This window comes from Cupriavidus oxalaticus (assembly GCF_016894385.1).
GTDB classification, from domain to species: Bacteria; Pseudomonadota; Gammaproteobacteria; order Burkholderiales; family Burkholderiaceae; genus Cupriavidus; species Cupriavidus oxalaticus.
On record NZ_CP069812.1, the window covers coordinates 57,672 to 279,939 of the forward strand.

Consider the following 222,268-nt stretch of genomic DNA (forward strand, 5'->3'; position numbering starts at 1 on the left):
CCGATCACCACTTCCCATTGCATGGCGGTATTCCTGTTCGGTTCTTTCGTTCTGTCTGTTGCGGCGGGGCGGCGGGCCGCCCCGGGTTCGGTCTGTCTGGCTGCGGGCCCTCGGTGCGCCTCAGGGGTCGGGGCTGGCAAGCCAGGAATCGAGTTGCGCGAGCGCCGCGGCGCGCGCCACCGCGTCGCCGCCGACGGTCACCGCGCGCGCCTTGCGCACGCCGCCGCTGTTGCTGCCAGCAGGCACGTCGCGGCGGACGTGCAGCTCGCTGGTGCCGTCAAAGCCGTGATGGGCGCCGGGGTAGATCTCCAGCCGGAAGCGCGCGTTGGGCTGTCGCGCCAGCACGGCGGACTGCAGCATGGCGCAGCGCGTGGCGGGCGTCCAGTCGTCGGCGCCGCCGATCATCAGCAGCACGGGCGCGCGCAGCCGGTAATCGTGCTGGCGTACCGCGCGCTTGCAGCCTGGGTAGAACGCGACGGCGCGCTCCACCTGCGGCGTGCCGGCTGGCCACGGACGGCTGGCGTCGACGGTGGCCAGCACCGCCTGCGCGCCGTTGGACCAGCCCAGCAGCACGATGCGCGCGGGGTCGACGCCCGGCTGGCTGCCCAGCCAGCGCAATGCGGCCAGCGCATCGGCGCGCCGCGTGCGGTCGTCGACGCCGCGGTTGTCGATCGGCTCGGTGCAGGTGCCGTGAGGCTTGCCGCGGGCGCTGAAGCTGTCCGGCATCAGCACGGCATAGCCGCGCGCGGTCAGCCACTCGGCGTATTCGCGGTAGCGTTGCTGCAGCAGCGCCGAGGCGTCGGTGCCGCCGCCGGTGGCCATGGAATCTTGCGGGGACAGCAGGCCGCCGCAGCCATGCAGCGCCACCACCACCGGCAGCGCGCGCGTGGTGGTGCCTTCGCGCGGCACGAACCAGTAGGCGGTCAGCGCCGGCGTGGCGGCGTCGCCGCGCAGCAGCACGCGCTGCGCGGGCACCGGGGCCGGGCTGGTGGCTGCCGTTGCCGGCGCGCCGCCCTGGCGCGTCACCGTGCCGGGCGCCAGCGCGCCGGCCGGCGACAGCAGCGGCGGCTGCACCAGCGCTGGCGCCGGCTGGCTGGGTGTATGCGCCGCGGCGCCGCCCGACCACGCAACCAGTCCGAGCGCCAGCACCGCGGCCGCAGTGCGGCGCGCGGCGCGGATGGCGCCGGCGGCGCTGCGGGATTGGGGCCGGAAGGCGGGCGGGCGCGGCATGGCAGCAGCGGTATCAGCGCGTGGCGGCGCAGCCGCCGCTGCCGGGCTCGAACATCACGGGCCAGGCCTGTTCATAGATGCCGGGCGTGCAACGCTGCTGGCAGTTGGCATGCGCCAGCGTGACGCGGCGCGGGTCCTGCCAGACCATCAGCTTGCAGCCGCTGCCGTCGTTGGCGCGCAGCTCGATATGCGGCCTCTTCTGGACCTGGCGGAAGTCTGCCAGGTTGAAGGTGCACGAGCCGCGCCGGCCCACCCACAGCTTCCACGACAGCTGCTGCACGGTGTTGTCGGAGACGCGCAGCTGGGCGTCCTCGCGGAAGCCGTCTTCCTCGGTGCGGCGGCAGTCGCCGGCCAGGTCGATGTCGCGGCTGGCGATGGGCGTGGGCTTGCCGATGATCGGCAGCTGGATACAGCCCGCCACCAGCATGGCGAAGACCAGGGCGGCGAGCAGCCGGAGGAAGGACGGGTTCATGGTCAGGCCTTGGCGGGGCGGCGCAGGTGCCAGTCGGTCGCCTGCTGGAAGGCGTGCGCCGCCTGCAGCAGGCGCGCTTCGTCGAAGTAGTTGCCGATCAGCTGCAGGCCCACGGGCATGTTGCCATCGCCGAAGCCGCACGGCACGCTCATGCCGGGCAGGCCGGCCAGGCTGGTCGACAGCGTGAAGATATCGGCCAGGTACATCTGCACGGGGTCCGAGGTCTTCTCGCCCAGCTTCCATGCCACCGTCGGCGCCACCGGGCCCATGATCACGTCGCACTGGGCGAAGGCGCGCTGGAAGTCGTCGGCGATGATGCGGCGGATCTTCTGCGCCTGCAGGTAGTAGGCGTCGTAGTAGCCGTGCGAGAGCACATAGGTGCCCACCAGGATGCGGCGCTTGACCTCCGGGCCGAAGCCTTCGGCGCGGCTCTTCTTGTACATGTCGAGCAGGTCGCGGTACTCGGCGGCGCGGTGGCCGTAGCGCACGCCGTCGAAGCGCGACAGGTTCGACGAGGCCTCGGCCGGCGCGATCACGTAGTACACCGGGATCGACAGCTCGGTCTTGGGCAGCGACACCTCGACCAGCGTGGCGCCGAGCTTTTCATACTCGGCCAGCGCGGCGCGCACGGCCTGCTCGACGTCGGCCGACAGGCCCTTGCCGAAGTACTCCCTGGGCAGGCCGATGCGCAGGCCCGCCAGCGGGCGCTCGGCGCTGGCGCCGGCGCGCGGCTGGCCCAGCAGGCGGGTGTAGTCCTCGTCCACGCCGCCTTGCTCCGGCGGGATGCTGGTCGAGTCCTTCGGGTCGAAGCCGGCCATGGCGTTGAGCAGCAGCGCGCAGTCCTCGGCCGAGTGCGCCATCGGGCCGCCCTGGTCCAGCGACGAGGCGAAGGCGATCATGCCGTAGCGCGACACGCGGCCGTAGGTCGGCTTGATGCCGGTGATGCCCGAGAACGACGCCGGCTGGCGGATCGAGCCGCCGGTGTCGGTGCCGGTGGCGGCCGGCGCCAGGCCGGCGGCAACCGCCGCGGCCGAGCCGCCCGACGAGCCGCCGGGCACGCGGCTCGCGTCCCACGGGTTGCGCACCGGGCCGAAATGCGAGTTCTCGTTGGACGAGCCCATCGCGAATTCGTCCATGTTGGTCTTGCCCAGCGTGACCATGCCGGCGGCGGCCATGCGCTCGACCACGGTGGCGTCGAACGGGCTTTCATAGCTGGCCAGCATCTTCGAGCCGGCGGTGGCGCGCCAGCCGCGGGTGACGAACACGTCCTTGTGCGCGACCGGCACGCCGGTAAGCGGCGCGGCCTCGCCGCGCGCACGGCGCTCGTCGGCGGCGCGCGCCTGCGCCAGGGTGCGCTCGGGGTCGACGTGGATAAAGGCGTTGAGCGCGGCGGCCTGCTCGATGCGGGACAGGTATTCGCGCGCGAGCTCCTCGGCGGAGACGGTGCGCGCGGCCAGGGCGTCGGCGAGCTGGCGCAGGGAGGTCACGGAATCAGCGGAAAAGGGCATGACAGTCGGGTTGGCATTCGGGGTGGCGTACTGGCTGGGGCGGCCGGCGCGGCAAGATTCATCCACATCAACTTCGGCAACGCGCGCGGCCGGCGCTGGTCACTCGATGACCTTGGGCACCAGGTACAGCCCGTTCTCGGTGGCCGGGGCAGGGCGCTGGTAGTCGTCGCGGCGGTCGCTCTCGGTGACGGCGTCGTCGCGCAGGCGCTGCACCATGTCGCGTACGGCCGACAGCGGGTGCGCCAGCGGTTCGATGCCGGTGGTGTCGACCGCCTGCATCTGCTCGACCAGCGAGAAAAAGTTGTTCAGCTGCGCAAGCGTCTGTTCGGCCTCGGCATCGCTGGTTTCGATGCGGGCCAGGTGGGCGATGCGCTTGACGTCGGATAGGTCGAGGGCCATGGCGTGGTGGTTCGGATGCTCGGATGCGGAAGGTGCCGGCAGGGCCGGCGGCCGGCCGTGCGGCGGTGGCGCCGCGCGTTCCGGACAGGGCGGCTCCGGGCGCTGCAACGGCGCAACGGAGACGTCGGAATTACAGGGTTTTTCAGGCCGTAAACGCCCGAAGCTGCAGGAATTATAAGGTATCATTGCGAGTTACCGACCTTTGGCAACGCCTTCGTCACTTTGACGCAAGCCGGTCCCCGGCTGGCCCGCTGTGCTGGCGGCCGAAGGCGCCCGATGGGCAAACCTGGGTCCTCTGATTAGGCCTTTGCCACCGGCCACGACATGTCCGAATGCAGCGGGTCATGGCGCGCCGGTGCCTGCACATTTCCGTGCGCATTTTCGCGAACTTCTTCGCGAGGTCTAATCAAAGGCTCCCGTAAGGCCGGCCTGCCCGGCATGACGGCGGCAGTGCCGAACCCGACTCCAATCCAGCACCCCGGCCCGGGTTCCCCGCGCCGGAGCGTGGGCGGGCCGGGAAGCCGAGAACCATTCCGTATTCAACACCAAGTACTTCGTGGCCGGGCCGCCCGCAGCGCCGGCCGCTTCGCTTACCCGCGAACACCATCACAGACAGGATTCCTGATGTTCGGATTTCTCCGCAGCTACTTCTCCAACGACCTGGCGATCGACCTCGGCACCGCCAACACGCTGATCTACATGCGCGACAAGGGCATCGTGCTGGACGAGCCCTCGGTCGTCGCGATCCGCCAGGAAGGCGGTCCCAACGCCAAGAAGACGATCACGGCGGTGGGCAAGGAAGCCAAGCAGATGCTGGGCAAGGTGCCGGGCAACATCGAAGCGATCCGCCCGATGAAGGACGGCGTGATCGCCGACTTCACCGTCACCGAGCAGATGCTCAAGCAATTCATCAAGATGGTGCACGACAGCAAGCTGCTGCGCCCGAGCCCGCGCATCATCATCTGCGTGCCGTGCGGCTCGACCCAGGTCGAGCGCCGTGCCATCCGTGAATCCGCCCTGGGCGCCGGCGCCAGCCAGGTGTACCTGATCGAGGAGCCGATGTCGGCCGCGATCGGCGCCGGCCTGCCGGTGTCGGAGCCGTCGGGCTCGATGGTGGTGGACATCGGTGGCGGCACCACCGAGGTGGGCATCATCTCGCTGGGCGGCATGGTCTACAAGGGCTCGGTGCGCGTCGGCGGCGACAAGTTCGACGAAGCCATCGTCAACTACATCCGCCGCAACTACGGCATGCTGATCGGCGAGCAGACCGCCGAAGCGATCAAGAAGGAAATCGGCTCTGCCTTCCCGGGCTCCGAAGTCCGCGAGATGGAAGTCAAGGGCCGCAACCTGTCCGAGGGCATCCCGCGCGCCTTTACCGTTTCGTCCAACGAAATCCTGGAAGCCCTGACCGATCCGCTGAACCAGATCGTGTCGGCGGTGAAGATCGCGCTGGAACAGACCCCGCCGGAACTGGGCGCCGACATCGCCGAGCGCGGCATGATGCTGACCGGCGGCGGCGCGCTGCTGCGCGACCTGGATCGCCTGCTGGCCGAGGAGACCGGCCTGCCGGTGCTGGTCGCCGAAGACCCGCTGACCTGCGTGGTGCGCGGCTCCCGCATGGCGCTGGAGCGCATGGACAAGCTGGGCAGCATCTTCTCCTACGAGTAAGCACCAGGAACTGCACGTGGCGATGCGCGGCCTGCCGGATCGTGGGATCAGGGCGGTGTCGCGGCGCCGCATCGGCCGGGGGATCGCCCCGGCAACGCCCGCCGCCCTGCGGCGCCGTGCCCCGCCGGGCGCGGCACCGCGGGCGGCGCGGTGTTTGCGGCATTCGCATGCGTGCACCGGCCAGCGTTCGGGTAAATGAATTACTCTCCTCCGCCGCTCTTCAAGCAAGGCTCCTCGGCTGTCGCCAGGCTGGTGCTCTACGTAGGCATCGCGCTGGCGCTGCTGGTGGTCGACGCCCGTTTCAATGCGCTCAGCGTGGGCCGGCAGGTGGCCGCCACGGTGCTGATGCCGGTCGAGCGCCTGGTGCTGGTGCCGCGCGACGCGCTGCGCACCGCGTTCGACTACGCGCAGTCGTCGGCGATGCTCGCCTCCGAGAACCGCGAACTGCGCCACAACGCCGTGCAGCAGGCCGAGGCCTCGGTGCGCCAGGCGCAGCTGGAGGCCGAGAACAACCAGCTGCGCAAGCTGCTGGGGCTGGCGCAGCAATCGGCCACGCCGGTGACGGCGGCCGAGGTCCTCTATGACGCGCGCGACCCCTACAGCCAGCGCATCGTGATCGACAAGGGCAGCCAGCAGGGCCTGCGCGCCGGCTACCCGGTGATCGACGAGCGCGGTGTGGTGGGCCAGGTCACGCGCGTGTCGCCGTTCCAGTCCGAAGTGACGCTGCTGACCGACAAGGACCAGGCGATTCCCGTGCAGGTGGTGCGCAACGGCCTGCGCAGCGTGGCCTTCGGCGGCGCGCGCGCGGGCCAGCTGGACCTGCGTTTCATGGCCGCCGCCGCCGACCTGCAGCAGGGCGACCTGCTGGTGACGTCGGGGCTGGACGGCATCTATCCGCCGGGGCTGCCGGTGGCGAAGATTGTCCATATCGAGCGCAAGGCCGATACCGCGTTTTCGCGCGTCTACTGCGAGCCGGTGGCCGGCGTGCGCGCGCACCGGCAGCTGCTGGTGGTGCGCCATGACTCCGCCATCCCGCCGCGCGAGTCGGTCGAGGCCAAGCCCGCGGCGCCGGTCAAGGGCGCCAAGTCTGCCGCGGCACGCGCGGCCGCGGCCAGCGCCGCGGCGGCCAAGGCGCCACCCGCCAGGGAGGGAGCACGGTGACCAACCCACAATACCTGCTGCGGCCGGTCAATCCCGCCTTCATCGCGTTCAGCTTCGTGCTGGCGTTCCTGTTCAACCTGATGCCCTGGGGCGACACGCTGTGGATCCCCGACATGGTGGCGCTGGTGCTGGTGTTCTGGAACATCCACCAGCCGCGCAAGGTGGGCATGGGCGTGGCCTTTGCGCTGGGCCTGCTGATGGACGTGCACGATGCGCGCCTGCTGGGCGAGCATGCGCTGGCCTATACGCTGCTGGCCTACTTTGCCATCACCATCCACCGCCGCGTGCTGTGGTTCACGGTCTACACCCAGGCGCTGCATGTGCTGCCGCTGCTGTTTATCGCGCACGCGGTGCCGGTGCTGATCCGGCTGGCGATGGGCGCGCCGCTGCCGGGCTGGCCGCTGCTGCTCGCACCGGGGATCGAGGCGCTGCTGTGGCCGATGGCAACCAGCCTGCTGCTGGCGCCACAGCGCCGCTCGGTCGACATCGACGAGACGCGGCCGATCTGACGCCGGACCTGACGCCAGATTTGACGCCCGCCCATCCCTAACAGGCCACGCGCAGTACCATGACCGAAATCCGCAACGTCGAACTGGAAATCGGCCGCTTCCGCATCCGCGTGGCGGCCGCGGCCCTGTTCGCCGTGATCTGCTTTGGCCTGCTGTTCGCGCGCTTCCTGTGGCTGCAGTGGTACAAGCATGACCAGTACTCGGCCCAGGCCGAGGACAACCGCATCTCGGTGGCACCGATCGAGCCCAACCGCGGCATCATCATGGACCGCAACGGGATCGTGCTGGCGCGCAATTATTCGGCGTACACGCTGGAGATCACGCCGTCCAAGCTGACCGATACGCTGGACAACACCATCGAGGGCCTGTCGGGGCTGGTGGAGATCCAGCCGCGCGACCGGCGCCGCTTCAAGCGGCTGATGGAAGAGTCGCGCAGCTTTGAAAGCCTGCCGATCCGCAGCCAGCTGACCGATGCGGAAGTGGCGCGCTTCTCCGCGCAGCGCTTCCGCTTCCCCGGCGTGGACGTGCGCGCGCGCCTGTTCCGCCAGTACCCGATGGGCGAATCGGCCTCGCACGTGATCGGCTACCTCGGCCGCATCTCGCAGCGCGACCAGGCGCGCATCGAAGCCATGGACGAGGCCAACGACGCCGACAGCGCCAAGTACGATCCGCGCAAGGACGCCGACAACTACAAGGGCACCAACTACATCGGCAAGATCGGCCTGGAGCAGAGCTACGAGACCGAGCTGCACGGCCTGACCGGCTTCGAGGAAGTGGAGGTCAGCGCCGGCGGGCGCCCGATCCGCACGCTGTCGACCGCGCCCGCCACGCCGGGCAACAACCTGATCCTGTCGCTGGACATCCGCCTGCAGCAGCTGGCCGAGGCGCTCTATGGCGACCGCCGCGGCGCGCTGGTGGCGATCGAGCCGACCACCGGCGACATCCTGGCGTTCGTCTCCAAGCCGACCTTCGATCCCAACCTGTTCGTCGAGGGCATCGATACCAATACCTGGAACGAGCTGAACAACTCGCCGGACAAGCCGCTGCTGAACCGGCCGCTCCGGGGCACCTATCCGCCGGGCTCCACCTACAAGCCGTTCATGGCGCTGGCAGCGCTGACCACCGGCAAGCGCACCGCGGCGTGGGGCATGTCGGACCCGGGCTTCTTCACGCTGGGCAACCACACCTTCCGCGACGACAAGCCGGGCGGCCACGGCTGGGTCGACATGCACAGCTCGATCGTGCATTCGTGCGACACGTACTACTACGCGCTGGCGCGCGACATGGGCGTCAACGGCATCCACGACTTCATGAAGCCGCTGGGCTTCGGCCAGATCACCGGTATCGACATCGAGGGCGAAAGCCGCGGCATCCTGCCGTCGACCGACTGGAAGCGCAAGGCCTACCGCAAGCCCGAGCAGCAAAAGTGGTATGAGGGCGAGACCATTTCGCTGGGCATCGGCCAGGGCTACAACAGCTTCACCATCCTGCAGCTGGCGCAGGCCACCTCGGTGATCGTCAACAACGGCAAGGTGATGAAGCCTCACCTGGTCAAGGCGGTCGAGGATGCGGTTACGCGCAAGCGCACGCTGACGGTGCCCAAGGAAAGCTACACGATCCCGTTCAGGCAGGCCGATATCGACGTGATCAAGCGTGCCATGGTGGCGGTGACGCACTCCGGCACCGCGGCGCGCGTGTTCGCCGGCGCGGCGTACGAGTCGGCCGGCAAGACCGGCACGGCGCAGACCTACAGCCTGGCCAAGGGCGAGAAGTACAACCACCATGCGCTGGCCGAGCACAAGCGCGACCACTCGCTGTACACCGCGTTCGCGCCGGTTGACCAGCCGAAGATCGCGATCGCGCTGATCGTCGAGAACGCCGGCTTCGGCGCCGCGGTGGCCGCGCCGATCGCGCGCAAGCTGATGGACTATTACCTGACCGGCAAGTGGCCGGCCGACCTGGAGGCGATCGCGCCGCCGGCCGGCGAGCGCGTGGCCGGCCGTCCGCCGGTGGATACGCCGAGCGTGTTCACCACCGGCCAGACCGCCAGCATCGCCAGTGCCACGGTGATGTCCTCCGGCGCGGCGCCCGCGAGTGGCGCCGCTGCCAGCGCCGTGGCCGCGGCCTCCGGCGCGCAGCCGGCGACGCCGGAAGCCATCGCCGCCGCGCTGAACGCCGGGGCAATCGCGCCGGCCTCGGCCGTCGAGACACTGGACCAGCGCATGCTGCAGGCGCTGGGCCACAGCAAGCCCGCGCCGCAGCCGGCCTCCGCCCCAGAGGTGCAGCCCGCCAGGGCGCCCGCGCCCAAACCACGCGTCAAGCCCGTGTCCGCCAAGGTGGCCAGCGGTGCCGACGCCACCCGCTGAAGGAGACGCGCATGGATCGCCGCCGCGTCATGTCGCTGATCAAGACCGCGCTGACCGGTTTTGACAAACCGCTTTCGCTGATCGTCTTCCTGCTGTTCGCCACCGGCATCGTCGCGCTGTACTCGGCCGCCATCGACATGCCGGGCCGCGTCGAAGACCAGTTGCGCAACATCCTGCTGTCGTATGTCGTGATGTTCGTGATCGCCTACCTGCCCACGCAGACGCTGATGCGGGTGGCGGTGCCGATGTACACGATCGGCGTGGCGCTGCTGATCGCGGTGGCCATGTTCGGCCTGATCCGCAAGGGCGCGCGCCGCTGGCTCTATGTCGGCATGGTGATCCAGCCTTCCGAGATCATGAAGATCTCGATGCCGCTGATGCTGGCGTGGTACTTCCAGAAGCGCGAGGGCGTGATCAAGTGGTTCGACTTCGTGGTCGCGCTGGGGCTGTTGCTGATTCCGGTTGGCCTGATCGCCAAGCAGCCCGACCTTGGCACCGCGCTGCTGGTGATGGCGGCGGGCCTGTACGTGATCTACTTCGCCGGGCTGTCGTGGAAGCTGATCCTGCCGCCGATGGCGCTGGTGGCGGTGGCGATCACGCTGCTGATCACGTTCCAGACCGACATGTGCGCGCCGGGCGTGAACTGGCCGGTGCTGCACGACTACCAGCAGCACCGCGTGTGCACGCTGCTCGACCCGACCAGCGACCCGCTCGGCAAGGGCTTCCACACCATCCAGTCGATCATCGCGATCGGCTCGGGCGGGGTCGAGGGCAAGGGCTTCCTGAAGGGCACGCAGACCCACCTCGAATTCATCCCCGAAAAGCACACCGACTTCATCTTCGCGGTCTACTCCGAGGAATTCGGCCTGATCGGCAATGCGCTGCTGCTGGTGCTGTACCTGCTGCTGATCTTCCGCGGGCTGTTCATTGCCGCCAACGCGCCGACGCTGTTCTCGCGGCTGCTGGCGGGGTCGATCACGCTGATCTTCTTTACCTATGCGTTCGTCAACATGGGCATGGTGAGCGGCATCCTGCCGATCGTGGGCGTACCGCTGCCGCTGATGAGCTATGGCGGGACGGCGCTGGTGACGCTGGGGGCGGGGGTTGGCATCCTGCTGAGCATTTCGCGGCAGAAGCGGCTGATACAGACGTAGCGCAGGCGGCGTAGAACAGGGGGCGACGGCCCCTTTGCTAAACTGCCACCCAATTTTCCTCTACCGGTCCAAGCCCATGAACGCCCAAGACGTTGCCGCCTACCTGCAGAGCCATCCCGAATTCTTCGAAGAGCACGCCGAGCTGCTGGCCGCGGTGCAGTTGACCAGCCCGCACAGCCACCGCGCCGTGTCGCTGCAGGAACGCCAGATGGAAATCCTGCGCGAGAAGAACAAGGGCCTGGAGCTGCGCCTGGCCGACCTGGTGCGCCATGGCCACGAGAACGACCGCACCCAGCAGCGCCTGCACGACTGGCAGCTGCGGTTGCTGGCCGAAGCCGATTCGCACGCGCTGCCGTACGCCGTGCAGGACGGCCTGCAGCAGGTGTTCGACGTGCCGGCGGTGGCGCTCAGGCTGTGGAGCGTGTCGGAACAGTACGCCCATATGGAAGTCGCACAGGGCGCCAGCGAAGATATGCGCCTGTTTGCCGAGGGCCTGCGCGCGCCGTACTGCGGCGCCAACAGCGGCTTCGAGGCGGCAGCGCTGCTGGAGCGAGACGATATCGTGTCGCTGGCGATGGTGGCGCTGCGCGTGCCCGTGCGCGCGGCCGATGCCGGTGCCGATGTGCAGGGCACGGCGTTCGGCCTGCTGGTGCTGGGATCGCCGGACCCGCGCCGCTTCCATGAAGGCATGGGCACCGCCTACCTGGCGCAGATCGGCGAAGTCGCCGGCGCCGCGCTGAACCGCCTGCGCAACTGAGGCCGATGCCGTGAGCGCACGCCGGCCACCGCGCCAGGCCGCTCCCGCGCCGTCGGCGGATCTGCCGGCCGATCTGCCGGCAGATCCGCTGGTCGCACGCTATCTCGACTGGCTGCGCGGCAGCCGCAAGCTGGCCGACCATACGCTCGCCAGCTATGGCCGCGACCTGCGCGTGCTGCAGGCGCATGCCGCGCGCTACGCGCCCGGCGTGGCGCTGCTGGCGCTGCAGACCCACCATGTCCGCAACTTTGCCGCCCGGCTGCATGGCAGCGGGCTGGCCGGCACCAGCATCGCCCGCACGCTGTCGGCGTGGCGCGGCTTCTACCAGTGGGCGGCGCACCATGGCCATGGCGTCGCGGTCAATCCCGTCGACGGCGTGCGCGCACCGCGATCCGGCCATGCGCTGCCCAAGGCGCTGTCGGTCGAGCACGCGGTGGCGCTGGTCGCCCACACCGCCGGCACCGATGCCCAGGCCTTGCGCGACCATGCGGTGTATGAACTGTTCTATTCCAGCGGGCTGCGGCTGTCGGAGCTGGTGCAGCTGGACCTGCGCTATGCCGACGCTGACGGCTACCAGTCCAGCGGCTGGCTCGACCTGGCTGGCGCCGAGGTGACGGTGACCGGCAAGGGCGCGCGCCGGCGCACGGTGCCGGTCGGCAGCAAGGCCGTCGAGGCGCTGCGTGCCTGGATCGCGGTGCGCGACACGCTGCTGCGCCCCGGCGCGGCGCCCGACGACGCGCACGCATTGTTCCTGGGGCCACGCGGGCGGCGGCTGTCGACGCGCACGGTGCAGCTGCGGCTCAAGCAGCAGGCGCTGGGCGCCGGCGTGCCGGCCGACGTGCATCCGCATATGCTGCGGCATTCGTTCGCCACGCACGTGCTGCAGTCGTCGGGCGACCTGCGCGCGGTGCAGGAGATGCTGGGGCATGCCAGCATCTCGACCACGCAGATCTATACCGCGCTGGACTTCCAGCACCTGGCGCGCGTCTACGACAAGGCGCACCCGCGCGCGGGACGGCGCCCGGCGCCGCCGGACGAAGCGGACGCCGACGACGAAGCCGAAGGCTAGCTCACTCCCACTGCGCCAGCACCTCGCGGAAGCGCTCGATCTCCGGCATCAGCCAGCTGCGGAAGGCCTGCACCTTGGGCAGGTTCAGCGAGCCCGGCGCACACACGAAGTACAGCAGCCACGGACACGGGATGCTGACATCGAACAGCCGCACCACGCGTCCCGCCAGCAGGTCGTTGTAGGCCAGCGACGAGCGGATCAGCGCGATGCCCTGGCCTTCCGACGCGGCCTGCAGCAGCAGCGACGAATCCTCCATCAGCAGCCCCTTGCGCGGCTCGGGCCAGTCCAGCCCGGCGGCTTCGAACCATGGCTTCCACGGATCGCCCTCGCCGCGCAGCAGCGGCAGGCCGGCCATCTCCTCCGGCTTCTGCGGCAGCCGGCCGCCGTTGAAGCCGGGGCTGCACATCGGGAAGAAGACATCGTCGAGCAGCTTTTCCACATACAGGCCGGGATAGTCGCCGCTGCCCATGCGCAGCGCGATATCGACTTCCTCATGGGCAAAGCTGACCAGCGTGTTCGACGACAGCAGCTCGACGTCGAGCTCCGGATGCCGCTCGATAAAGCTGCCGATGCGCGGCGTCAGCCAGCGCGCGGCGAACGAGGGCATGGTGCTGATGGTCAGGCGCTTGTCGCGGTTGCCGGCCTGCAGCACGCGCGTGGCATCGGCGATCTGCAGCAGCGCGTCGCGCACGCGTTCCGCGTAGACGCGGCCCGCCGGGGTCAGCGCCACGCGCTTGCCGTGGCGCTCGAACAGCGGCAGGCCGAGCTCGTCTTCCAGCGCGCGGATCTGGTGGCTGACCGCGCCGTGGGTGACGAACAGCTCCGTTGCCGCGCGCGAAAAACTCTCGTGGCGCGCCGCCGCCTCGAATGCACGCAGGGCGGTCAGCGCCGGCAGGCGCGGCAGCTCGCGGTGCCAGCCGCGCGGCAGGTCCTTTTCCCAGGCACTTTTCCAGGCCATGACAGCCTCCGTCGAAATCGGGTGTATGTGAGATTGTCTAACAAGAACGCCCAAAATATATCGTTTTGATAGTGCCCGGACAATCACTAATATTCCTTCACCGGCCCCCCGCTGTCGCGTTTCCCTTTAGGGCAAATTCCACTGGATTTAACTGGCCTGGTCCCCTTGCCGGGCCAGTTTCGGCGGAATCGTTGCCATGGTGCGACAGTCCGGAGCGATTGCCTCCGGGCCGGATGAACGGAGAACCCTGATGAAAACCGTGCTCACAACGACCGTGTTCACCCTGAATCCTGGCGAAGTCACCGCGCTGTCGGTGCACACCGCCCAGCGCCTGCATGTCGAGAAAGCCAACGGCACCGACGTATGGCTGACGCGCGAACGCGATTCGGAGGACTACTGGCTGCGTTGTGGCGGCAGCCTGTTGCTCGGCGCCGGCGACGAGGTGGTGGTCAGCATCGACCCGCGCGCGCAGGAACCGGTACGCCTGGCGCTGATCGCCGAGGCGCGCCGTCCGGCGCTGGCGCTGGCCGATGTGCCGCACGTGGTGTACCGCAGCCTGCGCCGGCTGGTTCGAGGCACGGAATGGACGCCTAACCAGGACCAGGCCGCCGCATCCTGAAGCCGACGTGGAAGCGGACGGGGCTGCGTCTGCGTCACACCGGCGCCGCGCGCATCTGCGCCTGGCCTGGTCGCGTGACGCAAGCGACGACTCCCCGCCGCCGCGCGGCTGACGGGGTCAATGCAGGGCCGGCGCAAGCCGGCCCTTTTCGTTACACTCTCGCCATGCATCCGATTCAGATCATCGAACGCGGCCGCGAGGACTATCAGCCGTGTTTCGACGCGATGCGCGCCTTCACCGCCGCACGCTCCCCCGAGACACCCGACCAGATCTGGCTGGTCGAGCATCCGCCGGTCTACACGCAGGGCCAGGCGGGCGACCCCGCACACCTGCTGTCGCCTGACGACAACATCCCGGTGGTGCAGATCGATCGTGGCGGCCAGATCACCTATCACGGTCCGGGCCAGGTGGTGGCTTACCTGCTGCTCGATTTGCGCCGCCGCCACCTGATGGTGCGCGAGCTGGTCCACGGGATCGAGCAGGCAGTGCTGGACACGCTCGCGGCGTATAATCTCGCAGCCGAACGCAAGCCCGGCGCCCCCGGCATCTACCTGTCCGACGGACCGCACCAGGGCGCCAAGATTGCCGCGCTCGGCCTCAAGATCCGCAATGGCTGCAGCTACCACGGCGTCAGCCTCAACGTGCAGATGGACCTGTCGCCGTTCCTGCGCATCAATCCCTGCGGCTATGCCGGACTGGAAACGGTCGACATGGCTACCGCGGGCGCCACCTGCCCGGTGGCGGATGCCGATGGCGCCCCCATGCCCGTGACCGCGGCACGACAAACCGACATCGCACAGCGCCTGGCGGCTGCATTGTGCGAAGTGCTGGCAGCGCACGAATCCCGCGTGCTGGCGGCAGAAGCCGCCGACGTGAATGCCGACCCGGCCCTGGCCTCCTAGTCAAAAGCGAAATGCACGCTGAGCGCGTGCGGAGAAATGTATGAGCGACGCCCTGATCGCCACTTCCAGCGAAGCCCCGCAGTCCCCCGCGGAGGCGTACGACCCGACCCGCAAGCAGAAGTCGGCCGACAAGACCGCACGCATCCCCATCAAGATCGTGCCGGCCGAAAAGCTCAAGAAGCCGGACTGGATCCGCGTGAAGGCCGCCACCGGCAATTCGCGTTTCTATGAGATCAAGGACATTCTGCGCGCCAACAACCTGGTGACGGTGTGCGAGGAAGCCAGCTGCCCCAATATCGGCGAATGCTTCGGCAAGGGCACGGCCACCTTCATGATCATGGGCGACAAGTGCACGCGCCGCTGCCCGTTCTGCGACGTCGGCCACGGCCGCCCCGATCCGCTGGACGTGAACGAGCCCGGCAACCTGGCACGCACCATCTCCCAGCTCAAGCTGAACTACGTGGTGATCACCAGCGTCGACCGCGACGACCTGCGCGACGGCGGTGCCCAGCATTACGTGGATTGCATCTCGCAGACGCGCGAGCTGTCGCCCAACACCCGCATCGAAGTGCTGGTGCCCGACTTCCGCGGCCGCCTGGACAAGGCGCTGGACATCCTGCAGGCCTGCCCGCCGGACGTGATGAACCACAACATGGAAACCGTGCCGCGCCTGTACAAGCAGGCCCGCCCGGGCGCGGACTACGCGCACTCGCTCAAGCTGCTGCAGGAATTCAAGCGCCGCAACCCCGACGTGCCGACCAAGTCCGGCCTGATGGTCGGCCTGGGCGAGACCGACGAGGAAATCCTGGAAGTCATGCGCGACATGCGCGCGCACGACATCGACATGCTGACCATCGGCCAGTACCTGGCGCCGTCGAACCACCACCTGCCGGTGCTGCGCTACGTGCACCCGGACACGTTCAAGATGTTCGAGGAAGAGGCCTACAAGATGGGCTTCACCCACGCTGCCGTGGGCGCGATGGTGCGCAGCTCGTACCATGCCGACCAGCAGGCGCATCAGGCGGGGTTTGCCTGATCGGGCAGGACTGAGCGGAATCGCAAAACGGCCGGGAAATATCCCGGCCGTTTTGCTTTCCGGCTAGCATTGCCTCATCCGCATGAGGACGGACTAAACTAATGAGACTTAGTTTATCGAGGCCGCCATGCAGACCGTCAACATCCATGAAGCGAAGACCCACCTGTCGCGACTCGTTGAACAGGCCGCCAAGGGCGAGCCATTCGTGATCGCCAAGGCCGGCAAGCCGCTGGTCAAGGTCGTCGCGCTGAATGCTCCGGAGGCGAATGCCGTGAAGCGCTTGGGATTTCTTGCAGGGCAGGTCGCGGTGCCCGACGATTTTGACCGCATGGGCGCCGGCGACATCGAAAAGCTGTTTGGTGACGACGCATGAAGGTGCTGCTCGATACGCACCTTCTGCTATGGGCGGCGGGGCTGCCCGAGCGCTTGTCGCCCAAGGCCCGTTCACTGCTTGAAGCACCCGATGCGCAACTATTCTTCAGCGCCGCCAGCCTTTGGGAGATCGCGATCAAGCATAGCCTGGGCCGGGCGGATTTCCGGGTCGATGCCCGGCTGCTGCGGCGTGGCTTGCTGGATAACGGATACAGCGAATTGCCGGTGGCCAGTGCGCATGCGGTCGTCATTGACTGCCTGCCCGCCATCCACAGGGATCCGTTCGATCGCCTGCTGGTGGCCCAGGCGACGGCTGAAGGCATCACATTGCTGACATCCGATGCCTTGGTCGCGCAGTATCCCGGCCCGGTTCAGCTGGTCTGAGGAAACGGCTCGGTAGCGAGCCGGTAGCGCTTCGCTGTTTTTGCCTGAAAGCCTACACTGGTAAAAAGTGCGCTACCAGGAATCCCATGAGTCCCTGCACCATCCACCGCCTTGCCGAACAAGCGCTGCTCTACAGCGTGGCGCCCCCCGCATCGCTCGACGTCCAGCGCCGCATCTGGGCAATGGCATCCCGGGCGGAAGACTGGCGCGGGGTGGTCGACGTGGTGCCGGGCATGAACAATCTCACCGTGATCTTCGACGGCAGTGCCGATGTCGAGATGCTGGAGCGCAGCCTGAGGCAGGCCTGGGCCTCGGGCGAGGCGCGCAACACTACCGGCAAGGTGGTCGAGATCCCGGTGCGCTACGGCGGCGGGCATGGGCCGGACCTGGCCGATGTGGCCGCGCATACCGGGCTGTCGCCGCGTGAAGTGGCGTGCCGTCATGCCGCCGGCGAGTACGTTGTCTATTTCCTGGGTTTCCAGCCCGGCTTTGCCTATCTGGGCGGGCTGGTGCCGGAACTGGCCACGCCGCGCCGGCGCGAGCCGCGGCTGGCAGTGCCGGCCGGGTCGGTCGGCATCGGTGGCGAGCAGACCGGCATTTATCCGGCGGTGCTGCCGGGTGGCTGGCAGCTGATCGGCCACACCGATATCGCACTCTTCGTCGCGGATCGCGATCCGCCGTCCCTGTTGGCGCCCGGCGATACGGTGCGCTTTGTCGCCGAGGAAATCATCGCGTGATCGAAATCATAAGGCCTGGCGCGCTCGCCTCGGTGCAGGACCTGGGCCGCACCGGCTTTCGCCGTTTCGGCGTGGGCAGTTGCGGGGCGATGGACCGGCTGGCCGTGGCGGTCGGCAACCGGCTGCTGGGCAATGCGCCCGGGTGTGCCGCCATTGAATTCACGCTGGGCCGCGCCGCAGTGCGCTTCCATGCGGACATGCGCGTCGCGCTGGCCGGCGCCGAGTGCGGCGCCACGCTGGACGGCACGCCGGTATGGTCCTGGCATGCCTTCGACGCGCACGCGGGCGAAGTCCTGGTGCTGCCGCCGCCGCGCGGCGGTACGCATGCCTACCTGTGCGTGGCCGGCGGCATCGCCGTCGAGCCGGTGATGGGCTCGCGCAGTACCGACCTGAAGGCCGCCTTTGGCGGGCTGAACGGCCGCGCGCTGCAGGAGGGCGACTGCTTGCCGGTGGGACGCGCGGGGCTGCCGGCCGATGGCGACTGGATCGGCGTCCAGGCACCCGGGTGGGCGTTGCCGGCCGACGTCGACGGCAAGGCCACGCCGGTGCGCATGCTGCCGGGTCCGGAGTATGAGGATTTCGAGGCGGAATCGCAGCAGGCGCTGTGGCAGGCCGACTGGGTCGTTACGCCCAACAGCAACCGCATGGGCCTGCGCCTGAACGGCCCCGCGCTGGCGCGCCGCGCTGACCGAAGCGCCGACCTGCTTTCGCACGGCGTGGTGCCGGGCGTGATGCAGGTGCCGCCGGCGGGACAGCCGATCGCGCTGATGGCCGATGCGCAGACCACCGGCGGCTATCCCAAGATCGGCGTGGTGATCGGCGCCGACCTGTGGCGGCTGGCGCAGGTGCCGCTGGGCGCGGCCGTGCGCTTCGTGCCGGTGACGCTGGCAGAGGCCGCCGCCGCGCAGGCGGAGCTGGACCGCTACCTGCGCCAGATCGACCAGGCGCTGCAATGGCAGGGCGACGGCATGGCCATCGCCGCGCGCCGGCGCACGCTGAGCCGTGCGGCGGCCTGAGCCGGGCGCGCCCGGACCCATCGATAGCAGGCGGTACCGCGGCCTCCTCGCCGCACCGCCCGGGAGAACGGCAATGCAGATCGACCTGAACGCCGACCTCGGCGAAGGCTGCGGCAACGACGAGGCGCTGCTGGCGCTGATCAGTTCCGCCAACATTGCGTGCGGCTGGCACGCGGGCGACGCCGCCACCATGGTGCAGACAGTGAAATGGGCGCTGGCGCATGGGGTCGCCATCGGCGCGCACCCGAGCTATCCGGACCGCGAGAATTTCGGCCGTACCGAGATGCAGCGCGATCCCGAGGATGTCTATGCCGACGTGCTGTACCAGATCGGCGCGCTCGAGGCGATCGTGCGCGCGCAGGGCGGCGAGCTGCACCACGTCAAGCCGCACGGCGCGCTGTACAACCAGGCCGTGCGCGACCCGGCGCTGGCGCGTGCCATCGTGCGCGCGGTGCGGGATTTCGACGCCGACCTGGTGTTCTTCGGCCTGGCCGGCAGCCAGATGATCGATATCGCCAAAGAGGCCGGGCTGCGCGTCAAGCAGGAGGTGTTTGCCGACCGTGGCTACAACCCGGACGGCACGCTGGTCAGGCGCGGCACGCCCGGCGCGCTGCACGAGGACGAGGAAGTCGCGCTGAGCCAGACCCTGACCATGGTGCGCGAAAAACGCGTGCGCGCCATCGACGGCACCTGGGTGCCGATCCAGGCCGAGACCGTCTGCCTGCACGGCGACGGTGCCCATGCGCTGGCCTTTGCGCGCCGCATCCGGGAACGGCTAACCGCCGAGGGCATTGCCATCCGCGCCGGCAACTGACGGCGCCGCCCGCCATCACGCCGTCACGGTTCCTGCGCACCGGCCGCGGCCGACTCGCGCCGTGCCGCGGCTTTCTTCATGGCGTGGCGGCGCAGGCTGACCTGCTCGAAGCGCCAGATCACATAGCAGAACGCCAGGAACGGCCATAGCCACCCCAGCCACTGCGCCAGGCTGTTGAAGTGGATGAAGCGGCCCATGCGCCAGCCCTGTTCGGAAATCCATGCATAGGGATTCGACGGCAGCACGTTGGTCAGCACCACCAGCGCGAACAGCGCCACCATCGCCAGCACCGCGCGCAGCCAGCGCGGCAGGTACAGCAGCAGCACCAGTACCAGCGAGCTGGTCAGCAGCGCGAAACGGCCGCCTTCGGACAGCCAGTTGAAGGCGCTGTCGGCGGGGAACTGCAATTCGGCCGCGGCGGCCTTGATCAGCAGCGCGGCGGCCAGCAGGCCGGCCAGGATGCGCAGCATCGGCGCGTTGCGGCGCATCGCGATCGAGGCGAACAGGCCGGTGCCGATCCAGCTGCTGGCGGTCACCAGCGATTCCAGCAGCTGCTGGCTCTGCATGTCCTCGGGCCGCAGGCCGATGTGGACCTGCCACGCCTCCAGCCGCGGGAACAGCATCTGCAGCACCTGCATCGGCCAGGATTCGGGATCGGTCAGCCATTCGCGCACGATGCCGCCCATGCCGAACAGGTGCTCCTGCGGGAAGATCTGCGCGAACGGCCACAGCACCAGCAGGATGATGGCAAAGCTCGCATGCGGCTCGAACCAGGCGTGGCGCAGCCGCGTCAGCCGGCCGCCGTCGATCAGCGCATGCGTGAACGGCGCCACCACCGCGCCGCCCAGCAGCGCACCCAGCGCATTGGTGATCAGGTCGATGTTGGAAGAGATCCGGTTCGGCAGCCAGGTCTGGAAGGCCTCCATGCAGGCCGACAGCAGCGCGCCGGCGCACAGCGCCACCAGCGTCGCGCGTCCGCCCGACATGCGCGGATGCAGCGACAGCACGACCAGTGCCCCGAAGGGGACATAGCCGATGACATTGGTCAGCAGGTCGAAGTCGGTGATATAGCGCGGCTTCGGCGCGGTGACGAAGGCGAACGGCGAGATGCCGTTGTCGACCCAGCCGGAGAATGGGTAAAGGCTGGCATACACCACCAGCAGCGTGAAGCAAAGCAGCCCCACGCGGGCCAGTGGCGAATATTGCGGGCCGGAGGGTTCGGTCACGGTCAATACCGCCGCCGGTTGCGCGGCTGGCGCTGGGGACGGTGCGGAGGGCGGCGGGGTAGCCGGCTCCATGGCAAATCTCCTTGTCTGTCTTACTTTAGCGGCAGCGTGGCGGTCCAGTCGAGCAGCGCGGCGATGGCGGCGTCGCTGGCCTCGGCCAGCGCCTTGACCCCGCCGGCGCCGTCGGCGCTGGGCGCGGGACGGCGCACCTCGAAGGTCTGCTGGCCGAGCTGGCCGCGGTGGAACACGGTGGCGCGCAGCCGCACCACGCCCTGGCTGGTGGTGGCGCTGTCGAACACCTGCTCGAAGGCCAGCAGGTCGACCTTCAGCCCCGGCACGCTGGTGTCGCCGGACCAGGCCAGCCCGCCGCGCGCCGACACCGACTCGCGCAGGCGCTCGTCGAACAGGCGCGTCGGCGACATCACCCAGCGCTGCGTGGCATAGGGCTGCAGCCGCTGCGCCTGCGCGTAAAGCAGGCGGTAGTAGAGCGCATTGCCTTCGAGCCAGTCGGGCCCGTCGGTCTGCGATACGCGCAGCCTGGGCAGCGGCGCGGGCGCTGCGCTGGCAGCGTTGCCCGCCGTGCCGGCAATCGCGGCGGACGGCCCCAGGTCATACGTGACGGTCGGCGTGCCGCGCGACAGCGCGCAGCCGGACAGCACCAGCACGGCACCGGCCAGCGCCAGCAGCGTGGCGGCGGTGCGGGAGTGGAAGCGACGGCGCGAATTCCCGGTGGCAGGGTACACGGCGGGGCCTCGGCGGTTGTCGTTGTCTGGCATGGCGATGGGGCGTCGATATGTGATCAATGCGTCGTCGTTGCGTCGTCGTTGCATCAGGGCGCGCTGAAGCCTGGTTCCCCCGGCCCCGGCGCGGGCGCCGGCGCGCCGAACAGCACGCTGGTCGGGCTGTCGTTGAACTGGCCGGCGGCACGCTCGAAGCTGCGCGCGGTCTGGCGCGCATCGCGCGCAAGCCCGTTGAGCTGCGGCAGGGTCTCCTGGCTGAAGGTGCCGGCCGCGGTCTGCACCGACGCTGCCGCGCCCTGCAGGTCGCGCCCGACACTGTCGACCGTGCGCAGCACCGTGCCGTCGGGGCGGGCCAGCTCCTGCGTCAGGCGCCGCGTCGATTCCAGCGTGGCGTTGAGGTTCTCGGCCACGCGCGGCAGGCGGTTGGCGGCCGGCACCAGGGAATCCGACAGCTTCGAGAAGTCCTCGGCGGTCTTGCGCACCGAGCGGATCGCGGCCATCAGTTCATTGCGGTTGGCGGTCTGGAACATGTCGTTGAGCGAGGCCATCAGCGTCTCGGCCTGCGTCAGCAGTGAATCGCCGCGCTTTTCCAGCTCTTCGAAGAAGCCCGGGCGCATGGCGATGCGTGCCACCTCCTTGGGCGAGGTGTGCAGCGGCGGCGAGGATTCGGCGCCGGCATGCGCGGCAGTGTCGTCCAGCTGCACGTAGGCGATGCCGGTCACGCCCTGGAAGCCCAGCGTGGCGTAGGTGGTGCGCGTGATCGGCGTGTCCTGGTTGACGCTGATGCGCACGATGATCTGGCCCGGCACCTGCGGATCGAACTTGATCGACTCCACCTTGCCCACCGCCAGGCCGCGGTATTTGACGTCGGCCTGCGGCCCGAGTCCGTTGACGGTGGAGCGCGTGACCAGGTCGTACGGCACGCGCACGGCGTGGTCGCTGCTGAACCAGAACAGCGCGAACAGCACCAGCACGGCCAGGCCGATGGTGAACACGCCGGCAAGGAACGCGTATGACTTGTTTTCCATCATGCTTCTCCGGGGGGCGCCGCGGGCTGAGGGAACCGAGCGGCCTGCGGCAGCGCCAGCAGGGCGCGCTGGGCGCGTTCGCCCAGGAAATATTCGCGGATGAAGGGGTGGTCCACCTTTACCACGTCAGGGATCGGCGCGGCGGCGATGACCTTGTGGTCGGCCAGCACCGCGACGCGGTCGGACAGCGCCACCAGCGTGTCGAGGTCGTGCGTGATCATCACTACCGTGAGCCCCAGCTCGCGCCGAAGTTCCCGGATCAGCGCGACGTAGTCGTCCGAAGCCATCGGGTCGAGCCCGGCGGTGGGCTCGTCGAGGAACAGCAGTTCCGGCTCCAGCGCCAGCGCGCGTGCCAGCGCCACGCGCTTGATCATGCCGCCGGACAGGTCCGACGGCATCTTGTCCGCATCGCGCGCCGACAGGCCCACCAGCTGCAGCTTGAGCAGCGCCGCCCGGCAGATCAGGTTGTCCGGCAGCGCGCGCAGCTCGCGCAGCGGCAGTGCGATATTGTCGATCACCGACAGCGCCGAGAACAGCGCGCCGCGCTGGAACTGCAGCCCCCAGCGGTTGCGCAGCGCCTGCAGCTGCGCCGGGCGCAATTTGGCCGGGTCTTCGCCGAACACCTTGATGCAGCCCGAGGTCGGCCGCTCCAGCCCCACGATCTGGCGCAGCAGCACGGTCTTGCCGCTGCCCGAGCCGCCCACGATCGACAGCACCTCGCCGCGCCACACGTCCAGGTTGAGATGGTCGTGCACCACGGCCTTGCCGAAGCGCTTGACCAGCTCGCGCACCTCGATCACCGCGGTACGCCGCGCCGGCGCGGGCGATGCTGCCGGTTCCCGTTCCGGTTCCGTTGGCGCGCTCATATCCCCACGTCCTTGAACAGGATGGCAAACACCGCGTCGGCCAGGATCACGATGGTGATGGAGGTCACCACCGACGCGGTGGTGCCTTCGCCCAGGCTCTGCGTATTGGGTTTGATGCGCAGCCCGAAGTGGCACGCCGTCAGCGCGATCAGGATGCCGAACGCCACGCCCTTGCCCAGCCCCAGCCACAGGTTGGCCACCGGCACCGCGTCGGGCAGCTCGCGCAGGAAGAACGCGGCGCTGATGCCCAGTTGCATGCGCGCTGCCACCATGCCGCCGGCCAGCGCCATCACGTCGGTCCACGCCACCAGCAGCGGCATCGAGATGGCCAGTGCGATCACGCGCGGCATGATCAGCCGGAAGCCGTGCGAGATCCCCATCACGCGCATGGCATCGAGTTCCTCGGTGACGCGCATCACGCCGATCTGCGCGGTGATGGCCGAGCCGGACCGGCCCGCGATCAGGATCGCCGCCAGCACCGGCCCCAGTTCGCGGATCACCGCCATGCCGAGGATATTGACGATAAACGTGCTGGCGCCGAACACGCGCAGCTGGTTCGCCGACAGGTACGACAGCACGATGCCGATCAGGAACCCGACCAGCGCGGTGATGCCGAGCGCCTTGTAGCCGACGTTGTAGATATTGGCCGAGACCTCGCGCCAGGGGCCGCGCTGCGGCATGCGCGCGAAGCGCAGCAGGTCGAACGTCAGCTGGCCCAGCATGGTGATGCCGGTGGCCAGCTGCGCGCCGAACGACAGCACGTTGGCGCCGAACAGCGTAACCGGGTTGAAACGGTCCACCATGTGCTTCTTCCAGCCTTCGTCCTGCACCGCCGCGATGCGCTCGAACACACGACGCTGGCCCTCGCTGGCCTCGATCTGCGGCGGCATCTTGCCGTCCCACGCCTGCCACAGCAGCTGTCCGCCGATATGGTCCAGCCGCTGCACCTCGGCCAGCGACCATTGCGCGTGCTCCGGCGCCTGCGCCAGTTCATGCAGCTGCGCGCGCAGCTGGCGCGCCTGGTGGCAGCCGGCCAGCGCGAGCGCGGTCCAGTCGCCACGCAGCGCTACGCTGACGGTCCCGTCCCCGCGCGTGATATGGAAGTCTGGCGTCGTCTGGCGTTCCAAGGGCTAGCGATGTGATGGCCGAGTCCCGATTCTAAGCCACCCGCCCGGCTGGCGCGACCGCGGCCATTTCCGGGCAAGGGGCGCGCGGTGCAAGCGTCCCGCGCGGCTACAATGCGGCAGTCAGGCAGGCGCCGTGCCCGCCAGCCTTGCACCGCCTTTCTTGCACCGCCGATTGCCACCAGCTTCCCATGCCAGACGCCCCTGACACCTCTCTCACGCCCGCATCGGGCCCGTCCGCCCCCTGGCGCATCGACCCCGCCGCCCTGCGCGCCGCGCTGTCGCCGGCGCTGCGCGACTGGACGCTGGAACTGGTTGAAGAAACCGGCTCGACCAATGCCGACCTGACCGCCGCGTGCCGGCAGGTACCCTGGTCAGACGCCGGCTGGCTGCGCCTGGCCTACCGCCAGACCGCCGGGCGCGGGCGCCTGGGCAGGCCGTGGCAGGGGCAGGCGGGCATGACCTTCTCGGTGGCGCTGCCGTTCGCGCTGGCGCCGGCGCAACTCACCGGCCTGAGTCTGGCGGTGGGACTGGCACTGGCCGAGGCCCTCGGCGATGTCGATGCGCGCCTGGGCGCGCGCGTCGGCCTGAAATGGCCGAACGACCTGCAGATCGACGGGCGCAAGCTGGCCGGCATCCTGATCGAATCGGTGCCGGCCGGCCCCAACCGGATCTGGGCCGTCATCGGCATCGGCCTGAACCTGGTGCGCGATGCGCAGATGGAAGCCGCGCTGGGCCGCGAGCTCGCCGGCGTGGCCGAGGCCATGCCGGGCTTCGATGCCAGCCGCGACGCGGCGCGCCTGCTGGCCGCGGTGGTGGAGCGGCTGGCATCGATGCGCACCGCGTTCCTGGCCCATGGCTTCGGGCCGATGGCGCCGCGCTGGTCCGCCGCCGATGCCTACCGCGACCAGCCGGTGCGGCTGCTGCACGACGGCAAGGTGATCGCCGAAGGCATGGCGCGCGGCGTCGACGAGGCCGGCCAGCTGCTGCTGGAAACGCCGGCGGGGCTGGAGCGGGTCGCCAGCGGCGAGCTGTCGCTGCGCCCCGCGCCGGGGCAGGAGGATGGCGCATGAGCGTGCCGCAGCTGCTGATCGACATCGGCAACACGCGCCTCAAATGGGCGTGGTGCGAAGCCGGCGCGCCGCTGCCGGCGGGGGCGGGCCTGCCCACGCCGTGGCAGCACGGCGGCGCGGTCGCGCATGCCGATGACAATGCGTTGAAGACCCTGGCCGCCGGCCTGCGCGCGCTGCGCGGCAGCGGCCCGATGCCGGCGGTATGGATCACCAACGTCGCCGGCCCGGTGATTGCCGCCGCCGTCGATGCCGCGCTGGCCGACGCCTTCGGCGGCTGCGCGCCGGTGCAGTGGGTGCGCAGCACCGCGGCGCACGGCAACCTGGTCAACGGCTACCGCGAGCCCACGCAGCTGGGTGTCGACCGCTGGGTTGGCGCCATCGGCGCGCACCGCTGGCTGCCGCACGACACGCTGCTGGTGGTGACCGCAGGCACCGCGACCACGCTGGATATCGTGACGGTCGGGGCGGATGGCCGCGCGCGCTTCGAAGGCGGGCTGATCCTGCCCGGGCTGGCGCTGATGCTCGGCACGCTGGCGCGCAATACCGCGCAGCTGCCGGCGCTGGGGGTGGAGGAGGTGAAGGCGGTGAAGGAGGCCGGCACCGTGGCCGGCGCGCACCTGCGTTGGGCCGACAACACCCACGACGCCATCGCCGCCGGCTGCCTGGCGGCGCAGGCGGGCGCGATCGAACGCACCTGGCGCGCGCTGGGCGAACGCGGGCCGACGCGCTGCCTGCTGTCTGGCGGCGCACGCAGCGCGCTGGCCGGCGCGCTCGCGGTGCCCTTCGAGATGCACGATAATCTGGTGCTGCTCGGCCTGCATGCGATGGCGTCGGCCGGGGCCTGGCGGCCATCGCCTTAAACACACGCAACCCCGCACGCAATCCAGCACGCTCCCGCAGCCGTTCCAATGCCCGTCCCACGCGCTCTGCGCATCGCCCTGCTGTTGCTGCTGCTCGCCAACGCCTTGCTGGTGGCCGCGCTCGCCGGCCTGTTCGGCGCCAATCCGCTCGGGGGCTGGTTCGGCACGCCGCGCGAACCGCACCGGCTCGGGCAGCAGGTGCGCGCCGAGCGCCTGCAGTTGCTGCCGCCGGTACCTTCGACCGATGCCGCGCCGCGCGGCACCTTGCCGGTGGCTCGGCGCCAGGGCTGAGCGCGCGGCTCAGCCGGCCTGGCGCACCTTGGTCAGCAGCTTGGTGGTGGAGCGGTCGTGCAGGAAGGGGATGGCATAGGCCTGGCCGCCCCAGCTGCGCACCAGCCGGGTTTCTTCCAGCGTGTCGATGTCGTAGTCGCCGCCCTTGACGTAGATGTCGGGGCGCACCAGCCGGATCAGCTCGACCGGCGTCTGCTCGCGGAACATCGCCACCAGGTCGACTGATGCCAGCGCGGCCAGCAGCGCCATGCGGTCTGATTCATGGTTGAGCGGGCGGTCGTCGCCCTTGCCCAGCATCTTGACCGAGGCGTCGCTGTTGACGCCGACCACCAGGCTGGCGCCCAGCGCGCGCGCCTGCGCCAGGTAGGTGGCATGGCCGCGGTGCAGGATATCGAAGACGCCGTTGGTGAACACCAGCGGGCGCGGCAGCGCGGCGATGCGCGCGGCCAGCTCGGCGGGGTTGTCGGCGGGAGTCAGCTTGGATTCGAAGGCGGGTACGGACATGGGTCAGGGATCGGATGGTGGAGGCCGGCGCTGGCGGCGCCGGCACGCTTGCCGAATGGTACCCCGTCCGGTGAGGTTCGCCGCCGGTTCAGCGTTGCTTGCCCAGCCAGCGCCACCGCCGCGTCGGGCCAGATGTCAGGGAATGGCGGCGGGCGCCAACAAAAAACCTCGCCGCAGCGAGGTTTTTTACCGGGGTGGCAGCAAGCTGCCGGATCAGGCCTGTGCCGGCTGGGCGCCGCCGGAGCCGGGCAGGCGGGCGTTCAGTTCCTTGCGGTAGCGGTTCAGGTCCTGCACGCTTTCAAAGGTGCGCTCGAACAGCAGCGACATATTGTGCAGGATCCGTTCGATGACCTTCTTTTCCCAGCCTTCGTCGAAGCGGATCTGCTCGTCCAGCCATTTTTCCAGCCAGTCCGGGTCGGGCAGGCGCGACTGCACGGTGTCGTTGGGGAACAGCGCCTTGTTGACGTGCAGGTTGGTCGGGTGCAGCGGCTTTTCGGTGCGGCGCGCCGATGCCATCAGCACGCCGATCTTGGCGAACGCGGCGCGCGCGGTGTCGCCGAACTGGGCCAGGTATTTTTTCATGTAGCGCAGGTAGGCGCCGCCGTGGCGGGCTTCGTCCTGCGACAGGGTGCGGTAGATATGCTTGATCACCGGTTCCGAGTGCCATTCGGCGGCACGGCGGTACCAGTGGTTCAGGCGGATCTCGCCGCAAAAATGCAGCATCAGCGTTTCCAGCGGCGGCGCCGGGTCGAATTCGAAGCGCACCGCGTGCAGCTCTTCCTCGGTCGGCACCAGGTCCGGGCGGAAGCGGCGCAGGTACTCCATCAGCACCAGCGAGTGCTTCTGCTCTTCGAAGAACCAGATGCTCATGAACGCCGAAAAGTCGGAATCGTGGCGGTTGTCGCGCAGGAACATCTCGGTGGCGGGCAGGGCCGACCATTCCGTGATGGCGTTCATGCGGATGGTCTTGGCCTGGTCGTCCGTCAGCAGGCTGGCGTCGAAGGTGTCCCAGGGGATGTCCTTGTCCATGTGCCAGCGGACCGCTTCCAACGATTTGAACAGTTCGGGGTAGAGCATGGTAAGCCTTTGAAATTACGGCGAGATTCTACCAGATGCGAATTATTATCTTCCCCTTTTCTTGGGGCGGAGGGGGGCAATTGCAACGACTCTTGCCAGGGTTTGGCGCAGCCGGCTGCATATTGCGGGCGATCAGCGGCACGCCGGGCCGGCCAAGTGCCAGCAGCGTCGCCTGGCGCAAGGGCGCTCAGGGCGAGAGCGCGCCCTCGGGCGTGGCGGCGGGTGCCGTGCCCGGCACCACACCGTACAGGAACGCGGCCAGTTCGGCGGCCTGCGCTTGGGCGTCGCGCTCGCCCAGCGCCATCAGCGCCCGCGTGAACTCGGGCTCGAACAGCAGGTAGCTGGCGAAGGCGGCGCCGCGCGCCTCGGTACCGCCCAGCGGCGCCAGCAGCGCGCGCACGGTGCGCGGCAGCTGCTTCTGGTGCTCGGCGGCGAGCGCCTCGATCGGTTCGCTGGGAGAGATCGTCATCACCTGCACCGGGCGCCAGCCTTCCCGGTCGCCGGCGATCTCGGGCATGCGCGCCAGCAGCCGGTTGATATGCAGCAGCCGCTCCAGGTCGGCATTGAGCCCGTCCAGGAAGATGCTGGCCAGCGCCTGGCCACCCACCTGTGCCAGCGACGGGTAGCCGCCTGCGGGCACGGTGTCGAACCAGCCCGAGCGCTGGCGCGAGGCCGCGCCGATCGCCAGGATGCGCGACGCGCCCAGGTGGATCGCCGGCGACAGCGGCGACATCTGCCGCATGGTGCCGTCGCCGAACCACTCGTGATGGCCGTCGATCTCGAGCGGAACCGACGGGAACAGGAACGGTATCGATGCGGAGGCCAGCAGATGGTCCACCGTGATCGGCGCCGGCACCGCGATGCGCTGGCTGCGGTGCCACGGATGGATGCGGTGGTGCGACTGGTAGAAGGTGACGTGGCGGCCGGTGCTGTAGGACAGCGCGGTGACCGCGAACGCCTGCAGCGCGCCGCTGTCCAGGCTGGCCTGCACCCGCGCGGGATCGAACAGCTCGCCCAGCATGCTGCCCAGCGGCGTGTTGTCGAACAGCGCCCGCGGCGCCCGGCGCTGCGTGGCCCAGCCCAGCGCCAGCGTCGACAGCCAGCGCGCGCCCGACACGCCCACGCGCAGCACGTCGGTGCGGTACACGTCGTCGGCATGGATGCCGTGCCAAAGCGCGCCCAGGCTTTGCGTGGCGGCCTGGAAATCGCCGGCGTGGATGGCCAGCCCGGCACCGTTGATCGCGCCCGCCGAGGTGCCGGCGATGATGCCGAACGGCAGCCCGCCATGCGCCTTGCCGTGGCGCGCAGCGATGCGCGCCAGCCCGCACAGCACGCCGGCCTGGTAGGCGGCGCGCGCGCCGCCGCCCATCATGATCAGCGCGGTGGCGGCGGGATTGGGGCCGTTAGGGGTACCAAGGGCACCAGGGACGCCAGGGACGTTGTACGGGGCAGGCTGGTGTCCTGGCAGGGGATCGCGATGCATGGCGGGGGCGCGGCGTGGCGACAGGTCAGGCGGTGCGGCGATCCGTCATTCGTTGCCGCCGTTGCCGCCGCTGCCGCCGTTGTGGTTCTTGGCTGCGTCGTTGCCGTTGGGCGTGGCATTGGCCGTCTTGCCGGCAGCGGGCTTCCTTGCCGCGGGCGTCTTTGTCGCGGGCTTCTTCGCAGCAGACTTGGCTGCAGATTTGGCCGCCGACGTGGCACCGGACCTGGCCGTACTGGTGGCGCCGCCCTTTGCCGTAGCGCTCGCCCTGGCACCATTGCCGTTGCCAGCGGTCTTGCCTTGCGTGGCCTTGGCGGCGGGCGTGGCACCGGTGTCCGGCGCGGCGCCAGGCTGTGCCGGCATGCCACCGGCGCCGAAGGCGCCCATGTTGAACGGGGCGATGCTGGCCGCGGCGGCGCTGCTGGCGATCTGGTTGAACTGATGCTGCAGCAGGTCCCACCACACCGCGGCGTTGGGTGCGGCCTCGGGTGCGGCCTCGGGTGCGGCCTCGGGGGCCGCCTCGGTAGCCGCATCCCGCGCGGCCTCCGCCGACGGCTCGGGAGCCGGCTCGGGTTCGGCGCCGGCGCGCTGCGGCGGCGCTGCGCTGGGCGCGTTGGCGGCACGCGCCACGTTTTCCATTGCCGCCTGCATGGCGTCGGGCGAGAGCGCGTTGCCAAAGGTCTGCAGCGCCACCAGCGTGGCGCGCTGCACCTCCAGGCCCTGGATCGTGGTGCGCAGCAGGTTGGTGTTCAGCTGCAGCCAGCTCTCCACCGCCTTGAGGTCGGCGATGCGCTTGTCGATGTCATCCAGGTCCATCGGCGGCGTCATCGCCTGCAGCCCGGGCATCAGGCCCCCGGGCATGCCGGCGCCGCCGCCCCACAGCCGGCGCATGAAGTCGAAGCTGTTGGTGAAATCGGGAATCTGTCCGAACATGGTCGCGTGCTCCGTGTGCGGCGCAGCCCGCGCCCGGATGCGGGCCGCGCAGCTGCGTCGTCGTTACCTGAACTGTGGCGGCCGCTTCTGGCGCAGGCTCGCCATGCCTTCGTGCACGTCGGGGCCGGCAAAGCCCATGAATTCGAGCGCCAGCGAGGTATCGAAAGCGGGACCGGCCATGCGCAGCCAGTTGTTGAGGGCGTACTTGGTCCAGCGGATCGCCGTCTGCGACCCCGCCGCCAGCCGGTTGGCAACCTCGAAGGCGCGCGCCACCAGTTCGTCCTCTTCCACTGCCAGCGAGACCAGGCCGATCCGCTCGGCCTCTTCGCCGCTGACCGACTCGCACAGCATCAGATAGTACTTGGCCTTGGCCATTCCGCACAGCAGCGGCCACACGATCGCGGCATGGTCGCCTGCGGCCACGCCCAGCCGGGTGTGGCCGTCGACGATGCGCGCGGTCTTGGCCGCGATCGAGATATCGGCCAGCAGGCCTGCCACCAGCCCGGCACCGACCGCCGGGCCGTGCATCGCCGAGACCACCGGCTTGTCGCAGTTGATGACGTTGTAGACCAGGTCGCGCGCTTCGTGCCACACGCGCGTGCGGGTCTCGAAATCGTTGGCCATGTCTTCCACCAGCGCCAGGTCGCCGCCGGCGGAGAAGCCCTTGCCCTCGCCGCGGATCAGCGCCACGCGGATGTCGGGATCGGCGGAGACGTCGCGCCAGATCTCGGCCAGCTCGCGGTGCATGCTGGCGTCGGCTGTGGCCAGCTTCTGGTTGGCCGACTGCGCCGCGCCCATGATGATCTCGAGGATGGGGCCGTGGCGGCGCAGCGTCAGCGCGCGGTAGCGCGCATAGCGTTCGGAAAGTTCTGTGGAAGACGCGTCGTTGGGGGCAGTCATGGGTGGCCTGTCAGGTGAGTGGCGCGCAGTCGCGCCGGTTGCATCGTAGATTAACCAACCGATCGGTCGGTAAATTATATGCATATCCGGGCCATCACCGGCGGCGCCCCTGCCAACAGGCGCGGCCGGCTCAGGGTGCGGCCACCAGCTGGTCGATCGCCCCGAACACCGAATGCCCCTGCGCGTCGAACATCTCGATCTTGACCGCGTCGCCGAACTTCATGAACTCGGTGGCGGGCTTGCCGTCGTCGACGGTCTCGAGCATGCGCTTCTCGGCGATGCAGCAGTAGCCCTTCTTGCGGTCGACGTTGGAGATCGTGCCCGAACCGACGATGCTGCCGGCGCGCACATTGCGGGTCTTGCAGATATGCGCGATCAGCTGGCCGAAGTCGAACACCATGTCGGTGCCGCAGTCGGGCTGGCCGACCTTCTTGCTGTTCCAGTGTACCGTCATCGGCAGGTGCACCTTGCGCTCGCGCCAGGCCTCGCCCAGTTCGTCCGGCGTGACGGCGACGGGCGAGAAGGCGGTGGCCGGCTTGCTCTGGAAGAAGCCGAAGCCCTTGCCCAGTTCCGCCGGGATCAGGTTGCGCAGCGAGATATCGTTGACAAGCGTCAGCAGGCGGATGGCTTCGCCGGCCTGCTCGGGCGTGGCGCCCATCTTCACGTCGCCGGTGATGACCGCGACCTCGGCCTCGAAGTCGATGCCGAAGGCTTCGCTGGCGCACACGATGTCGTCCTGCGGGCCGAGGAAGTCGTCCGATCCGCCCTGGTACATCAGCGGGTCGGTCCAGAATTCGGGCGGCATTTCGGCGCCGCGCGCCTTGCGCACCAGCTCGACGTGATTGACGTAGGCCGAGCCATCGGCCCACTGGTAGGCGCGCGGCAGCGGCGCCATGCAGTCCCTGGGATTGAACGCGAACGGATGGCGCGCGCGGCCGGCGTTGAGCGCGTCGTACAGGTCCTGCAGCTGCGGCGCGTAGAAATTCCAGTCGTCCAGCACGGTCTGCAGCTTGCCGGCAATGTCGGTGGCGAAGTGGGCTTGCTTCAGGTCGCGCGACACGACCGCCAGCTGGCCGTCGCGCGAACCGTCCTTCAGGGTTGCGAGTTTCATGGGATGCGATGCGGTAGGGTTGCCCGTCGTTCCCGCGCAGGCGGGAACCCAGTGACTTTCAACACGGTGGATTCCCGCCTGCGCGGGAATGACATGCTGATTTGGCCGCTAGTCTACCGTGGCCGCCCTCGCTACCCTTCAGTCGACCGTGATGCCCTTGGCCTTGATCAGCTTGCCCCAGCGCTCGGCTTCGGCGCGCGCGTAGGCAGCGAATTCCTCGGGCGTGCTCGACACCGCCTCGACGCCGACACCCTCCAGCTTCTTCTGCACCTCGGGCGTCTTCAGCGCCTTGACCAGCTCGGCGTTCAGCCGCGTGACCACCGCCTTGGGCGTGCCTGCCGGCGCCACCATGCCTTGCCACGCGTAGGCCTCGAAGTTGCTCACGCCGCCTTCGGCCACGGTCGGCACGTCGGGCAGCACCGCCAGGCGCCTGGGCGTGGCCACGCCCAGCGCGCGCAGCTTGCCGGTGCTCACGTTCTGCTGGCCCGAGGCCAGGTCCAGGAACATCAGGTCGACCTGGCCGGCCAGCAGGTCCTGCACCGCCGGTGCGGCACCCTTGTACGGCACGTGTGTCATCTTGACCCTGGCCTGGTCCATGAACAGCTCCATGGCCAGATGGTGCGGGCTGCCGGCGCCGGGCGAGGCGAAATTGACCTTGCCGGGATTCTTCTGCGCGTACTCGATGGCTTCCTTCAGCGTGCGTGCCGGGAACCTGGGGTTGGCCACCAGCACCAGCGGGAAGCGCGCCAGCTGGCCGATATAGACGAAGTCCTTCTCGGGGTTGTACGGCAGCTTCTTGTACAGCGACGGATTGGCCGCCAGCGTGGCGGTGTCGGCGGTCAGCACGGTGTAGCCGTCGGGCTTGGCGTGGGCGACGGCATCGGCGCCGACGATGGTGGCCGCGCCCGGGCGGTTGTCGATCACCACCTGCTTGCCCAGCCCCGGTGTGATCGCCTGGGCCACGGTGCGCGCCACCACGTCGGTGCCGCCGCCGGCCGGGTAGGGCACGACCCAGCGCAGCGGCTGTGCGGGCCACGCTTCGGCGTGAGCGGGTGCGCTGGCGGTGAACATGGCGCCGGCAGCAGCCAGGGCGGCCAGCATGAGATGGGCATAACGACGCCCAAGGAAGGGACGCAGGGGGCGCATCGGTAGTCTCCGTGTTAAAAAGGGGCCCGGTTCGGCAGGCATCGACACGTGCGCCGCCGGGTCTGTTGCGAAGGAAGTCTACCGACGGCTTAAAAATTGGTAAATCGATTTCGCTATAGTAAATTTACCTACGAACTTGCCCGGATCCCCGGGCGTCGATCCCTGGTCCCAAATCCCCTGCTGCTGGTCCATGTCACGCATTGCTGAAAACGAAGAAGACGACGCCAAGCTGCGCTCCGGCATCCAGTCCATCGAAGTGGGCTTCAAGCTGCTCCAGGCCCTCGCGGCGTCGCCGCGCGCGATGATGCTGCGCGACCTCGCCGCCGCCGCCGGCATGAACCCGGCCAAGGCGCACCGCTACCTGGTCAGCTTCATGCGGCTGGGCGCGGTGGCGCAGGACCCGGTCAGCGGCCGCTACGACCTGGGCCCGTTCGCGCTGCAGCTGGGCCTGGCCGGGCTCAACCGGCTCGATCCGGTGAAGAAGGCGCGGCCGCTCCTGTCGCAGCTGCGCGACGAGATGGACCTGACCGCCGGCATCGCCGTGTGGGGCAACCATGGCCCCACCATCGTGCACTGGGAGGAATCCAGCCACCCCGTCACCGTGAGCCTGCGCCTGGGCGACGTGATGCCGATGCTCAACTCCGCCACTGGCCGGCTCTACGGCGCCTACCTGCCGCGCAAGCAGACCCTGCCGCTGATCGAGCGCGAGCTGGGCGCGCGCGGCAACGGTGCCGTGCCTGACATGCCGGCGTCGCTGGCCGAATACGACGCGATCTGCGTCGAAGTCCGCGAGCATGGCGCCGCGCGCACGCGCGGCGGCGTTCTGCCCGGCATCAATGCGTTCTCGATGCCGGTGTTCGATGCCAACGGCCACCTCGCCATGGGGTTAATCGTACTGGGCGCGCAGAGCCTGTTCGATGCAGAATGGGGCGGTACGATGGATCGTCGCATACGCGATATCGCCCAACAGCTCTCATCGGAACTCGGCTACCTTGGTGCCGCCCCCCCGGCCGGAGAAACCGGCCAGCCCTAGTCCTCGCGCCCGCCCGGGCGCGGATTCCCCCGTCTGGCGCCGCCGGCGCTGGGTGATCGTGGTTGCGCTGGTGGTGCTGGTGCACGTGCTGGCGGTGGTGGGATTCCTGCGCATGCCCGGGCCGCTGATCCCGCTGGACGTCAGCAACACCCCCACGCTGGAGGCGGTCCTGCTGCCGCCGCCCAAGCCACCGGCCCCGCCCAGGCCGCGTCCCGCGCCGCAGCCGCGTCCGAAGCCCGCGGCGCCGGTCCCGGCACCCCAGCCCGAGCCTGAACCGCCGGCCCCGCCTTTGGCGGCCAGCCCGCAAGGCCCGGCCGAGATGGCGACGGGTCCGGGCGGCACCGGAGCGGCGCCGGCACCTGCCGCGCCCGCGCCGGCGCCTTCCGGCGGTCCGCAGGGCGGCGTCGACGGCGTCGTCTACAGCGCGCCGCCGCCCGCCACGTTCCATTACGCAAGCTTTGTCAACGGCGTGCAGAACCCCGATGGCCAGATCCGCTGGGAGCACGACGGCCGCCGCTACCGGCTCGCGGTGGAAACGCGCGTGCTCTGGTTCCGCTTCGCGTTCCAGAGCAGCGGGGCGCTGTCCGAACAGGGACTGTTGCCGGAACGCTACGAAGAGCGCCGGCGCAACAAGGCCGAGTCATCGCGCTTTGACACCGCCGCCGGCACCGCCACGCTGCGCAACGGCGCGCAGTCGCCGTTCCCGCCCGGGGCCCAGGATCGCTTCAGCGTGTTCCTGCAACTGGTTGGCCTGGTGCGTGGCAATCCGCAACGCTATGTCACGCCCGGTGTGACGGAAACGTTCCAAGTGGCGGATACGCGCGATGTGGAACCGATGCAAGTGCAGTATGTTGGAGAGGAGGACGTCGACACGGGCAATGGTGTGGTGCGTGCAAAGCACTTCGTGCGGATGCCGCGCCGCGCCAATGACCGTCGCCGGGTCGAGCTGTGGCTCGCGCAATCGCTGGGCTGGATGCCGGTGCGGCTGCGGCAGACCGAGCCCGACGGCACCCAGATCGAGCTGGTGTACCGCGGCAACGGCGCGCAATAGCCACGGGCCGCCGCCCGGGTCGACCACCGGCAACCGGCCGGGCGAATGTCAACAATCGTTAAAAGACGTCTCGCCCGCGTCAACGCCGCCGCGTTTCGCGCATTCTTACTGACAGGAGCCCAGCCATGACTGTTGCCACGCCACCCGCCGAAACGCACCGCGTCCATGCCGACGGCGCCGAGCTTTACGTGCGCATCGACGGCACCGACGGACCGTGGGTAATCCTGGCCCATGCACTGGCCGCCAGCCATGCGCTGTGGGACCAGACCGCCACCCACCTGGCGTCGCGCTACCGCGTGGTGCGCCCCGACCTGCGCGGGCATGGCGGCAGCGACGCGCCGCTGGGACCCTACACCATGGCGCGGCTGGCCGACGACGTGATCGCGGTGATGGATGCGCTGGAAATCCCCCAGGCCCATTTCTGCGGCATTTCGGTCGGCGGCATGATCGGGCAGACCCTGGGGCTGCGCCATCCGGAGCGGCTGCTGTCGCTGGCGCTGGTCGCCACCAACAGCCAGACCCCGATGGAGGCGCACCCGATGTGGCACAACCGCATCGGCCAGGCCGAGGCGCATGGCATGGCCGGCATGGCCGACGCCACGCTGGAGCGCTGGCTGACGCCAGCCTTCCGCGCCGCCCATCCCGATGTGGTCGCGCGCATCCACGCCATGCTGGTGGCCACACCGGTGCGCGGCTACGTGGGCGTGGCCGAGGCGATCATGGCTTTCGATCTCGCCGGCGCGCTTTCCCGCATCCATTGTCCTACGCTGGTAGTAGCAGGAGAAAACGATCAGGGCGCGACCGTGGCGATGGCGCAGAGCATCGCGGCCGCCATCCGAGGCGCCCGGCTGGAAGTGATGCCGCAGGCGGCGCACCTGGTGCATGTGGAGCAGCCCGAACGCTTCCACGCGGCGCTGGACGCGTTCCTCGGCAATGCGGCGTGCGGCGGCCAGTGCGACGTTCCGTGACAGACAACACACTGATGCGCCAGGCTCAAGAAACTTGTTGCAAAGGACGATGCCCAATCTATGTAGGCAGCAAAGACGTGGCAACGCATTGACCTGCTTAACTCCTTGATTTCGCGCAGGTCACCCCAAGTTTGGAGGTAAAGCCGCGGCGCCCCCCTCACGGCAACATCGACGAGGCAAGAATCACAAGGGCATGCCGCCCAACCATGACGCCCAGGAGGTGTGCCATGCAAATGATCTACAACAGCGACAATTACTGCATCGTCGAGTTCGGTGCGGATGTCGAGCAAGCGCCGCTCGAGTTCGGCGGCTATGAAATCGTCGACAAGAACCTGAAGCGCGAGATTTTCCTCGGCGGGCAGCTGGCTGAAAGCTTCCGCGCGGACGTCAAGCGCCTGATCGAAAGCGAGCCGTCAGTGGAAGAAGTCGATGACTTCCTCGGCAAGTTCGACAACGTGATGACGCATCCGCTGGTGATGCACTGAGCGGCATTGCACGGCTGCCGGTCATGGCCGGCAGCACGCCATCGCGCCCGCCCTGGCGGGCGTTTTTGTTTTTCGTTGCTATCTGGCGGCCAGGTCCGGCATCCTTGTTCAGTACTGCTCCCACGGCAGCCCGTCGTGGCGCCAGCCGTTGAGTGTATTGCGGTGACGCTGCCCGTCCAGGTCGCCTTCGAACCCGTGCAGCACGTTATAGACGTTGGCAAAGCCCGCGCCCTCCAGCGCCCGTGCCGCCGCCGTCGAGCGGTTGCCGCTGCGGCAGATCAGCAGCACCGGCCGCGCCGAGACATGGCCGGCCAGCTTCTTTACCATCTGTACGAAATGCGGGTTGACCTCCCAGTCCGGCCCGTCGTTCCAGGGGACGTTGTGCGCGCCCTTGGGATGGCCCACGAACAGGTATTCCATCTCGCTGCGGCAGTCGATGAACAGCGTGTCGGGCGAATCGGCCAGCAGGGCCTGGGCGTCGGAGGGGGACAGGTGTTGCATGGTCGGCTGTGCGAGAGGCGCCGGAGGACCGGCGTGGTGACGGCTACGCCTCTCAGTGTAGGCGCCGACGGCCCCGGCAGGCAACCGTGGGGCGCCGCAAGGCCTTGATACACCTGATAAAATCGGTCCTCTTTGGCCAGCATCGGCCACAGCAGCGCCCGCCGCCGGTTCAACAATCGCGCGCCGGCCGCCTTTCCAGAGTTCCCCGCCATGAGTGCCCCTGAATCCCGCGCGGCCGCACCGCGCCCCTACACCCGGGCAGCCGAGTTGCCCCGGCTGCTGCAAGAACGCATCCTGATCCTGGATGGCGCCATGGGCACCATGATCCAGCGCTACAAGCTGACCGAGGCCGACTACCGCGGCGAGCGCTTCGCCGAACACACGGTGGACGTGAAGGGCAACAACGAACTGCTGCTGCTGACGCGCCCGCAGGTCATCAGCGAAATCCATGAGCAATACCTGGCCGCCGGCGCCGACCTGATCGAGACCAATACCTTCGGCGCCACGCGCGTGGCGCAGGAAGACTACAAGATGGCCGATCTCGCGTACGAGATGAACGTCGAGGCCGCGCGCCTGGCGCGCGCCGCCTGCGACAAGTACAGCACGCCCGACAAGCCGCGCTTTGTCGCCGGCGCCTTCGGCCCGACGCCCAAGACCGCCAGCATCTCGCCCGACGTGAACGACCCCGGCGCGCGCAACGTCACCTTCGAGGAACTGCGCCAGTCGTACTACGAGCAGGGCAAGGCGCTGCTCGAAGGCGGCGCCGACGTGTTCCTGGTCGAAACCATCTTCGATACGCTCAATGCCAAGGCCGCGCTGTTCGCCATCGACCAGCTGTTCGAGGACACCGGCGAACGTGTGCCGGTGATGATCTCGGGCACCGTGACCGATGCCTCGGGCCGGATCCTGTCGGGCCAGACCGTGGAAGCGTTCTGGAACAGCCTGCGCCACGCCAGGCCGGTCACCTTCGGGCTGAACTGCGCGTTGGGCGCCACGCTGATGCGCCCCTATATCGCCGAGCTGGCCAAGGTGTGCGATGCCGCGGTGTCGTGCTATCCGAACGCGGGTTTGCCGAACCCGATGAGCGACACGGGCTTCGACGAAACGCCGGAAGTCACCTCCGCGCTGGTCGACGAGTTCGCCGCTTCCGGGCTGGTGAACCTGGTGGGCGGCTGCTGCGGCACCACCCCCGAGCATATCGCCGCCATCGCCCAGCGCGTGGCCGACAAGAAACCCCGCACCTGGCCCGGCCAGTACCGCGACGCCGCCTGAGCCGGAGCCCGAGAACATGAGCGAGAACAAACTGCCCCCGCGCCCGATGCGCCTGTCCGGCCTCGAGCCCTTTACCATCGACGACGACACGCTGTTCGTCAACGTCGGCGAGCGCACCAACGTGACCGGCTCCAAGGCCTTCGCGCGGATGATCCTGAACGGCCAGTTCGACGAGGCGCTGGCGGTGGCCCGCCAGCAGGTCGAGAACGGCGCGCAGATCATCGACATCAATATGGACGAGGCCATGCTGGACTCGAAGGCCGCGATGGTTCGCTTCCTGAACCTGATCGCCTCCGAGCCGGACATCGCGCGCGTGCCGATCATGCTCGACTCGTCCAAGTGGGACGTGATCGAGGCCGGCCTGCAGTGCGTGCAGGGCAAGCCGGTGGTGAACTCGATCTCGCTGAAGGAAGGCGAGGAGCAGTTCCGCCATCACGCCGGGCTGATCCGCCGCTACGGCGCGGCCAGCGTGGTGATGGCCTTCGACGAGAAGGGCCAGGCCGATACCTTCGAACGCAAGACCGAGATCTGCAAGCGCAGCTACGACATCCTGGTCAACGAGGTCGGCTTCCCGCCCGAGGACATCATCTTCGACCCGAATATCTTCGCGGTCGCGACCGGCATCGAGGAGCACAACAACTACGCCGTGGACTTCATCGAAGCCACGCGCTGGATCAAGCAGAACCTGCCGTACGCCAAGGTGAGCGGCGGCGTGTCCAACGTGTCGTTCTCGTTCCGCGGCAACGACGTGGTGCGCGAGGCGATCCACACCGTGTTCCTGTACCACGCCATCGGCGCGGGCATGGACATGGGCATCGTCAACGCCGGCCAGCTCGGCGTGTATGACCAGCTCGATCCCGAGCTGCGCGAGCGCGTGGAAGACGTGGTGCTCAATCGCCGCGAGGATTCCACCGACCGCCTGCTGGAAATCGCCGACCGCTTCAAGGGCGGCGGCGCCAAGAAGGAAGAGAACCTGGCCTGGCGCGGCACGCCCGAGCAGCCGGTGCCCGTGGGCGAGCGCCTGGCGCACGCGCTGGTGCATGGCATCACCACCTTCATCGTCGAAGACACCGAGGAAGTCCGGCAGCAGGTCGCCGCGCGCGGCGGCCGTCCGATCGAGGTGATCGAGGGCCCGCTGATGGACGGCATGAACATCGTCGGCGACCTGTTCGGCGCCGGCAAGATGTTCCTGCCGCAGGTGGTCAAGAGCGCGCGCGTGATGAAGCAGGCGGTGGCGCACCTGCTGCCCTTCATCGAGGAAGAAAAGCGCCTGCTGGCCGAGGCCGGCGGCGATGTGCGCGCGCGCGGCAAGATCGTGATCGCCACCGTGAAGGGCGACGTGCACGACATCGGCAAGAACATCGTGTCGGTGGTGCTCCAGTGCAATAATTTCGAGGTCGTCAACATGGGCGTGATGGTCCCGTGCAACGAGATCCTGGCCAAGGCCAAGGTCGAAGGCGCGGACATCGTCGGCCTGTCCGGGCTGATCACGCCGTCGCTGGAAGAAATGGCCTACGTCGCGTCCGAGATGCAGCGCGACGACTATTTCCGCGTGAAGAAGATCCCGCTGCTGATCGGCGGCGCCACCACCTCGCGCGTGCATACCGCGGTCAAGATCGCGCCCAACTACGAAGGGCCGGTGGTGTACGTGCCGGACGCCTCGCGCTCGGTGAGCGTGGCGTCGAGCCTGCTGTCGGATGAAGGCGCGGCCAGGTACCTGGACGATCTGAAGACCGACTACGACCGCATCCGCACCCAGCACGCCAACAAGAAGGCCACGCCGATGGTGACGCTGGCGCAGGCGCGCGCCAACAAGACGCCGATCGACTGGAGCGGCTACGTGCCGCCGAAGCCGAAGTTCATCGGCCGCCGCGTGTTCCGCAACTACGACCTGGCCGAGCTGGCCAACTACATCGACTGGGGTCCGTTCTTCCAGACCTGGGACCTCGCCGGCAAATTCCCCGACATCCTCAACGACGAGATCGTCGGCGAGTCGGCGCGCAAGGTGTTCTCGGATGGCAAGGCGATGCTGTCGCGCCTGATCCAGGGCCGCTGGCTGACCGCCAACGGCGTGATCGCGCTGCTGCCGGCCAACACCGTCAACGACGACGATATCGAGATCTACACCGACGAGACCCGCAGCAAGGTCGCGCTGACCTGGCACAACGTGCGCCAGCAGAGCGAGCGCCCGGTGGTGGACGGCGTGCGCCGGCCTAACCGCTGCCTCGCGGACTTTGTCGCGCCCAAGGACAGCGGCATTGCCGACTACGTGGGCATGTTTGCCGTCACCGCGGGCCTCGGCGTCGACAAGAAGGAAGCCCAGTTCGAGGCCGACCACGACGACTACAGCGCGATCATGCTGAAGGCACTGGCCGACCGCTTCGCCGAAGCCTTTGCCGAATGCCTGCACGAGCGCGTGCGCAAGGACCTGTGGGGCTACGACGCGGCCGAGCAGCTCTCCAACGAGCAGCTGATCGCCGAGTCGTACCGCGGCATCCGCCCGGCGCCCGGCTACCCCGCCTGCCCCGAGCACACCGTCAAGGGCCCGATGTTCCAGTTCCTCGACGCGGCGGAGATCGGCATGGGCATCACCGAGTCGCTGGCGATGACGCCGGCCGCTTCGGTCAGCGGCTTCTACCTCGCGCACCCGGAGTCGACCTACTTCACCATCGGCAAGATCGGCCAGGACCAGTTGGACGACATGGTGGCGCGCCGGCACGAAGAACGCGCCACGCTGGAGCGCGCGCTCGCGCCCAACCTGTAACGGGGTGCGACGGCAGGGCGCCGGCCACCGCCGCGCGACCCTGCCGCCAGCCCGTTGATGTCACAGGGGATTTCCTCGCGCGATGGCTTCCCGGCCCGCTCGTGGCGTTGTATCCGGCGCCTCACAACTCCTTACAGAGCCTTTCAATCCCTCACAGACCGGCGCAGGTGCGCTCCCTAGACTGAGGGCTCGATTCACGCAAACACCAGCGCGTGAACACCGCGACGAATGTTTCGCCGCGGGGCATCCTGAAAGGAGTCTGTCCATGAAGAAACTGCTGCTCTCCCTGTCCGCCCTGTCGATCGCCGCCGCTTCCTCGCTGGCCATGGCCCAAGGTACTACGGGTGTGGGCGCCGGCGCGAAGGCCGACGTCGGCGCATCGGTGACCGCGCCCTCGCCCACTGCCGCCACGCAGGGGGCGTTGAATACGGCGGGCAGCGCCGCCACGGGTGCCACCACCGGCGCCACCAGCGCCGCCGAAAAGGGCCTGTCGACCGCGGGCGCTGCAACCGACAAGGGCGTGTCGGCAGCGGGCAGCGCGGCTGACAAGGGCCTGTCGACTGCCGGCGCGGCGGTCGAGAAGGGCGCGAGCACCTCGGCAGACGCCAAGGCCGAAGCCGGCAGCAAGGCCAAGGGCAAGCACTCCACCAAGTCGGCCAAGAAGTCCAAGACGGACGCGAGCGTCGGCGCGGGCGCCGAGGCGGGTGCCAAGGTGCAGTAAGCTCGCCGCCAGCCGGCACAGGCGCGCAGGCCTCGATGGCCTGACGCGCTGCAGCAAAGCGGGACGGACTCCAGGCCGTCCCGCTTTGCTTTTGTACGTCATGCCTCGCACCCTTGGCCCGCAGGCCGGTCCATGTGCGCTCTACGCGTTGTGGCCGCGCATCATGTCAGCCTGACACCGACAGCCCGCGCGCGCGGCCGGCACTACAATGACAGCAACGCAAGCGGTTCCGCCTGCACCCGACTGCACCGGGCAATGTGCCGGTCCGTTCAACCCCGTGGAGCCCCTCATGATCCGCGTCCTGATCGCCGACGATCACGAGATTGTGCGTGCCGGGCTGCGACAGTTCATTTCCGACGAGCCCGACATCCAGGTGACTGGCGAAGCCGGCAGCGGCGACGAAGTCATGGCGCAGCTGCGCGACGCCGAATTCGATGTGCTGGTCCTGGATATCTCGATGCCGGACCGCAACGGCATCGATGTGCTCAAGCTGATCCGGCAACGCAAGCCCGACCTGCCGGTGCTGATCCTGTCCACCTACCCGGAAGACCAGTACGCCATCAACCTGATCCGTGCCGGCGCTTCAGGCTACCTGACCAAGGAAAGCGCCCCCGACGATCTCGTCAAGGCCATCCGCACGGTGGCACAGGGGCGGCGCTATGTCAGCGCCACGGTGGCCGACCTGCTGATCGGCGGGCTCGACAAGCCGACCGAGCAGCCGGTGCACCAGATGCTGTCCGAGCGCGAGTTCCAGATCTTCTGCAAGCTCTCGCGCGGGCAGTCGGTGTCGGTGATCGCCGACGAATTGTTTCTCAGCGTCAAGACCGTCAGTACCTATCGTTCCCGCATCCTGGAGAAAATGGGCATGAAGACCAACGCTGACCTGACTTACTACGCCATCAAGAACGGCCTGGTCGAGTAGCGGCACGGCGCGGGCCGCATCGCGGCCTGCGCGGGATCGCACCGGACCGGGCCTGCCAACCAGAACATGTCGGAGCAGGCTTCGAACACTTCCTACCGGGCGCTGAGCATACTGCTGATCGAAGACTCGGCGGTCCTGCGGGGCATGCTGCTCGAATACCTGAAGGATTTCCCGTTTATCGAGAACGTGGACTGCGCCGACACGGAAGCCATGGCGCTGCGCCTGCTCGACGCCGGCAAGTACGACGTCGCCATCGTCGACCTGCAGCTGCGCCAGGGCAACGGCATCAATGTGCTGCGCGCCATGCAGCGCAAAGGCACGGACACCGTGCGCATCGTCTACACCAACCACGCCCAGGTGCAGATGTACCGAAGCCAGTGCGCCGCCGCGGGCGCCGATTATTTCTTCGACAAGTCGCTCGAGCTGGAGCAGGTGTTCCGCGTGATCGAGGAGCACGCGGCGACGGCGTCCTGATCCTCCAGCACAACTCCGGCAGCACCATTCACGCAGCACGCAGCACGCAGCACGCAGCACGCATCAGGCGCGCGCAGGCTCCTCGCCTTCCGGCTCCTCCGCCGGCGCCAGCACCGATGCGGTCAGCGGCACCTCGATGCGGATGCGCACGCCCGCGTGCGCCGACGAGTCGATCTGCATGCTGCCGCCGAGCGCGGTGACGCGCTGCTCCATGCCCAGCAGGCCGTGGTGGCCGGCGGTGCTGCCGGCGTCGAAGTCGGGCGGCAGGCCCTTGCCGTCGTCGCGCACGGTCAGCGTCAGCAGTTCGCCGCCGCATGCCAGGCAGACCTCGACGCGCCTGGCTTCCGAGTACTTGCTGGCGTTGGTCAGCGATTCCTGCACGATCCGGTACAGCGCGATCGCGGCTTCGTCGCGCAGTGCCGGCAGGTCCTCGGGCACGCTCACATTGGTTTCCCAGCCGTTGCGCGCGCCGACTTCCTCCACCAGCTGGTACACCGCGGCGCGCAGGCCGAGGTTGAGCAGCACGGTGGGGCGCAGGTCCTCGATCAGGCGGCGCTTGATCTGGATACCCTGGTCGACGTGCAGCATCACCCGCGTCAGGCGCTCGGCGCCTTGCGGATGCGCCTGCTGGATCTGGCGCCGCACCCAGTGCAGGTCGAGCTTGATGGCGGTCAGGATCGCACCCAGCTCGTCGTGCAGCTCGCGCGCCAGCCGGGTCTTCTCGTCTTCGGTGACGCGCTGGAGGTGGGCCGCCAGCGCCGACAGCTGGCGCGTGCGCGCGCGCACCTTGCGGTCCAGCTTGGCGCTTTCCTCTTCCAGCTGCGCGCGCACCGCCTCGGCCATGGACAGGCGCTTGGCGTGGCCCACGCCGACCGCCAGCAGCAGGATGATGTTGATCGCGGTCAGCAGGCCGATGCCATAGCGCGACAGCTGCACATCGTTCTCCGCGCCTTCCAGCCGGTGCGAGACCGAGCCCGCCTCGCGCGCCTGCAGCTGGTCGAGCCCGCGGCGCGCATTGTCCATGGTCTGCTTGCCGTAGTCGGTGCGGACCAGGTCCAGCGCCACTTCCAGGTCGCGCTTGCCGTAGACGAGCGTCAGCGCCATCTCGTTGAGCTTGCTGTGGATCAGCCTGGAGGTGTCGCCGAACATCTTCAGCCCCTCCGGGTCGTTGGCGTAGTCCGCGCGGATCTGCGCCATCAGCTCGGCAATGCGCGGCAGCCCCTTGTAGTAGGGCTCGAGATAGCTTTCCTTGCCGGTCAGCAGGAAGCCGCGCTGGCCGGCCTCCGCATTGACCAGTTCGCCGTTTAGCGCGGCCAGCTCGGTCTGCACGCGCTGCGAGCGGATCACGTCGGTGTAGCTCTCGCGCAGGCGGATATTGCCGGTTTCCGAGGCCACCAGCACCGCCAGCATCAACACGATGCCGCCCGCGAGCAACAGCGTATGAGGAAGAAATGACTGCTTGAACATGGGGGCATCTTTCCTGTAGTTGGGGCGCGCCGCTTGCCCGCGCAGCGCCAGGGAGCGCCCATGGAATCACATCGATCCGCAGGGGTCAACCTTGGTGCTGCGGGCGTGCCGCACCCGTACGGCCGTGTTGTAGGACTCGGCTGACAGCCGAATCGGCTCGCTGTCGGTATTGGCGCGGCGGCAGGCTTCCTACGATGAGGCTATGAGCTTGCACCTTGTGGCGCAAGTCTTCACTTGGGCCCCGGGCCAGTGCCGGCCCGGTCAGCCACCTTCGGGAGCCTAGCCATGCTGCACTATGCACTCGTATTTTTTGTCATCGCCCTGATCGCGGCGATCTTCGGCTTCGGCGGTATTGCTGCCGGCGCCGTGGAAATCGCCAAGATCCTGTTCTTCATCTTCCTGGTCGTGGCGCTGGTGGCCGCGGTGATGGGCCTGGTCCGCAGGCGATAGCGCCGGCCGCGCGCCGGCTCCTGTGCTGATCGCAACCTGAGGAGACCCCATGCTGACCCAGAACCCCAAAGTCCGGAAGGAACTGAACCACTTGTCCGACAGTGCCGATAGCGCCATCCGCCATATCAAGCACGCCGCGCGCGATTCGCGCGAGGCCGCCGCGCCGCTTTCCGGCGAGGTCAAGGGGCTGATCGCCCAGCTGGAGCACACCATCGAAGTGCTGGCGCGGGAAGGCTCGGCCGAAAGCCTGCGTGCCGGCCAGCGGCTGCGCGACCGTGCCAGCGAGATGGCGCACCGGCTGCGCGACCAGACCACCGACGGCATGATGCGCGCCCGCGAGCGGATGGACGGCGCGGTCGAACATTCGCGCCAGCGGGTCGTCGAATCGCCGCTCAAGGCCGTGGCGATCGCCGCAGCCATCGGTGCGGTGCTCGGCCTGCTGCTGGCCAATGGCCGCCACCACGAAGACGAGTAGGCCCGGCGGCAACGGGCCCGGCGCTGCCGGGCCCCTGAAAGCATTCCCCCCTTTCCGGCGCCCTCGTCCGGAAGCCCGGCAACCAGCGCGGTGCCGGGCGTCTTTTTTTGTGTGCGCCGCGCCTGCGGCGGCGCGCCCGGGGCTGCCTTGCCTGCGGGCTACACCCCCCACAGGACGTTGGTCCCTTCCCGCTGCGAGGCGCGCAGCATGTCCAGGAAGGGATAGGCGCGCTGCCCCAGGTGCAGCGGCTCTTCCTCGTCTTCATCGACTCCGGACTTGCCTTCCACGGCCGTGCCGGCGGGATGGTCGCGGCGCGCGTCGGTCACTGCCGCCTCCAGCTTCTGGATCGCGCGTGGCAGTTCTTCGACGGTGATCACCCCTCGTTCCCCGAGATGCTTGCCGATGATGCCCAGCAGCGTGATGGCCAGATCCTTCATCATGATCAGGTCTTGCGCAGCGTGGGATTTGAAGGTGATCAGCATGGTGTGGTTTCCTTTTCCGGACGTGCGGGGGACGGCGTTCCCGGGGACGGGCCGCCGCATGGATTGTGGCCCGGGGCCATCTTCGCGCATGATGTCAGCATAGCACCTGATAAAATTCCGCGTTCCCGATTCCAATGCCTGCTATGCGGCGCGGCGTACCTTTGCCGTCACATGCTGCTTCAGGGCGTTGGCGTCGCGTTCAAGCCGCTCGGACGAGCCGGCTGAACGCGACGCCTGAATACTTGCCCACAGGGCTTCCGACATCCATGCTGCCTGTTCAGACCTCCAATCTCGCCGCTGCGTTCACCGATGCCGTGCGTGCGCTCGCCCCGGCCGATGCCTCCCTGCCCGCCGTCACGTTCGAGCGGCCCAAGGCGGCCGCCCACGGCGACCTCGCCTGCAACGTCGCCATGCAGGTCGCGCGCGCGCTCAAGAGCAATCCGCGCGAGCTGGCGCAGCGCATCGTCGCCGCGGTGCAGGCCGATGCGCGCGCGCAGGGCCTGGTCGAGGCCATGGAGATCGCCGGTCCCGGCTTCATCAACCTGCGCCTGAGCGCGGCCGCCAAGGCCGACGTGCTGCGCGCGGTGCTGAGCGAGGGCGACCACTACGGCGCGCGCGAGCGCGGCGTGCACGGCCAGGTGCTGGTCGAGTTCGTCTCGGCCAACCCGACCGGCCCGCTGCACGTCGGGCACGGGCGCCAGGCGGCGCTGGGCGACGCCCTCGCCAACCTGCTGTCGTGGCAGGGCTTCCATGTCCACCGCGAGTTCTACTACAACGACGCCGGCGTGCAGATCCAGACCCTGGCGCTGTCGGTGCAGGCGCGCGCGCGCGGCCTGAAGCCGGGCGACGCCAGCTGGCCCGAGTCGGCCTACAACGGCGACTACATCGCCGACATCGCCGCCGACTTCCTCGCCGGCAAGACCGTCAGCGCCTCGGACGGCGAGCCGGTGACCGCGTCGGGCAACGTCGAGGACATCGACTCGATCCGCAAGTTCGCCGTGACCTACCTGCGCAACGAGCAGGACATCGACCTGCAGGCCTTCGGCGTCAAGTTCGACCGCTACTACCTGGAGTCGTCGCTGTACAGCGACGGCCGCGTGGAAGCCGCGGTGCAGTCGCTGGTCGCCCGGGGCAAGACCTACGAGAGCGAAGGCGCGCTGTGGCTGCGCACCACCGACGACGGCGACGACAAGGACCGCGTCATGAAGAAGACCGACGGCACCTACACGTATTTCGTGCCGGACGTGGCCTACCACACCACCAAGTGGGAGCGCGGCTTCACCAAGGTCATCAACGTGCAGGGCAGCGACCACCACGGCACCATCGCGCGTGTGCGCGCCGGCCTGCAGGGGCTGGACATGGGGATTCCCAAGGGCTATCCCGACTACGTGCTGCACAAGATGGTCACCGTGATGAAGAACGGCGAGGAGGTCAAGATCTCCAAGCGCGCCGGCTCGTACGTCACGGTGCGCGACCTGATCGAATGGTCCAACGGCGGTGATGAAAGCATTCGCGGCTGCCTGGAGCAGGGCGTGGCCGACTGGCCGGAGCACTTCACCCGCGGCCGCGACGCGGTGCGCTTCTTCCTGCTGTCGCGCAAGGCCGATACCGAGTTCGTGTTCGACGTCGACCTGGCGCTCAAGCAGAACGACGAGAACCCGGTGTACTACGTGCAGTACGCCCACGCCCGCATCTGCTCGATCTTCGAGTCGTGGGGCGGCGCCGAATGGGAAAGCCGCCTGGCCGAGCTGGCCGGCGCCGACCTGTCGGCCGTGACCGGCCCCGAGGCCAGCGCCCAGGCGCAGGCGCTGGGCCGCCGCCTGGCCGAGTTCCCGGACATGCTGTCGGCCGCCGCCTCGGAGCTGGCGCCGCATGCGGTCGCCTTCTACCTGCGCGACCTGGCCGGCGATTTCCACGCCTTCTACAATGCCGACCGCGTGCTGGTCGATGACGAGGCGGTCAAGCGCGCCCGGCTGGCGCTGCTGGCCGCGACGCGCCAGGTGCTGCGCAACGGCCTGGCGGTGATCGGCGTCTCGGCGCCGCGCCGCATGTAACCGATGGGCGCAAAGAAGGGCGCAAAGAAGGGCGTACAGGGCCGCCCGGCGGTGGCCCTATAATCCCGGCATCACCTAAGAGGACTTCATGCAACAGCAACGCAAGCGCGATGCGCGCAAGGCCCGCCGCAGCCAGCAGCGCGGCGGGACGTTCCTGGGCCTTGTGCTCGGGCTGATCGTCGGGCTGGCCATCGCCGTGGTGGTCGCCCTGTACATCACCAAGTCGCCGACGCCGTTCCAGCAGAAGAACGCGCCGCGGCCGAGCGAGCCGGGCAATGTCGCCAGCCAGCTGCCGCCGCCGGCGCAGCGCGCCGACCAGGGCCCGAGCGACCCGAACAAGCCGCTGTGGAGCAAGACGCCGGCCAAGCCGGTGGGCCAGGCGCCCGAGCCGGAGCCCAAGGCGGGCACCCAGCCGAGCCAGCAGAACGGGCACCAGAACGGCCAGCCGCCGGTGGCGGTCACCCGCCCGGCGGAGAAGCCTGTTGAAAAGCCGGTCGAAAAACCCGCCGACAAGCCGGTCGCCACCAAGCCGGCCGAGAAGCCGGTGTCCGACCCGATCGCCGAGATCGCCCAGGCCGACGCCAACAAGGTCGGCTACCTGCTGCAGGTGGGCGCGTTCCGCTCGGCCGACGACGCCGACCGCCAGAAGGCCAACCTGGCGATGCAGGGCTTCGAGGCCCGCATCACCGAGCGCGACGTCAACGGCGTCAAGATGTACCGCGTGCGCATGGGGCCGTACAACCGCATCGAAGACATGAACAAGACGCGCGAGCGGCTGCAGTCGCAGGGCTTCGAGGCGTCCGTGATCCGCTTCACCAAGCAGTAAGCCGGCGTATCCGCCACGAACGCCACCAGAACGGCGATAAATACGCCGTAACCAACGCAACACCCTTGTCACCACCGCGGCCGGCGCCCGGGCTGAACCGGACGCCGCCGCCGCGGTCATACGCTCATCGACCCAACCGCAAGGCCGCACCAAGATGAAGAAACTCGCCGCATTGTTCGCCATGTTCGCCGCCGTGGGCGGCCTGCTGATGTCCGCGCCGTCCCAGGCAGCCCCCACCGAGGGCAAGGAATACCACGTCCTGAAGGCACCGCAGCCGGTCACGCCGGGCAAGATCGAGGTCACCGAGTTCTTCTGGTACGGCTGCCCGCACTGCTTCGAATTCGAGCCCGACCTGGAGGCCTGGGTCAAGAAGCAGGGCGGCAACGTCGTGTTCAAGCGCGTGCCGGTCGCCTTCCGCGACGACCTGCTGCCGCACACCAAGATCTTCTATGCGCTCGAAGCCATCGGCAAGCTCGACGCCATGAACATGAAGGTCTTCAACGCCATCCACGTCGAGCGCAAGCGCCTGCTCGACAGCAACGAGATCGCCGACTTCATGGCCAAGAACGGTGTCGACCGCAAGGCGTTCCTGGACGCGTATAACTCGTTTACGGTGACCACCAACGCGCAGCGCGCCAACAAGATCGCCGACGCCTACAAGATCGACGGCGTGCCGACCGTGGTGGTGCAGGGCAAGTACGTGACCTCGCCGTCGATCACCGGCAACAAGCAGGGCGCGATCCAGACCATGGATTACCTGGTGGAGCAGGTGAAGGCGAAGAAGATGTAAATCCGACTGGCGGCCTTCCCTAAGCCGCCGGTTTTCTCCCCTCTCCCGCTCGCGGGAGAGGGAGCCCGCCAGTGGTATTGTCAGGGGATCCGCAACTTCTCTGCACCCCGACGATGCGTCCCCTCAAAGTCTTCCTCACCGGCGCCTCCAGCGGACTCGGCCAGGCTCTTGCGCGCGAATACGCGTCGCAGGGCGCCATCCTCGGGCTGGTGGCCCGGCGCGAAGATGCGCTGCGCGAATTCGTGGCGACGCTGCCCAACCCGGGCGCGGTGCGCGTCTACGGCGCCGATGTGCGCGATGCCGACGCGATGGCGCGCGCGGCGGAAGACTTTCTCGGCCATTTCGGCTGTCCGGACGTGGTGATCGCCAATGCCGGCGTCTCGGTCGGCACCGTCGCCAGCGAGCGCGAGGACCTCGACGCCTTCCGGCAGGTGATGGACACCAACTGGTTCGGCGTGCTGACCACGTTCCAGCCTTTCCTGCACGCGATGCAGCAGCGCGAGCCCGGCCCCGGCGGCCGGCGCGGCACGCTGGTCGGCATTGCCAGCGTCGCCGGCGTGCGCGGGCTGCCGGGTGCCGGTGCGTACAGCGCGTCGAAGTCCGCGGTGATCAAGCTGCTGGAGAGCCTGCGGCTGGAGCAGCGCCCGCTTGGCATCCGCGTGGTCACGATCGCGCCGGGCTATATCCGCACGCCGATGACCGCGAAGAACCCGTACCGGATGCCGTTCCTGACCGATGCCGACGTATTTGCGCGCAAGGCCGCGCGCGTGATCGCCGCCGGCCGGCGCTTCCGCGTGATCCCGTGGCAGATGGGCGTGGTGGCGGCGCTGATGCACGTGATGCCGCGCTGGCTGTACGACATGGTGGCGACCGGCGCGCCGCGCAAGCCGCGGCGCGGGGAAAGCAAGGAGCCCTGACCATGTGGACCGATGCCATTGGCCAGCAGCACGCCGCGGCAAGCGGCGAGGTGCGCATTGCCTCGCTGGTGCCATCGGTGACCGAGCTGCTGTTCGCGCTCGGGCTGGCGCCGCAGATGGTGGCGCGCACCGGCTTCTGCATCCACCCGGAACCGGCCGTGCGCGCGGTGCCCAAGGTCGGCGGCACCAAGGACGTCAGGGTGGCGCGGCTGCGCGAGCTGGCGCCCACGCATGTGGTAGTCAATATCGACGAGAACCGGCGCGAGACCGTCGACGAGATCCGCGCCTTCGTGCCCAACGTGATCGTCACGCATCCGTGCGCGCCGGAAGATAACCTGCCGCTGTACCGGCTGCTGGGCGGCATTTTTGGCCGTCATACCGAGGCCGAATCGCTGTGCGCGGCCTTGCAGGCCGAGCTGGATGCCATCCGCGCGCGTGCCTGGCCGGCGCGCCGCGTGCTTTACGCGATCTGGCAGGATCCCTGGATGACGGTGTCGCGCGACACCTATATCAGCCGCATGCTGGCGCTGGCCAACTGGCAGACCTGGCCGGGCGGCGCAGGCGCCGTGCAGGCGTGCGAGGGCGGCGACTGCAGCCGCCCCAACGCGCCCGGCGAGCGCTATCCCACCTTCCGCTGGAGCGATGCGCTGGTGCGCGAGCTCGACCTGGTGCTGCTGTCGACCGAGCCCTATCGCTTCACCGAAGACCACGCCGACGCGCTCGAGCGCCAGCTCGGCAAGCCGGTGCTGCTGGTCGACGGCGAGATGCTGTCGTGGTATGGCAGCCGCGCGGTGGCTGGCGTGCGCTACCTGGCGGCGCTGGCGGCCGCCAACTGACTTGCGCGATCAGGCGGCCCGGAAGCGGTACACGCCGTCGCCGTCCAGCTGCCGCACCAGCTCGCCGCGGTGCCACAGGCAGTGCAGGTGCGCCAGCGACTCGCCCATGGCGAAGGTCATCTGGTGGATGTCGAACTGGCGCTTGAAGATCACGCTGACGGTATCGTGCGCGCAGCACGGCTTCTCGCGGCAGGCCTCCAGCGTTTCGGCGAGACGGTCGGCGTGATGCTCACGCAGCTGCATGATGCGGGTATGCAGGTTGCGGAACGGGCGGCCGTGCGAGGGCAGGATCAGCACGTCCTGCGGCAGCGGCTCGTAGCGGGTGAGCGAATCCAGGTAGAGCTGCAGCGAATTGCCTTCCGGCTCCATGTCGAACACGCTGACATTGGTCGAGATGCGCGGCAGTACCATGTCGCCGGACACCAGCACGTTGGTCGCTTCGTTGTACAGTGCCACGTGCTCGGGCGAATGGCCGAAGCCGGTGATCACGCGCCAGCCCGAGGTGGCCGCATCGGTGCCGATCCGCACCGTGTCGCCTTCCATCAGCCGGCGATACTGCGCCGGCAGGTCGGGCACCAGCGACGGGTAGTAGGTCTTGCGCGCGCGCAGCTTTTCCTGGCTGTCGGGATCGGTCAGGCCATGCCGCGCGAAGTGCGCGGCGGCCGCGTCGCCGCCCGCGCTGGAACCGGCGCCGGTGCCGGTGCCCATCACGCGCGCGCTCATGTAGTCACCCAGGCTCATCCACAGCCGCGCGTCGAAGCGCTTGCACAGCCAGTGCGCCAGGCCGACGTGGTCGGGATGGCTGTGCGTCACCAGCACGCGCACCACCGGCAGCCCTTCCAGCTCGTTGGCGAAGATGGTTTCCCAATGCGCCTTGATGGTGTCGTTGGTGATGCCGCAGTCGATGATGGTCCAGCCGTCGCGCCCGTCCAGGCGGTCGCGCAGCAGCCACAGGTTGATATGGTCGAGCGCGAACGGCAGCGGCATGCGCAGCCAGTAGACGCCGGGGGCGACTTCCTGCCTGGTGCCGGGCTCGGGCATGGTGTCGCCGAACGGGTATTGGAGCTGGTGTTCGAGTGCGTTCATGAGGAGTCTCTGGTTCGAAGCCTTGTGCCGGGCGGGGGCAGGCAGGCTTTCTCGTTGCGGCGCGCGGGCGTAACGTTCCTGTTCGCGCCAGTTGCCAGTCGCCAGGGTTGACGCTAACGTAAACGTCAACTCTGGCGGTTCGTCTCCATCTTAAGCGAAAACTTGACTTCGCAACGAACGACCGTTCACTTTACTGGGCGCACCCATGGCAGTCACGCAATCTCCCGCCTCCGCAACCTACACCATCACCGACCTCGCCCGCGAGTTCGATGTCACGCCCCGCGCCATCCGCTTCTACGAAGACCAGGGCCTGCTGGCCCCCGAGCGCGAAGGCCCGGGCGGCCGCAAGCGGGTCTACAACAGCCGCGAGCGGACCCGGCTGAAGCTGACGCTGCGCGGCAAGCGGTTAGGGCTCACTCTCAATGAGATCCGTGAAATCCTGGATCTTTACGAGTCGCCGCGCGACACCGCCCCGCAACTCGAACGCTTCCTGCACGCGCTTGCCGCCCACCGCGGCGCACTGGAGCGGCAGATGGAAGATTTGCAGGCGCAACTTGCCGAGATCGACCAGCATGAGCGTCACTGCAGGGATCTGTTGGCCGCGCAGACCGGCGGCAAGCCCGTGGCACCGGAGGGCGGCGATGCGCCGGCCCGGAAGCGATCGGCCTGATGCATCACCTGGCACGGCTTCCGTGCCGATTCGGATTGACGTTTACGTAAACGTAAATAGAATACTCCAACACCTCCACACCGGAACCAAGCCATGACGTCTGCCAACGCCAGTGCCCTGCTCGCTGAACGCGCCGTACCCGCCGAACCCGAAGCGCTGTCCGCCGCGCGTGCCGATGCCATCGCCACCAGTTTCTCGCGCCAGGGGCTGATGACCAGCTTCGGCGCCACGCTGCAGCGGGTGGAGCGCGGGGAGGTCGAAATCGCGATGCCGTGGTCCGACGGCGTGACCCAGCAGCATGGTTTCTTCCACGGCGGCGTAGTCGGCGCGCTGGCCGACAGCGCCTGCGGCTATGCCGCGCTGTCGATGGTGGGCGAGGGCGAGGCGGGCCTGACCGCCGAATACAAGATCAACCTGCTGTCCCCCGCGCAAGGCGAACGCCTGGTCGCGGTGGGGCGGGTGCTGAAGCCCGGGCGCACGCTGATCGTGGCGCAGGGCGAGGTCTACGTAGAACAGCAGGGCCGCCGCAAGCAGGTGGCCACCATGCTGATGACGCTGTGCGTGGTCAAGACCCTGGACCACGTCTGAAGCACTGACACATACCGAATCCAACAGGAGACCGACATGACCGAACTGCCAGGCCTGAAATTCGATCTGGGCGAAGACATCGAGATGCTGCGCAACTCCGTGCGCGACTGGGCCCAGGCCGAACTTGCCCCGCGCGCCGGCGAGATCGACCGCACCGACCAGTTCCCGATGGACGCCTGGAAGAAGATGGGCGACCTCGGCGTGCTCGGCATCACGGTGGCCGAGGAATACGGCGGCGCCAACATGGGCTACCTGGCGCACATGATCGCAATGGAAGAGATCAGCCGCGCGTCGGCCTCGGTGGGCCTGTCGTACGGCGCGCACTCCAACCTGTGCGTGAACCAGATCCACCGCAACGGCACGCCGGCGCAGAAGGCGAAGTACCTGCCCAAGCTGGTGTCGGGCGAGTGGATCGGCGCGCTGGCGATGAGCGAGCCCAACGCCGGCTCCGACGTGGTCAGCATGAAGCTGCGCGCTCAGCTGAAGGGCGACCGCTACGTGCTCAACGGCACCAAGATGTGGATCACCAACGGCCCGGACTGCGACGTGCTGGTGGTGTACGCCAAGACCGAGCCCGAGCTGGGCGCGCGCGGCATGACCGCCTTTATCGTCGAGAAGGGCATGAAGGGCTTCTCGGTGGCGCAGAAGCTGGACAAGCTGGGCATGCGCGGCTCGCACACCGGCGAGCTGGTGTTCGAGGACGTGGAAGTGCCGGTGGAGAACATCCTGGGCGCCGAGAACGGCGGCGCCAGGGTGCTGATGAGCGGGCTGGACTACGAGCGCGCGGTGCTGTCGGGCGGCCCGGTCGGCATCATGCAGGCGTGCATGGACGTGGTCACGCCGTACATCCACGACCGCAAGCAGTTCGGCCAGAGCATCGGCGAGTTCCAGCTGATCCAGGGCAAGGTGGCGGACATGTACACCACGCTGCAGGCGGCGCGCAGCTACCTGTACACGGTCGGCAAGAACCTGGACGCGCTCGGCAGCGACCACGTGCGCCAGGTGCGCAAGGACTGCGCCGCGGTGATCCTGTACACGGCGGAAAAGGCCACCTGGATGGCGGGCGAGACCGTGCAGATCCTGGGCGGCAACGGCTATATCAACGAGTACCCGGCCGGGCGCCTGTGGCGCGACGCCAAGCTGTACGAGATCGGCGCCGGCACCTCGGAGATCCGCCGCATGCTGATCGGCCGCGAACTGTTCGCGGAAACGATGTAAGCGGCGTGCCCGGGGGCGCCGGAATCACCTCCGGCGCCCCCGGACATCCGGAGCGCTCCCCGGAACCCATTTACAATCTCACTACCCGTCGCAAGACCGTCACGCAGTCGCCCCCGTCGACCCATGTCCCACTTCCCCAAACTGCTCTCCTCGCAGATTGCCTTCGATGTGGCGAGAACGATGCTCGACGGGTTCGACAAGCATTACCGGCTGTTCCGCGAGGTCAGCCACCAGGCCAAGCTCAAGTTCGAGGCCGGCGACTGGCATGGGCTGCAGCAGATCCAGCGCGACCGCATCGCCTTCTACAACGAACGCGTGCGCGAATCGAGCGTCATCCTCGAAGACGAATATGACGCCGAGAACATCGACGACGAGATCTGGCAACAGATCAAGCTGCACTACATCGGGCTGTTGACCAACCACCACCAGCCCGAACTGGCCGAGACCTTCTTCAATTCGGTCTGCACGCGCATCCTGCACCGCTCGTACTTCAACAACGATTTCATCTTCGTGCGGCCGGCGATCTCGACCGAATACATCGAGAACGAGGAATCGCCGACGCGCCCGACCTTCCGCGCCTACTATCCGGGCAGCCGCGCGGGCATGGCGGCGTGCTTCGAGCGCATCGTGCACAACTTCCAGCTCGAGCACCCGTTCGAAGACCTGCGGCGCGACATCGGCTACGTGGTGCGCGCGATCGGCGAGCATTTCGGCGACTTCCGCACCGCGCCGAATTTCCAGATCCATACGCTGTCGTCGCTGTTCTTCCGCAACAAGTCGGCCTTCATCATCGGCCGGATCCTGAACGGCGACCGCACCTTCCCGCTGGCGATCCCGATCGTGCATGCCGCCTCGGGCAAGCTGATGCTGGATACCGTGCTGCTGAAGAAGGAACAGCTGCTGATCCTGTTCTCGTTCACGCACTCCTATTTCATGGTCGACATGGAGATCCCGTCGGCCTACGTGACCTTCCTGCGCGATATCATGCCGCGCAAGCCGCGCGCGGAGATCTACACGTCGCTGGGCTTGCAGAAGCAGGGCAAGAACCTGTTCTACCGCGATTTCCTGCATCACCTGCAGCATTCGTCGGACCAGTTCATCGTCGCGCCCGGCATCCGCGGCCTGGTGATGCTGGTGTTCACGCTGCCGTCGTACCCGTACGTGTTCAAGGTCATCAAGGACTTTTTCCCGGCGCCCAAGGAAACCACGCGCGAGCTGGTCAAGTCCAAGTACCAGCTGGTCAAGCAGCACGACCGCGTTGGCCGCATGGCCGATACGCTGGAATACTCCGACGTGGCCTTCCCGCTGTCGCGCTTCGACGATGCGCTGGTGCGCGAATTCCAGCAGCACGCGCCGTCGATGATCGAATACCAGCGCGGCAAGCAGGGCGAGGAGGAGATCGTGGTGCGCCACGTCTATATCGAACGCCGCATGACGCCGCTGAACATCTACCTGCAGGAAGGCTCCGACGAGCAGGTCGAGCACGGCGTGCTGGAATACGGCAACGCCATCAAGGAGCTGATGGCCGCCAACATCTTCCCGGGCGACATGCTGTACAAGAATTTCGGCGTCACGCGGCACGGGCGCGTGGTGTTCTACGACTACGACGAGATCGAGTACCTGACCGACTGCAATATCCGCCACGTGCCGCAGCCGCGCAACGAGGAGGAAGAGATGTCGGGCGAGGTCTGGTACACGGTGCGGCCGCACGATATTTTTCCCGAGACGTTCCGCACGTTCCTGCTGGGCGACACGCGCGTGCGCGCTGCGTTCCTGCGGCACCATGCGGATTTTTTCGACCCTGCCATGTGGCAGGGCCACAAGGACCGGCTGCTGGCCGGACATGTCCATGACTTTTTTGCCTATCACCCTACCGAGCGATTCATCAACCGCTACGGCGCTGCCTCCGAACTGTCTGCCGCCGACCCTGCAAGGAGAGTCGCATGAATGACGCCATCGCGCAGCTGTTCCGCAACAACCGCGAGTGGGTGGACCGCGTCAACGCGGAAGACCCGGCCTTCTTCACCCGCCTGGCCAACCAGCAGGCGCCGGAATACCTGTGGATCGGCTGCTCCGATTCGCGCGTGCCGGCCAACCAGATCCTGGGGCTGGCGCCGGGCGAGGTGTTCGTCCACCGCAATATCGCCAACGTGATCGCGCACAGCGACCTGAACGCGCTGTCGGTGATCCAGTTCGCCGTGGAAGTGCTCAAGGTGCGCCATATCACCGTGGTGGGCCACTACGGCTGCGGCGGCGTCAAGGTCGCGCTCAAGCGCGAGCGCATCGGCCTGGCCGACAACTGGCTGCGCCATGTGCGCGACGTGGCCGACAAGCACGAGGCCTACCTGGGCACGATCCTGCGCGAGGAAGATGCCCACACCCGCCTGTGCGAACTGAACGTGATCGAACAGGTCAGCAATATCTGCCAGACCACGGTGATCCAGGACGCCTGGGACCGTGGCCAGGCCGTCACGGTGCACGGCTGGATCTACGGCGTGTCCGACGGCCTGCTGCGCGACCTGGGCATGGCCGCCAGCAACAACGACGAGCTGCACGAGCAGCTGGCCGCGGCCTACCGCCAGTACGGCGATCCGCCGCAGGCATCGATCCGCTGACAGGCTGCCTTTCCGAACCCGCTTTCCCACATCCTCACAGACACCGATCCAGGAGACCCGACATGGAAGAGATCGTCATCGTTTCAGCCGCCCGCACGCCGATGGCTGCGTTCCAGGGCGAATTCGCCAGCGTGACCGCGCCCCAGCTCGGCGCCGTCGCCATCCGTGCGGCGGTAGAGCGCGCCGGCCTGAAGCCGGAGCAGGTGGAAGAAGTGGTGTTCGGCTGCGTGCTGCCCGCCGGCCAGGGCCAGGCGCCGGCGCGCCAGGCCGCGCTGGGCGCGGGCCTGCCGCTGGGCGTGGGCTGCACCACCGTCAACAAGATGTGCGGCTCGGGCATGCGCGCGGCGATGACCGTCTATGACGGCCTGATCGCCGGCTCGTTCGATATCGCGATCGCGGGCGGCATGGAAAGCATGACCAACGCGCCGTACCTGATCCCGAAGGGCCGCGGCGGCTACCGCATCGGCCACGGCATGATCTACGACCACATGATGCTGGACGGCCTGGAAGACGCGTATGACAAGGGCCGCGCCATGGGCACCTTCGGCGAGGACTGCGCCGCCAAGTACGGCTTCACGCGCCAGCAGCAGGACGAGTTCGCGATGGAAAGCGTGCGCCGCGCGCAGCAGGCCACCGAGAAGGGCGACTTCCGCTGGGAGATCGCGCCGGTGACGGTATCGGGCAAGGGCGGCGACACGGTGATCGACACCGACGAAGGCCCGCGCCGCATCAAGCTCGACAAGATCCCGTCGCTCAAGCCGGCCTTTGCCAAGGACGGCACCATCACCGCCGCATCGTCGTCGTCGATCAACGACGGCGCCTCGGCGCTGGTGATGATGCGCGCTTCCACCGCGAAAAAGCTGGGGCTGCAGCCGATCGCGCGCATGCTGGGCCACACCACGCACGCGCAGGCACCGGGCTGGTTCACCACCGCGCCGGTGGAGGCGATGGCCAAGCTGTACCGCAAGCTGGACTGGACCACCGACAGCGTCGACCTGTTCGAGATCAACGAGGCCTTTGCCGTGGTGCCGCTGGCGGCCATGCACGACCTGAAGATCCCGCGCGACAAGGTCAATATCCACGGCGGCGCGTGCGCGCTGGGGCATCCGATCGGGGCCTCGGGCGCGCGCATCATGACCACGCTGATCGGCGCGCTGCGCAAGACCGGCGGCAAGCGTGGCGTGGCGAGCCTGTGCATCGGTGGCGGCGAGGCGACGGCGGTGGGGATCGAGATTCTGTAATCCTTTCCCTCCCGCTTGTTTTCTCCCCTCTCCCGCTTGCGGGAGAGGGGCCGGGGGAGAGGGCCGGCGCAGGCAGACCGAATGCCTCACCTCGGGCCAGCGCCGGCCCTCTCCCCCAACCCCTCTCCCATAAATGGGAGAGGGGAGCAAAACCAGACAAAGGAGCCCAGCCTTGCCAACCGTCCTCATCCTCGGTGCCTCCCGCGGCATCGGCCTTGAATTTGTCCGCCAGTACCGCGCCGACGGCTGGCGCGTCATCGCGGCGGCACGCACGCCGCAAGGCGTGGGCGAATTGCAGGCGCTCGGCGCCGAAGCCCACCAGGTCGACCTCTCGGATCCCGGCGCGGTCGCCGGCCTGGGCTGGAAGCTCGACGGCGAAGCGCTCGACGTGGCGATCTACAACGCCGGCGTGCTGGGCCCGCGCACCGAAGGCGCGCAGCCGGTGACGCCGCAGGAGTTCGACCGGGTGATGCACGTCAACGTGCTCGGCCCGATGATGGCGCTGCCGCTGGTGCTGCCCTACGTCGAAGCCGGGCAGTCCGGCCACGGCGGCGTGCTGGCGGTGCTGTCCTCGCGCATGGGCAGCATCGGCGGCATGGAGCACAACGGCAGCTGGCTGTACCGCGTCAGCAAGGCCGGCGCCAACGCCGCGCTGCGCGCGGTGTCGCTCGACGCGCGCCATGCCACCTGCGTCGCGCTGCACCCCGGTTGGGTCAAGACCGACATGGGCGGCCAGGATGCCGACCTGACCGTGCAGCAGAGCGTCAAGGGCATGCGCCAGGTACTGGCCGGCGTCAAGCGGCGCGACAACGGCACCTTCCACAACTACGACGGCACGCCGATCCCCTGGTGATCGCGGCGCGCACGACCAACCAACCATCGACATGCTGCTGACCCCCGAACAGGAAATGATCCGCGACGCCGTGCGCCAGTTTGCGCAAGAGGTGATCGCACCGCAGGCCGCGCAGTGGGACCGCGACAAGACCTTCCCCAAGGACGTGCATCGCGAGCTGGCGGCACTGGGCGCGTATGGCGTGGCCGTGCCGGAAGAATACGGCGGCGCCGGCCTCGACTACCTGTCGCTCGCGCTGATCCTGGAAGAGATCGCGGCCGGCGACGGCGGCACTTCCACCGTCATCAGCGTCAACAACTGCCCGGTGTGCAGCATGCTGATGTCGTTCGCCAGCGAAGCGCAGAAGCAGCAATGGCTGGTGCCGCTGGCGCGCGGCGAGATGCTCGGCGCGTTCTGCCTGACCGAGCCGCACGTCGGCTCCGATGCCTCGGCGCTGCGCACCACCGCGGTCCGCGACGGCGACGGCTACGTGCTCAACGGCGTCAAGCAGTTCATCACCAGCGGCCAGAACGCCGACGTGGCGATCGTGCTGGCGGTGACCGACAAGGCCGCCGGCAAGCGCGGCATCAGCGCGTTTATCGTGCCGACCTCGACGCCGGGCTACGTGGTGGCGCGGCTGGAGGACAAGCTCGGCCAGCATTCGTCGGATACCGCGCAGATCCTGTTCGAGGACTGCCGCGTGCCGGCCGCCAACCTGCTGGGCGAAGAGGGCGGCGGCTACAAGATGGCGCTGTCCGGGCTGGAAGGCGGGCGCATCGGCATCGCCTCGCAAAGCATCGGCATGGCGCGCGCCGCGTTCGAAGCAGCGCTGGCGTATGCCAAGGAACGCGAGAGTTTCGGCCAGCCCCTGTTCCAGCACCAGGCGGTGCAGTTCCGGCTGGCCGAGATGGCCACGCGCATCGACGTGGCGCGCCAGATGGTGTGGCACGCCGCGGCGCTGCGCGACGCCGGCCGGCCGTGCCTGAAGGAAGCGGCGATGGCCAAGCTCTTTGCCAGCGAGATGGCCGAGCGGGTCTGCTCCGATGCGATCCAGGTGTTCGGCGGCTATGGCTATGTCAGCGATTTCCCGGTCGAGCGCATCTACCGCGACGTGCGCGTGTGCCAGATCTACGAGGGCACCAGCGATATCCAGAAGATCCTGATTGCGCGCGCGCTGGCCTGACCAGGGCCTAAACAGCGTACGATGATGCCATGTGCCGCCGGCGCCCCCGGCAACAGGCGGCACGACCGCCTGGACAACAAGGAAAAGAAGCCCGCATGACCGCAGTAACCCAAGGCCATTCCGGCCGCTTCGATTGCGTGATCTTCGACTGCGACGGCGTGCTCGTCGACAGCGAGCCCATCGTCAACCGCGTGCTCAACCAGATGCTGAACGAGCTCGGCATCGAGATCTCGCTGGAAGACTCCACGCGCCTGTTCCTCGGCCGCGCCGTGCGCGAGGAACTGGACATGATCGAACGCATGCGCGGCGCGCCGCTGCCCGAGAACTGGCTGTCGACGTGGCTGGCGCGCCGCAACGCCGTGCTCGAGGCCGAAGTGGCCGCCGTGGCGCACGTGCGCGACGCCATCGGCCAGATCGCCGCCACCGGCATGCCGGTGTGCGTGGCGTCGGGCGCCGACCGTGTCAAGGTCAAGCTGCAGCTGACCAGGACCGGACTGGTCGAGCTGTTCCAGCAGGATGAGCGCGAGCATATCTTCTCCGCCACCGAAGTGGCGCGCAGCAAGCCCGCCCCCGACGTGTACCTGCTGGCCGCGCGCACCATGGGCGTCGAGCCGGCGCGCTGCGCCGTGGTCGAAGACAGCCCCACCGGCGTCACCGCGGGCGTGGCCGCCGGCATGACGGTGTTCGGCTACGCCGCGCGCAACGACCCCGCGTCGCTGCGCGAAGCCGGTGCGCACACGCTCTTCACCGACATGCGCGAGCTGCCGGAGCTGGTGGGATGACAGCGCGCCGCCCGCCCAAGGCCGGACCGGCGCCGTGCCCGTGCGGTGGCGCGGACTATGCCGCGTGCTGCGGCCGCTTCCATCGCGGCGAGGCGTTGCCGCCCAATGCGGAGGCGCTGATGCGCTCGCGCTACAGCGCCTATGTGCTGAACGACACCGACTGGCTGCGCCAGACGTGGCATCCGTCTACCTGTCCGGCGGATCTTGTGCCGGACACTGCCACGCGCTGGCTCGGGCTGTCGGTGAAGGCGCACGCGCAGCAGGACGACACCCATGCCGAAGTGGAGTTCGTCGCGCGCTACAAGGTCGGCGGGCGCGCCTGGCGGCTGCATGAGCGCAGCCGCTTCGTGCACGAGCCGCGCGCGCCGGGCGAGACCCCGCGCTGGCTCTATGTGGATGGCGACATGATCGGGGAAGCGCCATGAGCATCGCCACATAGCCCGGCCTCCATCCCACGCATGCAGCGCAGGCTGGACGGATTCCCACCAAGACTCTAGCAACGAGACGATACGATGCCCACGCTGGAAACCAAACTGAACGCCCGCTCGGAATCGTTCAAGGCCAACGCCGACGCGATGCGGGAGCTGGTGGCCGACCTCAAGGCGAAGATCGCCAAGCTGGCGGAAGGCGGCGGCGAGGCCGCGCGCGACAAGCACCTGTCGCGCGGCAAGCTGCTGCCGCGCGACCGGGTGCAGATGCTGCTGGATCCGGGCACCCCGTTCCTGGAGCTGTCGCAGCTCGCCGCCTACGACATGTATGACGATGCCGCGCCGGGCGCCGGCATCATCACCGGCATCGGCCGCGTGGCCGGGCAGGAATGCGTGATCGTCTGCAACGACGCCACCGTCAAGGGCGGCACGTATTACCCGTTGACGGTCAAGAAGCATGTGCGCGCGCAGGAGATCGCCGAGCAGAACAACCTGCCGTGCATCTACCTGGTCGATTCCGGCGGCGCCAACCTGCCCAACCAGGACGACGTGTTCCCCGACCGCGACCACTTCGGCCGCATCTTCTACAACCAGGCCAACCTGTCCAAGCAGGGCATCCCGCAGATCGCGGTGGTGATGGGCTCGTGCACCGCGGGCGGCGCGTACGTGCCGGCAATGAGCGACGAGTCGATCATCGTCAAGAACCAGGGCACCATCTTCCTGGGCGGCCCGCCGCTGGTGAAGGCCGCCACCGGCGAGGAAGTCAGCGCCGAGGACCTGGGCGGCGCGGATGTGCATACGCGCCTGTCGGGCGTGGCCGACTACTTCGCGCAGAACGACCACCATGCGCTGAGCCTGGCGCGCAATATCGTGCAGCACCTGAACCGCCGCAAGCCGGACCAGATCCGCCTGCACGAGCCGGTCGAGCCGCTGTATCCGGTGGAAGAGCTGTACGGCGTGATCCCCACCGACACGCGCAAGCCGTATGACGTGCGCGAGGTGATCGCGCGCATCGTCGACGGCTCCGAGTTCGACGAGTTCAAGGCGCGCTACGGCACCACGCTGGTATGCGGCTTCGCGCGCATCTGGGGCTACCCGGTCGGCATCGTTGCCAACAACGGCATCCTGTTCTCCGAGTCGGCGCTCAAGGGCGCGCACTTTATCGAGCTGTGCTGCCAGCGCAAGATCCCGCTGGTGTTCCTGCAGAACATCACCGGCTTCATGGTGGGGCGCAAGTACGAGAACGAGGGCATCGCCCGCAACGGCGCCAAGATGGTGACGGCGGTGGCGACCGCGCAGGTGCCGAAGTTCACGGTGATCATCGGCGGCTCGTTCGGGGCCGGCAACTACGGCATGTGCGGGCGGGCGTATTCGCCGCGCTTCCTGTGGATGTGGCCGAACGCGCGCATCTCGGTGATGGGCGGCGAGCAGGCGGCGAGCGTGCTGGCGACGGTGCGCCGCGATGGGATCGAAGCGAAAGGCGGCAAGTGGAGCGCGGAAGAAGAGGATGCCTTCAAGCAGCCGATCCGCGACCAGTACGAGCACCAGGGCCACCCGTACTACGCCAGCGCGCGCTTGTGGGACGACGGCGTGATCGATCCCGCGCAGACGCGCACGGTGCTGGGGCTGGGCCTGTCGGCCAGCCTGAACGCGCCGATCGAGGACATGAAGTTCGGCGTGTTCCGCATGTAGCGCCGTCACGGCATCGGTTCTATCTTCTTCTTTATCGGTTTGTTTGGTTTCAGCGGCTTTATCGGTTTTCCTGGGCTTCCACTTCCATGCGTTGCGTGACCCGTCTGCTTTCCTGCCTTGCCACGGTGCTCGCCCTGCTGCCGGCCTTGCCGGCGCCGGCGCAGACGGGGGCCGGCACCGGGCAGGCCGCGCCGCGCATGCGCTTCACCGAGCAGGTGGTGATGCTGCCCAAGGCCGCGATCCCGTCGCGCATCGACCTGGAAGCCACGGTGTTCAAGCCGCCGGGAGAAGGGCCGTTCCCGCTGGTGGTGATCAACCACGGCAAGGCGCCGGGCCGCCCCTTCACGCAAGGGCGCGCGCGCTTCCCGGCGCAGAGCGCCGAGTTCCTGCGCCGCGGCTACGTGGTGGTGCTGCCGATGCGTCAGGGCTTCGCGCGCTCGGGCGGTGCCTACGTGGGCGGCAGCTGCGACATCGAGTCCAACGGCATGATGCAGGCCGACGACGTAGTCGCCACGCTCGACTACATGGCCACGCTGCCCTATATCGACATGGAGCGCATCGTGGTGATCGGGCAATCGCAAGGCGGGCTGACCACGATGGCCTTCAGCACCATCAGCTATCCCGGCGTGCGCGGCGTGGTCAACTTTGCCGGCGGGCTGCGCAACCTGAACTGCGCGGACTGGGAAGACCGGCTGGTCGACACCTTCGCCAGCTATGGCAGCGCGGCGCGCTATCCGTCGCTGTGGGTGTACGGCGACAACGACAGCTATTGGCCGGTGCCATTGCCCGGTCGCATGTTCAACGCATACAAGGCACAGGCCAGGGGCGAAGCGGCCAATGCGCGGCTGTTCGACGTGGGCGAGTTCGCCAACGACTCGCACCGGCTGTTCAGCGCGCGCGAAGGCATCCCGCTGTGGGTGCCCGAGGTCGCCGCCTTCTTCCACTCGCTCGGCCTGCCGTTCGAGACCGGCTCCTGAGCCGCAACCGCCAACCATTCAGACATCCGCCAACGGAGCGAACCATGGAATTCACCACCCTCACCGTCAATATCGCCAACCACGTCGCCACCGTGACGCTGAACCGGCCCGACGTGCGCAACGCCTTCAACGAGACCGTGATCGCCGAAGTCACCGGCGCCTTCCGCGCGCTCGGCGACATGGACGAGGTGCGCGCCATCGTGCTGGCCGGCAACGGCCCGGCCTTCTGCGCGGGCGCCGACCTGAACTGGATGAAGAAGATGGCCGGCTACTCCGACGACCAGAACCGCGCCGACGCACTGACGCTGGCGCAGATGCTGCATACGGTCTGGTCGTGCCCGCGCCCGGTGATCGCGCGCATCCAGGGCGACACCTACGCCGGCGGCATGGGCCTGGTCGCCGCGTGCGACATCGCCGTGGCCGCCGAGCACGCGCATTTCTGCCTGTCCGAGGCACGCCTGGGGCTGTTGCCCGCCACCATCAGCCCCTACGTGATCCGCGCCATGGGCGAGCAGGCGGCGCGCCGCTACTTCATCACCGCCGAACGCTTCGACTCGGCCGAGGCGCTGCGGCTGGGCTTCGTCCATGCGGTGGTGCCGGCCGAAGCGCTCGACGCCAAGGTGGCCGAGCTGGCGACCGCGCTGGTCGGCAACAGCCCCAATGCCGTGCGCGAAAGCAAGCGGCTGGTGCAGGATATTGCGGGGCAGGTGATCGATGACGACCTGCTGGCGGACACGGCGGACCGGATCGCGAAGATCCGCGCGTCGGAGGAAGGGAAGGAGGGCGTGCGGTCGTTCCTGGAAAAGCGGTCGCCGTCGTGGCGCCCGGCCTGAGGCTTTAATCCAACCGAGTGTTTGCTCCCCTCTCCCGCCAGGCGGGAGAGGGGAGCCACGTTGCAGCACACCGGAAGCTTGGAGCTCCGAAAAAAAGCTAGCCGGATTTTGCGTGAAGATCGCAGCACGCTAACCGCAAGACGAGTGCTTCATCCCGATAACATCCCCCAATTCCCGTCAAACCACCCCCAAATCAAAAAATCCGGCAACATTGCCAACCCCAAAGGGACATTCCTAACATGACCCTCCCGAACCCGTCCGCCAATATCGCGTCCCCGGCCCAGCCGGCAGCGCCAGGCACCCGGACGGTCAACAAAGGAGGGCTACCTTGGATCACCCGTCCCTTTTTCCCGGCGAGGCGCCGGCGCAGTCGCTAGGCCAGCGCAGCCGCAACGCGGTCTGGCACCCCTGCACCCGCCTGCGCCCCGATGACGACGCCCTGCCGCTGGCGATCGTGCGCGGCGAAGGCCCGTGGCTGTTCGATGCCGACGGCCGCCGCTATTTCGACGCCACCAGCTCCTGGTGGGTCAACCTGTTCGGCCACGCCAACCCGCGCATCAATGCCGCGCTGGCGAGCCAGCTGGAAACGCTCGAGCATGTGATGCTCGCCGGCTGCACGCATGCCCCCGCGGTGGAACTGGCCGAGCGCCTGTCCGCGCTCAGCGGTGGCGCGCTCGGCAATGTGTTCTACGCCTCGGATGGCGCCTCGGCGGTCGAGATCGCGCTGAAGATGAGCTTCCACTACTGGCGCAATACCGGGCTGCCGGCCAAGCGCGAGTTCGTCTGCCTGCGCAACGGCTACCACGGCGAGACCGTGGGCGCGCTGGCGGTGACCGACGTGGAAATCTTCCGCGACGCCTACGACGCGCTGATCCGCCGCGCGCACGTGGTGATGTCGCCCGACGCGCGCCAGGCCTTGCGCGGCGAATCGGCCGCCGACGTGGCCGCGCGCGCGCTGGCGGAGCTGGAAGCGCTGCTGCGCGAGCGCGCCGGCCAGATCGCCGCGCTGATCGTCGAGCCGCTGGTGCAGGGCGCCGCCGGCATGGCGATGCATGACCCGTCCTACCTCGACGGCGCGCGCGCGCTGTGCGATCGCTACCGGGTGCACCTGATCGCCGACGAGATCGCGGTCGGCTGCGGCCGCACCGGCACCTTCTTCGCGTGGGAACAGTCGCGGGGCACTGACGCGGCGCTGCCCGCGCATGCGTGGCCCGATTTCCTGTGCCTGTCCAAGGGCATCAGCGGCGGCTACCTGCCGCTGTCGCTGGTGCTGTCGCGCCCCGAAATCCAGCGCGCCTTCGTTGCCGACGAACTCGCGCGCAGCTTCCTGCATTCGCACTCGTACACCGGCAACCCGCTGGCCTGCCGCGCCGCGCTGGCCACGCTCGACCTGTTCGAGCAGGACAACGTGATCGAACAGAACCGCGAGCGCGCCCGCTGGCTCGCCGACGCGATGGCGCCGCTGGCTGCCGACGAGCGCCTGCAGCACGTGCGCCAGCGCGGCCTGGCCTGGGCCGCCGATGTGCGCGCCGATGTGGCAGGCGCCGATTTCTCCGCGCGCTTCCACCATGCCGCGCGGGCACGCGAACTGCTGGTTCGCCCGATCGGCAATACGTTGTACGTGCTGCCGCCCTATGTCTTCGATGCCGCCCAGGCGCACTGGCTGGGCCAGCAGCTGCTGGCCACGCTCGACGACGTCACCACCACCAGCGCGGAGGTCCGCCATGCTGCTTGAACAACTGAAACAGGCCGCCGCGCAGCGCCAACAGCTGGCCCTGACGCGCCGCCGCCGCATCGCCCACACCGCGTGCGCGCCGCACCAGGCCGTGGGTGCGGCCGATGCGCAGCCGCAGCCGCTGCTGACGTTCTGCAGCAACGATTACCTGGGGCTGGCCAACCATCCGAAGGTGATCGCCGCGCTGGCGGAAGGCGCGCACCGCTACGGCGCCGGCAGCGGCGCGTCGCACCTGGTCAGCGGCCATTCGCTGGCGCATGCGCAGCTTGAAGAAGAACTGGCACGCTGGTTCGCGCCGCATATCCCGCACGCGCAGACGCTGTACTTCTGCACCGGCTACATGGCCAACATGGCGGTGCTGACCGCGCTGGGCACGGCGGGCGCGACGCTGTTCTGCGAATCGCTCAACCACGCCTCGCTGATCGACGGCGCCCGGCTGGCGCGCGCCGACGTGCAGCGCTACCCGCATTGCGACACCGCCGCGCTGGAAGCGCTGCTGGCGGCCAGCACCAGCGAGCGCAAGCTGATCGTCACCGACAGTGTGTTCAGCATGGACGGCGACGTCGCGCCGCTGCGCGAGCTGCTGGCGCTGGCCGAGCGCTACGACGCCTGGATCATCGTCGACGACGCGCACGGCTTCGGCGTGCTCGGTGAGCAGGGCCACGGCGTGCTGGAAGCGCTGGGGCTGTCGTCCGAGCGCTTTATCTATATCGGCACGCTCGGCAAGGCCGCCGGCGTGGCGGGCGCGTTCGTCGCCGCGCATGAGGCCGTGATCGAGCACCTGGTCAACACCGCGCGGCCGTATATCTACACCACGGCCGCGCCGCCGGCGGTGGCGCATGCGTTGCTGGCCAGCCTGACGATCATCGAAGGCGAGGAAGGCCGGCAACGCCGTGCGCAACTGATGCGCTGCATTGCATTGCTGCGTGAAGGCCTGGCACGGCTGGCCGCCAGCGCCGGCTGGTCGCTGGGCGAGAGCCAGACGGCGATCCAGCCGCTGATCGTCGGCGACAACGCGGCGTCGCTGGCGCTGTCGGCGGCGCTGGAGGCCGGCGGCATCCGCGTCGGCGCGATCCGGCCGCCGACCGTGCCGGAAGGCACGGCGCGGCTGCGCATCACGCTGTGCGCCGCGCACGACGAGGCCGACGTGCAGCGGCTGCTCGACGCAATCAGCGGGGCGATCGCGTGCAAGGAGGCCGCATGACGGCGCCGCGCCACTTTGCCTGTTTCGTCACGGGCACCGATACCGGCGTCGGCAAGACCCACGCCAGCGCCACGCTGCTGCATGCGCTCAACGGCGCCGGCTATCGCAGCGCGGGCATGAAGCCCGTTGCCAGCGGCAGCGAATGGCGCGACGGCCACTGGCACAACGACGACGTGGCGCAGCTGCGTGCCGCCAGCTCGGTGACGGTGCCGCTCGGCCATACCTGCCCGTTCCTGCTGCGCACGCCGTGCTCGCCGCACCTGGCCGCGGCGCAGGAAGGGGTGCGCATCACGCGCGCGCCGATCCGCGATGCGTTCGATGCGCTGCGCCGCCAGGCCGACGCCGTGGTGGTGGAGGGCGTGGGCGGTTTCCACGTCCCGCTCGACGCCGGCGCGGTGCGCTGGAGCACCGCCGACCTGGCCGTGATGCTGGGCCTGCCGGTGGTGATGGTGGTCGGCATCCGCCTGGGCTGCCTCAACCACGCCGTGCTGAGCGCCGAAGCGATCCGTGCGCGCGGCCTGGTGCTGGCCGGCTGGATCGCCAACCGGGTCGACCCCGACATGCTCCTCGCCGACGAGAACATCGCCACGCTGCATGCGTCGCTGGACGCGCCCTGCCTGGGCGAACTGCCCTGGCAACTCGATCCCGCCGCGGCTGCCGCCGCGAATTGCCTGGACCTCGCGCCGCTGTTCGCCGCCACCGCCAGATCCCGGGCCGAGGCCGCCGGCCTCGCCGCCTGAACCACAATCCGACTGGAAAGAACATGACCCAAGCCCACACCGTTACCACCATCTCCGCCGAATCGCTGCGCCAGACCGCGCGCCAGCACGCATTGCCGGATGACGCCAAATGGCGCGTCGACGATGTTGCCGCGCTGTTCGCGTTGCCGTTCAACGACCTGCTGTTCCGCGCCCAGCAGGTGCATCGCGAGCACTTCGACGCCAACACCGTGCAGCTGTCGACGCTGCTGTCGATCAAGACCGGCGGCTGCGAGGAGGATTGCGGCTATTGCCCGCAAAGCGCGCACCACGACGCCGGCGTCAAGGCCGAGAAGCTGATGGCGCTGGACGAGGTGCTCGACGCCGCGCGCGCCGCCAAGGCCAACGGCGCCACGCGTTTCTGCATGGGCGCCGCCTGGCGCAGCCCCAAGGACCGCCACCTCGAGCCGGTGATGGACATGGTGCGCGAGGTCAAGGCGATGGGCCTGGAGACCTGCGTCACGCTGGGCATGCTCAAGGCCGAGCAGGCGCAGCAGCTCAAGGACGCCGGGCTGGACTACTACAACCACAACCTGGATACCTCGCCCGAGTTCTACGGCAAGATCATCACCACGCGCACCTACCAGGACCGCCTCGACACCATCGGCCACGTGCGCGACGCCGGCATCAACGTCTGCTGCGGCGGCATCGTCGGCATGGGCGAATCGCGCGAGGCGCGCGCCGGCCTGATCGCCCAGCTGGCCAATATGGACCCGTACCCGGAGTCGGTGCCCATCAACAACCTGGTCCAGGTCGAAGGCACGCCGCTGGCCGGCACCGAGGCGCTGGACCCGTTCGAGTTCGTCCGCACGATTGCGGTGGCCCGCATCACCATGCCCGGGGCCATGGTGCGCCTGTCGGCCGGCCGCGAGGCCATGGATGAAGCCTTGCAGGCGCTGTGCTTCATGGCCGGCGCCAATTCCATCTTCTACGGCGAAAAGCTGCTGACCACCGGCAACCCGCAGGCCGATCGCGATCGCGCGCTGCTGGCCCGCCTGGACATCCGTGCGGAGGGCTACGCGGGGTAGTTGCGAGGGGTACTTGCGTCGGATAACGACACCGGAATTAACCCATTGGACACCTCCCCGCCGTAAGATGCCGATAACGGCATAACAAGGAGGGAGCCATGTTCAGCAAGATCCTGATCGCCAACCGCGGCGAGATCGCCTGCCGTGTCGCCGCCACCTGCCGCCGGCTCGGCATCCGCACCGTCGCGGTGTACTCGGATGCCGATGCCGATGCCCGCCACGTCGCCTTCTGCGACGAAGCCGTCCATATCGGCGGCGCCGCCGCGCGCGACAGCTACCTGCGCGCCGACCACATCATCGAGATGGCCAAGGAGACCGGCGCCCAGGCGATCCACCCGGGCTACGGCTTCCTGTCCGAGAACGAAGCCTTCGCCGAGGCCTGCGCCGCGGCGGGGCTGGTCTTCATCGGCCCGCCGGCTTCGGCCATCCACGCGATGGGCAGCAAGAGCGCGGCCAAGCAGCTGATGGAGCGCGCTGCCGTACCGCTGGTGCCGGGCTACCACGGGGAGGACCAGGACCCGGCGCTGCTGCGCCGCGAGGCCGACCGCATCGGCTACCCGGTGCTGCTCAAGGCCAGCGCGGGCGGCGGCGGCAAGGGCATGCGCGTGGTCGAGTCGGGCGATGGCTTCGAGGCCGCGCTGGCCTCGGTCAAGCGCGAGGCCTCGGCGAGCTTCGGCGACGACAAGGTGCTGGTCGAGAAGTACCTGACCCGCCCGCGCCATATCGAGATCCAGGTGTTTGCCGATACGCACGGCAACTGCGTCTACCTGTTCGAGCGCGACTGCTCGGTGCAGCGCCGCCACCAGAAGGTGCTGGAAGAGGCGCCGGCACCCGGCATGACCGAGGAGCGCCGCCGCGCCATGGGCGAAGCGGCAGTCGCCGCGGCCAAGGCGGTTGGCTACGTTGGTGCCGGCACCGTCGAGTTCATCGCCAACCAGGATGGTTCCTTCTATTTCATGGAGATGAACACGCGCCTGCAGGTCGAGCATCCGGTCACCGAGATGATCACCGGGCAGGACCTGGTCGAATGGCAGCTGCGCGTGGCCGCCGGCGAGCCGCTGCCGCTGACGCAGGACCAGCTGCGCATCGACGGCCACGCGCTGGAAGCGCGCATCTACGCCGAGAACCCCGACAAGCAGTTCCTGCCGTCCACCGGCACGCTGCGCTTCCTGCGCACGCCGCCCGCGGTGCAGTTCATGCGCGGCGATGACGCCCACGGCCCGGCCGGCATCCGTATCGATGCCGGCGTGCGCGAGGGCGACACCATCAGCCCGTACTACGACCCGATGATCGCCAAGCTGATCGTCTGGGGCAAGGACCGTGATGAGGCGCTGGCGCGGATGCGCCAGGCGCTGGCCGCGTATCACGTGGTGGGCCTGTCGACCAACGTGGCCTTCCTGCAGCGGCTGGTGAAGTCGGAAGCGTTCCGCACCGCCGACCTCGATACCGGGCTGATCGAGCGCAACGAGAAGACCCTGTTCCCGCCGCCGGCTCCTGTCGGCATGGAAATCATTGCGCTGGCCGTCGCCGCGCTGCTGGATCGCGAGGCGCGCGAACTGCGCATCGACGCTGCCGATCCCCATTCGCCGTGGACCCACGGCGGCGCGTGGCGGCTCAACGGCGGCGTTTCGCGCCAGCTGCGCTTCGGCTACGGCGAGCAGGTGCTCGACGTGACGCTGAACACCAATGCGCGCGGCAGCACGCTGATCTACGCCGACCAGGCCGCGCCCTTCGCCAGCGCCTGCCAGGCCGACGACCTGCGCGTCAACCTCGGCACCCGCCGTGCGCATGGGCAGGTGCATAGCGATGGCGAGACCCTCCATGTCTTCTACGGCGGCCGGCATGTCGCGCTGGCGTGGCTCGACCCGCTGGCGCATGCCGGCGAAGCCGAAGGCGAGGGCGGCAAGCTGACCGCGCCGATGCCGGGCAAGGTCATCGCGGTGATGGTCGAAGCCGGCAGCACGGTAACGCGCGGCACGCCGCTGCTGGTGATGGAGGCGATGAAGATGGAGCACACCATCAGCGCGCCGGCCGACGGCGTGGTCAGCGAAGTGCTCTACGGGGTGGGCGAGCAGGTGGCCGAAGGGGCGCAACTGCTGGCGTTCGAGGGCAAGCAAGAGGGCAAGTAGGGGGCGCGTACGGTCCGGGTCCGGCCCGAAGGCTGACCCTGATCGCATTCCTCTGCCAAAATAGCCCTTTGGGGCATCCGTCTCACCCGTCGTTCCCGCGCAGGCGGGAACCCAGTGACTTTGTGCCTGAAGCGGGACAAAAAAGACGCTGGATTCCCGCCTGCGCGGGAATGACAGTCAACGCCCGCCCCGCAACATCCCCTGGAGACAAGATGAAGTTGCAGTTATACGTCCCCGACGGCCGCTATGAACCGTGGATCGACGGCTTTGCCGAGGCCCTGCCCGAAGCCGAATGCCTGACCTGGGAGGGCAGCCGCGGCGAGCCGGCCGACTACGCCGTGGTCTGGCGCCCGCCGGTGGAAATGCTGCGCGGCCGCACCGACCTGAAGGCGGTCTTCAACCTCGGCGCCGGCGTCGACGGCATCCTGCGGCTGCGCGACGAAGCGCCCGATGCCTTGCCCGCCGGCGTGCCGATCGTGCGCCTGGACGATGCCGGCATGGCCGCGCAGATGGCCGAGTACGTCACCGCCGCCGTGCTGCGCTATTTCCGCAAGCTCGACGCCTACGAGGCGCAGGAACGCGCCGGCAACTGGAAATTCCTCAAGCCGCATCGCCGCGCCGGCTTCACCATCGGCGTGATGGGCGTGGGCACGCTCGGCACGCATATCGCCCGCACGCTGGCCGGCTTCGGCTTCCCGGTGCGCGGCTGGAGCCGCACCGCGCGCGCGATCGAGGGCGTCAGCGGCTTCTATGGCGATGCGGGCCAGGCGCCGTTCCTGGACGGCCTGCGCGTGCTGGTCAATGTGCTGCCGCTGACACCGCAGACCGAGAACATCCTGAATGCCGGCCTGTTCGCGCGGCTGGCGCAGGGCGCCTATGTGATCAACGTGGCGCGCGGCCAGCACCTGGTCGAGGAAGACCTGCTGGCCGCGGTGCAGTCGGGCCAGCTCGCGGGCGCCACCCTCGACGTGTTCCGCACCGAGCCGCTGCCGGCGGATCATCCCTTCTGGCAGGAGCCGCGCATTACGGTGACGCCGCATATCTCGGCGCTGACGCTGCGCGAGGACAGCATCGCCCAGATCGCCGGCAAGATCCGCGCGCTGCGTTCGGGCCAGCCGATTGCCGGCGTGGTCGACCTGCAGCGCGGCTATTGAGCACGACGCCACGAGCGCCACGGCACCCCACAACGAATAACAGACAGGAGACGGCCATGACCATCCCGAACTACGTGAAGATCGTCGAAGTCGGCCCGCGCGACGGCCTGCAGAATGAAAAGGCCATGGTGCCGACCGACGTCAAGGTCGCGCTGGTCAACCAGCTGACCGACGCCGGCTTCGTCAATATCGAGGCCGCGTCGTTTGTCTCGCCCAAGTGGGTGCCGCAGATGGCCGACGGCGCGGATGTGATGTCCCGCATTCAGCGCCGGCCCGGCACGCTGTATTCGGTGCTGACGCCGAACATGAAAGGCTTCGAGGGCGCCATCGCCGCCGGCGCCGACGAGGTGGTGATCTTCGGCGCCGCCAGCGAGGCGTTTTCGCAGAAGAACATCAACTGCTCGATCGCCGAGTCGATCCAGCGCTTCGAGCCGGTTGCGGCCGCGGCGAAAGAGAAGGGCGTGCGCCTGCGCGGCAGCATCTCGTGCGCGCTGGGCTGCCCCTACCAGGGCGAGGTGCCGGTCAGCGCCGTGGTCGACGTGGTGCGCCGCATGCGCGAGCTGGGCTGCGACGAGATCGATATCGCCGACACCATCGGCGTGGGCACGCCGGTGCGCGTGCAGGAAGTGATGCGCGCCGCCTCGGCGGAGTTTGCGATCGACCGGCTCTCAGGCCATTTCCACGATACCTACGGCCAGGCGCTGTCCAACATCCTGGCCAGCCTGGAAGTCGGCATCGCGATCTTCCACGCTTCGGTCGCCGGTCTGGGCGGTTGCCCGTATGCGAAGGGCGCGACCGGCAACGTGGCCACCGAAGACGTGCTGTACATGCTGCACGGCATGGGCATCCATACCGGCATCGACCTGGAAGCGGTGGTGCGCACCGGCGACTACATCTCGCAGTCGATCGGCCGCGCCAACAGCTCGCGCGTGGGCCGGGCGCTGCTGACCAAATGGGCCGCCGCCAGCGATGCGGCGCCGGCCTGCGCCTGAGCTCAAGAGATTGGGAGAACGCATGACGGCAAGTAACGAAGCGCTGCCCGAATCCGCGCAGCGCGTGGCGGACCTGCTGGCCGGGCTCGGCCACGACCGCCCGGTGGTGATGCTGCCCGCCACCGGCAAGACCTCCGCCGAAGCCGCGGCGGGCCTGGGCTGCAGCGTGGCGGAGATCGCCAAGTCGATCATCTTCCGCCGCCTCGAGGACGATGCGCCGGTGCTGGTGATCGCCAGCGGCAGCAACCGCGTCGACGAGGCCAAGGTGGCCGCGCGCGTGGGCACGCTGGGCAAGGCAGATGCGCGCTTCGTGCGCGAGAAGACCGGCTATGCCATTGGCGGCGTCTGCCCGATCGGCCATGCGGTCGCGCCGGTGATGCTGCTCGACCAGGACCTGTTCCGCTACGACAGCCTGTGGGCTGCCGCCGGGCATCCGCATGCGGTGTTCAACCTGACGCCGCAGCAGCTGCAGCAGATGACCGGCGCGGAGGTCGCCGACGTGGCCGCCGGAGCGCCGGCATGAAGGCTGAACTGCGCCCCGGGCTGACCTTCAGCTGGCAATACACGGTGCCGCCCAAGGCCACCGTGCCGCGCCTGTACGACGATATCCCCGGCTGCCCGGAGATGCCCGACGTGCTGGCCACCGGTTACATGGTCGGCATCATGGAATGCGCCTGCCTGCAGATGCTGCGCGAGCACCTGGACTGGCCGCGCGAGCAGTCGCTCGGCACGCTGGTCAGCTTCTCGCACCTGGCGCCGACGCCGCCCGGCATGACCGTGACGGTCAAGGGCCAGCTGGTCGAGGTGGACGGACGCCGCCTGCGCTTTGAACTAAGCGCCTGGGATGGCGAGGACAAGATTTCCGAGGGCGTGCACGAGCGCCACCTGATCGACGCGGGCCGCTTCAACGAGAAGGTGGCGGCCAAGGCGGCGCGCCAGCACAAACATGCCTGAAGCGCGCGCGGCAGCCACGCTTGCGGCATTGGCCGCGGAGCTTGCCGCGCAGGCCGCCCGGCTGGAAACGCCGGTGCCCTCGCCATGCCGCAACGTCTGCCGCATGGACGCCGCCAGCGGCTATTGCGAGGGCTGCCTGCGCACCATCGAAGAGATCGCCGGCTGGTCGTCGGCCAGCGACGAAGACAAGCGCCGCATCTGGGCGCAACTGCCCCGGCGCGCCGCCTGGCTGGCGGGCGAGGAGACACCCCCTTGAGCGAAGCATCGATGCCTACGTTGCCCGCGTTGCCCGACACCATGCGCGTGTTCGAGCGCGGCTGGCTGTCTGCCAACAACATCCTGTTCGTCGATGGCGACGATACCGCGCTGGTCGACACCGGCTACGTCACGCATGCGCCCCAGACCGTGGCGCTGGTCGCGTCCGCGCTGCAGGACCGGCCGCTGGTGCGCATCCTCAACACCCACCTGCATTCAGACCATTGCGGCGGCAATGCCGCGCTGCAGGCGCGCTGGCAGCCGCGCACCGCGATTCCCGCGGCCGAAGCCGCGGCCGTGGCCGCGTGGGACACCGAGGCGCTCACTTACCGCGCCACCGGGCAGCAGTGCGACCGTTTCGAATTCGATAGCGTGCTGCACGATGGCGACACGGTGACGCTGGGCGGCATCGACTGGCAGGTCGTCGCCGCGCCAGGCCATGATCCGCACGCGGTGATGCTGTTCGCGCCGGTGCCGCGCATCCTGATTTCCGGCGATGCGTTGTGGGAGAACGGCTTCGGCGTGATCTTTCCCGAGCTGGACGGCGAGAGCGGCTTCACCGAGCAGGCGGCGGTGCTGGCGCGCATCGCTGAACTCGATGCACGGCTGGTGATTCCCGGCCACGGGCGCATATTTACCGACGTCGATGCCGCGCTCGAGCGCGCCACCGCGCGGCTGCGCCACCTCAGCGCCGATCCCGCGCGCAATGCCAGCCACGCGGTCAAGGTGCTGGTGAAGTTCAAGCTGCTGGAGCAGCAGCGGATGACGCAGGCGGAGCTGGCGCGGTGGATGGGGGAGGCGCCGTTGATGGTGCGGATACGCGACCGGTTCATGCCGGGGCAGGAGCTGGCTGGGATTTCCGCGCAGACGGTGCGGGCGCTGGTGGGAGCGGGGGCATTGGCGGTGGAGGGGGAATGGGTGGTGAACCGGGATTGATGTACTCACTATCCTGCCGGTTTGCTCCCCTCTCCCGCTTGCGGGAGAGGGGCAGGGGGTGAGGGCAGGCCCTCGCATACCACTAGCCGAACTTCGTCGACACACCCGGCCCTCACCCCAACCCTCTCCCGCAAGCGGGAGAGGGAGCACCCAACTGGCGGGCGCAGGCCAGCCTCAGAACGACGTCCTGAACCCCACCTTCACACTCCGCCCCGCCAGCGGCGCGATATCCCGCAGCATCGACGTCGCATTGCGCGCATCCTGGTTGGTCAGGTTATCCCCGCGCAGGTACACCAGCGTCTGCGTCCCGGCCGCCTTGAACTTGTAGGTCAGCGCCAGGCTCAGCAGCGTATAGGCATCGGTCGGGGTGTCGTTGCTCGGCACGCGCGTCTGTTTGGCCGCATACGTGACATCCACGCGCGCGCCCCACGGCCCCGCGCCATACACCAGCGCGCCGCCCAGCCGCAGCGGTGCCAGTCGTGGCAGCGGCTCGCCGGTGTCGCGGTTCTCGCCGCGCACGTAGTCGGCGCGCGCCTCGAAATCGAGCGTGTCGCTGCTGGTCAGCATCTTCTGCAGCAACCGCGTCTTGCCCTCGGCCTCGAAGCCGTAGAGCGTGGCCGGCACGCCCAGGTACTGGAACTCCGGCAGCGAATCGGGGCTGCCGGCTGCGACGACGTCGCCGGCCTCATCGCGCGCGCGGCCCGTGGCCGACAGCGCCAGGTAGTTGGCAAAGCGGCTGTAGTAGCCCGACACGCCCGCGCTGTGCGCGCCCGACTTGAAGCGCACGCCCAGGTCGATCGAGGTGGCGCGTTCCTTGTTGGCGTTGGGGTCGCCCACCTCCCATGAGCCGGTGGCCACGTGCGGGCCGTTGGCGTACAGCTCGTAGAAGGTCGGCGCGCGTTCCGTGTAGGACAGGTTGCTGGTCAGCGACCACGCCGGGTTGACCTTGTACAGCAGGCCGGCCGAGGCGCTGGTGGCGTTGAAGCTGCGGTTGGCGTCGGCAAAGCGGTCGTTGCCGTTGGCGCTGGCCTTGATGCTGCTGTGGTCGAGCCGGCCGCCGAAGTTGAGCTTGAGATCGCCCGATGCAGTCAGCGGCAACTCTTCGAACAGGAACAGCGCGGCGTTGTCGGTATTGGTGCTCGGCACGAAGGCTTCCTCGCCCAGCGCCGAGAAGTCGGTGTGCCCGAACTGGGTGCCGATCACACCCGCCATGTTGCCGATCCTGGCGTGCCTGGCCTCCAGGCGCGCATCCCAGCCGCGGTTCTTGAAGATCGTGCCGGTCTCACCGTCCTCGATCTCCTTGTGCTCGTAGTCGGTGTAGCTGAACTTGCCCTTGACCGATTCGAACCAGCCGCCGGTGCTGCCCGCCAGGTTGCGCGCCTCGCCTTCGAGCGCGAAGCGGTCCTGCTTCATCTTCAGCCGCACGTCGTCCTCGGCGGGCGTGCCGTAGTCATTGCGGTAGGCGCTGTAGTTGGCGCCGACAAAGCCATCGGCCCAGGTGTAGGAGCCGCCCAGCGAGCCGCCCTGCTGGTCGGCGCTGGTGTTGGGCAGGCGGCCGTAGGCCTCGCTTTCGCCCTCGGGCAGCGGCTCGGCGGCGCGCAGGCGGTCGCTGCGGGCGTAGCCGGGGATGCGCAGGTCGCTGGTCTTGCGCGCGAAGGCGTCGGCATGGACCGCGAACTGGCCGTTGCCGGCCTCGATCAGCGCGCTGGCATTGCGGGCCTGGTCGCCGCCGATGGTGCCGCTGGCATCCACGGCGCCGCCGACGCCTTCGATCGGCTCCTTGGGGATGCGGTTGTCGATCACGTTGACCACGCCGCCGATGGCATTGCCGCCGTACATCAGCGCCGCCGGGCCGCGCACCACCTCGATGCGCTCGGCCACCAGCGGGTCCAGTGCCACCGCGTGGTCATAGGACAGGGTCGAGGCGTCGACGGTGCTGCCGCCGTTCTGCAGCACCTTGATGCGGTCGCCATCCAGGCCGCGGATCACCGGGCGGCTGGCGTTGGGGCCGAAATACGTCGACGAGACGCCGGGCATCTTGTCGAGCGTCTCGCCCAGCGTGCTGGCCTGGCGCACGGCCAGCGCGTCGCCGCCCAGCGTCGAAACCGGCGCGACCATGTCGTTCAGTTCGCTGCCGAGCGGGTTGGCGGTGACGACGACTTCGCGCAGCGTGGCGGAAGCGGTGGCGGAGGTGGTTTCGGCGGTGGCCGCAGGCGTGGCGGTCTGCGCGTGCGCGGGCGCCGCCAGCGCGGCGAGGGACGCAGTCAGGGAAGCGGCAATGGCCGCGAGCGGGGTCAGGCGGAGGGCGCTGTATTTCTGGCAGTTCTGTTTGGACATGGCGCGCGTAACGAAGCAGTGGCAATCAGCCCCGGGCCGGGCACGGCTGCATGGCCCGGCATGGCGCGCGCCGTCCCGTATGGGACGGCCGCGCCAGGCGGGCGGCAGGCGTTCAGCTCAGGAAAATTCGAAAGCCGGGCGCGCGGCGATGGCCGCGTCCCGGATCAGGCGAGGGTGATGGCCGGCGCCGGTGGCGCGCGCGAATGGAAGGGGTGGGCGGCAGGCAGGTCGGGCCAGCGCCAGGCGAGGTTGGCCGGCTTGACCGGCTTGCCGAAGGCGAGCCGCGGCAGCGGCAGTTTGCCGCACAGCGTGTCGGCCACCGTGGCGCCGTCGAAGAGCACGCAGGAGTGGCCGCTGACGTTCTGTGCCAGCGGGTGGGAATCGGTATCGGCGTCGGTGCTGCCGTCGGCCGCAGCCAACGTGGCCGAGGTTGCGCTGGTCGCCGGCAGCCCGCCGTGCACGATGCGGTGGGTCAGCCCGGCATGCTGCGCCAGCAGCAGGCACAGCGCCAGCCACAGCGCGAGCCACAAGCCCGGGCCGTGTGTGCGCAGGCGGGCGAACCAGTCAGTGCGCATGGGGATGGTGCGGCGCGCCGCAGCCGCAATCGTCGCCATGGTCATGATCGTGCTCGTGGTCCTCGTCCAGCTCGTCGACCCACGCCGGGAACGGATCCGCGTAGTCCGCCCACGCCTGCGTGCCTGCCGCCATCTCGGCATCGTCCAGCAGGCAGGCATCGAGCCGCGCCGCCAGCGCGGCCGCGTCCAGGTCCACGCCGATCAGCACCAGTTCCTGGCGGCGGTCGCCAAACGGTGCCGGCGCGCCGTCGACCTGCATGTCGGCCTCGATCCCGGCGCGGTCCGCGTCATCGGTCGGCCATTCGGCCGGATCCAGCGCAGACCACCAGGCGCCGGCGCCGCCGTGGCGGCATACGCCGCCGGCCTGGTTCCAGTCGCCGGCGGTGTCCATGCGGCTGGCCAGCCAGAACAGGCCCTTGGAGCGCAGCACGCTGCCGTGTTCGCGCAGCCATTCGGTATGGATCAGGTCGGCAAAGCGCTGCGGGTGGAACGGGCGGCGGCGCCGGTACACCAGCGTCGACACGCCGCTGTCCGGCTGCGGCGCCATGCCCTGCAGGGCAGCCAGCCAGCCGGGCGCATCCGCGGCGGCGGCGAAGTCGAAGCGGCCGGTGCCGGACACGCGCTGCGGTGGCACGTTGCCGAAGCTGGCCTCGACGATCCCGGCGCGCGGGTTCAGCGCATGCAGCACCGCGCGCAGCCGCGCCAGTTCCTCGGCACTGGCGAGGTCGGTCTTGTTCAGCACGATGACGTCGCAGAACTCGACCTGCGCGGCCAGCACTTCCGCGACGGTGCGGTCGTCTTCCGGCCCCTGCGCCAGGCCGCGGTCGGCCAGGAAATCGGCGTCGTTGAGGTCGGCGAGGAAGGTGGCCGCGTCGACCACCGTCACCAGCGTGTCGGGCTGCAGCGCGGCCCCGGGGCCGGCGCCGTGCTCGGCCTCGAACAGGAAGCCCTCGGCGATGGCGAGCGGGTCGTCCCGGCCGTCGGCCTCGACCAGCAGCGCATCGAAGCGGCCTTGCGCGGCCAGCTTCGCGGCTTCGGCCATCAGCGTGCCGGCATCCGGCAGCACGGTGGCCTCGCAGCCGGGCGGCAGCGAGGCCAGCGTCTGGCCGTCCTGCGCGCCGCAGACCAGCACGGCCACACGCCCGCCGGCGCCTTGCGCGAGCAGGTGGTTCAGCAGCGTGGTCTTGCCGGCGCCGGTAAAGCCGGACAGCACGGTGACGGGCAGGCGATCAGCCATGGCAGGGGAGCGGAGAAGGTGACGAACCAGTGACGAACCGTTGGCGAACCGGTCGCCCATGCGGTGCGCTTCCGGTTATTGCAACAAAGTTGCGAATTTACCAGAAAGGCCACGCCGGTGACAGTCGGACGATTCTCATCATGGTAGGCCGTGGCCGCGCCACGACAAGTGCAGCGGCGCCAGGCGCCCGGCCACCAATGCAAACGGCCCGGATAAACCGGGCCGTCGTGTCGCGTCTGCGCCGGCCAGGCCGGCGTGCCCGGCCTGGTTGCCGAGCTTCAGTCCCCGAACAGCTTCTGGCGCAATTCGCGGCGCTGCTGCGCTTCCAGCGACAGCGTCGCGGTGGGCCGGGCCAGCAGGCGCGGCACGCCGATCGGCTCGCCGGTTTCCTCGCACCAGCCGTAGTCGCCGGACTCGATGCGCTGCAGCGACTGCTCGACCTTCTTCAGCAGCTTGCGCTCGCGGTCGCGCGTGCGCAGTTCCAGCGCATGCTCTTCCTCGATGGTGGCGCGGTCGGCCGGATCCGGCACGATGACCGTTTCGCGCAGGTGTTCCGTGGTCTGGTCAGCGTTCTTCAGGATTTCGTCACGCAGCTGCTCAAGGCGATTCTTGAAGAAGGCGAGCTGCGCCTCGTTCATGTAATCCTTGTCGCTCATCTTCAGGATTTCAGCTTCAGTCAGAAGTTTGTTGCTGCTCATGGTTGCTGCTGATTCTCTTGTTGAGGCGGCCGGCGGTGTCTGGGTCCGCTCGGATTCGCTGTCCGTGCGCTTGCGCGCCACGGTCGTTTCACTCTGGCTGGCTGCAGTCTTGCTGCTTCGCGGGCCTCCCTTCGTTGCGCCCGCTTCGGCGTTCGCCGTACTGCCGCGGGGAGCGGGCGCGGCCTTCACAGGCTGCGCCTTGAGCGTCTCTGCCGCTGCACTACCTGTCTTGCTGCGGCTTTCTTTCGTCTTCGTTGCGGCTGTCATGGGACACCTCTCTCTCGCGTCAGTCAGTGACGGCGCGTGCCGAGGCACCCCAAGCGGAAAGGCGGTCTCCGCACGAAGCACTGCGACCGCACCTGCCCGGCGGCCTGCCTCGTGATGACGACGACCGCCGCCCTGCGGCCCGCCTGTTCAGCGGACCATACCGGCGGCGGGAAAAAGGTGCGCCACCGGTATCAAATCCGGCCTATTGTACTTGAACAAATTTTTCGGAGATACGGGGGAAAGCCAGCCTGCACTTCGGTATTTCCCCGGTACCCCGAACGGGGGTGGCCGCGCGGCGGTGTCCGGAGGTAGGACCGCCCGTGCGGCGGCCCGTGCACTCAGGCCAGGCAGTTCTCCAGGCCCTTGAGGATGGCATCCCGGGGCAGGTCCACGCCGATAAACACCATCTTGGTGCCTGGCGTCTCGTCTTCCCACTTGGCGCCGATATCGCTGCCCATCAGCTGGTGGACGCCCTGGAACACCACTTTCCGGTCCACGCCCTCCATATATAGTACGCCCTTGTAGCGCAGCAGTTTTTCCCCGTACACCGCCAGGATCCCCGACAGGAATTCCTCCAGCTTGCCGTAGTGAAAGGGCTTGTCGCTGCGGAAGACGAACGACGCGATGCGGTCGGTGTGGTGGTGATGATGGTGGTGGTCGTGCCCGTGGCCATGGTGGTGGCCGTGATCGTGATCGTGGCCGCAGTCGGCGCCGCACTGCTCGCCGTGTTCGTGGTCATGATCGTGGTCGTGATCATGCTCGTCGGCGCGCAGGAATTCGGGATCGAGTTCCAGCTTCTCGTTCAGGTTGAAGCCGCGCAGGTCGAAGATGGTGTCGATCGGCGTCTCGCCGAAATTGGCCGCGCGGATCGGCGCGCGCGGGTTCATGTGCAGCAGGCGGTGACGCAGCTCGGCCACGTCGTCCTTGCTCACCAGGTCGGTCTTGGTGATGAAGATGGCGTCGGCAAAGCCCACCTGGCGCTGCGCCTCTTCCTGCTTGTCCAGCTGCGTGTGCGCGTGCTTGGCGTCGACCAGCGTGATCACCGCGTCGAGCAGGTAGCGCGAGGCGATTTCCTCGTCCATGAAGAAGGTCTGTGCCACCGGGCCCGGGTTGGCCACGCCGGTGGTCTCGATCACCACGCGGTCGAAGTCGATCTCGCCGGCGTCGCGGCGCGTCAGCAGCCCGGACAATGCCTGCACCAGGTCGCCGCGGATGGTGCAGCAGATGCAGCCGTTGCTCATCTGCACGATCTGCTCGCGGCCGTCCTGCACCAGGATCTCGTTGTCGATGTTTTCCTCGCCGAACTCATTCTCGATGACGGCGATCTTCATGCCGTGCGGCTCGTTCAGGATGCGCTTCAGCAAAGTGGTCTTGCCGCTGCCGAGGAAGCCGGTCAGGATCGTGACCGGGGTCAGTTTGGACATTGGTTGTTCTCCGGGAATTTGAGATAGCCGTTCAGCGCGCGGCGCCGCCCTGGCCATCCTGGCCGGCGGGCGTACGCTTGCCGCACTCGGCGCAGACGCCGTTCACGGTCAGTTCGACATGTTCGATGGCAAAGCCGCTGGGCACGCGTGGCGCGGCCGGCTGGGCCGGGGCGCTGGCATCGTCCAGGCAGAAGGTGCGGTCGCAGCGGGTGCAGTGGAAATGGCTGTGCTGGCGGTGTTCCTGCGCGCGCGCGGCCTCGTGCTCGACCAGGCTGAAGCGGAACACGCGGTCGTTGCCGGCCCGCTTCTGCGCCACGCCTTGCTCCACCAGCCAGTCCAGCACGCGGTACACGGTGACGCGGTCGATGGTCTCGCCCTGCTCGGGCAGGCGGTCGATCACGGCCTGGTGGGTCAGCGCTTCGTCGCTGCCGATCAGGCAGGCCAGGATGCACAGCCGCGGCTGCGTCACGCGCGCGCCCAGCTGGCGCAGGCGCTCGTGGGCGGCTTCGAGGATGGCGGGCGCCGGTGCCGCGGCCGGCCCGTCCGGGCTAATGCGGGTCATGGGCCGATTTAACCATAGGCCCACGGTTGATGCAATTCAGTTGCAATGGTCCATGGGCGCGCCCGGTCGTCGCGCGCGGCGCCGAAGGTGGGGGTTTGCGCCTATGATCGACAAGCGACCCAGAAGCGGAGACAAGCCATGCTGAACGACGCCAGCGCACTGCTGTTCCCCAATTTCGAACCCTTCCGGCACCGCATCGGCGAGGTCGAGATCGCTGGCGTACAGGGCGGCTCAGGCCCGCCGCTGCTGCTGTTGCACGGCCATCCGCAGAGTCACCTGATCTGGCACCGGGTGGCGCCGGCGCTGGCCGACCACTTCACCGTGATCGCCACCGACCTGCGCGGCTACGGCAGCAGTTCGGCGCCGCCGGGCAACGCCGGGCATGAGCGCTACAGCAAGCGCGCCATGGCGCAGGACCAGGTCGGGCTGATGGCGAAGTTCGGCTTCACGCGCTTTGCGCTGTGCGGCCACGATCGCGGTGCGCGCGTGGCGCACCGGCTCTGCGCCGACCACCCCGAAACCGTGAGCCGCGCCATGCTGCTCGACATCGCGCCCACGCTGGCCATGTACGAGCGCACCAGCATGGCCTTTGCCGCGGCCTACTGGCACTGGTTCTTCCTGATCCAGCCCGCGCCGTTCCCCGAGACGCTGATCAACGCCGAGCCCGAGTTCTACCTGCAGAAGCTGGTCGGCCTGCGCCAGGCCGGCCCGAGCCCGTTCGCCCCGGACGCGATGGCGGCCTACGTGGCGGCCATGCGCGACCCGGCGCGGGTGCATGCCATGTGCGAGGACTACCGCGCCGCCGCCACCATCGACCTGGAGCACGATCGCGCCGACCGCGAGGCCGGGCGCCGGCTGGCGCTGCCGCTGCGCGTGCTGTGGGGGGAACATGGCGTGGTGGCGCGCTGCTTCGAGCCGCTGGCGCTGTGGCAGGAGGTTGCCGCCGATGTCAGTGGTGTGGCCCTGCCGTGCGGGCATTACATCCCGGAGGAGGCCCAGGAACCGTTACTGGAGGAAATGCTCGGTTTTTTCCGGTAGACGCGCCCCGCGTTGGTGCGGGCCATGCGTGTTTGCGGCATCTCTGCCATATCTCCCTTGTATTGCGCCATATGCCGGACATTGCAGGCGGGTTAGCCCCTATACCTGCGCATTGTCTGCCGTTGCTAACATCATCCCCCTCCCATGCCGCCCCGTGCGGTGTGGGCTGCGGTGCCTGCCGGCATGGTCAGAGCGCGGCCACAGAGCTGCGCCAAGCGCGCCCCCGCATAGCGGTGGCCGGGCCGGCAGCAATGCAATAGCAGACGGGTATCAAAGGGAACCAGGAGAAGAGAGCATGAAACGAGTGGCAAAGATGGTTGCGGCCGCGCTGGCAGTCAGCGCAGTGGGTGTGGCGTCGGGCGCGTACGCCCAGGAGTTCCCGGGCAGCAAGCCGGTGTCGGCGGTGGTGCCGTTCGCCGCGGGCGGCCCGACCGACAAGGTCTCGCGCGAGCTGACCATGATCATGTCCAAGCACCTGGGCGCGACCATCGTCATCGAGAACCTCGGCGGCGCCGGCGGCACCATCGGTGCCAAGAAGGTGGCCCAGGCCAAGAACGACGGCCACACCGTGCTGATCCACCATATCGGCATGGCTACGGCCCCAGCGCTGTACCGCAACCTGGGCTTCGATCCGCTGAAGGACTTCGAGATGGTCGGTGAAATCGCCGACGTGCCGATGATCCTCGTGGGCAACAAATCGCTGCCGCCGAACAACTTCAAGGACCTTGTGCCGTACATCAAGGCCAACGCCAGCAAGCTGTCGATGGCCAACGCCGGACTCGGCTCGGCCTCGCACCTGTGCGGCCTGCTGTTCCAGAGCGCGATCCAGACCGAGCTGACCACCGTGCCGTACAAGGGCACGGCGCCGGCGCTGACCGACATCCTGGGCGGCCAGGTCAACCTGATGTGCGACCAGACCACCAATATCGCCGGCCAGCTCAAGGCGGGCGCGCTCAAGCCGTACGCGGCCATGCAGGCGCGCCGCGTGGAAGCGTTCAAGGACATCCCGACCGCGGGCGAGCAGGGCCTGCCGGGCGTGGAAGTCAAGATCTGGCACGCCATGTACGCCCCCAAGGGCACGCCCAAGCCGGTGATCGACAAGCTGTCTGCTGCGCTGCAGAAGGCCGTGGCCGACCCGGCCTTCCGCGCCAAGATGGCGGAACTGGGTGCCGAGGCCGTGCCGGCCCAGCGCGCCACGCCGGATTCGCTGCGCACCTTCCTGGGCGCCGAGATCAACAAGTGGACCCCGGTGATCAAGAAGGCCGGCGTCTATGCGGACTGACTCTGCGTGATGTGCGAGGCGCGCCGGCCCGGCCGGCGCGCGGCAAACCAGGGCCATGCGGCGACGCATGGCCTTTTGCTTTTGGCGGCCCGCCTGCCACGCCGCCCGGCTGGCATCCTATATTGGTCAGACCGCACGCGGCCCGGCCGACCTGCGTGGTCCGGCGCACGCAGGGCCTTGAAACCGGCCGGGGGCGTCGCCAACTACGGTCCTGACATATTCACGGAAGCCACCATGGAACAGTATCACGGCACCACCATCGTCAGCGTCCGCCGCGGCAACCAGGTCGCGCTCGGCGGTGATGGCCAGGTCACGCTCGGCAATATCGTGATGAAGGGCACCGCGCGCAAGGTGCGCCGCATCTACAACGGCAAGGTGCTGGTCGGGTTTGCCGGCAGCACGGCCGACGCATTCTCGCTGCTCGACCGCTTCGAGGCCAAGCTGGAAAAGTACCAGGGCAACCTGACCCGCGCCGCGGTCGACCTGGCCAAGGACTGGCGCTCGGACCGCGCGCTGCGCCGGCTCGAGGCCATGCTGATCACGGCCGACCGCGACACCACGCTGGTCATCACCGGCAACGGCGACGTGCTCGACCCCGAGGGCGGCATCGCCGCGATCGGCTCGGGCGGCGCGTATGCGCAGTCGGCCGCAAAGGCGCTGATGGAGAACACCGAGCTGGCGCCGAAGGACGTGGTCGAGAAAGCGCTGACCATTGCCGGCGAGCTCTGCATCTACACCAATACCAACTTCGTCATCGAGACGCTGGAATAAGCGAAGGCGGCAACGCGCGCGCCCTACTGAACGGATACCATGTCGCACACCATGACCCCGTCGGAAATCGTTTCCGAACTCGACAAGCACATCATCGGCCAGGACAAGGCCAAGAAGGCCGTGGCGGTGGCGCTGCGCAACCGCTGGCGCCGCCAGCAGGTGGCCGAGCCGCTGCGCCAGGAAATCACGCCCAAGAACATCCTGATGATCGGCCCGACCGGCGTCGGCAAGACCGAGATCGCGCGCCGCCTGGCCAAGCTGGCCGACGCGCCGTTCATCAAGATCGAAGCCACCAAGTTTACCGAGGTGGGCTATGTCGGCCGCGACGTCGACACCATCGTGCGCGACCTCGCCGAGATGGCGATCAAGCAGACGCGCGAGTCCGAGATGAAGAAGGTGCGCACCAAGGCCGAGGACGCGGCCGAGGACCGCCTGCTCGACGTGCTGCTGCCGCCGCCGCGCGATATCGGCTTCTCGCAGCCGGAAGAGAAGGATTCCAACACGCGCCAGGTGTTCCGCAAGAAGCTGCGCGAAGGCCAGCTCGACGACAAGGAAATCGAGCTGGAACTTGCCGCCGGCGTGCCGAGCATGGACATCATGGGGCCGCCGGGCATGGAAGACATGACCGAGCAGATCCGCTCGATGTTCGCCGGCCTGGGCCAGGGCAAGAAGGCGCGCCGCAAGATGAAGGTGAAGGAAGCCTTCAAGCTGCTGGTCGACGAAGAGGCCGCCAAGCTGGTCAATGACGAGGAGCTCAAGCACAAGGCCATCGCCAATGTGGAGCAGAACGGCATCGTGTTCCTGGACGAGATCGACAAGATCGCCAGCCGCAGCGATATCGGTGGCGGCGAGGTGTCGCGCCAGGGCGTGCAGCGCGACCTGCTGCCGCTGGTCGAGGGCACCACGGTGAACACCAAGTACGGCATGATCAAGACCGACCATATCCTGTTCATTGCGTCGGGCGCGTTCCACCTGTCCAAGCCGAGCGACCTGATCCCCGAGCTGCAGGGCCGCTTCCCGATCCGCGTGGAACTGGAGTCTCTGTCGGTGCAGGACTTCGAGGCCATCCTGACGCAGACCGATGCCAGCCTGACCAAGCAGTACCAGGCGCTGCTGAACACCGAGGAGGTCAACCTGGTGTTCGCGCCGGACGGCATCCGCCGCCTTGCCGAGATCGCGTTCTCGGTCAACGAGAAGGTCGAGAACATCGGTGCGCGCCGCCTGTACACGGTGATGGAGCGGCTGCTGGAAGACCTGTCCTTCCACGCCACCAAATCGTCGGGCGAGACCGTGACGATCGACGCGGCCTATGTCGACCAGCGCCTTGGCGACCTGGCCGGCAACGAAGACTTGTCGCGCTACGTGCTGTAAGCGGGCACGCAGGCCAGAGGAAAAGGGCGCACTTCGGTGCGCCCTTTTTCGTCCTATCGCGGCCGCAATGCGTTGTCAGTACGTATCCGCCTGCCACATCGCGGTAAGCATCGTAAGCATTGGTAAGCACGCTGGCCGCTCGAGCCGGGCAATGAGACCCTTGCGCACCTTGACGGTCGATTGACCGGTGCGGGAGCCACCGCATCCCACTCAACCCACTGGCAGGAGAAATCAATGGTCAACTACAAGACCCGCCGCGTGGTGCTCGCCACCGGAGGCGTGCTGGCCGCACTGGCCGCGGCCACGGCATTCCTTTGCATCCGTCCCGCTGTGCCATCCGTGCAGGCAGCCGAGGCCACGCAGGCCAAGGCGCGCGGCGCCGCCAGGGCCGCCGCCGCAACGCTGGCGCTCGATGCCGGGGCGCTGTTCTCGCTGTCGGACCGGCATGCGGGCGATGCCCTGCGCATCGTCGCGCAGGGCGACACGGCCGAGGCCAGCGAAGGGCTGGACTGGGAACACGTGCAATTGCGCCTGTAAGCCGCAACGGCAACGAACCCGAACCTACCGCGACACCGGCCGCTTCCCCAGCTTGCGCTGCAAGGTGCGCCGGTGCATGTTCAGCGCCCGCGCCGTGGCGGAGATATTGCCGCCATGCTCGGCCAGCACGCGCTGGATATGCTCCCACTCGAGCCGCGCCACCGACAGCGGCACCGGCTCTTCCAGCGCGGCCTGCGCCGCGTCTTCCGACACCCCCGCCATCAGCGCCGTCAGGATCGAATCGACATTGGCCGGCTTGGCCAGGTACTCGTCCGCGCCTTGCTTGACCGCCGCCACCGCGGTGGCGATGCTGGCATAGCCGGTCAGGATCAGGATGCGCGCCTCCGGCAGCGCCTGGCGCAGCGGCGCGACCAGCTGCAGGCCGGACTCGGCCGGCGCGGTGCTGCCGGCTTCGGGTGGCGGCTCCAGGTGCAGGTCGAGCGTGACGTAGGCAAAGTCGGTGCGGCCCGCCAGCGCGAGCGCGGTGCGGCCGTCATGGGCCACTTGCACGGCGTAGCCGCGGCGCATGAGCGCGCGTGCCAGCGTGCCGGCAAAGACTTCGTCGTCGTCGATGACGAGGAACGGCGTGCCCGCCGGTGCGGTGGCTTCGGGAACCGGTTGGAAGGTGTCGTCGGTCATGGTCTGGAGTGGCCGCGTGGGTTCAGGATGCGCTGCGCGCAGGCGGCGCCGACAGCGTTGACAGCGCGGGCAGCCGCAGCTCGGCCACGGTGCCGCCGCCCGACCGGTTGCGCCAGGCCAGTTCGCCGCCCATCTGGCGCGCGCCGCTCTGCGCCAGGTACAGGCCGATGCCCTGGCCGCCGTGCTGGCTGGCCACCGGCATTTCGCCGAGATGGCCGCGCAGTGCCTCGGGAATGCCGTCGCCATGGTCGGCGACGCGGAACGACAGCCACGGCGCCACGTGTCCCGGCTCCATGGCGATTTCCAGCTGCAGCGGCCGGCTGGAGCGGCCGGCATTCTGCTGGGCGCGCGCGGCGTTGTCGAGCAGGATGGTCAGGATCTGTCCGACGCGCGCGGTCTCCACCGGCTGCGCGCCGGCGCCCGGCGTGGCGCTTGCCTGCAGGCTGGCGTTGGGATGGCGCAGCTGCCAGCGCTCGGCAAAGGCCGGCAGCCAGGCGTCCAGGCGCTGCGGCGCGAGCGTGGCCGAGTCCTCGCGCAGCCGCGCCAGGGTGGTGCGGCACAGCGCCAGCTGCTGCTCGACGGTCTGCAGGTCGGGCAGGTAGCTGCGGATCGGCGTGGTGCCCAGCGCCGCGTCGGAGGCATCGGCGCGCAGCTCGCCGGCGATCACCGCCAGCGTCGCCAGCGGCGTGCCGATCTCATGCGCCACCGCGGCGGCCTGGCCGTTGAGGTCTTCCACGCGCGCCTCGCGCAGCAGCTGCTCGCGCGCCAGGTTCAGCTGCGCCTCGCGCTGGCGCAGCACGCCCGACAGGCGCGCGACGAACATCGCGATCATCACCGCGCTGACGACAAAGTTCAGCCACATGCCCGCCAGGTGGTAGTTCACCGCGTTGTCCGGGTTGTGCAGGTCCAGCGGCACGTATTCGAACAGCAGCACCGTGTAGCAGGCGAGCGCGTACACCGCCAGCGCGATCACCTGCCGCCACGGCAGGATGGCCGCGGCGATGGCCAGCCCGGGCAGGTAGAACGACACAAAGGGGTTGGTCGCACCGCCGGTGTAGAACAGGATCGCCGACAGCGCGGTCAGGTCCACCAGCAGCTGGCCCATCAGTTCGGCTTCGCCGGGTGCGCTGTTGCGCCGCCTGTGCTGGCGCAGGCGCAGGGCGGTGATCAGGTTGAACAGGGTCTGCAGCCCGAGCACCACCATCAGTGGCCCATACGGCAGGCGGATGCCGGCGATCGGGTCGCATGCCAGCAGCGTCAGCGCCTGTCCCGACAGCAGCGCCCAGCGCAGCCAGAACAGGCGGCGCAGCGTCACCTGGCCATGGCGCGGCGAACTGGCGGCCGGCAAGGGCGACAGGAAGGGCAGGTCAGGCAAGCGGGACGAGGAAGACACGGCTGCGGCGGTGATCATGGCGCGAGTGTATCAATGCGGCCGGAAGGTGCCGGGGCGTGCGACACCTTGCCGCATTGGCGGCGCGGTCCCGCGGCTGCCAGACTAGCCGGCTTTGGCCGCCGTCCGCATGCCCTGGCAGGCCTGCACGCGGCGCGCGGCGCCATGTTCTAATGTCTGCTTTCAGGAGAGACAACGATGCAAGCCAAATTCCGCGCGGCCACGCTGGCCGCATCGATTGCCGCACTCGCCTCGGCGCTGGCGTCCGGGGCCGCGCTGGCCCAGGTCGACGTCAGCAACGCCTGGGTGCGCGGCACGGTGCCGACGCAGGCCGCTTCGGGCGCGTTCATGGTGCTGCATGCGCACGAGAACGCGAAGCTGGTGGGCGTCTCGTCGCCGGTGGGCGACGCCGAGATTCACGAGATGAAGATGGAAAACAACGTGATGCGCATGCGGCAGATCAAGTCGCTGGACCTGCCCAGGATGCAGAACGTCGAGCTGAAGCCCGGCGGCTACCACGTGATGCTGATGGGCCTGAAGAGCCAGCTCAAGAAGGGCGATACCGTGCCCCTCACGCTGAAGATCGAGCAGGGCGGCAAGGTGACCGAGCAGAAGGTCAACGCCGAAGTGCGCGACATGGTGCCGGGCGGCAGCCACGCCGGCCATGCCAGCCACGGCGAACACAAGCACTGATCAGACGAGGTGGCCAGGCGCAGCCCTGGCCAACAGCCATCATGGCCAACAAGCAGCACGGCACGCGCCAGAAACTGGTGTTCCGCGGGGGCACGCCGTCCGCACCACCTACAAGGCGCCGTGACGCCCGACCACGGCCGCCGGTGCCCGGTGCCGCCAAGCCCGCGCGGCGGCGTCAGCCGCGCAAGCTGATCGGCTCTTCCGATTCCTGACTGGCCGCCGCCGCCAGCACGCGCTCGCGCAGCCAGGCGTGGGCCGGATCGGCCTCGGTGCGCTCGTGCCAGATCATGCTGAAGGTGAAGTCCTCCAGCGCGAACGGCGGATCGAAGATGGCGTAGCGCGAGTCTGCCTCCAGCGCCGACAGGCTGCGCCGCGCCGTGGTCAGCACCAGGTTGGTCCCGGCGATCAGCGCCGGTGCCACGCTCCAGTGCGGTACCACGCAGGCGATCTTGCGGCGCCCGCCGAGCCTGGCGACCGCAGCATCGATCGCGTCCATGCGTTCGCTGTGCGTGGCCACCAGCACATGCGAACGCGCCAGGTAGGCCACCTGGTCGAGCCGGCCCGTGTCCCGCACCGTGGCCGCATCCACCGCGCAGGCATAGCTTTCCCGGAACAACTCCGCCGACTGCACGCCTTCGGGCTGGTAGCTGAACACGCCCAGCGCCATGTCGATCTCGCCATCGGCCACCTGTGCGGTCATGCCCTCGCGGCTGGCCTGCGACACCACCAGGTCGATATTGGGTGCGGCCTTGCGCAGCGCGCGCAGCAGCCGCGGCAGCACCACCAGCGCACCGTAGTCGGACATGGCGAGGCGGAAGCTCCGGCGCGCGGTGGCGGGCTGGAAGCCGCTCGGCCCCAGCAGGATGCGCACCTGCGACAGCGCTTCGGCCAGCGGGCCGGACAGTTCATGGGCGCGGGCGCTCAGCACCAGGCCGCCCTTGCCGCGCACCAGGATGGGATCGTCGAGCAGCTGCCGCAGCCGTCCCAGCGCATGGCTGACCGCCGGCTGGCTCAGGTGCAGGCGCAGCGCGGCGCGTGAGATGTGGCGCTCGGCGAGCAGTGCTTCAAGCACCACCAGCAGGTTGAGGTCGATTCCGCGTAGGCTATTCATTCGGTGAATATTAAACGTATGAAAGCAGAATTGGGAATTCGCTTTGCGATATTTCAAACTGTCAGGCATCGCAGTTTGCCCTACGGAGCGTGACATGTCAGGCATCCAGTTGCCGAATTCCTTCCCGATTTCCTTGCTGTTGCCCCTTGCGACCGCCGTGCTGGCGGGCGCCGTGATCCCGTTCCAGGCAGGCGCCAACGCCACGCTGGGGCGTACGCTGGGACATCCGCTGGCGGCGACGCTGGTGTCGCTGCTGGTCAGCCTGGCGGCGCTGCTGCCTCTGCTGTGGCTGCTGCGCGTGCCGCTGCCCGCGGCATCGGTGCTGGCGCGCGCGCCGGCGTGGACCTGGATCGGCGGGGTGCTGGGCGTGTTCTATATCTCGGCCGCCCTGGTGATGGCGCCGAGGCTGGGCGCGGCCGGCTTTATCGCCGCGGTGGTGGCGGGGCAGGTGCTGGCCGCGCTGGCGGTCGACCAGTTCGGCCTGGCCGGATTTGCGGTGCGGGCCATGACGCCGGCGCGGCTGGCGGGCGCCGCGCTGATCGTGGCGGGGATGCTGGTGATGCAGTGGGGCAGCGCCGGCGCGTCGTCCGGCCCTGTGCCGGCGGTTCAGCCTTCGGCGGGCTCCGGCGCCTGACCGCCGCGCTGGCGCGCCGCCAGGCAGCCGGGACAGAGGCAGTGCTGGCCGGGCACGATGCGCCGCGCCGGCAGCAGCGGCTGGCTGGCGCACCAGCACTCGCGCAGCCCCGCCACGTAGCCGCACACGAAGCCGGCGCCGCATTGGCTGCAATGCTCGACGGGGCGAAGCTGGCCGGTCAGGACGGTGGCGGGATCGGTCATGGTGCGGGGGAACTGGTACGGCGCAGAGCAAGACAAACGGCAAAGGCCGCGGAAGAACGCTGCGCTGTTGCGCGAACGGAACGCCGGCGGGCCGCCGTGGTGCCCCGTGCGGCGCTTGCCGGGCGGATGGTCGGGCCTGCCCGGGCCGCGGGACTCGCGCCCCGCGCGGTTTCTTGTAAAATCGGCGCCTGCCATAGCCGGATGGCGCACTTTCGGGCGATCCCTGTTGCGCGCCCTGTTGCGTTTTCCCCCGGCTACGCGGCTGTTAGCCATCATACCTGTTGAATCTCACGGATGTCCCCCATGAACGCCGACAACCCCGGGCCTGCCGCGACTGCGGTGGCCGCCATTGCTCCCGCACTGAAAGCCGAGATCCTCGCCGAGGCGCTGCCGTATATCCGCAAGTTCCACGGCAAGACCATCGTGGTGAAGTACGGCGGCAATGCCATGACCGAAGAAAAGCTCAAGCACGGCTTCGCGCGCGACGTGATCCTGCTGAAGCTGGTCGGCATGAACCCGGTGGTGGTGCACGGCGGCGGCCCGCAGATCGATGAAGCGCTGAAGAAGGTCGGCAAGGTCGGCACCTTCGTGCAGGGCATGCGCGTCACCGACGAAGAGACCATGGAAGTGGTCGAGTGGGTGCTGGGCGGCGAAGTCCAGCAGGACATCGTGATGCTGATCAACCAGTACGGCGGCCAGGCCGTGGGCCTGACCGGCAAGGACGGCGGCCTGATCCGCGCCAAGCGCCTGCAGATGCCCGACCGCGAGAACCCGGGTGCCTTCATCGACATCGGCTACGTGGGCGACATCGAGGCGATCAACCCGGCGGTGGTCAAGGCGCTGCAGGACGATGCCTTCATCCCGGTGATCTCGCCGATCGGCTTCTCCGACGACGGCCAGGCCTACAACATCAACGCCGACGTGGTCGCCGGCAAGATGGCCGAGATCCTGAAGGCCGAGAAGCTGGTGATGATGACCAACATCCCCGGCGTGATGGACAAGAAGGGCAACCTGCTGACCGACCTGACCGCGCGCGAGATCGAAGAGCTGTTCGCCGACGGCACCATCTCGGGCGGCATGCTGCCGAAGATCTCGTCGGCGCTGGACGCGGCCAAGAGCGGCGTGCATTCGGTGCACATCGTCGACGGCCGCATCGAGCATTCGCTGCTGCTGGAAATCCTGACCGAGCAGGCGTTCGGCACCATGATCCGCTCGCACTGAGCGGCCCCGCCGGGGGGCGGGCCACGACCGGCCGCCCCGGCATCCCCATCATCTCCAGAGTCGCCCGGCGTGCCTGCCAGTCTTCCTCCTCCGCGCCGTGTCCGCGCTCGCCTGCGCCGCCGTCCCGCCGGGGACAACTCGGGGCGCATGGTCTGGCTGTTCGACCTCGACAACACGCTGCACGATGCCTCGCACGCGATCTTCCCGGCGATCAACCGGCTGATGACCGCCTACGTGGCGCGCGTGCTGGGCTGCGACGAGGCCACCGCCAGCCGCGTGCGGGTGGACTACTGGCAGCGCTACGGCGCGACGCTGCTCGGCATGATCCGGCACCATGGCGTCGATCCCGCCGACTTCCTGCGCGCGGCGCATGAATTCCCGGCGCTGGCCGGGATGGTGCGCGTGCAGCGCGGCCTGGCGGCACACCTGCGGCGCCTGCCGGGGCGCAAGCTCCTGGTTACCAATGCGCCGCAGGACTATGCGCGCGCGGTGCTGGACATCGCCGGCATCGGGCACTGCTTCGAGCGCGTGGTGGCGATCGAGCAGATGTGGGTGCATGGCCACCTGCGGCCCAAGCCGGACCGCCGCATGCTGCGGCGCCTGCTGGTGCAGGCGCGGGTCGCGCCGCATCGCGCGGTGCTGGTGGAAGATACCGTGTCGCATCTCAAGCGCTATGCCGGCACCGGCATCCGCACCGCCTGGGTGACCGGCTACCTGCGCACCATGGCGCCGTCGCGCCCGCATGACGTGCCTGGCGCGCCCACTTCGGCGCAAGACGACAGCAGCCGGCGCGATGCGGCGGTCCGCTCGACGCTCGAGGCGGAAGAAGACCGCCGCGCCGGCCACGCCGCGCAGGAGCACTCGGTCACGCTGGTGGCCGCGGAATCACAGGTTCCGCAGGCGCAGTCCGGCAACGTGCCGCGCGTGCGGGCCCGCGTGCCGAACCGGCCGGCCTATGTGGACATAAAAGTACAATCGATGCATCAACTCCAACGACGAATGCGGAGAAACGGGTCATGACGCAAAGCAACGGCGACCAGCCGGAGGCAGTCATTACAGGCGGGGCCGACGAGATGCACACACCCGCGGATACACCCGCGGACATTGCCGCGGCGCCTGCCGCGCCGGCGCGCAAGCGCCCGCGGCCGGGCGAGCGCCGCATCCAGATCCTGCAGACGCTGGCGACCATGCTCGAGCATCCGCGCGGGGAAAAGATCACCACCGCCGCGCTGGCCGCGCGCCTGAGCGTGTCCGAGGCGGCGCTGTACCGCCATTTCGCCAGCAAGGCGCAGATGTACGAGGGCCTGATCGGCTTTATCGAGCAGACCGTGTTCGGCCTGATCAACCAGATTGCGGACAAGGAAGAGCACGGCCTGCGCCAGGCGCAGGCGATCGTGCGCATGTTGCTGTCGTTTGCCGAGAAGAACCCGGGCATGACGCGCGTGCTGACCGGCGAGGCGCTGGTGGGCGAGCACGAGCGGCTGCAGGAACGCATCAACCAGGTGGTGGACCGCATCGAGGCCTCGCTGCGCCAGTGCCTGAAGGTGGCAGTGACGCAGGCCGAATTCCCCGCGGATGCCGATATTCCGGCGCGGGCGGCGCTGATCATGGCGACGGTGCAGGGCCAGTGGCACCGCTATGCCAAGAGCGGTTTCCGCAAGTCGCCATCGGACCATGCCGAGGCGCATCTGCGCGTGCTGCTGGGCTGAAACCGACACGCCGGGCCGATTGCTCTATAATTGCCCGGTCGCGCCGATTTGATGACTGGCTTGCGGGCGCGCGGCAGCCAAGGGACAGGGAACCACGGTCCTGGGCTGCCACTATAAATGCGGCTAAAGAGGTTGGGTCGGCGCCCCACGTCACTACGACGATGAACGCCGGCACGCGGAATCCCGCAAGGAATCCAGTGAATCCCGACTTGGCTGCGATGCTTCACACGCAAATGCCGGTCGGGTTTTTTTATGCCCGTTCGCCGCGGGCCCGGATTCCATGACTGATGTCGCCCTGCCGTCCGCCGCGCCCAGTGCGCCCAACGCGCTCTCCCTGCCGCCCGATTCGGTCGGCGTGGTCACGCCGCAGCGCATGCACTTTGCCGAGCCGCTGAAGCTGCGCAACGGCACGTCCCTCGCCGGCTACGACCTGATGGTCGAGACCTACGGCACGCTCAACGCGGCGCGCTCCAACGCGGTGCTGGTGTGCCACGCGCTCAATGCCTCGCACCATGTCGCCGGCGTCTACGCCGACAACCCGCGCGACCTGGGCTGGTGGGACAACATGGTGGGCCCGGGCAAGCCGCTCGACACCAACCGCTTCTTCGTCATCGGCGTGAACAACCTGGGCTCGTGCTTCGGCTCGACCGGGCCGATGAGCGTGAATCCCGCGACCGGCCAGCCTTATGGCGCGGCGTTCCCGGTGGTGACGGTGGAAGACTGGGTCAACGCGCAGGCGCGCGTGGCCGACGCGTTCGGCATCACGCAGTTCGCCGCGGTCATGGGTGGCAGCCTCGGCGGCATGCAGGCGCTGGCCTGGAGCCTGATGTATCCGGACCGCTTGCGCCACTGCATCGTGGTCGCGTCCACGCCCAAGCTGTCGGCGCAGAACATCGCCTTCAACGAGGTCGCACGCAGCGCCATCCTGTCGGACCCCGACTTCCACGGCGGCAACTACTACGCGCATGGCGTCAAGCCCAAGCGCGGCCTGCGCGTGGCGCGCATGATCGGCCATATCACCTACCTGTCGGACGAGGACATGGCGGAGAAGTTTGGCCGCGAGCTGAAGGCGGAGGACATCCGCTTCTCGTTCGATGTCGAGTTCCAGGTGGAGAGCTACCTGCGCTACCAGGGCGACAAGTTCGCCGAGTACTTCGACGCCAACACCTACCTGCTGATCACGCGCGCGCTGGACTACTTCGACCCGGCGCTGGCCCACGGCGGCGACCTGACCCGCGCCGTCGCGCAGACGCAGGCGAGCTTCCTGGTGGCCAGCTTCAGCACCGACTGGCGCTTCGCGCCGAACCGCAGCCGCGAGCTGGTCAAGGCGCTGCTGGACAACAAGCGCCCGGTCTCGTACGCCGAGATCGACGCGCCGCACGGCCACGATGCCTTCCTGCTCGACGACCCGCGCTACCACAACCTGATGCGCGCCTACTACGACCGCATCGCAGAGGAGATCGGCGCATGAACGCCCTGGCCAATCCCAATATCCTGGCGCTGCGCCCCGACTTCCGCGCGATCGCGCGCTGGATCGAACCCAACTCCACCGTGCTCGACCTGGGCTGCGGCGACGGCAGCCTGCTGCGCGTGCTGCAGGACGAGCTCGACGTGCAGGCCTACGGCATTGAGATCCGCGACGAGGGCGTGCTGGCGTGCGCGCAGAAGGGCGTGCATGTCATCCAGCAGAACCTGGAGGGCGGGCTCGCGCTGTTCGAGGACAAGAGCTTCGACACCGTGATCCTGTCGCAGACGCTGCAGACCATCCATAACACCGCGCAGGTGTTGCGCGACACGCTGCGGGTGGGGCGCGAGTGCATCGTGTCGTTCCCGAACTTCGGCTACTGGCCGCACCGGCTGTCGGTGTTCCGCGGGCGCATGCCGGTGTCGGAATCGTTGCCTTACCAGTGGTACAACACGCCCAACGTGCGCGTGCTGACCATCAGCGATTTCGAGGAGCTGGCGCCCACGGTTGGCCTGCGCGTGATTGACCGCGTGGTGATGCACGAGGGCATCACCGTGAACTGGGGCGTCAACTGGCGCGGCAGCCTGGCGGTGTACCGGGTCTGCGCGGCCTGACCTCGCACGGCGGGCGGCGGCTGGCCGCCTGACTTATTGCGGCAGGGCGCCGGCCTCATACTGCGCCGCATACTCACCCGACGGCGGAATCGGCTTGATCACGTCGATCAGCACGCCGTTGGGATCGGCGGTGATGAAATGCCGCTGGCCGAAGGCCTCGTCGCGCAGCGGCAGCAGGATCGGCAGCCCCGCTGCCTGCAGCCGGTCATGGACCGCATCCGGGTCTTCCACTTCAAAGTTCAACAGCAGCCCCTGGGCGCGCTGGCCGCGTGCCGGTGCGGGGATGGTTTCGTGGCTGCCGTCCAGCACGGCGAGGTTGACCGAGGGATCGTCGGCCAGTTGCAGGTGCACGTACCAGTCGCTGGTGAACAGGGGCACGAAGCCGAAGTGGCGCTGGTAGAACGCGGCGGTGCCGGCGACATCGCCGCTCATGATGACGGGGTAGTAGCTGGTGACTTTCACGGTACGGCTCCTCCTTGTTAAATACATACAGCCTGTATGTAAATTGATATTAAGATACAGGCTGCATGTATGCAAGGAGAAAACCGCGTGGCCCGATCCAATCGCGAACGTACCGAAGCTACCCGGCAGGCGTTGCTCGACGCGGCGCGTAGCCTGTTCGTCGAACGCGGCTACGGCGAGACCTCGACCCCCGACGTCTGCGCCGCGGCCGGCATCACGCGCGGGGCCCTGTACCACCACTTCGCCGACAAGCGCGACCTGTTCCGCCAGGTGCTCGCCGATGAAGCCGCTGCAGTCGCCGCCGATATCGAGGCAGCCACGCCCGCCGGCCTGGATCCCGCCGAAGCGCTGATGGCCGGCGCGCAGGCCTACCTGGACGCAATGACGGTGCCGGGCCGCACCCGGCTGCTGCTGGTCGAGGGGCCGGCCGCGCTGGGCCTGCGCGACACGCTCGCAATGGACGAGGCCAATGCCGCGCGCACGCTGCGCGAAGGGCTCGATGCCGCCGCTGTTGGCCGGCAGGGCGGGCAGGGCGAGGTGGCGCTGCCCGCGCTGGCGCCGCTGCTGTCGGCGGCATTCGATCGTGCCGCGCTGGAGATCGAGGCGGGTGCCGATCCCGTGCGAGTCCGCGAAGCCATGCTCTGGCTGCTGCGGCGGGCGTTGGGCAGGAACTGATCAGGCAGGCTGGTCGTGGGCGGTGGCGGCAAGGTGGTCGACAAAGGCACGCACCTTGGGCGGCACGTGCCGCGTCGGCGTGTACACCGCGTAGGCCGTGCCGATATAGGGCTCCAGGATGTCCCACTCCGGCAGCACCGTGACGACGCGGCCCTCATCCAGCGCGCTGCCCAGCGAGAAATCCGGCACCAGCCCGATGCCCGCGTCGCCTTCCACCATCGTCATGATTGCCAGGCTGTTGTTCAGCGTCAGCCGCGGCGGGATGCGCACCACCACGGCCTCGCCGCCGGCGTGGTGGCGCAGCGTCCAGCGCTCGCCGAAGTTGCCGTAGCCCAGGTACAGGCAGCGCGCCGCCGGCAGGTCGGCCGGCGCAGCGGGGGTGCCGTGCCGCGCCAGGTAGCGCGGCGAGGCCACCAGCCGGTAGCGCACCTCGCGCAACGGACGCGCCGCCAGGCCCGGCGACAGTTCGCGCGCGATGCGCACGGCCACGTCCAGGCCTTCCTCGACCAGGTCGACCATGCGGTCGGCCAGGGTCAGCTGCAGGTCCAGCCCCGGGTATTTCTGCAGCAGCGCCGGCAGGCGCGGCGCCAGCCAGGCCTGCCCGAACGAGACCGGCGCACTGACGCGCAGCACGCCATGGGGCGTGCCGCCGTGCTCGCCGGCCAGCGCGGTAACCTCGCGCGCGGCGGCGGTCATGCGCGCGCAGGCGGCGTAGACCGACTGGCCCAGCTCGGTCAGCGCGAAGGCGCGCGTGGTCCGCTGCAGCAGGCTGGCGCCAAGCGTCGCTTCCAGCCGCGACACGTGCCGGCTGACGCCCGATGGCGTCATGCCGAGATCCTGCGCCGCGGCGGAGAAGCTGCCGCATTCGACCACGCGGGCGAAGACGGCCATCGCATTGAGTGGTGTATCCGACATGCCCGGTCTCCAATCCTTGATCGCAGCTCAAATACTAATTGAGCTTCAGCGGGATTGTTGAGTGGATGGCATGGTGGAACAATGCCGCCATTGCATCCCCGGAGTGCTCCTCATGCCTTCCCCCCAATCCATGCCAGGCGGTGCCTGGCGCATGGTCGCGGCCATGGTGCTGTCAGGCACCATCGGCTGGTTTGTCGTCACCAGCGGGCAGCCGCCGCTTGACGTGGTGTTCTTCCGCTGCATCTTCGGCGGCGCCGCGCTGCTGGGCACGCTGACGCTGCAGCGCGGCTGGGTGCGCATGAGCCGCGTGCAGCTGGGCTGGCTGGCGCTGGGCGGCCTCACGCTGGTGCTCAACTGGCTGGCCCTGTTCTCGGCCTATGCCTACAGCGGCATCGCGATTGCCACGGTGGTCTATCACACCCAGCCATTCTTCCTGCTGCTGCTGACGTCGGCGATGCAGCGCGAGCCGTTCCCGTTTGCCAGGCTGCCGTGGCTGGTGCTGGCCTTTGCCGGCGTGATGCTGATCACCGGGCTTGAGCACGGTGCCACCGGCGCCGCGATGCTGGCCGGGATCGGCCTGGCGCTGCTGGCGGCACTGCTGTATGCGGTCACGACCATGGCCACGCGCCGGCTGCAGGCGATTCCGCCCGGGCAGATCGCGGGCCTGCAGATGGTGCTTGGTGTAGTGATGCTGGCACCGCTGGCGCATCCCGCTGTCGGCAGCTTCAACACCGGCACCTGGGCCGCGCTGCTGGCGCTGGGCCTGATCCATACCGGTGTCATGTACACCCTGCTGTACGGCGCTTTCCAGCGGCTGAGCGTGGTGTCGATCGCCACGCTGTCGTTCGTCTATCCGCTGGTGGCGATCACTATCGACGTAATGGTGTTCGGCGTCGTGCTCGGGCCGCTGCAGGTCGCGGGCATGCTGCTGGTGCTGCTGGGCGTGGTCGCCAACCAGCTTGGCTGGAGCCTGCCGTGGCGGCGCCGGGCCCAAGGCTGATGCGCCTTCTGGACCGCTTGCATGCGGGACCGGTTGACCAAACGCCTGACTACGGTTAGTGTAGGCAGCTATCGAACGACCGTTCTATTCGCGCCCTCGCCATGACTGCTACCGCTGCTGCCCTGTCCGCCACCGCTCCCGTCGCGCTGCATGCATTCGACGATGCCATCGCCCTGCAGGCCAGCGGCGAAAATCGTTTCCTGGGCCGCACCACGCCGGCCTACTGGAACATGATCGGCCCGTTCGGCGGCATCACCGCCGCCACGCTGCTGCAGGCGGCGCTGCTGCACCCGCAGCGGCTGGGCGATCCGATTGCGCTGTCGGTCAACTTTGCCGGCCCGATCGCCGAAGGCCCGTTCGAGATCGAGGCGCTGCCCGTGCGGACCAACCGCTCGACCCAGCACTGGAACCTGACGCTGCGCCAGGGCGATGCCGTGGCCACCACCGCCACCGCCGTGTTCGCGGTGCGGCGCGAGACCTGGGCCTGCGGCGAGGCGGTGATGCCCGAGGTGCCGGCCGCCGACACGCTGCCGGCGATGGGCGGCTTCGCGCCGGTGCGCTGGCTCAAGTCCTATGACATGCGCCCGGTGCGCGGCGCCAAGCCGACCGCCGAGGCCGGCACCGAGCACCCCGACAGCCTGACGCAGTTCTGGCTGCGCGACGCGCCGGCGCGCACGCCGGACTTTGCCGCGGTGGCGTCATGGGCGGACAGCTTCTACCCGCGCATCTTCCTCAAGCGCGCCGGCTTCGTGCCGGCCGGCACGGTGTCGATGACCACGTATTTCCACGCCGATGCGCCCACGCTGGCGGCGCTGGGCGACAGCCACGTGCTGGCCAGCGCGCAGGCGCAGGTGTTCCAGCAGGGGTACTTCGACCAGCGCGCGCAGCTGTGGAGCCCGGCTGGCCAGCTGCTGGCCAGCTCGCACCAGATCGTCTACTACAAGGAATAAGCTAGGAACAAGCAGGGCCGGGCTCAGGCGATCGCTTCACGCGCCTGGGCCTCGTAGCGGTGCACGGTGTTGCGCATCGCCCAGAGCAGCATCACGCCGGGCAGCGCCACCACCACGGTGCCGAGGTAGAACGGCGCCCAGCCCCAGGCCTCCACCATGTAGCCGGAGGTCGGCCCGACATAGACCCGCCCCACCGACGCCAGCGCCGACAGCAGCGCGTACTGCGTGGCCGAGAACGAGCGGTTGCACAGCGTCATCAGCAGCGCCACGAAGGCCGCGGTGCCCATGCCGCCGCACAGGTTTTCCACCGCGATGGTCGCGCCCATGGTCCACAGGTGCGGCGGCGTCACGGCGAGGATCCAGTAGCCCAGGTTCGATACCGCCTGCAGCACGCCGAACACCATCAGCGAACGGTACAGCCCCAGCCGCACCATCAGCGTGCCGCCGAACAGCGCGCCGACGATGGTGGCGGCCAGCCCCAGCGTCTTGTTGACGATGCCGACTTCGCCCGCCGAGAAACCCACGCCGCGGATCAGGAAGGTGGTCGACAGGCTGCCGGCAAAGGCGTCGCCCAGCTTGTACAGCACGATCAGCAGCAGCAGCCACCATGCGCCGGGCCGCGCGAAGAAATCGCGCAGCGGGCCGAGCACGGCTTCTTCCAGCGAGCGCGGCGCGCGCGCGGGCATGTCGGGCTCGGGCGCCCACAGCAGCGTGAGGATGCCCACGCTCATCAGCGCCGCCATCAGCAGGTAGGTCTGCTGCCAGCCGAGCACGCGGTCGGCCAGCCACAGCGCCAGGCCGCCGGAGACCAGCATCGCCAGCCGGTAGCCCAGCACCTTGACCGCCGCGCCGGCGCCGCGCTCGGGCGGGCGCAGCACGTCGGTGCTGTAGGCGTCGAAGACAATGTCCTGCGAGGCCGACAGGAAGGCCACCAGCGTGGCCAGTGCCGCCAGCGTCCACAAGGCCTCGCGCGGCGGGCAGAACGCCATCGCGGCGATGCCTGCAACCAGACCCAGCTGCGTCACCAGCAGCCAGCCGCGGCGCCGGCCCAGCAGCGGCGGCGTGTAGCGGTCCATCAGCGGCGCCCACAGGAACTTGAAGATATAGGCCTGGCCCACCAGCGAGAAGAAGCCGATGGTCTTGATATCGAGGCCCTCGACCGTCATCCAGGCCTGCAGCGTGCCGGAGGTCAGCGCCAGCGGCAGCCCGGAGGCAAAGCCCAGGGTCAGCATGGCGCCGATGCGGCGGTTGCGGAAGATATCGAGATAGGCCTGGAAAGTCATGGATACGCGGGGATGGAGCGCCGCGCGGCTGCGCGGGCGCCGTGTATTATTGCATCACCCGTTTGCCGCCCCGCCACTTCGATCCCTTACTGCGCCCGAGGAACCGCAAATGCTCCGCCCCCAGCAACGTGTCCAGCGTCCGATTCGTGTCCGGCTTGCCCGCGCGCTCGCGCTGGCGGCGGCGTTGCTGGCCGCGCCTGCCTTGCCTGCCCACGCCCAGGGGCAGGGCAGCGAGCCCGGCGGCATCAACATCCAGCGCGGCGGCTCGGCGGTGCGCAATATCGTGCCGGCCGAGGCGATCGAGCAGCAGGCCGCGCAGGAGTACGAGCAGCTCAAGCAGGAAGCCATCGCCAAGCGCGCGCTGGCGGGCGACGACAACCCGCAGCTCAGGCGGCTGCGCGCGATCGGCAAGCGGCTGCTGCCGCAGACCGTGCGCTGGAACGAGCGCGCGCGCAACTGGCCGTGGGAGATCAACCTGATCGGCTCGAAGCAGGTCAATGCGTTCTGCATGCCGGGCGGCAAGATTGCGATCTACACCGGCCTGCTCGACCAGCTCAAGCTGACCGACGACGAGGTCGCAATGGTGATGGGGCATGAGATCGCGCACGCGCTGCAGGAGCATGCGCGCGAGCGCGCCGCCAAGTCCGAGATCACCAACCTCGGCGCCAATGTGATTTCGCAGCTGTTCGGCTTCGGCAACCTGGGCAACATGGCGCTCGGCACCGGGGCGCACCTGCTGACGCTGCGCTTCTCGCGGGCCGACGAGACCGAGGCCGACCTGATCGGCATGGATGTCGCCGCGCGCGCCGGCTTCGATCCGCGCGCCGCGGTGTCGCTGTGGCAGAAGATGGGCAAGGTGTCGCAGTCGGGCACTGAATTCCTGTCGACGCACCCGTCCGGGCGCAGCCGCATTGCCGACCTGGAAAAGCACATGCCCGAGGTGCTGCCGCTCTACGCACGCGCGATCAATACCCCGCTCGACAGGCTGTCGCCGTACCGCGCCAATATGGCGGGACTGGGCGATGCGCCGGTCGACGCGGGCGACGAGGACAGAAGCAAGCCGCTGAAGCGCTAGGCGCTGCTTCCGGTGCCTGGTGCCGGTAATCAGGGCGGCTTGCCACCGGATCGAAGGACAATGCGACAACCGGAGGGGGACCCGCATGAGCCTGAACCGCATGAGTCCGTCGGAGCAACGGGCCGCCTATATGCTGATCTTCGCGGGCTGCGAGGCCGAGCCCGAGCGCTTCACCAGCGACCTGCCAATCAGCTCCGAAGTCTGGCTGCTGTATGCGTCGGGAGAATCGTTCGAGGTGCCGCGCGGGCTGTTGCTGACCCCGCACCACGCCGCGGGCATTGCTGCCCTGCGCACGGCGGTGCTGCGGCGCCTGCCGGCGCTGGCGGAGCCGGCATCGGCGGCGGCCGGCCAGCGCTTCCTGGCGGCCAATGAATCGCACCTGCTCGCGCAGATCGATTTCTTCGACATGCTCAGGCTGCTGCCGCTGACGGCATGGTGGCACCGGGAGGTACGGCTGCCGATGGCCGGCGTCAGCTGGTCAACTGCCGCGCGCCACGCGCTCGAGCGCAGCCTGACCGGCGATGCCTTCGTGCGCTGGCTGGGCGAGTCGGTGCTGGCCCATGTGTCCAGCGAGACAGCCATTGCGAGGTTCAATGACATCGGCTACACCGCTTCCCGGACGCGTTTCGGCGGCATCGCGGCGCCGGCCGGCCAGGCGCTGGGACGGCTGGTCAATGTCGCCGCGCAGTATGTTGCCCTGACCTTGCTGGGGCTGGATGACGACAGCTTCCCGCCCGGCGGCCTGACCCGGCGCATCGGGCAGGCGAGCCGGCAGGTGCTTGAAACGCTGTGGGCCTGCCTGCAGGACGACCATGCGGCGCCGCCGGATGCCGGCGCCGCGCGGGCAGCAGGCGCGGCCGAGGCCGCGGATGCGGCAAAGGTGGCGGCCGTGGCGCCGCTGTGGCGCATCTCGGTCAACCGGCCGGCAGAGCACGCGGTGTTTGCGTCGCGCAAGACCGTGAAGGCGGATGCGGCCATCCGCGTGTTCGATACCGGTGGGCAGGGCGTGCGCTGGGCGGTGATCGATTCCGGCATCGATGCGCGCCATCCGGCGTTCTTCGATCCCGCCAGGCTGGAGGGGCCGCTGCCGGTCCGCGATGGCCTGATCGCGCCGCGCCTGTCGCGCGTGGTCAGGACGCTGGATTTCACCCGCCTGTCGGCGATCACCAGCGGCCGCCTGCCGCCCATGCCCAAGGGCAAGCGCGGCCCCGGCGAGGCCGAGCTCAGGGAGCGCATCGCGGCGATCGCCGACGACCTCGCCAACGGCCGCATCATCGACTGGTCCGTGATCGAGCCGCTGCTGGAGATCAGCCAGGAAGACCCGGCGCAGTACGTGCCGCCGGGCGGCAGCCACGGCACGCATGTGGCCGGCATCATCGGCGCCGGCTGGCCATCGTCAGCGTACCTGGCGCGCCCGGAGCCCATGCCGCTGCCCCCCGAGCTTGCCCAAAGCGGCGATGTCAGCGGCATCTGCCCGCGCATCGAGCTGCTGGACCTGCGCATCTTCGATGCGCAGGGCAGGGGCGACGAGTTCGGCATCCTGGGCGCGCTGCAATATGTACGCTGGCTCAACCAGAGCCGCGACCGGCAATACGTGCACGGCGTCAATCTCAGCGTGGCGCTGCACCACGACGTGCGCAACTACGCCTGCGGCAGCACGCCGGTGTGCGTCGAGTGCGACCGCCTGGTGGCCAACGGCGTGATCGTGGTGGCGGCGGCTGGCAACTACGGCTACGACGAGCAATATGCGGCCGCCCACATGGGGGCGGGCTTTCGCGGCCAGACCATCACCGATCCTGGCAATGCGCGCGCCGTGATCACGGTGGGCGCGACCCATCGCACCGATCCCTACCGGTATGGCATCTCTTATTTCTCCAGCCACGGCCCCACCGGCGATGGCCGCATCAAGCCCGACCTCGTGGCACCCGGGGAGAAGATCACCTCCACCGTGCCCGGCGGCACGCTGGCGTCGATGGACGGCACCAGCATGGCGGCGCCGCATGTGTCCGGCGTGGCCGCGCTGCTGCTGTCGCGCAACAATGAGCTGATGGGCCAGCCCGAGACCGTCAAGGCCATCCTGTGCGACGCGGCCACCGATCTCGGGCGCGAGCGCGCCTTCCAGGGGGCCGGGCTGGTGGATGCGTTGCGGGCGCTGCAGCGCGTGTAGGCCGCGCCGGTTTCCGGCCAGCAAAAAAGCCGGCAGTGCCGGCTTTTTTGTTGTGTCCAGGAAGCAGCCGTATCAGGCCTGCAGCCCGGTGGCCTCGTCGGCGCCGACATGCACATTCATGCACTGCACCGCCGCGCCGGCCGCACCCTTGCCCAGGTTGTCCAGGCGCGCGACCAGGTTCAGGCGCTCGGGGCTGCCGAACACGAACAGGTCGACACGGTTGGTGTCGTTGTTGGCCTGCACGTCGAAGAAACCGTCGTCGAGGTTGTCGTTGCTGTTGTAGGGCAGCACGCGCACGAACTGCTCGCCTTCATAGTGCTTGCGGTAGATGTCGACGATCTGCTCCGGGCTCACCTTGCGCGCCAGGCGGTCCGCGAACACCGGCACCGTCACCGCCAGGCCCTTCAGGAAGTTGCCCACGATCGGGTTGAAGATCGGGTCCGACGACAGGCCGCCCTGCACGCGCATCTCGGGCAGGTGCTTGTGCTGCAGCCCCAGCGCGTACGGGCGCGGGCTGTGCAGCTTCGGGTTACCGCCGGCTTCGAAGTCGGCAATCATCTTCTTGCCGCCGCCGCTGTAGCCGGTCAGCGAGAACGCCGACACCGGGTAGTCGCGCGGCAGCACGCCGGCATCGACCAGCGGGCGCACCGCCAGCACGAAGGCGCTGGCGTGGCAGCCCGGCACCGCGATGCGCTTGCTCGCGCGGATCTTCTCGCGCTGGCCGCGCACCAGTTCCGGCAGGCCATAGGCCCAGTTGTCGGCGGTGCGGAACGCCGTGCTGGCGTCGATCACGCAGGTGTCCGGGTTGGTCACCAGCGATACCGCCTCGCGCGAGGCCACGTCGGGCAGGCACAGGAAGGCGACGTCGGCGGCATTCAGAAAGCGTGCTCGCTCGGCCGGATCCTTGCGCTTGTCATCGGCAATGCGCAGCAGTTCCACGTCGGAACGACCGGAAAGATAGTCAAGCAGCCGGAGACCGGTCGTGCCTTCCTGACCATCGACGAACACTTTGAAAACCATGGCGGACTCGCTCTGTGAAATGCGGGGGGCGCGTGAATGCGAAACATCTCCTGCCGGGCGCAGGAGCGAACCTGCATTGTAGCGGGGATGGGGGCCGGTCGCAGGGGTTTGTACCGATTGGATTCTTGCGGTTTGGCACAGTTCGCGGCTTGCGGGATTTAACCAAGTAGGTTAATTTTCATGGAGAAGGGGACGGCGCATTACCCGCTGTGGCGGGTGCGGGAGTTGATTGCTGGCGGGTTGGTCAACTTGACTACATCGGCCTTTGAGGGTGCGAGAAACATGTCACTTACTCGCGCCGACGTGCTCGACGTAGTGGCTGGACTGCAACCGGCTGACTTCTACAAGAGCATGACGACCTACACCGACCATACCGTTTGGCAGGATGTATATCGGCCGAGTACGCCGTATGGGTCAATTTATCTCAAGCTGACGGTTGTTGAAAAAGTCCTGATCGTGTCCTTCAAGGCCCGCTAGAGCCCCCTTTCCCGGAGAAGTGATCTATGCAATGCCCAGTCTGCGGTGGCGCCAAGCTCGAGAGGCGCCGTAAGGATTTCGTATACACATACCGGGGTGAGTCCACAGTTTTCGAAGCCGTGCTTGCCGATTGGTGCCCGAAGTGCGGGGAAGGAGTCCTGGATGCGGAAGAAGAAGAGCGGATCGGGCCACTTGCGCTTGCGTTCAACAAACAGGTCAATGCGTCGCTGATAGACCCGGCGTACATTACCGGGGTACGCAAGAAACTTCGCCTGGACCAGCGCGAGGCGGCCGAGATCTTTGGCGGCGGCGTCAATGCATTCTCGCGCTACGAGACGGGCAAAACCAAACCCCCGCTCGCGCTGGTCAAGCTGTTGAAACTGCTCGACCGCCACCCGGAACTGCTCGAAGAAGTCCGGGCGGCCTGACTACATAGCTCAGAGCGGATAGTCGTAATCGATCGACAGCGGCGCGTGGTCGCTGAACTTCTCGTCCTTGTAGATCGAGCAAAGCCGCGCCGTGTCGCCGATCTTCGGCGTTGCCAGGTGGTAATCGATGCGCCACCCCACATTCTTGGCGTAAGCCTGCCCGCGGTTGCTCCACCACGTGTACTGGTCCGGGCGAGGATCGAGCTTGCGGAACACATCGACGTAGCCATGGACGTCGAACAGCTCGCCGATCCAGGCTCGTTCTTCCGGCAGGAAGCCCGAGTTCTTCAGGTTGCCCTTCCAGTTCTTGATGTCGATTTCCTTGTGCGCAATGTTGACGTCGCCGCACAGCACGATCTCGCGCCCGCTGGCCTTCAGTTGCAGCAGGTGGGGCAGGAAGGCCTCCATGAAGCGGAACTTGGCCAGCTGGCGTTCCTCGCCGCTGGAACCGGAAGGCACGTACACCGAGATCACCGCCAGGTGCGGATACTGCACCTCCACATAACGGCCTTCGCCGTCGAACTCGGCGTTGCCGAAACCGGTGATGACCCGCTCAGGCTTGTGCCGAGTGTACAGGCCCACGCCGCTGTAGCCCTTCTTCTCTGCATAGTGGAAGAAGCCATGGTAGCCATGTGGCGCCAGGAACGCTTCGGTCATGTCTGCGGCCTGTGCCTTCAGTTCCTGCACGCAGACCATGTCCGCGTCTTGCTTGCCCATCCAGTCGAAAAAGCCCTTCTTGGACGCGGAGCGGATGCCGTTGAGGTTGGCGCTGATAATCCGTAACATTCGGGGAAATTTTGAATTCAGAGAGAAATGATGACGCAGCAGAACACGCCGGCCGCAGGGCCCCAGGGCACCGACCTGAGCCAGACCTTCATCCGCTTTGCGCTCGATGCCGGCGTCCTGTCGTTCGGCGAATTCGTCACCAAGGCCGGCCGCAAGTCGCCGTATTTCTTCAACGCGGGCCTGTTCAACCAGGGCGCGATGCTCGGCGAAGTGGCGCAATTCTATGCCAAAACCCTGCTGGCCTCCGGCGTGCAGTTCGACGTGCTGTTCGGGCCGGCCTACAAGGGCATCACGCTGGCTTCCGCCACCGCGGTCGCACTGGCGGGCATGGGGCGTGACGTCGGCTTCGCCTATAACCGCAAGGAAGCCAAGGACCACGGCGAAGGCGGTACGCTGGTCGGCGCCAAACTGCAGGGCAAGGTCGTCATCGTCGACGACGTCATTTCCGCCGGCACCTCGGTGCGCGAGTCGGTCAACCTGATCCGCGCCGCCGGCGCCGAGCCGGCCGCCGTGCTGATCGCGCTGGACCGCATGGAAAAGAGCGGCACCGCCGAGCAGGTCGGCACGCATTCGGCCGTGCAGGACGTACAGCGCGAATTTGGCATCCCCGTGATTGCGATCGCCAGCCTGAAGGACCTGCTGGCCTACCTCGACGCGTCGCAGGACCAGTCGCTGGCGGCTTCGCGCGAGGCCGTGTCGGCGTACCGGCAGCGTTACGGCGTCTGACGGCGTCTTGCGCCCGGGCGCGTGTGCGCCGGGCGCTGCAGCGATCCAGGGCAGGCAGGCGGACCATCCAATCGGCAGGGGGCGTGGCGTGGCGGCGAAAGAGCGGCAGGAACGGGCAGGGCGGCAACCGGCATCGGCGGCAGCGAAGGAAACGGCAAGGGAAACGGCAAGGGAAGCAGACAAGGCCGACGGCAACGGCGATTCACTGGCCGAACGCGGCGCGCAGGTGCGTCCGCGCAAGCCGGTGCGCCAGGACGCCAAGGCGCCGGACCGGCCCGCGCATGAAGCCTATGCCGTGCGCGCGCTGGTGTTGCAGGGCGGCGGCGCGCTTGGCGCCTATCAGGCCGGCGTGTACCAGGGCCTGGCCGAAGGCGGCATCTACCCGAACTGGGTCGCGGGCATTTCCATCGGCGCGCTCAATGCCGCGGTGATTGCCGGCAATCCGCCCGAGCGCCGCATCGAACAGCTGCGCGCGTTCTGGGAATACATCTGCGCGCAGCCATGGCTGCCCAGCCTGTCGCCCACCTGGCTGACCGACGGCGCCGAGAGCTGGCCCGAGCCGCTGCGCATCTGGTTCGATGCCCTGCATGCCACGCGCGCCATGGTCGAAGGCCAGCGCGGCTTCTTCCAGCCGCGCAGCTGGCCGGAGCTGCTGATGCGCTATGCCGATCCCGGCCGCGCCAGCTTCTACGACACCTCGCCGCTGAAGGCCACGCTGGAGCGCTTTGCCGACTTCGACCTGATCAACCATCGCCCTGACCTGATGCGGGTGTCGGTGGGCGCGGTCAATGTGCGCACGGGCAATTTTGCCTATTTCGACAACACCCGCGACAAGCTCTGCCCCGAGCATTTCATGGCCTCGGGCGCGCTGCCGCCGGGCTTTCCGGCGGTGGAGATCGATGGCGAGTACTACTGGGATGGCGGCCTGGTGTCCAACACCCCGCTGGCCGAGGTGCTGACCGCGCAGCCGCGGCGCGACGCGCTGATCTTCCAGGTTGACCTCTGGAGCGCGCGCGGCAAGCTGCCGCACGATCTGGTCGACGTCGCCGAGCGCGAGAAGGAAATCCGCTATTCCAGCCGCACCCGCGCCATTACGGACTACATGCGCGAGCAGCAGAACATGCGCCGCATGCTCAACGAGGTGATGGCGCTGGTGCCGCAATCCAGGCGCAACAGCGAATGGTACCGCCGCGCCGCCGAGCAGGCCTGCGACGCGCGCCGTAACGTGATCCAGCTGATCTATCGCGACAAATCGTTCGAAAACATGGCCAAGGACTACCAGTTCGGCCTGCTGACCATGAACGAGCACTGGACCAGCGGCCTGGACGATATCCGCCAGACGCTGCGCCATCCGCAATGGCTGGCGATGCCCAGCCGCGAGCAGCCGTTCGTCACGCACGACGTGCATCGCGGGAATGGTGGCTGAGGCGGCTGAGCGGGGCGCTCAGCCGTGTGCAGGGCGCTATTCGACCTTGACCTTCGCCAGTTCCGGCTTGGGCGGCGGGTAGGCGGGCTTCAGGTCCTCGAACACCCGCGTCAGGATCTCCGCCACCATCAGGTTGCGGTGCGTCTTGGAATCGGCCGGCACCACGTACCACGGGCATTCCGGCGTGCTGGTCGCCATGATCGCGGCCTCGTACGCGTCCATGTAGGCCTTCCAGTACTTGCGCTCGGCGAGGTCGGTGGTGTCGAACTTCCAGTGTTTTTCCGGGTCCGCCAGCCGCGCCTCCAGTCGCGCCTTCTGCTCGTCGCGCGAAATATGCAGGAAGCACTTGACGATGGTGGTGCCGGTCTCGGTCAGCATTGCCTCGAAGTCGCGGATCTGGCGGAAACGCCGTTCGGCTTCGGCATTGTCGATCCAGCCGTGCACGCGCGTGACCAGCACGTCTTCATAGTGGCTGCGGTTGAATACCACGATCTCGCCGGCCCTGGGCACCTGCAGGTGAATGCGCCACAGGTAGTCGCGCGCCAGTTCATTGGGCGTGGGCGCCTTGAAGCCGACCACGCGGATGCCGAGCGGATCGAAGCTGCGGAACACGCCGCGCACGGTACCGTCCTTGCCGCTGGTGTCCATGCCCTGCAGCACGACCAGCAGCTTGCGGCGGTGCTCGGCGTAGAAAATGTCCTGCTCTGCGTCCAGGCCCTCGCCCAGTTCGGCGATGAGGGCCAGGTCCTCGGCCTTGCTGCCGCGCGACAGCGGCTTGCTGCCGGGGGGGAAGTCGGCAAGGCGGAATCGCTTGCCCGTTGTGATGCGGAAATCGTCCAGCGGCATGGGCGCTCCATCGGTATGACCTGCAAGATCAGGGAATGGGCGCCCCGCCTGGGCCGGAACGGATGCGGGCGGTGTCGTGGGGCGCGCTGCCCCTATGGTCAGGCCGGCAGGGTCGCCAGGTCAATGGTGCCTTCGAACACCGTGGTCGCCGGGCCGGTCATGCGCACCGGTTCGGCGCCGCCGTCCCAGGCAATGCTCAGGCCGCCGCCGTGGGTATGCACCTTGACCGGCGAATCCAGCAGGCCGCGCCGGATGCCGGCGACCACCGCCGCGCAGGCGCCAGTGCCGCAGGCCAGCGTCTCGCCGGCGCCGCGCTCGTAGACGCGCAGGCGGATGGTATTGCGGTCCTGCACCTGCATGAAGCCGGCATTGACGCGGTTGGGGAAGGTGGCATGCCGCTCGATCACCGGGCCGTCCTGCAGCACGGGGAAGTTCTCGACGTCCTCGACCACCTGCACCGCGTGAGGGTTGCCCATCGACACGGCCGAGATCCATGCGGTGCGGCCGTTGACCTCCAGGCCGTAGGTTGTATCCACGCCTTCAGCCCGGGTCGGCAGGCCCTCGGCACGGAACGGCACCTGGGCCGGTTCCAGCTCGGGCGCGCCCATGTCGACGGTGACCTGGCCGTCGTCCTGCAGCGTCAGCGTGATCACGCCCTTCATCACCTCCACGCGCACCGAGCGCTTGTCGGTCATGCCCTTGTCGCTGACAAAACGCACGAAGCAGCGCGCGCCGTTGCCGCAGTGCTCGACCTCGCTGCCGTCGGCATTGAAGATGCGGTAGCGGAAGTCGACATCGCTGCGCGACGGTTTCTCGACCACCAGCATCTGATCGGCGCCCACGCCGAAATGCCGGCTGGCGAGCGCGCGCCATTGCGCCGGTGTCAGGTCGATCTGCTGGTGGATGCCGTCGAGCACGACAAAGTCGTTGCCGGCGCCATGCATCTTGGTGAACTGGAGTTTCATGGTGGGGATTGTAGCCGCGGCTCGCGCAAGTTGCTGCCGCCCTCGGCGGACGCTCAATAGATCTCGGGTTCGCCCGGCAGGCGGTGCTTGAAGCGCTTGTGCACCCAGTAGTACTCAGGCACGCGCGGGCGGATGCAGTCCTCGAAGAAGGCGTTCATGCGGCGCGTGTCGTCGGTGACGCTTTCGCCGGGGTAGTTGTCCCAGGCAGGCAGGATGCGCAGCACGTAGCCCTGGTAGTCGGGCAGCATCTCGGTGTAGATCGGCACCACCTTGGCGCCGGTCAGGCGCGCCAGCCGCGACACCGAGGTCAGCGTCAGCGCCTGCACGCCGAAGAACGGCACGAATTCCGAGTCGCGTTCGCCGAAGTCCATGTCGGCGATCAGCTGCAGCGCTTCGCCCTTCTTCAGGCAGCGCAGGATGTCGCGCGCACTGTCGTTGCGCGAAATCATGTTGGCGCCGAAGCGGCCGCGCGCGTGCTTGAGGAAGCCATCGAACAGGTCGTTCTTCTGCTTCGTGTACAGCGAGGCGCCGGAACGTCCCACGTGCTCGCGCAGGTGGATGGTCAGCCGGATCGCGCCGGCCTCGACGCCCGACAGGTGCAGCGTGACCAGGATATGCGGCGTGCCATCGAGCGACACCAGGTCGGCCTGGTCGTCGATCTGCACCCAGCGGCGCATCTGCGCTTCGCTGCCGGTCCAGAAGATGCCGCGCTCGGCAAAGCTGCGGAACACGGTGCGGAAGCTCTGGCGCGACAGCGCGTCGATCTCGGCCTCGGTCTTGTCCGGGAAGCACAGGCGCAGGTTGGCCTGCACCACGCGGCGGCGTTCGCTGGGGATCAGGTAGAGCAGGCTGCCCAGCCCTTCGCCGAAGCGGGCAACGAACGGATATGGCAATTTGCCCAGCACCGTCAGCAGGCCGATGCCGAGCCAGGTGAACACGCGGCTCATGAAATCGATTGGTCAGTGGTCGGCTCGGTGCTGCGGCTGGCGGCGGCGGGCCCCTTGTAGCGGCTGTACCCCCACAGGTACTGGGTGGGACACTGCCTCACCAGGATCTCGACGGCCTGGTTGATCACCGCGGCCGCTTCGGCCGGGTCGTCCGGCAGCATGCCGCCCTCATTGAGCACATGCAGGTGGGCGCGATAGCCCGCGCCCTTCGGCAGCCGCTCCGCAAAGACCGCGACCACCGGCGCGCCGGTCAGCTGCTGCAGCCGGTGCACCAGCGCCATGGTGTAGGCCGGCTTGCCGAAGAACGGCGCCCAGTTGCCCTCGCCGCCGCTGGGTACCTGGTCCGGCAGGATACCCACCGCCTGGCCGCGCTTGAGCGCCTTGACCAGCATGCGCACGCCGCGCGGCGTGGCGGGCGCCATGTGCATATTGGGCCGGGTGCGCATCTTTTCGATCCAGTCGCGCAGCCAGGGCTGGTGTGGCGGCTTGAACAGCGCCGTGACCGGGCGCACCAGCGCGTGGGACTGCGGCAGCACTTCAAAGCAGCCCAGATGCGGCGTCAGGATGATGAGGCCCTTGCCGCGGGCCTGCAGCTTTTCCAGTTCCGGCCACATGTAGTCGTCGAAGCCATGCAGCCGCGCGCCGATGGTCTTGCGGCTCCAGAAATAAGGCATCTCGATCATCATGCGCCCGGCGGAGCGGGCGGCTTCATCGATCATCGCCTGCGTAGCGTCGGGGAACGCCAGGCGGAAATTTTCGCTCAGGCGCTGGCCGTAGCGGCCGGGCAGCCGTGCCGCCAGCAGTCCGAGCGCGCCGCCGGCGGCCTGCAGCAAGCGCAGCGGGAAACGGGAGATCAGCCAGAAAAGAAAGGTCATCGGGCGTGGGATTGCAGTCCGGGCTGCAACAGGTCAAAACCGGCGTTTTCCCGGCGCGGCATTCAGTTCCGCACCGGCTTGCCGTAATCCGGGCAAACGGCATGCCGTGGCGGCAGCGTGTTGCGTCGGCGCCCTTGGCGCGCTGCAACGAGCCCGGCAGGCGCGTATAATAGCGTGTATCGCCGAGTTAACTGACAACTTGCGGGGCGATGCGGCTCTAACCGGGCCGTCTTAAATACCGCTAAAGCGTCGCCGCCATGAACCCGACCGGGTGGCACGCAATAGCCAACCTGGAGAATAAGTTCGTGGCAAACGACTTCCTTTTTACTTCGGAATCGGTTTCCGAAGGCCATCCCGACAAGGTCGCCGACCAGATTTCCGACGCGGTCCTGGACGCCATCCTGGCGCAGGACAAGTACGCGCGTGTGGCTGCCGAGACGCTTTGCAACACCGGCCTGGTGGTGCTGGCAGGGGAAATCACCACGACCGCCAACGTCGACTACATCCAGATCGCGCGCGACACGATCAAGCGCATCGGCTACGACAACACCGATTACGGCATCGATTACAAGGGCTGCGCCGTGCTGGTCGCCTATGACAAGCAGTCGCCGGACATCGCCCAGGGCGTGGACCGTGCCTCGGATGATTACCTGAACCAGGGTGCCGGCGACCAGGGCCTGATGTTCGGCTACGCCTGCGACGAGACGCCGGAGCTGATGCCGTTCCCGATTTACTACGCGCACCGCCTGGTTGAACGCCAGTCGCTGCTGCGCCGCGACGGCCGCCTGCCGTGGTTGCGTCCGGACGCCAAGTCGCAGGTGACGGTGCGTTACGTTGACGGCAAGCCGCACAGCGTGGATACCGTGGTGCTGTCGACGCAGCATTCGCCGGATATCACCCAGGCGCAGATCCGTGAAGCGGTGATCGAAGAGATCATCAAGCCGGTGCTGCCGGCCGAGATGCTGAAGGAAACCAAGTATCTGGTGAACCCGACCGGGCGTTTCGTGATCGGCGGCCCGCAGGGCGACTGCGGCCTGACCGGGCGGAAGATCATTGTTGATACCTATGGTGGCGCTTCGCCGCATGGTGGTGGGGCGTTTTCGGGCAAGGATCCGTCCAAGGTTGATCGTTCGGCTGCGTATGCGGCGCGCTATGTGGCCAAGAACGTGGTGGCTTCGGGGCTGGCGCGGCAATGCCAGGTGCAGGTGAGCTATGCCATCGGCGTGGCGCGTCCGATCAACGTGACGGTCTACACGGAAGGTACCGGCAAGATTCCGGACGCCAAGATTGCGGAGCTGGTGCAGGAGCATTTTGACCTGCGGCCAAAGGGTATTGTGCAGATGCTGGATCTGCTGCGGCCGATTTATGAGAAGACTGCGGCCTACGGTCACTTCGGGCGTGAAGAGCCGGAGTTTTCGTGGGAGGCTACGGATAAGGCGGCTGCGTTGCGGGCTGCTGCTGGACTGTAAGTGGTATTTCGGGGGCCGGACCTCTGGACTCCGGCACTTCTGGCTTCGGCAAGCCCCGCTGGCCCGCAAGGGTTGGTGGGGTTTTTTGTTTTCTGGTGGTCGGTTGTTGTCGGCTGTTTTGGCGCCCGCTGTCGCTGTTGGTGACATGCTGTCGGCCGTTGAACCGCCTGGTTCCGCCCTCGGCTGGCTATCAATTCATCGGCGTGGGTGGTTCGGGCGGTGGTGATTTCCGTTCGATGTGGGTGGTGGTTCGGACCTGCTACGCCAGGTGAGTTTGGGATGGTGGCTGCGTTAATCCACTATTGGACGATCCCCATGCAGGGCGTAGGCCGCCTGCTGCCGGCGTCCCCGCGTTGACGCCGTCAGCAGGGGCCACGCCCAGCTCTGGGCTCGTTCAACAATCGCGTCAGCAGCAACAGCAACGCTCCCGAACACGAACCGCAGAGGGGTAAGCGCCCAAGAGCGCCTCAATCTCCACCTCCAACACAGAGAGTAAAATCCACACGAACCATATATACCTTCCCGGGGCACCGCCCAAGAGGACAGCCATGCCTGAAGCAACCGCCCTTACTCCCGCCACCGCGCCGACCCGCTCCGCGTCGGGAGGCAACCTCGACCTGATCCGCCCACAGCCCTACACCACGTGGGCCCCCCAGGTCACCCCCGAGGAACGCGCGACCCTGCGTCGCGAGCTGGAGCAGGGTGCGGTACTGTATTTCCCCAACCTGAAGTTCCACTTCGAACCCGGCGAGGAACGCTTCCTCGACGCCCGTTATTCCGACGGCAAATCCAAGAACATCAACCTCCGTGCCAACGACACCGCCGTGCGCGGCGCGCAGGGCACCCAGCAGGACCTGTCCGACCTGTACAAGCTGATCCGCCGCTACGCCGAGAGCAGCGAGTCGCTGATCCGCACGCTGTTCCCGGAATACATCCCCCACATGACCCGCGCCGGCACCTCGCTGCGTCCCAGCGAGATCGCCGGCCGCCCGGTCAGCTGGCGCAAGGACGACACCCGCCTGCACGTCGATTCCTTCCCCTCCAACCCGATGCTGGGCAAGCGCCTGCTGCGCGTGTTCCACAACATCGACCCCGCCGCGCCGCGCGTATGGCGCGTGGGCGAGCCGTTCGGCGATTTCGCGCAGAAATTTGTCCCGAAGACCCACGGCATGTGGCCAGGCCAGGCGGCGCTGATGAAGCTGCTGCACATCACCAAGCGCAAACGCTCGGAATACGACCACCGCATGCTGCAGCTGCACGACCTGGCCAAGGCCGACCTGGACTACCAGCGCGACGTGCCGCAGCAGGAATTCCACTTCCCGCCCGGTTCGACCTGGATCGTGTTCAGCGACCAGTTGCTGCACGCCGCCATGCGCGGGCGCGCGATGATGGAGCAGACCATCTACCTCGCGCCGCAGGCGATTTCCGACCACACGCACTCGCCCGAGGCGGTGCTGGCGCGCATGCTCGGACGGCCGATGCTGGTGTCCTGAGCGGCTGACCTCAGCGCAACAGCAGCTTCAGCATCGACGCAAAAGTCTTGCCGTAAGGCGGCTTGAGCAGGCCGGCGCCGTTCAGGCCGGCCTGGTGGAACACCGGCTTGAGCTTGGAGAAGGTCTCGAAGCCGGCCTTGCCGTGGTAGACGCCCATGCCGCTGGCGCCGACGCCCCCGAACGGCAGGTTGTCCTGTGCGATGTGGAACAGCGTGTCGTTGACCGTGACGCCCCCGGCGACGGTCTGGCGCATCACATGGCCGATGGTGTGGCGGTCGCGCTCGAACAAATACAGCGCCAGCGGCCGTGGCCGGGCGTTGATGAAGTCGAGCGCCTGGTCGATCGTCTGGTACGTCACCACCGGCAGCACCGGCCCGAAGATTTCCTCGCGCATCGCCGTGGCGCTTTCCGGCACGTCCAGCAGCAGCGTCGGCGTCATGCGCCGTGCGGCCGCGTCGGGGCCGGCATCCGATAGCGGCACCACGCGCGCGCCTTGCGCCGCGGCATCGTCGACCAGCCCTTGCAAGCGCGTGAAGTGGCGCGGGCTGATGATGCTGGTGTAGTCGGGATTGCGCGCCAGGTCGGGGTAGAGGCGGTCCACGCACGCGCGCATTGCCTGCACCAGCGGCTCGCGCAGGTCATCGGGCACCAGCACGTAGTCCGGCGCGATGCAGGTCTGCCCCGCGTTCATCAGCTTCCCGACCAGGATGCGCTCCACGGCGCGCGTCAGATCCGCGCCCGGCCCGACGATGGCGGGCGACTTGCCGCCCAGTTCCAGCGTGACCGGCGTGAGGTTGGCCGCGGCAGCGCGCATCACATGATGACCGACCGCGGTCGAGCCCGTGAACAGGAGGTGATCGAACGGCAGCGCGGTAAAGGCGCTGGCCACTTCGGCGTCGCCGTTGACGATCACGATCTCGTCCGGCGCAAATTCCGCCTGCACCAGTTCGGCGAGCAGCGCGGCAAAGCGCGGCGTGTATTCCGACAGCTTGACCATGGCACGGTTGCCCGCGGCCAGCGCGCCGGCGAGCGGGCCCACCGTCAGGTACAGCGGGTAGTTCCACGGCACCACGATGCCGACCACGCCCAGCGGCTGCGGCAGCAACCGCGAGCGCCCGGGGCGGAACCAGAAACCGGTGGCAACGCGGCGCTCGCGCATCCAGCGCTTGCCGTGGCGCAGGCCGTCGTCGATCGCGGCCAGGCTCGGGAACATTTCCAGCAGCGCGGTTTCCTGGCGCGGCCGGTTGCCGAAGTCGTCGTGGATGGCCTGGGCGATGCGTTCGTGGTTCTGGGCCAGCAGGCGGCGCAGGCGCTCCAGCCGGTCGGCCCGCATCGTCCATGGCGGCAACTGGTCACGCCGCGAGGCGGCGTGCATGGCGCCAAACACGGACGAGATATCGGGGACTTCACGCATCGGTGGCGCTCCTGGGCGGTTGGGCGGGCAAGCTGGCTTGCCGATGGATCCGGCGCGGATGCGGGCGGTTGCCCCGCGATCGCGTCGCATTTGTTGCGCATTCCGGCGCGTTCAAGTGCATTCTCCCGCGCAAGATAAGCCAGCATGCTGGCCGAGGCAATGGAGGGATCCTCCCAGGCCGGCATTTCAAGCGCCCGCCGCACCGCCGCACGAGAGCGCGCCGCCCTTCACCTCCGTTCCGCCTAGCGCCTACACTGAATCTCACAGCTTGCCATCCGCCGGACGGACAGGGCACGCGCGGCCGGCGCGGCGCCCGGCTCACGCGCGCCGCCTGCGGACACGCGGGGAGACAGATGGAAACCACCTACGATTACGTCATCGTCGGCGCGGGATCGGCGGGCTGTGCGCTGGCCGGACGGCTGGCCGACAGCGGGGACGACACCATTGCCCTGGTCGAGGCCGGCCAGCACGACCACCATGTGCTGGTACGCACACCCGCCGCGTGCGCCGCCATGCTGCCGCGCGCCGGCGCACGCAACTACGCCTACCAAACCGTGCCGCAGCCGGGACTGAACGGCCGCCGTGGCTACCAGCCGCGCGGACGCGGCCTGGGCGGCAGCTCGTCGATCAACGCAATGATCTACACGCGCGGGCGGCCTGCCGACTACGACGACTGGGCCGCCGCCGGCTGTGACGGCTGGTCATGGGACGACGTGCTGCCGTATTTCCGCCGCGCGGAATGCAATGAACGCCTGGCCGGCAGCGACGACGACCCGCTGCACGGCGGCAATGGCCCGCTCCATGTGTCGGACCTGCGCACGCCCAATCCCTTCGCCGAGCGCTTTATCGAGGCGGCGCAGCAGGCGGGCTACCTGCGCAACGACGACTTCAACGGCGAAGAGCAGGAGGGCGTGGGCTGGTACCAGGTCACGCAGCATGCCGGCGAGCGCTGGAACGCGGCGCGCGCCTACCTGCATGGCGGCAATACGCGCGACAAGGCCTGCAACGGCGGGCGCGCGCGCCTGCAGGTGCTGACCGGCACGCAGGCGCTGCGCATCGTCTTCGAGGGCCGCCATGCGGCCGGCGTGCTGGTCGCGCGCGACGGCCGCCAGCAATTGCTGCGCGCGCGCCGCGACGTGATCGTCTGCGCCGGCACCTTCGGCTCGCCGCAATTGCTGCTGGTCTCCGGCGTGGGTCCGGCGGCGCAGCTGCGCGAGCTGGGCATCGACGTGGTTCACGACCTGCCCGGCGTGGGCGCCAACCTGCAGGACCATCTCGACGTCATCCTGCACAAGCGCGTGGCGGCGCCCGAGTTGTTCGGCGTGTCGTTCAGCGGATTGATGACCTTGCTGTCGGAAATCCTGCGCTACCGGCGCGAGCGCACCGGCATGCTGTCGAGCAACTTCGCCGAGGCCGGTGGCTTTCTCCGCAGCCGCCCTGAGCTGGCCGAGCCCGACCTGCAGCTGCATTTTGTCGTCGGCATGGCCGACAACCACATGCGCCGGCTCAACTTCGGCCACGGCTATTCGTGCCACGTGTGCGTGCTGCGCCCGCGCAGCCGCGGCGAGGTGCGGCTGGCGTCGGCCGATATCCGCGAGGCGCCGCTGATCGACCCGCGCTACCTCAGCGATGTGCGCGACCTCGACGACATGGTCGCCGGCGTGCGCATCGTGCGCCGGATCTTCGCGCAGCCGCAGCTGGCCAGCTTCGGCGGGCGCGAGCTGTACTCCGCGCACCTGCGTGCCGACGGCAGCGACGATGCCGACGTGCGCGAGATGATCCGCGCGCGTGCCGACACCATCTATCACCCCGTGGGCACCTGCCGCATGGGCATGGACGCGCTGGCGGTAGTTGACCCGCAGTTGCGCGTGCGCGGCGTGGAAGGGCTGCGCGTGGTCGATGCCTCGGTGATGCCGACGCTGGTCGGTGGCAACATCAACGCGCCCGCGATCATGATCGGCGAGCGCGCGCATGACCTGATCCGCTACGCGCCGCGGGTGATGCTGCGCGTGCTGGAGTCGATGGAGGCGTGACGCGAGCGTTGCGTACGTGCGCGGCTAGCCTTCGAAGCCGCGCGACGCCACGCGCTTCAGCAGTTCGGCCTCCGCATCCAGCGTGCCGAACACGCGCCCGTGCTGGCGCCCGAGCCGGCTGGCGACAAACAGCTCCGCATTCTCCGCATCGGCATGCGCCAGCATCAGCGCCGCCTGCGCGGTCAGCACCAGCCCCTGCGCAAAGCGGCGCGCATTGGCTTCCAGGTGCTCCGGCGCCTCGCGCAGCAGCGCCTGCAGCGACGCCAGTTCCGCGCGCACCGCGGGATGGCCGCCGGCGCGGCGCTGCAGGTCCTGCAGCAGGCGCGCACCGTCGTCGGGGTTGCGCTGGATCGCGCGCAGCACGTCCAGGCACATGATGTTGCCCGAGCCTTCCCAGATCGAGTTGACCGGCGCTTCGCGGTACAGCCGCGCCATCGGGCTTTCTTCCACGTAGCCGTTGCCGCCCCAGACTTCCATCGCCTCGCCGGTGGCCTCGATGGCGCGCTTGCAGATCCAGAACTTGGCCGCGGGCGTGACCACGCGCTTCCACGCGGCGGCGAGCGGGTCGGGGTTGTCGCCCTCGGCATGCTCGAAGGCGTGGCCCAGTTCCATCATCAGCAGCGAGGCCGCCTCGGATTCCAGCGCCAGGTCCGCCAGCACATTGCGCATCAGCGGCTGGTCGGCCAGCAGGCGGCCGAAGGCGCTGCGATGGCGCGTATGGTGCAGCGCCTGCACGAAGGCCGCGCGCAGGATGGCCGAGCTGCCGATCACGCAGTCGAGCCGCGTATTGGTCGCCATCTCGATGATGGTGGGGATGCCGCGCCCTTCCTCGCCGATCAGGATGCCGGTGGCGTCGCGGAACTCGACCTCGCTGCTGGAGTTGGAGCGGTTGCCGAGCTTGTCCTTCAGGCGCTGGATCTGGATCGGGTTCTTGCTGCCGTCGTCGCGCAAGCGCGGCACGAAGAAGCACGACAGCGGGCCGTCTTCGGCGCCCATGCGCGCCACCACCAGGTGCGCGTCGCACATCGGCGCCGAGAAAAACCACTTGTGCCCGGTCAGCGCGTACTCCGCGCCGCGCCCTTCGCCACGTACGGCGCGCGCCACGGTGGTGTTGGCGCGCACGTCCGAGCCGCCCTGTTTCTCCGTCATGCCCATGCCGATCATGATCGCGGTCTTGTCGCGCCAGGGCAGGTCGCGCGCATCATGCTCGCTCGCATACAGGCGCGGCTCCAGCTCGGCGAACAGCGCGGCTTCCTTGCGCAGCACCGGAATGCTGGCGAAGGTCATCGTGGTCGGGCACAGCGAGCCCGACTCAACCTGCGCCTGCAGGAAATAGCCCGCGGTGCGCGCGCTCCACGCGCCCGCGCGCGGCTGCGCGAAGGGGAGGGCCTGCAGTTGCTGGCTGCGCAGCAGCGACAGCAGTGCGTGCCAGCTCGGGTGGAACTCCACGAAATCGATGCGCTCGCCGGTGCGGCTGTGCGTGTGCAGCTCGGGCGTATGGCGGTTGGCGTCGGCGGCCCATTGCTGCACTTCCGGCTCGCCCAGCCGCGCGCCGAACTGCCCCAGCGCCTCGGCATGCCAGCCGCCGCCAAGCCGCTCCAGCGCGGCGCTGACGATGGGATCGCAGCCGAAGAGGTTGTAGTGCGCAAGGTCCGGCACCTGGTTGAAGACACGGTGCGTGGCGGCGTCGGTCATTTTGGGATGTCTCCTGGATCGGTTCGATGCTTGCCGTTTGCTTTGCATGGTAGAGCACCTGACACGCGTTTGAGTGCATGCTCGGCCGCTTGATGCCTGTTTTTGCGCTGCACCATGCGCGATTCGATACCTATGCGCACAGGTGTGGCACCACAAACGACGGGGAACTGGCACTGGCGCCCACCGGTGCTCTGTGCTTAAATTCACCCCGTTGGATGAAACAGGGGTGCCGTACGGATGGGCCGTGCGAGCTGAGAGAGTCCCTTCGAACCCGATCCGGTTAGTACCGGCGTGGGAAGTTTCTAGCAAGACCAAACGCTCTTGTCCCTCCGGGACTCGCCTCCAGGCCCCAGGCCACGGCGGCGCTCACAGGGCTCCTGGTTTCGTCCACCCCGCAAGAGAGAGGACGACACCCATGGCCCGTACTGCCCCCGCTGCTTCCTTCGAATCGCTCGAGAGCGATCTCGACCAGAAATTCGCCTACCCGGCTTCCAGCAAGACCTACATTAACGGCAGCCGTCCGGACATCCGTGTGCCGATGCGCACGATCCTGCAGACGTCCACGCGTACCGAGAAGGGCGATATGCCCAATCCGCCGATCCCGGTGTACGACACCTCGGGCCCGTACAGCGACCCGGACGTGCATATCGACCTGAAGGCCGGCCTGCCGGCGCTGCGCGCGAAGTGGATCGATGAGCGCGGCGATACCGAAGTACTGCCTGGCCTGTCGTCGGAATACGGCCGCGACCGCGCCAACGACCCGGCCACCGCGCACCTGCGCTTCGCCCAGCTGACCAATCCGCGCCGCGCCAAGGCCGGTGCCAACGTGTCGCAGATGCACTATGCGCGCCGCGGCATCATCACGCCTGAAATGGAATACGTGGCGCTGCGCGAGTCGCTGAACCTGCAGGCGCTGTACGACAAGCCGGAATACAAGGCGCTGCTGCGCCAGCACCCGGGCAACGCGCTGGGCGCGGGCCTGCCGCTGCGTCCGGAAGACATCACGCCGGAATTCGTGCGCCAGGAAATCGCCTCGGGCCGCGCGATCATTCCCGCCAACATCAACCACACCGAGCTGGAGCCGATGGCGATCGGGCGCAATTTCCGCGTCAAGATCAACGGCAACCTGGGCAACTCCGCCGTGACCTCGTCGCTGGCCGAGGAAGTGGAAAAGATGGTGTGGTCGATCCGCTGGGGCGCCGACACCATCATGGACCTGTCGACCGGCAAGCACATCCACGAAACCCGTGAATGGATCCTGCGCAACTCGCCGGTGCCCATCGGCACGGTGCCGATCTACCAGGCGCTGGACAAGACCGGCGGCATCGCCGAGGACCTGACCTGGGAGATGTTCCGCGACACGCTGATCGAGCAGGCGGAGCAGGGCGTGGACTACTTCACCATCCACGCCGGCGTGCTGCTGCGCTACGTGCCGCTGACCGCCGACCGCGTTACCGGTATCGTCTCGCGTGGCGGCTCGATCATGGCCAAGTGGTGCCTGGCGCATCACAAGGAAAACTTCCTGTACACGCACTTCGACGAGATCTGCGAGATCATGAAGGCGTACGACGTGTCGTTCAGCCTCGGCGACGGCCTGCGTCCGGGTTGCATCGCCGACTCGAACGACGACGCCCAGTTCGGCGAGCTGCGCACGCTCGGCGAGCTGACCGCCAAGGCATGGAAGCACGACGTGCAGGTCATGATCGAAGGCCCGGGCCACGTGCCGCTGCAGCGCATCCAGGCCAATATGGATGAAGAGCTGAAGCACTGCTACGAGGCGCCGTTCTATACGCTGGGGCCGCTGGTGACGGACATCGCCCCCGGCTACGACCACATCACCAGCGGCATCGGCGCGGCCAATATCGGCTGGATGGGTACGGCCATGCTGTGCTACGTCACGCCCAAGGAGCACCTGGGCCTGCCGGACAAGGAAGACGTGCGCGAAGGCATCATCACCTACAAGATCGCCGCCCACGCCGCGGATCTTGCCAAGGGCTGGCCGGGCGCGCAGCTGCGCGACAACGCGCTGTCCAAGGCTCGCTTCGAGTTCCGCTGGGAAGACCAGTTCAACCTGGGCCTCGACCCGGAACGCGCGCGTTCGTACCACGACGCCACGCTGCCGGCCGAAGGCGCCAAGATCGCCCACTTCTGCTCGATGTGCGGGCCGAAGTTCTGCTCGATGAAGATCACGCAGGAAGTGCGCGACTACGCGGCATCGCTGCCCAAGGAGGCGCAGCAGGGCATGGAAGAAAAGTCGATCGAGTTCCTGAAGAAGGGCAGCAAGATCTACTCGTAAGGCAACGGCAGTACGGGCATGGCGTCGCAGACCGTGCCCGCGTTTGTTCCGCCGCCCGCGCAGCGCCCCGCGCGGCGGCCCTGACAACAAGGAGGCCGGTGCATAAGCATGCCCCGCATGCATAGGCCCGGCACAACATCCCTCATGACAGCAGTACAGTCGTTTGACGTCGCCATCCTCGGGGCCGGACTCGCCGGCCGCCTGGCCGCCTGGCAACTGGTGCGCAGCGGCGCCCGCGTGGCGCTGGTGGAGCGCGCCGGGCCGGACGGCGCGGGTTCGGCCGCCTACGTGGCCGCGGCCATGCTGGCGCCGCTGGCGGAGTCGGCCATCGCCGAGCGCCGCATCGTCGATCTGGGCATTGCCAGCGTCGACCTGTGGCGGGCGTGGCTGGCCGAACTGCCGGAGCCGGTCTTCTTCCAGGAGGATGGCACGCTGGTGGTCTGGCATGCGCGCGACCGCGGCGAGATGTCGTTGTTCACCAGCCGCATGCGCGCGGTGGCGCCGCCCGAGCTGGTGTCGCAGCGGCTGCGGGCGCTGGACGGCAAGGGCGTGGGCGAAGTCGAGCCGGCGCTGGCGGGCCGCTTTCCGCAGGGGCTGCTGCTGGCCGGAGAGGGCCAGCTCGACAACCGCGGTGCGCTGCGCGCGCTGCTGTCGTGCGCGGTCAGCGAGGGCGTGCATTGCGTCTGGGAAGCCGGCGAGGTGGAAGCCGGCACGCTGCCCACGCTGGGCATCCGCGCCGACGTGGTGCTGGATTGCCGCGGCCTGGGTGCGCGCACGGCGTGGCCGGCGCAGCCCGGCGGCACCACGCCCGGCCTGCGGGGCTTGCGTGGCGAAGTAGTGCGCGTGCATGCGCCCGACGTGAAGCTGCACCGGCCGGTGCGGCTGCTGCATCCGCGCTACCCGATCTATATTGCTCCCAAGCCCAACGACCTGTACGTGATCGGCGCGACCGAACTGGAAAGCGAGGACGATTCGCCGATGAGCGTGCGTTCCGCGCTGGAGCTGCTGTCGGCGGCGCATTCGCTGCATCCCGCTTTCGGCGAGGCGCGCGTGCTGGAGCTGAACGTGCAGCGCCGCCCCACGCGGCCCGACCACCTGCCGGCGATCCGCGTCGACCAGCAGGCGCGCGTGGTCCGCGTCAACGGCCTGTACCGCCACGGCTTCCTGATCGCCCCGGCAGTGACCGAGGCCGCGTGCGCGGTGGTGGGCGCGTTGCTCAAGGGCGATCCTGCCGCCCACGCCGTGCCTGCCGCGCTGCGCTGGCCCGGCATGATCGAGGCAGTGACGGAAGCGCCGGCGGCCGCGCTGCACGCGCGCACCGGGCTGCTGCACTAACGCAAGACTGACATGGAAATCCTGCTCAACGGCCGACCCCTCGCCCTTGCCGAATCCGCCACGCTGGCGGATGCGGTGACCGTGGCGAAGATCGCGCCCCCCTTTGCCGCGGCGGTCAACGGCCAGTTCGTGCCGCGCGCCGCGCATGCCAACACCCCCCTTGCGGCCGGCGACCGCATCGACCTCGTGCAACCCGTGACGGGAGGCTGACCCCATGACATTCGAACCTTCCGAAACCCTGCGCGACCCATTCGTGCTGTATGGCGAGTCGTTCGGCTCGCGCCTGCTGCTGGGCACCGCGCGCTATCCGTCGCCGGCCACGCTTGAAGCGGCCGTGCAGGCCTCCACGCCAGCGATGATCACCGTCGCGCTGCGCCGCCAGGGCGCGGTGGGCGACGGCGAGGGCGGCCAGGCGTTCTGGCAGATGCTCAAGGCGCTGAACGTGCCGGTGCTGCCCAACACCGCCGGCTGCTTCACCGCGCAGGAGGTCATCACCACCGCGATGATGGCGCGCGAGGTGTTCGAGACGCCGTGGATCAAGCTGGAGCTGATCGGCGACGACTACACGCTGCAGCCCGACACGCTCAACCTGCCCGCGGTGGCCGAGACCCTGATCCAGGAAGGTTTCAAGGTGCTGCCGTACTGCACCGAGGACCTGGTGCTGTGCCGCCGGCTGCTCGACGTCGGCTGCCAGGCGCTGATGCCTTGGGCCGCGCCGATCGGCACCGGCCGTGGCGCGGTCAATCCGCACGCGATGCGCGTGCTGCGCGAGCGCCTGCCGGATACGCCGCTGATCGTCGATGCCGGCCTGGGCCTGCCGTCGCACGCAGCGCAGGTGCTGGAGTGGGGCTACGACGGCGTGCTGCTCAACACCGCGGTGGCGCAGGCCGCCTACCCGGTCAACATGGCGCGCGCGTTCGCGCAGGCAGTCGAAGCCGGCCGCACCGCGTACCTCGCCGGCCCGATGCCCGAGCGCGAGGTGGCGCAGGCCAGCACGCCGGTGGTCGGCATGCCGTTCTGGCATGCGGAGGCGGAACAGCGGGAGCAGCGCGCATGACCCGCCGCCCCGTCCACGTTCCCAGCGACGGTCCGCTGCGCGCGGCGGTGCTCGAGCATTATGGCGAGACCTTCGGCATCGACGACAAGCCGTGGCAGGCCTGGCGCCTGGAAGACGCGCCTGAGCATCCCGGCGCGCACGATGTGCTGCTGTCCGACGGCGAAGCCACCGAAGAAACCATTGCGCGCGTTGCCGCCAGCGGCGCCACGCTGATCGAGACCGACCGCGAAGGCGGCCAGTGGATCGACACGGTGCGCTCGCCGATGGGCACCTGGGTGTTCTCGGTTGCCGCGGACAGCGACCAGCCGCATTCGGCCGCGTTCGTCGCGGTGCTGCTGGCGAGCCTCTCGCTGCATTTCCCCGCGCATGACGCATTGGCGCTGGCGCGCGCCTGGGCGCCGGGCTCGGCCGACTGGCCAGCGGATTTCGCGCGTTTCCCGCGCGTGCGCCATGCCGCGCTGGTGGCGCCGGAACAGGCCGTCGAGCCGTTCGCGCCATGCCCCGCGCTGGGACTGTACGTGGTGGTGCCGAGCGTCGAATGGATCGAGCGCCTGGCCCCGCTGAACGTGCCCACGGTGCAGCTGCGCTTCAAGTCCGACGATCCCGCCGCGGTGCGCGCCGAGATCGCGCGCGCGGCCAGGGCCATGCAGGGCTCGTCGTCGCGCCTGTTCATCAACGACCACTGGCAGGCGGCGATCGACTATCACGTTGCCAACGGCGCGCAGAGCGGTATCTACGGCATCCACCTCGGCCAGGAAGACCTCGACGACGCCGACCTCGACGCGATCCGCGCGTCCGGGCTGCGGCTGGGCGTATCCACGCACGGTTACGCCGAGATGCTGCGCGTCGCGGCGATCCGCCCGAGCTATCTGGCGCTCGGCGCGATCTTCCCGACCACGACCAAGGTAATGCCGACCCAGCCGCAAGGCATGGGCCGCTTCCGCGCGTATGCGAAGCTGATGCAGCCGGTGATCCCGTCGCTGGTCGGCATCGGTGGCGTCAACGCCACGAATATGCGCGAAGTGCTGGCCGTGGGCGTGGGCAGCGCCGCCGTGGTGCGCGCCGTCACCGAGGCCGACGACGTGCCGGCAGCCGTCGCCCACCTCGTCAGCCTGTTTCCGGCCGAGGCTCTCTGAGCCAGTGGTTTTTCTCCCCTCGCCCTTTGGGAAAGGGCCGGGGGAGAGCGGAGCGAACCACACCTGGTGAGGGCATCGCGTCACCAAGATTTGTGCGACATTCGCCCAGCCGCGGGAACCGGACCGGACCCCGCCGCTATGATGTTGGGCAGCATTCCCCGCCAACCATCCCGCATCGCGCACCATGTCGACCCAGCTCCCCGAAATCATCCCCGCCGCCCCCGGCACGCCCGAGAAGCCCTACTTCGGCATCGATGTCCCGCTGATGCGCTATTTCGGCCTGCAGCCGGAGGTGATCGAGGAGGGCTACTGCCGCACGCGCCTGCCGGCGCACCCGCAGCTGGTGAACAGCCGCGGCGACGTGCACGGCGGCACGCTGATGGCGACGCTGGACTTCACGCTGAGCGGTGCGGCACGCTCGCATGCGCCCACGGAAACGGGCGTGATCACCATCGACATGTCGACCCATTTCCTGGCCGCCGCGCGCGGCGAGCTGACGCTGGAAGCGCGCTGCCTGCGCCGCGGCGCGCGCATCGCCTTCTGCGAAGGCGAAGTGAAGGATGCGGCCGGCACCGTGGTGTGCGTGGCGCGGGCCGCGTTCAAGCTGGTGCCGCTGTCCAGCGGCGGCAACTGATTCCTGCCTGAAAAACCCGCCGCTCAGCCCAGCGCGCGCGGCGCGAAGGCGTGGTTCAGCGGGCCGTTGCCGCTGCCCAGCCGCAGTCCCGCGCCGGCCGCGATGGCCTGCGCCACATAGTCCAGTGCCTTGCCCGCCGCATCTTCCAGCGCATCGCCACGCGCCAGCTGCGACGCGATCGCCGCCGCCAGCGTGCAGCCGGTGCCGTGCAGGTTGCGGGTATCGACGCGCGGGTGCGTGAACACGCGCACGGTCCCGTCTTTCAGCATCAGCATGTCATCCAGCCCGCCGGCGATGCCGGCCGCGCCATCGTCTTCCAGGTGGCCGCCCTTGAGCAGCACGGCCGGGCAGCCCATTGCGATCAGGTCGGCGGCGGCCTGTTCCATGTCGGCGCGGCGCGCGATCCTGCGGCCCAGCAGGTAGGAGGCCTCGGGCAGGTTGGGCGTGACCAGCAGCGCGCGCGGGAACAGCAGCCGCACCATGGCCTGCGTGGTGGCGTCGTCGGACAGCGTCGCGCCCGAAGTCGAGATCATTACCGGATCCACCACCAGCTTGCGGATGCCATGCCGGTCCGCCGCCGCGGCCACGGCCTCGACGATGGCGGCGGTGCCCAGCATGCCGGTCTTGGCCGCGTCCACGCCGATATCGCCGGCCACCGCGTCGATCTGCGCGGCCACCATGTCGGCAGGAATAGCATGCACGCCGGTCACGCCCAGCGTGTTCTGCGCGGTGATCGCAGTGATCGCGCTCATGCCGAAGCAGCCCAGCGCGGAAAAGGTCTTCAGGTCGGCCTGGATGCCGGCGCCGCCGCCGGAGTCGGAGCCGGCGATGGTCAGGGTGCGGGGTGGCGTTGGGATCATCTGTGCGGAAATCAAGGAGGGGCCGGTGCGCAAGGCAGCCGGGCACGCTACAATACCGCCACTCCGAGGAGCGTTGCAACGGATGCGGTAGGCAAAAAGTGCTACCCCATGCATCCGCCAGGCTCGGACTGTCTTCAACGGCGCTCGCTGATCCGTGGTTCGCACGGAGGCGAGTCGACCTATCCGCCCGCTGCGCATGTGCCGCTGCCATGCCGCCGCCCGATTCCCCGATCTCGTCACCTGCGTGCCACTCTTCACCGGAGTGAAACATGAACGCCGTGACCGACCTGAAGCAAGACTACCTCGTCGCCGACATCAAGCTGGCCAGCTGGGGCCGCAAGGAAATCGCCATCGCCGAAACCGAGATGCCCGGCCTGATGGCGATCCGCGATGAATTCGCTGCCGCGCAGCCGCTCAAGGGCGCGCGCATCGCCGGCTCGCTGCACATGACGATCCAGACCGCCGTGCTGATCGAAACGCTCCAGGCGCTGGGCGCCGACGTGCGCTGGGCCTCGTGCAATATCTTCTCGACGCAGGACCACGCCGCCGCCGCCATCGCCGCGGGCGGCACGCCGGTGTTCGCCTTCAAGGGTGAATCGCTGAAGGAGTACTGGGACTTCACGCACCGCATCTTCGACTGGGCCGACGGCGGCACCCCCAACATGATCCTGGACGACGGCGGCGACGCCACGCTGCTGCTGCACCTGGGCGCCAAGGCCGAGAAGGATGCTTCGCTGATCGCCAACCCGGGCAGCGAGGAAGAAACCTACCTGTTCGCCGCGATCAAGGAAAAGCTGGCCAGGGATCCGAGCTGGTACAGCCGCAACCTGGCAGCTATCCGCGGCGTGACCGAGGAAACCACCACCGGCGTGCACCGCCTGTACCAGATGGCCCAGAAGGGCGAGCTGCGCTTCCCGGCGATCAATGTCAACGACTCCGTCACCAAGAGCAAGTTCGACAACCTGTACGGCTGCCGCGAATCGCTGGTGGACGGCATCAAGCGCGCCACCGACGTGATGATCGCCGGCAAGATCGCCATCGTGGCCGGCTACGGCGACGTGGGCAAGGGCAGCGCGCAGGCGCTGCGCGCGCTGTCGGCGCAGGTGTGGGTCACCGAGATCGACCCGATCTGCGCGCTGCAGGCCGCGATGGAAGGCTACCGCGTGGTGACCATGGACTACGCCGCCGAGCACGGCGATATCTTCGTCACCTGCACCGGCAATTACCACGTCATCACCCATGAGCACATGGCCAAGATGAAGGACCAGGCCATCGTCTGCAACATCGGCCACTTCGACAACGAGATCGACATCGCCTCGATCGAGAAGTACGAGTGGGACGAGATCAAGCCGCAGGTCGACCACGTGAAGTTCCCGGACGGGAAGAAGCTGATCATCCTGGCCAAGGGCCGCCTGGTGAACCTGGGCTGCGCCACCGGCCACCCGTCGTACGTGATGAGCAGCTCGTTCGCCAACCAGACCATCGCCCAGATCGAGCTCTGGCAGGAACGCGACAGCGGCAAGTACCCGGTCGGCGTCTACACGCTGCCCAAGCACCTGGACGAGAAGGTTGCGCGCCTGCAGCTGCGCAAGCTGAACGCGCAGCTGACCGAGCTGACCGAGCAGCAGGCCGCTTATATCGGCGTGAAGAAGGAAGGCCCGTACAAGGCGGATCACTACCGTTATTGATGCGCGCAGGAAGGTAGGAACTCCCCTCTCCCGCTTGCGGGAGAGGGGCCGGGGGTGAGGGGAGAAACCACCAACCAAGGAGCCGTCATGAGACTACTGGTCGTCTGGGTCATCAACGCTGTCGCGCTGTTCGTGCTGCCGTACATCATCCCGTCGATCCACATCAAGAGCTTCGGCTCGGCGATGCTGGCGGCACTGGTGCTGGGCCTGGTCAATACGCTGATCCGGCCGATCCTGGTGATCCTGACGCTGCCGGTCACGCTGCTGACGCTGGGGCTGTTTATCTTCGTCATCAACGCGCTGCTGTTCCTGTTTGTCGGCAACCTGCTGTCGGGCTTCACGGTCGGCGGCTTCTGGGCGGCCTTGCTGGGCTCCATCCTGTACAGCGTGATCTCGTGGCTGCTCGCCAGCCTGCTGCTGGGCAACCGCGACGACTGACCTCATTTCGCGCGCCGCGGCAACGCGGCGCGCCACCATCATGCAAGACCGCTACTTCAGCTTTGAATTCTTCCCGCCCAAGACGGCGGAGGGCACGGAGAAACTGCGCAACACGCGCGCGCAGCTGGCCCCGCTCAAGCCCAAGTACATCTCGGTGACGTTCGGCGCCGGCGGCACCACGCAGCAAGGCACGCTCGACGCCGTGCTGGAAATCCAGCGCGAAGGCATCGAGGCCGCGCCGCACCTGTCGTGCGTGGGCTCATCGCGCGAGAGCATCCGCGCGATCCTGCAGCAGTACCGCGACGGCGGCATCCGCCATATCGTCGCGCTGCGCGGCGACATGCCGTCGGGCATGGGCGAGATCGGCGAGTTCCGCTACGCCAACGAGCTGGTGGAGTTCATCCGTGCGGAGACCGGCGACTGGTTCAATATCGAAGTCGCGGCGTACCCGGAGTACCACCCGCAGGCGAAGTCGCCGCGCCATGACCTCGACAACTTCGTGCGCAAGGTCAGGGCCGGTGCCGACTCGGCGATCACGCAGTACTTCTACAACGCCGACGCGTACTTCCGCTTTGTCGACGATGTGCGCGCGCAGGGCGTGGAGGTGCCGATCGTGCCGGGCATCATGCCGATCACCAACTACTCGCAGCTGATGCGCTTCTCCGAGATGTGCGGTGCCGAAGTGCCGCGCTGGGTGGCCAAGCGGCTGGAGAGCTTCGGCGACGACCGCGAATCGATCCGCGCCTTCGGGCTGGACGTGGTCACCGCGCTGTGCGAGCGGCTGCTGGCCGCGGGCGTGCCGGGGCTGCATTTCTACACGCTCAACGCGGCCGGCGCGACCAAGGCGATCTGGCAGCGGCTGAAGCTGTAAGGAACCCGCTGAAAAGAGAGCGGTTTTGGGTGCTCCAAAGCGACTCGAGCTTGCCCAAGCAAGGTGTTCTCCCTCTCCCCTCACGGGCCTCACGGGGAGAGGGGTGCCTGCTGCAGGCGCATAGGTGCTCCCACGCCCCCAAATCGGTGCCATACTCGCCCCATGGTCACCGCCACCTTCCGCTTCTACGAGGAACTGAACGACTTCCTCCCACCGGACCAGCGCCGGCGTGACCTGCCCTGCGCGTGCGCGCGCGCCGCGACCGTCAAGCACATGATCGAGGCACTCGGTGTGCCGCACACCGAGGTCGAGCTGATCCTGGTCAACGGCGAGTCTTCCGTCTTCGAGCGCCAGCTGCAGGATGGCGACCGGGTCTCGGTCTATCCCAAGTTCGAACGCCTCGACGTCACGCCGCTGCTGCGCGTGCGCGAGCACCCGCTGCGCGTGATGCATTTCGTTGCCGACGCGCATCTGGGCGGGCTGGCGCACCTGCTGCGCATGACCGGCTTCGACACCCTCTACGACAACCACTTCGAAGACAGCGAGATCGAGCGCATTGCTGTTGACGAATGCCGCGTCGTGCTGACGCGCGACCGCGAACTGCTCAAGCGCCGCGGCATCACGCACGGCTGCTATGTGCGCGCGCTCAAGCCGCGCCAGCAGGTGCGCGAGATCTTCGCGCGGCTCGACCTGGCGCGCAGCGCGCGGCCGTTTTCGTTATGCCTGGACTGCAATGTGCCGCTGCACGCGCTGGATGCGGCCGAAGCGGCGGGGCGGGTGCCGGACGGCGTGCTCGAGCGCCACCGCAGCTTCGTCACCTGCGACCAGTGCCGGCGGGTGTTCTGGGAAGGCTCGCACTGGCGCTGCATGCGCGCGCTGGTCGATGAGCTCGTGCAGGCCGGCTGAACTCAAGCTTTGCCCGCGCGCTCCCGTCACCCTTTTGGGCTAGAACGCCCCGGCCTCGGTAACGATCCAGTCCATCGCCACATCATGCGGCTGCGCGGGCAGCGCGATGCGGCACGCTTCATAGCCGATGCCGATCGCCACCGGCCGGTGCGCCATCGCCGCCAGCGTGCGGTCGTAGAAGCCGCCGCCGTAGCCCAGGCGGAACTTGTCGGGGCTGAAACCGACACAGGGAATGACCAGGGCGTCGGGCGTCACGGCCTCGGTGCCGTCTGGGACCGGGATGCCATAGTGGCCCTTGGTCATTGGCGTGTCCGGGTCCCACCGGTGGAAGTCCAGCGGCGCGCCGGGCCGGCTTACCGCCGGCAGCGCAGCCTGGCGCCCGGGCACCGCCGCGAGCCATTGCGCGACCGCGCCGCGCGCGTCGAACTCCTGCTGGATCGGCCAGTAGAAGCCGAGGCAGCGCACGGCCAGGCCCGCCAGCAGCTCGGACAACGCGGCGCCGATGCGCGCATCGGCATCGTTGCGCGCGGGCAGGCCGGCACGCAATGCCAGCAGGCGCGCACGCTGCGCGCGGCGGTCTTCGGCGGGATCGGGGAGCGAGGCGGGCGAGGTGGCGGCCGAAGTGGCGGATCTTGAAGACATGGCGTGGGATAATGCCCGCGTCCGAACCAACACGGACGGCGGAAGCTGCTGCGGCCCTTGCCATGCATGGCGGGCACCGGCGCCGCCGTCATCGACAAGGAAGCAAAGAATGCTGAAGGGAGTATATCTGCAGCGTGCAGGGCGGGCCGCCTGGATCGCCATGGCATGTGCACTGCTTGTCACGCCGGTCCACGCGCAGAAGCGCCCGCAGGCGCCGGTGCGCCAGCAGCAGCCGGCGGTGATCCCGAGCGATCCGGACGAGGCCTTCGCCGCGCTGCGCGAAGCGGCGCGCAAGAATGACGTGGAGCGCGCCTACGCGATCTCGGCCACCCTGGTCGACTACCCGATCCCGTCGTACATCGAGTACTTCCGCATCAAGCCGCAGATGTTCGACGCCAGCGGCCTGGCGCGCATCGACGCGCCCGACGACCAGGTGCGCGCCTTCCTGCAGCGCTACAAGGGCCAGGCCATTGCCGACCGCATGCGCAACGACTGGCTGCTGGTGCTGGGCAAGAAGCGCGACTGGGCCAACTTCGATGCCGAGTACCCGCAGTTCGCGCTCAAGGACGATACCCAGGTCGAATGCTATGCGCTGCTGTCGCGCGCGCTCAAGGGCCAGAACGTCGCCGCCGAGTCGCGCCACGCGCTGAGCGATCCGCGCTATTTCGGCGAAGGCTGCGTCGACCTGATCGGCTACCTGGTGCAAAGCCAGCAGATCCAGCGCAGCGATGTCGCCTACCAGGCGCGGCTGGCGCTGGAGCAGAACTACCTGACGCTGGCCGGCAAGATCGCCGCGCTGCTGCCCGATGCGCGCGTCGACGCCGACACGCTCGCCACCCTCGTCAAGATGGCGCGCACCGACCCCAACCAGGCCGTCGCCTACCTGGGCACCGTCCAGGGCACGTTGTCGCGCGACGAGCAAGGCGCGGCGTGGGGCGTGATCGGCCAGTTCGCGGCCAAGAAGCTGCTGCCCGAAGCGGCCACCTACTACCGCCGCCAGATGGACCTGGGCGGCAACCAGTGGCTGTCCGACGACACCCAGGAATGGCGCGTGCGCGCCGCGCTGCGCCAGGGCGACTGGAAGCAGGTGCGCCAGGCGGTCGAGCTGATGCGTCCCGAGCTGCGCGCCAAGGACGCGGCGTGGCTCTACTGGTACGGCCGCGCGCTCAAGGCCGAAGGCCGCGATACCGAGGCGCAGCAGAACTTCCAGCAGATCGCCGGCCAGTTCAACTTCTATGGGCAGCTCGCCAGCGAAGAACTGGGCAACCGCATCACGCTGCCCGCGCGCACCACTGTCGGCGATGCCGAAGCCAATGCCATGCGCTCGCGCGCCGGCTTCCAGCGCGCGCAGAAGTTCTATGCGATGAACATGCGCTTCGAGGGCAACCGCGAATGGAACTGGGAGCTGCGCGGCATGAACGACCGCGAGCTGCTCGCCGCGGCGGAGTACGCGCGCCGTCTCGAACTGCTCGACCGCACCGTCAACACCGCCGACCGCACCCGCAACGAGCATGACTTCGGGCTGCGCTTCCTGATGCCGTACCGCGACATCATGCAGCGCGCCACCGACGATGTCGGCCTCGACATGGCGTGGGTCTACGGCCTGATCCGGCAGGAATCGCGCTTCATCATGAACGCGCGCTCGTCCGCCGGTGCGCATGGCCTGATGCAGGTGATGCCGGCGACGGCCAGGTACGTGGCGCGCAAGATCGGCATGAACGATTTCTCGCCGCAGATGATGGGCGATCCCAACATCAACATCCTGCTCGGCACCAATTACCTGAACATGGTGCTGACCGACCTGGACAGTTCCTGGACGCTGGCGTCGGCCGCGTACAACGCCGGTCCGGGCCGGCCCAAGGCCTGGCGCAGCACGCTGGCGCAGCCGGTGGAAGGCGCGATCTTTGCAGAGACCATCCCGTTCACGGAAACGCGCGGCTATGTGAAGAATGTGCTTTCGAACGCTACGTACTATGCTGCATTGATGAGTGGCCGTCCGCAGTCGCTGAAATCGCGCCTGGGCACGGTCGCGCCGTCGCCGGTGACCACCACCAGCCTGCCCTGACGGGCACCCGACGGGACGGGCCGCTGGTGTGCAGTGCCGGGCGCGTTGCGGCGGCCCGGCTGGCGCAACGCGCCGCGACGTGCAGTCCACTTGGCACGGAGGCATCATGCAGACCAGCAACGTCCTCGTCATCGGTGGCGCCGGCTTTATCGGCAGCCACCTTGTCTCGCGCCTGGCAGGCGCCGCCTCTGCCTCGGGTGCGCCGCTGGAACCGGGCAGCAATCCCGATTCGCCCATTGCCCCCGACCGCATCGTGGTCGGCACCCGCAACGTCGAGCACGCGCAGCACCTGTTGCTGCTGCCGCGCGTCGAGGTGGTGGAACTGGGGCTGGCCGACAATGCCGCGCTCGATGACGCCATCGGCTCGCTCGGGGTCGACGGCATCGTCGTCAACCTGGTCGGCGTGCTGCACGGCGAGCGTGCCGATCCCTACGGCGAGGCCTTTGCCAGCGCCCACGTGGAAATGGTGCGCCAGATCGCGGCTTCGTGCCTGTCCACCGGCGTGCGCCGGCTGTTGCATATGAGCGCGCTCGGCGCCGACAGCCAGGGGCCGTCGATGTACCTGCGCAGCAAGGGCGACGGCGAGCGCATCGTGCGCGCCAGCGGGCTGGACTGGACCATCTTCCGCCCGTCGGTGGTGTTCGGGCCAGACGACCATTTCCTCAACCTGTTCGCGCAGATGCAGCAGATGGCGCCGGTAGTGCCGCTGGCCTGCGCGCAGGCGCGCTTCCAGCCGGTGTTCGTGCAGGACGTGGTGCAGGCCTTCCTCAACGCCATGGTCAACCCGGCAACCATCGGCCGCGGCTATGAACTGGGCGGCCCGCAGGTCTATACGCTCGAAGAACTGGTGCGCTTCGCCGGCCGCGCTTCGGGCCATCCGCGCCCGGTGATCGCGCTGCCGGACGCGCTGGCGCGGGTGCAGGCGACCATCATGGAACACATGCCGGGCGATCCGCTGCTGTCGCGCGACAACCTCGACTCGATGCAGCTGGACAATGTGCTCGAACATCCGGTCGCGCCGGAGCTGGACCTGCATCCGGCCAGCCTGGAATCGGTGATGACCGATGCGCTGGCCGGGCGCAACCGCGATGCCACGCTGACCTCGATGCGCGCCAGCGTGCACCGCTGACGGGGGCGGGTGGGGCGGACGGGCCCGTCAGCGGGGTGGCCTATGTGACCCATTTTCGGATCGCTTGCGAGAGCAATTCATTTTGAGGCAGGCTGGTGCGCTGGCAAAATGACCGGTCCGGCGCACCGCCGCCTCCTGTCGCCTCCTCCCCCAAGGACCTACGATGAAGCTCGTCATCGGCAACAAGAATTACTCCTCCTGGTCGCTGCGCCCCTGGCTGCTGCTGCGCCAGGCCGGCATCGAATTCGAAGAGGTGCAGGTGCGCCTGTTCACCGGCAGCTTCGCCGCCGAGATCGCGCGCTATTCGCCGGCGGGCAAGGTGCCGGCGCTGGTCGATGGCGACGTCACCGTGTGGGATTCGCTGGCGATCGCCGAATACGTGGCCGAGCGTTTCCCGGAAAAGACGCTGTGGCCGGGCGATCGCGCCGAGCGTGCGGTGGCGCGCGCCATCTGCGCCGAGATGCATTCCGGCTTCACCAACCTGCGCAGCCAGTTGCCGATGAACGTGACCGCGGTGCTGCCCGGGCGCGGCTGGAACGTGGCGGTGCAGCGCGACGTCGACCGTATCGCCGCGATCTGGGGTGGGCTGCGCCAGCAGCACGGCGCGCGCGGGCCGTTCCTGTTCGGCGAATTCACGATTGCCGATGCCTTCTTCGCGCCGGTGGTGAGCCGCTTTGCCACCTACGGCATCCACCTGCCGGAGGACGCCAAGGCCTATGCCGACTTCATGCTGGCGCTGCCGGCGATGCAGGAGTGGATCGCCGCCGCGCGCGAGGAGCGCGATTTCCTGGCCGACGACGAGCCGTACCGCGTGTCGCCCGAGCGGCCCGACGCGATCATCGTCAATCACTGAGCACCAGAAGAGGCCACAACGATGCAGGTGTATGCCGTCGGCGGCACGATCCGCGACGAACTGCTGGGCAAGCCCAGCCAGGACCGCGACTACGTAGTCGTCGGCGCGACCCCGCATGAGATGGAAGCCGCGGGCTATCGTCCCGTCGGCAAGGATTTCCCGGTCTTCCTGCATCCGCGCACCCATGAGGAATACGCGCTGGCGCGCACCGAGCGCAAGACCGCGATGGGCTACAAGGGCTTTGCCTTCTACTGCGAGCCCGATGTCACGCTGGAAGACGACCTGGTCCGGCGCGACCTGACCATCAATGCGATGGCGCGCGAGGTCGATGCCGACGGCAACCTGGCCGGCCCGGTGATCGACCCGCACGGCGGCCAGCGCGACCTGCAGGCCCGCCTGTTCCGCCATGTTTCCGATGCCTTCGCCGAAGACCCGGTGCGCATCCTGCGGCTGGCACGCTTCGCCGCGCGCTTCCACGATTTCACTGTCGCCGCCGAGACCCAGCGCCTGATGCGCGAGATGGTGACGGCCGGTGAGGTCGACGCGCTGGTGCCGGAGCGCGTCTGGCAGGAACTGGCGCGCGGCCTGATGGAAGCGCATCCGTCACGGATGTTCGAGGTGCTGCGCGATTGCGGCGCGCTGGCGCGGCTGCTGCCGGAGCTCGATCGCCTGTGGGGCGTGCCGCAGCGTGCCGACTTCCATCCCGAGGTCGATACCGGCGTGCACGTGATGATGGTGATCGATACCGCCGCCGCGATGGGCGCGCCGCTGCCGGTGCGCTTTGCCGCGCTGGTGCACGACCTGGGCAAGGGCACCACGCCCGAAGACGTGCTGCCGCGCCATATCGGCCATGAGATGCGCAGCGTCAAGCTGCTGGAAGAGGTCTGCGTGCGGCTGCGCGTGCCCAACGACTGCCGCGACCTGGCGGTGGTGGTGGCGCGCGAGCACGGCAATATCCATCGTTCGCTGGAATTCAGCGCCGCCGCGGTGGTGCGGCTGCTGGAACGCTGCGACGCGCTGCGCAAGCCCGACCGCTTCGCGCTGGCGCTGCAGGCGTGCGAGGCCGACAAGCGCGGCCGCAAGGGCTTCGAGCACAGCGACTATCCGCAGGCGACACGGCTGCTGGCGGCGCGCGAAGCCGCCGCCGGCGTCGATGCCGGCGCGATCGCGCGCGCCTGCGCGGACGACGTGGGGCAGATCAAGGACCGTGTCCATGCGGCCCGCGTCGCGGCCGTGGCGCAGCGGCTCGGCGAGCACGCGGCGGATTGAAAGTCCGCGGCTGTTCCTACAACAGCTTGCCGATCACCAGCGCCACCAGCGACAGCAGGATCGTCGAGGCAAACGGCAGCACGAACTCCCGCCCGAACAAGCGGAAGCGCACGTCCCCTGGCAACCGTCCCAGCCCGATCTTCTGCAGCCAGGGCAACGCCGAGGACAGGATGATCACGCTCAGGAAGATGGTGAGGGTCCAGCGCAGCATGGGCGTTCGCCGCGGCTTACAGGGTATGGCAGCGGTCGCCGCGGGCGAAGCCGGCCAGCGGCTCGCTCGCGTCCGTGCCGTCGTCGAGGCCCCGCGTCAGCGCGATGACCTTGAACAGCTCGCCCATTTCCGCTTCCGACAGCAGCTTCTGCACGGCGTTGGCCTGCGGCAGGAAGGCGCGCGCATCGGACGGGTCCAGCGCCATCAGCAGCTCGGTGATGCCGGCGTTCATCAGGAAGCGCGCCTGCGAGGCAAAGCCCGATACCGTTAGCCCGGTTTCCACCGCGGCCGCGGCGACGCCGCTGAAATTGACGTGCGCGGTGATGTCCTGCAGGCCCGGGTAGAGGAACGGGTCCGGATGCGCATGATGCCGGTAGTGGCACATCAGCGTGCCGCCGGTGCGCTGCGGGTGGTAGTACTCGGCGGCGGGGAAGCCGTAGTCGATGAAAAAGGCGGCGCCGCGCGCGAGCATCGCGCCGACGGCACGGATGAAGCCCTCGGCTTCGGCGTGAGTCTCGGTGACGAGATCGTGGTCGCCGGGGATGTCGCGCTGCATTGCCGGCACGTCGGCATCGGCGAGCACGCGGTCCTCGAAGTGGAATGCGGCGGCCGCGCCGGGCTCGGTGCGCGCCACGCCGCGCTCGTGCCAGCGGCCGTCAATGCGTGCGTAGAGCTGCACCGGCATCGCATCGAGCACTTCGTTGCCGACGATGAGGCCCTCGAAGCTGTCCGGTAAGGCATCCAGCCAGCGCACGCGCGCGGCCAGGTGCGGGGCGCGCTGCGCCAGCGTTTCCTGCTGGCGCGCGCGCAGCTCGCCGGACAGTTCGACGATCGCGTATTCCTGCGGCAACCGGCCTTCCTGCTCAAGCCCGAGCAGCAGGTCCGCGGCCAGGCGGCCGGTGCCTGCGCCGAATTCCATCATCCGCGGCAGCCCCTGGGCGATCAGCGGCGCGAACTGGCGTGCCAGCGTGCGGGCGAAGAACGGGCTCAGTTCCGGTGCGGTGATGAAGTCGCTGCCGTCGCGGGCATCGCGCCCGAACTTGGCCGAGCCGCCGCTGTAGTAGCCCAGGCCGGGCGCATACAGCGCCAGCGCCATATAGCGGTCGAAGCCGATCCAGCCGCCGGCCGCGTCGATCGATTCGCCAATACGGGCCGCAAGGGTATCGGACGCGGCCTGCGCATCGGCGGGGGGAAGGGGTAGACTAGCGGCTTTCTGCATCCCGCGATTGTAGCAATGCCCGCATCCGATACCTCGGCACCTGCTGCCGCACCCGATACCGCTCCCGATACCGCTCCCGATACTGCCGGCCACGCCGCCGCCCAGGCCTCTGCCCGCGGCGTCGCGCTCGTCACCGGCGGCGCGCGCCGCCTGGGCCGCGCCATTGCGCTGGAACTGGCCGCGCAAGGCTGGGACGTCGCCGTGCATTGCCACCGCTCGGTGGACGAGGCCGAGGCGCTGGCGACCAGAATCCGCGCGCTCGGCCGCCGTGCCGCGGTGCTGCGCGCCGACCTTGCCGACGAGGCCGCCACCGGCCGCCTGATCGCGGACTGCATTGCCGCGCTGGGCCTGCCGACCTGCCTGGTCAACAACGCTTCGCTGTTCCAGTACGACGTGGCGACCAGCTTCTCTTATGCGTCGCTCGATACGCATATGCGCACCAATGTGGCGGCGCCGCTGCTGCTGGCGCGCGAGCTGCACAAGGCGCTGGCCGCCGCGGCCCCGGGCGGCGAGAAGGACAAGGACAAGGCCGCCGGACCGAGCGGCGTGGTGATCAACCTGCTCGACCAGAAGCTGGATAACCTGAATCCCGATTTCCTGTCGTACACGCTGTCCAAGGCCGCGCTGCAGACCGCCACGGTGCAGCTGGCGCAGGCGCTGGCGCCGCGCATCCGCGTGGTCGGCGTGGCGCCGGGCATCACGCTGGTGTCGGGCGAGCAGTCGGAACAGAGCTTCCGCCGCGCGCATCGCGTGACGCCGCTGGGCCAGTCGTCCACGCCCGAGGATATCGCCCAGGCCGTGGCCTATATGGCGCAGGCGCGCGCCGTCACCGGCACCACGCTGTACGTGGACGGCGGCCAGCACCTGATGCCGCTGGCGCGCGACGTGATGTTCCTGACCGAGTAAGCTGGCGCCTGTACGCCAGGTACGCCGGCAATCCATACCCCGATGTGCCGCGTCCCCCGGGGCGCGGCGTTCCCTTTTTTAGCCTTTCCCCCCAGCCATGACCATGCTCGCCGCTCTTTCCCACCCCAGCCTGCAGGACTGCCGACGCATGTTCCTGCGCAACTATGAAGTGCAGATCAATATCGGCGTGCATGAGTTCGAAAAGAAGGGCGAGCAGCGCGTGCTGATCAATATCGACCTGTTCGTGCCGCTGCAGGAATCCACCCCGCACGCCGACAAGCTCGACGAAGTGGTCGACTACGACTTCATGCGCAACACCGTGGCCGAGCGCATGGCGCAGGGCCATGTCCACCTGCAGGAAACGCTGTGCGACGACGTCGCGCGCGCCATGCTCAGGCATCCCAAGGTGCGCGCCGTGCGCGTGTCGACCGAGAAGCCCGACGTGTACCCGGACTGCGATTCCGTCGGCGTCGAGGTGTTCCACATCAAGCAGGGCGCCTGAGTCCGCATTTGCCTGGCGCGTGCAGCGAGCAGGCGGCTAAAGTAAAATGTTGCCCCTTCGCGCGCTGCCGGCCATTCCATCCGGCAGGCGCCATGCAACAGGATGCTCCATGAGCCACTCGAACAATTTCTACCGCCTCGAGACGAGGCTGCAATCGCAAACCGGCAAGGCCATTGGCGACTTCGGCATGATCGAGGACGGCGACACCGTGCTGGTCTGCATGAGTGGCGGCAAGGACTCGTACACCATGCTGTCGGTCCTGATGGCGCTGCAGAAGCGCGCGCCCATCAAGTTCAGGCTGATCGCGATGAACCTGGACCAGAAGCAGCCGGGCTTCCCCGAGCACGTGCTGCCCGAATACCTGAAGTCGCTGGGCGTGGAATACCTGATCGTCGAGGCCGACACCTACTCGATCGTCAAGGAGAAGGTGCCCGAGGGCAAGACCACCTGCTCGCTGTGCTCGCGCCTGCGCCGCGGCGTGATCTACCGCACCGCCAAGGAACTGGGCGCCAACAAGATCGCGCTGGGCCACCACCGCGACGACATCGTCAACACCTTCTTCCTGAACATGTTCTTCGGCGGCAAGATGAAGGCCATGCCGCCCAAGCTGGCCACCGACGATGGCGCGCATATCGTGATCCGCCCGCTGGCGTACTGCTCGGAGAAGGACATTGCATCGTACGCACGCGCGATGGAATTCCCGATCATCCCGTGCAACCTGTGCGGCTCGCAGGAAAACCTGCAGCGCAAGAAGGTCAGCGAGATGCTGCAGGAGTGGGAGCGGCAGAACCCGGGCCGCATCGACAATATCTTCTCGGCATTGCGCAACGTGGTGCCGTCGCACCTGGCCGATACCGAGCTGTTCCCGTTCACGGGGCTGGCTACCGGGCTGGCCAAGGTGGACGAGGCTTCGCTGTTCGGTGAGACCACCTTCCAGCAGCAGCCGCTGGTGTTCGCGGGCAGCATGGAAGAGAACCGGATGGAGTTCGTGCGCTTCGAGCGCCCGCCGGCGTCCGCGCCCGGGGCGGAGCAGGCCGGCGCGCCGCAGTAACGCCGCCGACCGCCACCACATGGCAACAATGCCCGCGTGAGCGGTAATGCCGTTCGGTTAAGGTATCAAGCCCCACCGTCATTCCCGCGAAGGCGGGAATCCAGCGTCTTTTGAAGTCACTGGGTTCCCGCCTGCGCGGGAACGACGGTGGTTAACTGAACGGTATTACCGCGTGAGCGGGCATTTTGCATTGAGGGCTGGCCGAAACTCAGTTCGCCGCCGCCGACTGCACCGGGGCGTGCGCCTTCTCCCGCATCAGCACGTTGGTATCGTCGATCCACTTCTGGAACCGGTCCTGCGCATGCGCCTTCTGCTTCGGCGTGGTCATGTTGGCGATCGCCACGGTCAGCGCAATGCCGGCGCTGTTGCTGGCATCGTGGCTCACGGCATGCCTGGCTGGCGGGTTCTGCCAGTATTCGCGGAAACGCCGCAGCAGGTCCATCACCTGCGGCCTGGACGGCTGCGTGGCCTGCACGTAGCGCACCATCTTGAGCCATTCCTGCTGCCGCGCCACCCGCTCGGCGTAGCGCGACTCGGCGTTCTCGACCACGGGCAGCAGCGCCGCGCGGATCTGCTTTTCCTGCTCACCGGAGAAGTCGCCGTAGACCAGCCGCGCGTAGTCCATCACCTTGTCGAAGCGGGCGTCGACCCGCTCGGCCGGGTTGGGGTTCAGGAATTTCTTGCGGTACTTGGCGTTGCCGTCGGCGAATTTCTTCTCCATGCGGGCGATCTGGTCGGGCGTCAGCGTCAGCAGCAGGTCTGCCATGTCGGGCATGGCCCGCTCGTAGGAGCGGCGCGCCAGCTGCTGCGAGGCGTCCTGGAAGTGCTCGACCATGGCCGGTGTTACCGGCTGGCGCACTTCGGCCTTGGCCTGCTGCAGCAGGCCCGCGATCTCGGGCAGCTGCGACTTGCGGTGCCAGGCAAAGAAGCGCGCGATGGCCTCCCGCGTGAGCGGCTCCTGGGCGGAAGTGACGTCGACATAATTGTCGATCCACCAGTACGCCAGCCGGTCGCCTTGCTGGTACCCGAGTTTCATCGCATTGCACGCGCACAGCGCCGCCGCACTGAAAATCACCAAAATCCGCCGCGCCCACCGATTGTGAAATTCGGAAACAGCGCGGCCTTGCGCAGAAAACGCCATGTTAAAATCGGCGCGCGTTGCAACAGGGCCGCTCCGATCGCCGCCAGCCCAAGACTGGCAAGGGTTTGCGGGATTCCGCACCGACCGGGCACGGGCCTGCAGCCAAGCTGGGCGGTGAAGTCCGCGAAGCACCCGGCTGGCGTTTTCCAGAATATTTTCGGACACACTCACTTAGGGGTCTCCTTGTGAATATCGTCATTCTCGCCGCGGGCATGGGCAAGCGAATGGTTTCCGATTTGCCCAAGGTACTGCACCCGGTTGCCGGGCGGCCCATGCTGGCGCACGTCCTGGATACGGCACGCGCGCTGTCGCCGTCGCGGCTGGTCGTGGTGGTCGGCCACGGCGCCGCGCACGTGCGCGACGCCGTGGCCGCCGACGATGTTGCCTTTGCCGAACAGGCCCGGCAGCTAGGCACGGGCCATGCGGTGATGCAGGCACTTCCATTGTTGGACGACAGCCAGCCAACATTGGTTCTGTACGGTGACGTGCCACTCACAACCGCTGCCACGCTCCAGGCATTGGTGGCCGAGGCAGGCACCGGGCGCTTCGGCGTGCTCACGGTGGAAATGCCCGATCCCACCGGCTATGGCCGTATCGTACGCGACGCCGCGGGCAGCATCGTCCGCATCGTCGAGCAAAAGGATGCCAGCGAGGCCGTCAAGGCCATCCGCGAGATCAATACCGGCATCATCGTGTGCCCGACGGGACACCTGCGGCGCTGGCTGTCGACGCTTGGCAACGACAATGCCCAGGGCGAGTACTACCTGACCGACACGGTCGAGCGCGCCGCCACGGAAGGCGTCGAGATCGTCTCGGCGCAGCCGGCGGCGATCTGGGAGACGCTTGGGGTCAACAGCAAGCTGCAGCTGGCTGAAGTCGAGCGCATCCACCAGGGCAACCAGGCCCGCCGCCTGCTGGAAGCCGGCGTGACGCTGCTGGATCCGGCGCGCATCGACGTGCGTGGCGAGCTGACTTGCGGGCGCGATGTCACCATCGATGTCGGCTGCGTGTTCGAAGGCCGCGTGCACCTGGAAGACGGCGCCAGCATCGGCGCCCATTGCGTGATCCGCAACAGCACCGTGGGTGCCGGCGCGCAATTGCACCCGTTCTGCCATGTCGACAGTGCCAGAATCGGTCCTGCCGGCCGCATCGGGCCGTACGCGCGGCTGCGCCCGGGCACCGAACTGGGCGAAGATGTCCATATCGGCAATTTCGTCGAGGTCAAGAATGCCCAGGTGGCTGCGCACAGCAAGGCCAATCACCTCGCCTATGTTGGAGACGCCACAGTGGGCTCGCGCGTCAATATTGGCGCCGGCACGATCACCTGCAACTATGACGGTGTGAACAAGCACCGCACGGTGATCGAGGACGACGTCTTTATCGGCTCCGATACGCAACTGGTGGCGCCGGTGACGGTACGCCGCGGCGCCACGCTGGGCGCGGGCACCACGTTGACCAAGGAAGCGCCTGCGGACAAGCTGACGCTGTCGCGGGCGAAGCAGATGACCGTCGACGCCTGGCAGCGTCCGGTCAGGCAGCCGAAGAAGTAATCGTCAGGCCGCCGCGTGAGCGGCCAGGGAAAGCGCCGGCCGCGGACGGGCGGCGCGATGGATTGGACAGGGCGCCGCAGTGGGCGCCAGCAACGGGGGTTCAGCATGTGTGGCATCGTCGGCGCGGTTTCGACGCGCAATATCGTTCCGGTCCTGGTCGAGGGGCTGCGCCGCCTGGAATACCGCGGCTATGACTCGTGCGGCGTCGCGGTCGTGCGCGACGATGCGGTCGAGCGCGCCCGCACCGTGTCGCGCGTGGCCGACCTGGATGCGCAGACGCAGGCTTCGGGCCTGTCCGGCTTCACCGGCGTGGCGCACACGCGCTGGGCCACCCATGGCAAGCCCGATACCGTCAACGCCCACCCCCACCTGTCGGGGGAGACCATCGCGCTGGTGCATAACGGCATCATCGAGAACTACGAGCCGCTGCGCGAGGAGCTGCGCGCGGTCGGCTACGGCTTCGAGTCGCAGACCGACACCGAAGTCGTCGCGCACCTGATCCACCAGGCCTACACCTATCCCAGCAGCGCCACCCGCGGCGACCTGTTCGCCTCGGTGCGCGCCGTCACCAAGCGCCTGCATGGCGCCTATGCCATCGCCGTGTTCGCCAAGGACCAGCCCGGCGTGGTGGTCGGCGCCCGCGCCGGCTCGCCGCTGGTGGTGGCGCTGGGCGAGAACGAGGCCTTCCTCGCGTCCGACGCGCTCGCCGTGGCCGGCACCGCGAACCGCATCATCTACCTCGAAGAGGGCGATGTGGTCGAGATCTCGCTTGACGGCGTCGTCATCCATGACGCGCAGGACCATGCGGTCGAGCGTGAAGCACGCCTGGTCGAGGCCCATGCCGCATCCGTCGAGCTGGGACCGTACCGCCACTTCATGCAGAAGGAAATCTTCGAGCAGCCGCGCGCGCTGGGCGACACGCTGGAAGGCGTGGAGGGCATCACGCCGGCGCTGTTCGGCGACAACGCCGCGGAAGTCTTCGCCGGCATCGACAGCGTGCTGATCCTGGCCTGCGGCACCAGCTACTATTCCGGCTGCACCGCCAAGTACTGGCTCGAAAGCATCGCCAAGATCCCGACCCAGGTCGAGGTCGCCAGCGAATACCGCTACCGCGACACCGTGCCCAACCCGCGCGCGCTGGTGGTGGTGATCTCGCAATCGGGCGAAACCGCCGACACCATGGCCGCGCTGCGCCACGCGCGCGCGCTGGGCCATGTGCATACGCTGGCGGTCTGCAACGTTGCCACCAGCGCCATGGTGCGCGAGACCGAGCTGCGCTTCCTGACCCGCGCGGGCACCGAGATCGGCGTGGCTTCGACCAAGGCCTTCACCACGCAGCTGGCCGCGCTGTACATGCTGACGCTGGCGCTGGCCAAGGTGCGCGGCCTGCTGACCGAGGAAGCCGAGGCCAAGGATTTGGCCAATCTGCGCCACCTGCCGGCCGCGCTGCACGGCGTGCTGGCGCTGGAGCCGCAGATCATCGCCTGGTCCGAAGACTTCGCGCGCCGCGAGAACGCGCTGTTCCTGGGCCGCGGCCTGCACTACCCGATCGCGCTCGAAGGCGCGCTCAAGCTCAAGGAAATCTCGTACATCCACGCAGAGGCCTATCCGGCCGGCGAACTGAAGCACGGCCCGCTGGCGCTGGTGACCGAAGCCATGCCGGTGGTCACGGTCGCGCCCAACGACGCGCTGCTGGAAAAGCTCAAGTCCAACATCCAGGAAGTGCGCGCGCGCGGCGGCCGTCTCTATGTGTTCGCCGACAGCGATACGCAGATCCAGTCGTCGGACGGCATCCAGGTGATCCGCATGCCCGAGCACTATGGCGACCTGTCGCCGATCCTGCACGTGGTGCCGCTGCAGCTGCTGGCGTATCACACGGCATGCGCCCGCGGGACCGACGTGGACAAGCCGCGCAACCTGGCGAAGTCGGTGACGGTGGAGTAAGGAAGCCGCAACGCCATGTCATAAAAGCAAAGAGGCCCTTCCGGGCCTCTTTGCTTTTATGACATGGTCCGCTCAGAACACGATCGCCGCCGTCCCCATGAACGTGCTGGTGCTGTCGAGCCGGTTCTTGCTGGCGATGGTCGGCACCCAGCGCAGGCTCATCGACAGGTGGCTTTTCGCGCCGATCTTGGTGTCGTAGGTGACGATCGGCCCCAGCGCCCAGTCGTGGCCGCGGAAGCCGTTGAGGCGGTCCGCCAGCGGGCCGCTGTCGTCGCCCAGTTGCTGCGTGGTGCCGGCGATCAGGCCCACGCCGGCGCCGTTGGCAAAGCGCTTGAGCAGCATCGTGTCGAGCGTGAACAGCGGCGCGTTCTGGTAATCGGTGGCGTGGTTGCGCGTGTAGAACTGGAGTCCGGCCACCGCATCGAATTCCAGCCCGTGCTCGGGGAACAGCCGGGTGTAGGCCACCTGCGGGATAAAAGTCCAGTTGTTCAGGCTGGGGTTGGCCAGTGCGTTGGGGTCGTACTTGCCGGTCGGCGCCCAGATGTTCAGGCTCAGCGCCACATGCTCGGTCTTGGAGAAGTGGTAGCCGGCGATCAGCGGCGTGAAATAGATGTCGAACAGGTTCGACGCGGTGTCCTGCGTACGGCTGCTGACGCTGCCGATGCCGACATTGGCCGTGACCCTGGTCCACACGTAGGGCAGCGTGAAGCTGGAGGCAAAGTTCCACGCGCCGGGCCCGGTGTCCCAGACCTTCATCACGGTGGCCAGCGTGAAGGCGACCTTGCCGTCGACGTCCACGGCTGCCTGGCCGCCAATCGGCACGCTGCGGCTGCCGCCGATCGATCCGTCGAGGTAGATCTCGCCGAGGTTGACCGCCAGGATGGGCTCCGGCGAGACGATGCCGGCATTGGGCGTGACGCTGGTGCCGGTGACGGGCCGGCCGAGCGCGCCCTCGGTGCCGCTGGCACTGGTGGCTGCCCCCAGCAGCGGCAGGGCGGGAGCAAGGGCCGCTAGCAGCCGGCGAGCGGTGTTGGTCGGCATGTCGGAGCCTCCGGAGCGCCTGGGATGACGGTGTGTTCCGCGGCCAACATAGCACGCCGGTCCGGTTCGCGATCTGAAGATTTTTCCCGGGCTGCCCTGAAAGTTTCTAGCGAACCGGAATGGCGCTCGCTCCCGCCGCGGAGTGGTCCGCCAGCGCCGCGTGCACCTGCGCCACGAACGCGCGCGTTGCCGGCGACGGGGTATGCCCGGCCAGCGATACGATGCCGTACTGGGCGCGCAGGTCATGGCGCGGGCGCATCCGCAGCGGCACCGCCGCGCCCTGCGCGCAGGCCTCGGCCATCATCGCCACCGGCACCAGCGCGACGGCGTCGCCGGCCAGCATCAGTGTGCGCAGCGCATGCATGTCGTTGCAGGTGACGGTGAGCAGGCCGGTGCCGTCGTTTCCGGCCGTGCCGTTGCCGGCCGCCAGCAAGGCCTCGCGGAAGAACTGGTGGATATGCGCGGGCAGCCGCGGGCCCGCCACCGGGTAATCGCGCAGCGCGGCGAGGCTGATGTCGCGCTGCTGCGCCAGCGGGTGCGCGGCGCGCACGAAGAGTCCGGTCTCCAGCGCCGGCAGGCGCTCGATCTGCAGGTGGCCGAGCTGCGCCAGGCTGCGGCTTTCGCCGACGAAGACATCGAGCCGTTCGGCTTCCAGCGCGCGCAGCATGGTGGTGGTGTCGGCGGTCTCCACGTCGATGCGCAGGCGCGGGTAGCGCCGCACCAGCGCTTCCAGCACCGGGTCGAGCAGGAACGATGCCGCGAACGGCCCGAAGCCGGCGCGGATCTCGCCGATCTCCACCTCGTCCAGCAGTTGCAGGTCACGGCGCAGTTCGCGGCTCTCGCGCAGCATGCGGCGCGCGCGTTCCAGCACCAGTGCGCCGGCGGCGGTGGGGCGCACCTTGCCGTAGCTGCGGTCGACCAGGGTGCCGAGGTCGGCCTCCAGCGCCTGGATGCTGCGCGTCAGCGCCGGCTGCGACAGGTGCAGCGCCGCGGCCGCGCGCGCGAAGCTGCCCTGTTCGAGCAGGGTGACGAAGTGATGCAGCTGGCGCAGGCCCATCAATCTAAGCATTTATGCATGGAAACCTGAAAAATATTGCATTGGACGTACTTTCTCAAGCCCGCTACCGTTGCTCTCCAGAACCATAAAGACAATCAAGACAACTGGAGACGACATGAAACGACGCGCATGGCTCGCGCTCGCAGCCAGCGGGCTTTCGCTCGGCCTCGGCCTGCCGGCTGCTGCCCAGACCTATCCGGCCAAGCCGATCCGCCTGGTGGTGCCCTACGTGGCCGGTGGCGGCACCGATACCATCGCCCGCACCATGGGCGAGAAACTCAGCAAGCGCCTGGGCCAGCCGGTGGTGGTGGAAAACAAGGCCGGGGCCTCCGGCATCATCGGCACCGATGCGGTGGCCAAGGCGGCGCCGGACGGCTACACGCTGCTGATGACGCTGACGCAGTCGGTGCTCACCAACCAGTTCCTGTTCGAGAAGCTGCCGTACGACCCGCGCAAGGACCTGACCATGATCAGCGTGCTGGCCGACGCGCAGCTGGTGCTGGTCGCGCACCCGTCGGTGCCAGCGCGCACGCCGCGCGAGCTGGGCGATTACGCGCGCGCCCAGTCGGGCCAGGCTACCTATGCCTCGTGGGGCGTGGGATCGCTGTCGCACCTGAGCGGCGCCTACCTCAGCAAGCTTACGCGCGGCAATGCCACGCACGTGCCCTACAAGGGCGAGGCGCCGATGCTGCAGGACCTGCTTGGCGGCCAGGTGCAGTTCGGCTTCGCCAGCATCCTGACGGCCAAACCGTATATCGAGAGCGGCAAGCTCAAGGCGCTGGCCGTTACCGGCACGCAGCGCAGCAGCGCACTGCCCGCGATGCCGACCTTTGCCGAGCTGGGCATGCAGGACACCGCGTTCAAGACGGTGGGCTGGATCGGCCTGGTGGCCCCGGTCGGCGTGCCGGCGCCCATTCTGGCCAGGCTCGAAAGCGAGGTGAAGGCGATCCTGCAGACCCCCGACATGCAGGCGCGCATGGCCGGGCTGGGGCTGCGTCCGGTGGGCAGCTCGCCGGCCGAGGCGCAGGCGCTCTATGCGCGCGACTGGCCGGTGCTGAAGACGCTGGTGGCGGATTCGGGCGCGCGCCTCGACTGATCTGCGTCCGGTTCCTCCCTTCCTCCCATAACGGGCGGCGCGGCAATATGCCGTGTGCGCCCGTTTTCTTATTTGCAATATGTGTCCGGAAGGCTCGGGTATTAATGCCGGATGCGGCTTTTCATGCGCTAGCAAAAACCGAATGGAAACCATTGCCATTCTCATGCGCAATAACGTTGGATAATCGATCAATATCCGCCGAATTTGCTTGATGTCCCCCTTTGCCGGCCTACCATGAAAAGCACAGCGCGATATTGGGGCTGCCGCCGTGCGCTGGCCACGATAATGAGAATTGATCCACCCGTATCGAGGGGTCGTTGGTGCTGTCATGAAAAGCGACAAGAAAGCGATTCAGATGCTCAACGGCCAGCTCCGGCATGAGCTGACCGCCATCAACCAGTATTTCCTGCATGCGCGCATGTACCGGCATTGGGGACTCAATGCCCTGGGCAAGCACGAATACGAGGAATCGATCGAGGAAATGAAGCACGCCGACAAGCTGATCGAGCGCATCCTGCTGCTCGATGGCTTGCCCAACCTGCAGGACCTCGACAAATTGCTGCTCGGTGAGAACACCGAAGAAATGCTCGGCTGCGACCTGAAGCTGGAACAGGTTTCGCAGGCCAGTTGCAAGGATGCGATCAAGTACCTGGAGTCGATCGGCGATTATGTTTCGCGCGAGGTGGTGGTCGATATCCTGGAAGCCACCGAATCGCATATCGACTGGCTCGAGTCGCAAATCGAGCTGATCGGCAAGGTCGGCCTGCAGAACTACGTGCAGTCGGCCATGGGCGAGATCGGCGACTGACTGAAGTGGCGGGCGCTCGCGCAGCGCCCTGCAGACTTTTCCATTTCCCGCTACACTGCGGCCCGCAGCACGACGCGCCGGCACGGCGCGTGATCCACGGCGGGGTGGCAGAGTGGTGATGCAACGGCCTGCAAAGCCGTATACGACGGTTCGATTCCGGATCCCCGCCTCCAGTTTTCCTCTGGCAGCGACATTTCCCCTTCTTCGCACCCTGCGTCGCGTGATGCACGCGCGGGGGTGCGCCTGCGCCGAGCAGCCGCGCGCCCCTGTGCGGAATGCGGCGGGCAATTTCCGACACCGGTTTTCCCTGTTCTTCCCGGATAGTACAAAGCGACCGAATCGGGTAGTGTTTCGCGGTCAGGCCGGACCGGCCTGCGTGCACAGCGCGCCGTCTGGATGGCGGCGCAACCATGCCGGGCTTCCATGGTGTTCCCGTCGCCAAGTGATGTGAAGAAGAGAGGCTCCTGATGATGAAAGACCTGCGGATCCGGGCGGCGGTGCCCTCGGACGCGCCAGCGGTGGGTGCGCTGCTAGAGCGCTGCGGCCTGCCGACCGACGACGTGTTCCGCGTGCTGGAGCACTTCCATGTCGCCATCCTCGAATCGCGGATCATCGGCTGTGCCGCCGGCGAGCCGTTCGGCCAGACCGTGGTGATCCGCTCGGTCGCGGTGCTGCCCGAGCATCGCGACCAGGGTGTTGCCACGCACGTGGTGCGCGCCGCGCTGATGCGCGCGCGCTCGAATGGCCTGCAGCGCGCGGTGCTGCTGGCATCGAGTTGCCCGAGCTATTTTGCGCGCTATGGCTTTACGCTGGTGCCGGCATCGAAGCTGCCGCAGGAGGTGCTGTCGTCCAGCGAATTCCAGCGGCATACCGATACGCCGCCGCTGTGCATGTGGTGTGAGCTGACCTGACCTGAGATAAAGCCGCGCGCCAGTCCTGGCGTGCTTTTTCGGGTGCTTCGTTCCGCAGGCGTTCAGTGCGTGCCGTCGCAGCGGCTGATCTCGATGGTCACGTGCACCAGTTCCTCATGCACGGACAGCGCCTGGCGTACGCGCTGCGGCGTCAGCGTGGCGTCATGCGTGACCAGGCAGACGATGCAGGCAAAGTGCTGGCGGCCGACGCGCCAGACATGCAGGTCGGTCACGCGGATCCCTTCTTCGCCTGGGCGGCCGTCGCGGTCGAGCCCGGCCAGCACCTCGCGCACTTCTTCGACCACCGGGTGGTCCATCTCGCGGTCCAGCAGCACGGTGCCGCTCTGGCGCAGCAGGCCGATCGCCCACTTGCCGACCAGCGCCGCGCCCACCAGTCCCATCACCGGGTCGAGCCAGGCCCAGCCCAGCCACCAGCCGCCGGCCAGCGCCACGATGGCCAGCACCGAGGTGGCGGCATCGGCCAGCACGTGCACGTAGGCCGCGCGCAGGTTGATGTCGTGGTGGCCGTGGTGATGATCGTGGTCATGGTGGTGATGCTCATGCCCGTGCGCATGTCCGTGCCCGTGCCCGTGCGCATGTCCGCCCAAAATCAGCGCGCAGCCCAGGTTCACCAGCAGCCCCAGCGCGGTCACGACCAAGGCCTCGCGGTAATGGATTTCCTGCGGGCTGAACAGCCGTTCGACTGAGCCGGTCGCCATCAGCGCGGCAATGCAGAGCAGGAACACCGCGCTGGCAAAGGCAGCCAGCACTTCGATCTTCCAGGCGCCAAAGGCAAAGCGCCGGTCGCTGGCGTAGCGGCGCGCGGCCGCATAGGCAAACGCGGACAGCCCGATGGCCAGCGCGTGCGAACTCATGTGCCAGCCGTCGGCCAGCAGCGCCATCGAGTTGAACCAGAGGCCGGCGGCGATTTCCACCACCATCACGATGGCTGTGATCACCATCACCAGGCGCGTACCGCGCTCGGCGTCGCGGTTGCCCCCGTCGAAGGTATGGCTGTGGGTCCATGCGGACAGGTCTTGGGTATGCATGGTCGGATTTGCTGTGGCTGGAAGTCAGGGCGGATGCTGCAAGGGTAGCAGAGCGCCGCTGTGCCGCGGGCGGCATCCCTGCCGGCGACAGGGAGGGGCTGGCAGGGGATGGATTCATGAGTCCATCGACCGAATGAGTGTCGCCGGAGGAAATCCTGTCGCACCGCTTAGTGATTACACTAGCCGGCACGGATGCAGACGGCCGCGGGCCGGCCATGGAGACAGACGATGTTCGAAGGATTCACGCCGCACCGGATCGATTGCGGCGACGTTGCCATCCACGCGATGGCCGGCGGCCAGGGGCCTGCCTTGCTGTTGCTGCATGGCCACCCGCAGACCCATGCGATCTGGCACAAGGTGGCGCCGTCGCTGGCGCGGCATTTCACCGTGGTGGCCGCCGACCTGCGCGGCTATGGCGACAGCGGCAAGCCGCCGGGTTTGCCGGACCACGCCAACTACAGCAAGCGCACCATGGCCGCCGACCAGCTTGCGCTGATGCGCGCGCTCGGCTTCGAGCGGTTCAGCGTGCTGGCGCACGACCGCGGCGCGCGCGTGGCGCACCGGCTGGCGCTGGATCATCCGCAGGCGGTGACGCGGCTGGTGACGCTGGATATCGCCCCCACGCTGGCGATGTACGCGCAGACCAGCGAGGCCTTTGCGCGCGCCTACTGGCACTGGTTCTTCCTGATCCGGCCGGCGCCATTCCCGGAAACGCTGATCGAAGCGGATCCCGCGCTCTACCTGCGCCAGACCATGGGCGCCCGCAGCGCCGGACTGGCGCCGTTCAGCGACGCCGCCATGGCCGAGTACCTGCGCTGCCTGAGCCTGCCCGGTGCCGCGCACGGGCTGTGCGAGGACTACCGCGCCAGTGCCACCATCGACCTCGAACATGACCGCGCCGACCTTGCCGCCGGCCGCATGGTCGAGTGCGAGATGCTGGCACTGTGGGGCGAGCAGGGCGCCGTCGGGCAGTGTTTCCGTCCGCTGGACGAATGGCGCAAGGTGGCGCGGCGCGTGCGCGGGCATGCGCTGCCGTGCGGCCACTACATTGCCGAAGAAATGCCGGAACGGCTGCTGGAAGAAGTGCTGCCGTTCCTGCGCGGCTGAAGATCCCGCGCGCAGGTTACCCGTCCGGCCCGTGGCATTTCGCCGCATCAGCGCCTGCGGCATGTCGCAACAGGCGCTTTTTTACCTTCCCACGTTACGAAAAGTCACCAGTACATCTCAGGGAAATCCGATTGCCACTTACATACATTCGTGAATGGATGTATGATTTTGCGAAAAATTCATATTCCCGCAACGAGTTTATTGTCGGTCCTGAGATGACATACCGCTTTATTGCTATCGCACTGGTGAGCTGGGTGGGCGTCTGCGCCACCGCAGGCTGGGTCGTCGAACGCCTCTGGAGCTGAGGCAGCGCCCTGGGAGCGGGCCCCGGCCGCGCAAGGGTCCAACCCCGGCACCTGTTTCCCTACCGGCTACCTGCGCTACCGCTTCTGATGTGGCCGCGCGTCAGGCGGCGGCACGCGGCGCCTGCGCCAGGCTGTCGAAGAATTGCCACAGCTGCGGCGCGTCGCCGGTGGCCACGTTGAAGCGGATCCACGGCGAATCGGTCTCGTCCGGCTCGAAGTACGAGCCCGGCGCCAGCCAGATGCCGTGCTCCAGCGCCAGCGTGGCCAGGCGGTTGCCGCCCAGCGGCTCGCCGCGCCGGCTTGCCTGCAGCCGCTGCTGGATATCGTCGCGCAGCCGCGCCCAGGCGAACATCCCGCCTTCGGGACGCAGCAGCACCGCCAGGCCGTGCGCCTCCATCTTTTCCGTCACCAGGTCCTGCTGCGCGCGCAGCCGCTCGGCCAGCGCGGCCACGTGGCGGCCATAGTGGCCGCTGGTCAGCACCGAGTAGACCAGGCGCTCGGTCACTTCCGACGAGGTCAGCCCGACCGCCATCTTGGTCCGCGCGAAGGCCTTGGCCAGGTCGGGGCTGGCGGCCAGGTAGCCCACGCGCAGCGACGGCGTGATGGTCTTGGAAAAGCCATTGACGTAGACCACCTGCGACAGCCCGTCCATGGCCGCCAGCATCGGCGAGCCGGCCGGTGCCAGCTCGCGGTAGATATCGTCCTCCACCACCAGCAGCCGGTGCTGCTCGGCGAGCTGCAGCGCGCGGAAGGCGTTCATGCTGCTGAGACTGGCACCGGTCGGGTTCTGCAGCACGGTGTTGACGAAGAGGGCGCGGGGAGTGTGGGCACGGATCGCGTCGTCGAGCGCATCGGTGTCCAGCCCGGCCGCCGAACGCGGCACGCCGATGACGCGCAGCCCCGCCAGCCGCAGGATCTGCAGCAGGTTGCAATAGCAGGGCGATTCCACCAGCACGGTGTCGCCCGCGCGCAGCAGCGTGCGCACCACCAGGTCCAGCGCCTGGGTCGCGCCCTGCGTCAGCACCACCTGCTGCGCCTGCAGCGGGATGCCGTACTGGCCGAGGCCGGTGGCGATATGCTCGCGCAGCGGCGCGAATCCGTAGGGATGGCCGTAGCCCGACAGCTGTGCCGCCGGCACCCGTGCCGAGGCGCGCATGGCCTGGTGCAGGCCCTCCTCGTTGAGCCAGTCGCCCGGGAGCCAGCCGGCGCCGGCCTTGATCGGCACGGAATGATCGGCGAAGACATCCGACAGCAGCCACGCCGCGTTCAGTCCCGGCGCTTCCCATTGCGGCGCACGGGTGCTGCCGGTGGGCGCGTGGCGGTGCGCCACGGTGTAGCCGGAGCCCGGCCGCGCGGCCAGGTAGCCCAGTGCGGTCAGCCGCCCGTAGGCCTCCGCCACGGTGAAGGTGCTGACCTGGTGGTGCTGGGCAAAGCGGCGTACCGACGGCAGCGTCGTGCCCGCGCGCAGCGCGCGCTGTTCCACCAGCGCGGCGATGCCGGCGACGATCTGCTCGGTCAGGGTTTCGCCGCCGCGGCGGCTGCGGGTCAGGTTCAGGGTCAGCATCGGAAGCGTTGCACCAGGCACCTCGTCAGGCGCGAACCTGTACAGTTTAGCGGGCTGCACCGGGCGCCGGGTGCGGCGCCATTCCGGGTTGCGAAATTTGCCGCAGTGCAGCGCGGGATGCCGCACGGTATTGGCAAGCGCCATGTGGCAAGCGCCATGTGGCAGGCGGCGGGCACGGCGGTCGGCGCGGCTGCTTGCCTGCACGGTTTGGCATGATCAAACTGTACGGTAAGGCGGTGCTCTCCGGACTGTATATTTTGTCGGCCAGACGCCGCCGGTAGAGTGGCCGTCATTGCCGCCGTTCCGCGCCCGCTTCGGTGCTCGCCACTCGCCGTGGTGCCGGAACGGCGTCAGCCAACCGACCCGCCCAATTTCCAATTGCCCCGAGGAGGACGTATGGACGCCGCCAAGACCGTGATTCCCGATCTCGATGCCCTGTGGATGCCCTTCACCGCCAACCGCCAGTACAAGGCGGCGCCGCGCCTGCTGGCGTCGGCAAGCGGCATGTACTACACCACCCACGACGGCCGCCAGATCCTGGACGGTTGCGCCGGCCTCTGGTGCGTGGCCGCGGGCCACTGCCGCAAGGAGATCGCCGACGCCGTCGCGCGCCAGGCGGCCACGCTGGACTATGCGCCGCCGTTCCAGATGGGCCACCCGCTGTCGTTCGAGGCCGCCACCAAGGTGGCCGCGGTCATGCCGCACGGGCTGGACCGCATCTTCTTCACCAACTCGGGTTCGGAGTCGGTCGACACCGCGCTGAAGATCGCGCTGGCGTACCACCGCGCGCGCGGCGAAGGCCAGCGCACCCGCTTTATCGGCCGCGAGCGCGGCTACCACGGCGTGGGCTTCGGCGGCATGGCGGTGGGCGGCATCGGCCCGAACCGCAAGGCCTACTCGGCCAACCTGATGCCGGGCACGGACCACCTGCCGGCCACGCTCAACATCGCCGAGGCCGCCTTCTCCAAGGGCCAGCCGCAATGGGGCGCGCACCTTGCCGACGAGCTGGAGCGCATCCTTGCGCTGCATGATCCGGCCAACGTCGCCGCCGTGATCGTCGAGCCGCTGGCCGGCTCCGCCGGCGTGCTGGTGCCGCCGGTCGGCTACCTGGAAAAGCTGCGCGAGATCACCAGCAGGCATGGCATCCTGCTGATCTTCGATGAAGTGATCACCGCCTTCGGCCGCCTCGGCGCGGCCACCGCTGCCGAGCGCTTCAACGTCACGCCGGACCTGATCACGATGGCCAAGGCGATCAACAACGCCGCCGTGCCGATGGGCGCCGTCGCGGTGCGCCGCGAAGTGCACGACACCGTGGTCAACGCTGCCGCGCCGGGCACGATCGAGCTGCTGCACGGCTATACCTACTCCGGCCACCCGCTGGCCGCTGCCGCTGCCGTTGCCACGCTCGACCTCTACCAGCGCGAGAACCTGTTCGGCCGCACCGCCGAGCTGTCGCCGGTGTTCGAAGCGGCGGTGCACAGCGTACGCGGCGCGCCGCACGTGAAGGACATCCGCAACTTCGGCATGGTGGCCGGGATCGAACTGGAGTCGCGTCCGGGCCAGCCCGGCATGCGTGCCTACGAGGCCTTCCTCAAGTGCCTGGAGCTGGGCGTGCTGGTGCGCTACACCGGCGACATCCTGGCGTTCTCGCCGCCGCTGATCATCTCGGAAGCGCAGATCGGCGAGCTGTTCGATACGGTGAAGAAGGCGCTGCAGGACATCAAGTAAGCGGCGCACGCCGCATTGCATGGCTGCCGGGCCTTCGGGTCCGGCCTCTCTGGTTGCGTGCCACGGGGGGCGCTCAGGTGCGTGCTCAGGGGCGTGCTCAGGGGCGTGCTCAGGTGCGCGCCGTGGCCATCGAAGTAAATCCCGAGTGCGCATCGCAGAAAACCGGCAACTGGCCGAAATCCAGCTGCACCGCGGCGGCTAGGCATCAGCGCGCGCCGCGCTCCGCCGCGGCCTTCATGAAGGCCACCGCGCGCGGCTCGTTGGCATAGGCGGCGTTGATGCGGATCCACGCCGAGGTCTCGCCGCCGGGCCGGAAGTAATTGCCCGGCGCCAGCGTCACGCCGTATTCCTCGCCCAGCGTCACCAGCTCGCGCGAATCCTCGATGCAGGGCGGGCGCGCCCACAGGAAGTTGCCGCCGCTCGGCTCGCAGAACACTTCCCAGCCGCAGCCGGTCAGCTGCCGCACCGCGTTGGCCGATGCCTCGCGCACGCGCAGGCGCAGCCGCTCGACATATTTGCGATAGCCGCCGCGCTCCAGCAGCGCGGCCGTCACCGCTTCCGCGAAGTGCGAGCCGGCGACGCTGGTCAGTACCTTCACGTCGACCAGGTCCTTGACCAGCGCCTTGTCGGCGACCACATAGCCGATCCGCAGCGATGCCGACACCGTCTTGGAAAACCCGCCGATGTAGATCACGTGCTCAAGCTGGTCCAGCGTGGCCAGCCGGTCGGTGAAGTGCGTCTGGAAGTCCGAGAAGATATCGTCCTCGACAAAGCGGAAGCCGTGCCGGCGCGCCAGCTCCAGCAGCCGGAACGCGACCGGCGGCGCCAGCGTGGCGCCGGTGGGGTTCTGCAGCACGCTGTTGGTGAAGAATAGCTTGGGCTTGTGCTGGCGCAGCAGCGCCTCGCACGCGTCGGGGTCCGGGCCGTGGGGCGTGTGCGGCACGCCCACCAGCTGCACGCCATGCAGCCGCAGCAGGCCGAACAGGTTGTAGTAGCCGGGATCCTCCACGAACACCGTATCGCCGGGCTTGAGCAGGTGGCGCACCACCAGGTCCAGCGCCTGGCTGGCGCCGCTGGTGATCAGCACCTGCGGCAGTTCCGCCGCGATGCCGAGCTGGCGCACGCGCAGCAGCACCTGCCTGCGCAGTTCCGGATGGCCCAGCGGCGTGGCGTAGTGGATCACGCTGTCGATCTCGGTGCGCGAGATCGCGCGGATCGCCTGCTGCAGCCCTTCCACGTCGCGCCAGGTCTCGGGCACGAAGCCGCCGGCCAGCTTCAGCGTGCTGCTGGGGTGGTTGAACTGCTCCAGGATATGGTCCGAAAGATCCTCCGCCAGGCTGGGGTCCGACCAGCCGCGCGCCGAGCGTCCCGCGAGGGGGCTGTCCGCCACGTAGAAGCCCGACCCCTGCCGCGAATCCAGCAGCCCCTGCGACACCAGCCGGTCATAGGCCTCGATCACGGGGAAGCGGCTGATGCCGTTTTCTGCGGCCAGCTGGCGAATCGACGGCAGCTTTGCGCCCGGCCGGGCCTCGCGGTTGCCGATCCACGACTTCACGCCATTGACGATCTGATCGGTCAGTGGAATCCCGGTGGAAGCATCTAATATGAGTTTCATAGGCAGGCAGCCGGGGGAAACCGGGATATGCAACTGACAGGGCAACTGTCAGTGCAACTGTCAGGGAAAACTACTGAACAGTTCATCGAAAACTGTTCACAACTGTACATGGGATTGTAGTGAGGGATGCGAATAATGGAAGCGTGGCGGAGAAATCGAGACCGCCGGCTCCAGGAGTGCATCATGCGCGAACTACGTACCTTCGAACTGAACAAGCCCGGACAGCCAGTGAGCTGGCGCGCCGGTTACGGGCAGACCGTCTGCGCGGCGGCGGGCAAGCTGTGGGTGACGGTCGAGGGCAATCCCAACGATATCTGGCTGGAGCCCGGGCAGGAACTGGCCCTGCCGGAGGGCTATCGCGTATGGCTGTCGGGCGATGGTTCGGGGGCACGCTTCACGCTGGCCCAGACGCCGGCCCCGTGGTCGATGCGGCGGATGGCGGCGTGGCTGCACGCGCTGCGGCATCGGGTGGAAGAGCACAGTACGGATGCGTTTGGAGAGTGCCCGCAGATCCGGGCGTTGTGCCGGTGATTTCCTGCCTTGCCGGCGAAGTACCCGAAGGCCACCGTGAGTGGCCTTTTGTTTGCCCGCCATCCGTCGCGGACCCATACTCTAGTCAGCACTGCGACGCAGCGCCGTTGGGGTTCTGCCCCATTGATTGACGTTTACGTCAACGTCATATAATCGACCAGCCCCAACCCGGGGCACAGCCCGCGCAACGCAAGTCAAGCCGGCACAGACCAGCACCCCAGGCGGACCTCGCGGTGGCAGCCAACACCCTGAGACGGTGGAGACAATGACCGACCTTTCCGATGTGCATGATGTGCGCCGCGGCGCGCCGCAGCCCAAGCCGGTACAGCAGGGCCGCGGTCCGGCCAACAAGGTGCGCTTTGTCACGGCGGCGTCGCTGTTCGACGGCCATGACGCCTCGATCAACATCATGCGCCGCATCCTGCAGTCGCACGGCTGCGAGGTGATCCACCTGGGCCACAACCGCTCGGTCGAGGAAGTGGTCACGGCGGCCCTGCAGGAAGACGCGCAGGGCATTGCCATCTCCAGCTACCAGGGTGGCCACGTCGAGTACTTCCAGTACATGGTCGACCTGCTGCGCGAACAGGGCGGCGAGCATGTGCAGGTGTTCGGCGGCGGCGGCGGCGTGATCGTGCCGGACGAGATCCGCGAATTGCAGGCCTACGGCGTGGCGCGCATCTACAGCCCGGAAGACGGGCAACGCATGGGCCTGGCCGGCATGATTGCCGACATGGTGCAGCGCTGCGACATCGACCTGTCAAGCTACGCGCCCACTTCGCTCGACCCGGTTGCCGGCGGCGACCGCCGCGCGCTGGCGCAGCTGATGACCGCGCTGGAAAACGGCAAGGCCGATGCCGCGCTGGTGCAGGCGATGCAGGCGCAGGCGAAGCAGGCCGCGATCCCGGTCCTCGGCATCACCGGCACCGGCGGCGCCGGCAAGTCGTCGCTGACCGACGAACTGATCCGCCGCTTCCGCCTCGACCAGCAGGACGCGCTGTCGATCGCGGTGATCTCGATCGACCCGTCGCGCCGCAAGTCGGGCGGCGCGCTGCTGGGCGACCGCATCCGCATGAACGCGATCAACCATCCGAACATCTTCATGCGCTCGCTGGCCACGCGCGAGGCGGGCTCGGAGATCTCGCAGGCATTGCCGGACGTGATCGCGGCATGCAAGGTGGCGGGCTTCGACCTGGTGATCGTGGAGACCTCGGGCATCGGGCAGGGCGACGCGGCGATCGTGCCGCATGTTGATTTGTCGCTGTACGTGATGACGCCCGAGTTCGGCGCGGCCAGCCAGCTCGAGAAGATCGACATGCTGGACTTTGCCGACTTTGTCGCCATCAACAAGTTCGACCGCAAGGGCGCGCAGGATGCGTGGCGCGACGTGGCCAAGCAGGTGCAGCGCAACCGCGAGCAATGGCACGGCAAGCCGGAAGACATGCCGGTGTACGGCACGCAGGCGTCGCGCTTCAATGACGATGGCGTGACCATGCTGTACCAGGGCTTGCGCGCGGCGCTGGCCGAGCGCGGCCTGAAGTTGCGGCCCGGCACGCTGCCCGAGCTGTGGGGACGCATCTCCACCGGCCAGAACGTGATCGTGCCGCCGGCACGCAGCCGCTACCTCGCCGAGCTGGCCGACACGGTGCGCGCTTACCATCGCCGCGTGGTGGAGCAAAGCCGTATCGCGCGCGAGCGCCAGCAGTTGCGCGAATCCAGTCGCATGCTGCAGGCGGCGCAGGGCCAAGGCGATGGCGGCGCTGCACTCGATGCACTCGCCGCCGAACGCGACAGCGCGCTTGGCCAGGTAGAGCGCAAGCTGCTGGCGATGTGGCCGCAGATGCGTGAGGCCTACAGCGGCGACGAATACGTGGTGAAGATCCGCGACAAGGAGATCCGCACCGGACTGGTCACGACGACGCTGTCAGGCACCAAGGTGCGCAAGGTGGTGCTGCCGCGCTTCGAGGACGAAGGCGAGGTGCTGAAGTGGCTGATGCGCGAGAACGTGCCCGGCAGCTTCCCTTACACCGCCGGCGTGTTTGCCTTCAAGCGCGAGAACGAGGATCCCACGCGCATGTTCGCCGGAGAGGGCGATGCGTTCCGCACCAACCGGCGCTTCAAGCTGGTGTCCGAGGGCATGGAGGCCAAGCGCCTGTCGACTGCGTTCGACTCGGTCACGCTGTACGGCGAAGACCCGCACGTGCGCCCGGATATCTATGGCAAGGTCGGCAATTCGGGCGTGTCGATCGCCACGCTCGACGACATGAAGGTGCTGTACGACGGCTTCGACCTGACCAGTCCGTCGACGTCGGTGTCGATGACCATCAACGGCCCGGCGCCGACCATCCTGGCGATGTTCATGAACACCGCCATCGACCAGCAGCTCGACAAGTTCCGCGCGGACAACCAGCGCGAGCCGACCGCCGACGAAGAGGCCAAGATCCGCACCTGGGTGCTGCAGAACGTGCGCGGCACGGTGCAGGCCGATATCCTCAAGGAGGACCAGGGCCAGAACACCTGCATCTTCTCCACCGAGTTCTCGCTCAAGGTGATGGGCGATATCCAGGAGTACTTCGTGCACCACCAGGTGCGCAACTTCTACTCGGTGTCGATCTCGGGCTACCACATCGCCGAGGCCGGCGCGAACCCGATCTCGCAGCTCGCCTTCACGCTTTCCAACGGCTTCACCTACGTGGAAGCGTACCTGGCGCGCGGCATGCATATCGACGACTTCGCGCCCAACCTGTCGTTCTTCTTCTCCAACGGCATGGACCCGGAATACAGCGTGCTGGGCCGCGTCGCGCGCCGCATCTGGGCGGTGACGATGCGCGACAAGTACGGCGCCAATGAACGCAGCCAGAAGCTCAAGTACCACATCCAGACCTCGGGCCGCTCGCTGCACGCGCAGGAGATCGATTTCAACGATATCCGCACCACGCTGCAGGCGCTGATCGCGATCTACGACAACTGCAATTCGCTGCACACCAACGCCTACGACGAGGCCATCACCACGCCCACCGGCGAATCGGTGCGCCGCGCGCTGGCGATCCAGCTGATCATCAACCGCGAGTGGGGCGTGGCCAAATGCGAGAACCCCAACCAGGGCAGCTTCCTGATCGAGGAACTGACCGACCTGGTGGAAGAAGCGGTGCTGCAGGAATTCGAGCGCATCGCCGAGCGCGGCGGCGTGCTGGGCGCGATGGAGACCGGCTACCAGCGCGGCAAGATCCAGGAAGAGTCGCTCTACTACGAGCAGCTCAAGCATGACGGCACGCTGCCGCTCATCGGCGTGAACACCTTCCGCAATCCGGATGGCGACCCGGTCCCGCAAAAGCTGGAGCTGGCGCGCTCCAGCGAGGCCGAGAGGCAGAGCCAGCTGGACCGCCTGCACGCGTTCCAGCAAGGCCATTCCGGCGAAGCCCCGGCGATGCTGCAGCGGCTGCGCCAGGCGGTGATCGACAACCAGAACGTGTTCGCGGTGCTGATGGACGCGGTGCGGGTCTGCTCGCTGGGGCAGATCACGCACGCGCTGTTCGAGGTGGGTGGGCAGTACCGGCGCAATATGTAGACCCGGATACACGTAGTGCCCGGCTCAGTGACCGGTAATCGCGCAGGGCGGCCGCAGTGAAGGGCCGCCCTGCGTTACACTCGGATGCTGCGCCGCACCGTAGCGCAACATAGCGCCTGGCGGCAAAAAATCCCGAGACAACCGCAATACGAGACCATGGACAGCCAGTACAACCCGAACAATATCTTTGCCAAGATCCTGCGCGGCGAGATGCCGTGCATCAAGGTGTACGAGGACGACGACACCATCGCATTCATGGACATCATGCCGCAGGCCGACGGCCATACGCTGGTGGTGCCCAAGGAGGCCGCGGTCAATCTCTTCGACCTGTCTGAGCAGGGCGCACAGGCGGCCATCGTGGCCACCCAGCGCGTGGCGCGCGCGGTGCGCGCGGCCTTCAGCCCCGACGGCATCTCGATCGGCCAGTTCAACGGCGCAGCGGCGGGCCAGACCGTGCCGCATATCCATTTCCACATCGTGCCGCGCTACAACGACCAGGCGCTGCGCGGCCACGCGCGCGACATGCAGGAGCCGGAAGTGCTCAAGGGGCATGCCGAGCGCATCATCGCCGCGCTGGGCAAGCAGGCGGATTGACGCAAACATCGATAAGCAACCAGCAGACAGAGGAAGAGAAGATGGCAATCAGGACAGTAGGTATCGTCGGTGCCGGCACCATGGGCAATGGCATCGCCCAGGCCTGCGCGGTAGTGGGACTGAACGTGGTGATGGTCGACATCAGCGACGCCGCCGTGCAGAAGGGCGTGGCTACCGTGGCGGGCAGCCTGGACCGGCTGATCAAGAAGGAAAAGCTGACCGAGGCGCAGAAGGCTGACGCGCTGGCGCGCATCAAGGGCAGCACCTCGTATGACGACCTCAAGGCCACCGACATCGTGATCGAGGCCGCCACCGAGAACTACGACCTGAAGGTCAAGATCCTCAAGCAGATCGACGGCATCGTCGGCGAGAACGTGATCATCGCGTCCAACACCTCGTCGATCTCGATCACCAAGCTGGCGGCGGTGACTTCGCGCGCCGACCGCTTCATCGGCATGCACTTCTTCAACCCGGTGCCGGTGATGGCGCTGGTCGAACTGATCCGCGGCCTGCAGACCAGCGACGCCACCCATGGCGCCGTGGAAGCGCTGGCCAAGGAACTGGGCAAGTACCCGATCACGGTCAGGAACAGCCCGGGCTTCGTCGTCAACCGCATCCTGTGCCCGATGATCAATGAAGCCTTCTGCGTGCTGGGCGAAGGCCTGGCCTCGCCGGAAGAGATCGACGAAGGCATGAAGCTGGGCTGCAACCACCCGATCGGCCCGCTGGCGCTGGCCGACATGATCGGCCTGGACACCATGCTGGCCGTGATGGAAGTGCTGTACACCGAATTCGCCGATCCGAAGTATCGTCCGGCGATGCTGATGCGCGAGATGGTGGCTGCGGGCTACCTGGGGCGCAAGACCGGTCGCGGCGTGTACGTCTACAGCAAGTAATTCAGGCGGCACTCGCCGCGCCTGACCCGTTGCCCCGTGCCGGGGTGACGCTGGTCGTATCGCTCAGGGGCCGCCGCGTGCGGCCCCTGCCATTTCCCGGGTCGGCGGTCTCTTCGCCAAATCCCGCTTACACGCCGTTATAAATCGAAACACTCCGCCGCACCCGGTAACAGGAATGCCCGGTACAGTGCACCCATTCCATTTACGACAAAAAGAAACCCAATGCTGCCTCCGGTTCTTGTTGCCGCCTTGCTGGCGGGCGCGATGTCGCTGCTTGCCGCCCGTTCGGCCATGGCCCATGTCGATGTCGGCGTGCATATCGGCACGCCCGCGCCGGTCTACGTCGCCCCTGCGCCCGTCTATGTGGCACCGCCGCCGCCGGTCGTTTATGCGCCGCGCTATCACGGCTGGCATGGCGACCGCTACTGGGACGGCCGCCGCTGGTATGGGCGGCATGAGTGGCATGGACACCGCCATCACCATCGCCACCATCGGCACCACCACCATCGCCATGGGCACGGCCACGGTCACGGTCACGGTCACGGCCGTCACGGGCATCGCCACTGAGCGGCCGCGGGGCTGAGGTGCCCTGAGGTGCCGCCGCTCAGCGCAGCAGCACCAGCCGTGGCACCGCGTCGGCGCCGCTCCACACCACCGCGTTCTGTCCGAATCTCTCGCCCAGCCGCCGCGCATCCTCCAGCGACAGGCCCGGCACCAGAAAGCTCGGCTCGGCCGGCCAGCCGTTGGCAGGGTGCTCGCCGGCGGCAGCCATCGAGCGCAATCCCATCTCGGCCACGTCCTGCGCCAGCGCCTGCTGGCGCGCAGCGTTGGCGTTGTCGTCGCAACGCTGACTGAACGGGTTGGCGGCGGTAATGAAAGCGCTGCACGTTACGCCAAGCGCCTGGTGCAGCGTTGCCAGCGGTACGCTGGCCTGGTCGACCCGCAAGATCATCGGCGCATCGCCCAGCACGCGATAGTGCGTTTCGCGATACGCCTGCAGCGTAGCGGCGTCGATGACGGTGGCCACCGCTACTCTCCGTACTGCCGCAATCCGTCGAGGTCCAGCACCTCGATCACGCCGTAGTCCACCCGCATCAGCCTCTGCTGCTCCAGCACCTTCAACGCCTGGTTGGCGCGCTGGCGAGAGATGCCGGCAAGCAGGCCGATCTCTTCCTGCGAGATCTCCAGCGTCTTGCCGATGCCAGGATACAGGTGCTCATTGAACAGCGACGACACCGCGCGTGCCACGCGCGAATCGATGTCGAGCGAGCGTTCATATTCCACCGCCGCGATGAACTGCCCCAGGCGCTCGTTGAGCTGCGTCAGCAGGAAGCGCGTGAACGGCAGGCTGGTCTCCAGCAGCCACTGAAAAGTCTCGAGCGGCAGGAAGGCGATGGTCGAGCGGCGCAGCGCCATCACGTCGTACTTGCGGATCTCCGACTTGAGCACCGCGCCTTCACCGAACCAGCCGCCGGTGGGCACGCCGGTGAAGGTCACCGACTTGCCAGACGGCGAGACCGTGGTGATCTTGACGATGCCCTCCAGCACGCCCATCCAGTGCTCGGCCTTGTCGCCCTTGTGGCTGACGTACTCGCCCTGGCTGTATTCGTGCACGACCATCGCGCGGCGCACGCGTTCGCGCTGCTCGGGACTCAGGTCTGCTGCCCACACGCAGCGGTCGACAAAATCGTTCAGCATGGCCTGCAAAAGCTCCCGTAGGGATTAACCCGGAATTGTCACCGGCGTGACAACCGGGGTGGTTGGCATGGGCTATCGTACGATCACAACGGAACCGCGGGTGCCAGAAAGGGCACGCCGGGAAGGCAGAAGGCGCTTCCCCGGCCCCTCCAGACAAGGCACAGACGGGCTTGATGCGATGCGGCAGATGCCGCCGGGCAAAGCAAGCCAAGTATAACGACCGGACCGGCGCTTGACACCGGGCGTGGATCCCCACGCCGGAGGGACAGGAGACAGCGATGCAGGAATCGTCGGCGACGACCTTCCCGCGATGGCTGCTGGCGCACGCCCAGCAGCGGCCGGAGCATCCGGCCTATCGCGAAAAGGATCTCGGCATCTGGCAGACATACAGCTGGGCCCAGGCGGCACAGCAGGTGAGGGCGCTGGCATGTGGTCTGGCCGCGCTCGGATTCAAACGCGGCATGAACCTCGCGGTGGTTGGCGACAACCGCCCCCGCCTGTACTGGGCCATGACCGCGGCACAGGCGCTGGGCGGCGTGCCGGTGCCGCTGTACCAGGACGCCATCGCCAACGAGATGGTGTACGTGCTCAACGATGCGGAGATCGAGTTCGCCATCGTCGAGGACCAGGAGCAGGTCGACAAGCTGCTCGAAGTCGAGGCCCAGCTGGCCGAGTCCGGCCGCGTCGTGCGCCACGTCATCTATGAAGACCCGCGCGGCCTGCGCGACTACGAGCATCCTTCGCTGATGTCATACGAGCGGCTGCAGGAGCTGGGGCGCGAATACGACCAGGCGCACCCGGGCTTCTACGATGAAGCGATTGCCGCGGGCCAGGCTGACGACACCGCGATCATCCTCTATACGTCCGGCACTACCGGCAAGCCCAAGGGCGTGTGCCATTCGCACGCGGGCCTGATCGGCTCGGCGCGCAACGGGTGCGCTTTCGACGGCCTGACCGCGAAGGACGACGTGCTGTCGTACCTGCCGATGGCATGGGTGGGCGACAACCTGTTCTCCTATGCGCAGGCGATGGTGGCGGGCTTCACGGTGAATTGCCCGGAATCGCGCGAGACCGTGATGACCGACCTGCGCGAGATCGGCCCCACCTATTACTTCGCACCGCCGCGCATCTATGAAGGCCTGCTGACGCAGGTGATGATCCGCATGGAAGATGCGGGCTGGATCAAGCGCAAGGTGTTCCACTGGGCGATGGACGTGGCGCGCCGCTGCGGCGCGGATATCCTCGACGGACGCCCGGTGTCCGCCATGGAGCGCGCGCGTTACGCACTGGGCGAAGCGCTGGTCTACGGCCCGCTGCGCAACGTGCTCGGCATGAGCCGCATCCGCGTGGGCTATACCGCCGGCGAGGCGATCGGTCCGGACCTGTTCCGCTTCTACCGCTCCATCGGCGTGAACCTGAAGCAGTTCTATGGCCAGACCGAGACCTGCGCCTACGTCTGCCTGCAGCCCGACGGGCAGGTCAAGTTCGATTCCGTGGGACCGGCCGCGCCGGGCATGGAGATCCGCATCGCCGACAACGGCGAGGTGCTGGTGCGCGGCGTGGGCCTGCTCAAGTCCTACTACAAGCGCGACGATGCCACGCGGGAGGCCATCAACGACGAGGGCTACTTCATGACCGGAGACGCCGGCGTGATCGATGCCGACGGCCACCTGAAGATCATCGACCGCGCCAAGGACGTGGGCAAGCTCGCCGACGGCTCGATGTTCGCGCCCAAGTACATCGAGAACAAGCTCAAGTTCTTCCCGTACATCAAGGAAGCGGTGGCGTTCGGCAGCGACCGCGACCAGGTCTGCGCCTTCATCAACATCGACTTCGAGGCAGTGGGCAACTGGGCCGAACGCCGTCACCTCCCGTACGCGGGCTATATCGACCTGGCCGCGCAGCCCGACGTGATCGAGATGATCGGCGAATGCGTGAACCAGGTGAATGCGGATCTCGCCAACGATCCCATGCTGGCCGGCTCGCAGGTCGCGCGCTTCCTGATCCTGCACAAGGAACTGGACCCGGACGACGACGAGCTGACGCGCACGCGCAAGGTGCGCCGCGGCTATATCGCCGAGAAATACGGCGTGCTGGTGGATGCGCTCTACGCGGGCAAGTCCGAGCAGTACATCGAGACGCGCGTCAAGTTCGAGGACGGGCGCGAGGGCAGCGTGTCGGCCACGCTGAAGCTGGTCGATGCGAAGCGCCTGCCCCCGGCGGCACGCGCGGCATAAGAGCATAGGGCGGAGACATCAAGATGACGCAAGTGGCCTGGCAAGGCGCCGGCAAGCCTGAATGGACCGGCACCGCACGTACCGACGCGAGCGCGGCCGGCGGCAGCGGCGCGATGGCGCCCGCGGGCCCGCTGTCCCCGGCGGGACTGGCGGACGACAGCGGTGCGCAACCCGGCACGCATCACGCGCAGCGCACGGGCGAACAAGCCCGCACCGGCGGCGAGGTGATCCTGGACCTGCAGCATATCTCGCTGTCGTTCGGCGGCGTGAAGGCGCTGACCGATATCTCGTTCGACGTCTGCGAGCACGAGATCCGCGCGATCATCGGCCCCAATGGCGCGGGCAAGAGCTCGATGCTGAACGTGATCAACGGCGTGTACCACCCGCAGCAGGGACGCATCGTGTTCCGCGGCGAGGAGCGCAAGCAGATGCACCCGACCGCCGCCGCGCGGCAGGGCATCGCGCGCACGTTCCAGAACATCGCGCTGTTCAAGGGCATGACGGTGCTGGACAACATCATGACCGGGCGCAACACGCAGTTCCGCACCGGGCTGTTCGCGCATGCGCTGTGGTGGGGGCCGGCGCGCAACGAAGAGATGCGCCACCGCCAGAAGGTCGAGGAAGTGATCGATTTCCTGGAGATCCAGTCGATCCGCAAGACGCCGGTGGGACGCCTGCCGTATGGGCTGCAGAAGCGCGTGGAGCTGGCGCGCGCGCTGGCCGCAGAGCCGTCGATGCTGCTGCTCGACGAACCGATGGCCGGCATGAACGTGGAAGAGAAGCAGGACATGTGCCGCTTCATCCTCGATGTGAACCGGCAGTTCGGTACCACCATCGTGCTGATCGAGCACGACATGGGCGTGGTGATGGATATCTCCGACCGCGTGGTGGTGCTGGACTACGGCAAGAAGATCGGGGACGGGACGCCAGAGGAGGTGAAGGGCAATCCGGACGTGATCAAGGCCTATTTGGGCACGTCTCACTGATTGTTTGCTCCCCTCTCCCGCGCGCGGGAGAGGGGGGCCCGACACCGGTATTGGTGGACCAACAGAAGCAAGCAAAGGCAAACCATGACGTTCTTCTTTGAAATCCTGCTCGGCGGCCTGCTGTCCGGCCTGATGTATTCGCTGGTGGCGCTGGGCTTCGTGCTGATCTACAAGGCCTCGGGCGTGTTCAACTTTGCCCAGGGCGCGATGGTCTACTTTGCCGCGCTGGCAGTGGTGGGGCTGATGGACAAGGGCATGCCGATGTGGGCGGCGGTGATCGGCGCCTTCGCGGTGATGGTCCTGGTCGGCATGTGCACCGAGCGCTTCGTGCTGCGCAAGCTGGTCAACCAGCCACCGATCACGCTGTTCATGGCGACCATCGGGCTGTCGTTCTTCCTGGAGGGACTGGGACCGCTCTTGTTCGGCAATGAAGTGCGCCCGATCAACCTGGGCATCGTCGACGAGCCGATCGAATCGATCCTGACCAGCTTCAACATCGTCATCTCCAAGTTCGACATTGCCGCAGCGGCGATTGCCGGCGCGCTGGTGGGGTCGCTGGCTCTGTTCTTCCAGTACACCAAGGTCGGCCGCGCGCTGCGCGCGGTGGCCGACGACCACCAGGCCGCGCTGTCGCTGGGCATCCCGCTGCAGAACATCTGGGCGATCGTGTGGGGCGTGGCCGGCTTCGTCGCGCTGGTGGCAGGGATGCTGTGGGGCTCGCGCAATGGCGTGCAGTTCGCGCTGACGCTGACCGCGCTGAAGGCGCTGCCGGTGCTGATCCTCGGCGGCTTTACTTCCGTGCCCGGCGCCATCGTCGGCGGGCTGATCATCGGCGCCTCGGAGAAGCTGGCCGAGATCTATATCCCGCCGGTGTTCCAGTCGATGTTCGGCGGCAATTTCGGCGGCATCGAAGGGTGGTTCCCGTATGTCTTTGCCTTGCTGTTTCTCCTGGTGCGGCCTGAAGGGCTGTTCGGGGAAAAGCATATCGACCGCGTCTGACCGACTTCGCACAGGAGACTTGCCATGTTTTATCGTGAAGCCGGCCAGTTCAAGACCAGCTACATTGCCGACAGCCAGATCTTCCCGATCCGCCAGGACCGCATCGGCTTTGCGCTGCTGATGGCGCTGGCCTTCGTGGTGATCCCGTTCGTCGGCTCGGAATACTGGTTCTCGGCCATCCTGATCCCGTTCCTGATCTTTTCGCTGGCGGCGCTCGGGCTGAACATCCTCACCGGCTATGCCGGCCAGCTCTCGCTGGGCACCGCGGCCTTCATGGCGGTGGGCGCCTATGCGGCCTACAACTTCCAGCTGCGCATCGAAGGCATCCCGGTGCTGCTGTCGTTCCTGCTGGCGGGGCTGTCGGCGGCGCTGGTGGGCGTGGCGTTCGGCCTGCCATCGCTGCGCATCAAGGGCTTCTACCTCGCGGTGGCGACGCTGGCGGCGCAGTTCTTCGTAGTGTGGGCGCTGACCAAGTTCCCCTGGTTCTCCAACAACAGCTCGTCGGGCGTGATCACCGCTCAACGGCTGGACCTGTTCGGCTTCGCCATCGATACGCCGGTGAAGAAGTACCTGTTCGTGCTGGCCATCGTCACGGTGCTGGCGCTGCTGGCCAAGAACCTGGTGCGCTCGGCCACGGGCCGCGCCTGGATGTCGGTGCGCGACATGGACGTGGCGGCCGAGGTGATCGGCATCCCGCTGATGCGCACCAAGCTGATGGCGTTTGCGGTCAGCTCGTTCTACTGCGGCGTGGCCGGCGCGCTGTACGCGTTCTGCTACCTGGGCTCGGTCGAGCCGGACGGCTTCTCGCTGGACCTGTCGTTCCGCGTGCTGTTCATGATCATCATCGGCGGCGTGGGCAGCATCCTGGGCTCGTTCCTGGGCGCGGCGTTCATCCTGCTGCTGCCGATCTTCCTGGACAACGTGCTGCCGCCGCTGGCATCGCTGCTGCACCTGCCCTTTACCAACGCCACCGTGTCGCACATCCAGCTGATGGTGTTCGGCGGGCTGATCATCTTCTTCCTGATCGTGGAGCCGCACGGGCTGGCCCGGATGTGGCAGATCGCCAAGGAGAAGCTGAGGCTGTGGCCATTCCCGCACTGACGGGGCGGGATTCCTTGTCTCACCGTATATACCGCAGGTCCTGAGTGAAGTACTGAAGCCTACACATAACGAAACGCCCCACCGAGGGCGAAGGAGACTGTCATGACCAACCTGATTCGCAACGTGCAACGCGCCGCCCTGGTGGTCAGCGCCGCGGCTGCACTGCTGGCGCCGGCGGTGCCGGCACTGGCGCAAAGCAACGAGCAGTTCGTCGCGCTGCCGAGCTATCGCGTGGGCCCGTATGGCGCCAACGGGCAGTCGTGGTATGGCGGCTTCATCGACTACCTCAACTACGTCAACCTGAAGGATGGCGGCGTCAACGGCGTCAAGATGAGCTGGGAAGAGTGCGAGACCGAGTACAACAACGCCAAGGGCGTCGAGTGCTACGAGCGCCTGAAGTCCAAGAACGCCACCACCAAGGGCACGGCCTATCACGCCATGTCCACCGGCATCTCGTACGCGCTGGTCGACAAGACCGCCGCCGACAAGGTGCCGCTGGTGATGATGGGCTACGGCCGCACCGATGCGGTGGACGGCTCGGTGTTCCCGTACGCGTTCCCGCTGGTGACCACGTACCAGATGCAGGTGTCGGCCATCGTCAAGTACCTGGCGAGCAAGAGCGGCGGCTCGCTGGCCGGCAAGAAGATCGTCTACCTGTACCACGACTCGGCCTATGGCAAGGAGCCGATCGTGGCGCTGCAGGCCGAAGCGCGTCTCGGCAAGTTCAACCTGGTGGAAATTCCCGTGGCGCACCCGGGCAACGAGCAGGGCGCGCAGTGGCTGAAGATCCGCCAGGAGAACCCCGACTACGTGATCTTCTGGGGCTGGGGCGTGATGAACCAGACCGCGCTGAAGGCCGCGCAGAAGGTGGGCTTCTCGCGCGAGAAAATGATCGGCTCCTGGTGGGCGGGCTCCGAGGAAGACACGGTGCCGGCGGGTGATGCCTCCAAGGGCTACATGAGCGCGACCTGGAACGTCGCGGGCAAGAGCGTGCCGCTGATCGCCGATATCGAGAAAGTCGTGTACGGCGCCGGCAAGGGCAACCTGCAGGACAAGAGCAAGATCGGTTCGGTGCTGTACAACCGCGGCGTTTCCGCAGCGGTGGTGACGGTGGAAGCGGTGCGCGTGGCGCAGGGCAAGTTCGGCAAGGGCAAGCCCATGACCGGCGAGCAGATGCGCTGGGCCTTCGAAAACCTGAACCTGACCAACGCGCGCCTGCAGCAACTGGGTGCCACCGGCCTGTTGCCCGAGATCAAGACCAGCTGCGAGAACCACGAGGGCTCGGGCAAGGTGAAGATCCAGCAGTGGGACGGCAGCAAGTGGGTGGTGGTGTCGGACTGGATCGAGGGCAACAAGAGCCTGATCCACCCGCTGTTCAAGGCCACGGCCGCGCAGTATGCGAAGGAGAAGGGGATTACGCCGGGGTGCTCGAAGTCTTGATGCCGGCCAATGCCCGATGGGGTGCTCCCCTCTCCCGCTTGCGGGAGAGGGGCCGGGGGAGAGGGCAGGCGCTCGCAATCCGGAAGGCGCTTACTTCGTCATAGACGCCGCCCTCTCCCTCGCCCCTCTCCCAAAGGGAGAGGGGAGCAAACCAGCGGGAATGCGAAGTCCCAAATTACCGCAACACCAATCCGAGCCACACCATGAGCCTCCTGTCCATCAACAACATCGAAGTCATCTACGATCACGTGATCCTGGTGCTCAAGGGCGTTTCGCTCGAAGTGCCGGAGGGCAAGATCGTGGCGCTGCTCGGCGCCAACGGCGCGGGCAAGACCACCACGCTGAAGGCGATTTCCAACCTGCTGCAGGCCGAGCGCGGCGACGTCACCAAGGGTTCGATCGAGTATCGCGGCGACCGCGTCGACCAGCTCACCCCCAACGACCTGGTACGCCGCGGCGTGATCCAGGTGATGGAAGGGCGCCACTGCTTCGCGCACCTGACCATCGAGGAAAACCTGCTCACCGGTGCGTACACGCGTGGCCTGTCGCGCTCGCAGACGCGCGACGAGCTGGAGAAGATCTACAACTATTTCCCGCGCCTGAAGACGCGCCGCAAGTCGCAGGCGGGCTACACCTCCGGCGGCGAGCAGCAGATGTGTGCGATCGGCCGCGCCATGATGGCCAAGCCGGCGATGATCCTGCTCGACGAACCGTCGATGGGCCTGGCGCCGCAGATCGTCGAAGAGATCTTCGAGATCGTGCGCGACCTGAATTCGCGCGAGAAGGTCAGCTTCCTGCTGGCCGAGCAGAACACCATGGTCGCGCTGCGCTATGCCGACTACGGCTACATCCTGGAAAACGGCCGCGTGGTGATGGACGGCGACGCCGAGTCGCTGCGCACCAACGAGGACGTGAAGGAGTTCTACCTGGGCGTGGCCGCCAACGACGCGGATGGCGGCGCGCGCAAGTCCTTCCGCGACGTCAAGAGTTATCGCCGGCGCAAGCGCTGGCTGGCATAGCGCCGCGCGGTTTATCCCTGGCGTTGCCAACGCGCCGTGGCTGGTTGCCGCCGGCGCGGCGGCAATCCGCCTCCTTTCCTGACGCAACAGCACCATGCCTGAATACTTCGATTCGCTCGAAACCCGCGCGCCGGCAATCCGCGAGCAGGCGCTTCTTGCCGCCCTGGCACGCCAGGTGGCCCACGCGCGCGACAACGCGCCTTACTTCGCCGAGCTGCTGCGCGACGTGGACCCGCGCTCGCTGACGTCGCGCGAGGCGCTGGCGGCGTTGCCGGTGACGCGCAAGTCCGACCTGACCGCACGCCAGCGCGCGCTGCCGCCGCTGGGCGGCCTCAATGCGACGCCGCTGGGCAGGCTGCGCCATGTGTTCCAGTCACCGGGCCCGATCCACGAGCCCGATGGCCACGACGCCGACTGGTGGCGCACGGCCCGCGCCATGCATGCCGCGGGCTTCCGTGCCGGCGACCTGGTCTACAACACCTTTTCCTACCACTTCACGCCGGCCGGCATGATGATGGAAATCGGCGCGCACAAGCTGGGCTGCTGCGTGTTCCCGGCGGGCGTCGGCCAGACCGAGTCGCAGGTGCAGGCGCTTGCCAGCCTGCAGCCGGCGGCCTACGCGGGCACGCCTTCATTCCTGAAGCTGCTGCTGGAACGGGGCGACGAGATGGGCCTGCCCTGCACCAGCCTCGCCAAAGCGCTGGTCTCCGGCGAGGCGCTGCCGCCGTCATTGCGCGCGTGGTTCCAGCAACGCGGGGTGCGCGTGCAGCAGATGTACGGCAGCGCGGATCTCGGGCTGATCGCCTACGAGACCGAAGGCGGCGACGGCTGGGTGGTGGACGAGGGCGTGCTGGTGGAGATCGTCGAGCCGGGCGGCACGCGGCCCATGCCTGAGGGCGAGACCGGCGAGGTGGTGGTGACGGTGCTCGGCAACGGCGATTATCCGTTGATCCGCTTCGGCACCGGCGACCTGTCGGCGGTGGTGGCGGAATCCTCGCAGCGGCCGAGCCCGTGCGGGCGCACCAATATCCGGCTCAAGGGCTGGCTGGGACGCGCGGACCAGGCGACCAAGGTCAAGGGCATGTTCGTGCATCCGGGGCAGGTGGCCGACGTGCTGCGCCGCCATCCGGAAATCCGCGCTGCGCGGCTGGTGGTGACCGGCGATCCTGGCGCGGACGTGATGACGTTGCGCTGCGAGGCAACGCGCGAGGATACGGAACTGCAGCGCGCGGTGGCCGAGTCGCTGCGCGAGGTGATGCGATTGCGCGGGGAGGTGGCGTTCGTGGCGTCGGGGTCGTTGCCGCAGGATGGGAAGGTGATTGAGGATGCGCGGCGGTATGAGTGAAGGACTTGCCGTGAGAGAGTCTGACTTCGTTGAGGCGCTAGCCCTCACCCCCTGCCCCTCTCCCGCAAGCGGGAGAGGGGAGCAAACCGTTGGTGTGCGATAGCGTCAGCGCTTGCCGTCACCCCGCGCAGTCGCTCCCCTCTCCCGCGTGCGGGAGAGGGGTGGGGGTGAGGGCCAGAGCGTCAACGGAGTGACGGGCGTCGACAGACCAAAAAGCCTCAAGACTTCCCCCCATCCGCAGGCCGCGTTGGCAACCGGATCATCCACACGCTAACCCCCACCGCACAAGCCAGCAACGCCGCCGACGCAACCGGCCGCCCCCGCAGCAGCCATGCCGTCGTCCCCATCGACACCCACATCATCGACAGCGCCAGGCACTTCGCCTTGAACGGAATGCTCCGATGCCGCTGCCAGTCGCTGACCAGCGGCCCGAAGCGCGGATGCCCCATCAGCCAGCCGTGGAAGCGCTGCGACCCGCGCGCGAAGCACGCCGCGGCCAGCAGCACGAACGGCGTGGTCGGCAGCACCGGCAGGAAGATCCCGATCACGCCCAGCAGCAGGCAGAGCCCGCCCAGCGCCACCCAGACGGCGCGCAGCACGCGCTGGCGGTGGCTCAGCACGGCTTCAGGATCGGGCGAAAGGTCAGGGTTGGAAGGCTGCAATGGTCGAACAAAGGGCCGCTAAGCGGCCCCGGCGATCGGATCGGTCAGCGCGCAATCCCAAGCCGCGCCTTGGCCGCATCGTACTCCGCTTTCATGCGCGCGACGATCTCGCCGGCGCCCGGGATGTCGTGGATCTGGCCCACGCCCTGGCCGGCACCCCAGATGTCCTTCCACGCCTTGGCCTTGGAGCTGCCGCTGGAGAAGTCCATCCTGGTCTTGTCGGCCACCGGCAGGTTGTCCGGGTCCAGGCCCGCGTTGCTGATGCTTTCGCGGATGTAGTTGCCGTGCACGCCCGTGAACACGTTGGTGTAGACGATATCTGCGGCGGCCGAGCTGGTGATCGACCGCTTGTACGTTTCGGCTGCATGCGCCTCCTGCGAGGCGATGAAGCGCGTGCCGACGTAGGCGAAGTCGGCGCCCATGGCCTGCGCCGCCAGCACGGCCTCGCCGGTGGCGATCGAGCCCGACAGCGCGATCGGGCCGTCGAAGATCTTGCGTACCTCCCCCACCAGCGCGAACGGCGACAGCATGCCGGCATGGCCGCCGGCGCCGGCCGCGACCAGGATCAGGCCGTCGACGCCGGCCTCGATCGCCTTTTCGGCATGGCGCAGGCTGATCACGTCGTGCAGCACGATGCCGCCGTAGCTGTGCACCGCGTCGATCAGCTCCCTGGGCGGCGCGCGCAGCGAGGTGATGAAGATCGGCACCTTGTGCTCGACGCAGACCTTGATGTCGTGCTCGAGGCGGGCGTTGGACGCATGGACGATCTGGTTGACCGCGACCGGCCCGACCGGCGCGCCCGGGTTGGCGGCCTTGAACGCGGCCAGCTCATCCTGGATCTGCGTCAGCCATTCGCCGAGCAGCTCCGCGGGGCGCGCGTTCAGCGCCGGGAACGAACCGACGATGCCGGCCTTGCATTGCGCCAGCACCAGTTCGGGATAGCTGACGATGAACATGGGCGAGGCAATCACGGGCAGGGCCAGGTTCTGCAGGACCTGGGGCAGTTGCTTGGCGGCGGGCATGGTGTCTCCTGAACCACGGGCGGGCACGCGGAACATGCCCTAAATGAACGGTCGTTCGATTATAGGGAGTTTCCGGGGTGCGTCGCTAGAAGCCCAAGTCTATGCCGATCCTGCCGGCGATGGCAGGCGAGTCAGGTCAGATCGCTGTGTGGTGCAGGCATCACTGCATGGGCGGTCAGATTTCGGTGTGCTTGCCTGGCTATTGCCGATATTTCCCGTTTCTCAGACTGCGGGGAACAGGCAGTGCCTGCCCCCCGCTCTTCACGCGGCGATCAGTCCGGGGCGCGCTCGGGGACCGGTAGTTGTACCCATTCCTGATAGAAGGCCTCGATGTCCGGCTCGAAGTCGTGGATTACCGGATACCAGGGGGTGGGCGCCTCGACATCGTGCATGGTGCCGCACGCCGGGCAGTAGTACTCGCGATATACCTGCCACTGGGTGTCAGGGGCCATCAGCCTGGGATAGACCTCGGTCATTGCCTCTTCGGTGTCGCGCACATAGATCGAGGCATGCAGCTTCCAGTTCTCGCGGTAGTCGCAGAACTCGTGGCCGCAATCGCACTTGACCACCCATTTCCTGGTGCCGGCCGATTGCACAATGTGCATGTGCGGGCCGAGCGGAAGCACGATACGGTCCGGGAAGCTCACCTTGGCCTGCAGTGCGGCCAGGTACTGCTCGAACCGGCTGTCATCCTTGGGCATCGAGAGCATGCGGAAAGTGGTTTCCCAGTCCAGAGAGCCTTCGACGAGGTGGGCAACCTGTTCATTGGTGTAGGCAGACATTGTTCAGCTCCTTGATTCGGTGATTACTCTTCGACCTGGACGACGGTGGTGACGTCGGGCAGCAGGGAGAGGTCCATGCGGTGCTTGGCGCCGTAGGACGGCACGCCCAGTTCTTCCTCCAGCAGCTGCCATTCGGCGGGGAGGTTCCAGAATGCCTTGAACTCCCGCGTGAACTTCTCCGACAGGGCGAAGCTGGTGGCGAACATGTGCTGCACCTGGATGGACGCGTGCTTGTTGAGGATGCGTTCGCGCTCCTCCTTCATCCACTCGCGGGTTGGCAGGGACCGGGCCAGGCGTTCCTTGCGGATCTCGGCACGGCGGGCCTGGGTTTTGCCCGCATCTACCTTGAACACGCCCTTGGCGTCCTGGGTGAAGACGGCGCCATAGACCTTCTGCGCGTATTCCGGCAGCAGGAATTTCTGGTTGAGGTCCTCCTCGATGGCCTTCGGATCCCGGTCGATCGGGTCGCCAAAGCCCGGGCCGCCGCGCAGGTAGTTGAGGTACAGGTCGTGGTTGGCGTAGCAGTCCTCGGTGGTGATGCACTGCTTGTCACGCTTGACCACGGCAGTGGCATCGATGTGGCGCTCGTAGTCCGGCTTGCCCGGATCGATGTCGCCGCCCAGGGGCAAGGAGTCGCCAATGGCGATGCGCTTGTCCAGCCCTGTCTTGTGCGCCTCAAAGCGGTAGCCGGTGGCTGAGGGATAGCCGCCCATCATGCCCCAGTCGCTGTTCATGAACCCGTTGCCCATGAAGAACATGGTCCAGTCCTGGGCGTTCCACACCATGCGCAGCGTCTCGAAGCCGCACCCGCCGCGGTACTTGCCGTAGCCGCCGGAGTTGGCCTTGACGTTGCGGCCGAGGTAGAGCAGCGGCTCGGCCATCTCCCAGATCTCGATGTCGCCCATGTCGCCTTCCGGGTTCCAGATGGCGGCGGCATGGTTGAGGCCATCCTTGACGGCGCAGGCACCCGTGCCGCAGGAACTGGCCTCGAAGCTGTTGACCGCGTGGATCTCGCCGTCCTGGTTGATGCCGCCACCCTGCAGCCAGTTGGAGGTGTTGGCGTTGCCGGCATTGACCTCTTCCAGATAGCCACGGCTGAAATAGGACTGGGACAGACCGCGCCACAGGGCCGCCCAGCCTGAGACCAGGAAGTGCCAGGCGTAGGCGTGGCCAGTGCGGCGGTCATCCGGGTTGCACCAGGTGCCCTTTGGTAGCCGAAACTCGGTGGCGAAGTAGGCGCCGTCGTTGATGCGCTGGGTAGGCACCAGGGTCTGGCACATCATCACCCAGATGCCGGAAGTGAAGGCCACCTGATGGGCGTTGAAGGTGTGCCAGCCCCAGCGGCTCGCGCCTTCGAAGTCCAGGCGCCATTTTCCGTCCGGCCTGATGGTCATCTCCACCGGCGAGTGCATGATGGAGTCGAGCTTGGCGAAGGCGTTGGAGACCTGCACGTCGTCGTGCTTGTATGGCACGTCGACAAAGGAAACCTTGCGGTATTTGCCGGGCAGGGTCATGGCCTTGATGCGGCTCTGCAGTCCGCGGCGGCCTTCTTCGATGACCTCGAAGGCAAACTTCTCGTAGGCTTCGATGCCGTCGGCGCGGATCACTTCCTCCACCAACTCGCGGATCATGTGGCAGCCGGCGATGCGGGTCTTTTCGTCGAGGATCCAGTACTTGGGCGTGCGCACCGAGCGCTGGGACTCATGCAGCCAGTCGCGCAGCGGCTCGTCGTTCACCCCGGTCTTGCGGCAGGTGATCATGTAGCCGTCGCCGAAGCGCTGGGTCTGGCCGGTGGACATTGAGCCCGGCGTCACCGAGCCGGTGTCGATGACATGGGTGACGCCGCCCACCCAGCCGATCAGCCGTCCTTCCCAGAAGATCGGGACGATGGTGGCGATGTCGCATGGATGGACGTTACCGATGGCGCAGTCATTGGTCGTGAACATGTCGCCGGGGTTGATGCCGGGGTTGGCTTCCCAGTTGTTCTCGATCATGTACTTGATCGCAGCGCCCATGGTGCCGACGTGGATGATGATCCCGGTCGAGGTCAGGACGCAGTCGCCGGCGGCGTTGTAAAGCGTGAAGCAGAGTTCGCCTTCCTGCTCGACGATGGGGCTGGCGGCGATCTTCTTGGCGGTCTCGCGGGCATGCACCAGGCCACCACGCAGCTTGGAGAACAGCTTCTCGTAGCCGATCGGGTCGCTGTCCCGGAATTCCAGCTTCTTGAGGCCGTTGTAGTGGCCGGTGGCCTTGGTACGCTCGATGATACCGTCGCGGTACTGCTTAACAGGCTGCTGAAATACCTCCAGCGGAAGTCAGCGCGACAGCCGGGTGAAGCGTTGATTTGAGGATCCCATCCAACCTCACATTTATGCGCGGCGCAGACACCTTCTCCGAAAGCCTGTTCACCATGCGGAGGCTGGATGATTTCGTGCCAAAGTCCCACCCGCTGCGCTCGATCCGCACTATGGCCAACCTGGCGCTGGTGAAGATGAACCGGTTGTTCGCGCAGATGTACGAGGCCGACATTAAGGGCGGCCGGCCCAGCATCGCGCCGGAGAAGTTGCTGCGGGCCATGCTGCTGCAGGTGCTCTACAGCATTCGCTCCGAACGCCAGCTCATGGAGCAGACGCAATACAACCTGCTGTTTCGCTGGTTCATCGGGCTGTCGATGGACGATACAGTTTGGGTGCCCACGGTCTTTACCAAGAACCGCGAACGGCTGATCAAGCATGATGCGGTGATCGAGTTCTTCAACGAAGTGCTGGCCATCGCGCAGAAGAAGGACTGGCTGTCGGGCGAGCACTTCAGCGTCGACGGCACGCTGATTCAAGCGTGGGCGGGCCACAAGAGCTTCGTGCGCAAGGATGGCGGCGACGAAGACGACAACGACGGCGCCAACTTCAAGGGTCGCAAGCGCGGCAACGACACGCACGAGTCCAAGACCGATCCCGATGCCAGGCTCTACCGCAAGGGCAAGACCGCCAGTGCACTGCGCTACATGGGTCATACCCTGAGCGACAACCGCCACGGCCTGGTGGTGAGCGCGATGGTCACCAATGCGGACGGACATGCCGAGCGCGAGGCCGCCAAAGTCATGCTAAATGATGCCAGGCAGGTGGCTGAGGACCTGGATGTGGAAGTCACCGTGGGCGCGGATAAGGGCTACGACGCCGAAGAATTCATTCAGGCATGCCTGGAGATGAAGGTGACGCCCCACGTGGCACAGAACACCTCGGGGCGGCGCTCGGCCGTTCCGGACGAGATCGCCAACAGCACCGGTTATGCGATCTCGCAGCAGAAGCGCAAGTTGATCGAACAAGGCTTTGGCTGGGCCAAGACCGTGGGGCGCATGCGCCATGTGATGGTGCGCGGCCTGAAGAAGGTTGACCAGATGTTTGTGCTGAGCATGGCCGCCTACAACCTCGTGCGCATGCGCTCGCTGGGACAAATCCGTCCGCAGTTGCCGTAATCGCGGTAATGAGGCCGGAATCAGGTACCAAATCGCTGATAAAGTCGATGCAGTGACGTTCGGCTTCCGGATTGTGAAAAATCACAAACCAATCAGCCTTGCAGGGGAAGCTTCGCCGCTTGCGCGGCGAGTACTTCAGCAGCCTGTTAAGCGTCTGGCCGTTCTGCAGCAGGTCGGCGAGGCCGATTTCCTTATTGCTCATCATATTCATGGTGGGTCTCCTTACTTCACTTCCTTGAGATGGAACAGGCGGTGCTTGTCGATCGTGGTTTCGAAGCCGTCAGGCACGACGAAGGTCGTGGCGTCCGATTCGATGATGGCGGGACCCACGATGTGGTTGCCGGCCTTGAGGGCTTCCATCTTCCAGAGCGCGGCATCCACCCACTTCTTGTGCCGGTAAAACGGACGGGTGCCGAGGTAGGCTTCCTTGGGCGGCGTCGGGCCGGCATCCGGGTCTTCCGGCAGCACCGGCTTCTGGGTCACGACGGTGCCGCGCAGGATGGCGCCAGTGATCGAGAAGCCCAGTTCCGGCGAGCGGGCGGAACTTGCGTAGACGCGGCCGTAGGTGTTCTCGAAGGCCTCGACGATCTGGTCCCAGTCGGCGGCGCTTGCGGCGCTGGTCACCGGCGAGACGATTTCGAGGTCATTCAACTGGCCCATGTACTGCATCTTGTAGCCGGGGATCAGCAGCACATCCTCGGGCTTGTAGCCGTTGAGGACGAATTCGTCGATGACCTTGACTGCCAGTTCCGACCAGGCTTCCTGCAGGCTGTTGCAGGCGGCTTCCTTGTCGGCGTCGGGGGCGTGCTGGGCAACCCCAAGGTCCACCGACTTGTCGTAGCGGTACTCGAAGTCGGCGCAGGCGCAGCCGAAGGCCGAGAAGCCGGCCGCCCAGGCCGGCACGACCACGTCCTTGAAGCCGACGCCCTCGGTGTAGCCGTAGGTGTGCACGGGGCCGGCGCCGCCATAGGAGAAGCAGGTGAAATCCGCCGGGTTGTAGCCCTTGGCACTGATGTTGGCGCGCAAGTACTCGGAAAGAGTGAGATCGAGAAGTTCGATGACGCCGGCGGCGGCATCCTCGACCGACAGGCCGAGCGGGTCGGCGATCTGCGCCTTGATGTGGTCGCGGGCGCGCTGCACGTCGAGCTTGATGGCGCCGCCCAGGAAGTTTTCCGGGTTCAGGTAGCCGAGCACGACGTGGCAGTCGGAGACCGACACCGTGTCGAGGCCGCTTTCCGGCCAGCAGGTGCCCACGCGGTAGCCGGCGCTGTCGGGGCCGAGCTTGATCGACTTGCTGTAGGGGTCGAGGCGCACGAAGCTGCCGGCGCCGGCGCCCACCGAGTCCATCGCTACCAGGGGCAGGGATAGCACCAGCCGCGCCATGTCGGGGTCGGACTTGATGGCGAAATTGCCCTTGGTGATCAGGGCCACGTCGAAGCTGGTGCCGCCGATGTCGGAGCAGGCAATGTTCTCGTCGCCCAGGTACTCGCCCAGCAGCTTGGAGCCGATGACGCCGCCGATGGGGCCGGAGACGATCGTGCGCGCGAGTTCCTTGGCCTTCCAGCTGATGGTGCCGCCGTGCGTGGCCATGACGCGCAGATCAAACTTGGCACCGTGCTTTTTGAACCGGTCGCTGACCTTCTTCAGCGTCTGACGCGAAGGCTCCGCGCCGTAAGCCTCGAGGATGGTGGTGTTCATCCTGTGGCTCTCCTTGCGCGACGGGTAGTAGTCCACCGAGGCGAACACCGGGATATCCGTCTTCAGCTTTTTCAGCTCCTCGCGCACGATGTCACGGGCGCGCTGCTCGCTCGATTCGTTCTTGTGGGATTGCAGCAGGCAGATGACGATGGCTTGCGAGTCGGCCTCCACCAGTTCTCGGGTAGCCTGGCGCACCTCGTCTTCGCGCAGGGGGATAACCAGCTTCCCCTGCACGTCGGTGCGTTCGGTGACACCGCGCGTGCGCGAGACGGGCACCAGGGGCTCGTCGTAGCGGTGGGTGTTCAGGTGGATGCGGTCCTCCAATGCGTAGCCAAGATAGCTCTGCAGGGCGCGGCCCATCGAATGAATCTGCTCGAATCCGCGGTTGCAGATGAGGCCAACGGCGAGGCCCTTGCGCATCAGGATGCGGTTGAGCATGGCCGTACCGGAGTAGACACACGTCACCAGCTCCGGATAGACGTCGTCTACCGTCCGGTCCCAGTGGGCGAGGGCGTCTTCGGAAGATTTGTAGATGGCAAGCGATTCGTCGCCGGGATTGCTCTGCGCCTTGCCGACCACGAAGCGGCCATCGGAGCGCACGAAGAATGTGTCGGTCATCGTGCCACCAGCATCGATGCCCATCACCTGTACGGTGGACTGCGATTGCATACTGCCTCCTGTCATTGGTGTAGTCATGGTGGGATCTCCCACGACTCATCCATGGCAAAGCTTGTGCCAGGCTAGGCCGGCAGCAGGGAGCAGCCCCGCAAGGCGATTGAATTCAACGAGTTGCCGGCATTGTCTGGCCACTCCGCGGGCGGCAGCAGGCCCGTCGTCAGTGTCCGGATTCACGACGCCCTGCACAGCGGTGTCCGGGAATCGGACGCTTTCTGTCCGGCGGAAGATCTGCCGGTCGCTGCCGGATGGACAGGAACCTCGACGTTCCCGGGCGCTGCCACGCAGATTGCTTGTGGCTGGCATGCGCTATGCAATGGCTTCACGCGAATGGCAGCGAAATATGGTGAAGCCCATGAAGAATTCAATGAGGTCAAGGCGCCTGAATGTCGGAGCAGTTGCCGACATGGAGCTGGCGATCGGAACCCATCTCGTCACCAATCGACTTTGGTACACGCATCATGGCGTCTACGCAGGGACCGGCAAGGTCGTGCACTACGCAGGTCTGTCGCGGTCACTGCGTCGCGGGCCGGTGCACGAGGTCACGCTCGCGGAATTCGCGCATGGGCATCCGGTCTGGGTCCGGCAAAGCCCCGGCGCCAGGTTCGCTGGTGTGGAAGCCGTCGAACGCGCCTACTCCCGCATCGGCGAGGATCGCTATCGCCTGATCTCCAATAACTGTGAGCACTTCTGTACGTGGTGCCTGTATGGCGAGAGCCGCAGCGAGCAGATCGATGCATGGAGGTTCCGGGCAAGCGATGCGGTCGCTGCCGGGTTCAAGGTCGTCAGGCTGCTCATGGTCGCCGCCTCGCTAAGTGTGTCCGTGCTGCGAGCAGTTTCCCGATTCGGATTCGAGGGCCAGGCATTCGCGAACTCAACGCAATCCACTTCCTGAACCCGCGCGCGGGCACTGGTTGGCGCTGTCCGGTTTCCGGACACCTTGAACCCGGGATGACCGGAAGCCGGACACCTTCCGGTGGCTTGCTGCAAAGCACAAATTATTGATTTGAAAAGAGATTTATTGACTTGGTGATGGCACGCGGATACGGTTACTGCAGTCAATTGAGAGCGACCGTACTATGCCGTTTTCTCGTTGCGGCACCCTGATCCCCCGCCTGGGCGACGAGCCCGTCGTGGCTTCCGCGTGGGAGCATTTTGTGCAGGACCAGCCCCTGGAAGTGGCCGGTGTGTGCAGTGTCGTCCTGGCGTCGTGGCAGCGCTGTCGTTCCGAGGCCGTTGACCCTGCCAGGCACTCCGCACCGGCGGCTGCAGCCGAACGTGTCCGCCAGCTGCAGCGGCAGAACCGGGAGCTCTGCGAAGCCGCGCGCCCGGCACTCGAGAGCCTGCGCGACATCCTGCGGGAATGCGGCACGCTCATCATGCTCTGCGACCCGGGCGGAACCGTTCTTCACCTCAATGGCGAGACCAGGGCCCGCAGCGTTGGCGAGGGAATCAACCTGGCCACCGGTGGCTGCTGGAATGAGGATGTCATCGGCACCAACGCCATCGGCACCGCGATCGCCACCGCTGCTCCGGTTCAGATCCATGCCGACGAGCATTTCTGCCTGGACGTCAAGCGCTGGACCTGCGCCGCGGCTCCCATTCTTGACCCCTTCAGTCGCACCCTGTTGGGGGTCGTGGATGTTTCCGGTGTCAAGGAAACCTTCCATGGCCATACCTTGGGCCTGGTGGTGGCCGCTGCCAGGCAGATCGAAGGCGAACTGGCCCGCCGCGACGTTGCGCTCCACGAGCGGCTGCTGACCCGGGCCATTGATCATTTCATCCGTTACGCCAGCGACTACGTTGTGCTTGTCGACAGCCGCGGACGCATTGTTCGTATCAACGGAAATGCGCAGGCGGCGCGGGAGAGCCATGAAGTTCGGCTGCCCTCGGAAGTTGGCAGCCAGGTACCGGGGCTCAATCTCGCATTGCCCGAAATTGATCGATCCTGCCAACGCCCGGAATGGCTGCGTCCCGAATGGCTGCACCCGGTGAAGGACCATGACGGCATGCTCGGTACGGCGCTGGTGATCCCGCTCGCGACGCGCCAGAATCGAACCACCGTATCGCTGCCCACGGCCACGGCCACGGCAACAATGGCAGGCGATGCGTTTGGTGAAATCATAGGCGGAAGCGCGGTGCTGGAGGCGACCAAGGCACGCGCGCGCCGTATCGCCCCTCTCGATCTGCCTGTGCTGCTCCTTGGCGAGACTGGCGCAGGGAAGGAGCTCTTTGCCAGAGCCCTGCATCGGGCAGGTAATCGCCCCGAGGGTCCGTTCATTGCCGTCAATTGCGGCGCTTTCACCCGTGAGCTGCTGGCCAGCGAACTCTTTGGCTATTCCGATGGCGCCTTTACGGGCGCCCGCCGTGGCGGTCTTCCGGGGAAGTTTGAGCAAGCCGACGGTGGCACGCTCTTCCTCGACGAAGTCGGCGAGTTGCCGCTTGACATGCAGCCCCACCTGTTGCGCGTGCTGCAGGATGGCATTGTGGTCCGCCTGGGCGATACCCGCGAGCGGCGCGTTTCGGTGCGCGTCGTCGCAGCCACGAACCGTGATCTGCAGCAGGAGATCTCCGCCGGGCGCTTTCGCGAAGACCTGTACCACCGCCTCTGCGTGGTCAGCCTGCCACTACCGCCGCTGCGCGATCGGCCTGGCGATATCGAGGCAATCATCGCGCATCTCAACAGCAAACTCGCACGCAAGTATGGCTGTGTGCCCAAGCAGCTTGAACCCGCCCTGCACCAAACGCTTCTGAGCTATCGCTGGCCGGGTAACATACGTGAACTGCAGAATGTCTTCGAGGTGATGTTTGCGCTCAGCGAAGGCGACATTATCGACACGTCTTTACTACCCCCGAGCATCGCACAGTCGGTAAAGGACTCATTGCCCATGTCAACCTCGACGCGGATACCTGGCACATTCGGTCGCCTCGAGGAATTGGAGAGACAGGCGATACTTGATGCGATCGCGAATTCCCACGGAAATATATCTATGGCTGCCCGGACTCTGGGTATTTCGAGGAGTACGTTGTACGTGAAGTTGGCCACGATTCGGGCTGAGCCGGTCTTGGCTCCGCCAAGTCATCCATAGGCGAACCAAAGCGAAGCGCAACAATATTCGTGGTTCCCGCCTCCCCGGAATTCCTCGGTGAACCAAAAAAAACGCCCCGCATAAACCGCGGGGCCATCAATTACCACGAAGACTGATACTGCCGGCAGGGCACCTGCCAATGCCACAACCGCCAACGAAGCATAGAAAACCAATATGACGCCCACATGGCAACAAGGTGAACACCCAATGACAGCCAAAGATCAAAGCCCATACCGCTTGATCTTGTCATACAGCGTAGCCTTCCCAACCTGCAGCAAATCAGCCGCCTGACTGACAGCACCCCCCGTCTGCGCCAGCGCATCGGCAATCACCGCCCGCTCATATCGCTCCATCCTCTCCCGCAGCGGCGCGGTCTCGTCCGCAGTCGCCGCATGCGCACCCGCTTGCCCGCCCTCAGGCACCCCCAGCACCAGCCGGTCCGCCGCATTCCGCAACTCCCGCACATTCCCAGGCCAAGGCCGCTGCTGCAGCCCCTGCCGCTGCGCCTCCGACAGGATCGGCGCCGGCCGCTGATAGCGCACCGCCGCCACCAGCATGAAGTGCTCGAACAACGCCACGATATCCTCGCGCCGTTCCCGCAAGGGCGGCAGCGCAATCGTGACCACGTTCAGCCGGTAATACAGGTCTTCGCGAAACGTGCCTTGTGCCACCAGCGCATCCATATCCCCCTTTGCCGCCGCCACAATGCGCACATCGATCTTCACCGACGCATTCGACCCCAGCCGCTCCAGCGTGCCTTCCTGCAGCACCCGCAGCAGCTTGACCTGCAGCGCCAGCGGCATGCTCTCGATCTCGTCGAGAAAAAGCGTCCCGCCCGACGCGTGCTCCAGCTTGCCGATACGTCGCTTGCCCGCTCCGGTGAAAGCGCCTGCCTCATGCCCGAACATCTCGCTCTCGAAGATAGCTTCAGGCACCGCCCCGCAGTTCAGCGCAATAAACGGACCCTCCGCGCGACCGGACAGCGCGTGCAAGCTGCGCGCCACCAGTTCCTTGCCAGTGCCGGTTTCGCCATTGATCATCACCGGCACGTCGGTCGGCGCCACGTTGGCCACCAGCGCCCGCACCTGCCCGATCGCCGGCGAACGCCCGATGATCCGCGTACCCGCCGCGGGACCGGCCAGCTCACGCCGCAACGCCTGGTTCTCCAGTTCGAGCGCCCGCCGCTCCAGCGCCCGGCGCACGGTGTCCGTCAGCCGGTCGGCCCCGAAAGGCTTCTCGATAAAGTCATAGGCGCCTTCACGCATCGCCTGCACGGCCATCGTGATATCGCCATGCCCCGTCACCAGCACCACCGGCACGCCAGGCGCCGCATTGCGGCAGTGCTGCAGCAGGTCCAGCCCGCTGGCGCCCGGCAGGCGCACGTCAGTCACCACGACGCCGGGAAAGCCCGCGTGCAGATGCGGCATGGCGGCTTCGGCCGATGGCAGCGCCAGCACGGTAAAGCCCGCAAGCTCCAGGCTTTGCGCGGTGGCCTGCCGCACCAGCGGCTCGTCTTCGACAAACAGGACTCGCAGACCGTCTTGCATGGCAATGCTCATAGGGGAGTGGAAACCGGCAGCGCCTCGTTCGCGCCGGGGCTGGCCGGCGCGCGCGCCAGCACCAGCGTGAACTGCGCGCCGCCGCCGGGCATGTTGGCCACGCTGAGCTGGCCGCCGAACTCGCGCACGATCGACGACGAGATCGCCAGCCCCAGCCCCAGGCCCTGCCCGGTTTCCTTGGTGGTGAAGAAGGGTTCGAACAGGCGCGGCAGCGCTTCCGGCGCGATGCCGGTGCCGTTGTCGCGCACGGCGATGGTGACGGTGCCGCCGTTGGTGTCGCTGTTGGTGCCGCTGTTGGTGCCGCTGTTGGTGCCGCCATCGGCCTGCACCTCGATGTCGATGCGGCCTTGCGCGGGCGCCGCCGAGGCGATGGCGTCGAGCGCATTGCCGATCAGGTTCAGCAGCACCTGTTCAAGCTTGAGTTCGTCGGCACGCACGGACAGGCCAGGCTGCTCGTCGAGCCCAGCCACGCTGATCGTCACCGCACCCAGCCGCGGCGCCAGCAGCGCCAGCACGTGGTCCAGCGCGGTGCGCACCACCACCGGCCGCCGCACCGGGCGCGCCTTGCCGGCGAACAGCTTGAGCTGGCCGGTGATCTTGCCCATGCGCTCGGTCAGGTCGGCGATGGCAGTCAGGTTGCCTTCGGCCGCGGCCAGCTGGCCCCGCTCCAGCAGCACGCGGGTGTTGTCCGAGAAGGTGCGCAGCGCCGCCAGCGGCTGGTTCAGCTCATGCGTGATGCCGGCCGCCATCTGCCCCAGCGCGGCCAGCTTGCTGGCCTGCACCAGTTCGTCCTGCGCCGCGCGCAGCTCGCTTTCGGCGCGGGTGCGCTCGGCAACCTGTTCCTCGAGCTCCTCGTTGATCGCCATCAGGTCGGCGGTACGCGCTTTCACGCGGCGCTCCAGCTCGTCGTAGGCCGCTTCCAGCAGCCGTCGGCTGTATTGCATGTCGCGCGCGCGTTGGCGGCGCTGGCGCCAGTTGACCAGCAGCAGGCAGATGCAGGCATACGCCAGCGCCGCCGCCACGGTGGCGTTGCGCGCATTGGCCAGCACCGGCTCCAGCGGCGCCATCACCTGCATGGTCCACTCGGCCGGACCCACGGTGCGGCCCAGTTCCAGGTAGCGGTCGGCACGCAGGGTGGCGTCAGGGGTAAAGGTGGTGCGGGCCGCGCGGGCCTCGTCGCGCACGCGCACCAGCCGCGCGTTGGCGCCCAGCGTGGTCTGCGCGAGCCAGCGCGTGACGGGTGAATCCAGCGGCTCCAGCGGCAGCGGGGTGACCGCGCGGCCGTGGTACTGGCGCGTGCTTTCCATCTCGGCCTGCAAGGCCGGCGGCAGCGGCAGCAGCGTGCGGTACTGCCAGGCCGGCACCGACGACAGGAAGATCACGCCGTGGTCGTCGCTGACCATCAGCGGCTCGGCGCCGCTGCCGGCGCGCTGGAACCACTCCAGGTTGAGCTTGACCACGGTGACGCCGATGACCTTGCCGTTGGATTCCACCGGCTGCGCGAGGTAGTAGCCGGGTTCGTCGCTGGTGATGCCGATGGCGTAGAAGCGGCCCATCTTGCCGCCCGCGGCGATCTGGAAGTAGGGGCGGAAGCGGTAGTCGGTGCCGACGAAGCTGCCGGGCTGCCCATGGTTGCTGGCGGCCAGCGCGATGCCGTTGGCGGCGATCACATAGGTGGCCGATGCATGCGCGCGCCGGTTGACCTCGGCCAGGTACTGGTTGGCGGCGGCGACGCGCGCGGGGTCGTGAGGGGAATCGAGCAGCCCGCGCACGAAGGGGTGCAGCGACACCAGCGCGGGCAGGAATTCGTAGCGGTCGAGGGTACTTTCGAGCGTGGCGGCGTAGCGGTCGGCACGCGTGGCGGTGCTCTGCTGCAGCGTGGCCAGGCCGCGCTGGAACGACACCAGCCAGGTCAGCCCGCATAACAGCAGCAGGCCCGCGGCCAGTGCGAGGGCGAAGCCCCACCACCGGCCGCTGCCGGTATCCGGCGCATGCACCGCGCGGGTGGCGGCGGGATCATGCACGGCGAGGAAATCGTCGGAGTGTGGCATCGGCGTGCGCAAGGGCTGTCGCGCCGATGATACCCGCTGGCGGGCGGCCGGGGCAGCCGCCCATGCAGCCACCCCCGCTGCGGTGCACTTAGCGGGCGCCCTGGCTGGCCTGGGCGAGCTCGTCGGCAACGCTGCCGCCGCCCTGCAGCACCTGTGCCAGGCGCTTGCGGTCCAGCTCGCGTTCCCAGGCCGACACCACCACCGTGGCCACGCCGTTGCCGATGATGTTGGTCAGCGCGCGGCACTCGCTCATGAAGCGGTCGATGCCCAGGATCAGCACCATGCCCGCCACCGGGATGGTCGGCACCACTGCCAGCGTCGCGGCCAGCGTGATGAAGCCCGAGCCGGTCACGCCGCTGGCGCCCTTGGAGGTGATCATCGCCACCGCCAGGATGGTCAGCTGCTGCATCCACGTCAGTTCGATGCCGGTCGCCTGCGCGATGAAGATCACCGCCATCGTCATGTAGATGTTGGTGCCGTCCAGGTTGAACGAATAGCCGGTAGGCACCACCAGGCCCACCACCGACTTGGAGCAGCCCAGCTTCTCCAGCTTCTCCATCATGTGCGGCAGCGCGGCCTCGGACGAGCTGGTGCCCAGCACGATCAGCAGCTCTTCCTTGATGTACGAGATAAAGCGCACGATGCTGAAGCCGGTCATGCACGCGATCGTGCCCAGCACCACCAGCACGAAGATGATGGCGGTGAAGTAGAAGGTGCCGATCAGCTTGAGCAGCGGCACCAGCGAGCCCAGGCCGTACTTGCCGATGGTGAACGCCATCGCGCCGAAGGCGCCGATCGGGGCCACCTTGGTGATCACGTGCACGATGTGGAAGAACACCTTGGAGACCTGCTCGATCAGCTGCACCACGAAGCGGGCGCGTTCGCCGAGCGTAGCCAGCGCGGCGCCGAAGAACAGCGACACCAGCAGGATCTGCAGGATGTCGCCATTGGCGAAGGCGCTGAAGACCGTCTCCGGGATGATGTGCATGAAGAACTCGACCGTGCTCTGGCCGTGTGCCTTCGACACGTATTGCGCGATCGCCTTGGTGTCCAGCGTCGACGGGTCGATGTTGAAGCCCACGCCCGGCTTGAGCAGGTGCGCGGCGCCCAGGCCGATCAGCAGCGCGAAGGTCGACACCACTTCAAAGTAGAGCAGCGCCTTGCCGCCGACGCGGCCGACCTTCTTCATGTCGCTCATGCCGGCCATGCCGGTCACGACGGTACAGAAGATGATCGGGCCGATGATCATCTTGATCAGCTTGATGAAGCCATCGCCCAGCGGTTTCATGGCCACGCCTGTATCGGGCCAGTAGTGGCCCAGCAGGATGCCGACCAGGATGGCGAACAGCACCTGCACATACAGGATCTTGTAGAAGGGTTTCTTCATGGTGTCTTCCTCGGTGTTGACCGTACCCGGGGCGATGGCGCCGCGGGCGCGCGCCGTCACGGTTGCGGCGCGTTCAGGGACGGGAATTTGCAACCGGCATGCCAGTCCAACCGGTATCGCTAACTGACTGATTCACAAGGAAACGCGGGCGTTGCCGGGGCGCGCTGCCTCCAGGATTCCGGAAATCCGGAGTCCGCGCTTCCGGGGATTCGGAATGCCGAAGCCGGCAAAGGTGGCCGAGGCGCCACCTGGGCGGTGGCATGCGGCGGTCAAAGGCGTTGCGCGGGTGCCGGAAGGCGCGGGCGGGCCGCCGCGACGCCGTATAATTCCGAGCTTCCGTTCAATGTCCTGCGGCCATCCTGGCGCGCGGACCCGCCCTCCTTGTCACCGCATCGCATGAGCAGCTACTACCAGCACCACGTCTTCTTCTGCCTGAACCAGCGCGAGGCCGGCGAGAACTGCTGCGCCAATTTCAACGCCAAGGCCATGCAGGAATACGCCAAGAAGCGTTGCAAGGAACTCGGCATTGCCGGCGGCGAAGGCCGCGTGCGCATCAACAAGGCGGGCTGCCTGAACCGGTGTGAACTCGGGCCGGTGCTGGTGGTCTACCCCGAGGCAATTTGGTACACCTTTGTGGACGAGCACGACATCGATGAAATCATCGACAGCCACCTGCTCAACGGCAAGCCGGTCGAGCGGCTGATGGTGGACCGCTGAACGAGAACGAAGTCCGCGGCGCTGCCAATGCCGCAGCGCCGATGTCAGACACCGCCGCCCGCACGCCGGACGGTTTTTTCATTTTTTGCCCCCGGATTTCCGGGCCTGAGCCAGCAGGTTCATCGCCATCCTGACCGCCCCAGACCGCCCCAGACCACCCTATGAACGCGCATACCCAGGTACTTTCCATCGCCGGCCCCGTCGGCGCGATCGACGTTTCGGTGGACCTGCCGCAAGGCGAGCCGCGGGGCCTGGCGCTCGTTGCGCATCCGCATCCGCTGTTCGGCGGCACCAAGGACAACAAGGTCGCGCAGACGCTGGCGCGCGCCTTCGTGCAACTGGGCTATGCCACTGTGCGCCCCAATTTCCGCGGCGTCGGCGCGACCGGCGGCGAGCACGACAATGGCATCGGCGAGCAGGACGACCTGCTGGCAGTCGTCGCCTGGATGCGCGAGCAGACCGCGTGGTCGGCGCAGGCCGCGACGCTGCCGCTGGCGCTGGGCGGCTTCTCCTTCGGCAGCTTTGTCAGCACGCACGTGGCCCGGCGCCTGGCCGAGGCCGGCACGCCGGCGCAGCGCCTGGTGCTGGTCGGCACCGCCGCCAGCCGCTGGCAGGTGGCCGAGGTGCCCGCCGACACGATCGTCATACACGGCGAGCAGGATGACACCGTGCCGCTGGCCAGCGTGTTCGACTGGGCCCGCCCGCAGGAGCTGCCGGTGATCGTGATCCCCGGCGCCGACCATTTCTTTCACCGCAAGCTGCACCTGATCAAGCAGCTCGTCGTCAACGCGTGGGACCGGTAACGGCGCAGCGCCAGCGCACCGTACCGTCCCGCACGATCCCTTTCATGTCGGAAACAGAAACAATGCTGAATAGAGCCACGACACGCCTTTCCTCCGCCTTTGCACCAGCCGCCATCGTCGCTGCCGTCGCCACGGCCACGCTGGCCGCCGCGCCCGCCGCCGTCCTTGCGCAGGGCGTGCCGATGCCGCAGGTCGCAGCCAAGTCGTGGATGCTGTATGACGCGACCAGCGGCCAGGCACTGGCCTCGCAGAACGCCGACCAGCGCATCGAGCCGGCCTCGCTGACCAAGCTGATGACCGCCTACCTGGCGTTCGAGGCACTCAAGGAAAAGCGCCTGACGCTGGAACAGACCGTGGTGCCGACCAACCTGGTGCTCAAGGTCAAAAGCGACGAGTCGCGCATGTTCATCGAGCCCAACAAGCCGGTCAGCGTGCAGGACCTGCTGCTGGGCCTGATCGTGCAGTCGGGCAACGACGCCGCGCTGGCGCTGGCCGAGGCCGTGGGCGGCTCGGAAGAGGGCTTCGTCGCGATGATGAACCGCGAGGCCCAGCGCATGGGCATGAAGAACACCCACTTCACCAATACCGACGGCATTCCCGACCCGAACCACTACACCACCGCGGTGGACCTGGCGACGCTGACCACGCACCTGATCAAGGACTTCCCCGAGTACTACAGCATGTACTCGCAGAAGGAGTTCACCTATAACAAGATCAGGCAGCCCAACCGCAACCGCCTGCTGTACATCGACCCGACCGTGGACGGCGTCAAGACCGGCCACACCAAGTCCGCCGGCTATTGCCTGATCTCGTCGGCCCAGCGCCCGCTTGCCAATGTGCCCAACGGCCAGCGCCGCCTGATCTCGATCGTGATCGGCACCACCACCGAACAGGTGCGCACGCAGGAAAGCCTGAAGATCCTCAACTACGGCTTCCAGTTCTTCGACACGCTGCGCCTGTACGACAAGGGCCAGGTGCTGGCCACGCCGGAGATCTACAAGGGCAAGAGCGGCACGGTCAAGATCGGCGTGCAGCACGAGACCTTCGTCACCGTGCCCAAGGGCACCGGCGGCCGCCTGAAGCCGGTGCTGGAGCGCCAGGAACTGATGATCGCCCCGATCGCGGCGGGCCAGCAGGTGGGCATGGTCAAGCTGATGGACGGCGCCACCAAGGTGGCCGAGTTCCCCGTGGTGGCACTGGAAGAAGTGCCCGAGGCCGGCTTCTTCGGCCGCCTGTGGGACACCATCCGCCTGTGGTTCAAGCGCAAGTGATTGGCACGCGCGGCCTGGAGATTTGCCGGGCCGCGCCGGAGAAAACGACATGACTTCCGACAACCAGAGCAGCGGCAACAAGCCCGGCGATATCCCGCCGGAGCAGTCGCTGATCGAATACCCGAGCCATTTCCCGATCAAGGTGATGGGCTCGATGCAGGACGGCTTTGCCGAGGCCATCGTCACGCTGGTGCAGGAGTTCGATCCGGACTTCCATGCGGGCAAGATGGAGATGCGGCCTTCGAGCAAGGGCAACTACCTGGGCCTGACCGTGACGGTGTGGGTGACCAGCCGCGAGCAGCTGGATGATTTGTATCGGGCGCTGACTTCGCATCCGATGGTGAAGGTGGTGCTGTAAGGCATCTTGCATGACTAGCGCTCCCGCTTTGTTTGCTCCCCTCTCCCGCTAGCGGGAGAGGGGCCGGGGGTGAGGGCAGGCGCTGGCATACCGACGCCCGTCACTTCGTTCGACACTCCCGCCCTCACCCCCAACCCCTCTCCCGCTCGCGGGAGAGGGGAGCCGCTCCCGCAACGTATGAAGCGCGTCGGGCGCGGCATAGCTTCTTCCCCATACCAACATGAACACCATCACCCTGAAACCCGGCAAGGAAAAACCCCTGCTGCGCCGCCATCCGTGGATCTACGCGACCGGCATCGCCACCACCGAAGGCCGCTGCGAGCCGGGCTCGACCGTGACCGTGCGCGCCGCCGACGGCCGCTTCCTGGCCAAGGCTGCCTACAGCCCCGAATCGCAGATCCGCGCGCGTGTGTGGACCTTCGACGAGAACGAGCCGGTCGACCACGCGCTGTTCAAGCGCCGCGTGGCCGCGGCCATCGCGTACCGGCGCCAGTGGGTGAAGGACAGCGACGCCGTGCGCCTGATCTTCGGCGAATCGGACCGGCTGCCGGGGCTGATCGTCGACTACTACGGCAGTGGGGAAACGGGCCAGCTGGTGTGCCAGTTCAATGCGGCGGGCGTGGAGCACTGGAAGACCGCGATCGTGCAGGCGCTGGTCAAGGAGACCGGCTGCCCCAACGTCTATGAACGCTCCGACGCCGCCGTGCGCCAGCGCGAAGGGCTGGAACTGGTGACCGGCGTGCTGGCCGGCGCGGAGCCCGATCCGGCGCTGTCGGTGACCGAGCATGGCGTGCGTTATTACGTCGACGTGCGCAATGGCCACAAGACCGGCTTCTACGTCGACCAGCGCGACAACCGCAAGCTGGTGGGCGACCTGGCCGAAGGGCGCGAGGTGCTGAACTGCTTCTGCTATACCGGCGGTTTCTCGCTGGCCGCGCTGCGCGGCGGGGCGAAGGCGGTGACGTCGATCGATTCGTCGGGCGAGGCGCTGAAGATCGCCGCGGGCAACGTGACGCTCAACGGCTTCGATCCGGAGCGCGCGGCCTGGCTCGACGCCGACGTGTTCAAGACGCTGCGCGAATTCCGCGCCCAGGGGCGCCAGTTCGACCTGATCGTGCTGGACCCGCCCAAGTTCGCGCCGTCGGCGCAGCATATCGATCGTGCCGCGCGTGCGTACAAGGAGATCAACCTGGTCGGCACGCAGCTGCTGCGGCCCGGCGGGTTGCTGTTCACGTACTCGTGCTCGGGCGCGATCAGCATGGAGCTGTTCCAGAAGATCGTGGCGGGCGCGGTGACCGATGCGCGGGCGGATGCGCGCATCCTGCGCAGGCTCTCGGCCGGCACCGATCACCCGATGCTGGCGGCGTTTCCGGAAGGGGAGTACCTGAAGGGATTGCTGCTGGAGAAGGTGGCGTAAGTTCGCGCGTGGCGCGACTCAGCGCCACATATTGCGCATCCGGCTGGCCAGGTCCACCGGCGCCAGCGCCGGCTTGGCCTTCCCTTCGCCCGGCATCGGCGGCGGCGGCCATGCCCGGCTGTAGAAATTCGGCATCACGCGATTCGGGATGAACCGCGTGCGCGACGCATACACATGCCGGTCGCCGAAACCCACCTGCTGGTGCACATAGAACCGCTGCGGCACGATGACGTCCAGATGGTCCTTCGCCCGCGTCATCGCCACATACAGCAGCCGCCGCTCTTCCTCGATCTCTTCGGTCGTGCCCGTCGCCAGGTCGCTAGGCATGCAGCCATCGACGGCATTGAGCACATACACCGCCTTCCACTCCTGCCCCTTGGCCGAGTGGATGGTCGACAGGATCAGGTAGTCCTCGTCGCGCGAGGGCACGCCGGATTCATCGCTCGATGCACTGGGCGGATCCAGCGTCAGCTCGGTCAGGAAGCGCTCGCGCGCGCCATAGGTGGCGGCGATGCGCTCCAGCTGCTGCAGGTCGGCCTGGCGCGCGGCGGCGTCATCGTGCAGGCGTTCGAGGTGCGGCGTGTACCAGGCCAGCACCTGCTCGAACTCCGACGGCCACGGCGAGGCCGGCGCCATCAGCGCGCGCGCCAGCGTCAGCAGGTCGGCCCAGGCGGGCGCGGCGGCCGGCGGCGGCTCGAATTCCTGCAGCGAGAACAGCGGCTCGGTGGCCAGCGCCAGCGCATCGAGCACGCGCGCCGCGGTCTTGGGGCCGATGCCCGGCAGCAGCTGCAGCGTGCGGAAGCCCGCCATGCGGTCGCGCGGGTTTTCCAGCCAGCGCACCACGGCCAGCACGTCCTTCACGTGGGTCGATTCCAGGAACTTGAGCCCGCCGAACTTTACGAACGGGATATTGCGGCGCGCCAGCTCGATTTCCACCTGCGCGCTGTGGTCGGCGGCACGGAACAGCACCGCCTGCGCCATCAGCGCCAGGCCGGCCTCGCGCCGCGCCAGCACCTGCTCGACCACGTAGCGCGCCTGGTCGGCCTCGTCGTTGACGACGATGATGCCGGGTTTCTCCGCCGACAGCCGCTCGGACCAGAGATCCTTGGTATAGCGCTCGGCCGCCAGTCCGATCACGGCGTTGGCGGCCTGCAGGATCGGCTGCGTCGAACGGTAGTTCTGCGACAGCGTCACCTGCTGCGCGGGCGGCGTGAACTGCTGCGGAAAATCGAGGATATTGCGCACGGTCGCGCCGCGGAACGCGTAGATCGACTGCGCATCGTCGCCGACCACGGTCAGGCCGCGGCCGTCGGGCCGCATGGCCAGCAGGATCGACGCCTGCAGCGCGTTGGTGTCCTGGTATTCGTCGACCAGGACATGGTCGAAGCGCGCCCCGATGTCCTGCGCGATGGCCGGCTCGGCCATGGCCTGCGCCCAGTACAGCAGCAGGTCGTCGTAATCGAGCACGTGCTGCTTCTGCTTGGCCTCGACATAGCCGGCAAACAGCGTGCGCAGCGCATCGGCCCACATGGCGTAGCGCGGGAACTGCTGCTTGAGCACGTCCTCCAGCGGCGCCTGCGTGTTGACCACGCGCGAGTAGATCGACAGGCAGGTCTCTTTCTTGGGAAAGCGGCTGGCGGTCTCGGACAAGCCCAGGTCGTGGCGCACCACGTGCATCAGGTCGGCCGCATCGCCGCGGTCGCTGATGGTGAAGGCGGGCGCCAGGCCCAGCGTCTCGGCGTACTCGCGCAGCAGGCGCGCGCCGATGGCGTGGAAGGTGCCCGACCATTGCAGCGCGGCGCGGCCCGCGCCGGTCTGCGTGCCCAGCGCCTGGTCGACGATGCGCTCGACGCGCCGGCCCATCTCGGCGGCGGCGCGGCGCGAGAAGGTCAGCAGCAGGATGCGGCGTGGATCGGCGCCGCCCAGCACCAGGTGCGCGACCCGGTGCGCCAGCGTGTTGGTCTTGCCCGAGCCCGCGCCGGCGATGATCAGCAGCGGCCCGTCGCTGCCGTGCTCGACCGCGGCGCGCTGCTCCGGGTTGAGTCTGGACAGGTAGGCGGGACCCGGGTCGGCCGCATCGGGGGCAAGGGCGGATTCGGGATCCGCGGCGGGGGCAAGGTCCAGTGACACAGGCAGGCAGGAGGCAGGGGAAAAAGCGGGCAGGGCAAAAAGCTGGCGCCAACTGTATATCCATACAGCCTCGCAGTGCAAGCCCGCCGTGCAAGCCGCTTCGCACGGGATCGGGCACGAACCAACAAAAAAGGTGCTCGATGAGCACCTTTTGCTGGATGTTGCGGGCGACAGCGTTACGCGGACTTTGCCAGCGCCCCGTCCAGCAGCTTGTGCAGCGCATCCCACTCCGGCTCGCCCACATAGCGCTTGAGGATGCGGCCGTCCTTGTCGACCACGAAGGTGGTCGGCGTCAGCTGCACATTGCCGAAGGCCTTGGCAGCGGAGCCGTCCGAATCCATCGCGACCTTGAACGGCAGCCCGCGCGTCTTGGCGTAGTTCATCACGTACATCGGCGGGTCATAGTTCATCGCCACGGCCACGAACTCCAGCCCCTTGCCCTTGAACTGCTCGTAGGTCTTGACCATGTCGGGCATTTCCTTGATGCAGGTGGCGCAGCTGGTGGCCCAGAAATTGACCAGGTAGACCTTGCCCTTCAGGTCGGCGGTGCTGAGCTTTTCCCCCGACAGCAGCGTGAACGTGGCAGCCGGTGCGGCATTGGCCGGCGCCAGCGCGCGGTAGCCGAACCAGCCCAGCAGCGCCAGCACGACGACGGCGGCGACGATGGGCCAGGGCTTGCGGGAGGGCTTGGCGGAAGCGGAAGTGGTCATGGAAGGCGGGGAAAGCGAATTCTCTTCGGGCAACGATACATTCTAATGCCGCTGGCGCCTTGGCGTTGCGCGGGGTTTGGCTGCGGCAATCTGTCGCAATGCCGGGGTTGGCGCGCGCTTCAGCGCCGGGTGGCGATGGCGGCGCGTGCCTGGTCCAGCGCCTGCTCCAGGTAGGCGCCGTAGAAATCGGGCTGCATGCCGCGTAGCGGGCTGGCGGCGGCGCGGCCCTGGCGATCGAGGAACAGTACCGTTGGCGCCACCCGCACTTGGTGCGCCCGCGCCCAATCGCGCGCGGTGGTCACGCTGCCGTCGGCATCGCGCAGCGGCGTGGCGGCGGTCAGGTCCAGTTCGCGCACCGCGATCTCGCCGGCGGCAGCCTGCGGGCCGAGGTAATTGCGGCGCACCGCGTCGCAATAGCCGCATCCGGGCATCGACACCAGCACTACCAGCGGCTCGCCGCGCCGCGCGGCCTCCGCGCCGTGCGCGGCCAGGTCGGTGGCGGCAGGCAGGTGCGCCGTGCCCGCGGCCAGCGCCGTGCCGGCGGCCGTTGCCAGCAGCGCGCAGGCGGCCAGGCGGAACAGGGCGGTCCGGGCTGGTACTGTGACGGTGGGGCGAGGCAGGGCGGGAGCAGGCATGCGGTCGGCAAAAAACTGTCAGGCGGCGCACCATGCACCGGGGCGCCGCTTCCGCGATAATACCGGTTTCCGCCAGCAGGCGACGGCGGCCGCCAGAGCCGCTGCATGGCCTGCGCGCGCTGTCTCCCACACGCTTGCCCATGCGTCCTTTTTCGCCCCCGTCGAGCCTCGCCACTTTGGCCCGCAATCCCATGTTGCGCCGCGCCGCCGCATGCCTGGCGCTGGCCCTCTGCGCCTGTTCACCCCGCTATGACTGGCGCACGATCCAGTCCGGGGAGGGGGGCTACGCCGCGCTCTATCCCGGCAAGCCCAGCAGCGCCGCCCGCGATGTCACCATCGCCGGCCGCAAGCTGCCGATGACGATGGAGGCGGCGCGCGTCGACGACACGCTGTTCGCCGTGGGCGTGGTCACGCTGCCCGCCGACGATGAAGCGCTGCGGCGCGAGGCGCTGGCGGCGATGCAGGCGGGCCTGCTGGCCAATCTGGGCACGGCGTCGGGCGAGCCGCCGCGTACGCGCCCGGTCACGATCACGACCGCCGACAGGCCGGGGCGGCCGCTCGCCGGCGTGGAAGTGCAGGCCAGCGGCGTGTCGCCGCAGGACCAGTCGCCGCGGCGGCTGACCGCGCGGCTGGTGGCGGTGGGCGCGCGTGCCTACCAGGCGGTGGTGCTGGAGTCGGGCGACGCCGCGCGCGACCAGCGCCAGGCCGAGCAGGTGGAGCAGTTCCTCGGCGGCTTCCATCCGTTCTGAGGTCCCGAAGTCCCGAGGTCCCGAAGGGCGCCGCAGGAAAACAGGGTTAGTGCCATGGCCGCGTCGGTGCGGCGGCGGCAGTTGTCGTCAAAGGAGAATCGAAATGCGTTGGGAAGTGTGGCTGGCTTATTTCGCCGCGTGCTGGGTGATCGCGGTGTCGCCGGGATCGGGGGCGGTGCTGTCGATGAGCCACGGCCTGTCGTATGGCCTGCGCAAGACCACCACCACGATCTTTGGCCTGCAGACCGGGTTGGTAATCGTGCTGCTGGTGGCCGGCGGCGGGCTGGGCGCGCTGCTGCTGGCCTCGGAGCAGGCCTTCATGGTGGTGAAGACCGTGGGCGCGCTGTATCTGATTTACCTGGGCTTGCAGCAGTGGCGCGCGAAGGTGCAAAGCAGCGAAGGCGCCAGCGAGGGTCCCGCACGCGTGGCCGTGATGAGCCCACGCCGCCGCTTCGCCACCGGGCTGCTGACCAATGTGACCAACCCCAAGGGCATCATCTTCATGGTCGCGGTGTTGCCGCAGTTCATCGACCCCAACCACCCGCTCGCGCCGCAACTGGCGATCCTGGCGCTGACCATGTGCTGCGTCGACCTGGTGGTGATGCATGGCTATGCGCTGCTGGCCTCGCGCATGCAGGGCCTGTTCCGCAACGCCCGCGCGGTGCGCTGGCAGAACCGCTTCTTCGGCAGCGTGCTGATGGCGGTGGGCGCGGCGCTGTTTTTCGTGCGCCGGCAGCACGCCTGAGCCGCAATACTGGCGCGTGCGCGCCGGGTTTGCTTCAATGAGGGGGTGCCCCCGGCCACGGAGATCCCCCGTATGCCCGATTTGCCGAACCCCCGCGCCGGCGCGCGCGTGATGCCGCGCCATACCGTGCCCCCGGTGGAAGAACCGTCGCCGCCCGGCGTGCCGCCTGACTTGCCGCTGCCGCCGGAGGAAGATCCGGTCCCGCCGCCGGTCGAACCGCCCGTTGCCGCGCCTTGCCGCTGACGCGGCTGCTTCAGTTCGCAGAGGCCATTCAGGCAGTACCCGCCGGTCAGCTCGACCGGCTGGCCGCCGGCGTGCAGCCGGTGCGCTCGATATGCAGTGCAGCGGCGGCTCGCCCGCGGCGATATCCGGGCGCGCGGCCAGTTCTTGGCCGGCGATGATGGCGCGCAGCAACGGCTTGCCGATCCGTTCGAGGCAGCCGGGCCCGCCTGACGATGTCATCCCCCTCCTGCAATTGCCGCGCCACGGCTCCTGCGGCGTGGCGCGGCGGCGCTCGAAGACCATGCACGCTTGTCACACTCGGCGCAAAGTATGACCTGTCGAAGCGCACGTCGCTGTGCGGCGCGGCCGCTTCGGTTCGCCGGTGATGTGGAGAGGACTGCCATGAAAGGAAACATCCTGACGCCGGCCGGCTGGGTCTTCGGCGAGATCCACGCCGGCCCGGACGGGCGCATCGAGCGCATCGACGGCGTGCCCGCCACGCCGGACGGCAACGATGCCCCGTACGTGCTGCCCGGGTTTGTCGACCTGCTCAACCACGGCGGCGGCGGCAAGGACTTCATGGACGGCGAGGCGGCGGTACCGGCGATCCTGCGCGCGCATGCGCGCTTCGGCACCACCAGCCTGCTGGGCAGCACCATGACCGCGCCGCCGGAGGTGCTGCTGCCGGCACTGCAGGGGCTGGGGCGCGCCAGCCGCGCGCGGCCGCCCGGCGCGGCGCGCATGCTCGGGGTGCACCTGGAGGGGCCGTATATCAATCCCGGCAAGCTTGGCGCGCAGCCCGACGCGCCGGCAATCGCCACGCCGGGTCAGCTGGAGCAGTACCTGGACGCGGCGCCGATCCGCGTGGTCACGCTGGCGCCCGAGCTGCCTGGCCACCTCGACATCATCCGCACGCTGGCTGCACGCGGCGTGCGCGTGCAGTTGGGCCATACGCTGGGCACGTACGAGGACGGGGTCGCGGCGCTCGAAGCCGGCGCGTCCGGCTTTACCCACCTGTTCAACGCCATGACGCCGCTGCAGCACCGCGCGCCGGGCATGGTCGCGGCGGCGCTGGCGCATGCTGAATTCGCCGAGCTGATCCCGGACCTGCTGCATGTGCATCCCGGCGCCATCCGCGCGGCCTTGCGCGCGATCCCGCGGCTGTATGCGGTGACCGATGCCACCGCCGCGGCGGGCATGCCGGACGGCGTCTACCACCTCGGCAGCCAGACCGTCTACAAGTCGGACGGCAGCGTGCGGCTGGCCGATGGCACGCTGGCCGGCAGCGCGCTGACGATGGACCAGGCGCTGCGCAATTTCGTGGCGATCGGGCTCGACCTGGCGGATGCCGCGCGGCGCGTTTCGCTGTATCCGGCGCAGTACCTGGGCCTGACCGATCGCGGCGCGCTCGCCGCCGGCTGCTGGGCCGACGTCGTCGTGCTGGACCGCGCGCTGTCGGTGCGCAGCGTGTATGTCGAAGGCGAATGCTGTGTCGATCATGCTCAATACTTGCGCAAGGTGACCGAGACGCGCTGAACCATCGCTGAACCATTTCCTATTCCGCCATTCCGACATTCCGCCGATGTCCCGGCATGCAAGGAGCCCGCCATGCAATCCACCCGTTCCGCCTCGTCCTTCGGCAGCGCCGACCCGCGGCCGCTGGACCTCGTCATCTTCGGCGGCGCCGGCGACCTGTCGGCGCGCAAGCTGCTGCCTTCGCTGTACATGTGCCATCGCGACGGCAACCTGCCCGACGGCACCCGCATCATCGGCGTGGGCCGCCATCCGTGGAATGCCGAGGCTTTCGCCCGCTTCGCCGACGAGAGCGCGCAGGGCTTTGTCGATGCGCGCTATCTCGATCCGGCCAAGTGGCAGGCCTTCCTGCAGCGCCTCGACTACGTGCGGCTGGATGCGTCGCAGCCTGGCGACTATCCCGCGCTGGCGGCGCAGCTGCGCAACGACGCGCTGCGCATTTTCTACATGGCGATGCCGCCGGGGCTGTTCGCCGCGACCTGCGACAACCTCGCCGGCCACGGGCTGATCGCCGGCGACACGCGCCTGGTGCTGGAGAAGCCGCTGGGGGTCGACCTGGCCTCGGCGATTTCCATCGGCGAAGTGGTCCGCCGCCACTTCAGCGAAGACCGCACCTACCGCATCGACCATTACCTCGGCAAGGAAACGGTGCAGAACCTGATGGCGCTGCGCTTCGGCAACTCGATCTTCGAGCCGCTGTGGCGCACGCCGTTCGTGCGCAGCGTGCAGATCACGGTGGCCGAGACCGTGGGCGTGGGCACGCGCGGCGGCTTCTACGACGAAGCCGGCGCGATGCGCGACATGGTGCAGAACCACCTGCTGCAGCTGGTCAGCATCCTGGCGATGGAGCCGCCCGCGTCGCTGAACTCGGACGCGGTGCGCGACGAGAAGCTGAAGGTGCTGCGCTCGCTGCGGCCGATGTCGCCCGAGGACGTGCGCCGCAATACCGTGCGCGGCCAGTACACCGCTGGCGCGATCGCCGGCGAGCTGGTGCGCGGCTACCTGCAGGAAGACGGCATTCCGCCCGACAGTCAAACCGAGACCTTTGTCGCGATGCGCGCCGAGCTGGGGACCTGGCGCTGGAACCAGGTGCCGTTCTACCTGCGCACCGGCAAGCGCATGCAGGAGCGCGTGACCGAGGTGGTGATCCACTTCGCCGAGGTGCCGCATTCGATCTTCGACAGCGGCAGCACGCTGCAGCCCAACCGCATGGTGATCCGGCTGCAGCCGGAGGAATCGGTGCGGCTGACGCTGATGGTCAAGCAGCCGGGCGAGGGCATGAAGCTCAAGCCGCTGAGCCTGGCGCTGGACCTGGACTCGGCCTTCACCTCGCGGCGCGCCGAGGCCTATGAACGGCTGCTGCTCGACGTGATCCGAGGCCGGCTGGCGTTGTTCGTGCGGCACGACGAACTGCAGGCCGCATGGACCTGGGTCGACCCGATCCTGGAGGCATGGCGGCACCAGGACGAAGGGCCGCGGCCCTATACCGCGGGCACCTGGGGCCCGGCCGCGTCGTCGGCGTTCATGGCCCGGGAGGGCGTGCAGTGGTCGGAAGAAGCCTGAGCGGGCAGGCCTAGCCTGACGCCATCCGCAGCGCACGCCGGTACTGGATCGCCTCGGCCACGTGCGCGGCGCTCAGCACCGCCGCGTTGTCCAGATCGGCGATCGTGCGCGCCACCTTCAGCACGCGGAAGTACGCGCGTGCCGACCACGACAGCCGCGCCATCGCCCCGCGCAGCAGCGCCTGTGCCTGCGATTCCAGCTGGCAGTGCTGCTCGATCTCGCGCCCGCCCAGCTCGCTGTTGGGCTTGCCCTGCCGCGCCAGTTGCAGCATGCGCGCTGCCAGCGCGCGCTCGCGCACCGCGGCGCTGGGTTCGCCGGGCGGGCCGTCGAGCATCTCGCCCTGGTCCTGGGCGGGCACTTCCACCTGCAGATCGATCCGGTCGAGCATCGGCCCGGAAATGCGCGACTGGTAGCGCCGCACCTGGTCGGGCGTGCAGCGGCAGGGGCGGTCGGGATGGCCCAGGTAGCCGCACGGGCACGGGTTCATCGCCGCCACGAACTGGAAGCTGGCAGGGAAATCGGCATGTCCGTTGGCGCGCGCGATGGTGATGCGGCCGGACTCCAGCGGCTCTCGCAGGACTTCCAGGACCCGGCGGTCGAATTCCGGCAGTTCATCGAGGAACAGCACACCGTGGTGTGCCAGCGAGATCTCGCCGGGGCGCGGGTTGCCGCCGCCGCCGACCATGGCCGGGCCGGACGCCGTATGGTGCGGCGCGCGGCATGGGCGCTGGCCCCACAGCGCGGTACGGAAGCCGCCCGGCGTCAGGCTCATGACCGCGGCGGATTCCAGTGCCTCCTGCAGCGACATCGGCGGCAGCAGGCCCGGCAGGCGCTGCGCCAGCATCGACTTGCCAGTGCCTGGCGGACCGACCAGCAAGGCCGAGTGCTGGCCGGCGGCGGCCACTTCCATGGCCCGGCGCGCCTGCGCCTGGCCGCGCACGTCGCGCATGTCGGGGCCACTGGCGACCGACCTGGGCAGCGCGGCCGGGGCGGCGCGCGGCAGGCGGGCGTCCGGCCGGCCACCGAGGTGCTCGCACACCTCGCGCAGCGTGGCGGCGGCGTGGACCGCCAGGTCTTCGATCAATGCCGCTTCGGGCCCGTTGCCGCTGGCCACCAGGAAAGCGCATGGGGTGGCGCCGGCAGCGTGGCGCGCGGCGTTGTCCTGCGCCAGGCCCATCGCCATGGCCAGCGCGCCGCGCACCGGCCGCAGCTCGCCGGACAGCGACAGCTCGGCGGCGAATTCATGATGGTCGAGCGCATCGGCGGGGATCTGGCCGCTGGCGGCCAGGATGCCGAGCGCGATCGCCAGGTCGAAGCGGCCGGATTCCTTGGGCAGGTCGGCTGGCGCCAGGTTGACGGTAATGCGGCGGTTGGGGAACTCGTAGCCGCTGTTGAGGATGGCGGCGCGCACGCGCTCGCGGCTCTCGCGTACGCCGGTGTCGGCCAGGCCGACGATGGTGAATACCGGCAGGCCGTTGGCCAGGTGGGTTTCGACACGCACCGGCGGCGCCGCGATGCCGGTCAGTGCCCGGCTGCCCAGGACGGCGAGGCTCATGCCAGGCCTCCCACGAGATCGGATTGTCGCCGATTTGTTAACGAAAAAGGCCGCCAGGATTGGCGGCCTTCAGACAGGCTGGCGCAGCGATGCCTGACCGGCGGCCTCATGCGCCTCCGGTCGAGTCCACCGCGCCGGCGCCCGGCGGGATCCCGGCGCGGCGCTCCAGCTCGGCCACGCGGGCTTCCAGCTCCTCGAGCCGGACGCGGGTACGGGCCAGCACCTGCGACTGGACGTCGAATTCCTCGCGGGTGACCAGGTCGAGCCGGGCGAAGCCCTGCGTCATCATGCTGCGCACGTTCTTCTCGATGTCCCTTGCCGGCGAATTGCGCAGCGCCTCGCTGACCTTGTTCTGCAGGTCGTTGAAGAGATCGGTCGGTTTCATGGTTTCTCCTTTGTGCACCCAACTGGTGCCAATCCCGGTGGGCATCTGGCGTATAGCGCGCTTTCGCACAGGTTTTGGGCGCCCCCAATACGGGCGGCACCCTGTGGGCAGGGATGCGCGCAGCCACCGTCAGGACTCGATTATCGCCCGTGCAGCACGTGGACGAAAGCTTCGGCGTGTTCGCCTTTACACCTTTTAACGTGATTTGCCTTTGGTGCAAGGCAGATTCAAGCGGGAATCGGGTCACCGTGGGGTCACTGCGGGGTCACTGCAGCGGGCCGATGCCCTCCCTCCCGGGAAACTTTCCGAGTCCCTGGCACGGCAGTTGCAGTAGTGCTGGCGCCTGCCTCACCGAATTCAAACAAACGAAATCCGAGCCATCAAGGAAAAGGAGAAAAAATCCATGAAGAAGTTGGCCCTTGCAGTCAGCGCGGTCGTCCTGTGCAGCGCCGCCGCCACCGCCGTCGCGCAGAGCACCGACGCAGCGGCCGCGTCCGCTGCCGAGCCGGCATCGCCGCATACCTTTTCGGCCAACGTGTCGCTGGTTTCTGACTACCGCTATCGCGGCATCAGCCAGACCAACCGGCGCCCGGCCATCCAGGGCGGCTTCGACTACGCGCACGAGAGCGGCTTCTACGTGGGCAACTGGAACTCGAGCATCAGCTGGCTCGAGGACGCCAACCCGGCAGTGTCGGCGCCGGTCGAGATGGACTTCTATGGCGGCTTCAAGAACACCTTCCAGGCCGCCGGCACCGAGTTCAGCTACGACCTGGGCGTGCTCGAGTACTACTACCCGGGCGGCTACAACAACCCGCGCCCGTACACCACCGAGCTGTACGCCGGCGTTGGCTGGGGCCCCGTGTTCCTGAAGTACTCGCATTCGGTCACCAACCTGTTCGGCTGGGCCGACAGCAAGAACAGCTACTACGTCGACCTCACGGCCAACGTGCCGCTGAACTTCTGGGACCTGACGCTGAACGCACACGTCGGCTACCAGGGCGTCAAGCACAACAGCGACGCGTCCTACACCGACTGGAAGATCGGCCTGACCAAGGACCTGGGCCAAGGCTTCGCGCTGGCGGTGGCCTACGTCGACACCAATGCCAAGGAAGTGGCGTACACCAGCGCCAACCGCGGCCGCTACCTCGGCAAGGCGACGGCCTGGGCCTCGATCACGAAGACTTTCTAATCACCGCTGCAGGCCGGGCAGGCTGAAGCAGGCCTGCCCCAAGGAGAATCCGGATGAAACTCATCATCGCAGTCATCAAGCCGTTCAAGCTCGACGAGGTGCGCGAAGCGCTGTCGGACGTGGGCGTGTCCGGCATCACCGTGACCGAAGTGAAAGGCTTCGGCCGCCAGAAGGGCCATACCGAGCTGTACCGCGGCGCCGAGTACATCGTCGACTTCCTGCCCAAGGTGAAGATCGAGGTGGCGGTGCCCGACGACGTGGTCGAGCGCGCCATCGAGGCGGTCGAGAAATCGGCCCGCACCGGCAAGATCGGCGACGGCAAGATCTTCGTGGCACCGATCGAGCAGGTCATCCGCATCCGCACCGGCGAGACCGGCGGCGATGCCCTGTGACCCAAGACAGCATAGAGACAAAGTACAGAGGGTAATCACATGAAAACCTGGATCAAGCGATTCCTGACGGCGGGCGCGATGGCGCTGGCCATCGGCACGGCTGGCGTGGGCATGTCCGCGCCAGCCGCCGCACAGGACAAGCCGGCGGCCGAGGCATCGGCCCCGGCCGCCTCCGCCGCCCCTGCTGCCACGGCACCGGCTGCGGCAGCGCCCGCCGCTGCTGCCCCGGCCGCAGCACCCGCGGAAGCCGCCGCACCGGCAGCACCGGTGCCCAACAAGGGCGACACCGCCTGGCTGCTGGTGGCCACTGCCTTCGTCATCCTGATGACGCTGCCCGGCCTGGCGCTGTTCTACGGTGGCCTGGTGCGGTCCAAGAACATGCTGTCGGTGCTGATGCAGTGCCTGGTGATCTTCTCGCTGGTGGCGCTGCTGTGGGCGATCTACGGCTACAGCTTTGCCTTCACCGAGGGCAATGCCTTCTTCGGCGGCACTGACCGGCTCTTCATGAAGGGGCTGACGGCCGAGTCCGTGGCTGCCACCTTCAGCAAGGGCGTAGTGGTGCCGGAACTGGGCTACTTTGCCTTCCAGTGTGCCTTCGCCTGCATCACCTGCAGCCTGATCATCGGCGCCTTCGCCGAGCGCGCCAAGTTCTCGGCCGTGCTGGTGTTCGTGGTGCTGTGGTTCACCTTCGCCTATATCCCGATGGCCCACATGGTCTGGTTCTGGCCGGGTCCCGATGCCTACACCGACGCCGCCGCGGGCGCCGCCGCGACCGCCACCGCGGGCTGGCTGTTCCAGAAGGGCGCGCTCGACTACGCGGGCGGCACCGTGGTGCACATCAACGCCGCCGTGGCGGGCCTGGTGGGTGCCTACATGTTCGGCAAGCGCATCGGCTTCGGCCGCGAGGCAATCCGTCCGCACAGCCTGACCTTCACCATGGTGGGCGCCACGCTGCTGTGGTTCGGCTGGTTCGGCTTCAACGCCGGCTCGGGCCTGGAAGCCAACGGCGGTGCCGCGCTGGCCTTCGTCAACACGCTGCTGGCCACCTGTGCCGCGGTGCTGGCGTGGACCTTCGGCGAGTGGATCGGCAAGGGCAAGCCGTCGATGCTGGGCGGTGCCTCGGGCGCGGTGGCCGGCCTGGTGGCAATCACCCCGGCAGCCGGTTTCGTCGGCCCGATGGGCTCGATCGTGATGGGCCTGGTGGCTGGCCTGCTGTGCCTGTGGGGCGTGACCGGCCTGAAGCGCATGCTGGGCATGGACGACTCGCTGGACGTGTTTGGCGTGCACGGCGTGGGCGGCATCGTGGGCGCGCTGCTGACTGGCGTGTTCGCGGCGCCCAGCCTGGGCGGCACCGGCATCTACGACTACGTGGCCAACAAGGTGGCGGACGACTATTCGATCGCCGGCCAGCTGTGGGTCCAGTTCGAGGGCGTGCTGACCACGGTGGTGTGGTCGGGCATCGTGTCCTTCGTGGCCTACAAGCTGGTGGACATGCTGATCGGCCTGCGGGTGCCGGAAGATGAAGAGCGCGAGGGCCTGGATATCACCTCGCACGGCGAGACCGCATATGAAGCCTGATCGCAAAGGTGTTGTGCTGGAGAGCTGATTGGGAATCGTCTCTCAGGAGTTTCGCCCGGCCGCGCGCCGGGCTTTTTTCGTCACGGACCGCGCGGCGGCCGACCGGGAGAAAACTCGCAAAAGACGCCAGCTCAATGCCGGCGCGGGCTGGCGGCCGATCTCCCCGGCACGCGCGCGGGTTTTTCGCAAAGTGCTTAACTCCGATCTTAAAAAGCTTCAATTGTCTTTAATGTGCGGGGCACATACATTGCCAGTGAGGCAGTTTCCTCCACCTGCAGAAACGCTCCCCGTATCTGTCAGGCCATTTAAAAGCGCGGTGTTTGCCGCGCTTTTTTTTGCCCGCGGCACCGGCCCTTTATTTCCCGCGCGGCGTCCCCATATCGTTATCCCTCATGCCAAGGCCTGCATATCCTTATCAGGAGTGTGCCAGCGCCTGTTTGGCCGTTCCTCTACAATCGGGGCGAACGATAAAGACGATCTATAGGATGGATATGGTCCCGCATCTCATCACCGCGCTGAACGGTCCTCTGCTCGAACTGGAGAAGAAGATCCTGGACGCCACCCCGTCGATCGAGCGCTGGTTCAGGCTGGAGTGGCAGGAGCATACGCCTCCGTTCTATTGTTCGGTGGACCTGCGCAATGCCGGCTTCAAGCTGGCGCCGGTCGACACCAACCTGTTCCCCGGCGGCTTCAACAACCTGGCCCCGGAGATGCTGCCGCTGGCCGTGCAGGCGGCGATGGCGGCGATCGAGAAGATCTGCCCGGATGCCAAGAACCTGCTGCTGATTCCCGAACGTCACACGCGCAACATGTTCTACCTGCAGAACGTGGCGCGGCTGTCGCTGATCATGCGCCAGGCGGGGCTGAACGTGCGCCTGGGCTCGCTGTCCGAGGAAATCACCGAGCCGACCCCGATCGAATTGCCCGACGGCCAGACGCTGGTGGTAGAGCCGCTGGCGCGGCTGGGCACCAAGGGCCGCCGGCTGGGGCTGAAGGACTTCGATCCCTGTTCGATCCTGCTGAACAACGACCTGTCGGCCGGGATCCCGCCGATCCTTGAGAACATCAACGAACAGTACCTGCTGCCGCCGCTGCATGCGGGCTGGTCGACCCGCCGCAAGAGCAGCCACTTTGCCGCCTACGACGAGGTGGCCAAGAAGTTCGCCAAGCTGATCGATATCGACCAGTGGATGGTCAACCCGTACTTTGCCCGCACCACCGGCGTGAACTTCCATGAGCGCGTGGGTGAGGAAGCGCTGGCCGACGCGGTCGAGGGCGTGCTGAAGAAGATCGCCAAGAAGTACCGCGAGTACGGCATCAAGGAAACGCCGTACGTGGTGGTCAAGGCCGATGCCGGCACCTATGGCATGGGCATCATGACCGTGCGCGACCCGTCCGAGGTCAAGGGCCTGAACCGGAAAGAGCGCAACAAGATGAGCGTCGTCAAGGAAGGCCTGGAGGTCAGCGACGTCATCATCCAGGAAGGCGTGCACACCTTCGAGAAGATCAACGAGGCGGTAGCCGAGCCGGTGGTCTACATGATCGACCGCTACGTGGTGGGCGGCTTCTACCGCGTGCATACCGGCCGCGGCAACGACGAGAACCTGAACGCACCGGGCATGCATTTCGTGCCGCTGGCGTTCGCGCCAAACGGTATCCCCGACACCCACGCCAAGCCGGGTGCGGCGGTGCCGAACCGCTTCTACATGTACGGCGTGGTGGCGCGGCTGGCGCTGCTGGCGGCGTCGATCGAACTCGAAAAGACTGACCCGAACCCGATCCTGTGACGAGCCCTGACGAGTCCTGACTGATGCGCATCCTCTTCATCACCGATCCGCTGGAGACCTTCAAGACCTACAAGGACTCCACCTACGCCATGATGACCGAGGCCGCCGCGCGCGGCCACGAGTTGTACTGGTGCCTGCAGCCGCAGCTGTGCCTGTCGGGCAGCACCGTCGAGACGCTGGCCACGCGCCTGCACCTGACGGGTGACGACCATGCCTGGTACCGCGAAGGCAACAGTGCGCTGGAGCCGCTGTCGGCCTTCGACGCGGTGCTGATGCGCAAGGACCCGCCGTTCGACATGGAATACGTCACCAGCACCTGGCTGCTGGAGCTGGCCGAGCAGCAGGGTGCGCGCGTCTTCAACAAGCCGCGCGCGATCCGCGACCATTCCGAGAAGCTGGCGATCGCCCGGCACCCGGAATTCATCACGCCGACGCTGGTCACGCGCGACCTGGCGCGCATCCGCGACTTCCATGCCGAGCACCGCGACATCATCGTCAAGCCGCTCGACGGCATGGGCGGCATGGGCGTGTTCCGGGTGGGCCCTGACGGCATGAACCTGGCCGCCATCGTCGAGACGCTGGGGCAGGACGGCGCCCGCACGCTGATGGTGCAGCGCTATATCCCGGCGATCAAGGACGGCGACAAGCGCATCCTGCTGATCGGCGGCGTGCCGGTGCCTTATTCGCTGGCGCGCGTGCCGATGGCCGGCGAGGTGCGCGGCAACCTGGCCGCCGGCGGCAGCGGGCGCGCGCAGGAGCTGAGCCAGCGCGACCGCGAGATCGCCGAGTCGCTGGCGCCGGGGCTGTGGGAGCAGGGCCTGCTGCTGGTCGGCCTGGACGTGATCGGCGACTACCTGACGGAAGTCAATGTGACGAGTCCGACCTGTTTCCAGGAAATCACCCAGCAGACCGGGTTCCACGTCGCGGCGATGTTCATCGACGCGCTGGAACACGCCGTGGGGGCCGCGGGCGGCTGACCGGCAACCATCCCGGCGGCAGCGGGAGCGCGGGGGGGCGCCTGCTACAATCTGGGCAATCCAACGGATTCACCAACATGGCAGGCATCCTGATCATCGCGCACACCCCGCTGGCTTCGGCCCTGCGCGATTGCGCCGCCCACGTCTACTGCGGCCAGCCGCAGCGGCTGGAAGCCATCGACGTCCTTCCCGACGCGGACCCCGCCGCGGTGCTGGCCGAGGCCAGGCGCCGCCTGGCCGCTGTCTGCGAGGACAACGGCGCGCTGGTCCTGACCGATATCTTTGGCGCCACCCCTGCCAATATCGCCGCGCGCCTGGCCGAGCCGGGCCGCGTGCGCGTGCTGGCCGGCGTCAATCTCCCCATGCTCGTGCGCGCCATCTGCTACCGCACCGAGAAGCTCGACCAGCTCGTCAACAAGGCGCTGGCCGGCGGCTCGCAGGGCGTGCTGCAGGTCGGCACCACCACCGTACAGAACCAAACCGCCAACCATCCCGACAAATATGCTGCAGAGGGACACCACCATCATCAATAAGCTCGGACTGCATGCACGCGCGTCCGCCAAGCTGACCCAGCTCGCAGGCAGCTTCGTCAGCCAGGTCAAGATGTCCCGCAACGGGCGCCAGGTCGATGCCAAGAGCATCATGGGCGTGATGATGCTGGCGGCCGGCATCGGCTCCACGGTGACCCTCGAGACCGACGGGCCCGACGAGCAGGAGGCCATGGACGCGTTGCTGGCGCTGATCGCCAACCGTTTTGGTGAGGGAGAGTGAGGCTGGCGGCGCCGGTCCCGCAACTTCGAATTCTTAAACGTTCCTGACGGAGCGGTACATGCCTTTCGCCCTGCACGGCATCCCGGTCTCGCGCGGCGTCGCCATCGGGCGCGCGCACCTGCTCGCGCCCGCGGCGCTGGACGTGTCGCACTACCTGGTCGATGAAGACCAGCTCGACGCCGAGGTCGAACGGCTGCGCGCCGCCCGCGCCGCGGTGCGCGCGGAACTGGCGGCGCTCAAGCGCGACCTGCCGCGCGAGGCGCCCGAGGAGATGGGCGCCTTCCTCGACGTGCATGCGATGATCCTCGACGACGAGGCGCTGGCGCGCGAACCCGAGGCGCTGATACGGGGTCGCCGCTACAACGCTGAGTGGGCACTCACCACGCGGCTCGAGGAACTGATGCGCCAGTTCGACGAGATCGAGGACGAATACCTGCGCGAGCGCAAGGCCGATATCCGGCAGGTGGTCGAGCGCATCCTGAAGGCGCTGGCCGGCGCCCCCGTGCTGGTGCCGGCGCCGGTGCCGGCACTGGCGGCCGACGGCGAACCGGCGCCGGGCGTGATCGTGGTGGCCCACGACATCGCCCCGGCCGACATGCTGCAGTTCCGCCACACGGTGTTCCACGGCTTTGTCACCGACCTGGGCGGGCGCACCTCGCACACGGCCATCGTCGCGCGCAGCCTGGATATCCCGGCCGCCGTGGGGGTGCAGAGTGCAAGCGAGCTGATCCGCCAGGATGACTGGATCATCATCGACGGCGATGCCGGGCTGGTGATCGTCGACCCGTCCGCCATCATCCTCGAGGAATACCGCCACCGGCAGAGCGAGCGCGCGCTGGAGAAGAAGCGCCTGCAGCGGCTGCGCCATACCCCGGCGGTGACGCTGGACGGGCTCGAGATCGAGCTGCTCGCCAATATCGAGATGGCCGAGGACGCCGGCGCCGCGCTGTCTGCGGGCGCGGTGGGCGTCGGCCTGTTCCGCTCCGAGTTCCTGTTCATGAACCGGCGCGGCGATCTGCCGGACGAGGAAGAGCAGTTCCAGGCCTACCGTGCCGCGGTGGATGCCATGCACGGGCTGCCGGTGACCATCCGCACCATCGATATCGGCGCCGACAAGCCGCTCGACGGCCGCGACGGACGCGATGGCCGCGGCGACGGGCGCGGCGATGATTTCGAGACGGCGCTGAACCCGGCGCTGGGGCTGCGCGCGATCCGCTGGTCGCTGTCGGAGCCGACCATGTTCCTGACCCAGCTGCGGGCGCTGCTGCGCGCCTCGGCCTTCGGTCCGGTGCGGCTGCTGGTGCCGATGCTGGCGCACGCCAGCGAGATCGACCAGACCCTGGCGCTGATCGCCAAGGCCAAGCGCCAGCTGGACGAGCGCGGCGAGCCGTACGACCCCGGCATGAAGGTCGGCGCCATGATCGAGATCCCCGCGGCGGTGCTGCTGCTGCCGCTGTTCCTGCGCAAGATGGATTTCCTGTCCATCGGCACCAACGACCTGATCCAGTACACGCTGGCGATCGACCGCGCCGACAATGCCGTGGCGCACCTGTTCGACCCGCTGCACCCGGCCGTGCTGCAGCTGGTGGCGCGCACGATCCGCGAGGCCAACCGCGCCGGCGTGCCGGTGGCAGTGTGCGGCGAAATGGCGGGCGATCCTGCCATGACGCGGCTGCTGCTGGGCATGGGCCTGCGCGAGTTCTCGATGCACCCCGCGCAGCTGCTGCGAGTCAAGCAGGAGATCCTGCACGCCAATTGCGAGCACCTGGAGCCGCTGGTCGACCAGGTGCTCAATGCCTATGATCCCGAGGACCTTGCAGCCGCGCTGAGCCAGATCGCCAGACCCTGACGGTGTCAGGGTTTTCTGAGGCTGAGGCGGCAGGTAAGTCACTTAATGGAATCGACGGGTGCGTCTTTCGCCACCTTCTTTTCACGTCTTATGCAGTTTCACCACGCCATGTGCAGAGACGTTCCCATGCTGCTAATGGGAATTGTTATCATTTTCGATCTCTGATATTCTGACGTTCATTCGCAGTGGCATGCCGGTGCCACGCGCCCCAACGGAGGGACTTGTGTACGTCTGCATCTGCAACCAGATCACCGATCGTGAGATCCACGGTGCCGCGCACCTGGGCGTCGAGACCCTCGACGAGCTGGCCGAGACGCTTGGCGTCGGCACCTGCTGCGGACGTTGCCGCGACTGCGCGCAGCAAGTGTTGCAGGAAGGCGTCGCAGCGGTGCGCAACGTTACCGTGGCCACCCTTGCCAGCATCCAGGTTGTGGAGATTTCTTCCTGTTCCGTGTCGGGCCCATGTACCATAATGGACACTCGGGACCCGGCAGTCGCGAACGACCAGCGCAAGGCGCTGGTTGCCTGAACGCGCCTATGTGAGCTGAAAGTCAGCTCACGGCGCGTTTTGCGCTTTCTTCTCACCGACTGCACGCGGCGCCAATGGCGCCGCTTCGTATTTTTGCGCGGGCCCGATGCAACAGGAGCCGCCAATGAAAGGTGACAAGAAGGTCATCCAGCATCTGAACGCCCAGCTCAAGAACGAGCTGACCGCGATCAACCAGTATTTCCTCCACGCTCGCATGTACCGCCACTGGGGCCTGAAAAAGCTCGGTGACGTCGAGTACAAGGAGTCGATCGGCGAGATGAAGCACGCCGACCGCCTGATCGAACGCATCCTGATGCTGGACGGCCTGCCCAACCTGCAGGACCTGCACAAGCTGCTGCTGGGCGAAGACACGCCCGAAATGCTCAAGTGCGACCTGAAGCTGGAGCAGACCGCGCACCAGACCGTCAAGGAAGGCATTGCCTACTGCGAATCGGTCGGCGACTACGTCAGCCGCGAAATCCTGGTCGATATCCTCACCGACACCGAGGAACACATCGAATACCTGGAAACGCAGCTGGACCTGATCGACAAGGTCGGCCTGCAGAACTACCTGCAGTCGCAGATGGAACCGGGCGAGCAGTAAGCCGCCCGTCCCAGGCGCGGCCGCCGCTGCAGTATGCTGCAAAGGCGGCCAGCCCCACCGCGCGGCGCCACCCAGCGCTGCCACGTTGTCCGGCTGTAGGCTGTAACCCTTCTCATTCCAATTCCTTTCTTCATCCAGGCGTGCCTGGCCGGGTGGTGGCTCCTCCCCGGCCGGCACGCTGCGACAGAGCCAGCCATGACCACCGCTCCCATCCGCCTGACCCAGTACAGCCACGGCGCTGGCTGCGGCTGCAAGATTTCCCCGAAAGTGCTCGATGTGATCCTCGCCGGCAGCGGTGCGCAGCACCTGGATCCCCGGCTGTGGGTGGGCAATGCCTCGCGCGACGATGCGGCGGTGTATGCGCTCGATGGCACGGATAGCGGAAGGGGCGTGGTGTCGACGACGGACTTCTTCATGCCCATCGTCGATGACCCGTTCGATTTCGGGCGCATCGCCGCCACCAATGCGATCAGCGATATCTACGCCATGGGCGGCGACCCGCTGATGGCCATCGCCATCCTCGGCTGGCCGGTCGACGTGCTGCCGCCCGAGGTGGCGCGCGAGGTGGTGGCGGGCGGGCGCCGCGCCTGCGACGATGCCGGCATCCCGCTGGCCGGCGGGCATTCGATCGATGCGCCGGAGCCGATCTTCGGGCTGGCCGTTACCGGCATCGTCGAGCGCGCCCACATGAAGCGCAACGACACCGCCACGCCTGGCTGCCGGCTGTACCTGACCAAGCCGCTGGGCATCGGCGTGCTGACCACGGCCGAAAAAAAGGGCCTGTTGCGGACCGATAACCGCAATCTCGCGCGCGACTGGATGTGCGTGCTGAACCGCCCCGGCAGCGCCTTCGGGCGCCTGCCGGGCATACGTGCGATGACCGACGTGACCGGTTTCGGGCTGCTCGGCCACCTGGTCGAGATGGCCGACGGCAGCGGCCTGACCGCGCGGCTGGACTACGCCGCGGTGCCGGTGCTTGACGACGTGGTCGACTACATCGGCCAGGGCTGCATGCCGGGCGGCACGCAGCGCAATTTCGACAGCTACGGTCACCGCATCACCCCGCTGACGGAGGTGCAGCGCGCAGTGCTGTGCGATCCGCAGACCAGCGGCGGGCTGCTGGTGGCGGTCGAGCTGGCCGGCGAAGCGGAGTTCGCGGCCGAATGCCGGCGCCTCGGCCTGTCGCTGGCGCCCATCGGAGAAATGGTGGCGCGCGCCGCACTGGCCGTCGAGGTCGCCTGAGGCCAGCCAGCATGCGTGCCGATACCGCGGACTTCCGCAGCCTGTTCCTCAGCGGCGTGCCGATGCTGGATGTGCGCGCGCCGCTGGAATTCACGCGCGGCGCCTTTCCCGGCGCGGTCAACCTGCCGCTGATGGACGATGCCGAGCGGCACGCCGTCGGCCTGTGCTACGCCGAGAAAGGACAGCATGCCGCGATCGAGCTGGGGCACCAGCTGGTGTCGGGCGAACACAAGGCGGCCCGCGTCGCCGCGTGGTCGGACTTTGCCCGAGCGCATCCGGACGGCTACCTGTATTGCTTCCGCGGCGGGCTGCGCTCGCAGCTGGTGCAGCAATGGCTGCACGATGCGGGCGTCGATTATCCGCGCGTGACGGGCGGCTACAAGGCGATGCGCGCCTTCCTGATTGCCACCCTCGATGCGGCGGCCGCCGGGCAGCAGTGGCTGGTGCTGGGCGGCATGACCGGCAGTGGCAAGACCGACGTACTGGCCGACGTGCCGGCCGCGCTCGACCTCGAGGGCCATGCGCGGCACCGCGGCTCGGCCTTCGGCAGGCGCGCGCTGGCGCAGCCGCAGCAGGTGGACTTCGAGAACGCGCTGGCGATCGATGTGCTGCGCCGTATCGACGCCCGTTTCCGTGCGCTGGTGGTGGAAGACGAGGGCCGCTTTATCGGCAGCCGCGATGTGCCGCAGGCGCTGACGCAGCGCATGCAGGCCAGTCCGCTGGTGTGGCTGGAGGCGTCTTTCGAGGAACGCGTGGAGCGCGTGCTGCGCGACTACGTGCAGGGGCTGGCGGCGGAATTCATCGCCGGGCAGGGCGAGGGCACGGGTTTCGACGCCTATTCCGCGCGGCTGCGCGACGCCATGGCGGCGATCTCGCCGCGGCTCGGCGGCGCGCGCTATGGCAAGCTGTCGGCGTTGCTGGAGCAGGCGCTGGCGCGGCAGGCCGGGTCGGGCGACGTGGCGCTGCACCGCGGCTGGATCGAGATCCTGCTGCGCGACTACTACGATCCCATGTATGCCTACCAGCGCGCGCAGCGCGAGCCGCGCATCGTGTTCCGCGGCGACCGCGCCGAGGTCACCGACTGGCTGCTCGCGCATTCGGCGCCGCAGGACTGAGCGGCGGCGCCATGCGAGCGTTCAGTGCCCGCCGCACACCGGGCAATCCGGCGTGCGGGCCAGGCGCATCGTGGTCCATTCCATCGTCAGCGCGTTGACCATCAGCAGCCGTCCGGCCAGGCTCTCGCCCAAGCCGGCCAGCAGCTTGAGTGCCTCGGCAGCCTGCACCGTGCCGACCATGCCGACCAGCGGCGCGAACACGCCCATGGTGGCGCATGCCACTTCGGGCGCGGGCTCAGCCGGCGGGAACAGGCAGGCGTAGCAGGGCGCGTCGGGCTGGCGCCGGTCGAACACGCTGATCTGGCCGTCGAAGCGCAGCGCGGCCCCCGACACCAGCGGCACCTTGTGGTGCACGCAGGCGCGGTTGACCGCCTGGCGCGTGGCAAAGTTGTCGCAGCAGTCCAGCACCACACTGGCCGAGGCGACCAGCTGTTCCAGCTCGGTATCGCCCACGCGCGCCGGCACCGTGACGATGTC

212 protein-coding genes, 1 tRNA gene, 1 pseudogene and 2 riboswitches (2 of these 216 only partly in view) are annotated in these 222,268 nt (G+C 67.8%); of the genes and pseudogenes, 145 read left to right on the plus strand and 69 right to left on the minus strand.

Annotated elements, in window-relative coordinates:
- The 5 genes from gatB to gatC all read right to left on the minus strand — a co-directional run.
- Positions 1-23, minus strand: partial view of an Asp-tRNA(Asn)/Glu-tRNA(Gln) amidotransferase subunit GatB gene (gene gatB, locus JTE92_RS12565; RefSeq protein WP_063239929.1) — the beginning only. 1,435 nt of this gene lie to the left of the window's left edge; 23 of the gene's 1,458 nt are visible here — the first part of the coding sequence; the start codon lies at positions 21-23; its stop codon lies off the left edge, out of view.
- Between the two features lie 97 nt (positions 24-120).
- Positions 121-1,230 carry a dienelactone hydrolase family protein gene (locus JTE92_RS12570; RefSeq protein ID WP_063239928.1) on the minus strand — a complete coding sequence of 370 codons (1,110 nt, stop codon included), beginning with the start codon at positions 1,228-1,230 and terminating at the stop codon, positions 121-123.
- A gap of 13 nt (positions 1,231-1,243) precedes the next feature.
- Complete coding sequence (locus JTE92_RS12575) at positions 1,244-1,702, minus strand: hypothetical protein (RefSeq protein ID WP_063239927.1); 459 nt, start codon at positions 1,700-1,702, stop codon at positions 1,244-1,246.
- A gap of 2 nt (positions 1,703-1,704) precedes the next feature.
- Complete coding sequence (gatA, locus tag JTE92_RS12580) at positions 1,705-3,210, minus strand: Asp-tRNA(Asn)/Glu-tRNA(Gln) amidotransferase subunit GatA (RefSeq protein ID WP_063239926.1); 1,506 nt, start codon at positions 3,208-3,210, stop codon at positions 1,705-1,707.
- A 99-nt stretch (positions 3,211-3,309) separates the two neighbouring features.
- The gene (gene gatC / locus JTE92_RS12585; RefSeq protein ID WP_063239925.1) at positions 3,310-3,609 is read right to left on the minus strand and encodes an Asp-tRNA(Asn)/Glu-tRNA(Gln) amidotransferase subunit GatC; all 300 of its coding nucleotides are present in this window, start codon (positions 3,607-3,609) and stop codon (positions 3,310-3,312) included.
- Positions 3,610-4,233: 624 nt separating this feature from the next.
- Between gatC and JTE92_RS12590 the strand changes: the two genes are divergently transcribed.
- The 7 genes from JTE92_RS12590 (at position 4,234) to JTE92_RS12620 (ending at position 12,293) form a co-directional block, all read left to right on the plus strand.
- Complete coding sequence (locus JTE92_RS12590; protein WP_063239924.1) at positions 4,234-5,277, plus strand: rod shape-determining protein; 1,044 nt, start codon at positions 4,234-4,236, stop codon at positions 5,275-5,277.
- 195 nt (positions 5,278-5,472) lie between these two features.
- Positions 5,473-6,438, plus strand: coding sequence for a rod shape-determining protein MreC (gene mreC / locus JTE92_RS12595; protein ID WP_063239923.1), 966 nt, complete (start codon positions 5,473-5,475; stop codon positions 6,436-6,438).
- Positions 6,435-6,947, plus strand: coding sequence for a rod shape-determining protein MreD (gene mreD / locus JTE92_RS12600; RefSeq protein ID WP_063239922.1), 513 nt, complete (start codon positions 6,435-6,437; stop codon positions 6,945-6,947). Before mreC ends, mreD begins: the two co-directional genes overlap by 4 nt.
- Before the next feature lie 59 nt (positions 6,948-7,006).
- Positions 7,007-9,313: a penicillin-binding protein 2 gene (mrdA, locus tag JTE92_RS12605; RefSeq protein ID WP_063239921.1), complete on the plus strand. Its 2,307-nt coding sequence runs from the start codon at positions 7,007-7,009 to the stop codon at positions 9,311-9,313.
- Positions 9,314-9,324: 11 nt separating this feature from the next.
- The gene (gene rodA, locus JTE92_RS12610; RefSeq protein ID WP_063239920.1) at positions 9,325-10,467 is read left to right on the plus strand and encodes a rod shape-determining protein RodA; all 1,143 of its coding nucleotides are present in this window, start codon (positions 9,325-9,327) and stop codon (positions 10,465-10,467) included.
- Positions 10,468-10,543: 76 nt separating this feature from the next.
- Positions 10,544-11,224: a DUF484 family protein gene (locus tag JTE92_RS12615; RefSeq protein WP_063239919.1), complete on the plus strand. Its 681-nt coding sequence runs from the start codon at positions 10,544-10,546 to the stop codon at positions 11,222-11,224.
- Between the two features lie 10 nt (positions 11,225-11,234).
- Positions 11,235-12,293: a tyrosine recombinase XerC gene (locus JTE92_RS12620; RefSeq protein ID WP_063239918.1), complete on the plus strand. Its 1,059-nt coding sequence runs from the start codon at positions 11,235-11,237 to the stop codon at positions 12,291-12,293.
- A gap of 1 nt (position 12,294) precedes the next feature.
- Here the strand turns inward: JTE92_RS12620 and JTE92_RS12625 are convergent, their stop codons facing one another.
- A complete protein-coding gene (locus JTE92_RS12625; RefSeq protein ID WP_063239917.1) occupies positions 12,295-13,251 on the minus strand; it encodes a transcriptional regulator GcvA in 957 nt (318 codons plus the stop codon).
- Between the two features lie 250 nt (positions 13,252-13,501).
- On the opposite strand from JTE92_RS12625, the gene JTE92_RS12630 reads away from it, so the two are divergent.
- The 8 genes and pseudogenes from JTE92_RS12630 to pxpA all read left to right on the plus strand — a co-directional run bounded on the left by JTE92_RS12630 (position 13,502) and on the right by pxpA (position 19,131).
- Positions 13,502-13,870 carry a DUF2917 domain-containing protein gene (locus tag JTE92_RS12630; protein ID WP_063239916.1) on the plus strand — a complete coding sequence of 123 codons (369 nt, stop codon included), beginning with the start codon at positions 13,502-13,504 and terminating at the stop codon, positions 13,868-13,870.
- Between the two features lie 164 nt (positions 13,871-14,034).
- Positions 14,035-14,739: pseudogene (gene lipB, locus JTE92_RS12635) on the plus strand (lipoyl(octanoyl) transferase LipB); the annotation flags it as partial.
- A gap of 73 nt (positions 14,740-14,812) precedes the next feature.
- Positions 14,813-15,808 carry a lipoyl synthase gene (gene lipA / locus JTE92_RS12640; protein ID WP_063239914.1) on the plus strand — a complete coding sequence of 332 codons (996 nt, stop codon included), beginning with the start codon at positions 14,813-14,815 and terminating at the stop codon, positions 15,806-15,808.
- 127 nt (positions 15,809-15,935) lie between these two features.
- Positions 15,936-16,181, plus strand: a complete 246-nt coding sequence (locus JTE92_RS12645) for a type II toxin-antitoxin system Phd/YefM family antitoxin (RefSeq protein ID WP_063239913.1) — start codon at positions 15,936-15,938, stop codon at positions 16,179-16,181.
- On the plus strand, positions 16,178-16,564 hold the full coding sequence (locus JTE92_RS12650) for a type II toxin-antitoxin system VapC family toxin (RefSeq protein WP_063239912.1): 387 nt from the start codon (positions 16,178-16,180) through the stop codon (positions 16,562-16,564). The genes JTE92_RS12645 and JTE92_RS12650 overlap by 4 nt, the downstream gene beginning before the upstream one ends.
- 86 nt (positions 16,565-16,650) lie before the next feature.
- A complete protein-coding gene (gene pxpB, locus JTE92_RS12655) occupies positions 16,651-17,301 on the plus strand; it encodes a 5-oxoprolinase subunit PxpB (protein WP_063239911.1) in 651 nt (216 codons plus the stop codon).
- Positions 17,298-18,317: a 5-oxoprolinase subunit C family protein gene (locus tag JTE92_RS12660; protein WP_063239910.1), complete on the plus strand. Its 1,020-nt coding sequence runs from the start codon at positions 17,298-17,300 to the stop codon at positions 18,315-18,317. Before pxpB ends, JTE92_RS12660 begins: the two co-directional genes overlap by 4 nt.
- 73 nt (positions 18,318-18,390) lie before the next feature.
- On the plus strand, positions 18,391-19,131 hold the full coding sequence (gene pxpA / locus JTE92_RS12665; RefSeq protein ID WP_063239909.1) for a 5-oxoprolinase subunit PxpA: 741 nt from the start codon (positions 18,391-18,393) through the stop codon (positions 19,129-19,131).
- A 23-nt stretch (positions 19,132-19,154) separates the two neighbouring features.
- On the opposite strand, the gene JTE92_RS12670 is transcribed toward pxpA, so the two are convergent.
- The 5 genes from JTE92_RS12670 to JTE92_RS12690 all read right to left on the minus strand — a co-directional run bounded on the left by JTE92_RS12670 (position 19,155) and on the right by JTE92_RS12690 (position 24,118).
- Entirely contained in the window at positions 19,155-20,429 is a 1,275-nt protein-coding gene (locus JTE92_RS12670) for a VanZ family protein (RefSeq protein WP_063239908.1), read from the minus strand.
- 20 nt (positions 20,430-20,449) lie between these two features.
- Positions 20,450-21,100 carry an ABC-type transport auxiliary lipoprotein family protein gene (locus JTE92_RS12675; protein ID WP_371136920.1) on the minus strand — a complete coding sequence of 217 codons (651 nt, stop codon included), beginning with the start codon at positions 21,098-21,100 and terminating at the stop codon, positions 20,450-20,452.
- 86 nt (positions 21,101-21,186) lie between these two features.
- Positions 21,187-22,128: an MlaD family protein gene (locus JTE92_RS12680; protein ID WP_063239906.1), complete on the minus strand. Its 942-nt coding sequence runs from the start codon at positions 22,126-22,128 to the stop codon at positions 21,187-21,189.
- Positions 22,125-22,991 (minus strand): ABC transporter ATP-binding protein, encoded by an 867-nt coding sequence (locus JTE92_RS12685; protein WP_063239905.1) that lies wholly within the window; start codon positions 22,989-22,991, stop codon positions 22,125-22,127. Before JTE92_RS12685 ends, JTE92_RS12680 begins: the two co-directional genes overlap by 4 nt.
- A complete protein-coding gene (locus JTE92_RS12690) occupies positions 22,988-24,118 on the minus strand; it encodes an MlaE family ABC transporter permease (protein WP_116386737.1) in 1,131 nt (376 codons plus the stop codon). The genes JTE92_RS12685 and JTE92_RS12690 overlap by 4 nt, the downstream gene beginning before the upstream one ends.
- A gap of 188 nt (positions 24,119-24,306) precedes the next feature.
- Between JTE92_RS12690 and JTE92_RS12695 the strand changes: the two genes are divergently transcribed.
- Genes JTE92_RS12695 through JTE92_RS12705 form a run of 3 tightly spaced genes read left to right on the plus strand, consistent with a single transcriptional unit; the run spans position 24,307 to position 26,339 of the window.
- Positions 24,307-25,188 (plus strand): biotin--[acetyl-CoA-carboxylase] ligase, encoded by an 882-nt coding sequence (locus JTE92_RS12695; RefSeq protein ID WP_063239904.1) that lies wholly within the window; start codon positions 24,307-24,309, stop codon positions 25,186-25,188.
- Entirely contained in the window at positions 25,185-26,048 is an 864-nt protein-coding gene (locus JTE92_RS12700) for a type III pantothenate kinase (RefSeq protein ID WP_063239903.1), read from the plus strand. The genes JTE92_RS12695 and JTE92_RS12700 overlap by 4 nt, the downstream gene beginning before the upstream one ends.
- Positions 26,049-26,096: 48 nt before the next feature.
- Positions 26,097-26,339: a hypothetical protein gene (locus JTE92_RS12705; protein ID WP_063239902.1), complete on the plus strand. Its 243-nt coding sequence runs from the start codon at positions 26,097-26,099 to the stop codon at positions 26,337-26,339.
- 9 nt (positions 26,340-26,348) lie between these two features.
- On the opposite strand, the gene rfaE2 is transcribed toward JTE92_RS12705, so the two are convergent.
- The 7 genes from rfaE2 to JTE92_RS12740 form a co-directional block, all read right to left on the minus strand.
- Positions 26,349-26,843, minus strand: a complete 495-nt coding sequence (rfaE2, locus tag JTE92_RS12710; RefSeq protein WP_063239901.1) for a D-glycero-beta-D-manno-heptose 1-phosphate adenylyltransferase — start codon at positions 26,841-26,843, stop codon at positions 26,349-26,351.
- A 213-nt stretch (positions 26,844-27,056) separates the two neighbouring features.
- A complete protein-coding gene (locus JTE92_RS12715) occupies positions 27,057-27,920 on the minus strand; it encodes a ferritin family protein (RefSeq protein WP_029047771.1) in 864 nt (287 codons plus the stop codon).
- A gap of 187 nt (positions 27,921-28,107) precedes the next feature.
- Positions 28,108-29,403: a patatin-like phospholipase family protein gene (locus JTE92_RS12720; RefSeq protein ID WP_371136921.1), complete on the minus strand. Its 1,296-nt coding sequence runs from the start codon at positions 29,401-29,403 to the stop codon at positions 28,108-28,110.
- A 45-nt stretch (positions 29,404-29,448) separates the two neighbouring features.
- Positions 29,449-30,333 (minus strand): PhaM family polyhydroxyalkanoate granule multifunctional regulatory protein, encoded by an 885-nt coding sequence (locus tag JTE92_RS12725; RefSeq protein WP_063239899.1) that lies wholly within the window; start codon positions 30,331-30,333, stop codon positions 29,449-29,451.
- Positions 30,334-30,396: 63 nt separating this feature from the next.
- Positions 30,397-31,233 carry an enoyl-CoA hydratase/isomerase family protein gene (locus JTE92_RS12730; RefSeq protein WP_063239898.1) on the minus strand — a complete coding sequence of 279 codons (837 nt, stop codon included), beginning with the start codon at positions 31,231-31,233 and terminating at the stop codon, positions 30,397-30,399.
- Positions 31,234-31,363: 130 nt separating this feature from the next.
- The gene (locus JTE92_RS12735; protein WP_063239897.1) at positions 31,364-32,344 is read right to left on the minus strand and encodes a fumarylacetoacetate hydrolase family protein; all 981 of its coding nucleotides are present in this window, start codon (positions 32,342-32,344) and stop codon (positions 31,364-31,366) included.
- 138 nt (positions 32,345-32,482) lie between these two features.
- Positions 32,483-33,490 carry a Bug family tripartite tricarboxylate transporter substrate binding protein gene (locus JTE92_RS12740; protein WP_063239896.1) on the minus strand — a complete coding sequence of 336 codons (1,008 nt, stop codon included), beginning with the start codon at positions 33,488-33,490 and terminating at the stop codon, positions 32,483-32,485.
- A gap of 199 nt (positions 33,491-33,689) precedes the next feature.
- Here JTE92_RS12740 and JTE92_RS12745 point away from each other — a divergent pair, with 199 nt between their 5' ends.
- The 4 genes from JTE92_RS12745 to JTE92_RS12760 all read left to right on the plus strand — a co-directional run bounded on the left by JTE92_RS12745 (position 33,690) and on the right by JTE92_RS12760 (position 37,027).
- Positions 33,690-34,523 carry an IclR family transcriptional regulator gene (locus JTE92_RS12745; RefSeq protein ID WP_174544868.1) on the plus strand — a complete coding sequence of 278 codons (834 nt, stop codon included), beginning with the start codon at positions 33,690-33,692 and terminating at the stop codon, positions 34,521-34,523.
- A 58-nt stretch (positions 34,524-34,581) separates the two neighbouring features.
- Entirely contained in the window at positions 34,582-35,574 is a 993-nt protein-coding gene (locus JTE92_RS12750) for a DUF3108 domain-containing protein (RefSeq protein ID WP_232353338.1), read from the plus strand.
- A gap of 125 nt (positions 35,575-35,699) precedes the next feature.
- Entirely contained in the window at positions 35,700-36,542 is an 843-nt protein-coding gene (locus JTE92_RS12755) for an alpha/beta fold hydrolase (protein ID WP_063239894.1), read from the plus strand.
- Positions 36,543-36,769: 227 nt separating this feature from the next.
- Positions 36,770-37,027, plus strand: a complete 258-nt coding sequence (locus JTE92_RS12760; protein ID WP_012351433.1) for a BTH_I0359 family protein — start codon at positions 36,770-36,772, stop codon at positions 37,025-37,027.
- A 108-nt stretch (positions 37,028-37,135) separates the two neighbouring features.
- On the opposite strand, the gene JTE92_RS12765 is transcribed toward JTE92_RS12760, so the two are convergent.
- On the minus strand, positions 37,136-37,528 hold the full coding sequence (locus JTE92_RS12765; RefSeq protein WP_063239893.1) for a rhodanese-like domain-containing protein: 393 nt from the start codon (positions 37,526-37,528) through the stop codon (positions 37,136-37,138).
- A gap of 210 nt (positions 37,529-37,738) precedes the next feature.
- Between JTE92_RS12765 and JTE92_RS12770 the strand changes: the two genes are divergently transcribed.
- From JTE92_RS12770 to JTE92_RS12790, 5 genes are all read left to right on the plus strand, one after another.
- Positions 37,739-38,800, plus strand: a complete 1,062-nt coding sequence (locus JTE92_RS12770; protein WP_063240055.1) for a homocysteine S-methyltransferase family protein — start codon at positions 37,739-37,741, stop codon at positions 38,798-38,800.
- Positions 38,801-38,816: 16 nt separating this feature from the next.
- On the plus strand, positions 38,817-41,564 hold the full coding sequence (gene metH, locus JTE92_RS12775) for a methionine synthase (RefSeq protein WP_063239892.1): 2,748 nt from the start codon (positions 38,817-38,819) through the stop codon (positions 41,562-41,564).
- A 265-nt stretch (positions 41,565-41,829) separates the two neighbouring features.
- On the plus strand, positions 41,830-42,285 hold the full coding sequence (locus tag JTE92_RS12780; RefSeq protein WP_063239891.1) for a hypothetical protein: 456 nt from the start codon (positions 41,830-41,832) through the stop codon (positions 42,283-42,285).
- Between the two features lie 289 nt (positions 42,286-42,574).
- Entirely contained in the window at positions 42,575-43,207 is a 633-nt protein-coding gene (locus JTE92_RS12785) for a response regulator (protein ID WP_063239890.1), read from the plus strand.
- Between the two features lie 66 nt (positions 43,208-43,273).
- On the plus strand, positions 43,274-43,681 hold the full coding sequence (locus JTE92_RS12790; RefSeq protein WP_063239889.1) for a response regulator: 408 nt from the start codon (positions 43,274-43,276) through the stop codon (positions 43,679-43,681).
- Positions 43,682-43,744: 63 nt separating this feature from the next.
- On the opposite strand, the gene JTE92_RS12795 is transcribed toward JTE92_RS12790, so the two are convergent.
- Entirely contained in the window at positions 43,745-45,148 is a 1,404-nt protein-coding gene (locus tag JTE92_RS12795) for a sensor histidine kinase (protein WP_063239888.1), read from the minus strand.
- Positions 45,149-45,433: 285 nt separating this feature from the next.
- Here JTE92_RS12795 and JTE92_RS12800 point away from each other — a divergent pair, with 285 nt between their 5' ends.
- Positions 45,434-45,598, plus strand: a complete 165-nt coding sequence (locus JTE92_RS12800; protein ID WP_029047756.1) for a DUF1328 domain-containing protein — start codon at positions 45,434-45,436, stop codon at positions 45,596-45,598.
- Between the two features lie 49 nt (positions 45,599-45,647).
- A complete protein-coding gene (locus JTE92_RS12805) occupies positions 45,648-46,073 on the plus strand; it encodes a DUF883 family protein (protein ID WP_063239887.1) in 426 nt (141 codons plus the stop codon).
- A 158-nt stretch (positions 46,074-46,231) separates the two neighbouring features.
- On the opposite strand, the gene JTE92_RS12810 is transcribed toward JTE92_RS12805, so the two are convergent.
- Positions 46,232-46,555 (minus strand): DUF1840 domain-containing protein, encoded by a 324-nt coding sequence (locus JTE92_RS12810; protein WP_063239886.1) that lies wholly within the window; start codon positions 46,553-46,555, stop codon positions 46,232-46,234.
- Positions 46,556-46,821: 266 nt separating this feature from the next.
- Here JTE92_RS12810 and argS point away from each other — a divergent pair, with 266 nt between their 5' ends.
- The 5 genes from argS to JTE92_RS12835 all read left to right on the plus strand — a co-directional run bounded on the left by argS (position 46,822) and on the right by JTE92_RS12835 (position 51,978).
- Positions 46,822-48,609: an arginine--tRNA ligase gene (gene argS, locus JTE92_RS12815; protein WP_063239885.1), complete on the plus strand. Its 1,788-nt coding sequence runs from the start codon at positions 46,822-46,824 to the stop codon at positions 48,607-48,609.
- An 88-nt stretch (positions 48,610-48,697) separates the two neighbouring features.
- Entirely contained in the window at positions 48,698-49,435 is a 738-nt protein-coding gene (locus JTE92_RS12820; RefSeq protein ID WP_063239884.1) for an SPOR domain-containing protein, read from the plus strand.
- Positions 49,436-49,589: 154 nt separating this feature from the next.
- Positions 49,590-50,225, plus strand: a complete 636-nt coding sequence (locus JTE92_RS12825) for a thiol:disulfide interchange protein DsbA/DsbL (RefSeq protein ID WP_063239883.1) — start codon at positions 49,590-49,592, stop codon at positions 50,223-50,225.
- A gap of 113 nt (positions 50,226-50,338) precedes the next feature.
- On the plus strand, positions 50,339-51,142 hold the full coding sequence (locus tag JTE92_RS12830) for an SDR family oxidoreductase (RefSeq protein WP_063239882.1): 804 nt from the start codon (positions 50,339-50,341) through the stop codon (positions 51,140-51,142).
- 2 nt (positions 51,143-51,144) lie between these two features.
- Positions 51,145-51,978 carry a helical backbone metal receptor gene (locus JTE92_RS12835; RefSeq protein ID WP_063239881.1) on the plus strand — a complete coding sequence of 278 codons (834 nt, stop codon included), beginning with the start codon at positions 51,145-51,147 and terminating at the stop codon, positions 51,976-51,978.
- A gap of 9 nt (positions 51,979-51,987) precedes the next feature.
- Here the strand turns inward: JTE92_RS12835 and JTE92_RS12840 are convergent, their stop codons facing one another.
- Positions 51,988-53,064, minus strand: a complete 1,077-nt coding sequence (locus JTE92_RS12840) for an MBL fold metallo-hydrolase (protein WP_063239880.1) — start codon at positions 53,062-53,064, stop codon at positions 51,988-51,990.
- Between the two features lie 205 nt (positions 53,065-53,269).
- Here JTE92_RS12840 and JTE92_RS12845 point away from each other — a divergent pair, with 205 nt between their 5' ends.
- The 24 genes from JTE92_RS12845 (at position 53,270) to JTE92_RS12960 (ending at position 77,268) form a co-directional block, all read left to right on the plus strand.
- Positions 53,270-53,734, plus strand: coding sequence for a MerR family transcriptional regulator (locus tag JTE92_RS12845; RefSeq protein WP_063239879.1), 465 nt, complete (start codon positions 53,270-53,272; stop codon positions 53,732-53,734).
- A 93-nt stretch (positions 53,735-53,827) separates the two neighbouring features.
- Entirely contained in the window at positions 53,828-54,322 is a 495-nt protein-coding gene (locus JTE92_RS12850; RefSeq protein WP_063239878.1) for a PaaI family thioesterase, read from the plus strand.
- Between the two features lie 36 nt (positions 54,323-54,358).
- On the plus strand, positions 54,359-55,540 hold the full coding sequence (locus JTE92_RS12855; RefSeq protein ID WP_063239877.1) for an isovaleryl-CoA dehydrogenase: 1,182 nt from the start codon (positions 54,359-54,361) through the stop codon (positions 55,538-55,540).
- Positions 55,541-55,663: 123 nt separating this feature from the next.
- Positions 55,664-57,487 (plus strand): bifunctional isocitrate dehydrogenase kinase/phosphatase, encoded by a 1,824-nt coding sequence (gene aceK, locus JTE92_RS12860; RefSeq protein WP_063239876.1) that lies wholly within the window; start codon positions 55,664-55,666, stop codon positions 57,485-57,487.
- Positions 57,484-58,155 carry a carbonate dehydratase gene (can, locus tag JTE92_RS12865; protein ID WP_063239875.1) on the plus strand — a complete coding sequence of 224 codons (672 nt, stop codon included), beginning with the start codon at positions 57,484-57,486 and terminating at the stop codon, positions 58,153-58,155. Before aceK ends, can begins: the two co-directional genes overlap by 4 nt.
- A 62-nt stretch (positions 58,156-58,217) precedes the next feature.
- Positions 58,218-59,396 (plus strand): acetyl-CoA C-acetyltransferase, encoded by a 1,179-nt coding sequence (locus tag JTE92_RS12870; RefSeq protein WP_063239874.1) that lies wholly within the window; start codon positions 58,218-58,220, stop codon positions 59,394-59,396.
- A 172-nt stretch (positions 59,397-59,568) separates the two neighbouring features.
- On the plus strand, positions 59,569-60,249 hold the full coding sequence (locus JTE92_RS12875; protein WP_063239873.1) for an SDR family oxidoreductase: 681 nt from the start codon (positions 59,569-59,571) through the stop codon (positions 60,247-60,249).
- Positions 60,250-60,280: 31 nt separating this feature from the next.
- Positions 60,281-61,411 (plus strand): acyl-CoA dehydrogenase family protein, encoded by a 1,131-nt coding sequence (locus tag JTE92_RS12880; RefSeq protein ID WP_063239872.1) that lies wholly within the window; start codon positions 60,281-60,283, stop codon positions 61,409-61,411.
- A gap of 95 nt (positions 61,412-61,506) precedes the next feature.
- Positions 61,507-62,193, plus strand: coding sequence for an HAD family hydrolase (locus JTE92_RS12885; protein ID WP_063239871.1), 687 nt, complete (start codon positions 61,507-61,509; stop codon positions 62,191-62,193).
- Positions 62,190-62,618: a YchJ family protein gene (locus JTE92_RS12890; protein WP_063239870.1), complete on the plus strand. Its 429-nt coding sequence runs from the start codon at positions 62,190-62,192 to the stop codon at positions 62,616-62,618. The genes JTE92_RS12885 and JTE92_RS12890 overlap by 4 nt, the downstream gene beginning before the upstream one ends.
- A gap of 87 nt (positions 62,619-62,705) precedes the next feature.
- A complete protein-coding gene (locus tag JTE92_RS12895; RefSeq protein ID WP_116386738.1) occupies positions 62,706-64,313 on the plus strand; it encodes a carboxyl transferase domain-containing protein in 1,608 nt (535 codons plus the stop codon).
- An 86-nt stretch (positions 64,314-64,399) separates the two neighbouring features.
- On the plus strand, positions 64,400-65,290 hold the full coding sequence (locus JTE92_RS12900) for a dienelactone hydrolase family protein (RefSeq protein WP_063241097.1): 891 nt from the start codon (positions 64,400-64,402) through the stop codon (positions 65,288-65,290).
- Positions 65,291-65,334: 44 nt separating this feature from the next.
- Positions 65,335-66,123 carry an enoyl-CoA hydratase/isomerase family protein gene (locus tag JTE92_RS12905; protein WP_063241098.1) on the plus strand — a complete coding sequence of 263 codons (789 nt, stop codon included), beginning with the start codon at positions 65,335-65,337 and terminating at the stop codon, positions 66,121-66,123.
- 328 nt (positions 66,124-66,451) lie between these two features.
- Positions 66,452-67,858: an adenosylmethionine--8-amino-7-oxononanoate transaminase gene (gene bioA, locus JTE92_RS12910; protein WP_063241099.1), complete on the plus strand. Its 1,407-nt coding sequence runs from the start codon at positions 66,452-66,454 to the stop codon at positions 67,856-67,858.
- Positions 67,848-69,062 (plus strand): 8-amino-7-oxononanoate synthase, encoded by a 1,215-nt coding sequence (bioF, locus tag JTE92_RS12915; protein ID WP_063241100.1) that lies wholly within the window; start codon positions 67,848-67,850, stop codon positions 69,060-69,062. Before bioA ends, bioF begins: the two co-directional genes overlap by 11 nt.
- Positions 69,059-69,802 (plus strand): dethiobiotin synthase, encoded by a 744-nt coding sequence (gene bioD, locus JTE92_RS12920; RefSeq protein ID WP_063241101.1) that lies wholly within the window; start codon positions 69,059-69,061, stop codon positions 69,800-69,802. Before bioF ends, bioD begins: the two co-directional genes overlap by 4 nt.
- 23 nt (positions 69,803-69,825) lie before the next feature.
- Positions 69,826-70,848: a biotin synthase BioB gene (gene bioB, locus JTE92_RS12925; RefSeq protein WP_063241102.1), complete on the plus strand. Its 1,023-nt coding sequence runs from the start codon at positions 69,826-69,828 to the stop codon at positions 70,846-70,848.
- A gap of 98 nt (positions 70,849-70,946) precedes the next feature.
- Complete coding sequence (locus JTE92_RS12930) at positions 70,947-72,977, plus strand: acetyl/propionyl/methylcrotonyl-CoA carboxylase subunit alpha (protein WP_063241103.1); 2,031 nt, start codon at positions 70,947-70,949, stop codon at positions 72,975-72,977.
- A gap of 212 nt (positions 72,978-73,189) precedes the next feature.
- Positions 73,190-74,131, plus strand: a complete 942-nt coding sequence (locus tag JTE92_RS12935) for a 2-hydroxyacid dehydrogenase (protein ID WP_063241104.1) — start codon at positions 73,190-73,192, stop codon at positions 74,129-74,131.
- A 56-nt stretch (positions 74,132-74,187) separates the two neighbouring features.
- The gene (locus tag JTE92_RS12940) at positions 74,188-75,123 is read left to right on the plus strand and encodes a hydroxymethylglutaryl-CoA lyase (RefSeq protein ID WP_063241105.1); all 936 of its coding nucleotides are present in this window, start codon (positions 74,188-74,190) and stop codon (positions 75,121-75,123) included.
- Between the two features lie 22 nt (positions 75,124-75,145).
- Positions 75,146-75,646, plus strand: coding sequence for a YbaK/EbsC family protein (locus JTE92_RS12945; protein ID WP_063241106.1), 501 nt, complete (start codon positions 75,146-75,148; stop codon positions 75,644-75,646).
- The gene (locus JTE92_RS12950; RefSeq protein ID WP_063241107.1) at positions 75,643-76,077 is read left to right on the plus strand and encodes a thioesterase family protein; all 435 of its coding nucleotides are present in this window, start codon (positions 75,643-75,645) and stop codon (positions 76,075-76,077) included. The genes JTE92_RS12945 and JTE92_RS12950 overlap by 4 nt, the downstream gene beginning before the upstream one ends.
- Positions 76,070-76,333, plus strand: a complete 264-nt coding sequence (locus JTE92_RS12955) for a DUF1289 domain-containing protein (RefSeq protein WP_063241108.1) — start codon at positions 76,070-76,072, stop codon at positions 76,331-76,333. Before JTE92_RS12950 ends, JTE92_RS12955 begins: the two co-directional genes overlap by 8 nt.
- A gap of 11 nt (positions 76,334-76,344) precedes the next feature.
- A complete protein-coding gene (locus tag JTE92_RS12960) occupies positions 76,345-77,268 on the plus strand; it encodes an MBL fold metallo-hydrolase (protein WP_063241194.1) in 924 nt (307 codons plus the stop codon).
- Positions 77,269-77,442: 174 nt separating this feature from the next.
- Here JTE92_RS12960 and JTE92_RS12965 read toward each other — a convergent pair whose 3' ends face one another.
- The 6 genes from JTE92_RS12965 to JTE92_RS12990 form a co-directional block, all read right to left on the minus strand.
- The gene (locus JTE92_RS12965; protein ID WP_063241109.1) at positions 77,443-79,605 is read right to left on the minus strand and encodes a TonB-dependent receptor; all 2,163 of its coding nucleotides are present in this window, start codon (positions 79,603-79,605) and stop codon (positions 77,443-77,445) included.
- Between the two features lie 164 nt (positions 79,606-79,769).
- Positions 79,770-80,225: a hypothetical protein gene (locus JTE92_RS12970; protein ID WP_116386739.1), complete on the minus strand. Its 456-nt coding sequence runs from the start codon at positions 80,223-80,225 to the stop codon at positions 79,770-79,772.
- A complete protein-coding gene (locus JTE92_RS12975; protein WP_063241110.1) occupies positions 80,170-81,417 on the minus strand; it encodes a CobW family GTP-binding protein in 1,248 nt (415 codons plus the stop codon). Before JTE92_RS12975 ends, JTE92_RS12970 begins: the two co-directional genes overlap by 56 nt.
- 278 nt (positions 81,418-81,695) lie before the next feature.
- Positions 81,696-82,382: an RNA polymerase-binding protein DksA gene (dksA, locus tag JTE92_RS30425; RefSeq protein ID WP_239477827.1), complete on the minus strand. Its 687-nt coding sequence runs from the start codon at positions 82,380-82,382 to the stop codon at positions 81,696-81,698.
- Positions 82,383-82,720: 338 nt separating this feature from the next.
- Positions 82,721-83,806 (minus strand): CobW family GTP-binding protein, encoded by a 1,086-nt coding sequence (locus JTE92_RS12985; protein WP_063241111.1) that lies wholly within the window; start codon positions 83,804-83,806, stop codon positions 82,721-82,723.
- A 31-nt stretch (positions 83,807-83,837) separates the two neighbouring features.
- The gene (locus JTE92_RS12990) at positions 83,838-84,368 is read right to left on the minus strand and encodes a Fur family transcriptional regulator (RefSeq protein WP_063241112.1); all 531 of its coding nucleotides are present in this window, start codon (positions 84,366-84,368) and stop codon (positions 83,838-83,840) included.
- Positions 84,369-84,506: 138 nt separating this feature from the next.
- On the opposite strand from JTE92_RS12990, the gene JTE92_RS12995 reads away from it, so the two are divergent.
- From JTE92_RS12995 to JTE92_RS13015, 5 genes are all read left to right on the plus strand, one after another.
- A complete protein-coding gene (locus JTE92_RS12995; RefSeq protein ID WP_063241113.1) occupies positions 84,507-85,406 on the plus strand; it encodes an alpha/beta fold hydrolase in 900 nt (299 codons plus the stop codon).
- A 295-nt stretch (positions 85,407-85,701) separates the two neighbouring features.
- Positions 85,702-86,688 carry a tripartite tricarboxylate transporter substrate-binding protein gene (locus tag JTE92_RS13000; protein WP_063241114.1) on the plus strand — a complete coding sequence of 329 codons (987 nt, stop codon included), beginning with the start codon at positions 85,702-85,704 and terminating at the stop codon, positions 86,686-86,688.
- 234 nt (positions 86,689-86,922) lie between these two features.
- Positions 86,923-87,459 carry an ATP-dependent protease subunit HslV gene (gene hslV, locus JTE92_RS13005; RefSeq protein ID WP_063241115.1) on the plus strand — a complete coding sequence of 179 codons (537 nt, stop codon included), beginning with the start codon at positions 86,923-86,925 and terminating at the stop codon, positions 87,457-87,459.
- Between the two features lie 39 nt (positions 87,460-87,498).
- Positions 87,499-88,830: an ATP-dependent protease ATPase subunit HslU gene (gene hslU / locus JTE92_RS13010; protein ID WP_063241116.1), complete on the plus strand. Its 1,332-nt coding sequence runs from the start codon at positions 87,499-87,501 to the stop codon at positions 88,828-88,830.
- 234 nt (positions 88,831-89,064) lie between these two features.
- Positions 89,065-89,367, plus strand: a complete 303-nt coding sequence (locus JTE92_RS13015; protein WP_063241117.1) for a hypothetical protein — start codon at positions 89,065-89,067, stop codon at positions 89,365-89,367.
- A gap of 24 nt (positions 89,368-89,391) precedes the next feature.
- Here JTE92_RS13015 and JTE92_RS13020 read toward each other — a convergent pair whose 3' ends face one another.
- The gene (locus tag JTE92_RS13020; RefSeq protein WP_063241118.1) at positions 89,392-90,006 is read right to left on the minus strand and encodes a response regulator transcription factor; all 615 of its coding nucleotides are present in this window, start codon (positions 90,004-90,006) and stop codon (positions 89,392-89,394) included.
- 22 nt (positions 90,007-90,028) lie between these two features.
- On the minus strand, positions 90,029-91,417 hold the full coding sequence (locus tag JTE92_RS13025; RefSeq protein ID WP_063241119.1) for an ATP-binding protein: 1,389 nt from the start codon (positions 91,415-91,417) through the stop codon (positions 90,029-90,031).
- Between the two features lie 177 nt (positions 91,418-91,594).
- On the opposite strand from JTE92_RS13025, the gene JTE92_RS13030 reads away from it, so the two are divergent.
- Positions 91,595-92,089 carry a copper chaperone PCu(A)C gene (locus JTE92_RS13030; RefSeq protein ID WP_063241120.1) on the plus strand — a complete coding sequence of 165 codons (495 nt, stop codon included), beginning with the start codon at positions 91,595-91,597 and terminating at the stop codon, positions 92,087-92,089.
- A gap of 175 nt (positions 92,090-92,264) precedes the next feature.
- Here the strand turns inward: JTE92_RS13030 and JTE92_RS13035 are convergent, their stop codons facing one another.
- Complete coding sequence (locus JTE92_RS13035; protein ID WP_063241121.1) at positions 92,265-93,200, minus strand: LysR family transcriptional regulator; 936 nt, start codon at positions 93,198-93,200, stop codon at positions 92,265-92,267.
- A gap of 94 nt (positions 93,201-93,294) precedes the next feature.
- Here JTE92_RS13035 and JTE92_RS13040 point away from each other — a divergent pair, with 94 nt between their 5' ends.
- A complete protein-coding gene (locus tag JTE92_RS13040; RefSeq protein WP_063241122.1) occupies positions 93,295-93,834 on the plus strand; it encodes a DMT family transporter in 540 nt (179 codons plus the stop codon).
- Here the strand turns inward: JTE92_RS13040 and JTE92_RS13045 are convergent.
- Complete coding sequence (locus tag JTE92_RS13045; RefSeq protein ID WP_063241123.1) at positions 93,807-94,037, minus strand: cysteine-rich CWC family protein; 231 nt, start codon at positions 94,035-94,037, stop codon at positions 93,807-93,809. The genes JTE92_RS13040 and JTE92_RS13045 overlap by 28 nt on opposite strands.
- A 303-nt stretch (positions 94,038-94,340) precedes the next feature.
- On the opposite strand from JTE92_RS13045, the gene argB reads away from it, so the two are divergent.
- The 5 genes from argB (at position 94,341) to metW (ending at position 99,046) form a co-directional block, all read left to right on the plus strand.
- Positions 94,341-95,258 (plus strand): acetylglutamate kinase, encoded by a 918-nt coding sequence (argB, locus tag JTE92_RS13050; RefSeq protein WP_084254770.1) that lies wholly within the window; start codon positions 94,341-94,343, stop codon positions 95,256-95,258.
- A gap of 69 nt (positions 95,259-95,327) precedes the next feature.
- The gene (locus JTE92_RS13055) at positions 95,328-96,278 is read left to right on the plus strand and encodes a pyrimidine 5'-nucleotidase (RefSeq protein ID WP_063241124.1); all 951 of its coding nucleotides are present in this window, start codon (positions 95,328-95,330) and stop codon (positions 96,276-96,278) included.
- On the plus strand, positions 96,275-96,967 hold the full coding sequence (gene slmA, locus JTE92_RS13060; RefSeq protein ID WP_174544882.1) for a nucleoid occlusion factor SlmA: 693 nt from the start codon (positions 96,275-96,277) through the stop codon (positions 96,965-96,967). Before JTE92_RS13055 ends, slmA begins: the two co-directional genes overlap by 4 nt.
- A 280-nt stretch (positions 96,968-97,247) precedes the next feature.
- Positions 97,248-98,438 carry a homoserine O-succinyltransferase MetX gene (gene metX / locus JTE92_RS13065; RefSeq protein ID WP_063241125.1) on the plus strand — a complete coding sequence of 397 codons (1,191 nt, stop codon included), beginning with the start codon at positions 97,248-97,250 and terminating at the stop codon, positions 98,436-98,438.
- Complete coding sequence (metW, locus tag JTE92_RS13070; protein ID WP_063241126.1) at positions 98,435-99,046, plus strand: methionine biosynthesis protein MetW; 612 nt, start codon at positions 98,435-98,437, stop codon at positions 99,044-99,046. The genes metX and metW overlap by 4 nt, the downstream gene beginning before the upstream one ends.
- A 33-nt stretch (positions 99,047-99,079) precedes the next feature.
- Here metW and JTE92_RS13075 read toward each other — a convergent pair whose 3' ends face one another.
- Positions 99,080-99,508 (minus strand): VOC family protein, encoded by a 429-nt coding sequence (locus JTE92_RS13075; protein ID WP_063241127.1) that lies wholly within the window; start codon positions 99,506-99,508, stop codon positions 99,080-99,082.
- Between the two features lie 87 nt (positions 99,509-99,595).
- Between JTE92_RS13075 and JTE92_RS13080 the strand changes: the two genes are divergently transcribed.
- The gene (locus tag JTE92_RS13080) at positions 99,596-100,183 is read left to right on the plus strand and encodes a TetR family transcriptional regulator (protein WP_232353207.1); all 588 of its coding nucleotides are present in this window, start codon (positions 99,596-99,598) and stop codon (positions 100,181-100,183) included.
- On the opposite strand, the gene JTE92_RS13085 is transcribed toward JTE92_RS13080, so the two are convergent.
- The gene (locus JTE92_RS13085; RefSeq protein ID WP_063241129.1) at positions 100,184-101,098 is read right to left on the minus strand and encodes a LysR family transcriptional regulator; all 915 of its coding nucleotides are present in this window, start codon (positions 101,096-101,098) and stop codon (positions 100,184-100,186) included. It abuts the gene before it with no gap.
- A 112-nt stretch (positions 101,099-101,210) separates the two neighbouring features.
- On the opposite strand from JTE92_RS13085, the gene JTE92_RS13090 reads away from it, so the two are divergent.
- Both JTE92_RS13090 and JTE92_RS13095 read left to right on the plus strand, forming a co-directional pair.
- Complete coding sequence (locus JTE92_RS13090; protein ID WP_063241130.1) at positions 101,211-102,098, plus strand: DMT family transporter; 888 nt, start codon at positions 101,211-101,213, stop codon at positions 102,096-102,098.
- A gap of 101 nt (positions 102,099-102,199) precedes the next feature.
- Complete coding sequence (locus JTE92_RS13095; RefSeq protein ID WP_063241131.1) at positions 102,200-103,048, plus strand: acyl-CoA thioesterase; 849 nt, start codon at positions 102,200-102,202, stop codon at positions 103,046-103,048.
- 23 nt (positions 103,049-103,071) lie between these two features.
- Here the strand turns inward: JTE92_RS13095 and JTE92_RS13100 are convergent, their stop codons facing one another.
- Positions 103,072-104,331 (minus strand): muropeptide transporter, encoded by a 1,260-nt coding sequence (locus tag JTE92_RS13100; RefSeq protein WP_063241132.1) that lies wholly within the window; start codon positions 104,329-104,331, stop codon positions 103,072-103,074.
- A gap of 109 nt (positions 104,332-104,440) precedes the next feature.
- Here JTE92_RS13100 and JTE92_RS13105 point away from each other — a divergent pair, with 109 nt between their 5' ends.
- Positions 104,441-105,406 carry a M48 family metallopeptidase gene (locus JTE92_RS13105; protein ID WP_063241133.1) on the plus strand — a complete coding sequence of 322 codons (966 nt, stop codon included), beginning with the start codon at positions 104,441-104,443 and terminating at the stop codon, positions 105,404-105,406.
- A gap of 85 nt (positions 105,407-105,491) precedes the next feature.
- Positions 105,492-107,573 carry a S8 family peptidase gene (locus JTE92_RS13110; RefSeq protein ID WP_063241134.1) on the plus strand — a complete coding sequence of 694 codons (2,082 nt, stop codon included), beginning with the start codon at positions 105,492-105,494 and terminating at the stop codon, positions 107,571-107,573.
- Positions 107,574-107,645: 72 nt separating this feature from the next.
- Here JTE92_RS13110 and argC read toward each other — a convergent pair whose 3' ends face one another.
- Entirely contained in the window at positions 107,646-108,593 is a 948-nt protein-coding gene (gene argC, locus JTE92_RS13115) for an N-acetyl-gamma-glutamyl-phosphate reductase (protein WP_063241135.1), read from the minus strand.
- Positions 108,594-108,773: 180 nt separating this feature from the next.
- Between argC and JTE92_RS13120 the strand changes: the two genes are divergently transcribed.
- Both JTE92_RS13120 and JTE92_RS13125 read left to right on the plus strand, forming a co-directional pair.
- A complete protein-coding gene (locus JTE92_RS13120; RefSeq protein ID WP_063241136.1) occupies positions 108,774-109,070 on the plus strand; it encodes a type II toxin-antitoxin system MqsR family toxin in 297 nt (98 codons plus the stop codon).
- Positions 109,071-109,096: 26 nt separating this feature from the next.
- Positions 109,097-109,498, plus strand: a complete 402-nt coding sequence (locus JTE92_RS13125) for a type II TA system antitoxin MqsA family protein (RefSeq protein WP_063241137.1) — start codon at positions 109,097-109,099, stop codon at positions 109,496-109,498.
- A gap of 9 nt (positions 109,499-109,507) precedes the next feature.
- Here JTE92_RS13125 and JTE92_RS13130 read toward each other — a convergent pair whose 3' ends face one another.
- Entirely contained in the window at positions 109,508-110,284 is a 777-nt protein-coding gene (locus JTE92_RS13130) for an exodeoxyribonuclease III (RefSeq protein WP_063241138.1), read from the minus strand.
- A gap of 30 nt (positions 110,285-110,314) precedes the next feature.
- Between JTE92_RS13130 and pyrE the strand changes: the two genes are divergently transcribed.
- Entirely contained in the window at positions 110,315-111,010 is a 696-nt protein-coding gene (gene pyrE, locus JTE92_RS13135; RefSeq protein WP_063241197.1) for an orotate phosphoribosyltransferase, read from the plus strand.
- Between the two features lie 88 nt (positions 111,011-111,098).
- Positions 111,099-112,436 carry a patatin-like phospholipase family protein gene (locus tag JTE92_RS13140; protein ID WP_063241139.1) on the plus strand — a complete coding sequence of 446 codons (1,338 nt, stop codon included), beginning with the start codon at positions 111,099-111,101 and terminating at the stop codon, positions 112,434-112,436.
- Between the two features lie 36 nt (positions 112,437-112,472).
- On the opposite strand, the gene JTE92_RS13145 is transcribed toward JTE92_RS13140, so the two are convergent.
- The 4 genes from JTE92_RS13145 to JTE92_RS13160 all read right to left on the minus strand — a co-directional run bounded on the left by JTE92_RS13145 (position 112,473) and on the right by JTE92_RS13160 (position 116,069).
- The gene (locus JTE92_RS13145) at positions 112,473-113,282 is read right to left on the minus strand and encodes a polyphosphate kinase 2 family protein (protein WP_063241140.1); all 810 of its coding nucleotides are present in this window, start codon (positions 113,280-113,282) and stop codon (positions 112,473-112,475) included.
- A gap of 98 nt (positions 113,283-113,380) precedes the next feature.
- The gene (gene dapF, locus JTE92_RS13150) at positions 113,381-114,247 is read right to left on the minus strand and encodes a diaminopimelate epimerase (RefSeq protein ID WP_063241141.1); all 867 of its coding nucleotides are present in this window, start codon (positions 114,245-114,247) and stop codon (positions 113,381-113,383) included.
- A 53-nt stretch (positions 114,248-114,300) separates the two neighbouring features.
- Entirely contained in the window at positions 114,301-115,194 is an 894-nt protein-coding gene (locus JTE92_RS13155; protein ID WP_063241142.1) for a lipid A biosynthesis lauroyl acyltransferase, read from the minus strand.
- Entirely contained in the window at positions 115,191-116,069 is an 879-nt protein-coding gene (locus tag JTE92_RS13160; protein WP_063241143.1) for a lysophospholipid acyltransferase family protein, read from the minus strand. Before JTE92_RS13160 ends, JTE92_RS13155 begins: the two co-directional genes overlap by 4 nt.
- Positions 116,070-116,374: 305 nt before the next feature.
- Between JTE92_RS13160 and metK the strand changes: the two genes are divergently transcribed.
- Positions 116,375-117,538: a methionine adenosyltransferase gene (gene metK, locus JTE92_RS13165; RefSeq protein WP_010813318.1), complete on the plus strand. Its 1,164-nt coding sequence runs from the start codon at positions 116,375-116,377 to the stop codon at positions 117,536-117,538.
- Between the two features lie 548 nt (positions 117,539-118,086).
- A complete protein-coding gene (kdoO, locus tag JTE92_RS13170; protein ID WP_063241144.1) occupies positions 118,087-119,031 on the plus strand; it encodes a Kdo hydroxylase KdoO in 945 nt (314 codons plus the stop codon).
- Positions 119,032-119,041: 10 nt separating this feature from the next.
- On the opposite strand, the gene JTE92_RS13175 is transcribed toward kdoO, so the two are convergent.
- A complete protein-coding gene (locus tag JTE92_RS13175) occupies positions 119,042-120,445 on the minus strand; it encodes a coniferyl aldehyde dehydrogenase (protein ID WP_063241145.1) in 1,404 nt (467 codons plus the stop codon).
- Between the two features lie 353 nt (positions 120,446-120,798).
- Between JTE92_RS13175 and JTE92_RS13180 the strand changes: the two genes are divergently transcribed.
- Positions 120,799-122,478, plus strand: coding sequence for a GMC family oxidoreductase (locus JTE92_RS13180; RefSeq protein WP_063241146.1), 1,680 nt, complete (start codon positions 120,799-120,801; stop codon positions 122,476-122,478).
- Between the two features lie 24 nt (positions 122,479-122,502).
- On the opposite strand, the gene JTE92_RS13185 is transcribed toward JTE92_RS13180, so the two are convergent.
- The gene (locus tag JTE92_RS13185; protein ID WP_063241147.1) at positions 122,503-124,173 is read right to left on the minus strand and encodes an acyl-CoA dehydrogenase family protein; all 1,671 of its coding nucleotides are present in this window, start codon (positions 124,171-124,173) and stop codon (positions 122,503-122,505) included.
- A 212-nt stretch (positions 124,174-124,385) separates the two neighbouring features.
- Positions 124,386-124,488, plus strand: a riboswitch (TPP riboswitch).
- 100 nt (positions 124,489-124,588) lie between these two features.
- Here JTE92_RS13185 and thiC point away from each other — a divergent pair.
- From thiC to JTE92_RS13215, 6 genes are all read left to right on the plus strand, one after another.
- The gene (thiC, locus tag JTE92_RS13190; RefSeq protein ID WP_063241148.1) at positions 124,589-126,469 is read left to right on the plus strand and encodes a phosphomethylpyrimidine synthase ThiC; all 1,881 of its coding nucleotides are present in this window, start codon (positions 124,589-124,591) and stop codon (positions 126,467-126,469) included.
- A 144-nt stretch (positions 126,470-126,613) separates the two neighbouring features.
- Positions 126,614-127,804 (plus strand): FAD-dependent oxidoreductase, encoded by a 1,191-nt coding sequence (locus tag JTE92_RS13195; RefSeq protein ID WP_174544883.1) that lies wholly within the window; start codon positions 126,614-126,616, stop codon positions 127,802-127,804.
- A gap of 12 nt (positions 127,805-127,816) precedes the next feature.
- A complete protein-coding gene (gene thiS / locus JTE92_RS13200; RefSeq protein WP_063241150.1) occupies positions 127,817-128,014 on the plus strand; it encodes a sulfur carrier protein ThiS in 198 nt (65 codons plus the stop codon).
- Between the two features lie 4 nt (positions 128,015-128,018).
- The gene (locus tag JTE92_RS13205; protein ID WP_063241151.1) at positions 128,019-128,861 is read left to right on the plus strand and encodes a thiazole synthase; all 843 of its coding nucleotides are present in this window, start codon (positions 128,019-128,021) and stop codon (positions 128,859-128,861) included.
- Complete coding sequence (locus JTE92_RS13210; RefSeq protein WP_063241152.1) at positions 128,858-129,997, plus strand: thiamine phosphate synthase; 1,140 nt, start codon at positions 128,858-128,860, stop codon at positions 129,995-129,997. Before JTE92_RS13205 ends, JTE92_RS13210 begins: the two co-directional genes overlap by 4 nt.
- Before the next feature lie 184 nt (positions 129,998-130,181).
- Positions 130,182-130,631, plus strand: a complete 450-nt coding sequence (locus tag JTE92_RS13215) for a PaaI family thioesterase (RefSeq protein ID WP_063241153.1) — start codon at positions 130,182-130,184, stop codon at positions 130,629-130,631.
- Positions 130,632-130,654: 23 nt separating this feature from the next.
- Here JTE92_RS13215 and thiD read toward each other — a convergent pair whose 3' ends face one another.
- Positions 130,655-131,491: a bifunctional hydroxymethylpyrimidine kinase/phosphomethylpyrimidine kinase gene (thiD, locus tag JTE92_RS13220; protein ID WP_063241154.1), complete on the minus strand. Its 837-nt coding sequence runs from the start codon at positions 131,489-131,491 to the stop codon at positions 130,655-130,657.
- A 59-nt stretch (positions 131,492-131,550) separates the two neighbouring features.
- Positions 131,551-131,644: riboswitch (S-adenosyl-L-homocysteine riboswitch) on the plus strand.
- 116 nt (positions 131,645-131,760) lie between these two features.
- Between thiD and ahcY the strand changes: the two genes are divergently transcribed.
- From ahcY to JTE92_RS13240, 4 genes are all read left to right on the plus strand, one after another.
- The gene (gene ahcY, locus JTE92_RS13225) at positions 131,761-133,179 is read left to right on the plus strand and encodes an adenosylhomocysteinase (RefSeq protein WP_063241155.1); all 1,419 of its coding nucleotides are present in this window, start codon (positions 131,761-131,763) and stop codon (positions 133,177-133,179) included.
- A gap of 87 nt (positions 133,180-133,266) precedes the next feature.
- Positions 133,267-133,617 (plus strand): phage holin family protein, encoded by a 351-nt coding sequence (locus tag JTE92_RS13230; protein ID WP_063241156.1) that lies wholly within the window; start codon positions 133,267-133,269, stop codon positions 133,615-133,617.
- 40 nt (positions 133,618-133,657) lie between these two features.
- A complete protein-coding gene (metF, locus tag JTE92_RS13235; RefSeq protein WP_063241157.1) occupies positions 133,658-134,488 on the plus strand; it encodes a methylenetetrahydrofolate reductase [NAD(P)H] in 831 nt (276 codons plus the stop codon).
- Between the two features lie 162 nt (positions 134,489-134,650).
- Complete coding sequence (locus JTE92_RS13240) at positions 134,651-135,394, plus strand: Mut7-C RNAse domain-containing protein (protein ID WP_063241158.1); 744 nt, start codon at positions 134,651-134,653, stop codon at positions 135,392-135,394.
- Positions 135,395-135,433: 39 nt separating this feature from the next.
- On the opposite strand, the gene JTE92_RS13245 is transcribed toward JTE92_RS13240, so the two are convergent.
- Positions 135,434-136,036, minus strand: a complete 603-nt coding sequence (locus JTE92_RS13245) for a 5-formyltetrahydrofolate cyclo-ligase (RefSeq protein ID WP_063241159.1) — start codon at positions 136,034-136,036, stop codon at positions 135,434-135,436.
- A gap of 109 nt (positions 136,037-136,145) precedes the next feature.
- On the opposite strand from JTE92_RS13245, the gene JTE92_RS13250 reads away from it, so the two are divergent.
- The 4 genes from JTE92_RS13250 (at position 136,146) to JTE92_RS13265 (ending at position 141,352) form a co-directional block, all read left to right on the plus strand.
- Positions 136,146-138,101 (plus strand): lytic transglycosylase domain-containing protein, encoded by a 1,956-nt coding sequence (locus tag JTE92_RS13250; protein WP_063241160.1) that lies wholly within the window; start codon positions 136,146-136,148, stop codon positions 138,099-138,101.
- A gap of 106 nt (positions 138,102-138,207) precedes the next feature.
- Complete coding sequence (locus tag JTE92_RS13255; protein ID WP_063241161.1) at positions 138,208-139,230, plus strand: complex I NDUFA9 subunit family protein; 1,023 nt, start codon at positions 138,208-138,210, stop codon at positions 139,228-139,230.
- Positions 139,231-139,393: 163 nt separating this feature from the next.
- Entirely contained in the window at positions 139,394-140,083 is a 690-nt protein-coding gene (locus JTE92_RS13260; RefSeq protein ID WP_063241162.1) for a glutathione S-transferase family protein, read from the plus strand.
- 21 nt (positions 140,084-140,104) lie between these two features.
- Complete coding sequence (locus tag JTE92_RS13265) at positions 140,105-141,352, plus strand: multifunctional CCA addition/repair protein (protein ID WP_063241163.1); 1,248 nt, start codon at positions 140,105-140,107, stop codon at positions 141,350-141,352.
- A 16-nt stretch (positions 141,353-141,368) separates the two neighbouring features.
- On the opposite strand, the gene JTE92_RS13270 is transcribed toward JTE92_RS13265, so the two are convergent.
- Together JTE92_RS13270 and JTE92_RS13275 are read right to left on the minus strand one after the other, a co-directional pair.
- Positions 141,369-141,563 (minus strand): DUF2905 domain-containing protein, encoded by a 195-nt coding sequence (locus JTE92_RS13270; RefSeq protein WP_029047373.1) that lies wholly within the window; start codon positions 141,561-141,563, stop codon positions 141,369-141,371.
- 16 nt (positions 141,564-141,579) lie between these two features.
- Positions 141,580-142,782 carry a class I SAM-dependent methyltransferase gene (locus tag JTE92_RS13275; RefSeq protein ID WP_063241164.1) on the minus strand — a complete coding sequence of 401 codons (1,203 nt, stop codon included), beginning with the start codon at positions 142,780-142,782 and terminating at the stop codon, positions 141,580-141,582.
- A gap of 15 nt (positions 142,783-142,797) precedes the next feature.
- Between JTE92_RS13275 and JTE92_RS13280 the strand changes: the two genes are divergently transcribed.
- The 3 genes from JTE92_RS13280 to ttcA all read left to right on the plus strand — a co-directional run bounded on the left by JTE92_RS13280 (position 142,798) and on the right by ttcA (position 145,241).
- Entirely contained in the window at positions 142,798-143,688 is an 891-nt protein-coding gene (locus JTE92_RS13280) for an SDR family oxidoreductase (protein ID WP_084254771.1), read from the plus strand.
- A 97-nt stretch (positions 143,689-143,785) separates the two neighbouring features.
- Positions 143,786-144,190: a dihydroneopterin aldolase gene (locus tag JTE92_RS13285; protein ID WP_084254772.1), complete on the plus strand. Its 405-nt coding sequence runs from the start codon at positions 143,786-143,788 to the stop codon at positions 144,188-144,190.
- Positions 144,191-144,299: 109 nt separating this feature from the next.
- On the plus strand, positions 144,300-145,241 hold the full coding sequence (gene ttcA / locus JTE92_RS13290; protein ID WP_063241165.1) for a tRNA 2-thiocytidine(32) synthetase TtcA: 942 nt from the start codon (positions 144,300-144,302) through the stop codon (positions 145,239-145,241).
- A 208-nt stretch (positions 145,242-145,449) separates the two neighbouring features.
- Here ttcA and JTE92_RS13295 read toward each other — a convergent pair whose 3' ends face one another.
- Complete coding sequence (locus JTE92_RS13295) at positions 145,450-146,277, minus strand: DUF6279 family lipoprotein (RefSeq protein WP_063241200.1); 828 nt, start codon at positions 146,275-146,277, stop codon at positions 145,450-145,452.
- A gap of 290 nt (positions 146,278-146,567) precedes the next feature.
- Here JTE92_RS13295 and glmU point away from each other — a divergent pair, with 290 nt between their 5' ends.
- Positions 146,568-147,932, plus strand: a complete 1,365-nt coding sequence (gene glmU / locus JTE92_RS13300; protein ID WP_063241166.1) for a bifunctional UDP-N-acetylglucosamine diphosphorylase/glucosamine-1-phosphate N-acetyltransferase GlmU — start codon at positions 146,568-146,570, stop codon at positions 147,930-147,932.
- A 105-nt stretch (positions 147,933-148,037) separates the two neighbouring features.
- Complete coding sequence (gene glmS, locus JTE92_RS13305) at positions 148,038-149,876, plus strand: glutamine--fructose-6-phosphate transaminase (isomerizing) (protein ID WP_063241167.1); 1,839 nt, start codon at positions 148,038-148,040, stop codon at positions 149,874-149,876.
- A gap of 72 nt (positions 149,877-149,948) precedes the next feature.
- Here glmS and JTE92_RS13310 read toward each other — a convergent pair whose 3' ends face one another.
- Positions 149,949-150,917, minus strand: a complete 969-nt coding sequence (locus tag JTE92_RS13310; RefSeq protein ID WP_063241168.1) for a SphA family protein — start codon at positions 150,915-150,917, stop codon at positions 149,949-149,951.
- A gap of 106 nt (positions 150,918-151,023) precedes the next feature.
- A complete protein-coding gene (locus JTE92_RS13315) occupies positions 151,024-151,986 on the minus strand; it encodes a LysR family transcriptional regulator (protein ID WP_303740886.1) in 963 nt (320 codons plus the stop codon).
- A 103-nt stretch (positions 151,987-152,089) separates the two neighbouring features.
- Between JTE92_RS13315 and JTE92_RS13320 the strand changes: the two genes are divergently transcribed.
- The 4 genes from JTE92_RS13320 (at position 152,090) to JTE92_RS13335 (ending at position 154,789) form a co-directional block, all read left to right on the plus strand.
- Positions 152,090-153,070, plus strand: a complete 981-nt coding sequence (locus JTE92_RS13320; protein WP_063241170.1) for a Bug family tripartite tricarboxylate transporter substrate binding protein — start codon at positions 152,090-152,092, stop codon at positions 153,068-153,070.
- Between the two features lie 328 nt (positions 153,071-153,398).
- Positions 153,399-153,878 carry a bacterioferritin gene (gene bfr, locus JTE92_RS13325; protein ID WP_063241171.1) on the plus strand — a complete coding sequence of 160 codons (480 nt, stop codon included), beginning with the start codon at positions 153,399-153,401 and terminating at the stop codon, positions 153,876-153,878.
- Positions 153,879-153,976: 98 nt separating this feature from the next.
- A tRNA-Cys gene (locus JTE92_RS13330) sits at positions 153,977-154,051 on the plus strand.
- A 294-nt stretch (positions 154,052-154,345) separates the two neighbouring features.
- The gene (locus JTE92_RS13335; RefSeq protein WP_063241172.1) at positions 154,346-154,789 is read left to right on the plus strand and encodes a GNAT family N-acetyltransferase; all 444 of its coding nucleotides are present in this window, start codon (positions 154,346-154,348) and stop codon (positions 154,787-154,789) included.
- A gap of 62 nt (positions 154,790-154,851) precedes the next feature.
- On the opposite strand, the gene dmeF is transcribed toward JTE92_RS13335, so the two are convergent.
- Positions 154,852-155,838: a CDF family Co(II)/Ni(II) efflux transporter DmeF gene (gene dmeF, locus JTE92_RS13340; RefSeq protein ID WP_063241173.1), complete on the minus strand. Its 987-nt coding sequence runs from the start codon at positions 155,836-155,838 to the stop codon at positions 154,852-154,854.
- Positions 155,839-156,066: 228 nt separating this feature from the next.
- Here dmeF and JTE92_RS13345 point away from each other — a divergent pair, with 228 nt between their 5' ends.
- Positions 156,067-156,945, plus strand: a complete 879-nt coding sequence (locus JTE92_RS13345) for an alpha/beta fold hydrolase (protein ID WP_063241174.1) — start codon at positions 156,067-156,069, stop codon at positions 156,943-156,945.
- 405 nt (positions 156,946-157,350) lie between these two features.
- On the opposite strand, the gene JTE92_RS13350 is transcribed toward JTE92_RS13345, so the two are convergent.
- Positions 157,351-158,814, minus strand: a complete 1,464-nt coding sequence (locus JTE92_RS13350) for an aminotransferase-like domain-containing protein (RefSeq protein WP_063241201.1) — start codon at positions 158,812-158,814, stop codon at positions 157,351-157,353.
- 396 nt (positions 158,815-159,210) lie between these two features.
- Between JTE92_RS13350 and aptA the strand changes: the two genes are divergently transcribed.
- Entirely contained in the window at positions 159,211-160,542 is a 1,332-nt protein-coding gene (aptA, locus tag JTE92_RS13355) for an omega-aminotransferase AptA (RefSeq protein ID WP_063241175.1), read from the plus strand.
- A gap of 205 nt (positions 160,543-160,747) precedes the next feature.
- Here the strand turns inward: aptA and JTE92_RS13360 are convergent, their stop codons facing one another.
- Complete coding sequence (locus JTE92_RS13360) at positions 160,748-162,157, minus strand: aminotransferase-like domain-containing protein (RefSeq protein WP_063241176.1); 1,410 nt, start codon at positions 162,155-162,157, stop codon at positions 160,748-160,750.
- A 183-nt stretch (positions 162,158-162,340) separates the two neighbouring features.
- On the opposite strand from JTE92_RS13360, the gene JTE92_RS13365 reads away from it, so the two are divergent.
- The 5 genes from JTE92_RS13365 to JTE92_RS30710 all read left to right on the plus strand — a co-directional run bounded on the left by JTE92_RS13365 (position 162,341) and on the right by JTE92_RS30710 (position 168,326).
- Positions 162,341-162,688 carry a DUF2917 domain-containing protein gene (locus JTE92_RS13365; RefSeq protein WP_063241177.1) on the plus strand — a complete coding sequence of 116 codons (348 nt, stop codon included), beginning with the start codon at positions 162,341-162,343 and terminating at the stop codon, positions 162,686-162,688.
- A 265-nt stretch (positions 162,689-162,953) separates the two neighbouring features.
- Positions 162,954-166,253 carry a fused isobutyryl-CoA mutase/GTPase IcmF gene (gene icmF / locus JTE92_RS13370; RefSeq protein ID WP_063241178.1) on the plus strand — a complete coding sequence of 1,100 codons (3,300 nt, stop codon included), beginning with the start codon at positions 162,954-162,956 and terminating at the stop codon, positions 166,251-166,253.
- A 156-nt stretch (positions 166,254-166,409) separates the two neighbouring features.
- Positions 166,410-166,847, plus strand: a complete 438-nt coding sequence (locus tag JTE92_RS13375) for an HIT family protein (RefSeq protein ID WP_063241179.1) — start codon at positions 166,410-166,412, stop codon at positions 166,845-166,847.
- 11 nt (positions 166,848-166,858) lie between these two features.
- A complete protein-coding gene (locus JTE92_RS13380) occupies positions 166,859-167,743 on the plus strand; it encodes a 3-hydroxybutyryl-CoA dehydrogenase (RefSeq protein ID WP_327015689.1) in 885 nt (294 codons plus the stop codon).
- Between the two features lie 454 nt (positions 167,744-168,197).
- Positions 168,198-168,326, plus strand: coding sequence for a hypothetical protein (locus tag JTE92_RS30710; RefSeq protein ID WP_306431168.1), 129 nt, complete (start codon positions 168,198-168,200; stop codon positions 168,324-168,326).
- A gap of 21 nt (positions 168,327-168,347) precedes the next feature.
- Here JTE92_RS30710 and JTE92_RS13390 read toward each other — a convergent pair whose 3' ends face one another.
- Both JTE92_RS13390 and JTE92_RS13395 read right to left on the minus strand, forming a co-directional pair.
- Positions 168,348-168,770 (minus strand): DUF3293 domain-containing protein, encoded by a 423-nt coding sequence (locus JTE92_RS13390; protein WP_063241181.1) that lies wholly within the window; start codon positions 168,768-168,770, stop codon positions 168,348-168,350.
- Positions 168,771-168,772: 2 nt separating this feature from the next.
- On the minus strand, positions 168,773-169,441 hold the full coding sequence (locus tag JTE92_RS13395; RefSeq protein WP_063241182.1) for a Crp/Fnr family transcriptional regulator: 669 nt from the start codon (positions 169,439-169,441) through the stop codon (positions 168,773-168,775).
- Between the two features lie 278 nt (positions 169,442-169,719).
- On the opposite strand from JTE92_RS13395, the gene JTE92_RS13400 reads away from it, so the two are divergent.
- The 7 genes from JTE92_RS13400 to JTE92_RS13430 all read left to right on the plus strand — a co-directional run bounded on the left by JTE92_RS13400 (position 169,720) and on the right by JTE92_RS13430 (position 178,568).
- On the plus strand, positions 169,720-171,678 hold the full coding sequence (locus JTE92_RS13400; protein WP_063241183.1) for an AMP-dependent synthetase/ligase: 1,959 nt from the start codon (positions 169,720-169,722) through the stop codon (positions 171,676-171,678).
- 23 nt (positions 171,679-171,701) lie between these two features.
- On the plus strand, positions 171,702-172,664 hold the full coding sequence (locus JTE92_RS13405; RefSeq protein ID WP_063241184.1) for an ABC transporter ATP-binding protein: 963 nt from the start codon (positions 171,702-171,704) through the stop codon (positions 172,662-172,664).
- An 84-nt stretch (positions 172,665-172,748) separates the two neighbouring features.
- On the plus strand, positions 172,749-173,663 hold the full coding sequence (locus JTE92_RS13410; protein WP_063241185.1) for a branched-chain amino acid ABC transporter permease: 915 nt from the start codon (positions 172,749-172,751) through the stop codon (positions 173,661-173,663).
- 24 nt (positions 173,664-173,687) lie between these two features.
- Positions 173,688-174,764 carry a branched-chain amino acid ABC transporter permease gene (locus tag JTE92_RS13415; RefSeq protein WP_063241186.1) on the plus strand — a complete coding sequence of 359 codons (1,077 nt, stop codon included), beginning with the start codon at positions 173,688-173,690 and terminating at the stop codon, positions 174,762-174,764.
- A 102-nt stretch (positions 174,765-174,866) separates the two neighbouring features.
- Entirely contained in the window at positions 174,867-176,204 is a 1,338-nt protein-coding gene (locus JTE92_RS13420; protein WP_063241187.1) for an ABC transporter substrate-binding protein, read from the plus strand.
- A 203-nt stretch (positions 176,205-176,407) separates the two neighbouring features.
- Complete coding sequence (locus JTE92_RS13425; protein WP_063241188.1) at positions 176,408-177,223, plus strand: ABC transporter ATP-binding protein; 816 nt, start codon at positions 176,408-176,410, stop codon at positions 177,221-177,223.
- A gap of 94 nt (positions 177,224-177,317) precedes the next feature.
- Positions 177,318-178,568, plus strand: coding sequence for a phenylacetate--CoA ligase family protein (locus JTE92_RS13430; protein ID WP_063241189.1), 1,251 nt, complete (start codon positions 177,318-177,320; stop codon positions 178,566-178,568).
- A gap of 218 nt (positions 178,569-178,786) precedes the next feature.
- Here JTE92_RS13430 and JTE92_RS13435 read toward each other — a convergent pair whose 3' ends face one another.
- The 4 genes from JTE92_RS13435 to JTE92_RS13450 all read right to left on the minus strand — a co-directional run bounded on the left by JTE92_RS13435 (position 178,787) and on the right by JTE92_RS13450 (position 183,343).
- Positions 178,787-179,188, minus strand: a complete 402-nt coding sequence (locus JTE92_RS13435; protein ID WP_063241190.1) for a YbaN family protein — start codon at positions 179,186-179,188, stop codon at positions 178,787-178,789.
- Positions 179,189-179,274: 86 nt separating this feature from the next.
- Entirely contained in the window at positions 179,275-180,252 is a 978-nt protein-coding gene (locus JTE92_RS13440) for an NAD(P)H-dependent flavin oxidoreductase (protein ID WP_063241191.1), read from the minus strand.
- Between the two features lie 272 nt (positions 180,253-180,524).
- Entirely contained in the window at positions 180,525-181,034 is a 510-nt protein-coding gene (locus tag JTE92_RS13445; RefSeq protein ID WP_063241192.1) for an acetone carboxylase subunit gamma, read from the minus strand.
- Between the two features lie 23 nt (positions 181,035-181,057).
- Entirely contained in the window at positions 181,058-183,343 is a 2,286-nt protein-coding gene (locus JTE92_RS13450; protein WP_116386743.1) for a hydantoinase B/oxoprolinase family protein, read from the minus strand.
- A gap of 62 nt (positions 183,344-183,405) precedes the next feature.
- Between JTE92_RS13450 and JTE92_RS13455 the strand changes: the two genes are divergently transcribed.
- A complete protein-coding gene (locus JTE92_RS13455) occupies positions 183,406-184,506 on the plus strand; it encodes an IS5 family transposase (protein WP_063242167.1) in 1,101 nt (366 codons plus the stop codon).
- Positions 184,507-184,728: 222 nt separating this feature from the next.
- On the opposite strand, the gene JTE92_RS13460 is transcribed toward JTE92_RS13455, so the two are convergent.
- Positions 184,729-186,873: a hydantoinase/oxoprolinase family protein gene (locus JTE92_RS13460; RefSeq protein ID WP_063236611.1), complete on the minus strand. Its 2,145-nt coding sequence runs from the start codon at positions 186,871-186,873 to the stop codon at positions 184,729-184,731.
- A 412-nt stretch (positions 186,874-187,285) separates the two neighbouring features.
- Here JTE92_RS13460 and JTE92_RS13465 point away from each other — a divergent pair, with 412 nt between their 5' ends.
- Positions 187,286-187,774 (plus strand): lecithin retinol acyltransferase family protein, encoded by a 489-nt coding sequence (locus JTE92_RS13465; protein WP_306431128.1) that lies wholly within the window; start codon positions 187,286-187,288, stop codon positions 187,772-187,774.
- A 184-nt stretch (positions 187,775-187,958) separates the two neighbouring features.
- Positions 187,959-189,968, plus strand: a complete 2,010-nt coding sequence (locus tag JTE92_RS13470) for a sigma-54-dependent Fis family transcriptional regulator (RefSeq protein ID WP_063236612.1) — start codon at positions 187,959-187,961, stop codon at positions 189,966-189,968.
- Positions 189,969-190,189: 221 nt separating this feature from the next.
- Here JTE92_RS13470 and JTE92_RS13475 read toward each other — a convergent pair whose 3' ends face one another.
- The 3 genes from JTE92_RS13475 to JTE92_RS13485 form a co-directional block, all read right to left on the minus strand.
- Positions 190,190-191,515: a sigma-54-dependent transcriptional regulator gene (locus JTE92_RS13475; protein ID WP_063236618.1), complete on the minus strand. Its 1,326-nt coding sequence runs from the start codon at positions 191,513-191,515 to the stop codon at positions 190,190-190,192.
- Between the two features lie 8 nt (positions 191,516-191,523).
- Entirely contained in the window at positions 191,524-193,578 is a 2,055-nt protein-coding gene (locus JTE92_RS13480; protein ID WP_063236613.1) for a sensor histidine kinase, read from the minus strand.
- A gap of 88 nt (positions 193,579-193,666) precedes the next feature.
- Positions 193,667-194,965: a dicarboxylate/amino acid:cation symporter gene (locus JTE92_RS13485; protein ID WP_063236619.1), complete on the minus strand. Its 1,299-nt coding sequence runs from the start codon at positions 194,963-194,965 to the stop codon at positions 193,667-193,669.
- A 396-nt stretch (positions 194,966-195,361) separates the two neighbouring features.
- Here JTE92_RS13485 and JTE92_RS13490 point away from each other — a divergent pair, with 396 nt between their 5' ends.
- From JTE92_RS13490 to JTE92_RS13510, 5 genes are all read left to right on the plus strand, one after another.
- On the plus strand, positions 195,362-195,682 hold the full coding sequence (locus tag JTE92_RS13490; RefSeq protein WP_063236614.1) for a (2Fe-2S) ferredoxin domain-containing protein: 321 nt from the start codon (positions 195,362-195,364) through the stop codon (positions 195,680-195,682).
- Between the two features lie 161 nt (positions 195,683-195,843).
- The gene (locus JTE92_RS13495; protein ID WP_063236615.1) at positions 195,844-196,485 is read left to right on the plus strand and encodes an alpha/beta hydrolase; all 642 of its coding nucleotides are present in this window, start codon (positions 195,844-195,846) and stop codon (positions 196,483-196,485) included.
- A 62-nt stretch (positions 196,486-196,547) separates the two neighbouring features.
- A complete protein-coding gene (locus JTE92_RS13500; protein ID WP_063236616.1) occupies positions 196,548-197,756 on the plus strand; it encodes a D-alanyl-D-alanine carboxypeptidase family protein in 1,209 nt (402 codons plus the stop codon).
- Positions 197,757-197,805: 49 nt separating this feature from the next.
- Positions 197,806-198,114: an HP0495 family protein gene (locus JTE92_RS13505; protein WP_063236617.1), complete on the plus strand. Its 309-nt coding sequence runs from the start codon at positions 197,806-197,808 to the stop codon at positions 198,112-198,114.
- A 220-nt stretch (positions 198,115-198,334) separates the two neighbouring features.
- A complete protein-coding gene (locus tag JTE92_RS13510; protein WP_063236620.1) occupies positions 198,335-199,531 on the plus strand; it encodes a class I SAM-dependent rRNA methyltransferase in 1,197 nt (398 codons plus the stop codon).
- Positions 199,532-199,549: 18 nt separating this feature from the next.
- Here JTE92_RS13510 and JTE92_RS13515 read toward each other — a convergent pair whose 3' ends face one another.
- The 3 genes from JTE92_RS13515 to JTE92_RS13525 form a co-directional block, all read right to left on the minus strand.
- Positions 199,550-201,661, minus strand: a complete 2,112-nt coding sequence (locus JTE92_RS13515; protein WP_063236621.1) for an ATP-dependent helicase — start codon at positions 201,659-201,661, stop codon at positions 199,550-199,552.
- 176 nt (positions 201,662-201,837) lie between these two features.
- Positions 201,838-202,371 (minus strand): TlpA disulfide reductase family protein, encoded by a 534-nt coding sequence (locus JTE92_RS13520; protein WP_063236622.1) that lies wholly within the window; start codon positions 202,369-202,371, stop codon positions 201,838-201,840.
- Between the two features lie 119 nt (positions 202,372-202,490).
- Positions 202,491-203,006 (minus strand): SoxW family protein, encoded by a 516-nt coding sequence (locus tag JTE92_RS13525; protein WP_063236623.1) that lies wholly within the window; start codon positions 203,004-203,006, stop codon positions 202,491-202,493.
- Between the two features lie 140 nt (positions 203,007-203,146).
- Between JTE92_RS13525 and JTE92_RS13530 the strand changes: the two genes are divergently transcribed.
- From JTE92_RS13530 to zwf, 5 genes are all read left to right on the plus strand, one after another.
- Positions 203,147-203,755 (plus strand): hypothetical protein, encoded by a 609-nt coding sequence (locus JTE92_RS13530; protein WP_063236624.1) that lies wholly within the window; start codon positions 203,147-203,149, stop codon positions 203,753-203,755.
- A gap of 103 nt (positions 203,756-203,858) precedes the next feature.
- On the plus strand, positions 203,859-204,500 hold the full coding sequence (locus JTE92_RS13535) for a LysE family transporter (protein ID WP_063236625.1): 642 nt from the start codon (positions 203,859-203,861) through the stop codon (positions 204,498-204,500).
- 72 nt (positions 204,501-204,572) lie between these two features.
- On the plus strand, positions 204,573-204,743 hold the full coding sequence (locus JTE92_RS13540) for a hypothetical protein (RefSeq protein WP_169834794.1): 171 nt from the start codon (positions 204,573-204,575) through the stop codon (positions 204,741-204,743).
- A gap of 381 nt (positions 204,744-205,124) precedes the next feature.
- Entirely contained in the window at positions 205,125-206,258 is a 1,134-nt protein-coding gene (nagA, locus tag JTE92_RS13545) for an N-acetylglucosamine-6-phosphate deacetylase (RefSeq protein WP_063236626.1), read from the plus strand.
- A gap of 72 nt (positions 206,259-206,330) precedes the next feature.
- Positions 206,331-207,818, plus strand: a complete 1,488-nt coding sequence (zwf, locus tag JTE92_RS13550; protein WP_063236627.1) for a glucose-6-phosphate dehydrogenase — start codon at positions 206,331-206,333, stop codon at positions 207,816-207,818.
- A 10-nt stretch (positions 207,819-207,828) separates the two neighbouring features.
- On the opposite strand, the gene JTE92_RS13555 is transcribed toward zwf, so the two are convergent.
- On the minus strand, positions 207,829-209,373 hold the full coding sequence (locus JTE92_RS13555; protein WP_063236628.1) for a YifB family Mg chelatase-like AAA ATPase: 1,545 nt from the start codon (positions 209,371-209,373) through the stop codon (positions 207,829-207,831).
- Positions 209,374-209,479: 106 nt separating this feature from the next.
- Positions 209,480-209,758 (minus strand): accessory factor UbiK family protein, encoded by a 279-nt coding sequence (locus JTE92_RS13560; protein ID WP_063236629.1) that lies wholly within the window; start codon positions 209,756-209,758, stop codon positions 209,480-209,482.
- A 403-nt stretch (positions 209,759-210,161) separates the two neighbouring features.
- Here JTE92_RS13560 and JTE92_RS13565 point away from each other — a divergent pair, with 403 nt between their 5' ends.
- From JTE92_RS13565 to mnmH, 13 genes are all read left to right on the plus strand, one after another.
- A complete protein-coding gene (locus JTE92_RS13565) occupies positions 210,162-210,947 on the plus strand; it encodes a TorF family putative porin (protein ID WP_063236630.1) in 786 nt (261 codons plus the stop codon).
- Positions 210,948-211,000: 53 nt separating this feature from the next.
- Positions 211,001-211,339: a P-II family nitrogen regulator gene (locus JTE92_RS13570; protein WP_010814843.1), complete on the plus strand. Its 339-nt coding sequence runs from the start codon at positions 211,001-211,003 to the stop codon at positions 211,337-211,339.
- Between the two features lie 39 nt (positions 211,340-211,378).
- Entirely contained in the window at positions 211,379-212,917 is a 1,539-nt protein-coding gene (locus JTE92_RS13575) for an ammonium transporter (protein ID WP_063236631.1), read from the plus strand.
- Between the two features lie 28 nt (positions 212,918-212,945).
- Positions 212,946-213,401, plus strand: a complete 456-nt coding sequence (locus tag JTE92_RS13580) for a hypothetical protein (protein ID WP_147318544.1) — start codon at positions 212,946-212,948, stop codon at positions 213,399-213,401.
- Positions 213,402-213,408: 7 nt separating this feature from the next.
- Entirely contained in the window at positions 213,409-214,704 is a 1,296-nt protein-coding gene (gene gshA, locus JTE92_RS13585) for a glutamate--cysteine ligase (protein WP_063236632.1), read from the plus strand.
- Positions 214,705-214,727: 23 nt separating this feature from the next.
- Positions 214,728-215,681, plus strand: coding sequence for a glutathione synthase (gene gshB, locus JTE92_RS13590; protein WP_063236633.1), 954 nt, complete (start codon positions 214,728-214,730; stop codon positions 215,679-215,681).
- Positions 215,682-215,758: 77 nt separating this feature from the next.
- Complete coding sequence (locus JTE92_RS13595; RefSeq protein ID WP_063236634.1) at positions 215,759-216,214, plus strand: PTS sugar transporter subunit IIA; 456 nt, start codon at positions 215,759-215,761, stop codon at positions 216,212-216,214.
- Positions 216,183-216,452 carry an HPr family phosphocarrier protein gene (locus JTE92_RS13600; RefSeq protein ID WP_029046719.1) on the plus strand — a complete coding sequence of 90 codons (270 nt, stop codon included), beginning with the start codon at positions 216,183-216,185 and terminating at the stop codon, positions 216,450-216,452. Before JTE92_RS13595 ends, JTE92_RS13600 begins: the two co-directional genes overlap by 32 nt.
- 58 nt (positions 216,453-216,510) lie before the next feature.
- Positions 216,511-218,301: a phosphoenolpyruvate--protein phosphotransferase gene (gene ptsP / locus JTE92_RS13605; RefSeq protein ID WP_063236635.1), complete on the plus strand. Its 1,791-nt coding sequence runs from the start codon at positions 216,511-216,513 to the stop codon at positions 218,299-218,301.
- Positions 218,302-218,524: 223 nt separating this feature from the next.
- On the plus strand, positions 218,525-218,830 hold the full coding sequence (locus JTE92_RS13610; protein WP_063236636.1) for a (2Fe-2S)-binding protein: 306 nt from the start codon (positions 218,525-218,527) through the stop codon (positions 218,828-218,830).
- 124 nt (positions 218,831-218,954) lie between these two features.
- Entirely contained in the window at positions 218,955-219,434 is a 480-nt protein-coding gene (bfr, locus tag JTE92_RS13615; RefSeq protein ID WP_063236637.1) for a bacterioferritin, read from the plus strand.
- 195 nt (positions 219,435-219,629) lie between these two features.
- The gene (selD, locus tag JTE92_RS13620) at positions 219,630-220,676 is read left to right on the plus strand and encodes a selenide, water dikinase SelD (protein ID WP_063236638.1); all 1,047 of its coding nucleotides are present in this window, start codon (positions 219,630-219,632) and stop codon (positions 220,674-220,676) included.
- An 11-nt stretch (positions 220,677-220,687) separates the two neighbouring features.
- A complete protein-coding gene (gene mnmH, locus JTE92_RS13625) occupies positions 220,688-221,791 on the plus strand; it encodes a tRNA 2-selenouridine(34) synthase MnmH (protein ID WP_063236639.1) in 1,104 nt (367 codons plus the stop codon).
- Between the two features lie 21 nt (positions 221,792-221,812).
- Here mnmH and JTE92_RS13630 read toward each other — a convergent pair whose 3' ends face one another.
- Positions 221,813-222,268, minus strand: partial view of a HesA/MoeB/ThiF family protein gene (locus JTE92_RS13630; protein ID WP_063236640.1) — the 3' portion only. The gene runs 309 nt beyond the window's last position; 456 of the gene's 765 nt are visible here — the last part of the coding sequence; the start codon falls outside the window, past its right edge; the stop codon is at positions 221,813-221,815.

What these genes read in the sequence shown, in the direction of transcription:
- JTE92_RS12570 (WP_063239928.1), bottom strand. Translation starts at nt 1,230, where the DNA reads ATGCCGCGCCCGCCCGCCTTCCGGCCCCAATCCCGCAGCGCCGCCGGC.
- JTE92_RS12575 (WP_063239927.1), bottom strand. Translation starts at nt 1,702, where the DNA reads ATGAACCCGTCCTTCCTCCGGCTGCTCGCCGCCCTGGTCTTCGCCATG.
- gatA (WP_063239926.1), bottom strand. Translation starts at nt 3,210, where the DNA reads ATGCCCTTTTCCGCTGATTCCGTGACCTCCCTGCGCCAGCTCGCCGAC.
- gatC (WP_063239925.1), bottom strand. Translation starts at nt 3,609, where the DNA reads ATGGCCCTCGACCTATCCGACGTCAAGCGCATCGCCCACCTGGCCCGC.
- JTE92_RS12590 (WP_063239924.1), top strand. Translation starts at nt 4,234, where the DNA reads ATGTTCGGATTTCTCCGCAGCTACTTCTCCAACGACCTGGCGATCGAC.
- mreC (WP_063239923.1), top strand. Translation starts at nt 5,473, where the DNA reads ATGAATTACTCTCCTCCGCCGCTCTTCAAGCAAGGCTCCTCGGCTGTC.
- mrdA (WP_063239921.1), top strand. Translation starts at nt 7,007, where the DNA reads ATGACCGAAATCCGCAACGTCGAACTGGAAATCGGCCGCTTCCGCATC.
- rodA (WP_063239920.1), top strand. Translation starts at nt 9,325, where the DNA reads ATGGATCGCCGCCGCGTCATGTCGCTGATCAAGACCGCGCTGACCGGT.
- JTE92_RS12615 (WP_063239919.1), top strand. Translation starts at nt 10,544, where the DNA reads ATGAACGCCCAAGACGTTGCCGCCTACCTGCAGAGCCATCCCGAATTC.
- JTE92_RS12625 (WP_063239917.1), bottom strand. Translation starts at nt 13,251, where the DNA reads ATGGCCTGGAAAAGTGCCTGGGAAAAGGACCTGCCGCGCGGCTGGCAC.
- JTE92_RS12630 (WP_063239916.1), top strand. Translation starts at nt 13,502, where the DNA reads ATGAAAACCGTGCTCACAACGACCGTGTTCACCCTGAATCCTGGCGAA.
- lipA (WP_063239914.1), top strand. Translation starts at nt 14,813, where the DNA reads ATGAGCGACGCCCTGATCGCCACTTCCAGCGAAGCCCCGCAGTCCCCC.
- JTE92_RS12645 (WP_063239913.1), top strand. Translation starts at nt 15,936, where the DNA reads ATGCAGACCGTCAACATCCATGAAGCGAAGACCCACCTGTCGCGACTC.
- JTE92_RS12650 (WP_063239912.1), top strand. Translation starts at nt 16,178, where the DNA reads ATGAAGGTGCTGCTCGATACGCACCTTCTGCTATGGGCGGCGGGGCTG.
- pxpB (WP_063239911.1), top strand. Translation starts at nt 16,651, where the DNA reads ATGAGTCCCTGCACCATCCACCGCCTTGCCGAACAAGCGCTGCTCTAC.
- pxpA (WP_063239909.1), top strand. Translation starts at nt 18,391, where the DNA reads ATGCAGATCGACCTGAACGCCGACCTCGGCGAAGGCTGCGGCAACGAC.
- JTE92_RS12670 (WP_063239908.1), bottom strand. Translation starts at nt 20,429, where the DNA reads ATGGAGCCGGCTACCCCGCCGCCCTCCGCACCGTCCCCAGCGCCAGCC.
- JTE92_RS12680 (WP_063239906.1), bottom strand. Translation starts at nt 22,128, where the DNA reads ATGATGGAAAACAAGTCATACGCGTTCCTTGCCGGCGTGTTCACCATC.
- JTE92_RS12685 (WP_063239905.1), bottom strand. Translation starts at nt 22,991, where the DNA reads ATGAGCGCGCCAACGGAACCGGAACGGGAACCGGCAGCATCGCCCGCG.
- JTE92_RS12695 (WP_063239904.1), top strand. Translation starts at nt 24,307, where the DNA reads ATGCCAGACGCCCCTGACACCTCTCTCACGCCCGCATCGGGCCCGTCC.
- JTE92_RS12700 (WP_063239903.1), top strand. Translation starts at nt 25,185, where the DNA reads ATGAGCGTGCCGCAGCTGCTGATCGACATCGGCAACACGCGCCTCAAA.
- JTE92_RS12705 (WP_063239902.1), top strand. Translation starts at nt 26,097, where the DNA reads ATGCCCGTCCCACGCGCTCTGCGCATCGCCCTGCTGTTGCTGCTGCTC.
- rfaE2 (WP_063239901.1), bottom strand. Translation starts at nt 26,843, where the DNA reads ATGTCCGTACCCGCCTTCGAATCCAAGCTGACTCCCGCCGACAACCCC.
- JTE92_RS12715 (WP_029047771.1), bottom strand. Translation starts at nt 27,920, where the DNA reads ATGCTCTACCCCGAACTGTTCAAATCGTTGGAAGCGGTCCGCTGGCAC.
- JTE92_RS12720 (WP_371136921.1), bottom strand. Translation starts at nt 29,403, where the DNA reads ATGCATCGCGATCCCCTGCCAGGACACCAGCCTGCCCCGTACAACGTC.
- JTE92_RS12725 (WP_063239899.1), bottom strand. Translation starts at nt 30,333, where the DNA reads ATGTTCGGACAGATTCCCGATTTCACCAACAGCTTCGACTTCATGCGC.
- JTE92_RS12730 (WP_063239898.1), bottom strand. Translation starts at nt 31,233, where the DNA reads ATGACTGCCCCCAACGACGCGTCTTCCACAGAACTTTCCGAACGCTAT.
- JTE92_RS12735 (WP_063239897.1), bottom strand. Translation starts at nt 32,344, where the DNA reads ATGAAACTCGCAACCCTGAAGGACGGTTCGCGCGACGGCCAGCTGGCG.
- JTE92_RS12740 (WP_063239896.1), bottom strand. Translation starts at nt 33,490, where the DNA reads ATGCGCCCCCTGCGTCCCTTCCTTGGGCGTCGTTATGCCCATCTCATG.
- JTE92_RS12755 (WP_063239894.1), top strand. Translation starts at nt 35,700, where the DNA reads ATGACTGTTGCCACGCCACCCGCCGAAACGCACCGCGTCCATGCCGAC.
- JTE92_RS12760 (WP_012351433.1), top strand. Translation starts at nt 36,770, where the DNA reads ATGCAAATGATCTACAACAGCGACAATTACTGCATCGTCGAGTTCGGT.
- JTE92_RS12765 (WP_063239893.1), bottom strand. Translation starts at nt 37,528, where the DNA reads ATGCAACACCTGTCCCCCTCCGACGCCCAGGCCCTGCTGGCCGATTCG.
- JTE92_RS12770 (WP_063240055.1), top strand. Translation starts at nt 37,739, where the DNA reads ATGAGTGCCCCTGAATCCCGCGCGGCCGCACCGCGCCCCTACACCCGG.
- metH (WP_063239892.1), top strand. Translation starts at nt 38,817, where the DNA reads ATGAGCGAGAACAAACTGCCCCCGCGCCCGATGCGCCTGTCCGGCCTC.
- JTE92_RS12780 (WP_063239891.1), top strand. Translation starts at nt 41,830, where the DNA reads ATGAAGAAACTGCTGCTCTCCCTGTCCGCCCTGTCGATCGCCGCCGCT.
- JTE92_RS12785 (WP_063239890.1), top strand. Translation starts at nt 42,575, where the DNA reads ATGATCCGCGTCCTGATCGCCGACGATCACGAGATTGTGCGTGCCGGG.
- JTE92_RS12790 (WP_063239889.1), top strand. Translation starts at nt 43,274, where the DNA reads ATGTCGGAGCAGGCTTCGAACACTTCCTACCGGGCGCTGAGCATACTG.
- JTE92_RS12795 (WP_063239888.1), bottom strand. Translation starts at nt 45,148, where the DNA reads ATGTTCAAGCAGTCATTTCTTCCTCATACGCTGTTGCTCGCGGGCGGC.
- JTE92_RS12800 (WP_029047756.1), top strand. Translation starts at nt 45,434, where the DNA reads ATGCTGCACTATGCACTCGTATTTTTTGTCATCGCCCTGATCGCGGCG.
- JTE92_RS12805 (WP_063239887.1), top strand. Translation starts at nt 45,648, where the DNA reads ATGCTGACCCAGAACCCCAAAGTCCGGAAGGAACTGAACCACTTGTCC.
- JTE92_RS12810 (WP_063239886.1), bottom strand. Translation starts at nt 46,555, where the DNA reads ATGCTGATCACCTTCAAATCCCACGCTGCGCAAGACCTGATCATGATG.
- argS (WP_063239885.1), top strand. Translation starts at nt 46,822, where the DNA reads ATGCTGCCTGTTCAGACCTCCAATCTCGCCGCTGCGTTCACCGATGCC.
- JTE92_RS12820 (WP_063239884.1), top strand. Translation starts at nt 48,698, where the DNA reads ATGCAACAGCAACGCAAGCGCGATGCGCGCAAGGCCCGCCGCAGCCAG.
- JTE92_RS12825 (WP_063239883.1), top strand. Translation starts at nt 49,590, where the DNA reads ATGAAGAAACTCGCCGCATTGTTCGCCATGTTCGCCGCCGTGGGCGGC.
- JTE92_RS12830 (WP_063239882.1), top strand. Translation starts at nt 50,339, where the DNA reads ATGCGTCCCCTCAAAGTCTTCCTCACCGGCGCCTCCAGCGGACTCGGC.
- JTE92_RS12835 (WP_063239881.1), top strand. Translation starts at nt 51,145, where the DNA reads ATGTGGACCGATGCCATTGGCCAGCAGCACGCCGCGGCAAGCGGCGAG.
- JTE92_RS12840 (WP_063239880.1), bottom strand. Translation starts at nt 53,064, where the DNA reads ATGAACGCACTCGAACACCAGCTCCAATACCCGTTCGGCGACACCATG.
- JTE92_RS12845 (WP_063239879.1), top strand. Translation starts at nt 53,270, where the DNA reads ATGGCAGTCACGCAATCTCCCGCCTCCGCAACCTACACCATCACCGAC.
- JTE92_RS12850 (WP_063239878.1), top strand. Translation starts at nt 53,828, where the DNA reads ATGACGTCTGCCAACGCCAGTGCCCTGCTCGCTGAACGCGCCGTACCC.
- JTE92_RS12855 (WP_063239877.1), top strand. Translation starts at nt 54,359, where the DNA reads ATGACCGAACTGCCAGGCCTGAAATTCGATCTGGGCGAAGACATCGAG.
- aceK (WP_063239876.1), top strand. Translation starts at nt 55,664, where the DNA reads ATGTCCCACTTCCCCAAACTGCTCTCCTCGCAGATTGCCTTCGATGTG.
- can (WP_063239875.1), top strand. Translation starts at nt 57,484, where the DNA reads ATGAATGACGCCATCGCGCAGCTGTTCCGCAACAACCGCGAGTGGGTG.
- JTE92_RS12870 (WP_063239874.1), top strand. Translation starts at nt 58,218, where the DNA reads ATGGAAGAGATCGTCATCGTTTCAGCCGCCCGCACGCCGATGGCTGCG.
- JTE92_RS12880 (WP_063239872.1), top strand. Translation starts at nt 60,281, where the DNA reads ATGCTGCTGACCCCCGAACAGGAAATGATCCGCGACGCCGTGCGCCAG.
- JTE92_RS12885 (WP_063239871.1), top strand. Translation starts at nt 61,507, where the DNA reads ATGACCGCAGTAACCCAAGGCCATTCCGGCCGCTTCGATTGCGTGATC.
- JTE92_RS12890 (WP_063239870.1), top strand. Translation starts at nt 62,190, where the DNA reads ATGACAGCGCGCCGCCCGCCCAAGGCCGGACCGGCGCCGTGCCCGTGC.
- JTE92_RS12895 (WP_116386738.1), top strand. Translation starts at nt 62,706, where the DNA reads ATGCCCACGCTGGAAACCAAACTGAACGCCCGCTCGGAATCGTTCAAG.
- JTE92_RS12900 (WP_063241097.1), top strand. Translation starts at nt 64,400, where the DNA reads ATGCGTTGCGTGACCCGTCTGCTTTCCTGCCTTGCCACGGTGCTCGCC.
- JTE92_RS12905 (WP_063241098.1), top strand. Translation starts at nt 65,335, where the DNA reads ATGGAATTCACCACCCTCACCGTCAATATCGCCAACCACGTCGCCACC.
- bioF (WP_063241100.1), top strand. Translation starts at nt 67,848, where the DNA reads ATGCTGCTTGAACAACTGAAACAGGCCGCCGCGCAGCGCCAACAGCTG.
- bioD (WP_063241101.1), top strand. Translation starts at nt 69,059, where the DNA reads ATGACGGCGCCGCGCCACTTTGCCTGTTTCGTCACGGGCACCGATACC.
- bioB (WP_063241102.1), top strand. Translation starts at nt 69,826, where the DNA reads ATGACCCAAGCCCACACCGTTACCACCATCTCCGCCGAATCGCTGCGC.
- JTE92_RS12930 (WP_063241103.1), top strand. Translation starts at nt 70,947, where the DNA reads ATGTTCAGCAAGATCCTGATCGCCAACCGCGGCGAGATCGCCTGCCGT.
- JTE92_RS12935 (WP_063241104.1), top strand. Translation starts at nt 73,190, where the DNA reads ATGAAGTTGCAGTTATACGTCCCCGACGGCCGCTATGAACCGTGGATC.
- JTE92_RS12940 (WP_063241105.1), top strand. Translation starts at nt 74,188, where the DNA reads ATGACCATCCCGAACTACGTGAAGATCGTCGAAGTCGGCCCGCGCGAC.
- JTE92_RS12945 (WP_063241106.1), top strand. Translation starts at nt 75,146, where the DNA reads ATGACGGCAAGTAACGAAGCGCTGCCCGAATCCGCGCAGCGCGTGGCG.
- JTE92_RS12950 (WP_063241107.1), top strand. Translation starts at nt 75,643, where the DNA reads ATGAAGGCTGAACTGCGCCCCGGGCTGACCTTCAGCTGGCAATACACG.
- JTE92_RS12955 (WP_063241108.1), top strand. Translation starts at nt 76,070, where the DNA reads ATGCCTGAAGCGCGCGCGGCAGCCACGCTTGCGGCATTGGCCGCGGAG.
- JTE92_RS12960 (WP_063241194.1), top strand. Translation starts at nt 76,345, where the DNA reads ATGCCTACGTTGCCCGCGTTGCCCGACACCATGCGCGTGTTCGAGCGC.
- JTE92_RS12965 (WP_063241109.1), bottom strand. Translation starts at nt 79,605, where the DNA reads ATGTCCAAACAGAACTGCCAGAAATACAGCGCCCTCCGCCTGACCCCG.
- JTE92_RS12970 (WP_116386739.1), bottom strand. Translation starts at nt 80,225, where the DNA reads ATGACCATGGCGACGATTGCGGCTGCGGCGCGCCGCACCATCCCCATG.
- JTE92_RS12975 (WP_063241110.1), bottom strand. Translation starts at nt 81,417, where the DNA reads ATGGCTGATCGCCTGCCCGTCACCGTGCTGTCCGGCTTTACCGGCGCC.
- dksA (WP_239477827.1), bottom strand. Translation starts at nt 82,382, where the DNA reads ATGACAGCCGCAACGAAGACGAAAGAAAGCCGCAGCAAGACAGGTAGT.
- JTE92_RS12985 (WP_063241111.1), bottom strand. Translation starts at nt 83,806, where the DNA reads ATGTCCAAACTGACCCCGGTCACGATCCTGACCGGCTTCCTCGGCAGC.
- JTE92_RS12990 (WP_063241112.1), bottom strand. Translation starts at nt 84,368, where the DNA reads ATGACCCGCATTAGCCCGGACGGGCCGGCCGCGGCACCGGCGCCCGCC.
- JTE92_RS12995 (WP_063241113.1), top strand. Translation starts at nt 84,507, where the DNA reads ATGCTGAACGACGCCAGCGCACTGCTGTTCCCCAATTTCGAACCCTTC.
- JTE92_RS13000 (WP_063241114.1), top strand. Translation starts at nt 85,702, where the DNA reads ATGAAACGAGTGGCAAAGATGGTTGCGGCCGCGCTGGCAGTCAGCGCA.
- hslV (WP_063241115.1), top strand. Translation starts at nt 86,923, where the DNA reads ATGGAACAGTATCACGGCACCACCATCGTCAGCGTCCGCCGCGGCAAC.
- hslU (WP_063241116.1), top strand. Translation starts at nt 87,499, where the DNA reads ATGTCGCACACCATGACCCCGTCGGAAATCGTTTCCGAACTCGACAAG.
- JTE92_RS13015 (WP_063241117.1), top strand. Translation starts at nt 89,065, where the DNA reads ATGGTCAACTACAAGACCCGCCGCGTGGTGCTCGCCACCGGAGGCGTG.
- JTE92_RS13020 (WP_063241118.1), bottom strand. Translation starts at nt 90,006, where the DNA reads ATGACCGACGACACCTTCCAACCGGTTCCCGAAGCCACCGCACCGGCG.
- JTE92_RS13025 (WP_063241119.1), bottom strand. Translation starts at nt 91,417, where the DNA reads ATGATCACCGCCGCAGCCGTGTCTTCCTCGTCCCGCTTGCCTGACCTG.
- JTE92_RS13030 (WP_063241120.1), top strand. Translation starts at nt 91,595, where the DNA reads ATGCAAGCCAAATTCCGCGCGGCCACGCTGGCCGCATCGATTGCCGCA.
- JTE92_RS13035 (WP_063241121.1), bottom strand. Translation starts at nt 93,200, where the DNA reads ATGAATAGCCTACGCGGAATCGACCTCAACCTGCTGGTGGTGCTTGAA.
- JTE92_RS13040 (WP_063241122.1), top strand. Translation starts at nt 93,295, where the DNA reads ATGTCAGGCATCCAGTTGCCGAATTCCTTCCCGATTTCCTTGCTGTTG.
- JTE92_RS13045 (WP_063241123.1), bottom strand. Translation starts at nt 94,037, where the DNA reads ATGACCGATCCCGCCACCGTCCTGACCGGCCAGCTTCGCCCCGTCGAG.
- argB (WP_084254770.1), top strand. Translation starts at nt 94,341, where the DNA reads ATGAACGCCGACAACCCCGGGCCTGCCGCGACTGCGGTGGCCGCCATT.
- slmA (WP_174544882.1), top strand. Translation starts at nt 96,275, where the DNA reads ATGACGCAAAGCAACGGCGACCAGCCGGAGGCAGTCATTACAGGCGGG.
- metX (WP_063241125.1), top strand. Translation starts at nt 97,248, where the DNA reads ATGACTGATGTCGCCCTGCCGTCCGCCGCGCCCAGTGCGCCCAACGCG.
- metW (WP_063241126.1), top strand. Translation starts at nt 98,435, where the DNA reads ATGAACGCCCTGGCCAATCCCAATATCCTGGCGCTGCGCCCCGACTTC.
- JTE92_RS13085 (WP_063241129.1), bottom strand. Translation starts at nt 101,098, where the DNA reads ATGTCGGATACACCACTCAATGCGATGGCCGTCTTCGCCCGCGTGGTC.
- JTE92_RS13090 (WP_063241130.1), top strand. Translation starts at nt 101,211, where the DNA reads ATGCCTTCCCCCCAATCCATGCCAGGCGGTGCCTGGCGCATGGTCGCG.
- JTE92_RS13095 (WP_063241131.1), top strand. Translation starts at nt 102,200, where the DNA reads ATGACTGCTACCGCTGCTGCCCTGTCCGCCACCGCTCCCGTCGCGCTG.
- JTE92_RS13100 (WP_063241132.1), bottom strand. Translation starts at nt 104,331, where the DNA reads ATGACTTTCCAGGCCTATCTCGATATCTTCCGCAACCGCCGCATCGGC.
- JTE92_RS13105 (WP_063241133.1), top strand. Translation starts at nt 104,441, where the DNA reads ATGCTCCGCCCCCAGCAACGTGTCCAGCGTCCGATTCGTGTCCGGCTT.
- JTE92_RS13110 (WP_063241134.1), top strand. Translation starts at nt 105,492, where the DNA reads ATGAGCCTGAACCGCATGAGTCCGTCGGAGCAACGGGCCGCCTATATG.
- argC (WP_063241135.1), bottom strand. Translation starts at nt 108,593, where the DNA reads ATGGTTTTCAAAGTGTTCGTCGATGGTCAGGAAGGCACGACCGGTCTC.
- JTE92_RS13120 (WP_063241136.1), top strand. Translation starts at nt 108,774, where the DNA reads ATGGAGAAGGGGACGGCGCATTACCCGCTGTGGCGGGTGCGGGAGTTG.
- JTE92_RS13125 (WP_063241137.1), top strand. Translation starts at nt 109,097, where the DNA reads ATGCAATGCCCAGTCTGCGGTGGCGCCAAGCTCGAGAGGCGCCGTAAG.
- JTE92_RS13130 (WP_063241138.1), bottom strand. Translation starts at nt 110,284, where the DNA reads ATGTTACGGATTATCAGCGCCAACCTCAACGGCATCCGCTCCGCGTCC.
- pyrE (WP_063241197.1), top strand. Translation starts at nt 110,315, where the DNA reads ATGACGCAGCAGAACACGCCGGCCGCAGGGCCCCAGGGCACCGACCTG.
- JTE92_RS13145 (WP_063241140.1), bottom strand. Translation starts at nt 113,282, where the DNA reads ATGCCGCTGGACGATTTCCGCATCACAACGGGCAAGCGATTCCGCCTT.
- dapF (WP_063241141.1), bottom strand. Translation starts at nt 114,247, where the DNA reads ATGAAACTCCAGTTCACCAAGATGCATGGCGCCGGCAACGACTTTGTC.
- JTE92_RS13155 (WP_063241142.1), bottom strand. Translation starts at nt 115,194, where the DNA reads ATGAGCCGCGTGTTCACCTGGCTCGGCATCGGCCTGCTGACGGTGCTG.
- JTE92_RS13160 (WP_063241143.1), bottom strand. Translation starts at nt 116,069, where the DNA reads ATGACCTTTCTTTTCTGGCTGATCTCCCGTTTCCCGCTGCGCTTGCTG.
- kdoO (WP_063241144.1), top strand. Translation starts at nt 118,087, where the DNA reads ATGCCTGAAGCAACCGCCCTTACTCCCGCCACCGCGCCGACCCGCTCC.
- JTE92_RS13175 (WP_063241145.1), bottom strand. Translation starts at nt 120,445, where the DNA reads ATGCGTGAAGTCCCCGATATCTCGTCCGTGTTTGGCGCCATGCACGCC.
- JTE92_RS13180 (WP_063241146.1), top strand. Translation starts at nt 120,799, where the DNA reads ATGGAAACCACCTACGATTACGTCATCGTCGGCGCGGGATCGGCGGGC.
- JTE92_RS13185 (WP_063241147.1), bottom strand. Translation starts at nt 124,173, where the DNA reads ATGACCGACGCCGCCACGCACCGTGTCTTCAACCAGGTGCCGGACCTT.
- thiC (WP_063241148.1), top strand. Translation starts at nt 124,589, where the DNA reads ATGGCCCGTACTGCCCCCGCTGCTTCCTTCGAATCGCTCGAGAGCGAT.
- JTE92_RS13195 (WP_174544883.1), top strand. Translation starts at nt 126,614, where the DNA reads ATGACAGCAGTACAGTCGTTTGACGTCGCCATCCTCGGGGCCGGACTC.
- thiS (WP_063241150.1), top strand. Translation starts at nt 127,817, where the DNA reads ATGGAAATCCTGCTCAACGGCCGACCCCTCGCCCTTGCCGAATCCGCC.
- JTE92_RS13205 (WP_063241151.1), top strand. Translation starts at nt 128,019, where the DNA reads ATGACATTCGAACCTTCCGAAACCCTGCGCGACCCATTCGTGCTGTAT.
- JTE92_RS13210 (WP_063241152.1), top strand. Translation starts at nt 128,858, where the DNA reads ATGACCCGCCGCCCCGTCCACGTTCCCAGCGACGGTCCGCTGCGCGCG.
- JTE92_RS13215 (WP_063241153.1), top strand. Translation starts at nt 130,182, where the DNA reads ATGTCGACCCAGCTCCCCGAAATCATCCCCGCCGCCCCCGGCACGCCC.
- thiD (WP_063241154.1), bottom strand. Translation starts at nt 131,491, where the DNA reads ATGATCCCAACGCCACCCCGCACCCTGACCATCGCCGGCTCCGACTCC.
- ahcY (WP_063241155.1), top strand. Translation starts at nt 131,761, where the DNA reads ATGAACGCCGTGACCGACCTGAAGCAAGACTACCTCGTCGCCGACATC.
- JTE92_RS13230 (WP_063241156.1), top strand. Translation starts at nt 133,267, where the DNA reads ATGAGACTACTGGTCGTCTGGGTCATCAACGCTGTCGCGCTGTTCGTG.
- metF (WP_063241157.1), top strand. Translation starts at nt 133,658, where the DNA reads ATGCAAGACCGCTACTTCAGCTTTGAATTCTTCCCGCCCAAGACGGCG.
- JTE92_RS13240 (WP_063241158.1), top strand. Translation starts at nt 134,651, where the DNA reads ATGGTCACCGCCACCTTCCGCTTCTACGAGGAACTGAACGACTTCCTC.
- JTE92_RS13245 (WP_063241159.1), bottom strand. Translation starts at nt 136,036, where the DNA reads ATGTCTTCAAGATCCGCCACTTCGGCCGCCACCTCGCCCGCCTCGCTC.
- JTE92_RS13250 (WP_063241160.1), top strand. Translation starts at nt 136,146, where the DNA reads ATGCTGAAGGGAGTATATCTGCAGCGTGCAGGGCGGGCCGCCTGGATC.
- JTE92_RS13255 (WP_063241161.1), top strand. Translation starts at nt 138,208, where the DNA reads ATGCAGACCAGCAACGTCCTCGTCATCGGTGGCGCCGGCTTTATCGGC.
- JTE92_RS13260 (WP_063241162.1), top strand. Translation starts at nt 139,394, where the DNA reads ATGAAGCTCGTCATCGGCAACAAGAATTACTCCTCCTGGTCGCTGCGC.
- JTE92_RS13265 (WP_063241163.1), top strand. Translation starts at nt 140,105, where the DNA reads ATGCAGGTGTATGCCGTCGGCGGCACGATCCGCGACGAACTGCTGGGC.
- JTE92_RS13270 (WP_029047373.1), bottom strand. Translation starts at nt 141,563, where the DNA reads ATGCTGCGCTGGACCCTCACCATCTTCCTGAGCGTGATCATCCTGTCC.
- JTE92_RS13275 (WP_063241164.1), bottom strand. Translation starts at nt 142,782, where the DNA reads ATGCAGAAAGCCGCTAGTCTACCCCTTCCCCCCGCCGATGCGCAGGCC.
- JTE92_RS13280 (WP_084254771.1), top strand. Translation starts at nt 142,798, where the DNA reads ATGCCCGCATCCGATACCTCGGCACCTGCTGCCGCACCCGATACCGCT.
- JTE92_RS13285 (WP_084254772.1), top strand. Translation starts at nt 143,786, where the DNA reads ATGACCATGCTCGCCGCTCTTTCCCACCCCAGCCTGCAGGACTGCCGA.
- ttcA (WP_063241165.1), top strand. Translation starts at nt 144,300, where the DNA reads ATGAGCCACTCGAACAATTTCTACCGCCTCGAGACGAGGCTGCAATCG.
- JTE92_RS13295 (WP_063241200.1), bottom strand. Translation starts at nt 146,277, where the DNA reads ATGAAACTCGGGTACCAGCAAGGCGACCGGCTGGCGTACTGGTGGATC.
- glmS (WP_063241167.1), top strand. Translation starts at nt 148,038, where the DNA reads ATGTGTGGCATCGTCGGCGCGGTTTCGACGCGCAATATCGTTCCGGTC.
- JTE92_RS13310 (WP_063241168.1), bottom strand. Translation starts at nt 150,917, where the DNA reads ATGCCGACCAACACCGCTCGCCGGCTGCTAGCGGCCCTTGCTCCCGCC.
- JTE92_RS13315 (WP_303740886.1), bottom strand. Translation starts at nt 151,986, where the DNA reads ATGCTTAGATTGATGGGCCTGCGCCAGCTGCATCACTTCGTCACCCTG.
- JTE92_RS13320 (WP_063241170.1), top strand. Translation starts at nt 152,090, where the DNA reads ATGAAACGACGCGCATGGCTCGCGCTCGCAGCCAGCGGGCTTTCGCTC.
- bfr (WP_063241171.1), top strand. Translation starts at nt 153,399, where the DNA reads ATGAAAAGCGACAAGAAAGCGATTCAGATGCTCAACGGCCAGCTCCGG.
- JTE92_RS13335 (WP_063241172.1), top strand. Translation starts at nt 154,346, where the DNA reads ATGATGAAAGACCTGCGGATCCGGGCGGCGGTGCCCTCGGACGCGCCA.
- dmeF (WP_063241173.1), bottom strand. Translation starts at nt 155,838, where the DNA reads ATGCATACCCAAGACCTGTCCGCATGGACCCACAGCCATACCTTCGAC.
- JTE92_RS13345 (WP_063241174.1), top strand. Translation starts at nt 156,067, where the DNA reads ATGTTCGAAGGATTCACGCCGCACCGGATCGATTGCGGCGACGTTGCC.
- JTE92_RS13350 (WP_063241201.1), bottom strand. Translation starts at nt 158,814, where the DNA reads ATGCTGACCCTGAACCTGACCCGCAGCCGCCGCGGCGGCGAAACCCTG.
- aptA (WP_063241175.1), top strand. Translation starts at nt 159,211, where the DNA reads ATGGACGCCGCCAAGACCGTGATTCCCGATCTCGATGCCCTGTGGATG.
- JTE92_RS13360 (WP_063241176.1), bottom strand. Translation starts at nt 162,157, where the DNA reads ATGAAACTCATATTAGATGCTTCCACCGGGATTCCACTGACCGATCAG.
- JTE92_RS13365 (WP_063241177.1), top strand. Translation starts at nt 162,341, where the DNA reads ATGCGCGAACTACGTACCTTCGAACTGAACAAGCCCGGACAGCCAGTG.
- icmF (WP_063241178.1), top strand. Translation starts at nt 162,954, where the DNA reads ATGACCGACCTTTCCGATGTGCATGATGTGCGCCGCGGCGCGCCGCAG.
- JTE92_RS13375 (WP_063241179.1), top strand. Translation starts at nt 166,410, where the DNA reads ATGGACAGCCAGTACAACCCGAACAATATCTTTGCCAAGATCCTGCGC.
- JTE92_RS30710 (WP_306431168.1), top strand. Translation starts at nt 168,198, where the DNA reads ATGAGTGGCATGGACACCGCCATCACCATCGCCACCATCGGCACCACC.
- JTE92_RS13395 (WP_063241182.1), bottom strand. Translation starts at nt 169,441, where the DNA reads ATGCTGAACGATTTTGTCGACCGCTGCGTGTGGGCAGCAGACCTGAGT.
- JTE92_RS13400 (WP_063241183.1), top strand. Translation starts at nt 169,720, where the DNA reads ATGCAGGAATCGTCGGCGACGACCTTCCCGCGATGGCTGCTGGCGCAC.
- JTE92_RS13405 (WP_063241184.1), top strand. Translation starts at nt 171,702, where the DNA reads ATGACGCAAGTGGCCTGGCAAGGCGCCGGCAAGCCTGAATGGACCGGC.
- JTE92_RS13410 (WP_063241185.1), top strand. Translation starts at nt 172,749, where the DNA reads ATGACGTTCTTCTTTGAAATCCTGCTCGGCGGCCTGCTGTCCGGCCTG.
- JTE92_RS13415 (WP_063241186.1), top strand. Translation starts at nt 173,688, where the DNA reads ATGTTTTATCGTGAAGCCGGCCAGTTCAAGACCAGCTACATTGCCGAC.
- JTE92_RS13420 (WP_063241187.1), top strand. Translation starts at nt 174,867, where the DNA reads ATGACCAACCTGATTCGCAACGTGCAACGCGCCGCCCTGGTGGTCAGC.
- JTE92_RS13425 (WP_063241188.1), top strand. Translation starts at nt 176,408, where the DNA reads ATGAGCCTCCTGTCCATCAACAACATCGAAGTCATCTACGATCACGTG.
- JTE92_RS13430 (WP_063241189.1), top strand. Translation starts at nt 177,318, where the DNA reads ATGCCTGAATACTTCGATTCGCTCGAAACCCGCGCGCCGGCAATCCGC.
- JTE92_RS13440 (WP_063241191.1), bottom strand. Translation starts at nt 180,252, where the DNA reads ATGCCCGCCGCCAAGCAACTGCCCCAGGTCCTGCAGAACCTGGCCCTG.
- JTE92_RS13445 (WP_063241192.1), bottom strand. Translation starts at nt 181,034, where the DNA reads ATGTCTGCCTACACCAATGAACAGGTTGCCCACCTCGTCGAAGGCTCT.
- JTE92_RS13455 (WP_063242167.1), top strand. Translation starts at nt 183,406, where the DNA reads ATGCGCGGCGCAGACACCTTCTCCGAAAGCCTGTTCACCATGCGGAGG.
- JTE92_RS13460 (WP_063236611.1), bottom strand. Translation starts at nt 186,873, where the DNA reads ATGCAATCGCAGTCCACCGTACAGGTGATGGGCATCGATGCTGGTGGC.
- JTE92_RS13465 (WP_306431128.1), top strand. Translation starts at nt 187,286, where the DNA reads ATGGAGCTGGCGATCGGAACCCATCTCGTCACCAATCGACTTTGGTAC.
- JTE92_RS13470 (WP_063236612.1), top strand. Translation starts at nt 187,959, where the DNA reads ATGCCGTTTTCTCGTTGCGGCACCCTGATCCCCCGCCTGGGCGACGAG.
- JTE92_RS13475 (WP_063236618.1), bottom strand. Translation starts at nt 191,515, where the DNA reads ATGCAAGACGGTCTGCGAGTCCTGTTTGTCGAAGACGAGCCGCTGGTG.
- JTE92_RS13480 (WP_063236613.1), bottom strand. Translation starts at nt 193,578, where the DNA reads ATGCCACACTCCGACGATTTCCTCGCCGTGCATGATCCCGCCGCCACC.
- JTE92_RS13485 (WP_063236619.1), bottom strand. Translation starts at nt 194,965, where the DNA reads ATGAAGAAACCCTTCTACAAGATCCTGTATGTGCAGGTGCTGTTCGCC.
- JTE92_RS13490 (WP_063236614.1), top strand. Translation starts at nt 195,362, where the DNA reads ATGAGCAGCTACTACCAGCACCACGTCTTCTTCTGCCTGAACCAGCGC.
- JTE92_RS13495 (WP_063236615.1), top strand. Translation starts at nt 195,844, where the DNA reads ATGAACGCGCATACCCAGGTACTTTCCATCGCCGGCCCCGTCGGCGCG.
- JTE92_RS13500 (WP_063236616.1), top strand. Translation starts at nt 196,548, where the DNA reads ATGCTGAATAGAGCCACGACACGCCTTTCCTCCGCCTTTGCACCAGCC.
- JTE92_RS13505 (WP_063236617.1), top strand. Translation starts at nt 197,806, where the DNA reads ATGACTTCCGACAACCAGAGCAGCGGCAACAAGCCCGGCGATATCCCG.
- JTE92_RS13510 (WP_063236620.1), top strand. Translation starts at nt 198,335, where the DNA reads ATGAACACCATCACCCTGAAACCCGGCAAGGAAAAACCCCTGCTGCGC.
- JTE92_RS13520 (WP_063236622.1), bottom strand. Translation starts at nt 202,371, where the DNA reads ATGACCACTTCCGCTTCCGCCAAGCCCTCCCGCAAGCCCTGGCCCATC.
- JTE92_RS13525 (WP_063236623.1), bottom strand. Translation starts at nt 203,006, where the DNA reads ATGCCTGCTCCCGCCCTGCCTCGCCCCACCGTCACAGTACCAGCCCGG.
- JTE92_RS13530 (WP_063236624.1), top strand. Translation starts at nt 203,147, where the DNA reads ATGCGTCCTTTTTCGCCCCCGTCGAGCCTCGCCACTTTGGCCCGCAAT.
- JTE92_RS13535 (WP_063236625.1), top strand. Translation starts at nt 203,859, where the DNA reads ATGCGTTGGGAAGTGTGGCTGGCTTATTTCGCCGCGTGCTGGGTGATC.
- JTE92_RS13540 (WP_169834794.1), top strand. Translation starts at nt 204,573, where the DNA reads ATGCCCGATTTGCCGAACCCCCGCGCCGGCGCGCGCGTGATGCCGCGC.
- nagA (WP_063236626.1), top strand. Translation starts at nt 205,125, where the DNA reads ATGAAAGGAAACATCCTGACGCCGGCCGGCTGGGTCTTCGGCGAGATC.
- zwf (WP_063236627.1), top strand. Translation starts at nt 206,331, where the DNA reads ATGCAATCCACCCGTTCCGCCTCGTCCTTCGGCAGCGCCGACCCGCGG.
- JTE92_RS13555 (WP_063236628.1), bottom strand. Translation starts at nt 209,373, where the DNA reads ATGAGCCTCGCCGTCCTGGGCAGCCGGGCACTGACCGGCATCGCGGCG.
- JTE92_RS13560 (WP_063236629.1), bottom strand. Translation starts at nt 209,758, where the DNA reads ATGAAACCGACCGATCTCTTCAACGACCTGCAGAACAAGGTCAGCGAG.
- JTE92_RS13565 (WP_063236630.1), top strand. Translation starts at nt 210,162, where the DNA reads ATGAAGAAGTTGGCCCTTGCAGTCAGCGCGGTCGTCCTGTGCAGCGCC.
- JTE92_RS13570 (WP_010814843.1), top strand. Translation starts at nt 211,001, where the DNA reads ATGAAACTCATCATCGCAGTCATCAAGCCGTTCAAGCTCGACGAGGTG.
- JTE92_RS13575 (WP_063236631.1), top strand. Translation starts at nt 211,379, where the DNA reads ATGAAAACCTGGATCAAGCGATTCCTGACGGCGGGCGCGATGGCGCTG.
- gshA (WP_063236632.1), top strand. Translation starts at nt 213,409, where the DNA reads ATGGTCCCGCATCTCATCACCGCGCTGAACGGTCCTCTGCTCGAACTG.
- gshB (WP_063236633.1), top strand. Translation starts at nt 214,728, where the DNA reads ATGCGCATCCTCTTCATCACCGATCCGCTGGAGACCTTCAAGACCTAC.
- JTE92_RS13595 (WP_063236634.1), top strand. Translation starts at nt 215,759, where the DNA reads ATGGCAGGCATCCTGATCATCGCGCACACCCCGCTGGCTTCGGCCCTG.
- JTE92_RS13600 (WP_029046719.1), top strand. Translation starts at nt 216,183, where the DNA reads ATGCTGCAGAGGGACACCACCATCATCAATAAGCTCGGACTGCATGCA.
- ptsP (WP_063236635.1), top strand. Translation starts at nt 216,511, where the DNA reads ATGCCTTTCGCCCTGCACGGCATCCCGGTCTCGCGCGGCGTCGCCATC.
- bfr (WP_063236637.1), top strand. Translation starts at nt 218,955, where the DNA reads ATGAAAGGTGACAAGAAGGTCATCCAGCATCTGAACGCCCAGCTCAAG.
- selD (WP_063236638.1), top strand. Translation starts at nt 219,630, where the DNA reads ATGACCACCGCTCCCATCCGCCTGACCCAGTACAGCCACGGCGCTGGC.
- mnmH (WP_063236639.1), top strand. Translation starts at nt 220,688, where the DNA reads ATGCGTGCCGATACCGCGGACTTCCGCAGCCTGTTCCTCAGCGGCGTG.